Below are 178,678 nucleotides of genomic sequence, written 5' to 3' on the forward strand. Positions count from 1 at the left end.
CGACCTCATCGCCCAGCTTCGAAAAATCCGACGCCAGCACCGATGGCGCGATCAGGGTCTTCTTGCTCATGGCGCAAATTCTCCCGGCGTTCCTGTGCGCGTGGTCGCGCCTGTCAGGGCGATTGCCTAGAGCAATTCCAGGAAAAGTGCGAGCGCTTTTCCGTCCGGAATTGCGTGAAAACAAAGAGATAGGGCGTTCACCGTTTTCGTGAAACGGTGAAACGCCCTCGACCATGATCCGGCCAAAGGGGGGGCATGTTTTCGACGGGCGCACTGGCCCGCCTGCCGTAGAGCTTTCTTCGATGTGGAAGAGAAAACCCGCCGGATCGCTCCGGCGGGTCTCGATCTTCAGCCGCACGATTACGGCTTGAAGTTCTGGATGTTGGCGCCCGCCGGATCCTGCAGCATGCGGCGCGGCTGGCGCTGCGGCACCAGTTGCTGCAGCACATTCGGGTTGAGCAGGATGCCGGGGTTGATCTCGATGTCCGGCTGCCTGCGGATCGGGTAGCAATCCGGATACTGTCCGGCCGTTCCGGCCGGGCAGCGCCGCCGGGTGAAAACCGGCTGGCACTGTCCGTCGATGAACTCCGCACCCGGTGCGCATTCCACCGACGCCTTGCGGCAGGCGCCGTTGCGGATTTCGGTCCCGCGCGGGCAGACGCAGTCACCCCGCTTGTTGTGGACCTGGCCGCGGATGGCGCACTGCTCCTGGCTCGGCCTCGGTCGCTGGCAGGCCTTGCCCCGCACCACCAGGCCGTCCGGGCAGGCGCAGTTGCCGTTGGCGTCGCGCAGCTGGCCGCGGACCGGGCACTGCTTCGACACGATCGGCCGGCAGGCGCCGCCGCGCACCTCCATGCCACTCGGGCAGACGCAATCGCCGTCGGCGTTGCGGGACTGGCCGCGGATACGGCACTGGGCGGGCGGCTCCCTGTCAGGCACGCAAGCCTTGGCGGCACGGTCGAGATGCGTGCCTTTCGGGCAGAGGCAGCCGTCCGTCGTCAGCACTGCGCCACGGATCGTGCATTTCGGCGGGACGACCTGGCACACGCCGTTCACCAGCTCGCCGCGGCGGCAGACACAATTGCCGCTCTGGTCGCGGTACTGGCCGGGACGCAGCTTGCATTGCGGCTCCTGCGGCTCTTCGCCCCGCACGCATCTGCCGTTTTCCAGTTCCGTGCCGCGCGGGCAGACGCAGCGTCCGTCCTCGGTGCGGATCTGGCCCTGCAGCAGGACGCAACGCTGCGGCACAGGCAGCGGCAGAAGCTTGCCGCCGCCGGACGAGCATTGGCCGTCACGGAAGATGGTGCCTTCCGGACAGACACAACGGCCGGCCGAGTTCAGCACCATTCCATATAAGCACTGGTTCTTAACCTCTCGGCTGACGGTGAAAGGATGGCACGCATAGGCCTTGCCGCGATCGCCCTGCATGCCGCTCGGCGTGCGCGACAGCACGTCGCCGCCGCTTTGCACCGGCGTATTCGGCGAGAGCACGCCGACGCAATTCTGCCCGCTGACCGTGCCCTTGAGATCGGCAAGCCGCCTGTCGTCGGGAAGCGTCACGGTGACATGGTGCTTGCGGCTTTCGCCGGCGCCGAGCGCCAGGTTGGCGATGCAGGACGCCGGCAGCGTCGCCGGCTCCGGCGAGCAGCCGAAGGGCGGGTCGATCGCGGTGATCCGGACGCCTTCCAGCCTGCCGATGCCGTCGATGCCGATCGCATCGCCGATGCGAACCGGGCCGGAGAAGGGGGTAGGCCCATCGTTCGTGATGGTGATCTCGAACGAGCATGGTTCTCCCGGCCGGCATTCGGCATCGCCGGTCTTCTCGACGCGGATGATCGAGCCGCCGCCGCCCTTCGCGCAGGCCTGGCCGATCGGGTAGACAATGTCGTCACCCGGCGCCGGCCCGTAGGAGCCGCGCGCGCAATTCTCGAACGCGCCATTGCCGCTCACCGTCACGTCGAAGTGCCGGCTGGTTCCGGGCGTCATCGCGGCGCCGGGAATCTGGCACGACAGCGTGCTGGCAGGCACCGGTCCGCAAGCCCAGTCCGCACCGTCAGGAGTGACGCTCTGGATTTGCACAGGCGCTCCGCCCGACACCAGCGTGGCGGCATCGTTGACCCGCACCGGGCCGGTCGGGGCCGCGGTGCCGGCATTGGTGACGGTGATGCGGCAGGAAACCGCGGCACCGGCAAGCGAGCCATCGCAGGTCTTGGTGATGCGCAGGCCAGGCTGGCCGCCATTCGGGTGGCGGATGCGCTCGGTGGCGCAGGCCTTGTTGTTGGCAAGGTCGACCTCGCCGGCAATGCCCTTCACCTCGGCGCAGTTCTCCACCGTGTCCGGCCGGTAGTTCGTCGGCATCACCGCTCTGACGACGATCGGCGTCGAGGCGCCCGGAGGCAGCGAGATGCCGGCATTGTCGCAGCGGAACTGTCCGGGGCCGTTCGGTCCGCAGGCCCATGGCGGGCTCGGCCCGAAGGTCGACGAGGTGGGCGCGCCGCCGGGGTAGGTGTCGATCACCGTCAGCGCCCCGTTATAGGTGCCGGTGCCGTTGTTGATGATGTCGATCACGAAAGTGCAGGCGCCGTCCGGCGTGCAGACCGGGGTACGGGCGCGCTTCTTCAGGATCAGGTCGACCTTCTTCTCGACCGGCGGATTGCACTGCGGATCGCGATCGCCACGGCGGCAGATCGGGATCGAGGCGCAGCCGCGGTCGTTCTGCTGGCTGCCGAACAGCGGCTTGCCGCTGGCCTGGTAGTCATAGGCGGCGCAGTTGCGCAGCACGCCGCCTTGCCAGCCGCCCGCCGGCTTGAAGCCGAGCTTGAGGTTGACGGAGGCGCCGGCGTTGAGCGTAGTCGCCGGATAGGTGCAGGTCATCGGCGTCGTGCCGGGCGCGCAGACCCAGGGCGCGTTCGGCCCGGAGGTCAGCACTGAGCCTGCCGGCAGCGTCACCTCGTCGAGCACGATCTTGCCGTTATAGGGCGCGTCGCCGACATTGGTGACGGTGATGGTGAAGTCGCAGCCGCCGGCCATCGTGCAACGCGGCACGTCCGCATGTTTTTCGACCTTGAGGTCCGGCTCCTTGTCCTTGGGCGGGCATCTGAGGTCACGCGGGACGACGATGTCTATCACCTGCGTGCAGCAGAGCCCCCAGCCTTCCTTCGGCCCGGCATAGGTCTCGATGCCGGTGACGACGAGGTGGATGGTCTCGCCGGGCGAAGCGCCGATAATCTTCCAGTTCAGCACGCCGCCGCCGATCGGCACCTTCTGCATGTCGGGAACGATGCTGACGCCGGGCGCCGTCGTCGACACCTGCACCCGTTTGTCGCCCATCTCCGGGCCGACCGGCATATGATAGATGAAGGCGCCGCCGCCTGGCACGCAATCGACCGTGCCGCGCTCGACTTTGAAACATTCCTTGCCGGGAGGTGGCGGCGGCGGGTTGCACTTGATCAGGTCGATCTTGATCGAGGTCTTCACGCCGGTCAGGAAATCGCCGTCGTCGGGCTTGTCCGGATCCTGCGAGTGGATCGTTGTTGCCGAACCGCCCCTGAAGGCCACCTCGATCTCACCCTGGTTGTCGACCGTCGTCGGCACGGGAAAGGTCGCATGGTCTATCCTGGCGGTGATGCGGAAGGTGATGACGCGTTCGTTCGCAGCACCCGCGCCATCGAGGTTGGCAGCGCTGATGCGGAAGTTGGAAACGCTGGCCGTGTCGTTCGGGCTGTCCGACGTGCCGATTGAAGCAGCGGGCAGCGCTCCGCCGGAGGCGCTGGTGCCGTCGCCGGTGACATCGACGTTGACGACCTGCAGGCCGTGCGGCAGCTGGTCCTTGAAATCGAGCCTTGTCGCTTTGAGCAGGGCGGCCACGCTTGGCCGGTCGAAGTCCTGCGGGTCGCCATGGATGCCGAAGCTCAGGACGTACTCGACGGAATCGCAGCTTTTCTGCCCGCCTTTCTTGGTGAAGAAGGGCACGATCCGCGCGAGTTCCGCATTGATGCCGCGTGAGGCCGGATTGGCGGCCTGATTGGTCTTGGCCGGAGCCTGGTCTTGGGCAAACGCCGGCAGTGTCGGCATCATGGCGACCGCGATACCGGCCGCCATCAGCCAGCGCGCGCCGCGCCTGGCATATGACAGGGGTTTCATGATCGTCTCCATGACGGTTTTCGAACAGCTCGAGACGGAGCGGGAAAGGGCGAGATTTGTCATCTGTCCCTCCCTCAACGTTCGCAGCTGACGGCTGGCGTTCTGAGCGGCAGCGTCATCTTGCAGCAAGGATAGTAGCCACCCTTGTCCTGGTCGGACTTGCGGTAGAAGCAGAGCCCGACATTGACGGTGTCGCCAGGATCGTGGCCGGTGATGTCGACCGTGTAGGGCTTGCCCGGAACATGCGACATGAGGGTTGATACCCCGACGCCGGGCGTCCTGGACTGCGCCTTGATCGAATCGCCGCCAAAGCCGGCATGGTCATGGAGATAGAGTTCGGCCCGCAGACCGCGTGGCGTGCAGTAGTAATGCACGTCCTCGACATCCACGCAGGGCGGCAGGTTGCCGGGCGGCGGGAAGTCCGGCGGATAGAACGGAGGCAGGTAGCCGCCGCCGGGGATTTCCTCATAGTAGCCGGCGCGGCCCTCACAGGGGCGCCAGACCCTTACGTCGCCGACATGGCCCTGGACGTCCGGGTCTTCGAAATAGCCGTCGAAGTCGACGAACCATGAGCCGAAGGGCGGAACGTTCGCCGGCTTGACCAGCGCGCTGGGCGTCAGCTGGACGCCATGCGCGGCAAGCGGCCCGCCGGTGGCGAGGCGCTCGGCAAGTTCGGGATTGTCGCGCAACTTGTCGCCGGTGTTGACGACGGTGTCGGTGCAAACGGAAGTGTCGAGATTGCCGTCGGCGTCATAGCGATATTGCAGGTCGACGCCGCCGGCCGACTGGCGGTTGCCTTGCGGGAAGCCGACGGCATATTCCTGCGGCACCTCGACCCAGGCCGATTCCGTTGCCGGATCGTCCGGATCCTCGCGCCAGTAGCGTATCAGCTCGCCTTTGCCGGAATCGGCGAAGCGGCTGTAATCGTAGCGGTTCTCGACCGGGCCGCGCTGGGCGAGATACATGAAGCCCTTATTGTCGAAGGCGATGTCGGTGACGGCATAGTCCTGGTCCGCCTTGACCGTCAGTTCCCAGCGCGGACCGCCGGCAAAGCCTCCGTCGCTCGCGATGCCGACCGACCAGATTTCGGCCTTCTCGCCGACGGAATAGTAGAGCCGGCCGCCATGATAGGCGACGGCCCAGACCCGGCGCGCATCCTGCGTGTAGCCCCAGGTCTCGGGGTCCTCGCTATCGAAAGCGGCAGCCTGGATGTCCATCAGGGCGCCGTCGTCGGGGACAGGGGCGAGCCTATGCGCGGGGCGCCCGGCGACGCCATGGTCGAAGCTGTCGATCAGATTGCCCTCGATATCGATGCGGTGAATCAGCCCGGTATCGAGATCCGAAGCGAAGAACTGGCGATGGGTAGCATCGAAGGCGAGGTTGCCGATGCCGGGGCCGCTGTTGGTGTCGATGTCGGCGAATTTCGAGACCGCGCCGGTGACGCCGTCGATCTTCCAGATCGTGCCTGGACCGCCGCCATTCTCGGTGCCGAACTGGCCGTCCATGAAGGTGGCGCCCGCGGTGCCGCGGCGCTGCCGTTCCGGCCTGCCGTCATGGTCGGCGCCCGGCGTGACGATCTCGATGCCATGCAGCGAGGTCGCAGCCGCGTAGAGGTTAGGAACGCCTGAGGGCACGCCGTCGCGCACGCCATCGTCATAGGCGAGGCCGAACACCTCGCCGATCTGCCCGGCCGTCACCTCGAAGGGCGGCCGCGTGTTGACGAGTTGGCCGGAAGCGGGCCCGCCGAGATGCGAGACGTCGAAAATGCGCAAGGATGCGCGGGACGTATCGATGAAGGTCTCGTCGACCGGGTCGACGCCGGGGGGCAGACCCTGATCGAAATCGGGAATGGTGGTGCCCGGAAAGCCGGTGACCGCCATCGAACCGGGATAGATGATCTGGGTTTCCTGCGCCTTCGCCGCGCCGAGCCACAAGCCGGCGGACAGCGCCAAAGCCAGAATTCCGCCGCTTGTTGCGATTGCGCGGCGCAAACGGCGGCCACGGGAACGCAGGAACGAGCCGCGAACGCCAGACATTGAACTCCCCCCGAAGCCGCTGGAAGGAACGTCCGCCTCTACCGCGCCAACCAGGGCAAGGCGCGGCGTTGCGGCACGTTCTTCCCCGTTCGAATTGTCTGTTTTCCTCTTTGTGACGATACGCCGGCTGCTGGGCAGGGTCAACGGAATCAGCCGGAAGCCCAGCGCGTCGACCCCTTCCCGAAGGGGGTGATCGCGCTGGATTCCCGTTGTTCCCGGAGACCGCGAAGTCTCTGGGTTTCTGGTCATGGCGGCTTTCCTTTCCGGGCCGCGCCATTGCGGCGCCTGGCCGTCAGTCGCTGGCCGGCATGGAAAGGTTCATGGGAGGATAGCGGGGTGGAAAGTGTTTGCGGTCGCCAGGGGCGTTACCAGATCCAGTCGCCCCGGCCGAGCGCCGATACCGCCTCGACGATGCGGGTGAAGCTCGTCCGTGCCCGGCCGATCATGTGGCGGCCTCTGAGGTAGCCATGCACCAGGCCCGGCTCCTCGAACCAGGCGGCGCGCCCGCCGGCCGCGATGATGCGGTCGCGATAGGCTTCGCCGTCGGACGACAGCGGGTCGCACTCGGCGGTGATCAGCACCGTCGGCGGCAAATAGGCGAAATCGGCGTCGGCCAGCGGATAGAGCGTGATGTCGCCGGTCTGGTCGACGCCGGCGGTGCGGATATGCTTGTAGAAGTGGAGATCGCGCACGGTCAGCATCGGGGCCTCGGCATGGGTGACGTAGGAGCCGCGCGAATGGTCGCCGCCGAGCCCGGGATAGATCAGCATCTGGCCGGCCGGCTTCTTTTCATGGCCGCGCGTCGCATGCGCTACCGCCGCGCAGAGATTGCCGCCGGCGCTGTCGCCGCAAAGCACGACAGGGCAGTCATAGGTCTTGGCGGCCCATTCGAACGCGTCCATGGCGTCGTCGAAGGCGGCCGGATGCAGATGCTCCGGCACCAGCCGGTAGTCGACCGAGACCACCTCGTAACCGGTGCGGGCGCAAAGCTCGGCGCAGACATCGTCATGGCTCTCCAGCCCGCCCAGGATAAAGCCGCCGCCATGAAGGTAGAGCACCATCGCAGCGTCGTTCGGCTCCGCGTTGCGATAGATGCGGATCGGGATGCCGTCGGCGATGCCTGTCGTCAAGGCGGTCACGCCCTGCGGATAGCCGGCAAAGAACTCCCGGCACATCCGGTCATAGATCGCGCGCTGCTCTTCGATCGTGTAGTCGATCGTGTTCGGCGGATAGTAAGAGTTGGTCTTCTCGATGAAGGCCCAGGTTTCTGCGTCGATGAGGGTTTTGTAGTCGGTCATGGGTGCGGAACAGGTAGCCAAGGCCTCGCTCCGTCATTTCCGCAGAATCACTTGCCCTTCCAAACCGGCTCGCGCTTCTCCGCGAAAGCCCGGAACCCTTCCATATTGTCTTCCGACCCGTAGAGCTTATCGACCGTCGGCAGCTGCCGGCGCGTCACTTTGTTCATCGCGTCCTGGAAGGTCAGCGCCTCGGCCACCCGCGCCGTCTCCTTGATTGCGGCGAAGACCAGTGGTGGGCCGCTGGCGAGCAATCTTGCGATCTCCCAGACGCGCTCCTCGAGCTTGTCCTTGGGCAGCACCTCGTTGACCAGGCCCCAGCGATGCGCCTCGGCGACATCCATCCAGCGGCCGGTGAACAGAAGGTCCATGGCGATGTGATAGGGGATGCGCTTCGGCAGCTTGATGGTCGCAGCGTCGGCCAGCGTGCCGGCGCGGATCTCCGGCAGCGCGAAGGAGGAATGATCCGAGGCGTAGATGAGGTCGCAGGACAGCGCCAGCTCGAAGCCGCCGCCCACCGCCATGCCGTTGACGCAGGCGATCACCGGCTTGTTGAGGTCGCGCAGCTCCTGCAGTCCGGCAAAGCCGCCGACGCCGTAGTCGCCGTCGACCGCATCGCCGGCGGCGGCCGCCTTCAGGTCCCAGCCGGCGCTGAAGAACTTGTCGCCCGCCGTCTTGACGATGGCGACGCGCAGCTCCGGATCGTCGCGGAACGCCTTGAAGGTCTCGCCCATAAGCCGCGACGTCTTGAGGTCGATGGCGTTGGCCTTCGGCCGGTCGAGCGTGACCTCGAGGACAGCGCCTTCGCGGCGGGTGGTGATGATTTCAGCCATTCTTCTTCTCTCCAAGCACCAGCAGGGCGTCCGCGATCCAGGCGCCCTTGCCTTCGGCGCACACGATCAGCGGGTTGATGTCGAGTTCCTCGATCTCGCCCTCGTTCTTCTGCACGAAGTCGGCAATGCCGGCGATGGCGTCGATGGCGGCGTCGACGTCGGCCCGCGGCCGGCCGCGATAGCCTTCGAGGAGAGGATAGAGCTTCAATCCACGCAATGCCGCCTCGATGTCGTCGCGCGTCGCCGGCAGCATCAGGGTCACGCTGTCGCGCAACAGCTCGACCAGCACGCCGCCGGTGCCGAGCGTCATCACCACGCCGAACATCGGGTCGCGGGTGAAGCCGACGATCAGCTCGGCGACGCCGTCGCGCACCATGCGCTCGGCGTAGAGTCCCGTGCCGAGCGGCAAAAGGTCATGCGCGGCGGCGCTGACGGATTCGGCGTCCTTGAGGTTCAGCCTGACGGCGCCGACTTCCGATTTGTGCGTGACGCCGAGAGCCTTCAGAGCCACCGGGAAACCCAAGCTCATCGAGGAAATCACCGCCTCGACCGCATTGGAGGCGCGCTCGCCCTTCGGCACCGGCAGGCCGGCGTTGATCAGCCTTTCCTTGGCCTCGGCCTCGTCCGGCGTCACGCGTTTGGCTTCGGACGTGCCTGCCGCGGTGGTGTCGACCGGCTGCGCCTGCGGCTCATGCCAGGCCCAGCCGATGAAGGCGGCGGCCTGGGCGGCGTCCATGGCCTCCGAGATGCCGAACAGCGGCACCATGCCGCGCGCCATCAGCCCGGCGGTGTATTCCTCCGGCAAGTTTTCCGGCAGCGAGGAGACGATCGCGCCCTGCGCCTTGTTGGTTTTCAGCGCCGCCTCGAAGGCGCGCAGCGTCGCCCACCAGTCGACGTCGGAACAGCGGTCCGGGCGCGGGAAGTCGAGCACCAGCATGTTCAAGTCGAAGCCGCCCGACACCATGGCGGTGAAAGTGGCCGTCATCGCCGGCTCGTTGTTCCAGATGAAGGTGTGGTAATCGAGCGGATTGGCGACCGCGACCAGCGGTCCGAGCGTCGATTTGACATGCGCGCGGTGCTCGGCCGTCAGGGCCGGAAAATGCACCCAGCGCCCCTCGGCGCTGTCGGCCATCACGGAAGCCTCGCCGCCCGAGCAACTCATCGACGAGAGCCTGTAGCCGGGCAATGGTCCGGTGATGTGCAGCAGCTTCAGCGCCTCGATGAAGGCGGGAATGGAATCGACGCGCGCGATGCCGAGACGCTTCAGGAAGGCGCCGGAGGCGGCGTCGGAGCCGGCCAGCGAGGCGGTGTGCGACACCGTCGCCTGCCTTGCCTGCTCCGAGCGGCCGACCTTCATGGCGATGATCGGCTTCTTCAATTCGCGCGCTCGTGCCGCCAGCTTCTCGAAGCCGGCGACCGAGTCGAAGGCCTCGATATGCAGGCCAAGCGAGGTGACGCGCTCGTCCTCGATCAGGCCCAATGCCATTTCCGAAAGGCCGGTCTGCGCTTGGTTGCCGGCCGTCATCAGGAAGGCGATCGGCAGGCCGCGCTTCTGCATCGTCATGTTGATGGCGATGTTGGACGACTGGGTGATGATGGCGACGCCCTTGCCGCCCTCGGCGAGGCGGATGCCGCCATGCTGGTCGGGCCAAAGCAGCGCGCCGTCGGCATAGTTGATCAGGCCGTAGCAGTTCGGCCCGATGATCGGCATCTGGCCGGCGGCCGCGACGAGTTCGGCCTGCAGCCGCTCGCCGTCCTCGTCATAGGCTTCGGTCTCGAGGAAGCCGGCGGCGAAACAGACGGCGCCGCCGGCGCCGCGTTCGGCCAGCGCCTTGATCACCTCGATGGTGAGATGCCGGTTGACGCCGACGAATGCGGCGTCCGGCGCTCCGGGCAGGTCGGAGACGGAGCGGTAGGCCTTGCGGCCGGCGACCTCATCCTTGGTCGGATGCACCGGCCAAATGTCGCCGGCAAAGCCCATCTTGATCGACTGCGCCACGACGGCGGCGGCCTGCGCCCCGCCGAACACGGCGATCGATTTTGGGCGCAAGAGACGTTCGAGTTTATGCATGGCCATCTTTTCGTTTGAGCGCGATCTTGTCCAAGGCCGGATCCGAGCCTTGGCGCATCATGCTCTAAGCTCCGAACGGACGCAGCAGCGCCCGCGAAATAATATGTCGCTGAATCTCCGACGTGCCTTCCCAGATGCGCTCGACGCGGGCATCGCGCCAGATGCGCTCCAGCGGCAGGTCGTCCATAAGTCCCATGCCGCCATGGATCTGGATGGCCTCGTCTGCGACGAAGGCCAGCATTTCGGTGGCCTTCAGCTTGGCCATCGCCATGTCCTGATCGGTGACGGTGCCCTGATCGTACTTCCAGCCGGCTTCGAAGACCATCAGGTCCGCGGCCTTCAATTCCGTCGCCATGTCGGCGAGCTTGAACGAGACGCCCTGGAACTTGCCGATCTGCTGGCCGAACTGCTGGCGCTGCGCGGCATATTCGATGGCATGCGAGAGCGCGCGCTCGGCGCGACCGAGGCAGGTGGCGCCGACCTGCAGGCGCGTGGCGCCGAGCCATGAATTCGCGACGTCGAAGCCCTTGTGCACTTCGCCGAGCACCTGAGAGGCCGGCAGCCGGCAGTCGTCGAATTCGAGGATCGAATTGGTGTAGCCCCGGTGCGAGACATTGCGATAGCCGTCGCGCACCGTGAAGCCTTTGGTGCCCTTGTCGACGAAGAAGGCGGTGATCTTCTTGCGCTTGCCGCGCAAAGTCTCCTCCTCGCCCGAGGCCATGAAACAAATTGCGAAGTCGGCGATGTCGGCATGCGAGATAAAGTGCTTGGTGCCGTTGAGCACCCAGTCCGAGCCGTCCTGCACCGCGGTCGCCTTCATGCCGCGCAGGTCGGAGCCGGCGCCGGGCTCCGTCATCGCCAGGCAGTCCGACTTCTCGCCGCGGATGCAGGGAAAGAGGTATTTCTCGCGCTGCTCCGGCGTGCCGGCAAGCAGGATGTTGGACGGACGCGCCACGCAGGTCCAGTGCAGCGCGTAATTGGCGCGGCCAAGCTCCTTCTCGTAGAGCAGCCAGCTCACCGTGTCCAAGCCGGCGCCGCCGACATCGGCCGGCATGTTGGCGGCATAAAGCCCGGCCTCGATCGCCTTCGCCTTCAATTCGTCGATCAGTTCGCGGCGCAGCACGCCTGTGCGCTCCACCTCGCGCTCATGCGGATAGAGTTCGTTCTCGACGAAGGCGCGCGTCGTTTCGACGATGAGCTTCTGTTCTTCCGAAAGACCGAAATGCATCGCCTCAGCCCTTCTTCTTGCTCTTCTTCGCCTTGTCGGCCTTTGCCGGCTTCGCGGCTTTCTTCGCCGGTTTGGCCTTTGCGGGAGCCTTGATAGAGGTCTCCTTCGCCGCCAGCTTGGCGAGCTGCCTGGTATAGTCCTTATGCAGCGCGCCGGCACCCCAGCCCTTGCCCTTGTTCTGCTTCGACAGCGCTTCCATGATCGCGACGAGATTGTCGTCGCGGATCCTCTCCAGCTCGCGGATCGACAGACCATGCGCCTGCTCATCCGACTGCGTGGCGATCAGGTCGACCAGCTCGTCGTTGAACTCGGGCACGTCCATCAGCTTGGTCCACGGCCATTTCAGGCAAGGTCCGAACTGCGCCATGAAGTGGCGCATGCCGGCCTCGCCGCCGGCGACACGATAGACCTGGAACATGCCCATCTGCGCCCAGCGCAAGCCGAAGGAATAGCGCATGATGTCGTCGAGTTCCTCGACGGTGCAAATGCCGTCCTTGACCAGCCACAGCGCCTCGCGCCATGCGGCCTCGAGCAGGCGGTCGCCGACGAAGGCCTCGATCTCCTTGCGCACCACCACCGGCTTCATGCCGATCGAGGCGTAGAGCTCCTTGGCCACCTCGATCGCCTCGGGGAAGGTCTGCTCGCCACCGACGATCTCGACCAGCGGCAAGAGGTAGACGGGGTTAAACGGATGGCCGACGACCAGCCGCTCCGGATGCTTCTTCATCGCCACCTGCATGTCGGTCGGCTTGATGCCGGAGGTCGAGGAGCCGACAATGGCGTTGGCGGGCGCATGCTGGTCGATCTCGGCCAGCACCTTGTGCTTGAGGTCGAGCCGCTCCGGCACGCTTTCCTGGATGAAGTCGGCGTCGGCAACCGCCTCGGCGATGGTCTTGGCGAAGGTGAGCTTGCCTTCCTTGGGCAGGCCGCCGGGCAGCATCTGCTTGTAGGCGCGGCGCGCGCCCTTCATCACTTCGCCCACCTTGCGCGAGGCTTCCGGATCCGGATCGAAGATCGACACGTCGATGCCGTTCAGGAGCAGCCGCGCCACCCAGCCGGCGCCGATGACACCGCCGCCGATAGCGGCCGCCTTGTTGATGATGCTCATGCTTGTCAGGCTCCGGTTCTCGTCTTGGCTGTTTCGGGATCTGTGAGGGCCACGCGCTCGCCGGCGCGGATCACCGCCGGATCGTAGGCCTTTCGGGCGAAGACCTCGAGCACGAAGGGCCGGAAGAACTCGACCGGCAGCGTCTCGTAGTCGGGATCGAAGCTCGACTGGTCCCAGCGCTCGCAGAACTGGTCGCAGTCATCGAAATAGAGGTGGCCGGCGAAGCGGTCCCGGGCATGCCGGTTGCCGCCCAGGTGATGCGCGTAATAGAGGCGCTGGAAGTCGCCGTGCTTTTCCACCACCCAGGTGCATTGCTCGCGCACGAAGGGTTTCAGGATCGCAGCCGCATATTCGTCGTGGTTGTAGGGCGCGTAGATGTCGCCGATGTCGTGCAGCAGCGCGCAGACGATCCAGTCCGTATCGGCGCCGTCGCGCCAGGCGCGCGTCGCCGCCTGCAGCGAATGGCCGAGCCGGGTGATCTTGTAGCCCGACAGACCCTCATCGAGCTGCACGAGCGCGTCGAGCAGCCGGTCGCCGGTCTTGGCGGCGTAGTCGATCTCATGGGCGGTCAGGAATTCATAGTCTTCCTTGTCGCCGTCCTTCATCGCAGTGAACTTGACGGTATCAGCCATGGCCCGCGCCCGCCTTACGCCGCGGCCGCGATCGGCGCCCGCTTGGTCAGGTTGAGCTTCTTGCGCACTTCCTCGGGTCCAAGAACGCGCGCGCCGAGATTGGTGACGATGCTGGCCGCGCGCTCGACGAGCTGCGCATTGGTCGCCAGCACACCCTTGTCGAGCCACAGATTGTCTTCCAGGCCGACGCGGACATTGCCGCCGGCAAGCACGGCCGCCGCCGCATAGGCCATCTGGTTGCGGCCGATCGAGAAGGCCGACCAGTTCCAGGTCGAGGGCACGTTGTTGACCATCGCCATGAAGGTGTTGAGGTCGTCCGGCGCGCCCCATGGCACGCCCATGCAGAGCTGCACCAGCGCATCCGGGTCGAGCACCTTTTCCTCGACCAGTTGCTTGGCGAACCACAGATGTCCGGTATCGAAGGCCTCGATCTCGGGCTTCACGCCCAGCGCCGTCATCATGCCGCCCATGGCGCGCAGCATGCCCGGCGTGTTGGTCATGACATAGTCGGCCTCGGCGAAATTCATCGTGCCGCAATCCAGCGTGCAGATCTCCGGCAGGCACTGGCGCACATGCTCCATGCGGTTGGTGGCGCCTCCCATGTCGGTGCCCTTCTCGTTGAGCGGCAAAGGCGCTTCCGGCGAGCCGAACACCATGTCGCCACCCATGCCGGCGGTGAGGTTCAGCACCACGTCGACGTTCGCTTCGCGGATGCGCTCGGTCACCTCGCGGTAGAGATGCACGTCGCGCCTCGGCTTGCCGGTCTCGGGGTCGCGCACATGGCAATGGACGATCGCCGCACCCGCCTTGGCGGCGTCGATCGCCGAATCGGCGATCTGCTTGGGCGAGCGCGGCACATGCGGGCTGCGGTCCTGCGTGCCGCCAGAGCCGGTCACGGCACAGGTAATAAAGACCTCGCGGTTCATCGCAAGCGGCATCTTGATCCTCCCAGATTCGATCGGCCATGCATGCCACCCAGAAGCGGGAGCCGATAGCGGCACGGCATGCACGGCAATTCAGCAAGAATGCCCGACTTGCCGGAAACTGTTTTGCGTTTTACGAAGCTCTCATGATCAAAAGCGAAAAGCCGACCATCTTTCGGTCCGAGCGCGAAAGGCTCAAGGTTACGCTCCTCGTGTTCTCGGGGTCCTCGATCATGTGCGTGGCTTCGGCGGTCGACCCGCTGCGCGCAGCCAACCGCATCTCAGGCGAGACGCTGTTCGATTTCAAGCTGGTCTCGGTCACCGGCGAGGCGCCGGTGACGACATGCGGCCTCCCCGTGGCCGTCAGCGGCCGCTTCGACGCGGCCGAGGCCACCGACATGCTGGTCGTCGTCGCGGGCTTCGGCACGCAGAACTACGCCACCTCGGCATTGCTCGCGGGCCTGCGCAGGGCAGCGCGCGCTGCCCGCGCCTGTGGCGGCGTCGAGGCGGGCACCTGGCTGGTGGCGCGCGCCGGCCTGCTCGAGGGCCGCAGCGCCACCACGCATTGGGAAGACATGGAGGATTTCTCGACCGCATTCCCGGGCGTCGATGTGCGGCCGGACCGCTATGTCATCGACGGGCCGGTCTTCACCTCCGGCGGCGCCTCGCCGACCTTCGACCTGATGCTGCATCTCATCCGCACGAGACTCGGCATGGCCGCCGCGCTCGATGTGGCGAGCGTCTTCATCTACGATCAGGCGCGCGCCGCGACCGACGCGCAGCCGCTGGTCTCGCTTGGCCGGCTCGACGGCTATGATCCGCGGCTTGCCCAGGCGATCCGGCTGATGGAAGCGCATGTCGACCAGCCGCTCACCATCGGCGCCGTGGCAAAACGCGCCGGCGTCACGGCAAGAACGCTGGAAAGCATTTTTCGCAAATCGATCGGCGAGACGCCCGGCGCCTATTATCTGAGGCTGCGCCTCAGCGCCGCCCGGCGGCTCGTGGTCGATACGCGCATCGCCATGGCGGACATCGCCGGGCGTACGGGCTTTTCCTCCGCCGCGGCATTTTCCAGGGCGTTTTCAAAAGCTTTCGGCGAGGCGCCGGTCAGGCTGCGGCGCGGTTGAGAATCCAGTCTGTTGCGGCGGCGAGGTCATCGACCACTGCCGTCGGAGCCGGATCGTATCGCGTCTCGTCCTTGGGTCGGTACTTGCCGGTCCGTACGAGCAGCGCCGCGCCAAGACCGGCGCTGAGCGCGCCGGCGACATCGCTCTCCGCGTCGTCGCCGACCATGACCGCATCGGCCGCAGGGCAGTTCAAATCGGCGAGCGCCGAACGGAAGAAATCCGCCGACGGCTTGCCGAGCACGACAGGGCTTCGGCCACTGGCGAATTCGAGGGCCGCGACGAAGGCGCCGGCGTCGAGGCTGAGTTGGCCATCCGCATCCTTGAAGGTGCGGTTGTTGGCCAAAGCCACAAAATCGGCGCCGGTGGATAACGCGCGGAAAGCACGGTTGAGACTGGCGTAGCCGAACGCCTCGCCGGCATCGCCCACGACAACCGCCTTGCCGCTTCCTCCCTCCAGGCCCGAAAACTCTGCTTCGAGATCGGGATGGATGAGCAGATGCGGCTCGCGGCCATGCCTGCGCAACCATTCGATCGCAGCGCGCGCCGGCGTCAGCAATTCTTCATCCGCAACTTCGATGCCCATGGCGGCAAGTTGCGCGACGATCTTGCTGCGCGGCGAGCGTGTCGTGTTACTGACAAAGCGGAGCGGCAGGCCGGCCTTGCGCAAACGCCCGACCGCGGTCACGGCTCCTGCGATCGGGGTATCGCCATCATAGACGACACCCACAAGGTCAAGCAGCACCGCGCGTATCATCGGTGCAGGATGGAGAAGCCACCTCTTTTCGTCAAATCACGGGAATTGTCAGGCGGCGTCGCGGCCTTCGCCGACGATGCGCGTACGCATGCTCTTGGCCAGCGCCGTTTCCAACCGCGCGGCGACCGCGCGGTCCCATTCATTTGTCTTGCGACCGCCCTCTTTCGAATGGGGCAAGGCCATCAGCCGGTCGATGATCGATCCGGTTTCACCGGACGAAAGCAGGGCGTCGATCTCGCGTTCGTGCTGCATATCGGTTCGCCTCCTTCTTCTTCACCCGCCACAGGAGCCACGTTTATACGAGTTCCGTGACGGCTGTTTGAAGGCAAGAGCGGGGCGATTGAGGGGCGGCTCGGGGCAAAACCTTGTCGTGAAGTTCTGCCCCGCGCGAATGCTATACGCTCGGCATTCCGCCTGAGCGATCAGACGTAGCGGTTGACGATGTTCTCCAGCAGTTCCTGCCGGCCGGAGCGCGGCTGCGGCTCGATCTTCTCCTTCAAGACGCGCTCGGCGATCTCCTCCAGCGTGCGCTCGCCCGAAAGCATCGCCTTGCCTTCGGCGGTGTTCCAGCCGGCATAGCGCTCGGCGAGCGGGCCGGACAGCGCCTTGTCCTCGATCATCTTGGCCGCCGCCTTGAGGCCGCGTGCGCAGGCATCCATGCCGCCGATATGGCCGATCAGGAGGTCGTCCGGGTCGAGCGACTGGCGCCTGAGCTTGGCGTCGAAATTGGTGCCGCCGGTCTTGAAGCCGCCGCCTTGCAGCACCTGGTAATAGGCTAGCGCCATTTCCGGCACGTTGTTGGGGAACTGGTCGGTGTCCCAGCCCGACTGGTAGTCGTTGCGGTTCATGTCGATCGAACCGAAGATTCCGAGCGCATTCGCCAAAGCCAGCTCATGCTCGAAGGAATGGCCGGCCAGGATCGCGTGGCCCTGCTCGATGTTGAGCTTTACTTCCTTCTCCAGCCCGAAGCGCTTGAGGAAGCCGTAGACGGTCGCGACGTCATAGTCGTACTGGTGCTTTGTCGGCTCCTGCGGCTTCGGCTCGATCAGGATCGTGCCCGTGAAACCGATCTTGTGCTTGTAATCGACGACGAGGTTGAGGAAGCGGCCGGCCTGCTCCTGCTCGCGGGCAAGGTCGGTGTTGAGCAAGGTCTCATAGCCCTCGCGGCCGCCCCACAGCACATAGTTCTCGCCCTTGAGCTTCTTGGTAACGTCGATGCAGCTCTTCACCGTCGCCGCCGCATAGGCGAACACATCCGGATCGGGATTGGTGGCCGCGCCGGACATGAAGCGGCGATGCGAGAAGAGGTTCGCCGTGCCCCAGAGCAGCTTGACGCCGGTCTGTTTCATCTTGTCGGCGAAATAGTCGGTGATCTCGTCGAGGCGCGCGGCGCTCTCCGAAAAATCCCTGCCTTCCGGGCGCACGTCGGCGTCGTGGAAGCAGAAATAGGGCGCGCCGAGCAACGAGAACATTTCGAAGGCGACGTCGGCCTTGAGCTTGGCCAGTTCCATCGTGTCGACGCCGCCCGGCTTGGCAAACCAGGGCCGGTCGAAGGTCTGGCCACCGAACGGGTCGCCGCCCGGCCATGCAAAGGAATGCCAGTAGGCGACGGCGAAGCGCAGATGGTCTTCCAGCCGTTTGCCGGCCACCACCTCATCGGGGTTGTAGTAGCGGTAGGCCAGCGGATTGGTCGAATCCGGCCCTTCATATTTGATTGTCTTGATGTCGCCGAAAAATCCGCTGCTCATGGTTTCCTTCCTCTCCGAGATGGTTTCCCGATTACCTCAGGCGTAATTGGTTTCACTCTTTTGCCGGGCGAAAAGCATCATGTCGAAACGATCCAACGAAGGACCATGACAATGACCGACCTCAACACGATCGCCCGCAATTACATCGCCGCCTGGAACGAGATCGATGCGCAGCGCCGCAAGGCGCTGCTCGAAGCCGCCTTCACCAGGGATGTCAGCTATCGCGATCCGGTCATGCAGGGCGACGGCCATGACGGCATCGCCGCGCTGATAGACGGCGTCCAGCAGCGCTTCGCCGGCTTCCGCTTCTCGCTGAAGGGTGAGCCGGATGGTTTCGCCGACCGCATCCGCTTCTCGTGGAATCTTGGGCCGGAAGGCACGGAATCCGTCATCGAGGGCACCGACATCGGCGTCATCGAGAATGGGCGGCTGAAGAGTGTCACCGGGTTTTTGGACAAGGTGCCGGCGCAGTGATAACTGGGGAGGTGGGATGCGAGGCCCCCCTCTCTGGCCTGCCGGCCATCTCCCCCTCAGGGGGGGAGATTGGCAGCTTCGAGGCCTCGCCTCTCCTTGCAACGCCGGCGATTGGCGAAAGCCGGCGTAACAGTCAATCTCCCCCCTTGCGGGGGAGATGCCCGGCAGGGCAGAGATGGGGGCCTCGCGCATACTCACGCAGTTACCGCCCTTATCGCCGGGTAGAGCGCACGATACCTCTGATAGGCATCTGCATAATCCCCACCCAGCCCAGCATCCGGCTCGATCGTCGCATCCGTTGCCGGCGCGGTGCAGACGGCAAGCGGATCGGCGCCGGTCGCGGCAATCAACCCAAGCCGAGCTGCTCCAAACGCCGCGCCGAAATCGCCGTCGGCGGGAATATCGACCGGTACCTGCAGCGCGGTGGCGATCGCCTTCAGCCAGTAGCGCGAGCGCGAGCCGCCGCCGATCGCGGTCACCCGGCTCAGCGTCGTGCCGGCCGTCTTCAACGCTTCGAGGCTGTCGCGAAAGGCGAAAGCGACGCCCTCGAGCACGGCCTGCGTCAGCACGGCCCGGCTCGATTGATGCGCCAGCCCGGTAAAGGAGCCCCGAATGGCGGAATCATTGTGCGGCGTGCGCTCGCCCGAGAGATAGGGCAGGAAGGTAACGCCCGTCGGCGCCTTCAGCGTATCGCCGAGTTCGCCGGTCAGGTCGCCGGCACTCTTTGCCGTGATCTCCGACAGCCAGTTGAGCGAATCGGTGGCCGACAGGATCACGCCCATCTGGTGCCAGGTGTCGGGCAGCGCATGGCAGAACGTGTGCACTGCGCTTTCCGGATTGGGCAAATAGGAGGCGTTCGCCGCGAACAGCACGCCCGACGTGCCGAGCGACACGAAGGCGTGGCCGGCGCCGACCGTGCCCATGCCGCAGGCCGAGGCCGCATTGTCCCCGGCGCCGCCGGCAATTGGAATTCCCGCCGCGATACCCCATTTCGACGCGAGCTCGCCGCGCAAGGCGCCGGCCTTGGCAGTGCCTTCGACCAGCGAGGGCATGTGCCTTTCATCGAGCGATGTCGCCGCCAGCAATTCGGGCGCCCAGCGCCGCTTCCCGACATCCAGCCACGAGGTGCCGGCCGAATCCGACATCTCGGAAATATGCTCGCCGGTCAGCCAGAGCCGCAGGTAATCCTTTGGCAGCAGCACTTTCGCCACCTTGGCAAAAATTGCCGGCTCGTTGTTCTTTACCCAGGCAAGCTTCGGCGCGGTGAAGCCCGGGAAGACGATGTTGCCGGTGAGCCTGCGGAAGCGCGGATCGGCATCGAGCGCGGCCGCCTCGACATAGCTGCGCGTGTCGTTCCACAGGATGCACGGGCGCAGCACCTTGTCCGCGGCATCGAGCAAAGTGGCGCCATGCATCTGGCCGGAAAGGCCGATGCCCTTGACCGCGGTGAGCTCCTTCGGATGGGAAGCCTTGAGTTCGGCAATCGCCGTCTCGCAGGCCTCGATCCAATGCGCCGGATCCTGCTCCGACCAACCCGGATGCGGCCGCGAAACGTCGAGCGAGCCATGGCCGGAGCCGATGACTTTCTGACTGTCATCGATCAGCAGCGCCTTGACGCCCGAAGTGCCCAGGTCGAGGCCGAGATACATGATTTCCTCCCACTGCCGTTAATTTTTTCGGATCCCGAAAAAATCTGGCTTGGCCAGTTTTTAGGACAAGATCCGCTCCGGGTCAATTCTCTGACAAATCGGCCGCGCGACGCGAGAACAGCGCCGACAGCGGGCTGTCGGGCCGGGCGAGCCGCCGTTCGGCCGTCAGCGCCCGCGCGAGCGCCGCATCGCCGGCTCGCAACGCGGCCTCGATCAGCGTCAGGTCGATCACGTCGCGCTGCGCATGGCTGCCGCCGAAACGATGCGCGATCGAGCGGATCGGCCGGATCAGGCGCACGGCCTCGTCATATTTGCCTTCGCCGAAAGCCTTGATCGCAAGCGTCAGCGGATGGCCGACATCGCGCGTGAAGGCGGCGTTGTCATCCTCGCCGCGCATCGCCTCGCGTTGCGCTTCGAGCAGCGTCTTGGCCGGCGCCTCCAGGCCTGCGCCGACAAAGGCCATCATCGCATGCGCGTCGTTGAAGGCATAATTGCCGGCGGCGGCTTTTGGACTCCAGTTGGCGGCAAGCGCCGCCCAGCGGTCGCCGACATCGACGCCGCCCAGAGCGAGGCGCCACAGGATCGCCGAGGCATCGACCATATTGAGCGCCAATGTCGAGCGGTCGCCATAGATCGGCCCGTCATAGAGCTTGAGCACCTCGTCGGTTTCGCCGAGATCGTAATGGAACAGCGCCAGATGCCACCAATTGTGGATCTGGAGAAAACTCTCCTTGGTCCATGCATCTGGATTGGCGCGCATCCAGGCGATGCCGTCTCGTTGCCGGCTTTGCATTTCCATGACATGCGCGACCGCATGCTGCGCCCAGCCGTCGCGCGGCTCGATCTCCACAGCCTGCCGGCCGAAGCATTCGGCACGGCCATAATCGCCCATTTCCTCCAGCCCGAACGCCTGCATGCCTAGAATGGCGTGGTAGCCCGGCATGCCTTTCTGCCAGGCCGGCAGCGCCCGGCCGATGCGGTCGCGCAGCATGCGCGCATTGCCGGTGAAGAAATCGATCTGATGCCCGACCTGCAGCGCCAGCGCATCGCGCGGAGTGTCAATCGCGATATCCTCCAGGATGCGTGCGCTTTCATACCAGCGGCCATCGGCGAGATGCCCAAGCGCCGCGACATGCGCCCGTTCGCGCGTGGTGCCGGCGAGCGGCAGCGCCGCCATGTGGCATGATCGCGCGACAGCCATCGCGTCCCGCTCGGTGGCGAGGCCGAACAGATAGCCCTTGAAAACATGCGCCATGACGAAGGTCGGATCATCGGCGATGGCGCGGTCGATAGAACCGACCGGATCGCCGATGAAGCATTGCAATTCATGCACAGCGCGGGCGTAGGACGAAAACCCGGCTTCGGTCGCACCGGAATAGGTAAGACCGAATGCGTCCTTCATAGCTTCAGTTGGCCGACCGCATCGCCACCGTGGCGATGCCGGCGCCGACCAGCAGCGTGCCGCCGGTGCGGTTGAAGATGCGGATCGCCTTCGGGTTGCGCACGATCGCCCTGGCCCTGGACGCGACCAGCGCGTAGCCGAAGGCATTGGCGAAGGCCAAAGTCAGGAAGGTCGTCTCGAAGATCAGCATCTGCGTCCAGAAGTCGGCATGCCGGTCGAGGAATTGCGGCAGGAAGGCGACGAAGAAGGTGATGCTCTTCGGGTTCAGCGCCGTCACCAGCCAGGCATGCGCCATCATCCGTGCCGCCGAGACCGCGTCGGTGCGCGGTTCGGCCTTCAGCGCGCCGCCGGCGCGGAACAGTTTTATGCCGAGATAGATGAGATAGCCGGCGCCGATCACCTTGAGCATGGTGAACACCGTTGCTGAAGCCGCAAGCAGCGCGCCAATGCCGAGCATCGACAGCGTCATGGCGGTGAAGTCGCCCAGCGCCACGCCCACCGCCATCGGCAACGCGGTGCGCCAGCCTTGCCCAAGCGCATAGGAGACGACCAGGAGGATCGTCGGGCCAGGAATGATGAGAAGAATGGAAGAGGCGGCGGCGAAGGCAGCCCAGTTTTCGAAGGACATTTCCCTGCTCCTTGAGCGCAAAGAAAAGGATAAATCCTGGGGCCGGGGAGAATGTAAAGGGGCCGTTGGAAAAATCTTCAGCGCCGAGGCCGGCGGCTCATCTACCGCCATAACGATCCGTTAGGGTTAAGCCCGGCACGGGCTCTTTCACCCTTTTTCAACGATGAATGGCGAAAATGCCTGCGATCCGGCCGGACCCCCGCCGGCAGCGTAGGATTTGTGCATGCGCGAGTTGCCGCAACGTCTGACGCCGCCTTCCAACGGCGCCGCAATCGATATCGAAATTCAGCTTTCCCGTCGCGCCATGCTTTCCGGCGTGGGCGCCATGGCGCTGCTCGGCCTCGCCGGCTGCAGCACCACCGACACGCTCGACCTGCCGCAAATGCAGCTCGACAACACCGTCACCGGTTCCGTGCCTCCCATGCGTCCGGCGATCAGCGTCGACAAGAACATTACCGGCCCGGACGTCATGTATGCCTCGCTCACCGACGGCGGCTTCCAGGTGCCGGAGGTGCCGTGGCAGAAGGTCAAGCCGCAGTTCCGCCGCCAGATCGTCGTCGACAAGACCGGCGAGGCGCCCGGCACCATCGTCGTCCACTTGCAGGAGCGCATGCTCTATCTCGTCCAGCCGGGCGGCGACGCCATCCGCTACGGCGTCGGCATCGGCAAGGACGGCTTCCGCTGGTCGGGCCGCGCCAACATCCAGTACGGCCGCGAATGGCCGGTGTGGACGCCGCCGCCGGAAATGATCCAGCGCAAGCCCGAACTGGTGAAATGGCAAGGCGGCCAGCCCGGCGGGCTCACGAATCCGCTCGGGGCGCGGGCGCTCTATATCTACCAGAACGGCAAGGACACCGGCTACCGCATCCACGGCTCGCCCGAATGGTGGAGCATCGGGCAGGCAATGTCGTCGGGCTGCGTGCGTCTGATCAACCAGGACATCATCGACCTCTACAGCCGCGTTTCCAAGAAGAACCCGGTCGTCGTGGTCTGATCTTTCCAGGCGACCTGTCTGGCCGCCATTTCGAGATCCCGTTTCTTCCGTTGCGCGATGCCGCAAGACAGGCGAAGGTGCCGTGAAAACCTTCGCCTCGGGAGAGAAAACATGGCTGGAACCTTCGTCATCGCGCAGGGCGGCGGCCCGACCGCCGTCATCAACCAGACGGTCGTCGGCGCCACGCTGGAAATCCGCAAGCGTCATCCAGGCGCCAAGGTGTTGGGCTCGCTCCATGGCGTGCGCGGCATCCGCGACGGCAATTATGTCGATCTCTCCGCCATCCCCGAGGACAGGCTGCGGCTGATTGCCGGCACGCCGAGCGCCGCCCTCGGCTCGACCCGCGATAAGCCGGACGCTGCCTATTGCGAGGTCATCCTCAACGGCCTGAAAAAGGCCGGCGCCGACGCCTTCATCTATATTGGCGGCAACGACACGTCGGGCACGCAGCAGATCCTGACCGATGCCGCCGGCGGCTCGATCGCCTTCGTGCATGCGCCGAAGACCATCGACAACGACCTTGAGGAGAACGACCACACGCCGGGCTTCATCTCGGCGGCCGAATTCGTCGCCGGAGCCTTCCTCTCCGTCGACCTCGATTTCCGCGCGCTGCCCGGCATCTATGTCGGCATCGTCATGGGCCGGCACGCCGGCTTCCTTACCGCCGCCGCGGCCGCCTGGCAGCTCGATCCCGACAGCGGCCCGCATCTGATCTATGTGCCGGAGCGCGCGTTCTCGGCGAAGCGCTTCATCGATGAGGTGCGCGAAAAGCTGGACCGCCACAAGCGCTGCATCGTCGCCGTCTCTGAAGGCGTCAGCACCGCCGACGGCAAGGCTCTCGTCGAAAGCCTGGTGCCGCCGGACAAGCTCGAGCGCGACCAGCACGGCAATGTCAAATTGTCGGGCAGCGACCTGCCGGCGGCGCTCGAACGGGCCTTGGCCGAGGGCCTGCCCGGCAAGCGCGCGCGGGTCGACGCGCTGGGCTACATGCCGCGCGGTTACGTCGGCGCGATCAGCGCCGTGGATGCCAAGGAAGCCTTCGACGCCGGCGCTTTCGCGGTTGCTGTCGCAGGCGAAGGCGGCGGCTCGGTCGCGCTGCAATATGACGGGTCGAAGACGGTGTTGAAGAAGGTGCCGCTGAAGGCGGTGGCCGGCAAGACCCGCCACATGCCCGACGATTTCATGAAGCCGGACGCCAACCAGCTTTCGGAAGCCGGCATGGCCTACCTGAAGCGGCTGGTGCCGGAAAAATACAAGGTCGGGAAGCCGTTCATCTGATGGGCGGCGGCTCGATGCCCGAGCTTGAGGTTGGCGACTGGTTCGGCAAGGCGAAAGTCGATGCCGGCACGACGATGCTGACCGAGCCTTTCGTGCATGATTTCGTGCGCGCCAATATGTGGCATCTGAAGGGCCGCGAGGCGGATCTGCTGGTCGATACCGGCATGGGCATCCGTCCGCTGGCGCCTGAGATCGACACGCCGCCCGGCAAGCCGCTCATCGTCGTCGCCACGCACATCCATCTCGACCATGTCGGCTCGCTGCATGAATTCCCGCTGCGCCTAGGCCCGAAGATGAGCGCGCCGCGGTTCGACGCCATGGATGATGCCGTCACCTACGCTTACATGTTCCACAATCTCGACGGCGCCGTCTCGAAACTGCCGGCGCCGGACTGGAAGGCGGCCGATTACCGGATTCCCTCAGCACCGCTGACGCGTGCGCTCGACGAAGGCGACATCGTCGATCTCGGCGACCGCAAATTCCGTGTGCTGCATCTGCCTGGACACTCGCCGGATTCGATCGCGCTTTTCGACGAGGCCGATGGCCTCTTCCTCGCCGGCGATGCCATCTATGACGGCATGCTGATCGACGATCTGCCGGATTCGGACCGCACGGCCTATTGCCGCACCATGCGGCGCCTGCTCGACCTGCCGATCCGCATCGGCCATGGCGGCCATGGCCCGAGTTTTACCAGCCAGCGAATGCGTGAGATCGCCTCCGCTTATCTGCGTCGGAGAGAGCGGTTCGTAAGCGCTCTCTGAATTAAATCTTCGTAAGGTCATCCAAAGGCCCTGATTCAGGCCATTCCGCACCCTAAATCCTGATTGTCGATCCGGCCGGCTGCCATGCAAGGCGAGGCAGGCAATCCCGGTCGCCGACACGCCAACGGATGCGTGCTTCGAGACACATCCGGGGTGCCCGATCAACCTCTCGCCCGGACAGAAACGACCATGTCACCCATGAACATTCTTCGCAGACATCGCGTCGCGGCCCTGTTGGGCGCTGCGCTGATCATTTCTCCCGTTATTGGTTCCTTTGCCGAGAGCACGAACAACGCCGGATTGAGCAACGCCGTCGCCACCACGCAAACTCCCGCCGCCGGCGTTACCGCGCCTAACGGCTCCTTCGCTCCCATCGTTGCCACCACAAAGCCGGCAGTCGTAACAGTCACGACAATGATGAAGGGCCAGCCGGACGCCATGAGCGAGGGTTCGCCCTTCGACGGCAACTCGCCTTTCGACGACTATTTCCGGCAATTCTTCGGCGACCAGGGCATGCCGATGCCCAAGACGCCCCCTCAGCGGGCACCACGTAGCGAGGCGCTCGGCTCCGGCTTCATCGTCAGCGCGGATGGCACAATCGTAACCAACAACCATGTCATCGACGGCGCCAGCTCGATCAAGGTGACGCTCGACGACGGCACCGAGCTTCCGGCCAAGCTTGTCGGCCACGATGCGAAGCATGACCTGGCTGTGCTCAAGATCAAGGCAGACAAGCCGTTGCCGACCGTCAAGTGGGGCGATTCCAGCAAGCTGATGACCGGCGACCAGGTGCTGGCGATCGGCAACCCATTCGGCATCGGCACCACGGTCACCGCCGGCATTGTCTCGGCGCGCGGCCGCGATCTCCATAGCGGGCCGTTCGACGATTTCATTCAGATCGACGCGCCGATCAATCACGGCAATTCGGGCGGTCCGCTGGTCGACATCCATGGCAATGTGATTGGCATCAACACCGCCATCTACTCGCCCAATGGCGGCAGCGTCGGCGTCGGCTTCGCCATCCCGTCGGATCAGGCCCAGAAAGTCGTGGCCAAGCTGATGAAGGGCGGCGACATCGAATACGGCTATCTCGGTGTGCAGATCCAGCCGGTCACTCCGGATGTTGCCGGCGCCATCGGCCTCGACCATCCTGCCGGAGCCTTGGTTTCGTCGGTCACGCCGGGCTCGCCGGCGGCCAAGGCGGGCATTGAAGTCGGGGATGTGATCACCGGCTTTGGCGGCCAGGAGATCAAGGATCCGAAGGACCTGTCGCGCGCCGTCGCAGATGTCCCGCCCGGCAACAAGGAAACCGTCGACATCTGGCGTAAGGGCAAGGCGGTTCAGGTCTCCGCAGACGTCGGCCGCAACACCGACGAGGTGCAGACCGCCTCGAATGGCGAAGGCGGCAAGCCGTCAGCGGGCCAGGGCGTGCCGTCGCTCGGCCTCGGGCTGACCGATATCACTCCCGATATCCGGCAGGAGCTCAACCTTGCCGACAACCAGCACGGCGCCGTGATTGAGCGTGTCAATCCGGACAAGGCGGCTTCGGCGGCGGGCCTCCAGCCGGGAGACGTGATCATCGGCGTCGACCAGACGCCCGTAAAGAACGCCAGACAGGCGAACCAGGCGATCGCCGAGGCAGCCAAGTCGGGCAAGAAGTCGGTGCTGCTGCTTGTCGATCGCGGCGACCAGCAGATCTTCGTCGCAGTGCCTTTCGCGGCCGGCTGACGACGTCTTGGCGACCTGCCTGTTGCAAGGCGGGTCGCCAAGATTCTTGTTGCCCGTAGAGGTATATTCGAGAACACTCCCCGCATCCTTCCACCGGTGCAGGAGGCGTCTCGATGGTCACGCGCGGCTTTTTTTCCGGACGGCGTCCTCATTCCGACGCCGACGCGCGCATCCCGCCGGGCCAGTACCTGGAACAAGGTTTCCCGGTTCTCTCGGCCGGGCCGACGCCGCGCGTGCGCACCGAAAATTGGTCCTTCACCTTGAAGCAGGGGCCGCGACCGCTCAAGAAATGGAACTGGGCCGAGTTCAACGCCCTGCCGCAAAGCAAGATGACGCGCGACATCCATTGCGTGACGGCCTGGACCAAGTTCAACACGCCCTGGCAGGGCGTGATGATCGACGACATCCTCGCCGATGCCGGCATCGAGCCGCCGACGGCCTACACGCTGGCGCTGTCGTTTGACGGCTATTCCACCAATGTGCCGACCAAGGACCTCATCACCGGCAAGGCGATGGTGGCGCTGCTTTACGAAGGCAAGCCGATCACGCCTGATCATGGCGGGCCGGCCCGGCTTCTGGTGCCGCATCTCTATTTCTGGAAATCGGCCAAATGGGTGAACGGGCTGCAGTTCACCGAGCGCGACGAGCCGGGCTTCTGGGAGCTGCGCGGCTATCACATGTATGGCGACCCCTGGCGCGAGCAGCGCTATTCCAGTGACCCGTGAGGGGCGATTTGTGAGCAGCAATCGATGAGTGCCGAGCCGTCGCCGCAATCGCCCTGGCAGGCAGCCACGATCACCCGCATCGAAAAGCGCACGCCACGCGTCACCAGCTTCTGGTTCCAGCCGTCGCGGCCCTTCGCCCATCTGGCCGGACAGCATGTCGACGTCCGGCTGACGGCGCCGGACGGCTATCAGGCGCGCCGCTCCTATTCTATTGCCTCGGCGCCGGGTGCCGTCGTCGAGCTCGCGATCGAGCGGCTCGACGACGGCGAGGTCTCGCCCTTCTTCCACGATGTCGCTGCCGTCGGCGACGAGATCGAGCTGCGCGGACCGCTGGGGGGCCATTTCATCTGGGAGGAGAGCGACGGCGGGCCGATCCTTCTGGTAGGCGGCGGCTCGGGCGTCGTGCCGCTGATGGCGATGGTGCGCCATCGCACGCTGCGCAACAAAGCGGTGCCCGTTGCGCTGGTGTTCTCGGCCCGGGTTTGGGACGAGGTGATTTTCCGCGACGAGCTGATCGGCCTCGACGATCGTCGTGACGGGTTCGATCTGGTGCTGACGCTGACCCGCGAGCCGGCGAGGCGGCCGCCCGACTATTCCCGGCGCGTCGACGCCCGCATGATGGCGCAAGCCATCGAGCGCCTGCCGAAGGCACCGAGGCTCGCCTATGTCTGCGGCTCGAACGCCTTCGTCTCGGCCGCCGCTGATGCCCTGATTGGCGCCGGCGTTCCGGCGGGGATTATCCGCACCGAGCGCTATGGAGTTTGACAGAAGCCCGTTGAAATTCGACCGAAAGGTAATACCTTACTTACAATTGGTATTACTGAGGAGCGAAGATGGCCACCACCGTTACGTCAAAAGGACAGGTCACCATTCCAAAACCGGTCCGCGATCTGTTGGGGATCGTCCCGGGAAGCAGGGTCGATTTCCGGCGCGCCGCCGATGGGAGCGTAGTGCTTGCTCGTGTCGACAGAAAGCAAACGGCGAGCCGCTTCGCCAAGTTGCGCGGCCATGCCGGCGAGGGGCTTACGACCGACGCGATCATGGCGCTGACGCGTGGTGAAGCGTGACGCTCATCGACACCAACGTCCTGCTTGACCTTGTTACTGACGATCCAAACTGGGCAGATTGGTCGGTTGCTCAGCTTGAGGCGGCGAGCCTCAACGGACCATTGTTGATCAACGATGCGGTCTATGCCGAGCTCGCCGTACGCTATGCCCGCATCGAGGATCTTGACGCTTTTCTCGATGCGGCCGGTCTTGAAATGGCTCCCATGCCGAGGGCCGCTCTTTTCCTTGCCGGAAAGGTATTTACACAGTACCACCGGTCAGGAGGACAAAAGACTGGTGTTTTGCCGGACTTCTTCATTGGTGCGCACGCTGCGGTCGGCCATCTTCCACTTCTGACCCGCGATATCGGCCGATATCGAACCTATTTCCCCTCCCTGAAGCTGATTACCCCAGGCTCTTGAGCCGTCCCGGACTGTTGCGCTGATGTCAGCCGGTCGGAGAGAATTTCGCCGAAACGAGCTGGAAAGGCAGCGCGCCGTAGCTGGCGACGGCCTGCTCGCTGTCCCAGACGCGAAACTGGCGTGACGGCCGAGCCTCCAGCACCAGGGCCCGTCCCGCCCGCTCAAGCTTCACCTTGCCGCGAAAGCGCAGCATCCGCTCCCCGCCGGAGCGGCTGATCGACATCGAGCGCAGCCGGGCCACGTGCCGGTCGCCCGCATTGATCTCCATCTCGATGCGTCGCCTGACCGGCGGGACGACGATGCGCACGATAAGATCGAGCGTCATCTCGCTGGCTTCGCCCTGCGGTCCGTCCAGGGTTTGCGAGAGCACAAATGCGGCAGGCCCGCCTGTCGCCTTCGTCGTCACGGACTTGCCGCGCCACACGATGTCGGGCTCGGTCTGCTTCAGCCGGCCTTTCTTGCGCTGCAGGCGCAACTGCTTTGCAAATCCCCGCGACAGCCAGGTCAGCGCGCCGAAATCGGTGCGCGGCTTGGCCTGCAGAACCGACGACAACCGGGCCGCGCCGCGCCGGTCAGCCATGTCCACCACCTTGGCCAGCACGGCCTCCGGCACAGCGATGCCGATCTCCAGCGCAAGATAGGAAAGCGCCACCGCCGCGGCGACGGCGAGACTGCGCCTGGCGATGACATCGAGGAATATGGTCCAGTCGACAGTGCCGCCCTCGATGGCCACGGTGCAATCGACCAGCCAGTCGCTATGCGTATGTGCGTCGAGGCCGCCATGCGCGATGGCGAGCGCGATGCGGTCGGCTGCCGAGGGGACGACTACGCTGACATCGCTGAATTTGGCGGCAATCGCGCGGCGCCAGATGGCGAGGTCGTCCTCGGTGTTCTGCTGCGACCCGTCATAGGCAAGCTGATGCAGGTCGATGTCGCCGTAATTGCCCTTGAAGAAATTCATCGAGCGCAGCGATCCCAGCCGTGCGCGCAGATATTGCGGGGAAACACCGCTGGCGATCTGCCAGCCGCGGTCGCGCAGCACATCGAAGGCCGGCTGCATATCGCCCGGCCGCACCAGTATATCGATGTCATGCGCCACGCGCCCGCGCTGCGCGGCGGCATCGAGCGCGGTGCGGCTGGCGCCCTTGATCAACATCACCGTGCAGCCGGCATCGACCATCGCCTTCAGTGCGGGCTCGGCCTCGCGCATGGCCATGCGCGACTTCGTCCACAGCATCTTCTGCAGGCCGGCCAGGCGCGGATAAGCGGCGTTGCCGGCAAGCTTGCGTCCGAACCTGTCGGAAATCGCGGCAAGCAACCGGTGTTCCCGGAAGGAGACGTGGTCGATGTCGTTCTCGTTCAGCCAGCCGGCGGCGCAAAGGCGCGCCGCCTCTTCGTCGGGCAGAAGTGCTGCCTTGAGCAACTGGTCGAGCGAGCCGGTCGGCCAGGACCAGCCATAGTCTGGAAAACGCCTGCCGATGCGACGGATCTTCGTCATCAGCTGGAGCTGGCCTTGCTTTGCGCTCGTCGCAGCATGGCCAGGCGTGCCACTTCCAGGTAACCGCGGTCGCGTGCCGCGTCGCGCCCATAGGACAGGCTCCCCGGCCTGATGCGCCGCAGCGCCAGGACATCAGGCATCATGTCGAGGACAAAACCGCTTTCCCGCGCGCGGGCGATCCAGTCGATCATCTCGCCGCGGCCGCCCGGCGGATCGACCATCGGGCCGACGCTCTCCGCGGTCTCCCGGCGCATCAGCATCGTTGAGCGCGACCAGCCGGGCGTTGCGGTCGGGGCCATCGCGTCGGGCTCTCCGTCGCGGAAGGCGCGCATATGGGTGAAGACCCCGGATATGCCGGGAAGCCGTTCGAGATGGGCAAGCTGCGCCGCGATCTTTTCAGGCAGCCAAAGGTCGTCGGCATCGAGCGTGGCGACGAAGGGCGTCGACAGCGCGGCGATGCCGCGGGTGGTCGCGCTGCCGGGTCCGGCATTGTCCTGGCGCAAAAGCCTGAGCGGCAGGTCGATGCCGCCGATCGCGGCGGCGAGATCGTCGGTCGAGCCGTCGTCGACCACCACGACCAGTTCGGGCCGCAACGTCTGCGCCGCCACCGATCGCAGCGTCTCCGCGATCGTGGCGCTGGCGTTGTAGGCCGGAATGACGACGCCGTATGCGCTCATCACATGAACTGCCAGTCCGCGAGTTTCTTCAGTTCGAAGATGCCTTCGATCGGCTTGAGCGAAGGGTTGGCCCTGCGCCGCTTCATCGACTTGTAGATCGCGCGCATGAACTCGCGCGACTGGACATCTTGCTGCCTTGTCATGTTGCCGGCGTGCCGCCGATAATAAAGCGCCAGCGTGTCCGGAAGCGCGCATCGGGGGCCGAGCTCGAAGCTGCGCAGCAGGAAGTCCGTATCCTCGGCCTGAACGAAGTCCTCGTCGAAAGCGCCGATCCGGTCGAGCAGACGGCGCGAGAAGATCGCCGCCGAGAGATGGATGCCGCGAACCGTGATGCTGGTGCTGTCGCGGGTCGGCTCCAGCGTCTCGTCGTCGATCGTGTCGACCAGCATCATCCTGGAATAGGTGAGCTCGAGAGAAGGATCGCGCCTGAAAAGGTCCAGATCCGCCGCGAAGCGCCCGGCTGGCGAGATGTCGTCCGAATCGAGAAAGGACACCAGTTCCGTCTCCGGCTTGAGCCGGCTGAGCCCGCTGTTGCGCGCCCGGGTCACGCCCATGTTTTCCTGCCGAAACAGCCGGATGCAAGGCGCTTCGTCCATCATCGCGCGCACCGCTTGGGCCGAACCGTCGGTCGAGCCGTCGTCGATGACGATGATGTCGAGATCGGCGGCGTCGCGCTGCCTGATGAGCGAACGCAATGCCGCAACGACATAGCGCTCGCGGTTGTAAACAGGCATGATCACGCTCAACTTCACCGGGCGCTCCGGACAAGGAAATCCGCAATCGTAGCGGCGATTTCTCCTGGGCGTGACCCAAGTGAAATCCGGTAGCATGGCAGTAGCCGGGTCAGATCGCTGAAGAAGCGAAAACCGCTTTCGCGTTCGCCAGGCATCTGGGCGATGCCGGACGGCGCCAGCGCGATGATGGCATCCTTGCGCGAAATCGGTGCGATCGAACTTGTCTTTCCGCCGCTGACATGTGGCACCAGCAACGCGCAAATGTCCAGACTCTCACCTACTGGCCGGGGCGCGATCTCGTGAATGTGGAAGGCATGCTTGCCTTGCCAGTTGAGCGGGCGGCCGGTTCCCAGCCGCCTTTCCAGCCCGAGCCGGGCGAAACCCGGCGGATCCTGCTTCAGGATCGAAAACAGCGGTCGCGCCGTCACGCCGCCGGAAAGGTCGATCAGCACGTAATCGTCGCCGACGCTGTCCAGCCCGTTGAGCAGTCCTGCTACGACGGTTCCGGATTTTCCCGCACCCCCGGCGCCTGCCAGCAGCACGCCCCTGCCGTCGAGGCCCAGCGTGCCGGCATGGGCAAGGCGCATGCCGCGCGCGGCGTATTCCCAGTGCAGGAAGGCGCGCAGCGGCGACCCCTGCTCCCAAGGCGGAAACGCGTCGGGAGACCGCATCAACTGGACGCCGATCCGTCGGGCGGGATCGTAGACCTGCCAGAAATCCAGATCGTGGTAATGATGGCCGCGCAGCCCTGCCTCCGCAAGTTTCCGGGCAAAGCCGTGCTCGGTGAAATGCGCATCGCCCCAGCTTGCCGGTTCCGGCATGTCGCCGATGCCTGGATGGCCGATGAAGATACGGCATTGGCGGGAGTCCCGCGGATCGCCTTCGGCTTCGATGAAGGCCTGGCCAAGGGCATCAGCGAGCGCGCCGGGATCGAGATGCGCGATCAATTCCAGCCCCGGCAGGCGGATAGCACGCCGGACCGGAAACTGCCCGGCCGCGCCTTCGGCAGCGGCGATGAGAAAGCGGGCATAGTCCGGCAGGGTCTCGAGCGTCACATGTGGCATGGTCTGTTCCGGCCGCCCTGACCTTTCGCCGGTTCAGGAAACCTGCTTGACAGCCGGCCAGCCGAGCGGCTCCTCGACTTCGTGGATCGGGTCGACGATGATCAAGTCGGCAAGATCGTCATGGACGCTCACGGTGAGCGGTTCGCTCGCCGCCGCCAGCGCCGCCGGCAAATCGTCGGATGACGGTAGCGGCGTTGCGCTGGAAGGCGCCAGCAGCCCGAACTCGACCAGCTGCGTAATGAATGCCTCGATCGCGGCGGCGTCGATTCTGCCAGCGGCCGATCGGATCAGCGCTTCGGTGCCGACACCCGAGGACAGCGCCTGCCACACTTTGCTGCCGGAATCGGAGAAGCCGAAATATTTGCCGTTTGAGAGGTCGAGCACGACAGCTTCGCCGTCGAAAGATTCGAAAACGATGTCCCGGCTCGTGACGGCGTAGACGTCGGAAAGAGGCATGTCCTTGACCCCCACTCTACAATTCCGGCCGGCGGCTGCGCCGGTCGTAATCGTTGCCCTGACCCCAGGACAACGCCTGTAAACACTCGATCCTTGCTTGGCAAGGCAGGGCATAACGGCGCCATCTCGACCATTTGGCGTTCAATTCGCGGTTCGAGCCCCGATTTTTGGGCGCCGACAAGCAGGGCGACCGCGACCCTCCCGGCGCGAATACCCGCTGGCCTGCAGTCTGAACATGGTCATGGAGCGGGCCGAATCGGCCTGTGGAACCGGGGTATGATGGTTAATAGTATCGAAAAGTGACTATTAGGAGATTCTAAAATCGAACTGAACGGTTCGTTTCTGTTGACGGTGCGTGCAGGATGGTGTGAACGGTGGCGCTCCGATACATTTGGTGAGCCAACGGTAAAATCTGCATAAGTCATTGATTAAATGCGATAAAAATAAAGTCGTAGGCATGCTTATCAAAACTTCAAGATGCGCAATCATGGTCCAGACGGAAAAACTTCGTGATTGGAATCCCGCCCTCGGCTCACCCAAATCAGCGCTGTCCGGACGACGCGATTTCATTCCCAAGACACGCCGCTAGACGGACTGAATAAAGATACTGGAGTAGCAAAAATGAAAAAGATTGTTCTCACTGCCGCAGCCCTTCTGGCAATTTCTGGCAGCGCCTTTGCTGGTAGCGACCATTACAACCCGAATGAAGGCAATCAGGCGGCGGCCAAGGTCGACTCGTCCTACACGGCTGCGGTCCGCCAGTCTGCGCCGGCCACTCAGCAGCCTGCCACGACGGGCGCCGACCACAACCTTTTCGGCAACAACTAACGGTCGACTTGAACCGGCGGCGGGCTCGCCCGCCGCATCGGTCGGACCACAAGATTCAGGAGCACTGAAATGAAGAAGATCGTTCTTGCCACGGCCGCCCTGCTGGCCGTTTCCGGCGCTGCTTTTGCGGGCAGCGACAATTACAACAACAGTGGCGTCAACCAGCCGGCCCCGGCGGTCGATACCACCCCTACGTCGTCGATCGGCACTGACTCGCCTGTCTACAAGCTGCTGAACTCGTCGCGCGACGTGCAGAAGTCGGCGCCTCAGGGTGCCGACCGCGACCACTTCGGCAACCGTTGACAGCCGACTGTGATTTGAAAGAGAGAGGGGGGGGCCAGGCCCGCCGCTCTCTCTTTTTGCTGGGAACGCCAGCCTGCCGATAAAGCAATTCCAGGAAAAGTGTAAGCGGTTTTCCATCCGGAATTGCGTGAAAACAAAGAGATCGAGAGTTTCGCCGTTTCGGTGAAACGGTGAAACTCGCTAGCGTCAGGCAGCCTTTGCTTCCTCGCGATGCAGCGTGAAGGAATGGCCGTCGGCGTCAAAGATGTGCAGATCGCCGGCGCCTGCGTTGAGCCGCAGCGTCTCGCCGCGCTTGACGTCGACATTGCCCGGCAGCTTGGCAACCAGCGGCAGGTCGGCGCGGCCGATATCGATATAGACGAGCTGAACCTCGCCGAGCTGCTCGATATAGTCGACCTTGCCCTCGAACAGAAAGTCCGCGCCTGAGGCAATCGCGAGATCCTCCGGCCGCACGCCGAAGCTGACCGCCGCGCCATTGGCCGAGGCCGGCGTCGCGATCGGCACCGTCGCCTTGCGGCCGCCGACATGGCTGACCACGGTCGGATTGCCGGCCTTCTCGATCTTCGCAGGCAATATGTTCATGGCCGGTGAGCCGATGAACTGGGCGACGAACAGGTTGCCGGGCCGCTTGTAGAGTTCCATCGGCGTGCCGACCTGCTCGATAACGCCTTCCTTCAAGACCACGATGCGGTCCGCCAGCGTCATCGCCTCGACCTGGTCGTGCGTGACGTAGATCATGGTGGTGTTCGGCATCGATTCCTTGAGCTTGGCGATCTCGATGCGGGTGGCGACGCGCAGTGCTGCGTCGAGATTCGACAACGGCTCGTCGAACAGGAACACCTTCGGGTTTCGCACGATGGCGCGGCCGATGGCGACGCGCTGGCGCTGGCCGCCCGACATCGCCTTGGGCAGGCGGTCGAGATATTTGGTCAGTTGCAGGATCTCCGCCGCCTGGCGCACGCGCTTGTCGATCTCGGCCTTGCTTTCCTTGCCGATCTTCATCGAGAAGGCCATGTTGTCGTAAACCGTCATATGCGGATAGAGCGCATAGGACTGGAACACCATGGCGATGCCCCGCTTCGACGGCGGCACGTCGTTCACCACCTCGCCGTCGATCTTCAGCTCGCCCGACGTGATCTCCTCGAGGCCGGCGATCGACCTCAGCAAGGTCGACTTGCCGCAACCCGACGGCCCGACGAAGACGATGAACTCGCCTGATTTGATATCGAGGTCGATGCCGTGGAGAATGTTGAGGTTGCCGTATGATTTCTTCACCTGGTTGAGCGTGACATCGGCCATGTTTTTCTTCTCCCGTTGATCCCTGTTTTAGAAGTTCAGTCGATGCGTCCGAACCAGGCGCCGTAGCCGCCGAGGCGGACCGGCCCGCTGCCAGTCTGTCCCGAAAAGCCGTGCCCGGGCAAGGGTTGCAGCGCACCTTTGCCGAGATCGACCTCGGAGGGCTTGCTGCCGAGATTGAAGGCGCAGACGATCCGCTCATTGCCCTCGCGGCGCGTGAAGGCGACGGTGTCGCCATCGCTTTCGATAAAGTTGATGTCGCCCTTGGTCAGCGCCGGATGCTGGCGCCGGAAGGCTAGGAAGCGGCGGTAATGTTCGAGCAGCGAGCTTGCGTCGCCTTGCTGCGCGTTGACCGCCTGCGACAGGTGCTTGCCCGGCACCGGCAGCCACGGCTTGGCGGTCGAGAAACCGCCATTCTTGGCGGCCGCGTCCCAAACCATCGGCGTGCGGCAGCCGTCGCGACCCTTGAACTCCGGCCAGAACCGGATGCCGTAGGGATCCTGCAGGTCCTCGAACTTCAGCTCCGCCTCGCCAAGGCCGAGCTCTTCGCCTTGATAGATGCAGACCGAGCCGCGCAGCGACATCAAAAGCGCCGAGATCACCTTCAGATAGGCGGTCGGATCCGCCTCGTTGGCGGCCCAGCGCGAGGCGACCCGCATCACGTCATGGTTGGAGAAGGCCCAGCACGACCAGCCGTCGCTGGCGACCGTGCCGAAGGCCTCCAGCACCGCGCGCGCTTTCGCCGCGCTGATCTTCTCCGGCGCCAGGAAGTCGAAGGAATAGCACATATGCACGCGCTTGCCGTCGGCGGTGTAAGCGGCGACCACCTCCAGGCCGCGCTGGGAATCGCCCACCTCGCCGACGGCCGCCTGCGCCGGATATTCGTCGAGAAGCGCGCGGAAGCGCTCCAGGAAGCCGAGATTCTCCGGCCGGCTCTTGTCGTAGATATGGTCCTGATAATTGTAGGGATTGACCGCCGGCGCCGTCTGGTCGTTGCGCTGTTCCGGCGGCAGCGGCGGATTGTCCTCCAGCCCTTGGCTATGGAAGTAGAAATTGATCGTGTCGAGGCGGAAGCCGTCAACGCCGCGCTCCAGCCAGAAGCGGGTGATGTCGAGCAGCGCGTCCTGAACTTCTGCGTTGTGGAAGTTGAGGTCGGGCTGCTCGGCCAGGAAATTGTGCATGTAATACTGCTGGCGGCTGGTGTCCCACTGCCAGGCCGAGCCGCCGAAGATCGACAGCCAGTTGTTGGGCGGCGTGCCGTCGGGCTTTGCGTCCGCCCACACATACCAGTCGGCTTTCGGATTGTTGCGGCTGGAACGGCTTTCCTTGAACCAGGGGTGGATGTCGGCGGTGTGCGACAGCACCTCGTCGATCATCACCTTAAGCCCCAGCCGATGGGCTTCCGTCACCAGCGCGTCGAAATCGGCGAGCGTTCCGAACATCGGGTCGACGTCGCAATAGTCCGACACGTCGTAGCCGAAATCCTTCATCGGCGATTTGAAGAAGGGCGAGATCCAGATGGCATCGACGCCGAGCGAAGCGATATAGGGCAGGCGCTGAACAATGCCCTTCAGGTCGCCGATGCCGTCGCCGTTGGAGTCCTGATAGGAGCGCGGGTAAATTTGGTAGATCACCGCGCCCCGCCACCAGTCGCGGTCCACGGCCGGGTCTGGCTGCGACGTCGCCTTCAAAGCCGATTGCATGTCTTCAACCTCCTTTCACCGAGCCGGCAAGCAGCCCGCGGACGAAATAGCGCTGCAGCGAGAAGAACACGAACAGCGGCACGATGATGGTGATGAACGCCGATGTGGTCAGGATCTCCCACTTGCCGCCGCGCGAGCCGAGCAGCGCGTTGAGCTTGGCCGTCAGCACGATCTGATCGGGCGCCGTGCCGAGGAAAACCATCGCCACCAGCAGATCGTTCCATACCCACAGGAACTGGAAGATGGCGAAGGAGGCAAGCACCGGGAAGGACAGCGGTAGCACGATCTTGACGAAGATCTCGAAGTCGCTGGCGCCATCGATGCGTGCCGATTCCATGATCTCGCGCGGCAGGCCGGCGATATAGCTCCTCAGCAGGTAGATGGCGAAAGGCAGACCGAAGCCGGTATGTGCCAGCCATATGCCGAGATAGGTCTTGGACGGCACGCCGAAAAAGGCGCCGACCCCGTTGTAGAGCCTGAGCAGCGGGATCAGCGACATCTGCAGCGGAACCACCAGAAGGCCGATGATCACCGCGATCAGCAGCGGCCGTCCGGGAAAGCGCATCCAGGCCAGCGCGTAGGCTGCGAAGGCTGCGATCAGGATTGGGATGATCGTCGCCGGGATGGTCACCGTCAGCGAGTTCATGAACGAGCGGCCGATGCCTTCGGAAAACAGCACCGCATCGTAATTGTCCGTGGTGAATTTCGGCGGCGCCGAGGAAGCGAAATAGACGCGCTGGCCGCGGTCGCCCTCGAAGGCCTTCGGTGACGACAGCACGAAGCCGCCGTCGGCATTCATCTGCAGCGTGACGCCGTCATCGAGGTCGGCAACCGATCCCGCCTTGTACTGCGTCGGCGCGGAGGACTTGACGCCGAAGGCGCTGATCTCGCGCTTGGGGCCATCGCCGAAGATATTGCCCTCGATGACGTATTTGCCGTCCTTCTGGATTTGGGCCGACGCGCCCGGCAGCCGTCCCGCCTCGCTCTGGCTGGAGCTGGCGAAGGAGTTCCACCAGCCGGAGGCGACGATCTGGTCCTTGTCGCGCAGCGACGAGACGAGGATGCCGAGGGTAGGGATGGTCCAGATCGCCACGAAGACGAGCACGGCGATATGGACGCCGAAGCGGCCGACAAAGGACTTTCCGGTCTTGGTCGCCATCTCAGTGCCCTCCCGTCTCTTTGTTGGCCTGGCGGATGTTCCAGACCATGATCGGGATGACCGCGATCATGATGATGATGGCGATGGTGGCGCCGCGGCCGAAATCGCCGCCGCCGCGGAACATCCAGTCGAACATCAGATTGGCGAGCACCTGTGTATTCCACTGGCCGTTGGTCATGGTCAGCACGATGTCGAACACTTTCAGCACCAGGATGGTGATGGTGGTCCACACCACGGCGATCGTGCCCCAGATTTGCGGCACCATGATCTTCCAGAAGATCTGGAACGGGTTGGCGCCGTCGATCACGGCCGCTTCCAGCGTCTCTTCCGGAATGCCGCGCAGCGCCGACGACAGGATGACCATCGCAAAGCCGGTCTGGATCCAGATCAGGATGATCATCAGGAAGAAATTGTTCCAGAACGGCAGCGATATCCAAACCTGCGGCTGGCCGCCGAAATATTGGATGATCGCGTTGAGCAGGCCGATCTGCACCTGGCCCTCGCCACGGTACTCGTAGATGAATTTCCAGATCACGCTGGCGCCGACGAAGGAGATCGCCAGCGGCAGGAAGATCAGGCTCTTGGCGATGGTGCCCCACCAGATCTTGTCGGTGAGCACGGCGATGATCAGGCCGAGGAAGGTGCAGGCAGCCGGCACCACGGCCAGCCACAGGATGTTGTTGAAGATCGAATTGCGCAAATCATGATCGCTGACCGCCCATTCATAATTGGCGAGCCCGACGAAATTGGTGCCGCCGCGGTCGAAGAAGGAGAGCCACAGCGTCGCGATCACCGGGTAGATCAGGTAGATGGCTAGGATGATCATCGCCGGGCCGACGAACAGCCAGGGCCGCACCATTCCCTGCCGGCGCAAATTGTCGACGGCGGCGGTGCCCGAGACGCCGCGTGACGGGAAGACGAGATCGAGCAGTTTGTTGGCGCCCCAGAAATAGGCGACACAGCCGCCGACGCCGATGATGATGACGAATATGGCCGAGAAAATCTGAGCCGCCATGGGTCCCTCTCCCTGCGCATGACCGGCCGGCCGAGGCTGGCGATCGGATGCACCGACTTTCGGTTATTCGGAACAATCGAAACGCGAAGGCTTCCGGCGCGGACCGCCGGTCGGACCCGGGCCGTAGCCCGGGTCCAATAGGAGGATTAGGAAGATTTCAGGATGCTATTTGATGCCGTCCCAGCTTTTCTGGATGTCGGCGGCGACGTCCTGCGCGGACTTGCCGCCCACCAGGTCGACCATGCCGGTCCAGAACGAACCCGCGCCGATCTTGCCCGGCATCAGGTCGGATCCGTCGAACCGAACCGTCGTGGCGCCGACCAGGATTTCGCCCTGCTTCTTCAGCGCGTCGCTGCCATAGGCCTCCTTGTTGGCTGCCTTGAAGGGGGTGACGAAGCTCTTCTGCGCCATCCACAATTCATGCGCGAGCGGCATCTCGAGGAACTTGATGAACTCGCGCGAGGCCTTGGAATCCTTGGTGATCATCACCAGCGTTCCGGCCACTTCCAGCGGCGTGCCCAGTTCCGGCTTGGAGGCGTAAGGCGGGTAGGGGAAGAAGTCGGCGTCCTGGCCGAGCTTCACGTTTTCCGGGAAGAAGGACGGGATGAACGATGCCTGGTGGTGCATGTAGCACTTGGGCGGCACGGTGAAGAGGCCCTTCGGGCTGTCGCGGAAGTCGGTCGCCGCGACCGCCTTGGCGCCGCCGTCCACCATCTTGTCGTCGGTGGCGATCTTGCCGAAGATGTCGATGGCGTTGACCACGGCCGGATCGGTGAACGGGATCTCGTTCTTCACCCACTTGTCGTAGACTTCCGGCGGCTGCGTCCTCAGCATGATGTCCTCGACCCAGTCGGTCGCCGGCCAGCCGGTGGCGCCGCCCGAACCCAGCCCGATGCACCAGGGCTTGCCGCCGTCGGCGACGATCTTCTTCTCCAGATCGGCGAGTTCTTCCTGGGTCTTCGGCACTTTGTAGCCGGCCTCGTCGAAATTGTCGGGCGAGTACCAGACGAGCCCCTTCACGTCGATCTTGTAGGGAAAGGCATAGAAGCCCGATTTGCCGTCCTTGCCCGTATAGGTGCCGAGCTTGGCCCAGGAGTCGCCGGCGGCGTAGTTTTCCTTGATCCAGGCCGCGACGTCGTCGCCCAGCGGGGTCAGCACGCCCTTGGAAGCAAGATCTTGGATGAGGCCGGGCTGCGGCAGGACGGCGATGTTGGGCGGGCTGCCGGCCTGGGTGTCGATGACGATCTGCTGCTCATAATTCTCGGACGAGGAATATTTCACCTCAGCGCCGGTCGCTTCCTGGAAATAGTCGAGAACGGATCGGACAAGCGCCTCGTCCTCGCCGCGCCACGGCCCGAAGATCGTCAGCGTCTCGCCCTTGAGGTCGACCTTCTTGAGGTCGTCGTAATTGGCCCAATGAAATTTCGAATCCTCGCCCGGCTTGAACTTCAGTTCGGCTTGCGCCGGCAGGCTGAGGGTGAGTGCCGCGAATGCCGCACCCAAGAAAAGCATTTTCTTCATCGCAAGTCCTCCCAGTGATCACAAAAAGGACGAAACCTCCATTTCGTCCGCCGACGCCGCGGAACTGTGACTCAGCGAAAGGGCAACCGCAACCTTTCGAAGAGGCTTCCAAAGCGCTTTGGCTATTTTGATCTCGCCATTGAATCGCCTTGGAGTCAAGTGGGCGACGTCATTAATCGATTTAAATAGGAGAAGATTAAGCGAAAAAAGTGCAGCGCAGCATGCTTTTTTGGCGCTGCAGCAGCAATTTTGCTTCAAACGAAGCTGTCTGGCCTCTAAGGTCGTCCTGCTTGATGATCTCGCCAACAATCGTCAGGCCGATTCAAAATTGAAAGCGCTTTGAGGCTGGAGGGCCTCCGATGAACCTCAAGCAGCTGTCGCATATGCTGTCGCTCTCGCAGACCACGGTGAGCCGGGCGCTGAACGGCTACCCCGAGGTCAACGAGGAGACCCGGCGCCGGGTTATGGATGCCGCCAAGCGCCATGGCTACCGGCCCAACCCCAGCGCGCGCCGGCTCGCCACCGGCAAGTCGGGAATGATCGGCTATGTGCTGCCGACCGGTGCCGCCGTCGACATCGATCCGCACTTCGTCGAATTCCTCTCCGGCCTCGGCGACTATGCCCGTGCGCACGAGCTCGACCTTGTGCTTTCGCCCGCCGATGCCGACGACGAAGAGACGACCTACCGGCGCATCGTCGCCAACCGCCAGGTCGACGCCGTCTACCTGTCCTCGCCGCGGCCGGCCGACAAGCGGCTGGCGCTGGTCAACACGCTGGGCATCCCTTTCATCGTCCATGGCCGCAGCGAAGGCTTCGATTTCGACTATCCCTATCTCGACATCGACAATGAGGGCGCCTTCCACGAAGCGTCGAGACTGTTGATCCAGCTCGGCCACAAGCGCCTGGCGCTGATCAACGGCAACGAGCGCGAGACCTTCGCCATCCACCGCGAGCGCGGCATGCGCCGCGCGCTTGCCGCGAACGGGCTGGCGCTCGGCGAGCGCCACATCCGCTCGGTGGCGATGACCGAGGAAAACGGCTACCGCGCCGCCCGCCGCCTGTTCGAGGAGGCTGAGCCGCCGACGGCGATCGTCTGCTCCAGCCTCATCATGGCGCTGGGTGTGGTGCGCGCCGTGCGCGATCTCGGCCTCACCATTCCGGGCGACCTCTCGCTGATCGCCCATGACGACGTCTTCCCTTGGCTGCGGCCGGAGAATTTCCCGGTGCCGCTGTCGACGACACGCTCCTCGATCCGCCTCGCCGGCGCGCGTGTCGCCGAGCGGCTCGCGGCGCGGATATCGGGGTTGGAGGAGGGGGCTCGCGGTGAGGTCTGGCCAGTGGATCTGGTGGTGCGAGGGTCGGTGGCCGGAGCGCCGGTATAGGGGCTAATCCAACACCTTCGCCACCGCCTCATTCCGGGCAACTGCCGTGGGACAACGGTCAGCCTTCGGCTGCTCCTGATGCTGGACGGCGACAACCGGTAAGCCAGAACCGTCAACCAGTCCTTCCGGATGCGCCATTTGCCGACATTCCCATTCACCGAAGCGGATCCAGTCCAGTACCCCGGTCCTCCGCCGAAGGCTTCGGAGGTGGTGATCGTCGGTGGCGGGATCATCGGCGTAACGACGGCCCTCTTCCTTGCTTCCCGAAACATTCCGGTGACGCTGCTGGAAAAAGGCCGCGTTGCGGCCGAACAGTCCTCTCGCAATTGGGGGTGGATCAGAAAGCAGGGACGGGACGCGGATGAGCTGCCGATCGTCATCGAGGCCATTCGCCTATGGCGGCAACTGGCCGAGGAATGCGGCGAGGACATCGGGCTCAACCAGACAGGCGTGACCTACCTGGCGAACGCCGACAAGGATATGGCCAAGTTCGAAGAATTCATGAGGATCGCCGCGATCCATGAGCTTGACACACGCCTCCTGGGCGCCGACGAGACCGCAAAACTCATCACCGGCATGTCGCGCAGGTTCAAGGGCGCGATGACGACGCCCTCCGATATGCGCGCGGAACCTTGGTTGGCGGTGCCTGCGTTAGCCAGGCTTGCCGTGCGAAAAGGCGCCAGGATCGTGGAGAATTGCGCGGCGCGCACCCTCGAGATCGCAGCCGGCAGGATCAAGGGCGTTTGGACCGAGGCGGGATATATCGAGACCTCAACCGTGCTGGTCGCGGGCGGCGCCTGGTCGTCCCTGTTCCTGGCGAGACATGGCATAGCCATCCCCCAGCTCAGCGTCCGCGTTACCGCGGCCGCCACAGAACCCTTGCCTGAGGTCTATCGAGGCGCGGCCGCCGACGACCACATCGCTTTCAGGCGCAGGCAGGATGGCGGATATACGCTCGCTGCGGGCGGCAGCCACTTGCTTTATCTGGGGCCTGACGCATTCCGGCACTTCACCAAGTATATTCCCGCCCTCAGGGACAATCCGTTCGGCACGCGCTATTTCCCGTTCGCTCCGTCAGGCTACCCGGATGGCTGGTCGACGCCACGCGATTGGGCGCCGGATTCCTCAAGCCCTTTCGAAAGAATGCGCGTGCTCAACCCAACCCCTGAGCCGGCAAAGCTTCGCTCGATCGAGCGCAATTTCAAACAGCTTTTCCCCCGGTTCGAGACGGTTCGTCTGAAGGCCGGCTGGGGGGGCTTGATCGACGCCATGCCCGATGTCGTCCCCGTCGTAGATCGGGTCCAGGCGATTGGCGGTCTTTTCGTCGCGACGGGCATGAGCGGCCACGGATTCGGTATCGGACCTGGCATCGGCCGCGTCGTCTGCGACATGATCCAGGGAAATGAAACCGGCCACGACCTCAGCCGTTTTCGACTGTCGCGTTTCTATGATGGAAGTCCTGTCCGGCTAGGTCCGGCTCTTTAAATGGGGACCGGAAGTCCATTCTCAATCGCCACGCCATAGGCGATTGGTCGCTGACGGTCACTGCGATGACGCCCGATTGCGATGCGGGTGTTAGTTAAACCCTAAGTTCTTTTGAAGCGACCGGATCGACCTTCAGACGGACCAAATTCTCTGTCCAGCAGCCCCATAATGATGTCGTCCTGCCAAGCCCCGCTGACCAATGCGGCTTCGCGCTCACGTCCCTCCTCCACGAATCCGCATTTGCGGTAGCAGGCGATCGCGCGGGAGTTGCTCGATAATACACGCAGGAACACACGGTGCAGGCCAAGACCAAACGCATAACCGAGGACGAGCCTGATCGCTTCGGCGCCATATCCCTTGCCGAGATATGCTTGATCGTCGATGCCGATGGCCAAGGCCGCCCTCTTATCGTGCCAGTCTATGCTGTGAAGGCGCACATGACCGACAAAGCAACCTGCATCGATCACCCATGCATAGTCCTGTTGCTCGATGAAGCGAATGGCTGCTTCGGCATCGGCTCGGGTAAAGGTTGTGTTGGGGTCGAATATCCCACCGTAGGCTTCAACGATCTCGCGATGCCGACCGAGCGCTAGCCGCGCTTCCACATCTTCGGGAATTGGTCTGCGAAGGATGAGGCGAGCGCCCCGAAGTTCGGGAAGATCGGCATTCATCGGTAAGAACTAGGATGTTCGCGCCTATTTGTCGAATGACTGGGCCCTGTGAGGTCTGGAAGAGGGCGCGCGCGGCAAGGTCTGGCCAGTCGACCTGTGCGTGGGGACCGATGGCAGGGGCGCGCGCCGGTTTAGAGACGGAAACTCAATCGCCTTGAGCGACGACGTCAGCCGCTCTCCGTCTTCCACAGTGAACGGCAGCCCTGCGCCGCATTGTCGATCATGATTTTCGGCACGAACCGTCATTTCATGGCTTCCTGCTTGCAAGACCCTACCACATGGGTCCGTATTGGAAAAACTATAAAGCGAAACATACCCTTAGCAGTAACTTTGGTGTAGTAGTTGCTAATAGAATGTTTTTCTGCGAAATTAATAAAAAATAACGGATTGGCCTAAATAAAAGGTCGGGGGAGGGGCACGTTGCGATATCATCGACGCGTGGCTTTTGTTGTGGCTGTAACCTCTGCAGTCTCTGCGTGCGCGGTAAGACCGACCGTGCACGACATGACAAGGTATTACGCACCCGAGATCGTCAGAAAGGTTCGCTGCGAGGCCCTGCAGGGCATAGCGGACGTGTATGCCGGGTGGCTAATCTATAACGACGACGATCCGTATGGGCAGGATGTTGCCCGGAAGATTAGAGATCGAAAAATAAAGCTCTGGTCGATCGACTGGAAGAAGCTTATACCGGCCGATTACGCGTACGTCGAGTATTTCGACCCTACTGTCATCGCTTACGACTTCAATTTGGATATTACAGAAACAAATGACGCAAGCCTTGATTTGAATTTTTTGAATGCTATCACCAATGGGACGGTCTCAATACCCTTTAAGACCGGAATAAATCGATCTAGAAACGGAGTTCAGACTTTTACGCTAACGGATACGTTCCATTTCCTTCTCAACGATCTCGATCACGATTACTGTGATCCGAAATCAGGCGATGTTCGCCCAGGATTCTTTTCGACACAGCCAAATTTCGTATACCCGATCGTCGGAAAGATCGGAATCGCTGATATGGTGAGTGACTTTGTTTCGCTGAAACTCTTTGGTCATCTGGGAACAGATGACAAGCCGGCGATGGCTTACTCTCAGGAATTTACGACAAAGATCTACGGCGACGTGAATCCTAAGATTGAAATCGTCTCATCGGCCTCTTTCAAGGACGGTACACTCGGGCTCGCAAATTCAAGAGAAGATAAACACAAGGTCGTAATTGGATTTTCGGTAAAGGTGCCGCCGGAGTTCAAGTCCGAGGAAAAGAAGGTCGGGACATACGTGAGAATCGAAGGAGACGCAACTACGAGAAGGGCACTTGAAGAGGTCGACCGACTGATCCAGCGTACGGAAGGCAATGTGGTGACGCTTAAATAGGGAATAAGAAGGCCATGGCGCGCAAATTGAAGAGCCGCAATGAACAAGACCCGAGGGTAAAGTTGTTTCCGATACACAGAAAGTGGGTGGATATGAACGCTTTTACTTTTGCTAACCTTGTTCTTGAGAGTAAGGAGCGAGGACAGCTTGGAAGTCTCATGGAAATTCTGAAGCAAGATCATGTAACGCTCAAAGCTGAGACAGTGAACGAGTCAAAGCGGATCCTCCGCGATGCTGACGCCGACCTGAGCAGTCCGTTCGCGCGCGTATATCTTAGGCTTGATCCAAAGCGCTGTAAGAAGCGTCCCTATTCCCCACCGATTGGACGCGACCTCTCAAGTTCAGAAGCTGATGCTTTAGAGGAGTGATCCAGTCTGGTCGTTGGTTAGCGCAACCTTGCTGCGGCAAGCCTATGCAAGATGGACCGGCAACTGCCTGCCGGTCTCGGCCATCGACGACAAGTCGGTTGATTGAGTTTGACCCTAACGCAGGTTGCCCAAACTCACTCCTTCGCCGCGTCCGCCGCCTTGATGTCCAGCAACCCATAGCCGAAGTCATTGTCGCGCCCCTTGGGCCCGAGATCCTTGGCCGTCGCCGCCAGCGCCTTCTCGATGCCATCGGCAGAGCGATCGGGCGCAGCGTGGATCAGATTGGCGATGGCGCCGGATACGATCGCGGCGGCGAAGGAGGTGCCGGTCACCACGTCGGAGCCGTCGCCGCTCGGCGCCACCATCTCGACGCCCGGCGCCGAGATGAAGACATAGGCGCCGCGATTAGCCTGCGGCATCAGCCCGTCCTTGGCGTCGGTGGCGGTCACGGCGATCACGCCGTCGAAGGCCGCCGGATAGCCATAGGGCGCCTTCGGGCCGTTGTTGCCGGCGGCGGCCACCAGCACCATGCCCAGCCCCCGCGCATTCCGGCAGGCAGTGCCGAGCAGGTCGTTCTTCGGCCCGACGAAGCTCATATTGATGATGCGTACGTCCTGGCTAGCCGCCCAGTCGAGCGCCGACAGGATGACGTCCATGGTCGACTTGCCGCCTTCGAAGGCGCGCGCGTGATAGATCCTGGCGCCCGGCGCCATGCCTTCCAGCGGACCGACACCGGCAATCAGTCCGTCGACCGAGGTGCCGTGGTCGCGTTTCTCGATCGCCACATTGGGCATGGCATCGTATTGGCCGGCAATCACGCCGGCGAGCGCCGGGTTGCTGTCGTCAATGCCGGTGTCGATGACGGCGACCCGCACATTCTCGCCGCTCGCCGCCTTGGCATCGAGCGCGATGCGCTCGAAGGCATAGTTGACGATGCCCGCCGCCTGTTGCAGCGAATAGATATGGTTCGGCTCGCGCCGCTGCGTGCGCCCATCGGCTGCGAGCTGCGCCAGGACCACGCCGACGGGCCGCCCGTCGGTGATGCCGAAGCGCACCAGGGTCGCGCCGAGCAGCCGCGACTGGCGCTGCGAGCGCACCTGCAGGCCGAAGGAACTGGCGATCTGCTGTACGACCCCGGAGCCGCCGTCGACCGTCACCAGCACCTCGTCGGGCACGAACTCGCCGGCGATCGCCCGCGGCGGCTCCGCGAGGTTGAGGCCTTGCGGCACCGTGACCGGCCCGCTCGGCGTCGGAGCGGGTAGCCGCGTGTTGTTCGAACCGTTCGACGACGATGTTCCGTTGGACGGTGCCGGCGTTTGCGGGGCCGTGGGCGCCGGCGGGTTCGGGAACAGATCGACGATCAGCGCCGGCAGGAACACCGCGCCGCCCTTGGCTGCGTCCTTGCTCCTACCGCCATCTGCGCGGCCGCTGTCCTTGTTGCAGCCGCCACCGGCCGCCGTCGTGCGGTCCAGGCAATCGAGCTGTTTTTGCGTCAGGTTCGGATCGTTGGTCTGCGCGGAGGCAGGCGCGGCGACAAACGCCGCCGCCGCAAGGAGAGCCGCATGCAGAATGACCGCCTTAGCCGCCATCGGCCGGTTTCCTTCCCTGCACCACAGCCTCCGCGAAAGGCTGGGCGGCAATAAGACCGACGAGCTTGTCGTAATCGGCCGCCGTGCTGGCCGGGATCGTCAGGTGGAACACGCCGTCCGCGGTCGGGCCGCCGGCGATCTTCAACCCGTTCTGGCCGAGGAAGGCGGCGATATCGGCCATCTTCGCATCCGGCTTGAACTTGACCAGCGCGAAAGGCAGCTTCGCCAGATCGTCCTGGGCGCCGGCCACTTCGAAGTCGTTGCCCTTGCCGCCCGGCTGTTCGAAGGACTGCACGATGACCAGCGCAAGCAGCGCCGCGGCGGCCGCCCAGGCGACGCCGGCAGGCATTGCCGTCACCCTGCCGAAGACTCTTGCCAGCCAGGATTGGCCGGGCGTGCGCACCGGACCGGACTCGGCGTCCAGCGCCTTGGAGAAGCGGGAGAACGCGTCGGCGGGCGGCCGGATCGCCTCGTTGGCGGCTGCGGTGCCGGAGAACTCGGCCTCCGCTTCGCCAAGCGCATTCATCGCCGCCGGATCGGTGGCCAGCCACTCCTCGACGGCCTCCAGCTCGGCGCCTTCCAGCGAGCCGTTCAGGTAGAACGGCAGCAGCGTTTCCATCTCGTCCCGACGCGACATCTTTTCAGCGGCGCTCATGGCCAACCCCTGTCGTAACCGGCGGCCTTGAGGGCTTCGCCGAGTTTCTTGCGGGCGTAGAACATCCTGGTCTTGACGGTCGCGACCGGGATGTCGAGCACCTCGCCGATCTCGGTCACCGACTGGCCATGATAATAGGCAAGGTCGATCACCGTGCGGTGTTCTTCCGGCAGGGCATCGACGAAGCGCCGCAAGGCGGCGGCCTTGTCTTCCTTCATGGTCACGACTTCCGGCGTGTCGGCGCCGTCGGGAACCTGCGCCGCATCGTCGTCGTCGATCCAGTCTTCCTTCTTCTTGCGCAGCATGGATAGCGCCTTGAAGCGGGCGATGCCGAGCAGCCACGTGGAAACTTCAGAGCGGCCCTCGAAACTGGGCGCCTGTTTCCACAGCTCCAGAAAAACCTCATTCGTGATATCGTCGGCCATCATTTCCGATCCCGTCTGGCGCGCCACGAAGCGGTAGATCCGCGCGTGGTGACGCATGAACAGGAGCCGGACGGCGGCCCGGTCGCCCTTCGCGACCCGGTCCACAAGCGCGCGATCGGTTTCCGTCGCCGCATTCATGGCCGGTCGAGCCGCCTGGCTCCTCGAAGCTCTGTCGCTGATCGGTCCAAAAAGGTTCACCCTCCGCCAAGGATTTCTTGGAGGCTAACTGAAGAGCGGGGAGGTTGCCAGTAGGGACGCTTTTCCTTCTCCCCTTGTGGGAGAAGGTGTCGCCGAAGGCGACGGATGAGGGGTGCTCCAGGGAATGCCAACGTCTCACTGCGCTGGAACACCCCTCATCCGTCTCGGCGCTGCGCGCCGATCCACCTTCTCCCACATGGGGAGAAGGGAAAGGCCGCGCTTACCCCAAAAACGCCTTCGCCTTCATCGTCTCCGGTATCGTCACACCGAGCCGGCTCAGCACCGTCGGCGCAAGCTGCAGCTGGTCGAGCAGCGTGTCGGCCTCGGGCCCCTTCGCAGGTCCGAAATAATAGAGCGCGAAATCCTGCATCTCGTCATCATGGCCGCCATGGTGGCCGCGGCCCGTCTGGCCATGGTCGGCCGTCACGATCACTTCATAGCCGGCTGCGCGCCATTGCGGCAGGAAGGCGGCGAGCATTCCGTCCATCGCGTAGCAGGCATGGTCCATCTCGTGGCAGTCATGGCCGAAGCGGTGACCCATCGAGTCCAGCGTGCAGGTGTGGAGGATGCCGTAGTCGATGCGATGGCGTTTGGTCAGCATAGTCAGCGTCGCGAACAGGTCGACGTCGCTTGGCGTCATCTGATTCTTGAGATTGTAGCCGGTCATGGTGTGGAAGCGGCCATGCGTGATCGGCCCGCTTGGCTCGTCAAATTCCATGTCCTCAATAAGGTCGAACGGATACGAGCGGAAGAATTCCGACCAGTAGGAATGGGTCACCGCGCCCGTCCTGCCGCCGGCCTTGCTCACTTCCGAAAAAATGTCCGGCTGCGTGACGCGAAAGCGGTTCTCGTTGGAAAGAATGCCGTGCACCTGCGGCGTGATACCGGTGTGGATCGAGGCGTAACAGCAGGCGGAGGTCGACGGCAGCACCGAGCGCATCTTCCACACCTGCGCCTCGCCCGACTGCGCCCAGCCTTCGAGATTGCCCATCAGCCGGCGCCAGTTCCGGTAGGGCACGCCGTCGAGGATGATGAGCAGCAGTTTGGATTTGAGCGCCACGGCGGTTCCCATGCATCGAAAACAGCAGCGCCGCGTGTCGCGCGGACACGCGGCGCTGCTTTGGATAGCTTGATATCAGGCGTTCAGCCAGCACTCGTTGAGCGCATAGCCGTCCATCATCTCGCCATTCGGATTCTTCACCCAGCCGCCGACCTTCTTGGCATTGGCGGCGACGCTACTCCGTGCGGAAGCCGCTTAACAGTTGTGCGGGAATTGCGTCAGTTGCCGGCGCTTTCCATGCGCCGGCCCTTGATGGCCTTCTCCAGCCAGCCGATCTCCATTTCGGGAACGGAGGACAACAGAAGGTCGGTGTAGGCGTCGAAGGGCGGCGTCAGCACCTTGCTTTTAGATCCGTAGCGCACCACCTCGCCGCGGTACATCACAGCGATTGAATCGGCGATCGACTTAACCGTCGCCAGATCGTGGGTGATGAAAAGGTAGGCCACCTTCTCGATCTGCTGCAAGTTGAGTAGCAGCTTGAGGATGCCGTGGGCGACAAGCGGATCGAGCGCCGAGGTCACCTCGTCGCAGATGATCAGCTTCGGCTTGGCGGCGAGCGAGCGGGCGATGCAGACGCGCTGCTTCTGGCCGCCGGAAAGCTCGGCCGGATAGCGGTCGACGAAGCCCTTGCCCATCTCGATCTCGTCGAGCAGCTCGGCGACGCGCTTGTCGCGCTCGCGGCCCTTCATGCCGAAATAGAACTCCAGCGGCCGGCCGATGATGGTGCCTACCGTCTGGCGCGGATTCATCGCCACGTCGGCCATCTGGTAGATCATCTGCAGCTGGCGAAGGTCCTCCTTCGGCCGGTCGGCGAGCCTGTTGGCAAGCGTGCGGCCGTCGAAGACAACGCTACCTTTCTCGGGCGGCAAGAGACCGGTGATGGCGCGCGCCAGCGTCGATTTGCCGGAACCGCTCTCGCCGACCACGGCCAGCGTCTGGCCTGGAAAAATGTCGACCGAAACGTTCTTCAGCACCTTGACGTGGCCGCCGCCATAGGCGGCCGTCACGTTCTTCACCGATAGCATCGGCGTCGTGCCCGGCTGCTGTTCCTGGTGTTCGATCTGATGCACCGAGACCAGGGCGTTGGTGTATTCCTGGCGCGGCTCCTTGATGATCTGGTGGGTGCCGCCCCATTCGACCAGCCGGCCGTGACGCAGCACCATGATCTCGTCGGACACCTGTGCCACGACGGCTAGATCGTGGGTGATGTAAAGGGCCGCGACATGGGTGTCGCGGATGGCATCCTTGATCGCTGACAGCACGTCGATCTGCGTCGTCACGTCGAGGGCCGTCGTCGGCTCGTCGAAGACGATCAGGTCCGGCTCGGAGCACAGCGCCATCGCCGTCATCACGCGCTGCAGCTGGCCGCCCGATACCTGGTGCGGGAAGCGTTGGCCGATCGTTTCGGGATTGGGCAGGCTGAGCTTCCTGAACAGGGCGACGGCGCGTTTCTCGGCTTCGGCGCGGGTCGCGGTGCCGTGCAGGAGGGTAGCCTCCACCACCTGGTCCATCAGCCGGTGCGCCGGATTGAAGGCCGCCGCCGCCGACTGGGCGACATAACAGACTTCGCGGCCGCGCAGCTTGCGCAGGCCTTCCTTGCCGCCTTTCAGTATGTCGCGGCCGTTGAGGATGACCTCGCCGCCGGTGATGCGCACGCCGCCGCGGCCATAGCCCATCGACGACAGGCCGATGGTCGACTTGCCGGCGCCGGACTCGCCGATCAGCCCAAGCACCTTGCCCTTCTCCAGCGTCAGCGAAACGTCGTGGACAAGCGTGATGGTTCTCGGTGCTTCACCCGGCGGATAGACCGTCGCTTCAATGCGCAGGTTGCGGATGTCGAGGAGAGGACCGGACTTTGCTTTGCCGTCAACCATCAGCCGCGTCCTCCCTTCAGGCTTGTTGTCCGATTGAGCACCCAGTCGGCGACGAGATTGACCGAGATCGCAAGTGCCGCGATCGCCGCCGCCGGGATGAGCGCCGCCGGAATGCCGAACACGATGCCGTCCTTGTTCTCCTTCACCATGCCGCCCCAGTCGGCATCCGGCGGCTGCACGCCGAGGCCGAGGAAGGACAGCGTCGACAGGAACAGCACGGCATAGATGAAGCGCAGCCCGAGTTCCGAGACCAGCGGCGACAGCGCATTGGGAAGGATCTCCCGGAAGATGATCCAGCCGCTGCCTTCGCCGCGCAGCTTCGCTGCCTCGACATAGTCCATGACGTTGATGTCGACGGCGACCGCGCGCGACAATCGATAGACGCGGGTCGAATCTAGGATGCCCATGACCAGGATCAGCGTCACCAGGTTCGACGGCAGCACCGAAAGCACGACGAGGCCCATGATCAGCGTCGGGATCGACATGAGGAGGTCGACGAGCCGCGACAGGATCGTGTCGTACCAGCCGCCGAATACCGCCGCCGAAAAGCCGAGAATGGCGCCGAGCGAGAAGGACAGTGCCGTCGCCAGCACCGCGATGAACAGCGTGATGCGGGCGCCGTAGATCATGCGCGACAACAGATCGCGGCCGAGATTGTCGGTGCCCAGCCAGTGCGCGGCCGACATCGGCTCCCACACGTCGCCGATGATCTCGGCGTTGCCGTGCGGCGCGATCAAGGGCGCGAAGATTGCCGCCAGCACGAACAGCGCGGTCAGCACCAGGCCGGCCAGCGATGGCAGGGGGATGCGTCTGATATCGAGCATATCGGCCGCCCCCTACTTCGGATGCCTGAGTCGCGGATTGGCGACGATCGCCGCAATGTCTGCGATGATGTTGAGGGTGATATAGACGGCGGCGAAGATCAAGCCGACCGCCTGCACGACCGGCACGTCGCGCTTCGTGACGTGGTCGACCAGATATTGCCCCATGCCTGGATAGACAAAGATCACCTCGACCACGACGACGCCGACCACCAGATAGGCAAGGTTGAGCATGACGACGTTGATGATCGGCGCGATCGCGTTCGGGAAGGCATGCTTGCGTATAACGGCAGCGGCCGACAGCCCCTTGAGTTCCGCCGTCTCGACATAGGCCGACTGCATGACGTTGAGGATCGCCGCACGCGTCATGCGCATCATATGGGCGAGCACCACCAGAGTCAGCGCCGCCGCAGGCAGCGCGATAGCCTGCAGGCGCTCACCCAAAGACATTCCGTCATAGACGGTTGAGATGGCCGGGAACCACTGGTGCTGGACTGCGAAGTAGAAGACGAGCAGATACCCGATGAAGAACTCCGGGAAGGAGGTCGAGGCAAGCGCCACGCCGGAGATCAGCTTGTCGACCCAGCCATTGCGGTAGCGCACCGCGATCAACCCAAGCGTGATCGCCAGCGGGATAGCCACGATGGCCGCCCAGAAGGCCAGGAACAGCGTATTCCACAGCCGTTCCTTGATCGAAGTCGCGATGTCCTGGCCGCTCGACATGGCGGTGCCGAGATCGCCGGTCAGCACGCCGCCCAGCCAGTGGAAGTAACGGATATAGGCAGGCTGGTTGAGCCCGAGCTGCTCGCGCAGATTGGCCAGCGACTCCGGGGTCGCCGATTGTCCAAGGATGGCTTGCGCGACGTCGCCGGGCAGAATCTGCGTGCCGGCGAAGATCAGGACCGAAACGGCCAGCAGAAGGAGGATGCCCAGCGCAATGCGCTGGGCCACCAGTTTCACGATGGGTGAGGACATCTCCGCAAGGCCGTGCTCAGGCTTCGAGCCAGCACTTCGCCAGCGCGTAGCCGTTGCAAAGCTCCTGATGCGGATCCTCCACCCAGCCAGCCACCTTGGGGCCTGTTGCGTCGATGAACTGATTGAACATCGGCAGAATCAGGCCGCCTTCGTCGCGCACCATGACGGCCATGTCGTGGTAGATCGCCTTGCGCTTGGCCTCGTCGAGTTCGGCGCGCGCGGCCAGCACCATCTTGTCGAAGTCCGGGCGCTTGAAACGCGTGTCGTTCCAGTCGGCGGTCGACAGATAGGCGGTCGAGTACATCTGGTCCTGGGTCGAGCGACCGCCCCAATAGGAGGCGCAGAAGGGCTGCTTGTTCCAGACTTCGTTCCAATAGCCGTCGCCGGGCTCGCGCTTGAGCTCGATCTTGATGCCGGCCTTGGCGGCGCTCTGCTGGAAAAGCTGGGATGCATCGACAGCGCCCGGGAAGGCGACGTCCGAGGTCCTAAGCAGCACAGGGCCGTCATGGCCGGACTTCTTGTAGTGGAATTTGGCCTTGTCCGGATCGTACTTGCGCTGCTCGATCTCGGTGAATAGCGGGTAGGAGGCGTTAATCGGGAAATCGTTGCCGAGCGAGCCGTAGCCGCGCAGCACTTTTTTCAACATCTCCTCGCGGTCGATCGCCAGCTTCAACGCCATCCTGAGATCATTGTTGTCGAACGGCGCCGTGTTGCAATGCATGATGAACACGTAGTGGCCCGGACCGGAGTGGTTGCGGATGGTGACGCCAGGCACGCGCTTGATCAGATCGACGATCTTCGGCTCGACGCGGTTGATCATGTTGACCTGGCCGCCCTGCAGGGCCGCCGTGCGCGCTGTCGCATCGTTGATGACGATGATTTCGATCTGGTCGGCGTGGCCCATCTTGTCGCCCTGCCAGTAATTGGCGAAGCGTTCGCCGCCATGGCGCACGCCGGGCTCATTGACCTTGACCTTGTACGGACCGGCGCCGATGCCCGCATCGGCCTTGTCCTTGCCGCCGTTCGGCTGCACGATCAGGTGATAGTCGCTGAGGAGGTAGGGGAGGTCGGCGTTGGGCTCCTTCAGCGTCAGCACCACTTCCTTGCCGTTGACCTTGATGGTGTCGATGCCCTTCATGTAGCCCAGCGCGCCGGACTTGGACTTCTCGTCCGAATGACGCTCGAGCGTGGCCGCGACGTCTTCTGCGGTAACCGTCTTGCCGTTGTGGAATTCGATGCCGTCGCGGATTTTCAGCGTCCAGACCTTGGCGTCGTCCGAAGAGCCGATCTCCTCGGCGATGCGGTTCTCCAGCTTGCCGTCGGGCGAGAGCTCCACGATCAATTCGCCCCACATTTTGCCGAAGGCGAAGGGCACCTGGGTCATGAACAGGGCCGGATCGAGGCTGTTGGTGGATTCTCCGCCGACCAGGCCGGCCTTCAGCGTGCCGCCCTTGACCGGGCCGGCAGCGCGCACGGCGCTGGAGAGCAGCGAGTTGGCGAAGGTAGCGGTGACGCCGAGCGCCGCGGCGCGACCGAGAAAATCGCGACGGCTAAGTTTTCCGGCCGCGACTCGCCGGCTGAGATAGTCGAGTTCGTTGGACATTATGGTTCCTCACTCTGGGTATCCGACCTTATGGTCGTTTCTTGCTATTGGAGGAGATAATGACCGTAAGGGAAAGCGGCAGGCAAGACCGAATGCGACATACGGTGGCGTAAATCGCACGTCGCATTTGGACCAATCTTGTTCCGACTCAAACCCGCGAGCGGGGAATCGCCTGCTCGAAGTCGCGTTCGAAGATCAGCTTTTCGCCCTCATAGGCTTCGATTCTGGCGCTGACGATGAAGTTTGCGGCGTCCGATCGCATCTCGGCAAAAGTCTCGGTCCGCACCGACCATTCATTGCGCGACAAGGTCTGCGTCCAATGCGTGGCTCCGGTGGCCGACAGCGGGTCGTCGGGATGGATCGTCCATGTCTCGCGCACGATGCTGCCATTGGCCAGTCCGTGATCGAGGTCGCGCACCTCGCCGAAATCGTCGGTTATGGAGAGTGTGACCAGACCGGTCTTCTCGTCGCGGTCGACATGGCGTTCGGAACTCGCCGGCCGGATCGTCTCGGTCGCCCACGGCGTCGCGCCTTCCGGCTCAGGGAATGAAACCTCATCCCCTCTTGCCAGCGGACGCCGCGGCAGCTTCAGCGTCGCCGTCGAGAGATCAAGCCGTACGGGTTCCGGCGAGGGCCAGATCATCGGCCAATAGGCGGTCGAAACGGCGATGCGCAATTTGTGGCCGGCCGGCACACGATAGGCGCATTGGTCGAGCACGACGCGCGCCGAAACCGTCTGCCCGGGAACCAACGGTTCGGGGAATTCATGCGAGTTGCGGTGCGTGAGATTGAGCACGCCATAGGAGATCAGCTCCGAAGCGCCGTCCGGATGCACGTCGCAGAGCCGCACCGCGATGTTGGCGTGCGGCCGGTCGGAGGCAAGCTGGAGATCGAGCTCCGGCGCCCCGACTATGTCGATCGCCTCGCCGAGCTCGGGTTGATCGAAACAAACCGACAGCGCGTCGTCGAGGCGTTGGTCGCCCGGCAGTTCCGGCCCGAAGGTGAAGGGAAAATATTCGCCGCCGGCAAGTCCACAGGTCTGCGGCGACGCGACGATCGCGGGCTTGGCGCCGTCGGGGATGAGCTCGATCGTCTCAAGCTTGATGTTGGCCGACGGCCAGGTCTGCTCGGCCACCCAGCGGCCCGGCCGCTCGGGATGCCAGCGCGCCGGGCGCACGCTGTCCATCACATAGGCGCGGTAGGCCGGATCGGCCTCGACGCCGGTTTCAGCGCCCTTCAGCCAGCGGTCCCACCAGCGGAGCGCTTCCTGCAGGAAGCCGATCGCCGGCTTGGGCCCGGCGTAATGCGGATATTTGTGGATCCAGGGACCGACGATACCTTTGACCGGCGACTCGATGTTGGTGACGAGATTGGAGATCGTGTTGCGGTAGCCGTCATGCCAGCCACCGATCGACAGCACGGCCGCCTGAACAGCCGAAAAATCCTCGCAGATCGAGCCGCGTTTCCAATAGGCGTCGCGATGCTGGTGGCTGAGCCAGAGCGGCAGAAGGAAAGGCTGGTTTTCCAGCCGGCTAAGCCACAAATCCCGCCAGCGGTTGCCGCCGGCAATCGCCGGATCCGGAGGCCGCGACGAATAGGACAGCATCGTTGAGGCCCAGCCGAAATTTTCCAGGAGCAGGCAGCCGCCTTTGTAATGGATGTCGTCGGCATAGCGGTCGACCGTCGAGCACAGGCTGATCACCGCCTTCAGCGCCGGCGGCTGCTTCGCCGCCACCTGCAGGCAGTTGAAGCCGCCCCAGGAAATGCCCATCATGCCGACATTGCCGTTGCACCAGGGCTGCGCCGCCGCCCAGGCGATGACGTCGCAGGCATCCTGCAATTCCTGCTCGGAATATTCGTCGTCCATCAGCCCTTCGGAATCGCCATTGCCGCGCATGTCGACGCGGATCGAGGCGTAGCCGTGGCCGGCGAAATAGGGATGGGTCAGCTGATCGCGGAAGATGGTGCCGTCGCGCTTGCGGTAGGGCAGGTGCTCGAGGATCGCCGGCACCGGATTGGCGGCCGCGTCCTCCGGCATCCAGACGCGCGCCGACAGCCGGCAGCCATCCGGCATGACGATGCCCATATCGGGAAATTCGACGACTTTGCGGGAGAAATCGGTGACGGTTTTCATGGGGCGCATAACGCTACGCGGTGCGCCGACTTTCAATCGCCATTCGCGACTGGAGCATCAAAAAATGCGACCTGGGTCGTTAGCGCAATTCGTCGAGCAATTCGGGATGTTTCTCGAGCAGCGTCATCAACTGAATGGTCGGCCCACTCGGCTCGATGAGGCCTCTTTCATATTTGTCAAAAGCATTCTCTCCGACCTTGAACAGGGAACCCGCCTCGCGCTGCGACAGCTTTAGCTTTGCGCGCATGCGCCGGATAGTTTCTGGCGCCGGCACGCCGTCGATCTTTTCCTTGAGAATGCGCAGAGCGGCATCGACGGCAGCCATGTCGTCCCCGACATGCACGCTCTCGCCATCCGAAGCTGGATAATAGCCGGGCAGGTCGACCGTCATGCTCTCGCCCTTGTAGGTCACGGCGAATGGACGAACCCCGCGCGTCAGCGTCTCTCCCGTTTCCGGGGAGGTCATCGTTTCAAGCCTCTCTTTTCTTGCCATGGCTATTTCTCCTTGAATGCCACAACCGTGAATTCAGTCACGACATCCGCCTGAAATTTCACATAGAGGATCAGATCGCGCGCTGGGACATGGTAAACATCTTGCCAGACCCGATGATCCGCGAACGTCGTCATCGATTTTACGAACATCTTTGGTGTCATGGTGCCAATCACCTCGACGACACTCGTGCGATCGAAGCCGAGACCAATGGCATCGCGCAGCGCTGATATCGTGATCGCCAGCGTGTCGGCAGACCCAAACGTCGTCTTGATCGCACCAAGATCGTAAGTGGGCCTGCGTTTCTCCATAACCCAATATGCCACCATAAAGGTGGCAATTCAAGATCGGGAAAGCCGCGTCAGTTCAGCGGAATGTCGTTGTCGGCCTTGCTTGCCTGATAGGCCTCCGACAGCTCGTCATAGCGCGCCGAAATCCTGCCGATCCGAGCCTCCAGCCGCTTGCGCTCAGCGTCGGGCAAAGCCCTGACCAGCCTGCGTATGGAAAAACTCTTCCAATAGGCGTTCTCGGCGTTGTAGCCGCCGGGGTCAAGGGTGAAGACCTCCTTCAGAATCCTGAGATCATGCGGGATGGCAAAACTGTCGCGCGAATCCTCATGGCTGAAGAGATAGTAGAAATTGTCGAAACCGGTCCAGGTGATCGCCGACAGGCAGAGCGAGCAGGGCTCGTGCGTGGCGACGAACAGCGCATCGTTGGTGTCGACGCGCTCGGCCTTGGGCATCTCGTAGAAGCGCTTCAGGCAGTGCACCTCGCCATGCCAGAGCGGATTTTCCATCTCGTTGTTGGTCTCGGCCAGCACCAGCGAGCGGTTGTCTTTCCGCAGGATCGCGGCGCCGAACAGCTTGTTGCCATGGGCGACGCCTTGCGCCGTCTTCGGCACGATGTCGTGCTCGATCACATCGAGCAGGCGGTCGATCAGCGAAATGTCGGTCATGGGGATCGCGAGCTTTCAGGGAAGGTGGATCTCGTAAGGATGCGAGAAATGGAACTCTTCGAGATTGGGGCCGTCGCCGCCGCGGTCGACGATGAGGAAATCCTGTTCCTCGCCGATCGGCGTCAGCACGCCGTGCCAGAGGTTCCGGCGGTAGTTGATGCCTTGTCCGGGGCCGACGAGAAAGGCATGCGGCTCACCCGGGCCGTCTTCGGTGTCATGGCAGACGACCACCAGGAACGGCCGCGGCGACAGCGGGATGAAGGCCTGGCTGCCGAGCGGATGGCGCTCGACCATGGTGAGCTTCAGCGGCATCTCATAGGGCGTGCCGCGCACCATCGAGATCAGCACGCGCGCGTTCGGGCCTGCGGCTTCCGCGGTGGCGAGGTCGTGATAGCGCATCGCCTTGCCAGCATTGATCGGGTAGCGGTTATCGCCGCCCATGTCGATGACGTCGCCGAAGGGCGCGAAGGTCTCGCGGGTCAGCGGTCGGGCGACGATGCGGCTCACCGCGCCTTGCCCCCAAGATAGCCACCAAGCCTGGCGTGCCGGTTGACGTCCTTGTAGAGCAGGTAGCGGAAATTGCCGGGGCCGCCGGCATAGCAGGCCTGCGGACAGAAGGCGCGCAGCCACATGAAATCGCCCGCTTCGACCTCGACCCAGTCCTGGTTGAGGCGGTAGACCGCCTTGCCTTCCAGCACGTAGAGCCCGTGCTCCATGACGTGGGTTTCGGCGAAGGGGATGACCGCGCCCGGCTTCAGCGTCACGATGGTGACGTGCATGTCGTGGCGCATGTCGGCCGGGTCGACAAAGCGGGTCGTTGCCCAGCGCCCTTCCGTGCCCGGCATCGGGCTCGGCGCCACGTCCTGGTCGCTCGAGAAGAAGGCTTCCGGCGCGTCGAGGCCTTCGACCGCCTCATAGGCCTTGCGAATCCAGTGGAAGCGAACGGCGCTGCCGCTCTCGTTGCGCACCGTCCAGCCGCTCGACGGCGGCAGGAAGGCAAAGCCGCCGGAGGCAAGCACATGTTTCTTGCCGGCAAGCGAAACGGTGAGCTCGCCCTCGACGACGAACAGCACACCCTCGGCGCCGGCGTCGAGTTCGGGCCGGTCGCTGCCGCCGCCCGGCAGGACTTCGACGATATATTGCGAGAACGTCTCGGCGAAGCCCGAGAGCGGCCTTGCGATGATCCAGGCCCGCGTCTCGTCCCAGAACGGCAGTGGGCTGGTGACGATGTCCTGCATCACGCCCCTGGGGATGACCGCATAGGCCTCGGTGAAGACGGCGCGGCCGGTCAGAAGCTCGTTCTGGCCGGGATGGCCGCCATGCGGGGCGTAATAGGTTCGCTCGGCAGTCTTGATCATATCCATCGGTCCTGGCCCTCAGAGCAATTCCAGGAAAAGTATGAAGCGGTTAGGTCGGCGGCTTCGCCGTGGCCTTCCATACGGAATTGCGTGAAAAACAAACATTAGAGTGGGAGCATGTCTTTCAGGCGAAGCAGCGCGATGCGTTCGACCTGTTTGCAGGCGGTTTCGAGCTCGGTGCCGCGGCTGTTGCCGATCCGCGCCTCGAACTCCGCCAGGATTTCGTCCTTGGTCTTGCCCTTGACCGCGATGATGAAAGGGAAGCCGAAGGTGGTGACATAGGCGGCGTTGAGTTTCGAAAACAGCTCGCGCTCCTTGTCGGTCAACGCGTCCAGCCCGGCGGAGGCCTGTTCCTTGGCCGATTCCGGCGTCAGCCGCTTGGCCGCCGCCAGCTTGCCGGCGAGGTCCGGGTGAGCGTTGAGGACGGAAAGCCGTTCGGCTTCCGTTGCGGCGCGGAAGACGCGGCAGAGCGCATTGTGCAGGCCGCCCGCGCTGTCATGCGCGGGCCCGAGTTCCAGTTCGTAGGCGCGCTCGGCGATCCAGGGCGAATGCTCGAACAAGCCGCCGAAGGCATGCACGAATTCCTCGAACCCCATCCGCGACGGCCGCAGCGCCGGTGCCTCGTAGGGGTGCGTCTCGCGCCAGTGTTTGGCGATGTCGATGCGCCGTGTCAGCCACACCTTGTCATGCGATTTCACATAGTCGACAAAGCGCTTCAGCGCCGCGACCCGTCCGGGACGGCCGACCAGCCGGCAATGCAGGCCGATATTCATCATGCGCGGCCTGCCCGCCTTGCCCTCGGCATAGAGCGTATCGAAACTGTCCTTCAGATAGGCGAAGAACTGGTCGCCGGAGTTGAAGCCCTGCGGCGTCGCGAAGCGCATGTCGTTGGCGTCGAGCGTGTAGGGGATGATGAGCTGCGGCTTCTCCAGCCCGTCGCGGTCGAACCAGTAGGGCAGCTCGTCGTCATAAGTATCGGAGACGTAGTCGAAGCCGCCTTCCTCGGCGACGAGCCGTACCGTGTTGACCGAAGTGCGGCCGGTGTACCAGCCGGTCGGCCGCGCGCCGGTCACCTCGTAATGCAGCTTGATCGTCTCTTCGAGATCGCGCCGCTCATCCTCGGCCGAGTGGTCGCGGTAGTCGATCCATTTCAGCCCGTGCGAGGCGATTTCCCAGCCGGCCTCCTGCATCGCCGCGACCTGGTCGGGCGAGCGCGCCAGCGCCGTGGCGACGCCGTAGCAGGTCACCGGCACTTGCGCTTCGGTGAACAGCCGGTGGAGCCGCCAGAAGCCGGCCCGCGCGCCGTATTCATAGATCGATTCCATGTTCCAGTGGCGTTGGCCAACCCAGGGCGCCGCGCCGACGATCTCCGACAGGAAGGCTTCGGAAGCCTTGTCGCCATGCAGCACGCAGTTCTCGCCGCCCTCTTCATAGTTGACGACGAACTGCACCGCGACATGCGCGCCGCCGGGCCATTTCGGATTCGGCGGATTTGCCCCGTAACCGCGCATGTCCCGATCGTAACGCATTGCCGCTCCTGCCCGATGGTCGAGATGAAGATATCGAAAGGAGTGCGCATGCATTCCCCCGAAAATTTTTGAAAGTGCTTTTTGCCACGCTCCGCTCGACCGGGGCTTATGCATAGCCTTTAATTGGCGCACAATTGACCTGAAACTGAACCGGGATGGGAGGCGGCCAGTGGCAGAGACGTCGAAAGCCGATGGCGGGCGCCTGACGACCCATGTGCTCGACACCGCGGCCGGCAAGCCTGCAAAGGGCCTGTCGATAGGCCTTTTTCGCATCGAGGGCCAGGGCCGCACGCACCTCAAGACCGTCGCCACCAACGATGACGGGCGCTGCGACGCGCCGCTGCTTGCCGGCACCGATTTCCGCACCGGCGAATATGAGCTGGTCTTCGCCGCCGGCGACTATCTGCGCGGCCAGGGGATCGACCTGCCGCAACCTGCTTTCCTCGACATCGTGCCGATCCGCTTCGGCATGGCGGAAGCACGGCACTACCACGTCCCGCTCTTGATTTCGCCTTACGGCTACTCGACCTATCGGGGGAGCTGAGACATGGCTGAGACCCGCAACGAAATACGCTTCATCCTGAACGGCAGCGACGTGGCGCTGAAAGACGTCGCGCCCGATGCGACCTTGCTCGACTGGCTGCGGCTCAACCGCTCGCTGCGCGGCACCAAGGAAGGCTGCGCCGAGGGCGATTGCGGCGCCTGCACGGTGCTGGTCGGCAAGCTCTCCACCGAAGGTCTCGTCTATGAAAGCGTCAATGCCTGCATCCGCTTCGTGGGCTCGCTCGACGGCACCCATGTCGTCACCGTGGAGCATCTGCGCGGCGACGGTGAAAAACTGCATCCGGTGCAGCAGGCGATGGTCGATTTCCACGGCTCGCAATGCGGCTTCTGCACGCCGGGCTTCATTATGTCGCTCTACGGACTGTGGATGAAGACGCCCGACCCGTCCAACGCGGCGATCGAAAAGGCTCTGCAGGGCAATCTGTGCCGCTGCACCGGCTATGAGGCGATCATGCGCGCCGCGCACGCCATTTCGAGCTACGGCAGGGCGGCTAAGGATCCGCTGGCCGTGGAGCGCGACGACATCACCGCGCGGCTGAAGGCACTGCGCGATGGCGCCAGGGTCGAGATCGGGTCGGGCAAGGCGCGGCTGATCGTGCCGGCCAGCGTCGACGATTTCGCAGCCTTCCTCGAGAAGGAACCTGGCGCCACCATCGTCGCCGGCTCGACCGATGTCGGCCTGTGGGTCACCAAGCATATGCGCGACATCTCGCCGGCGATCTTCATCGGCGGCCTCGACGGCTTGCGTACGACCTCGGAAAAAGACGGCGTCATCACCATCAGCGCCGGCGTGACCTACACCGAAGCCTTCGAGACGCTGTCGAAGCGCATCCCGGCATTGGGTCCGCTCGTCGACCGCATCGGCGGCGAACAGGTGCGCAACATGGGCACCATCGGCGGCAACATCGCCAACGGCTCGCCGATCGGCGACTTGCCGCCGCCATTGATCGCGCTCGGCGCGCAGCTCACGCTCCGCCAGGGCGAGGCCCGCCGCACCATACCGCTCGAAACCTTCTTCATCGCCTATGGCAAGCAGGACCGTCAGCCTGGCGAATTCGTCGAATCCGTGCATGTGCCGGTGCCGGCAAAGGACACGAAGTTTGCCGTCTATAAGGTCACCAAGCGCCGCGACGAGGATATCACCGCGACGCTCGGGGCATTCTACCTGACCTTGGCCAAGGATGGCGCGGTAGCCGACATCCGCATCGCCTATGGCGGCATGGCGGCGACGCCGAAGCGCGCCGCGGCAGTCGAAAAGGCGCTTGTTGGCAAAACCTGGAGTGAAGCGACGGTGGAGGCCGCGATGGCCGAATACGCCAGCGACTTCACGCCGCTGACCGACATGCGCGCGACCGCCGAATACCGGGCGCTGGCGGCAAAGAACCTTCTGCTGCGCTTCTATATCGAGACGACCGGAACGAAAGCGCTGTTCCAGGTCTCGCGCAACGAGGCGGCCTGATGAACAAGCACGCCACCCCGAACCTCAAGGCGGAAAAAATCGTCGGCGGTGTCGCCACCGACCAGCGGCACGATTCCGCGCACAAGCATGTCAGCGGCGCGGCCGTCTATATAGACGACATGCCGGAGCCTGCCGGCACGCTGCATATCGGCCTCGGCCTCTCCAAGATCGCGCACGGCACGCTGAAAAGCGTCGACCTGTCGGCCGTGCGCTCAGCCCCGGGCGTCGTCGACGTGCTGACCCATGCCGACGTGCCCGGCGAGAACGATGTTTCGCCGAGCAACATGCATGACGATCCGGTGCTCGCCGAAGGCAAGGTTGAGTTTTACGGCCAGCCGATTTTCGCCGTGGTTGCCGAGACGCGTGAGGAAGCGCGCCGCGCGGCGCGTCTCGCAAAAATCGAGTATGACGAGCTTCCGGCCGTCATCGACATCTGGAACCTCGACCCGGTCAACGACAAGCAGGTCACCACGCCGCTGATCCTGAAGCGCGGCGATGCGGCCGCGGCGATCGCCGCCGCCCCGCGCCGCATCAAGAACCGCATGTGGCTCGGCGGCCAGGATCATTTCTATCTCGAAGGCCAGGTTTCTCTTGCGATCCCCGGCGAGGACGACGAGGTCGTCGTCTATTGCTCGACGCAGGGCCCGAGCGAGACGCAGCATCTGGTCGCCCATGCGCTCGGCGTGCCGAGCCATGCGGTGACAGTCGAAGTGCGCCGCATGGGCGGCGGCTTCGGCGGCAAGGAGACGCAGGCCAACCAGTGCGCGGCCATCGCGGCGATCGCCGCCAAGAAGCTGAAGCGCGCGGTGAAGATCCGGCTCGACCGCGACGAGGACATGACCGCCACCGGCAAGCGGCACGACTTCGCCATCGACTACGAGGTCGGCTTCGATGACGAGGGTAATATCCTGGGCGTCGATTTCACCTATGCGCTGCGCTGCGGGTTCTCCGCCGACCTCTCCGGTCCGGTCGGCGACCGCGCGCTGTTCCACTGCGACAACGCCTATTTCTATCCTGCGGTGCATGCGAAATCGGCGCCGCTCTACACCAACACCGTCTCCAACACCGCCTTCCGCGGCTTCGGCGGTCCACAAGGCATGGTCGGCGCGGAGCGCGTCATCGACGAGGTTGCCTTCGCCGTCGGCAAGGACTCGCTCGAGATCCGCAAGCTGAATTTCTACGATCCGATGGAGGCGATCGGCGAGCGCAGCGTCACGCCATACCATCAAAAGGTCGAGGACTGCATCATCCAGCGCATCGTGGCCGAGCTGGAGGCAAGCGCCAACTATGCGCGGCGACGCCGCGAGATCAGCGCCTTCAACAACAACAGCCGCTTCATCAAGCGCGGACTGGCGCTGACTCCGGTGAAGTTCGGCATCTCCTTCACCAAGACGGAGGCGAACCAGGCCGGCGCGCTGGTGCATGTCTATGCCGACGGCTCCGTCCATATGAACCATGGCGGCACCGAGATGGGCCAGGGCCTGCACCTCAAGGTGGCGCAGGTCGTGGCCGAGGAGTTCCAGATAGACCTCGACCGGGTCAAGATCACCGCCACCACCACCGCCAAGGTGCCGAACACCTCGCCGACGGCCGCATCGTCCGGCGCCGACCTCAACGGCATGGCGGCGCAGGACGCCGCTCGCCAGATCCGCAAGCGGCTGACCGATTTCGCCGCCGACAAGTATCAGGTGCCGCACGATCAGGTCGTGTTCCTGCCCAACCGGGTGCGCATCGGCAACCAGGAAGTGGCCTTCAACGATCTGGTCAAGCAGGCCTATATCAATCGCATCCAGCTCTCGGCCGCCGGTTTCTACAAGACGCCGAAGATCCATTGGGACCGCAGCAAGGGCCGCGGCCATGCCTTCTACTATTACGCCTATGGCGCGGCCTGCTCGGAGGTCTCGGTTGACACGCTGACCGGCGAATATGTCGTCGAGCGCACCGATATCCTGCACGACGCTGGCCGTTCGCTGAACCGGGCGATCGACCTCGGCCAGGTCGAGGGCGGCTTCATCCAGGGCATGGGCTGGCTGACGACGGAGGAGCTTTGGTGGGACGACAGCGGCCGGCTGCGCACGCATGCGCCGTCGACCTACAAGATCCCGCTCGCTTCCGACCGTCCGAAAATCTTCAACGTCAAGCTGACTGACTGGTCCTCGGCCTATGAGCCGACCATCCACCGCTCCAAGGCTGTAGGCGAGCCGCCGCTGCCGCACGGCATGTCGGTGCTGCATGCGCTGTCGGACGCCGTGGCGAGCGTTGCCGGTCACAAGATCTGTCCACGTCTCGATGCTCCGGCGACGCCGGAACGGGTGCTGATGGCGATCGAGAGGTTGAAACGGGAAGCCGCGAAGCCGGCTTAAAACGTGCAATTCGGGCCGAAAAACCCTATATTTCCCAAGTGGAAATGCAGACGATGAACTCGAAAGCGCAACAGCTGAAGGAATTCCTCGGCCGGGTCGGCCAAGGTGCGTTGGTTGAAGTGGCGGCGACGAAGGGTTCGACGCCGCGCGAAGCCGGTGCCTTCATGCTTGTCTCGGCATCGTCGATTTTCGGCACCATCGGCGGCGGTCAGCTCGAATATATGGCGATCGACAAGGCGCGGCAGGTATTGAATGCAGGGCAGCGGTCGCGATCTCCGGCCGGTGAAGCCCGTATCGAGGTCGATGAGATCTGCGCAACGCTGGACGTTCCGCTCGGGCCGGAAATCGGCCAATGCTGCGGCGGCCGCGTCGAGGTGTCGATCCGCCTCGTCGATGCTTCGCTGGAGCAGCAGCTGATCGCCAACGCTGAATCGGAAGAGGCGCGTCTGCCGCATGTCTATCTGTTCGGCGGCGGCCATGTCGGTCAGGCATTGGCAGCTTCGCTGGCGCTGCTGCCGATCCATGTCTTCGTCGTCGAGACCCGCGCCGAGGCGCTGGAAGGCATGCCGGAAACGGTGGAGACGCGGCTGACATCGTTGCCCGAAGCCGTGGTGCGCGAGGCGCCGGCGGGATCGGCCTTCGCTATCCTGACCCATGATCATGCGCTGGATTTCCTGATCGTCGCCGAGGCGCTGAAGCGCGACGACAGCGCCTATGTCGGCATGATCGGCTCGAAGACCAAAAAGGCAACCTTCAGGAACTGGTTCCTGAGATCCGCCGAGGGCAGCGAAGCACAGTTCGGCCGGCTCGTTTCGCCGATCGGCGGCAATGCGGTGAAGGACAAGCGCCCGCCGGTGATCGCAGCGCTCGCCGCCGCAGAGATCATGACGGCGCTGGTGTCGCACGCCGCGGAAGCGCCAAGCTCAGCCAGCGCCGACAAGGCGATGGCCGGCTGATTCAACCGGCCGCGCAAGGAAAGGCTGGCTATTCCTTTTCCTGCGTGTGCGCCTCGAGGAACCACAGCAATTTGTCGAGCGAGCGCGAATAGGCGGTGAAGATGTCCGCCGTATCGCGATCGCCGGCGTCGTCGGCCTCGTCGATTGCTTCGCGGGTCAGCTTGGCGGCCGTGGCATAGCGGTCGATCAACGCCGCCAGATGATCCTTGGTCTTGTGGATGTCGGTCGGATAGGATTTTAGCCTCGTCGCCTTCGACACTTCCTGCGAGGTGCCGTGCGCGGTGCCGCCGAGCTGCACGGCGCGCTCGGCGATAATGTCGACATGGCCGTCGATCTCCTCGCGGAATTTGTCCAGCATCTCGTGGATGGCGATAAATTGCGGGCCCTTGACGTTCCAATGCGCCTGTTTGGTGATCAGCGCCAGGTCGATGGCGTCGGCAAGCCTGGCGTTGAGCAGATCGATCGATTCCTTCTTGGCATCGGATTTGAGGTCGTTCTTGGTGACGATGGCGTCCATGGTCGGCTCCTGTCCCGCTGCGTCGCATGATGAAAGCTGAAGGCGGCCCGAGCGACCGCCAATCGTCAGAACGGCGATGACCAGAATTTCGTTCCGCGTTGGATCGAGGGGCGCCATCCCCGATTGCAGGTGTGACTGGCGCTCACCGCTGCTTGCTGCTTTCCTCATTTCCCAAAGTGGCGCGAAACGTGTTTGTTGCGCCTCACGGATACCGGGGTCAGGAACATGGACGTATTGAAGATCGCAGCCTTTTCGGACGGGAACACCGGCGGCAACCCCGCCGGAGTGATGATGGGCGGGGCCTTGCCGGATGCGGCCGACATGCAGTGCGTCGCGGCCGAAATCGGTTTTTCCGAAACTGCCTTCGCGGCGCCCGAGGGCGACGGCTGGCGCGTGCGCTATTTTTCGCCGGAGTCGGAAGTGCCGTTCTGCGGCCATGCCACGATCGCGCTCGGCGCGGCGCTGGTCAGGAAATTCGGCGACGGCATTTTCAGGCTGACCCTCAACCAGGCGGAGATCACCGTCGAAGGGTTTCGTGATGGCGCAAACTTCGCCGCCGCCTTGCAGTCCCCACCGACGCGCAGCAGGCCTGCGTCGGCCGAACTCGTCGAGGAGGCTCTCGCCTTGTTTGGCTATGAGCCGGGCGATCTCGATCCCGCCATTCCGCCGGCGCTCATCCATGGCGGCGCCGATCATCTCGTGCTGGCGCTGAAGTCGCGCCAGGCGTTGGCGGCCATGGCCTATGACTTGAAGCGAGGCCAGGCCTTCATGCGGCGGGAAGGCCTTGTCACCATCCTCCTCGCCTATGCCGAAACGCCGCGCCTCTTTCACACCCGCAATCCCTTCGCGTCCGGCGGCGTGTACGAGGATCCGGCGACGGGCGCCGCGACCGCTGCCTTTGCCGGCTACCTGCGCGATCTCGGCTGGCCGCATGGCGGCGCCATCGACATCGTCCAGGGCGAAGACATGGGCATGCGCTCGCGCCTTCATGCCGACATTCCGCCGGCGCCGGGCAGCTCGATCAGGGTGTCCGGAACGGCCAGGCTAATGGACTGATCCGAAGCAATTCCAGGAAAAATGCGCCGCGGCTAGGCCCGGCGCCTTTCGCCGTAGCCTTCCGTCTGGAATGGCGACGCCACCGGCCGTTACTTCCCGGCCAGAAGGTCCTTGATCAGCCGCTGGCAGCGCTCGGCCATGAAGTCGAGCAGCAGCCGCACCTTCGGATCCTGCAGCTTCTTGTGCGGATAGACGGCGGCGAACTGCACCGGCGTCGGCGGCGCCTGGGGCAGGATCACCTTCAGCCGCCGGTCGCGGATGAACGGCTCGACCTCGAAGCGCGGCTTGTTGATGATGCCGCGCCCCGATAGTGCCCAGCCGGTCAGAACATCGCCGTCGTCGGTGTCATAGGGACCGTGCACCTCGAATTTCTGCGGTCCGTTCGGCGTCTGCAGCGTCCAGACATATTCGCGCGCGCCGGCATAGCGCAGCATCAGGCAGTCGTGCTTTTTACCGATCAGCTCCTGCGCCTCGGTCGGCTCGCCGCGCGCTTCCAGGTATTTCGGCGCCGCCACCAGCACGCGCTCGCATTCCATGATGCCGCGCATCCTGAGGCTCGAATCCTCGATGATGCCGAGCCGGAAGGCGACATCGATGCCTTCCTTCATGATATCGACATTGTGGTCGGAGAGCCGAAGCCTCACCTCGATATCGGGATATTTGTCGTGGAAGTCCGGAATGCCTGACGCGATCAGCCTCCGGCCGAGGCCGAGCGGCGCCGTAACCCTGATGGTCCCGCGTGGCTGGCCGGAGAGCGCGGCGACCGCCGCCTCCGCCTCGGTGATCGCGTCCAGCACCTGCTTGGCGCCGGTGTAGAACACCGTGCCATGCTCGGTCGGCATCAACTGTCTTGTCGTACGGTTGAACAGCCGCACCCCAAGATGTTTCTCCAGTTCCTTGATGCGGTTGGAGGCGACCGCCGGCGAAATGCGCATGTCGCGCCCCGCCGCCGAAAGATTGCCGAGCTCGACGACACGAACGAAGACAGCGATGTTGTCGAGATAGGCCATGTGTGGCTCTCAAGCGGCTGCGCGAAGGTGTGTGGAGATTCAGCTGATGCCGGCCTGCAAACGCCGGGTTCCTACGCTTCCGGTGCTCACGTACTTCAACTACGCTCCGCTCCGGTTCTCGAAACCCGCCGTTTTCGGCTCGGCCTGACCTGAATCCTCACACACCTTAGGCAACCCTAGTATTTTCCATTTTTTTTTGAAAGTCATCGCGCACCTCGCCTCTTTTCGTTTGCGCGCCAGACCGTAAAGTCGCTCTCATCGGCAGGGACGAGTGCAATGATGGATTTCGCGATTTTCTGGGACTGGCTGAGCTTCGCGGTCCGCTGGCTGCACGTCATCACCGGCATCGCCTGGATCGGCTCGTCTTTCTATTTCGTCGCCCTCGACCTCGGCCTGCGCCAGCGGCCCGGCCTGCCCGCCGGAGCCTTCGGTGAGGAGTGGCAGGTGCATGGCGGCGGCTTCTACCACATCCAGAAATATTTGGTGGCGCCGGCCGAGATGCCGGAGCACCTCACCTGGTTCAAATGGGAATCCTACGCCACTTGGCTGTCGGGCTTCGCCATGCTCTGCGTGGTCTATTACGCCGGGGCCGATCTCTTCCTGATCGATCCCAACGTGCTCAACATCTCGGTGCCGGTCGGCATCCTCTTGTCGCTGGCCACCATCGGCGCCGGCTGGATTGTCTACGACCTGCTCTGCCGCTCGCCGCTCGGCAAAAGCGACACCGGGCTGATGCTGGTGCTCTATTGCGTGCTGGTGTTCATCGCCTGGGGGCTGACGCATCTTTTCACCGGCCGCGCCGCCTTCCTGCATCTTGGCGCCATCACCGCCACCATCATGTCGGCCAATGTCTTCATGGTCATCATCCCCAACCAGAAGATCGTCGTCGCCGACCTGATCGCCGGCCGCAAGCCGGACCCGAAATACGGCAAGATCGCCAAGCAGCGCTCGCTGCACAACAACTATCTGACTTTGCCGGTCCTGTTCCTGATGCTGTCGAACCACTACCCGCTGGCCTTCGGCACTGAGTTCAACTGGGTCATCGCTTCGCTGGTCTTCATCATCGGCGTTCTGATCCGGCACTATTTCAACACCGTGCATGCAAGGAAGGGCAACCCGACCTGGACCTGGCTGGGCGCCGCCGTGCTGTTCATGATCATCATCTGGCTGTCGACCGTGCCGAAGGTGCTGACCGGCGAGCCAAAGATCTCCGCCGCATCCGCCGCCGCGCAGGTCTACATCGCCTCGGCGCATTTCCCGGCCGTGCGCGACACCGTGCTTGGCCGCTGCTCGATGTGCCATACGAAGGAGCCGGTCTATGAAGGCATCTATCATGCGCCGAAGGGCGTGCTGCTCGACACTGATGAGCGCATCGCCGAGCATGCGCGCGAGATCTACATCCAGGCTGGCCGGGCGCATGCCATGCCGCCCGCCAACGTCACCCAGATCACCGACCAGGAAAGGGCCCTTCTGGTCGCCTGGTTCGAAGGCGCCGGAAAGTAAGCATGACAGCGAAAATTCTGCGCGGCCGCACGCTCTCCTTCCTGCGTTGGCCCGAAGCGATCGATGACCAGTCCGCCTGGCGCTACGAGGAAGATGGCGGGCTGCTGATCGAGAACGGCAGGATCGTCGCCGCCGGCTCCTATGCCGAGGTCGCGAAGAAGGCGGGCGCCGGCGTCGAGACGATCGACCATCGTCCGCATCTGATTCTGCCGGGTTTCCTCGACGCCCACGTTCATGTGCCGCAGATGCAGATCATCGCCTCCTACGGTGCCGAGCTGCTCGACTGGTTGAACAAATACACTTTTCCGGAAGAGGAGAAGTTCCAGAACGCGCAGCATGGCCGCCGCATCGCGCGGCTGTTCCTTGACGAGATGCTGCGCCACGGCACGACGACGGTCGCCGCCTATTGCTCCGTGCACAGATCGTCGGCGGAAGCCTTCTTTGCCGAGTCGCATGAGCGCAACATGCTCAACATCGCCGGCAAGGTGATGATGGACCGCAATGCGCCCGACGGCGTACTCGACACGCCGCAGACCGGCTATGACGATACGAAGGCCGTGATCGCCGAATGGCACGGCAAGGGCCGCCAGCTCTATGCAATCACGCCGCGCTTCGCCATCACGTCCTCGCCCGAGCAGATGGAAATGGCCGGCGTGCTCTGCCGTGAGCATCCCGATCTCCACATGCAGACGCACCTGTCGGAAAACCACGCCGAGATCGCCTTCACCCAGGAGCTCTACCCTTGGTCGCGCGACTATACCGACGTCTATGAACATTACGGCTTGCTCGGCAAAAAGAGCCTGTTCGGCCACTGCATCCATCTGTCGGAACGCGAGGCCGACGCGCTGTCGCAGTCGGGTTCGGTGGCGGTGTTTTGTCCGACCTCCAATCTCTTCCTCGGCTCCGGCCTGTTCGATTATCAGCGTTACCGCCGGCGCGAGAAGCCGCTCAGGATCGCCGCGGCCACGGATGTCGGCGGCGGCACCAACTATTCGATGCTGCGCACCATGGATGAAGGCTACAAGGTGATCGCGCTGAATGGCGAGAAGCTCAACCCGTTCCAGTCCTTCTGGCAGCTGACGCTCGGCAATGCCGAGGCGCTGTCCGTGGCCGACAAGGTCGGCACGCTGGACGAAGGCACCGATGCCGACATCGTCGTGCTCGATGCTCATGCCACGCCGGGCATGCGGCTCAGGATGGAGACTGTGGAGACGCTGGCGGAAGAGCTCTTCCTGCTGCAGACGCTGGGCGACGATCGTGCCGTGCGCGAGGTCTATGTGGCGGGGCGGCCGGCGAAGAGCGCGATTGTGGCGGGATAAGTCCCGACAATGGGGTAGATCTTCGAGTAGGGCAAGATGATGACTGCGCCTGGTTGCCAAGTGGTTCCCCCACTCCGTCGCCGCTTCGCGGCGCCACCTCTCCCCCCTCCGGAGGGAAAGGAAAGGGGCCAACTGGAAAGGCGCCAGCTTGAATCGCTTCGCGCCTTTCCTCTCCCCCGTCGATCGGGGGAGAGGTGTCGAGCGAAGCTCGACGGAGTGGGGGTCGACCCTGGCGCGCCCGCGACGAGTGCTTGACCAGACAGAGCTTGTCGTACAAACGACGGTGTCGATTTTCGGAGAAAGAGACATGGCCACCGCCGACGACATCGCTCTGATCAAGAAACAGGAAGCCACGCTGGTCTTCCCCGCCTTCGACGAGGCCGTCGCCTTCGAGATCGGCTCTGCCATCAGGGATCGGGCACTGAAGGAAGATCTTCCGATCATTGTCGACATCAGGACTTTCGACCGGCCGCTCTTCTATGCCGCCATGCCGGGTTCCAACGCCTCCAATCCCGATTGGGCGCGGCGCAAGATCAACGTCGTGAAGCGCTATCTCAGAAGCACCTATCGCCTGGTGCTTGAGCAGCAGCGCCCGGACCGCACTTTCAAGGTCGGGGAAGCGCTCGACATTGCCGATTATGTGCTCGCCGGCGGCGGCTTTCCGGTCACGGTGAAGGGCGCCGGGGTGATCGGCGTCATCGCCGTTTCGGGCCTGCCCGAGCGCGAGGACCACGGCGTCGTGGTCGACGCGCTGTGCGCCCATCTTGGCATCGATGCGAGCGGGCTTGCGCTGCGGCCGGAAGAAAAATGACCGACCCGAAAAGCTTCCTCACATCGATCTTCAACGCCGCCGTCGCCGCCGCCGACCCGGAAAAGACGATCCGGAATCATTTGCCGGCGAAGCCGAAGGGCCGCACCGTCGTCATTGGCGCGGGAAAAGGCTCGGCGCAGATGGCGGCGGCCTTCGAGAAGGTCTGGGATGGTCCCATCGATGGCCTAGTCGTCACCCGCTACGGTTATGGCGCCAGGTGCGAGCGCATCGAGATCATCGAAGCGGCGCACCCGGTGCCGGATGCCGCCGGTCTCGAGGCGTCGCGCCGGCTGCTGGAGAAAGTGCGTGGGCTGACTTCGGACGATCTGGTCGTGGCGCTGATTTCCGGCGGCGGCTCGGCCTTGCTGCCGTCGCCGGCTCCGGGGCTGACGCTTGCTGACGAGATCGCCGTCAACGAGGCGCTGCTTGCCTCCGGCGCGCCGATCGCGGCGATGAACACCATCCGCAAGCATGTCTCGACCATCAAGGGCGGACGCCTGGCCGCCGCTGCCCATCCTGCGAGGGTGGTGTCGCTGGTCGTTTCCGATATCCCGGGCGACAATCCGGCGCTGGTCGCATCGGGACCGACCGTTCCCGACACCGGCAGCCGCGCGGATGCGCTGGCCTCGATCGCCGCCTACGGCATGAAGCTGCCGGCCTCGGTCATGGCACATATCCAGTCTCCGGCCGCGGACGCGCCGCGCCCCGACGATCCACGCTTCGGCGGCAACGAAGTGCACCTGACCGCCTCGGCCGGCGTCTCTCTGGAAGCCGCTGCCGCCGAAGCGAAGCGGCAAGGCATCGAGGCTGTCATCCTTTCGGATGCCATCGAAGGCGAAGCGCGTGAGGTCGGTGGCGTGCACGCCGCGATCGCCCGCGAGGTGGCGACGCGCAATCGCCCGTTCGCAAAGCCGGTGCTGATCCTCTCCGGCGGCGAGACGACGGTGACATTGCGCGCCAAGGGCAAGGGCGGCCGCAATTCCGAATTCCTGCTCGCCTTGGCCATCGGCATCGACGGCGTGAATGGCATCGATGCCTTGGCTGCCGACACCGATGGCATCGACGGCTCGGAGAACAATGCCGGCGCCTTCGCCGACGGCTCGACCGTGGCGCGCATGCGCGCAACAGGCGTCGACGCCAAGGCGATGCTCGCTGGCAACAATGCCTGGACGGCCTTCAATGCGGTCGGAGATTTGTTCGTCCCGGGGCCGACCGGCACGAATGTGAATGATCTGAGGGCGATTCTGGTTAGGTAGCGCGATAAGCGCTGACGTCGTCATTCCAGGGCGAAGCAGGAGCGAAGCTCCGTCGCGAAGACCCTGGAATCCATTCCGTGACCTGAGCCGTAGGATGCAGCGCACCGTTGCGGCGCTCGTATGTCACGGAATGGATCCTCGGGTCTGCGCGCGTCGCTTCGCTCCTTGCTCCGCCCGTGGATGACGAAGCGACGTTTCGGCCAATCTCCTAAGTCGCAGGATACGTGCGTCTACGCGAGGTTTGTTCGGGCGCCTAAATTGATCACGCCCCCATCAGCCTCTTCACCTTCCGCATATCCTGCAAAAACCGGTCCCGCTCCGCCTCCTTGTCCTCATGATCGCGGATGCGCAGGATGAAGGAGGGGTGGATGGTCACAAACACGCGCAAGCCATCCTCGCGCTCGATCACATCGCCGCGCATCTTGGTGATCGGCACGGCCTTGCCGAGCAGCGACTGCGCCGCCGTCGCGCCGAGCGCCACCACGAGGTTCGGCTTGACGAGGTCGAGCTCCTTGTCCAGCCACCAGCGGCAGGCCTGGATTTCGCCGGCATTGGGCTTCGAATGGATGCGCCGCTTGCCGCGCGGCTCGAATTTGAAGTGTTTGACCGCATTGGTCACATAGACCTTGCGGCGATCGATTTCGGCGTCGTCCAGGATGCTGTCGAATATTCTGCCGGCCGGGCCGACAAATGGTTTGCCGGCCAGATCCTCCTGATCGCCTGGCTGTTCGCCGACGAAGACCACGTCCGCACTTTCCGGTCCTTCGCCGAACACGGTCTGCGTTGCGTCATGCCAAAGCGGGCAGCGGCGGCAGCCTTTCGCCTCTTCGCGCAACTCCGGAATATCGTCGGCTTCAGGCGCCACCACATCGGCCGGCTCGGGCGTCGGCCAATGCCTGGCCTTCACCTTGGCATGGCGCGGTACTGGGGTGGTTGGCATCCGGTCGATCATCTCTGACGCGGCTCTGTCTGCTCCTGCTGTCAAATCTGGAATGAGCGAGGCCACGGGAAGGTTCCGCCAATATTTTCTTCGGCATCTCCTGTCGTTGGCAAAACGTGATCGCCGCGCCTGTCGGGCCCTGTGCTCAAACCTCATGCAGGTAGAGATGATAGTCCAGCTCGCTGACGGTGCGTGCCACGCGCAGATATTCCGCCTGCTTGATCGCCACGAAGGTTCGGTGCAGGTCGGGGCCGAGCGCCGACTTCAGGAAATCGGAGCCTCTGGCCGCTTCGATTGCGGCGCGCCAGTCGGCGGGCATGCTCGATTTCTCCGTTGCCTGTTCATAGCCGTTCCCGGTCGTCTCGAGGCCAGGGTCCAGACCCTCGTCCAGGCCCTTGACGATGCCGGCCAGCACCGTTGCGGCGACAAGGTACGGATTCGCGTCGACGCCCGACGGCCGGTGCTCGATGCGGCGGTTCCTGGCGTCGCCCGCCGGCACGCGCAGCGCCACCGAGCGGTTGTTGACGCCCCAACTGGGCGCCACGGGGGCATAGGATTGCGAGACGAAGCGGCGCCATGAATTGGCGTGCGGCGCAAACACCAGCATGGATTCCGCCATGGTGTGGATGAGGCCGCCAAGCGCGTTGAGCAGGCTTAGCGACCATTTCTCGCCGGCTGCCTCGGTGAAGACGTTGCGGCCGCCATCGTCTTGCAGCGAGACATGGAAATGCATGCCCGATCCGGCATAGGCCTCGATGGGTTTGGCCATGAAGCAGGCGGTGACGCCGTGCCGCCGCGCCTGCGCCCGCACCAGCCGCTTCAGCATGACGAGATCATCGGCCGCCCTCATCACGTCCCTGCGGTAGTTGAGCGTCAGTTCGTACTGGCCCGGCGCGTATTCGGAAATCACCGTCTCGGCTGGAATGCCTTGCGCCCTCGCGGCTGCGTAGATGTCGGAAAACAGCGGCTCCATGCCATGCAGATGGTCGACCGAATAGACCTCGGTCTTGGCCGAGCGGCGGCCGTCGAGCACCGCGCGGGCAGGCTGAACCTTGCCATCCGCGTCGCGCTCATTGGACAGCAGGAAAAACTCAAGCTCGAAGGCGCCGGCCGGATGCAGGCCGCGTGCCGCCAGCAGTTCCACCTGCCTTGCCAGCACTAGCCGCGGGTCGGAGGTCATCGGCTGGCCGTCGAGATGGTGCATCGACATCAGCACCTGGCCGCGCGGCGGGTTGGTGCCGAAGAGCGGGACCAGCGTGCCGGGGATCGGCCATGCCCTGAGATCGCCGTCGCCGGTGTCCCACACCAGCCCGGTTTCATGCACATCCTCGCCGGTGATGTCGAGGCCGAGGATCGAGATCGGCAGATGCCGGCCGTTCTCGAAAATGCCCATCAGCTCGTGCCGGCGCACGATCTTGCCGCGGCCGATGCCGTTGGCGTCGGTGAGCACGATGTCGAACGCCTCGATCTCGGGATGCGCATCGAGAAACGCCTTCGCCTCGGCGGGAGCCGAGCCGGAAGGGGAGGTGGTAGCGGCGTTCAGATTGTCCATCGCCGCTTTTCTCACGCCGCAAGCTTGCCCGCAACCGCGGCGAAGGCGGCGATCAGTCGGCTCACTTGCGCCGAAGTCGTTGCCGGTGAGATCAGCATCATGTTGTGGAACGGCGCGATCAGCACGCCGCGATTGACCAGCGCGACATGGATGGCGGCTTCGAGTTCCGGCGCATGCGCCTTCTCGGCCTCGCCGCCGTTTTGCAGCGGTCCGGGCGCACAGATGAACTCGACGCGGGCGCCGACCCGCGCGACATGCCAGGGCAGCTTGCTTCGCTGAATGACGGCGGAGAGCCCCGCATCGAGGCGGCGCGCCAGCCGGTCCATATGGGCGTAGGCTGCCTCCGTCATCACCTCTTCCAGCGTGGCGCGCATCGCCGCGAATTGCAGCGGGTTCGCCGACAGCGTGGTGCCCATGCCGGAATAGCCGGGCTCCTTGGTCTGGTTGTAGGCGCCATAGCGCGAGGCGACCTCCTCGCTCATGCCCCAGATGCTCGCCGGCACGCCGCCGGCCACCGGCTTGCCGAGCACGAACAGGTCCGGCTCCAGCCCGTGCTTGCGCGTATAACCGCCCGGCCCCGTCGAAATCGTGTGCGTCTCGTCGATCAGCAGCAGTGTGCCGGCCGCGCGGGTCAGGCGCCGCAGCGCGTCGTGGAAACCGGGTTCCGGCAGCACCATGCAGGAATTGGTCAGCACCGGCTCAGTGATGACGCAGGCGACGTCGCGGTCGGCAAGTGCTGCTTCCAAGGCTGCAACATCGTTGAATTCGACAATCTTCGTGGCTCGCGTCAGGTCGCGGAACTCGCCGGCCAGCCCAGGCCGGTTGACCGGTTTGCCGTCGATCAGCCGCACCATCGTCTCGTCGACCGAGCCATGATAGCAGCCGTTGAAGACCAGGATCTTCTCGCGCCCGGTCACCGCGCGGGCGACGCGCAGCGCAAAGCGGTTGGCGTCGGTGGCGGTGGTGGCGATCTGCCAGTAGGGCAGGCCGAAGCGCTGCTGAAGCAGTGGGCCGATCGCCAGCGCATCCTCGCTTGGCAGCATATAAGTCAGACCCCGAGCGGCCTGCCGGCGGATCGCGCGGGCGACCGCCGGCGGCGAATGGCCGAGCATCGAGCCGGTATCGCCGAGGCAGAAATCGTCGAGCCTATTGCCGTCGATGTCAGTGATGGTAGCGCCCTTGGCGCCGTCGACCAGGATCGGGAACGGCGTCGGCCAGTCGCTCATCCAGTGCATCGGCACCCCGCCGAGGAAACCGGCAATGCCGTTGCCGAGCTTCGCCTCGGATTTCGGCCGCGCCTTGCGGAAGGCGGCCGCCTCCGTCTCGCGCAATTCGGCGATGCGGGCGACGTCGATGCCGCCGATGGAAGTCCGGTCGATTGAATGCATGAAGCCCCCCTCAGGCAGTAGGCAGTAGGCAGTAGCAGTAGGCGGTAGGTGCCGTCGTCCCTAAGCCCCACTGCCTATTCCCTACTGCCTACGCGGTGATATCGATCACGCCGCAGTCGCCGGTAGCACTTCCGAAGACGATGCGGCGTTCTTCCTTGTCCCACATCATCGACGTGATGGCGCCGGTGCCGGGCCGGCGCAGCAGCACTTCCTTGGCGTCGGCGAAGCGCGCCGCGATCACCATGCCGTCCCCATAGCCGATGGCCACGACATCCTGGCTCGGATGGCAAGCGACGCAGGTCACCATGGTATTGCCGCGCGTGCCGAGTTCCAGCGGCGCCTTGCCCATCGGCCCGTCTTTGCTGGCGAACGGCCACACGATCGCTGCCGGCGCGCCGGAGCTCGCCAGCCACTTGCCCTTCACGCTCCAGGACAGGCTCTTCACCTTGCCGGGATAGCCGCTCATGCGCATGTGCTTGCCGTCGGCAAGCTTCCAGCCATGCAGCGCGTTCTCCTGCATGGTGGTGACGAGGAAGGCGCCGTCCGGTGAAAAGGTGATGCCGGTATGGGCGCCTGCCCATTCGAGCTCCACCGGCTTGCCCTCGGCGGCCGGGAAATGCAGCGTCGCGCCGTTGTAGCGGGCGACGCCGAAACGCATGCCCTTGGGCGAGAAGGCCAGCCCCTCCACCGAACGCGGATGGGCAAATTCTTTGATCTTGCCGTCGGCGAAACGCACGAAGGCCGTCTTGCCCGAGGCATAGGCGATCGCGCCCTGCGGTCCGGCAGTGACGCTGGTGATCCACTTTTTGCCGGCGCTGGCCAGCTCGCTCACCTCGCCGCCGGCCTTCACGGCAAACACCTTGCCATCCTCGCCGCCGGTGATCAGCCGGTCGTTGGCCGCGTCATGGAAGGCGGCAAGCAGGCCGTCATTGGCCTGAACCGTCTTGTGCCCATTATCGAGCCGGTGGATCGCGCCGTCGGCGAGCGCGAAATGCGGCACGTCGTTCAAGAAGACGGCGGCAACGCAATGGCCTTCGAGATCAAGCGGGGCGACTGTGGGCATGCAAACGGTCCGTTCGAGATTAGCCAGCGCGGCTAGGTGCGGCCTTGCCTTCTCCCCTTGTGGGAGAAGGTGGATCGGCGCGCAGCGCCGAGACGGTTGAGGGGTGGGTGACGGAACGCCGTCATCGCCGAACTGGAGCACTCCTCATCCGACCTCACTTCGCGAGGCCACCTTCTCCCACAAGGGGAGAAGGAAGAACGGGCAGCGCTAGCGCTTGAAAGTCAGGAAATCAAGCTGCCTGGCAGGCCTCAAAACTCTTCCTGAGCCGCTCGGCGTCGAGATCGCGGCCGATGAAGACCAGCCGGCTTTCGTGTTTTTCGCCATCCTTCCAGGCGCGCTGGTGGTCGCCTTCGAGGATCATGTGCACGCCCTGCAGCACATAGCGGTCCTCGTCGCCCTTCAGCGCGATGATGCCCTTCAGCCGCAGGATGTTCGGTCCTTCCATCTGGGTCACCTTCTCGATCCAGGGAAAGAATTTCTTGGGATCCATCTCGCCGCCGCGCAGCGACACCGACTTCACCGTCACGTCATGGATGTCGGAAGCATGATCGTGATGGTGATGATCGTGACCGTTATGATCATGATCATGATGATGGTCATGGTCATGGTCATGGTCGTGCGCGTCGAGGAAATGCGGATCGTTCTCCAACGCCCGCGACAGGTCGAAGGCGCCGCGGTCGAGCACTTCGTCAAGCGCCACGCTGGAACGCTGGGTGCGATGGATTTTTGCCGCCGGGTTGATGGCGCGGATCGTCGCTTCGACCTTTTCGAGCTCGTCCGGCGTGACGAGGTCGGTCTTGTTCAGCACCACCACGTCGGCGAACGCGATCTGGTCCTCGGCTTCCTTGGAATCCTTCAGGCGCAGCGGCAGGTGCTTGGCGTCGACCAGCGCCACAACCGCGTCGAGCTTGGTCTTGGTGCGCACGTCGTCGTCCATGAAGAAGGTCTGCGCCACCGGCACCGGGTCGGCGAGGCCCGTGGTCTCGACGACGATGGCGTCGAAGCGGCCCGGGCGTTTCATCAGGCCTTCGACCACGCGGATCAGGTCGCCGCGCACCGTGCAGCAGACACAGCCATTGTTCATCTCGTAGATTTCCTCGTCGGATTCGACGATCAGGTCGTTGTCGATGCCGATCTCGCCGAACTCGTTGACGATGACGGCGTAACGCTTGCCGTGGCTCTCCGACAGGATGCGGTTGAGCAGCGTCGTCTTGCCCGCGCCGAGATAGCCGGTGAGAACGGTTACGGGGATTTGCGTCTGTGCGTCGCTCATGGGTTGCCTCGAAAATCCTGGATTGTCGGCCTGATATAGGATGGGTGTCGAGCTTTTGCACGCGCCAAACCGATGGGCCAGGCCGACCTCCAAGCGGAGCGGCGCCACGCACGGATCGGCGGCGGCCGAGGCAGGCCAGACGCAGGAGCCGCTCGGGCGCCCAAGCGCCTTCATCAGCGTCCGCTGTGAATCTCGCCGGTGCAAAAGTCGTTTGTCATCTAACTGAAATAAACATCTGGCATCACCTGCGCGGGCACCGCAATGCTTGCCGGCAAAGCGTTCCGCAAGCCGGACTCTTTAAATCGTCATTTGCCAGCCGTCGGACAGCCTCTATGCTTGTCCGCGCCGGTTCGGCCGAAGAGGGAACGACCATGGCCAAGGCGGACAAGACAGCGACAATGAGCCGGCTGCATTCGGCGGCAAGGCTGGCGCGTACAGCGCTCGCCGCGCGGCTTCTAGCGCACGGCTTCTATGCCGGCCAGGACCAGATCATGCTGGCGCTCGACCGCGAGGACGGCCAGACACCCGGCAACCTCGCCGGTCGGCTCGGCGTGCGCCCGCCGACCATCACCAAGACCATCAACCGGCTGCAGGCGCAGGGTTTCCTGGAAAAGCGCGCCTCCAACGCCGATGCCCGCCAGGCCCATATCTTCCTCACCGAGTCCGGCCGTGAAACCATCCGCGCCATCGAGAAGTCGGTCAAGAAGACCGAGAAACAGGCGCTGAGAGGCCTCGACAAGAAGGACCAGAAGGCGCTGTTCAAGCTGCTCGCCCGCATCGAGGCGAATCTATCGAACGAAGATCTGGTGCTGATCGACGACGACGCGGAGTTGGATGAAGCGTGACGCGTGAGCGTCATCGCTCACCGCGAGACGTTCGAAGCGCGATGCGCAGCATCGTCGCTCCACGCACCGGCTTAGCATTGCAAGCGCGACGCGTAAGCGTCGTCGCTTCACCCAAGTATCGGCGGCTTAGCGGAAAAGGCGACGATGCTGCGCATCGCGCCTGAGCGACGATGCTGCGCGTCGCGCTAACGCGTCGCGCTAACCAGCGTCGCCCAGCGACCCGGCGTCATGCCGAATGCCTTCTTGAAATGCCGGTTGAAATGGCTCTGGTCGCTGAAGCCGGCGCCGGCGGCGATCTCCGCGAGCGACTCGCCCTCGACGATCATGCGCCGCGCCTTTTGCAGCCGGCGCATCAGCAGGAAGCGGTGCGGGCTGGTCGAATAGGTGGCGCGAAAATGGCGCGACAGCGCGTAGCGGTCGAGGCCGGTGACGGCCTCCAGCTCATCGGAGCGCACCGGTCGCTCGGCATTCTCCTCGAGATAGTCGCGGGCAAGCGCGGCGGCGCGCCATGCGGTCTTGCCCGTTGACTTTGCCGGCTGCCCGGCATGGCGTTTGAGGTGTTGCGCCAGCTGCGCAACGAAATCTGCCACGAACAGGTCGCCGAGTGCCTCGTCCAGCGGTGCCAGCGCCGACAACAACGTGTCGCGCAAGCGAGGATCGTCGACCACGGCGTCGCGAACGAAAGGCAGCGGCTCGCCATCGAGGCAGTCGAGCAGCAGGGACGGCTCCAGATACAGGATCCTGTAGCGCAGGCCGTCTTCCGTGCCGGCGCCGCCATCGTGCAATTCGTCCGGATGCAGCACGATCGCCTGGCCGGGCAGGCTGTGTCGCAGCGCGCCGCGATAATGGAAGCGCTGCACGCCGTTCAGCGTCACGCCGATGGCATAGGTGTCGTGCCGGTGCAGCTCGAAGGCGTTGCCATGGAAGCGCGCCTCGATGCGTTCGAGACCCGAGCCGCCCGGAGCCGAAACGATGCGATCGCCGGCGGTCGCATCCGCGCACGAACGTTCAAGACCTTCCTTCGCCTCTTCGCTTAGAGCCTGCGCCATCGCCTGTCCCGCCCATCACGGAGTCTCAATCTTGGTGTTCGATACGAAAATTGCAATTGTTCTCAGAGAGGACCTGCCGGTATGGCAGAAGCTCAACGTCACTGCGTTCCTGACCAGCGGCATCGTTGCGCAGTTCCCCGAAATCATCGGCGAGGCTTACCGTGATCGTGCCGGCAACCTCTACAACCCGATGTCGATCCAGCCGGTCATTGTCTTGTCGGCCGATGCGGCGACGCTAGGTACGATTCACCGCCGGACATTGGAACGCGGCGTGACGACGTCCGCTTATGTCGAGGAGATGTTTTCGACCGGGCACGACGTCGCCAACCGCGCCGTCTTCGCCGAATTCGCCCCGGACGACGCCAAGGTCGTCGGGATCGCCATGCGCGGCGAGAAAAAGCTCGTCGACAAGATCACCAAGGGCGCCCGCATGCATGGCTGATTTATGCCATCTTGAACCGCCGAGATTGGCAGCAAACTCACCAACTTCGTCATCCACGGGCAGAGCGGGAGCGAAGCGGACGCGGAGACCCGAGGATCCATTCCGCGACCTTAGCCGGAGTGTGCAACGGGGCAGAATTCTGCGCCGCTGGCGGAGCGTCAATGTAACGGCATGGATCCTCGGGTCTGCGCGCGTCGCTTCGCTCCTTGCTTCGCCCGTGGATGACGACTGCGCGAACTGTTCAAGCCAATCGCCAACCGACAATGCGCTCTAAGCCTGTCCGAAGCTTGTTGGGCCAGTCGCTTTTGGCTTGCTGGCAAGGGCCGATTGCCTCAGAAGGGTACCGTCTATCTTCCTTCGGCCCGACCTTGAGCGCTCCCAGAAATAATGACGACAGCGCAACGCCGCCCGCGGCGATGCTTCTGATGCTGTGCGTCTATGTCTGCTTCACCTTTCTCGACACCTCCAGCAAATATCTGGTGCTGGCCGGCGTCTCGGCGCTGATCGTCGCGTGGGCCCGCTTCACCGTGCATGTCCTGCTGGTCGGCATCTTCCTGCGCGGCTGGCGCGAGCCGGTTCGCTTCCGCGCCAACAACCTGCCGGCGCACCTCTTGCGCGGCGTCCTTTTGTTCGGCTCGACCATGTTCAATATCCTGGCGCTGCGCACGCTGCAGTTGGCCGAGACAACGTCGATCTATTTCTTCGGCCCGATGGTCATCACCGCGCTTGCCGGCCCGCTGCTCGGCGAATGGGCCGGCTGGCGGCGCTGGCTGGCGATTCTCACCGGCTTTGTCGGCGTGCTCATCATCACCAGGCCTGGCGTCGGCGTGTTCGGCATCGGTCATCTTTTCGCGCTGGGCTCGATGCTGTCGAACAGTTTTTACGTGATCATGACGCGGCGCATGTCGTCGACGGAGACCTCGGAGAGCCTGATCCTCTTTTCGGCGCTGGCACCCGCCGTGCTGCTCCTGCCGCTGCTGCCTTTCTCGCTGTCATTGCCGCAGGATGGCTGGCACTGGGTCATCCTGTTGATGCTCGGCGTCTTCGGCGCCGGCGGCCACTATTTGCTGGTCCGGGCCTATCGTCTGGCGACCACGACCCAGCTCGCGCCCTATCCCTATTCGCAGATGGTGTGGATGATCATTTCCGGCTGGCTGATCTTCCACCAGTTCCCCGACCGCTGGACGCTGCTCGGCGCCGCCATCATCGTTGCCAGCGGGCTCTACATCATCCATCGCGAGCACCGGCTTCGCGTCCGCAACTCCGCCTCGCTCGACACCGAGGCCGAGGCGCTCGCGAAAAAACTTTGATTTGCGCCGAATCCGGTGGCATAAGGCCGTTTTAAAAAATTTAAAGACCCTGGGGAGCGAAGGGCACTGGCACAGAAGATCAAGCTTTCGACGATCGCGGATGCGCTCGGCGTGTCCACGGCAACGGTGTCGCTGGCGCTGCGCGACAGCCCGCTGGTCGCCGGCACGACGCGCGAGCGCATCAAGGAGCACGCCCGCGCCATCGGCTATATCTACAACCGTCGCGCCGCCTCGTTGCGCACCTCGCGCTCCGGCATCGTCGGCGTCGTCGTGCACGACATCATGAACCCGTTCTTCGCCGAGATACTGCGCTCGATCGAAAGCGAGCTCGACCGCAGCCGCCAGACCTTCATCCTGTCAAACCACTACGACCAGCTGGAAAAGCAGCGCACCTTCATCGACACGCTGCTGCAGCTGGGCGCCGACGGCGTCATCATGTCGCCGGCCATCGGCACGCCGGCCGAGGACATCATCATGGCCGAGGAAAACGGCCTGCCGGCAGTGCTGATCGCGCGCACCGTTGCCGGCGCCGATGTGCCGGTGTTCCGCGGCGACGATGCCTATGGCACCGCGCTTGCCACCAATCATCTGATCTCGCTCGGCCACAAGCGCATCGCCATGGTCGGCGGCACCGACCAGACCTCGACCGGCCGCGACCGCTACCAGGGCTATCTCAACGCGATGGAGGCGGCCGGCCTGGAGGTGAAGCCGTCCTGGCGCATTCCCGGGCCGCGCACCAAGCAGGCGGGTTTCGAGGCCTCGGGACAGTTTCTGGCGCTGAAGGACAGGCCCACCGCTGCCTGCTGCTGGAACGATCTGGTCGCGATCGGGTTGATGAACGGCATCGCGCGCGCCGGCCTCGTGCCGGGCGTCGATATCTCGGTCACCGGCTATGACGATCTCGAGGAGGCGGCAATCGCGACACCGGCCCTGACCACGGTCTGGAACGGCCAGCGCGAGGTCGGCCGCCGCGCCGCCAGCGCCCTGCTTGACAAATTGAACGGACAGGCAGTGCGGCCCTCGCAGGAGCTGATCAAGCCGGAACTGCATGTGCGGCAGTCGACCGGCAAGCCGGTGGAGCGTGCATGAAGGCCGAAGGAAAATTGCCGGTCGCCATCCTTGTGCCGGGCGATTTCAACGACCATGCCCTCGGCCGCATCGACGAGGCGTTCAAATGTGTGCGGATCGAACGCGCCGATCCGTCTTTGGTTACGGACGAGATCCGCGCCACGGTGCGCGGCATAGCCTCCTATGCAGGCATCGACGCGGCGATGATCGATGCGCTGCCCAATCTTGAGATCATCGCCAGTTTCGGCGTCGGCTATGATTCGGTCGACGCCAATCATGCGGCCAAGCGCGGCGTCATGGTCACCAACACGCCCGATGTCTTGACCGAGGAGGTCGCCGATACTGCCATCGGCCTTCTGATCAACACTGTGCGCGAGCTCTACGCCGCCGAGAAATGGCTGCGCGACGGCGACTGGGTGACCAAGGGCAATTATCGCCTGAGCCGGCTTACCTTGCGTGGCCGCCACGTCGGTATCTTCGGCATGGGCCGCATCGGCCGGGCCGTCGCCCGTCGCCTTGAAGCCTTCGGCCTGCCGATCGCCTATCACAACCGCCGCAAGGTCGAAGGCCTGGCTTACGAATATCATGCCACTTTGAAGGGGCTTGCCGAAGCCGTCGACACGCTGATCTGCATTGCCCCGGGCGGCGCCTCCACCGAGAACGCGGTCAGTGCCGAGGTGTTGTCGGCGCTGGGTTCGAACGGCGTCTTCGTCAATATCGGCCGCGGCTCGACGGTGGACGAGGCAGCCCTCGCGGCGGCCCTCGAAAGCGGCACCATCGCAGCCGTCGGGCTCGACGTCTTTGCCGACGAGCCGAACGTGCCGCAGGCCCTGCTCGATGCTCCCAACGCCTCGCTTCTGCCGCATATCGGCTCGGCGTCGGTCCACACCCGCCGCGCCATGGCCGATCTGTGCGTCGACAACCTCGTGTCGTGGTTTACCGACCGCCGGCCGCTGACGCCGGTGCCCGAGACGCTCAACGTCAAGGCGCGAGCCTGAGGCGTTTCACCGTTTCAGGGAAAACGGCGAATTCACGGAAACGGCGAACCGCGCCTGTCTCTTTGCTTTGGTGCAATTCCGGACGGAAAGCCAATTGCTCCAATCCGCACCCGTCGCCACGCCCACTTAACCCTTTGGAATCATTCTGCATACTTGGTTATGTGCGGAGAGGCGGGGTGAAGCTGTTCGTTGGCTTGGCAGCATCGGTAGCGTTGTTCGGGGGCGTTCAGTTCCTGCATGGCGGTAACGGCCAAAGCGAGGCCACCGAACTCATCCCGACAAACGCCTATCGGCTGACCGCCAATGGCGATGAAGCGGCCTGCGCCATCCACCGCGGCGCCGAAGTCTCGGAGGGCCTGTCGTTGCTTTCCGTCGCCCCGAACTGCCGCAAGCTGATGCCTGGCATCGAACACGCGAAATTCTGGCGCGAGCAGGCGGATGGTTCGGTCGCTTTCAGTGACGACGGGGTCGATCCGATCGTCACCTTCGGCGTTGCCGATGGCGACGGCTACGAATCCTACGCGCCGGCCGCGCCGCTTCTGGCGCTGAGCACGAGCGAATAGCCGCGGAACTGTCCAGGCTTACTCTGCCGCGGCGCGAGCCCCTGTTTTCGCGGCCGCATGCAGGCGCACCGCATCGCCGAAGGCCTTGAAGATCTTGGCGGAATTGCTGTCCGATTTCACCCAGTATTCGGGGTGCCATTGCACGCCGACTGCGAAGGCGCGGGCATCCTTGACGGAGACTGCTTCGATCGTGCCGTCGCTGGCCAAAGCCTCGACCTGGAGCCTGGAGCCCAGCAGGTCGATCGCCTGGCGATGCAGCGAATTCACCTTGATCTCGCCGGCGCCGAACACGCCGGCAAGGCAGCTTCCGGGCTTGATCGAGATCGTCTGGTGGATGCCGAAGCGCTCGTCCTGATTGTCGCTCACCGGCGCGCGGTGGTCGAGCGAGCCATCGCGCTCCTGGATTTCGGTGCCCAGCGTGCCGCCGAGCGCGACGTTCAGCTCCTGGATGCCGCGGCAGATGGCAAGCAACGGCACGCCGCGCTCGATCGCCTTGCGGATCAGCGGCAGCGTGGTTGCGTCGCGCGCCGGATCGTAGGGGCCGTTGGCCTCGCTGGGATCGCCGCCATAGAGCGAGGGATGCACGTTGGACTTTGAGCCCGTCACCATGACGCCGTCGACCGACGACAGCAGCTCGTCGAAATCGAGCCGGTCGCCGAAGGACGGCACCAGCAGCGGGAACACGCCGGCGCCGGCAACCGCCGCTTCCAGATACTGCTGGGGTGCCGCGTGCCAGGTGTAGTTGTCGAACTGGCGGACGTCGGACGAGACTGCGACGAGCGGTTGCTGCATTTTGGGTTTGGATTCCTTCGAGAGCTAAGGAGTTAATCTGCCTACAAAATAGGCGATCTGAAGGCAGTTTGCCATGGCAAGTTTCGCTGCCTTGCGTGGTCCAGCGGCAGGCTCGTTAGACTATAGTTGCACGCGGCGCCGGAATGGCTGCAACCCTCGCCCGCAACACTGGACTCGACTCTTTGCCTGTGTATGTTTCTTCCCCAACCGATCCGGGCACGAGGATGGCCTGACGTCGGTCAGCTGATCCGCAAGGGAGGAAACTTAATGGATCGTCGTTCTTTCATTCGCAAGGCCGGTGCGTCCGGCGTGGGCGCCGCGGCAGCCGCGGCGGCACTTGCCACGCCGGCCATTGCCCAGTCCAATCCCAAGGTGACCTGGCGGCTTGCATCGTCCTTCCCGAAATCGCTCGACACGATCTATGGCGGCGCCGAAGTCTTCTCAAAAATGCTGTCCGAGGCGACCGACGGCAATTTCCAGGTCCAGGTCTTCGCCTCCGGTGAGCTCGTGCCCGGCCTGCAGGCTGCGGACGCCACCACGGCCGGCACGGTCGAGGCCTGCCATACGGTCGCATACTATTACTGGGGCAAGGACCCGACCTGGGCGCTCGGTGCCGCAGTGCCCTTCTCGCTCAACGCGCGCGGTATGAATGCCTGGCACTATCATGGCGGCGGCATCGACCTGTTCAACGAGTTCCTCGCCACGCAAGGGCTGTTCGGCCTGCCGGGCGGCAATACCGGCGTTCAGATGGGCGGCTGGTTCCGCAAGCAGATCAACACGGTGGCCGATCTCTCGGGCCTCAAGATGCGCATCGGCGGCTTTGCCGGCAAAGTTGTGCAGAAGCTCGGCGTCGTGCCGCAGCAGATCGCCGGCGGCGACATCTATCCGGCGCTGGAGAAGGGCACCATCGACGCCGCCGAATGGGTCGGCCCCTATGACGACGAGAAGCTCGGCTTCTATAAGGTCGCGCCCTACTACTACTATCCAGGCTGGTGGGAAGGCGGCCCGACCGTGCATCTGATGTTCAACAAGGCCAAATACGAAGAGCTTTCGCCGGCCTACAAGTCGCTGGTGCATACCGCCGCGCAAGCGGCGGACGCCAACATGCTGCAGAAGTACGACTATCTCAATCCGGCGGCGGTGAAGCGGCTGGTGTCGAACGGTGCCAAGCTGGCGCCGTTCAGCCAAGAGATCATGGTCGCCTGCTTCGAGAAGGCCAACGAGGTCTACGCCGAGATGGAATCCAACAACGCGCCGTTCAAGAAGATCTGGGAATCGATCAAGGCCTTCCGCAAGGAGCACTATCTCTGGGCCCAGGTCGCCGAATACAATTACGACACCTTCATGATGGTGCAGCAGCGCAACGGGAAGCTGTAGGAAGATTAGCCCCTTCTCCCCGTCACTATACGGGGAGAAGGTCCCGGCAGGGGGATGAGGGGCAGCGCCAGCTTCGGCGATTGAAAAGCCTAGAGCCGTGATCTGGGTCTAACCCTTACCCATCCGACGTCGGCGCCGCCCCTCACCTGCCTGCCGGCATCCTCTCCCCGTACAGGGACGGGGAGAGGGGCGCCCTCATCGGCGGTTTCGCCAATCGCCAACGTTGCAAGACGGAAAACTGCGCCATCAGCCTTGGCCCGGCACCACCAGCACCTTGACCTCGCCCGGCGCCGGCGGATTGGCGATCACGTTCGGTACCTCTTCGAGGCTGACCTGCTTCGAGATCAGCCGGTCGATCTCGATCGCGCCGGAGGCAATCAGCTGCGCCGCCCTTCCATGCGTGAACGGGTTGAGGAAGGAGCCGAGCACCTTCAGTTCGCGAAACAAGAGATCGAACGGCTCGATTCCCACCTTCATGCCTTGCGGCACGACGCCGACGATCACCACCGTGCCGCCCGCCTTTGCCATGCGCATCGACTGCTCGACCGTGTCGCGGACGCCGGCGCATTCCAGCACCACGTCGACGCCGCCGGGCGCCAGGCCATTCGGCCCGACCACGGCCGCGATCGGGTCGCCGGCGCTTGGGTCAATCGTCGCGGTCGCGCCGAGTTCCTCGGCGAGCGCGCGACGCGAAGCCTGCCGGGTCGACAGAATGATGGTCGCCGCGCCCGCGAGCTTGGCCAACTGCACGACGAGCAGGCCGATGACGCCGCCGCCCAGCACCACGACCGATGCGCCCGGCCGGATCGCGGCCAGGTCGACGCCGTGCAGGCAGCAGGCGAGCGGCTCGCAGAAAGCGCCATGCGGCGGCTTGAGGTTTGCGGGCAGTCGGAAGGCTTGGCTTTGCGGCATCAGCACGTAATCGGCGAAGCCGCCGTCGCGGTGGATGCCGATGGCGCGCAGATTGCTGCAGAGATTGACGCGGCCGGCATGGCAATGGGCGCAGCGCCCGCAGGCAATGTTCGGATCGCCGGTGACGCGGTCGCCGACGGCAATGCCCGACACCGCCGCGCCGACCGCTTCGACGATGCCGGAGAACTCATGGCCGAGCGTCACCGGCGGCGTGCAGGGAAATTCGCCATGGAAGAGGTGGCGGTCGGTGCCGCAGACGCCGCAGGCCTCGATGCGCACCAGAACGTCCTCAGGCCCGGGAACGGGTTTTGCGACCTCGCGCAACCCGATCTTACCTACAGCTTCCAGCCGCACGGCTCTCATGGGTATCCTCAATTGAATTTGGGCGGCTGCGAGAGATCGGGCGCTGGCGCCGTCGGCTTGGCCGGCGCATCGCCGAAGCTCGGCGGCTGCGACAGATCGGGCGCCGGCGCCGCCGGCTTGGCCGGCGCATCGCCAAAGCTCGGCGGCTGCGACAGGTCGGGCGTGCCGGGTGCCGCCGGCGCGCCGCCATTGGATGGCGCAGCTCCATTGTTGTTCGCCGGGGGCGTGCCGAGCGGCGACAGCGAAGGCATGTCGGGCAGCCTGAGGTCGATGGTGCTGGGCTCCACCGCGGCGCCCTTGTAGCGCATGACCATCTGCGGGAAGGCGATGGTCAGCCCGATCATGATCACCTGGATCAGGACGAACGGCACGGCGCCCCAATAGATCTGCCCGGTGCTGATCGGCGCGATCTGCTTGCCGGTGATCCTGTCGAGGTAGGGCACGCGGGCCGCGACCGAGCGCAGGTAGAACAGCGCGAAGCCGAAAGGCGGGTGCATGAAGCTGGTCTGCATGTTGACGCCGAGCAGCACGCCGAACCAGATCAGGTCGATGCCGAGCTTGTCCGCCGCCGGCGCCAGCAGCGGCACGATGATGAAGGCGAGTTCGAAGAAATCGAGGAAGAAGGCAAGCACGAAGACCAGGATGTTGACGCCGATCAGGAAGCCGGTCTCGCCACCGGGCAGCGATATCAGCAGGTGCTCGACCCAGATATGGCCGTTGACGCCATAGAAGGTCAGCGAAAACACGCGCGCGCCGATCAGGATGAACAGCACGAAGGCGGAAAGCCGGGTCGTCGAGGCCAGCGCCTGGTTGATGACGTCCATCGTCAGGCGGCCCTTCATTGCCGCCATGATGAGCGCGCCGACGGCGCCCATGGCGCCGCCTTCCGTCGGCGTGGCGATGCCGAGGAAGATGGTGCCCAGAACCAGGAAGATCAGCGCCAACGGCGGGATCAGCACGATCACCACCTGCTGCGCCAGCTTCGACATCATGTTGATACGGAGCCGCTGATCGAGGATGGCGACGACATAAATGATGATGACGCCGACGGCGAAGCCGAGGATGTCGGCATTGTCGCCGTGGGTCGGCGCAAGATAGCGATAGGCCGCGTATGAAATCGCGCCCGTCACCACAACTGCCACCAGCAGAGATATCACACCGTGGCCGAGCGTACGCGCCTCGAGCGGCAGCGCCGGCATCGAGTTCGGCCGGACGATCGACATGATCAGGATGTAGAGCATGTAGATGCCGGTGAGCACGAGGCCGGGGATCAACGCCCCGGCATACATGTCGCCGACCGAGCGTCCCAGCTGGTCGGCCAGCACGATCAGCACCAGCGACGGCGGGATGATCTGCGCCAGCGTGCCGGAGGCGGCGATGACGCCCGAGGCCACGCGCCGGTCGTAGCCGTAGCGCAACATGATCGGCAGCGAGATCAGGCCCATGGCGATGACCGAAGCGGCCACCACGCCGGTCGTTGCGGCAAGCAGCGCACCGACGAAGATCACCGCATAGGCAAGCCCGCCGCGGATCGGCCCGAACAGCTGCCCGATCGTGTCGAGCAGATCCTCGGCCATGCCGGAGCGCTCCAGCACGATACCCATGAAGGTGAAGAACGGTATCGCCAAGAGCGTGTCGTTCGACATCACCCTGGTGCCGTAAAAATTGTCGGGAAGCGCATGCAGCAGCGGCCAGGCAAGGTTGATCGACCCGCCGGAATAGGGCGACAGCACGACACCGATGAAGAAGAACATCAGCCCGTTGGCGGCAAGCGAGAAGGCTACGGGGTAGCCGATCAACAGGAAGATGACCAGCGAGGCGAACATGATAGGCGCCATGTTCTGCGCGATGAATTCGATCACGAGCGCACCTCGCCCGCGTGCGCCTTGGCTTCCTCGGCCAGCGCCTTGGCCTCGAGCTCGGCCTGCTCATGGGCCGAGATGAAAGGAGTGGGATCGTCCATGTCACCACGCATGATGGCGATCTTCTTGATGATTTCGGAAATCCCTTGCAGCGCGAGCAGGAAGAAGCCGACCAGCAGGATGGCCTTGGCCGGCCACACGATCAGGCCGCCGGCATTGGTCGACATCTCGCCGCTGCGGAAGGAAAGCGACACATAAGGCACGAAATAGATCACCATCAGCACCACGAACGGCATCAGGAAAAACAGATGGCCGAAGAGGTCGATCCAGTGCTGCACACGGCGCGAGAACATGCCGTAGACGATGTCGATGCGGATATGGTCGTTCTGTTTCAGCGTGTAGGCGGCGGCCAGCATGAAGGCGGCCCCGAACAGGTACCACTGCAGCTCCAGCCAGGCGTTGGAGGAGATGTCGAACACCTTGCGGATGACGGCATTGCCAGCGCTCACCAGGATCGCGAGCAGGATCAGCCACGACACCCAGCGGCCGATGAACTCGTTGATGCGGTCGATCGTCCTGGATAGAGCGAGCAGCCCTGCCATGCATAGTCCTCCCTGGTACCGGCAGCGCGCCCGATTCCCCCTCCGGTGTCGCGCTGCTTGGCCCAACGATATGCAGTGCGTGGTCCGGCAGGTCAACATGACAAAGCGACGGCAAACAGATCGGCAAGCCGCTCAGAGGCGGAATGCCGCCGCATGACGCCACGTCATGCAACCAAAGTCTGGGAGCTCAGGCGATCTTGGCCTGGTCGCGCCCGGCGCCGATCAGCACCAGCATGGCGACGAGGAAGAGATAGATCCAGGCGTCGCGCCATTCGAGCGGGAAATAGCCGGCCCAGAGCGATTCCGCCATACCGAAGGCCGCGGCACCAAGCGCCGCCTTGAGCGGCGACAGATAACCGCCGACCGCCGTCACGAACAGGATCTTGAGGCCGTAGACCAGCCCGGTGCCGAAGGAGACATTGCCATAATAGAGACCGGCAAGCACGCCGGCCAGGGCGGCGCAAAAGCCGCTGAACAGCACGGCGCGGCGGAACACGGCGGTGACGTCGATGCCGCACATCGCCGCCGCTTTCGGGTCGTCGGAGACGGCGCGCCAGGCGCGGCCGAAATGCGAATGCGAGAACAGCCAGGCCGCCAGCGCCACCACCGCGATGATACAAGCGCAATCGAGCAACTGGATGACGGTGAGCGTCACCTTGAAGCCGTCACCCTGGGCAAAGATGACGGGGTTGGCGAGCATCGGCGGCAGCCATAGGTCATGCGTGTCGGCGGCGATGCGGCTCGCTTCCGACAGGAAGATGAGAATGCCGAGCGTCGTCACCACGATGGCGTTGGGCGAGCGGTCGGCGAGCCTCTCGAAAACGCTGCGCGACAGGACGTGGCTGATCAGCGCGGCATAAAGCACGGCGGCGGCGACGCCGAGCACTACCGCGGCGGCCAGCGTCAGCCACAGCGCCTGATAGCCGAAGGCGGCGGTCAGGATCATCGTCTGGCCGCAGAAGGCGAACAACGCGCCGTAAGCCAGGTTGGTGCGATGCAGGATGCCGTTGGTCAGCACATAGCCGAAGGCGAGCAGCGCATAGAGAGCGCCCGAATGCAGCCCGTTCAGCACCTGCTGGAAGAAATAGAGCATGCGATATCCTACAGGTCGTATGACGCGACCCCGCCGGACCGTTGCACTCGGAATCTAACTTGTCAAATGCGTTTTATCGGTTAGATTTCTATCATGACGGTTTCCTGGACCCCGCACCGCTTCACCGGCGGCATCCTTGCGCTCGACACGGCGAACACCGTCGTGCTGCGCAACGATCCGCAAAAGTCCTTTGACCGTTTTGACGATCCGGCCGAGATCGCCCGCTTCGCCGAGGCGGCGAGCGGCTTTCGCGCGGCCGAGCTCGGCGGCCGAAGGCTGCAGGCGCCGGAGCCGGGCGAGATAAAGCCAGCCGTCGTCTCGATTCGCGAAGCGACCGACCGCCTGTTTCGCCATGCCGTATCGAACGGCGCGATTGCGACCAGCCACTTGCCGGACTTCCTCACGGCCTGCGCCGGCGGGCTGTCCGGCAGCGCGACCGAGATCGGGGTGCCGGGCCAGCCTTTCGGCGATCCGCAAACGCCAATCGCCTTCGAGGCGGCTTTGGCCGTCTCGGCGCTGTCGCTTCTGCGCGACGAAACGGTGGCGAGGCTGAGGATCTGTCCCAATTGCAGCTGGCTGTTCGTCGACCGCAGCCGCAACGCCAGTCGCCTCTGGTGCGACATGGCGGTTTGCGGCAACCGCCAGAAGGCAAACCGCTATTACCGCCGCCGCACAGCGGCGAGGGAGGTCAGCAATGCTTAGGAAATTGTCGCGTTCGGCTCTGGTCGGCGTCGCCTTGATCGCTGCATTCGCGCTTGGCGCCTGCCGCGACACCGGCAAGGAGCAACTCTTCGCCATCTCCGGCAAGCTGTTCGAGTTCAATTACCGGCTGGCCATCGCCACCTATGTCATCACGCTGAAGCCGCTGCGGCCGATGGTCGACGGCCAGATCGCGGTGGTGAGCTTCCAGAACCCGGCCGGCGGTGATCCGCTCGTCGTCAACCAGAAGATCTGGCCGAAGCTGCCCCATATCACGCTCACCAGCCCGCCGCTCTCCTGCGTGGTCAAGGACAAGCCTTACAAAGTCTCGATCCGCATCCAGGATGCCAGCGGCACATTGCTGCAAAGCATCGACACCACCATGACCTCGTCGGAGGATCAGACGATGCTGCCGGACCGGCCGCTGGTGATCGGCCCGAATTACGAGCTCAACCCGGACCTTGCCGGCCATCCTGACGGCAGGCTGCCCGATGCGCAGAAGCCGGATTGCTCGAAAGCGACCTGAAACGCCCAGCGCTCACGAAATTTTTGTTCCTCGGGAAGCGGTTAGCGCGGTCTTGCATGCGCCGTCGGCCACTCGCCAGACCGTTTGTTGCGTGTTATTTGGCCTCTGCGATTTTGTTTGACCTCTCCGCCAAGGGAAGAAAGACTGCGGCGTCCCACTCCGACGTTGGCTGCCTGATTTGAGCCGCCTCCGCAGAGGAAATACCTGATGACGCTGCACGACGTCGCGCTCGACGACAAGTTCGACCTTGGCAAGGAGCGCGTCTTCCTGTCCGGCGCGCAGGCGGTCGTGCGCATGCTTCTGATGCAGCGCGAGCGCGACCGCCGCGCGGGCCTCAACACAGCGGGCTTCGTCTCCGGCTATCGCGGCTCGCCTTTGGGCGGCCTCGACATGCAGCTGTGGCGGGCCAAGAAGCAGCTTGCGGCTGCCGACATCGTCTTCCAGCCCGGCCTCAACGAGGAACTCGCCGCCACCGCCTGCTGGGGTTCTCAGCAGACCGAGTTGCTGGGCGAGGGCACGCATGACGGCGTCTTTTCCGTCTGGTACGGCAAGGGGCCGGGCGTCGACCGTTCCGGAGACGTCTTCCGCCACGCCAATCTTGCCGGCTCGTCCAAGCACGGCGGCGTGCTTGCCCTGATGGGCGACGACCACATGGCCGAATCCTCGACGAATGCGCATGCCACCGAATTCCTGTTCGTCGACACCATGGTGCCGATCCTCAACCCGGCAGGCGTCCAGGAGATCATCGACTACGGCCTCTACGGCTTTGCAATGTCGCGCTTCGCCGGCACCTGGGCGGCGATCAAATGCGTCAAGGACAACATCGAATCGACCGCCTCGGTCGACGCCTCGATCGAGCGTCTGGGCATCGTCATTCCCGAATTCGACATGCCGCCGGGCGGCCTCAACATCCGCCACGAGATCGACATGCTTGGCCAGGAAGAGCGGCTGCACGAGTACAAGCGCGCCGCCGCCTCCGCCTTCATCCAGGCCAATGGTCTCAACCGCATCGTCTATTCCGGCGGCCGCAATCCCAAGCTCGGCGTCATCACCATCGGCAAGAGCTATCTCGATGTCCGCCAGGCGCTGGAGGATATCGGCATCGACGAGGCGGCCGCCAACCGCATCGGCATCCGCCTGTTCAAGGTCGGCTGCCCGTGGCCGCTCGACTTCCAGCACATCGCCGAGTTCGCGCGCGGCCTCGACACCATCGTCGTTGTCGAGGAAAAGCGCTCTTTGATCGAGGTTCAGCTGCGCGAGAACCTCTACGGCACCGCCACGCAGCCGGTGATCGTCGGCAAGAAGGACGAGCGCGGCGACTGGCTGTTTCCGGCCAAGGGCGCGCTCGATCCGAACGAGATCGCCATCGCGCTCGGCGAACGGATTCTGCGCACCATCGGCCCGTCGGAAGAAATCGCCGCGCGGCTGGCGAAGCTGCGCCAGTTCCAGGCGATGCTCGCAGACACTGTCGATATCGGCTCGCGCACGCCTTTCTTCTGCTCCGGCTGCCCGCACAATTCCTCGACCAAAGTACCGGACGGCTCGATCGCCGCCGCCGGCATCGGCTGCCATTTCATGGCGCTGTGGATGGACAGGAATACGGTCGGCTTCACCGCCATGGGCGGCGAGGGCGCGCAATGGGTCGGACAGGCGCCGTTCTCGAAGCGCGACCACATCTTCCAGAATCTCGGCGACGGCACCTATAACCATTCCGGCGTGCTGGCGATCCGCTTCGCGCTGTCCTCCGGCGCCAACATCACCTACAAGATACTCTACAACGACGCCGTCGCCATGACCGGAGGCCAGCCGCATGAGGGCGGCCTGACCGTCGACATGATCGCCAGACAAGTGCGCGCCGAGGGCGTCGAGCGCATCGCCGTCGTCACCGACGAGCCCGACAAATATGCCGGCAAGGCCGATTTCCCGGCCGGCGTCAGCATCCATCACCGTGACGACCTCGATCTCGTCCAGCGCGAGTTGCGTGGGCTCAAAGGCGTTTCCATTCTCATCTACGACCAGACCTGCGCCGCCGAGAAACGCCGGCGCCGCAAGCGCGGCACCTTCCCCGATCCGGACAAGCGCGTCTTCATCAACGAACTGGTCTGCGAAGGCTGCGGCGATTGCGGCGTCCAGTCGAACTGCGTCTCGATCCAGCCGGTCGAGACCGAATTCGGCCGCAAACGCCGGATCGACCAGTCGAGCTGCAACAAGGACTTCTCCTGCCTCAACGGCTTCTGCCCGTCCTTCGTCACCGTGCATGGCGGCAAGATCAGGAAGGCAGAGGGCATTGCCGGCAAGGCCGATCCTCTCGACGGCGTGCCCGCGCCGGCTGAATTCCGCATGGGCACCCAGGGCTGGGCGGGGATCATCGACGGGGTCGGCGGCACCGGCGTTGTCACCGTCGGCGCGGTGCTCGGCATGGCCGCGCATCTTGAAGGGAAGGGCTGCGGCATGATCGACATGGCCGGCCTCGCCCAGAAGGGCGGCTCGGTCTTCACCCATGTCCGCATCGCCCCGACGCCCGAGGATATCCATGCCATCCGCGTTTCGGCCGGCAAGGCCGACCTTGTGCTCGGCTGCGATCTCGTCGTCTCCGGCGCCAAGAAGGTGCTGGGCGCGGTGCGCGAGGGCCACACGATCTTCCTCGCCAACACCGCCGAGATCATGCCCGGCGAATTCACCCGGTCCGCCGACTTCTCGCTGCCGGTCGAGCGGCTGAAGAAGGCGATCCGGGCGGCGGCCGGCGACGACAAGGCGCATTTCTTCGACGCCACCCGCACGGCGACGGCTTTGTTCGGCAACTCGCTGGGCGCCAACATGTTCATGCTCGGCTTCGCCTTCCAGCATGGCGGACTGCCGCTTTCCGCCGAAGCCGTTGAAAAGGCGATAGAATTGAACGGCGAGGCGGTGCCGATGAACATCGCGGCCTTCCGCTGGGGCCGCCGCGCCGCGCATCAGCCCGATTTCGTGCGCGGCCTGGTCAGCCAGACGGACAAGCCGGCTTCCCGACCGGCGGAGACGCTGGACGATGTCATCGCCCGCCGTGTCGCCTTCCTTACCGCCTATCAGAACGCAGCCTATGCCAGGCGTTACGCCGACCGCGTGGCGACGTTGCGCGCCGCCGAAGCCAAGGCCGTGCCCGGCTCGACCGCAGTGACCGAGGCCGTCGCCAGGAACCTCTTCAAGCTGATGTCGATCAAGGACGAGTATGAGGTGGCGCGGCTCTACACCGACGGCACTTTCGCCGCCGACCTCGCCAAGCAGTTCCAGAGCTACGACAAGCTCGAGTTCCATCTCGCGCCGCCGATCCTCGGGCGGCGCGGCAATGACGGCAAGCCCCGCAAATCGAGCTTCGGCCCGTGGATGATGAAGGGCTTTCGGCTGCTGGCGGCGATGAAGGGCCTGCGTGGAACCGCCTTCGACCTTTTCGGCTACACGGCCGAGCGGCGCATCGAGCGGCAGTCGCTGAGGGCATACGAAGCCGATCTCGAGCTGATCGCCGGCGCGCTGGCGCCGGGCAGGATGGAAGCGGCGACGGCCCTGGCCTCCGTGCCGGCGCTTATCCGCGGCTACGGCCATGTCCGGCAGGCCAGCGCCGACAAGGCGGCGGGCGAGCGCTCGCGTTTGATCGAGCGTTTGAAGCAAGCCCCCGCGGAGCCTTCGCTTCGGGCGGCGGAGTGATCGCGCCGGCGCGTTGACGCCGCGCCAAAATCCCGAATCCCTTATCCGTCCTGCTTATAGCAACCCTCTGCAACCGTCGCCGCGCGCCGTTCTAAGCCTTTCTTAAGGCGGGGTGTGGCATGACAAGGCGTAGTGTTGGGCCGAGTGTATGGGCAGAGCGAAGACCGAGAGCATCCCGGCGGACGTCTATATCCAGTTCGTGCGGGCATTGTTCGACAACGCCGGCATGGTGGCGATCGGCGGCGTATGCTACTGGATTGTCGGTTTCATGGTCTACCTGCGCACGCAGGATGTGCTTTATCTGGCTTTGGCTTTCGTTCTGCTATCGGCCAGCCTCTGGCGGTACTTCAGCATCCAAGGCTTCCATAGAGCGGGCGGCACCATAGCAAGTGTCGCAGAGGCAGAAGCGATAGAGCGCAACTACATTATCAAAGGCAGCGCGCAGGGCCTCGCATTGGGGTCATTCTGCTTCGTGTCGATCTACCTGCGTCCTGACCAGTTTGGTGAACTGGCGTCCGTGTCGTTGTCGTTGACGACCCTGGTAACGGTTGTCGGGCGAAGTTACGGGTCCATGCGCATGGTCCAGATTTTTTCCTTGACCCTCGTCGGGCCGGCGGCTCTTGCGCTCATCCTGCGTATGGATATGGCTTCTGTCGTCCTCGGCTTGATGATCATCCCGCTGACGTTCGTCACGATCAGCAGCGCTGACCATGTCCGCAACGTGCTCTTCTCCGCGGTCATCGGCCACAAGCAGGCGAGGAACCTGACGCGCCGGTTCGACCGCGCGCTCAACACCATGTCGCACGGCCTGGTCATGCTAGGCCCGGACGGGCGCGTCGCGGTGGCCAATGCCGAGGCTGCCCATCTGATGTCGCTGAAATCGTCCGAGGCGCTGCTCGGGCGCTCGATCCACAGCCTGCTGATGCGCGGCGTTGCCGGCGGCATGCTGGCGCCAAAGGACTGCCGCTACATCGAGGCGCAGCTGACGCGCGCCTTGCGCGAAGGCCGCGACCGCAAGGTGCTGGTTTCGCTTGCCAATGGCCAGCACTATGAATTTTCCGCGCGCGAAGGCAGCCAGGAATTGGGCGTCATCACCTTCGAGGACGTGACGGCCCGCGTCGAGGCGGAGGAAAAGATCCGCTTCATGGCGCGCTACGACAATTTGACGGGGCTGCCGAACCGCGCCTATTTCAACGAACTGGTCGGCGAAGCCATGGCGTCCGGCGACCGCGACCGGCTCTGCGGCCTCGCCGTGCTCGACCTCGACGATTTCAAGAGCGTCAACGACACACTCGGCCATCCGGTCGGCGATGGGCTGATCTATGCCTTGGCCGAGCGGCTGGCTGCGGTCGCTGGGCCAGGCATCAATGTCAGCCGTTTCGGCGGCGACGAGTTCATGGTCTTCTTCGACCGCATCGAGGACGAGAGCCATCTCAACGATTTGCTCGACGAGATCTTCGTCAACCTGCAGGGGGAGGTGGATGTCGCCGGTCACAGCCTACGCATCCAGGCCAGCGGCGGCGCCGTGTTGTCCAGGGTCGAAGACACCGATGTCGACGCCATGATCGTCAAGGCCGACCTTGCCCTCTACAAGGCCAAGGAGCTCGGCAAGAACAGCTGGCGGCTGTTCGAGGCATCAATGGATGCCGCGTTCCGCAATCGCCAGCTGATGAAGGCCGACCTGCGCAATGCCGTGCAGGCCAGGGAGTTGCGCGTCGTCTACCAGCCGATCGTGGCCACCAGCACCATGCGCATCGCCAGTTGCGAGGCGCTCTGCCGCTGGGACCATCCCGATCTCGGCCCGATCTCGCCCAGCGTCTTCATCCCGCTCGCCGAGGAGATGGGCATCATTGCCGACATCAGTACTTTCGTGTTGCAGGCGGCCTGCGCCGAATGCGCCAAATGGCCGACGCAGACCAGCGTATCGGTCAACCTTTCGGCCAAGGATTTCCGCAACCGCGACGTGGTGCAGAAGGTTCGTGACGCGCTGGCGGCGTCAGGCCTTGCGCCGCACAGGCTCGAAATCGAGGTCACCGAGACCGCCTTGCTCGACGACAAATCGCTGACGCGCGAGCTGATCGAAGAGATGAAGACGCTTGGCGTCCGCATTGCGCTCGACGATTTCGGCACCGGCTATTCCAGCCTCAGCTATTTGCACAAGCTGCCGCTCGACAAGATCAAGATCGATCGCTCCTTCCTGATCGATTTGAACCAGAACCGGCAGTCGCTCGATCTTCTGAAGGGCATCGTCGGCCTGTCCCGGACGCTGGGTCTTTCTGTCACCATCGAAGGGGTCGAAACGTTCGAGCAGCTGAAGACGCTGGTCCATCTGGTCAAGCCGGACTTCGTGCAGGGCTTCCTCTTCGGCGCCGCGCTCAGCGCGTCGGGCATCGAGACGATGTCGAGTGTCACGTGGCCGTTTGCAGCGGATCTGTATATCGCCGGCAAACGGACAGCCAGCTGAACGCTATTGCGTTCAAAAAACAGATCGAATGTTCACCCAATGAAAGGATGACAGCTCGGGCGCTGTCTAAATCCGCCACGTCCTGGTGCGCGCAGCACCTGATTTCAGAATCACCGCGGTGATCGCCGCCAGTTCGGATCAGACAACCCGGCTGCACGATCCTGCATTTTTCACATGAGATCGCCGAACGATTCACGGCCGTTAAGGTTAACAACCGGTAAACCAGCGATATCGAATTTTCAGCTTGTGTCTCATTTCAACTCGAATAGCTTATTTATAAGCGGAATTCGAGGACAGACTATGGTTGTTGCTAGAAAGAGCGCGTCGGTCGACGCCAGCGCTAGAATCGACTCGGCGCTCAACCGATCCATGATGCAACTGCTGGATCATGTCGAATATCGTCTCATCACCGGGGGTGAAGATCAGGAGGCGATATACCGGCTCCGCTACAATTCCTATCGGCGCTCAGGTATGTGTGGTCCGATCGCGAGCGGTATGTTCGAGGATCGCTGGGATAATCTGCCCAACGCCTACCGGTTCGGTGTCTATTGCTATGGCCAATTGGTCAGCACACTGCGTTTCCATTATATTACCAGCGAGTGCCCGTTCTCGCCCTCCGTCGATGCCTATCCGGAAATATTGAGGGAGCGGCTTGCGCGCGGAGAAACCTTCATCGATGGAACCCGGTTCGCAGCCGATCCTGCCAGCGCACCGTCGCCCGGAGTGATACCTTTCCTGACACTCAGGATTGCCATGGTCGCCTCCTGTTATTTTGGCCAGGACTCGGTGCTGACGCCGGTCAAGATGGAGCATTCCGCTTTTTACGTTCGTTACTTTCAGGCCGTGCAGAGGACAGAGGCTAAAGTATTTCCGGGCGTTCTTCCCCCGCTCGCACTGTTCGAAATCCCGGCCGGCGAAAACATGCGCCTGACGCTCAAACGATTGCCGTTCTTCAGATCGACGCCGATGGAGCAGCGGATGATGTTCGGCAATCCGGCCATCAACCGGCTGACGCCCCTCACCATTCTGCCGACGGCGAAATACTACCGCGCCGCTGCCTGAAGACAGGCCATGAACCTTTCGCCGGCGGCGGCGTTGTCAGAGCAATTCCAGGAAAAGTGTGAGCGGTTTTCCGTCCGGAATTGCGTCGATACAAGCTCCGCAGCCCGGTCTGCCCAGGCGATCGCGCCTGTCATAAGAAAGGATCCCGCATGACCATCCACTCGCTCGCGCTGACGCCGCTGATCTCGCTGATCGCCGGCGTGCTGATCCTTGTGATGCCTCGGCTCCTCAATTACATCGTCGCGCTTTACCTGATCGTTGTCGGCCTGCTCGGCCTTTTCCCTCATCTCGCCGGCTGAAATCCCGCGCCGGCCGCGTCGACATCGCGCAGCATTCGATTTCAACTTTCGTTTGAGGCTGTTGTCGCGGACTGTGCGGCAATAGCGCCATTGCTCTTGGTTCGGCTTTTCGCTATGTGCCTCGAAGGCATTTTCGAAGGGGTACTTCCATGGCTGATCACACGCCGACCGGTCCTGTCGAGCTGGGCGCGCAGATGGACTATGCCGAGCACGACCGTACCTACAAAGGCTTCCTCGGTCTTGCCAAATACGGCTCGCTGTTCTGTGCCGCCGTCCTTATTGCAATGGCCTTCGGTTTCTTCGTCGGCGGCTTCTTCTCGGCGACCATCCTGTTCATCCTGATCATGGCCGTCGGCACTCTCATTCTGCGGTAGACTTCCCAAGCCCATTGCCCTCGACGTCGCCGGACGTCCGGCCGACGCCTTGCGCAGTCAAGGTTCCAGCCGAAAGGATCATCCGGTGGGACAAACAGTATTCATCCCTCGCGAGATTGACCCGAACGAGCCGCGCGTCGCGGCCTCGCCGGAGACGGTCAAGCGCCTTGCGGGTCTCGGCTTCGACGTGATCGTCGAGAAGGACGCCGGCCTCGGCTCACGCATTCCCGACCAGGATTTCACTGCTGCCGGCGGCGCGATCGGAACGGCGGCCGACGCCAAAAAGGCCGATGTGGTGCTGAAAGTGCGCCGGCCGACGGATGGCGAGCTCAAGGGCTACAAGCCGGGCGCCGCCGTCATCGCCATCATGGATCCTTACGGCAACGATGCCGCTGTCGCCGCGATGGCCAAGGCCGGCATCACCGCCTTTTCGATGGAATTCATGCCGCGCATCACCCGCGCCCAGTCGATGGATGTGCTTTCCTCGCAGGCCAACCTCGCCGGCTACCAGGCAGTGATCGACGCGGCCGCCGAATATGACCGCGCGCTGCCGATGATGATGACGGCGGCAGGCACAGTGCCGGCGGCGAAAGCTTTCGTCATGGGCGTCGGCGTCGCCGGCCTGCAGGCCATCGCCACCGCGCGGCGGCTGGGCGCCATCGTCACCGCTACAGACGTGCGTCCGGCGGTGAAGGAGCAGGTGCAATCGCTCGGCGCCAAATTCCTGGCGGTCGAGGACGAGGAGTTCAAGGCGGCCGAGACGGCCGGCGGCTACGCCAAGGAAATGTCGAAGGAATACCAGGCCAAGCAGGCGGCGCTGACTGCCGAGCACATCGCCAAGCAGGACATCGTCATCACCACCGCGCTGATCCCTGGCCGTCCGGCGCCGAAGCTCATCTCGGCTGCCATGGTCGCCTCGATGAAGCCGGGCTCGGTGATCGTCGACTTGGCGGTGGAGCGCGGCGGCAATGTCGAGGGCGCCGTGCCCGGCAAGGTCGTGACGACGGAAAACGGCGTCAAGATCGTCGGCCATCTCAACGTGCCCGGTCGTGTTGCTGCTTCCGCCTCGCTGCTCTACGCCAAGAACCTCTACGCCTTCCTCGAGACGATGGTCGACAAGACCGCGAAGACGCTCGCCATCAAGCGCGACGACGAGTTGGTCAAGGCCACCATGCTGACTGACGCTGGCCAAGTCGTGCACCCGAATTTCGCCAAGGCGGCGCAAGAGCCGCGCGTCGAACCGGCCGCCGTTCCTGCCAAGACCATGGTCGCCGACGCCTCCAATCCTGCTCCGAAGAAGACAGCGGCAAGGAATCCTGCCGCTGCCAAGTCGCCCTCGTCTAAGTCGAAAGGGACCGCGTGATGGAACAGCTGCAGAAAGCCCTCGACCAGCTCGATCAGGCGACCGCCGCCGTCCGTCTTGCGGTGCAGGATCTCGCCAACGCGCCCGCCGGCGAGGCTGCCGGCAACGCCGCGCATGCGCTTTCGGGCGGCGCCATCGATCCCTTCGTCTTCCGTTTCGCCATCTTCGTGCTGGCGATCTTCGTCGGCTATTATGTCGTATGGTCGGTGACGCCGGCGCTGCACACGCCGCTGATGGCCGTCACCAATGCCATCTCCTCGGTCATCGTCGTCGGCGCGCTGCTCGCCGTCGGCATCGCCGCTTCCGGCCTGGCCGCGGGCTTCGGCTTCGTCGCGCTGGTGCTGGTCTCGGTCAACATCTTCGGCGGCTTCCTCGTCACCCAGCGCATGCTCGCCATGTACAAGAAGAAGGAAAAGTGACGTGAACGCCAACTTCGCTTCCTTCCTCTATCTTGTCTCCGGCATCCTGTTCATCCTGGCGCTGCGCGGCCTGTCGCACCCGACCACCAGCCGCCAGGGCAATCTTTACGGCATGATCGGCATGGGCATCGCCATCGCCACAACGCTGGCGCTGGCGCTGCCTTCGGCCGGCCGCTTCGGCCTGATCGTGCTCGGTCTCGCGATCGGCGGCGGCATCGGCGCGGTCACCGCGCGCCGCATCGCCATGACCTCGATGCCGCAGCTGGTCGCCGCCTTCCACAGCCTCGTCGGCTTCGCCGCCGTGATGGTGGCGGCCGCCGCCATCTACGCGCCGGAAAGTTTCGGCATCGGCACGGCGGGCGACATCCACGCCCAGGCGCTGGTCGAAATGAGCCTGGGCGTCGCCATCGGCGCCATCACCTTCACCGGCTCGGTCATCGCCTTCCTGAAGCTCGACGGACGCATGTCCGGCAAGCCGATCATGATCGGCGGCCGCCACCTCATCAACATCGCGCTCGGTATCGCGCTGGTGGTGCTGATCGTGCTGCTCGTGACCACCGAGTCCAAGCTCGTCTTCTGGCTGATCGTCGCCGCCTCGCTGGTGCTCGGCGTGCTCTTGATCATCCCGATCGGCGGCGCCGATATGCCGGTCGTGGTGTCGATGCTGAACTCCTATTCCGGCTGGGCGGCGGCGGCTCTCGGCTTCACCCTCGGCAACCTGGCGCTGATCATCACCGGCGCGCTGGTCGGCTCGTCGGGCGCGATCCTGTCCTACATCATGTGCAAGGGCATGAACCGGAGCTTCATCTCGGTCATCCTCGGCGGCTTTGGCGGCGAGACCGCTGCCGTGGCCAGCGACGGCATCGAGCGCACCGTCAAGCAGGGCTCGGCCGACGACGCGGCCTATCTGATGATGAACGCGCAGAAGGTCATCATCGTGCCGGGCTACGGCATGGCGGTCGCCCAGGCGCAGCACGCGTTGCGCGAGATGGCCGACAAGCTCAAGGCCAATGGCGTCGAGGTCAAATACGCCATCCACCCCGTCGCCGGCCGCATGCCCGGCCACATGAACGTGCTCCTGGCCGAGGCCAACGTGCCTTATGACGAAGTGTTCGAGCTCGAGGACATCAACTCCGAATTCGCGCAGGCCGACGTCGCCTATGTCATCGGCGCCAACGACGTCACCAATCCGTCCGCGCGCGACGACAAGTCCTCGCCCATCTACGGCATGCCGATCCTCGACGTCGACAAGGCCCGCACCTGCCTGTTCGTCAAGCGCTCGCTCGGCTCCGGCTATGCCGGCATCGACAACACGCTGTTCTACAAGGACGGCACCATGATGCTCTTGGGCGACGCCAAGAAGATGACCGAGGAAATCGTCAAGGCGTTTGATCACTGATCCAGCCGCAGTTCCTGCAATAAGAAAGCCCGCTCGATGCGGGCTTTTTTATTGCAGCAACTGTCGGCTAGGGCGTTTCGCCGTTTCACGGAAACGGCGAAACGCCCTATCTCTTTGATTTAAAGCAATTCCGGACGGAAAACCGCTCACACTTTTCCTGGAATTGCTCTAGGTCGCGCTCAAATATCCAGATTGGCCACCGACAGCGCATTGTCCTGGATGAACTCGCGGCGTGGTTCCACCTCGTCGCCCATCAGCCGCGAGAACAGCGAGTCGGCGTCGGTCGCGTCGTTGACCTTGACCTGCAGCAGCGAGCGAACATTCGGGTCCAGCGTGGTTTCCCAAAGCTGCTCGGCATTCATCTCACCGAGGCCCTTATAGCGCTGCATGGTGAGGCCCTTGCGGCCTGAAGCGAACACTGCGTTGAGCAGCGCCAGCGGCCCCGAGAGGAGTTCCGAGGTCTCTTTCCGACGCAAGGCAGGCTGCTCGCCATAGACTTCCGCCAGGCGCGCTGCGTAGCGGTCGAGCTGGCGCGCATCGGCCGAATTGATCAACCCGGCGTCGAGCTGGACCACATCCTTCACGCCGCGCACGGTGCGCTCGAACACATAACCGCCCGAACCGTCATTGGAGGTCGACAGCCTGCCGGTCCAGCCGCGCTCGGTCTCCTCGGCGATCATGTCGAGCCGCTTCGCGACGCGCTCGGCCATGGTGTTGGCGCGGCCGAGATCGGCAAGCACGTCGGGATTGAGCGCGCCGGCGATCGCCGCCTGCTCGACGACGCTGCGGTTATAGCGTGTGTGCAGCCCGTTGATCAGCTGGCGCACCGAAAGCGCATCGTCGACCGAGGCGCGCAGGTCCTGTCCTGTCCGTACCTCGCCGGAGGCCAGCACCAGCGAGGCCTCATCCAGTCCGGACCCGATCAGATATTCCTCATAGGCGCTTTCGTCCTTGAGATATTGCGAGCTCTTGCCCCGCGTCACTTTGTAGAGCGGCGGCTGGGCGATGTAGAGATGGCCGCGCTCGATCAGCTCCGGCATCTGCCGGAAGAAGAAGGTGAGCAACAGCGTGCGGATGTGGGCGCCGTCGACGTCGGCGTCCGTCATCAGGATGATCTTGTGGTAGCGCAGCTTGTCGGCGTTGAACTCGTCCTTGCCGATCGAGGTGCCGAGCGCAGTGATCAGCGTGCCGATCATGTCGGAAGAGAGCATGCGGTCGAAGCGCGCCCGTTCGACATTGAGGATCTTGCCGCGCAGCGGCAGGATCGCCTGGTTCTGGCGCGAGCGCCCGCCCTTGGCCGAGCCGCCGGCCGAGTCACCCTCGACGATGAAGATTTCCGACTTCGCCGGATCGCGCTCCTGGCAGTCGGCGAGCTTGCCGGGCAGCGAGGTGACGCCGAGCGAGCTCTTGCGGGTGATGTCGCGCGCCTTGCGCGCGGCCTCGCGCGCGGCCGCCGCCTGGATCACCTTCTCGACCACCACCTTGCCTTCGCTCGGATGCTCTTCCAGCCAGGTGCCCAGCGCCTCGTTGACCAGGCTTTCCACCACCGGGCGGACCTCGGACGAAACCAGCTTGTCCTTGGTCTGCGAGGAGAATTTCGGGTCCGGCACCTTGACCGATAGAACGGCGGTCAGGCCTTCGCGGCAGTCGTCGCCGGTCAGCGAGACCTTTTCCTTCTTGGTCTGGCCGGACGATTCGCCATAGCCGGTGATCTGCCTGGTCAGCGCCGCGCGGAAGCCCGCCAAATGCGTGCCGCCGTCGCGCTGCGGGATGTTGTTGGTGAAAGCCAGCACGTTCTCGTGGTAGCTGTCGTTCCACCACATCGCGACTTCCACGGTGATGCCGTCGCGCTCGGCGCGGATGGCGATCGGCGTTTCGATCAGCGGCTTCTTCACCCGGTCGAGATATTTGACGAACTCTTCCAGGCCGCCGTCGTAATGCAGCTCGTGGCGCACCAAGTCGGCATGACGCGCGTCGGTCAGCACGATGCGCACGCCGGAATTGAGGAAGGCGAGCTCGCGCAGCCGGTGCTCCAGCGTGCCATAGTCGAATTCGACCATGGTGAAGGTCTCGGCCGACGGGAAGAAGGTGATCTCGCTGCCGCTGCGGCCCTCATAGGTGCCGGGCTGTTTGTTCTGCTCATATGTGCCCGTCACCTTCAACGGCGCGTCGGCATTGCCATGCGTGAAGCTCATCTCGAAGATTTCGCCGTTGCGGCGGATCTTGAGCTTGAGCCATGCGGAAAGCGCGTTGACCACCGAGACGCCGACGCCGTGCAGACCGCCGGAAACCTTGTAGGAGTTCTGGTCGAATTTGCCGCCGGCATGCAGCTGCGTCATGATCACTTCGGCCGCCGAAACACCCTCGCTGGAGTGGATATCGGTCGGAATGCCGCGGCCATTGTCGATCACGGTGACGGAACCGTCGGGGTTGAGCGTCACCGAGACGAGGTCGGCGTGGCCCGCCAGCGCCTCGTCGATGGCGTTGTCCACCACCTCATAGACCATGTGATGCAGGCCCGAGCCGTCATCGGTGTCACCGATATACATGCCCGGACGCTTGCGCACGGCATCCAACCCCTTCAAAACCTTGATGGAATCGGCGCCGTACTCGGCTTCCACGCCAATGGCGCTTTCGGTCTGGTCGCTCATGAATACCTGTCTGATTGATGTCGATGGTCCGGCACGGGAAAGTCACCCCGAATCGCGCCGTTTTGATGTCCTAGATATAGGCGCAAACGGCTGGTTTTCCAAGGTTTGCGGCCATTTTGCCGGCTTGGCGAGAAGCCTTTCATTCACCCCGAGCCGACGGACCGGCAAGCCGGCTGACGCGAGCCGTATTTGGTGACGATCGCGGACCTGCTCGGCCAGATGGACGCCCGCTTCGTCGGACACTACATTCGGCTGTCAGCGGAGCATGCTTCATGGACACCAAGCCCGCCCCTTTCGTGCCCCCGGCGCCGACGCCGCGCACAACGCCGCCTTCGACGCTGGAGATGATGCGCATCGTCTACCGCAATCCGCTCGAGCTGTGGGGCGAGCATACCTATAACGAGCCCTGGATCTCGGTGACCGGCATCGGCGGCCCTCTGGTCATCGCCAACGATCCCGGCCTCATCCGCCATGTGCTGATCGATAACGCCAAGAATTACAAGATGGCGACTGTGCGCCAGCTGATCCTGCGCCCGATCCTGCGCGACGGGCTGCTGACCGCCGAAGGCGAGGTGTGGAGGCGCTCGCGCAAGGCGATGGCGCCGGTGTTCACACCGCGCCACATCTTCGGCTTCGCCGGGCCGATGCTGAAGCGCACGCTGGATTTCGTCACCCGCTACGAGGCCGGCGGCATGACCGATGTCGCGCATGACATGACGATGCTCACCTACGACATCCTCGCCGAAACGCTGTTTTCCGGCGAGATCGCCGGCCAGCCCGGCAGCTTCGCCAAGGAGATCGACCGCCTGTTCGAGACCATGGGCCGTGTCGACCCGCTTGACCTTCTGCGCGCGCCGGAATGGCTGCCGCGGCTAACCCGCATCCGCGGCCGCAAGACGATGGCCTATTTCCGCAACATCGTCGCCGACACGGTGAGACTACGCGAGGAGCGGATGAAGCGCGATCCCGACGGCGTGCCGCAGGATTTTCTCACGCTTCTGCTGCGCGCCGAGGGACCGGACGGGCTGACCCGCGCCGAAGTCGAGGACAACATCATCACCTTCATCGGCGCCGGCCATGAGACGACCGCGCGGGCGCTGGGCTGGACGATCTATTGCCTCGCCGGGGCGCCCTGGGAACGCGACAAGATCGAGCAGGAGATCGACGCCGTGCTGGCGCGCGAACCCGATCCGACCAAGTGGCTGGATGCCATGCCGCTCACCCGCGCCGCTTTCGAGGAGGCGCTCAGGCTCTATCCGCCTGCGCCCTCGATCAACCGCGAGCCGATCGAACCGGAGACCTGGAACGGCTTATACATTCCGAAATACGCCGCCGTGCTGGTGATGCCCTGGGTGGTGCATCGCCACCGCAAGCTCTGGGACAGGCCGAACGCCTTCCTGCCGGAGCGTTTCCATCCCGAAAACCGCGACAGGATCGACCGCTTCCAGTACCTGCCCTTCGGCGCCGGGCCGCGCGTCTGCATCGGTGCAAGCTTCGCCATGCAGGAAGCGATCATCGCTCTGGCGATCCTGTTGTCGCGCTTCCGCTTCGACGCGACATCGCAGACCCGACCTTGGCCGGTGCAGAAACTCACCACGCAGCCGCAGGGCGGCCTGCCGATGCAGGTCTCCCGCCGGGCTTGAAGCGGCTGGTTACCGATCGGCGATCGGCCGGCGCTGCTGGAACTGGCCGGCGGCGCGGAAGCGCCAGAGATAGCTGGGCAGGATGGTGGCGATCGCCTGCGGCTGGATGCCCAGCCCGGCAAGCGTCCTGGCGGCCTTGGCGGCTTCGTCCGAGACGACATTGTCCTCACGCAACTGCAGCACCTGGTCCTTGGTCAGGAGCGGATTGGGCAGCAGCTGGAGGATCGACGCCTGGATGTTCGCCACCCACCACGGCACCGGCACCAGGAGGCGCCTGCGGTCGATCACGGCAAGCATTTCCTCCATGCATTCCTTGAAGGTCAGCACCTGCGGGCCGCCGAGTTCATAAATCTGGCCGCCCTTGACATTGCCGTCGACCGAGCGCGCGATCGCTTCGGCGACATCGCCGACATAGACCGGCTGCAGCTTGTTCTGCCCGCCGCCGATCAGCGGCAGGACGGGCGACAGGCGCGCCATGCCGGCGAAGCGGTTGAAGAAGCGGTCCTCCGGTCCGAAATTGATCGACGGGCGGAATATGACGGCATCCTGAATCGTCTCGAACACTGCCCTTTCGCCCAGCGCCTTGGTGCGGGCGTAGTTGGACGGCGAATTGAGATCGGCGCCGAGTGCCGAGATCTGGGTGAGGCCGGCGCCGACCGAGCGTGCGGCCTCGGCGACGGCGCGCGCGCCGAACTCGTGCACGGCGCCAAATTTCTGGCGGCCGGTCTCATGCAGGATGGCGACCAGGTTGACGACATGGTCGGCGCCTTGCACGGCGCGGTCGACCGACCAGCGCACGCGCACATTGGCCTGCACGGGCTGAATCTGGCCGACATTGCCGAGCGGCTGCACATGGCCGGCAAGGTCGGGCCGCCGGCAGGCGACCCGGATGCGGTAGCCGCGCTTGGCCAGCGCTCGCACGACGTGGCGACCGACGAAGCCCGAGCCGCCGAAGACGACGACGAGCTTGGGGGTCTGCAGGATTTCGGTCATGACTGGCTCCGCGCAAATGCTTGGCTGAAGCCGTTTCTTAATCCGTTTCTCGCCAAAGGCAAAGAGCGACCGGAAGTCGCCGTCGGCTTGTTTTTGAACTTGGCCGGAATGCCTGCCCCGCCGCATTTGGGAGAACAGAAAACCCCGCCGAAGCCGGGTTTTCCGGGCAGTGTCCACACCGAAGCAGAGTCCAACGAGACGGCCTGACCTGAGACGGCATCAAGGTGGCGTGAAGCAAGCACGCCCGCCCCGCCTTGAACGCCCGGCGTGGCGCCGCCAGCCGCGAGCCGGACGAAGCCAATCGGGCGGCTCGCGACGTGGGGTGCCGGACATGGGTCGTGCAGCGTCTAAAAAGGTTCAATCGCGGAGGGAAAAATCAGGCCGAATAACGCTCGGCGAATTCCGAAATGCGCTGCACCACTGCCCTGGACGTGGTGATGCCGCGCGCCTTTGCCTTCTCGGCGGCGTCAGCGCGCGAGCGGCCGGGGATATGCACGCCATAGCGCCGCCGCAACCGCTCGAGCTGGTCCTTCATGCGCCGCTCGAAATTCGGGTCGAGCAGCTTTGGCTCGATGGCCAGAACGAAAAGGCCGGTGCCGGGGCTCTCCGCCCCATCGGTGAACCAGGGCGCGTCGAGCGACCAGTTGGCGCCGGAAATGCCCGCGGCCAGCACCTCGACCATTAAAGCGATGTTGGCGCCGCGCTGGCCGCCAAAGGCAAGCATGGCGCCCTTCATCGCCGCCGCCGGATCGGTGGTCGGGTTGCCGCTGGCATCCAGCGCCCAGCCTTCGGGGATCTTCTTGCCCTCCTCCGCCGCCTTGCGGATGTTGACGAAGGCGGTCGCGCTCGACGACTGGTCGATGACCAGCGGCGGCCCGTCGGCGGCGGGCGACGCAAAGGACATCGGATTGGTGCAATAGACCGGCTTGACTGAGCCCGAGCCGGCAAGCACCGCCGGCCCGTTGGTGGCAGCGAAGGACACCAGCCCCTGTTCGGCCAGCCGCCCAGTGAAATAGCCGAGCGCGCCGCATGTATAGGCGTTCTTCTGCGAGAAGATCGAGACCCCGAACAGTTTTGCCGCCTTGACCAGGTCGTCGATTGTGCGGTCGAAGCCGATATGGGCAAGTCCGCCGCGCGCATCCGAAAGATAGACGGCGAGCGCCGGCCGCGTGATCGCCGGATCGGCGTTGCCGTCGATGCGGCCGGCTTCGAGCGCTTCCAGATAGTCGATGAAATGCGACAGCCCCACCGTCGACAGGCCTTCGGCCTCCGCGGCGATGATCGAGGCTGTCAGCGACCGCGCCGCCTCCTCATTGGCGCCGGCGCCAAGCGCCGCCATCCGGCATAGGCCTGTTGCCTGGGCGAGGGTGAGTTGCATCAGTGTTGCCCTGCAGCGAGTAGCGAATAGGGAATAGCGAGTAGGGGGAAATAAAGAAACTACTCGCTATTCGCTACTCTCTATTCGCTATCCGATCTTGACCGGAATCCGTGCCTCGATCCGGCTGAAGACGAAGACCAGGATACCGGTGATCGTCATATAGATCAGCGCCAGCAGCAGCAAAGGCTCGTAGGTCAGATACGTGTCCTGGCGCACCTTGGAGGAGACGGCGAAGATGTCGATGACGCTGATCGTCGCCACCAGCGGGGTCGATTTCAACTGCAGCACGGTCTCGCCGGTCAGCGTCGGCAGCGCACGGTAGAAGGCCTGCGGCAGCCAGATGCGCCGGAAGATTTTCCAGCGGCTCATGCCGAACGCGCGGGCGGCCTCCAACTGTCCGCGCGGCACGCCGGCGAATGCGCCGCGCATCACTTCACCCTCGTAGCCGGCGAAGGAGAAGGTCAGCGCCACCACGCCATACGGCCAGGCCTGCCTGAGATACGGCCAAAGCCACGATTCGCGGATCCATGGATATTGCGGAAAGATCGAGCCGAGGCCGTAATAGAGCAGCCAGAGCTGCAGGAGCAGCGGCGTTCCCCGGATGATCGTGCAGAAGACCTTCGCCGGTGCCGAGAACCAGATCGGTCCGCCTGCCTGGGCGAGCCCGAGCGGCACGGCCAGCGCAAAGCCCAGCGCGCAGGTGACGGCGAGGATCCAAAGCGTCCGCCAGATGCCTATCAGGCCCATTTCCCAATATTGCGGCAGCCAGTCCCAGCGCATGAAGACGGCGGCGCACAGAACCAGCGCCAGCCCGATCAGGATCAGCACGATGCGGTGCGGCTTGAGCCAGATCGAGGCGCGCGCCGCCATGTGGATCGCGGAGGCTTCGGCGGACATCAGCGCGCCTCCCTGACGGAGGGCATGCCGCGCCGCGACCAGGCCTCGACGCGGCCGATGATCAGGTTGGAGAACAGCGAGAGCGCGAGATAGAGCGCGCCGGCCGCAAGGTAGAAAAGAAGGTAGGCCTTGGTCACGCCGGCCGCCTGGCGCGTCGCCAGCGTCAGTTCGAAGAAGCCGACGACGGCAAGCAGCGCGGTGTCCTTGGTGGCGATGAGCCACAGATTCGCCAGGCCGGGGATGGCGAAGGGCAGCATGGCCGGCACAGTGATGCGTCGCAGCATCAGGCCCGGCGACATGCCGTAGGCTCGGGCGGCCTCGATCTGGCCTTGCGGGATGGCGAGGATGGCGCCGCGGATGACTTCGGTCGAATAGGCGCCCTGGACGAAACCCAGCACGAAAATGCCGGCCGCGAGCCCGCTGATGTCGACACGGCTGTAGCCGATCGCCGTCAGCACTTGGTTGATGAGGTCGGTGCCGGCGTAATAGAGCAGCAGGATCAGCACCAGTTCCGGCACGGCGCGCACGACCGTCGTGTAGACCGCGAGCAGATCGCGCGTCACCGGGCCGCCATAGAGCTTGCCGAACGCGCCGGCGGTGCCGATCATGAGGCCGAGGCAGGTCGCGCCTATGGCGATCTCGATCGAATGCAGCAGGCCGACCAGCAGCGTGCCGCCCCAGCCGGGCGCCACGGGCGACAGGAGTTCGATGATGCCGGCCGCGGAGGCCGGAAGAAAGGCGTCGATCAGCTTCGTCCCCGGATTGCTGGCGAGCCGCCGATGGTCAGGTCAGCGGCGGGCACGCGTGGCAAGATCGGGCATGGCGCGGACGCCATGCCCTCACTCATTTCGAGAGGGCTCAGTTCGACTGCGTGGCGCCGCCATAGATGTCGAAGTCGAAATATTTCTTCGAGATCTCGTCGTACTTGCCGTTGGCGCGGATCGCCTTGATGCCGGCGTTGAACTTTTCCTTGAGCGCGGTGTCTTCCTTGCGGATACCGGCGCCGACACCCGGGCCAAGCACTTCGTCGTCGGGCGCCACCATGCCCTTCAGGTCGCAGCAGGCCTTGCCCTGGTCCGACTTCAGGAATTCGCCGAGCGCGATCGAGTCGGCCTGCACCGCGTCGATGCGGCCAGCGGCCAGATCCTGGTTGGCTTCATCCTGGGTCTGGTATTCCTTGATTTCCTGCGCGCCGGTGAAATGCTTCTTCGCGTACACGGCATGCACGGTCGAGACCTGGACGCCGATCACCTTGCCCTTGAGATCGTCCGGCGTGGCGCCGAACTTCTGGTCCTTCGGCCCGATGATCGCGGTCGGGGTGTTGTAGTACTTGTCCGAGAAGTCGATCGTCTTCTTGCGCTCGTCGGTGATCGACATGGAAGAGACGATGGCGTCGATCTTCTTGGTCGTCAGCGCCGGGATGATGCCGTCCCAGGCCACCGGCGTGATCACGCAGTCAAGTTTCTCCTCGGCGCAGACGGCGTCGACGAAGTCGATCTCCCAGCCCACCCATTTGCCGCTGGCGTCGGGCGAGGTGAAGGGCGGGTAGGGTTCGGCGGCGACGCCGATCTTGACCTGCTCGGCCTTGGCCACTCCGCCCATCGCCGCGACGCCGAGAAGCAGCGCGGCGGCAAATGTCTTGAGAACAGTCTTCATGTCAGGACTCCCAGTTTGTTGTTGTTCCCGGTTTTTCGCTCCGCTTGATGCCGGCACCTAGCCGACATTGCGGAGGAATTGCTTGAGCCTTTCGGATTTGGGCGCGCCGAACAGCTGTTCCGGCGGACCTTCTTCCTCGACCAGCCCGTTGTAGAGATAGACGACATGCGTCGCGACCTCGCGGGCGAACTTCATTTCATGCGTCACCAGCACCATGGTGCGCCCCTCGCGCGCCAAGTCGCCGATGACTTTCAGCACTTCGCCGACCAGCTCGGGATCGAGCGCGGAAGTCGGTTCGTCGAACAGCATGACGCGCGGATTGATCGCCAGCGCGCGGGCGATCGCGGCCCGCTGCTGCTGGCCGCCGGACAGGAAAGCCGGATAGACGTCGCGCTTTTCCGCCAGCCCGACGCGGGCGAGCAGCTTCTCGGCCTGGGCGATCGCTTCGCCGCGCTTGACGCCAAGCACATGCACCGGAACTTCGATGACATTCTCAATCAGCGTCATGTGGCTCCACAGGTTGAAATTCTGGAAAACCATGCCGAGCCTCGAGCGAATGCGCTCGATCTGCCTGCGGTCGGCCGGAACGGTGTGTCCGTGGCTGTCGGCCTTGAGCTTGATCTCCTCGCCATTGACCCGGATGATGCCGCTTGTGGGGTTCTCCAGGCAGTTGATGCAGCGTAAGAGCGTCGACTTGCCGGAACCGGAGCCGCCGATGATGGCGACCACCTCGCCGTCGCGCGCCGACAGCGAAACTCCCTTCAGCACGTGCAGCTGGCCGAACTTCTTGTGCAGGTTTTCGACATGGATGGCTTCGGCGGCGCCGTTCTGCGCCTCACCGGATTGGACCGTGGCAGCTGCTGCAGCGCTCACCGGGTGACCTCTATCTGGCCGACTGCAGGTCGTCGAACGTCTATCCGGCTAATCAACATACGCTGCACTGACCCGCTCCAGGCTTCAGCATGGACCCGACAGCGCGAGCCCGTCAATCCCGCTCATTACGGCACTTGCGGCCTTGTTGCGCAAGTGTATAAATAGCCTTTCATGAAATTTTCACGATTTTTTTCATCTTAAAAGGGCATCGATGAGCGCTTTCGGGTCACAGTCCATGGCGGCGCCGCTGCGGCGCGTGCTGATGCGGTCGGCGGCCAACGCCATGCGCGACGCCGACAGGGCGGCCTGGCACTATGGCCCGGGATTCAACCCGGCGAAAGCAGCCGTGCAGCATGCGGCCCTTGCCGACATGGTGGCGGCTTCCGGCGCCGAGATCGAATGGATCGAGGACACGGCCGACGGCCTTTCGGATTCGGTGTTCACGCATGACCCGTCGCTGATGACCGACCGCGGCGCGCTGATCCTGTCCATGGGCAAGCCACTGCGCGCCCGGGAGCCCTCGCTGCATGAGGAAACCTATAAGAGACTGGGCATTCCGGTCCTCGGTCGTGTCGAGGCGCCTGGTCAGGTCGAAGGCGGCGACTGCGTATGGGTGGATGCCCGCACGCTGGCGATCGGGCGCGGTGTGCGCTCGAACCAGGAAGGTATCCAGCAGGTTTCCAACCTGCTGACGCCGCTGGGCATTTCCGTCTACGGCTTCGATTTGCCGCTTTGGCAAGGCGAAGAGGCGTGCCTGCATCTGATGTCGGTGATCAGCCCGCTGGCCGACGACCTGGCCCTGGTCTATTCGCCGCTTCTGCCGGCCGCGTTCTATCAGATGCTGAAGGCGCGCGGCATCCGGCTGGTCGAAGGCGACGCCGAAGAGTTCGCCGCTTCCAACGGCCTCAGCCTGAACGTGCTGCCGACCAGCCCGCAGAAGGTCATCGCCGTTGCTGGTTTTCCCAAGACCAAGGCCGCGATGGAAGCCGCCGGCTGCACGGTCGAGACATTCGAGGCGGATGCGCTCTGCATCGCCTGTGAAGGCGGGCCGACATGCCTGACGCGGCCGATCCTGCGCCAATGAATGCGCGCCGCAAGTTCCGCCGCGAGGGCGAGGAGCGGCGGCGGCAGGATCTGATCGATGCGACGCTGGACAGCGTGGCGGAATATGGCCTTCAGGGTGCCACCTTGCGCACCATCGCCTTGCGCGCCGGCGTCACCGCCGGGCTGATCCGGCACTATTTCCCCGGCAAGGAAGAATTGCTGCAGGAAGCCTATGCGGCGCTGGTCGGCCGCATGACCGAGCAGGCGAAGGCGGCATTGGTCATGGAAGACGCCTCGCCTCGCCAACGCCTCGCGGCCTTCGTCACCGCCAACCTCAACGCGCCGATCGTCGACCGGCGGGTGTTTTCGCTCTGGGCAACCTTCCTTGGCCGCGCCAATGCGGATCCGGCGCTCGCCCGTGCCCATCGCGAAGGCTATCTCGGCTTTCGCGACGAGGTGGAAGCGGTCGTTGCCGAGGTGCTCGCCGCCGAGCGGCGCAAGCCGGACGCAGGCGAGCTGCGTCGCCATGCCATCGCGATCAACGCGCTCATCGACGGGCTCTGGATCGAAGGCTGCCTGGCAGCAGAGATGTTCTCGCCTGGCGAATTGGCGGCGATTGGCGTCAAAGCCATAGAGGCCGAGCTCGGCTTGGCGCCGGAAAAGGGAGGAAACCAATGACCACCATCGGCGAAGCGCTGATCAAATTGCTCGAGGCGCATGGCGTCGACACCGTCTTCGGCATTCCGGGCGTGCATACGGTCGAGCTCTATCGCGGCCTGGCGGGCTCGAAGATCCGCCATGTCACGCCGCGCCACGAGCAGGGCGCCGGCTTCATGGCCGACGGTTATGCGCGCGCCGGCGGCCGTCCTGGCGTCGCCTTCGTCATCACCGGGCCGGGCCTCACCAACACCATCACCGCCATGGGACAGGCGCGCGCCGATTCGGTGCCGATGCTGGTCATCTCGGGCGTCAACGCCACCGATACGCTTGGCAAGGGGCTGGGCTTCCTGCATGAGCTGCCCGACCAGCGCGGCATGATGGAGAAGGTGGCGCTGTTTTCCGAGCGCATCACCGAGGCCGGGCAGTTGCCTGGCGCGCTCGCCCGCGCCTTCGCCGTTTTCTCCTCCTCACGCCCGGGGCCGGTCCATATCGAGATCCCCACCGACGTCATGGTCAAGCCCGCCGATGGTGTTGCGGCCGTCCTTAGCAATGCCGCGCCGCCCGCTCCGGAGTTGGCGGCGATCGCCGAGGCGGCACGGCTTTGCAGGGCCGCACGCCGTCCGCTGATCCTTTCAGGCGGCGGCGCCAAGAAGGCCGATGCGGCGCTGCGGCGTCTGGCCGAGACGCTCGGCGCCCCCGTGGTCGAGACCGCCAATGCGCGTGGCCTGCTGCATGGCCATCCGCTGTGCGTGCCGGCGAGCCCCAGCCTCAAGGCCGTGCGTGCGTTGATGGCGGACGCCGATCTGGTGATTGCCGCCGGCACCGAATTCGGCCCGACCGATTATGACGGCTATAGCGACGGCGGCTTCGTGCTGCCGCCGAGCCTGATCCGCATTGATATCGGCGCCGACCAGATTGCGCGCCGGCCGGTGACGGTTGGCATCCACGCGGATTGCGCGGAAGCGATCGAGGCGCTGCTTGCAGCGATCGGATCTGGCCATGCCGCGGCAAGCGATGGCGAGGCTCGTGCGGCCGCCGCGCGCGAGGCTGCTCGGGCCGAGCTGAAGCCCGAATATCTGGCGCAGGTGCGCGCCGTGGAGGCAATCCGCGACGCGCTGCCGGGCGCCATCATCGTCGGCGACTCGACCCAGCCGATTTATGCCGCCAACCTCTATTACGACCACGACCGTCCCGGCGGCTGGTTCAACGCCGCGACCGGCTTCGGCGCGTTGGGCTACGGTCCGCCGGCGGCGATCGGCGCAGCACTTGCGGTGCCGGAGGCGCCGGTGGTGTGCCTCACCGGCGATGGCGGCTTCCAGTTCACCTTGCCGGAGATCGGCGCCGCGCTCGACGCCGAAGCGCCGGTAATCTTCGTCGTCTGGAACAATCGCGGCTATCGCGAGATCGAAACCTCGATGCTCGATGTCGGCGTCGAGCCGGTCGGCGTGTCGCCGGCACCGCCCGATTTCTGCAAGCTCGCCGAGGCCTATGGCATCGAGGCCGAGCGGCTGGCCGGGGCCGGCGGCCTTGCCTTGGCGCTGAAGCGCGCGCGGGCGGCCGGCAAGCCGCGCGTCATCGAAATCACCGTCGACTGAAAGATCGGTGCATCTGCCGGTTGACCCCTTTCGGCGCCGGCAAATCGATGCCGCCCGCCAAGGTTCGACGCATGCAAAGACGCTGCGCCAGCCATGTCGATATTTCAATTGAGTGACAGCGCGAAAGGCGCGACGTTCGAGCCTGGGGCGGCATAACCCAAGATATAATCATAAAAAAATGACAGGAGCGGTCTAGGTATGACGGAAACGCTGAATGGCAGGCATGTCGTGGTGACGGGCGGCACTGGGGCGCTCGGCGGCGCGGTTGTCGGCAGACTGCTGGAGCAAGGCGCGATCTGCCACGTGCCAAATGCCCACGCGGCGGCCCCGCCGCATTTTCCTTACGCAGCCCATGCCAGCGTGCATCTGGCGCATAATGTCGACCTGTCGGATTCGGCCAAGGTCGAGGCCTTCTACCATCAGGTTCCCGAGCTCTGGGCCTCGATCCACCTTGCCGGCGGCTTTACCATGGCGCCGGTCGAAAAGATCGAGTCGGCCTCCTTCGCCGAGATGATGGACACCAACGCCCGCACGGCTTTCCTGTGCAGCCGCGCCGCGGTGCGCTCGATGCTGGAGTCCAATACGGCCGGCCGCATCGTCAACGTCACGGCGCGCGCCGGACTCGATCCGAGGCGCGGCTCCGGCATGGTTGCCTATGCCGCAAGCAAGGCGGCGGTCGCGGCGATGACGGTGGCCATGGCCGAGGAGTTGAAGGGCAAGGGCATCCTCGTCAACGCCGTGGCGCCCTCGACGCTCGACACGCCCGCCAACCGCGCCGACATGCCCGATGCCGATTTCGCCAAATGGGTCAGCCTGGAGGCCGCGGCGGAAGCGATCGCCTACCTCGCCTCGCCCGCCAACCTGGCGATGAGCGGCACGCTTGTTCCGCTTTATGGACGCGCCTGACCCCACAGAAATCCAGACAATAGAAAAACCCCGCCGGATCGCTCCGGCGGGGTTTTTGCTGTTCGCCAAAGGGCTTACGCAGCTCCGACGGAAAGCCGCAAACGGCTTTCCCGGAAGGCTTTAGTTGCCCTGCTTCTTCAGCGCGGCGCCCAGAATGTCGCCCAGCGAAGCGCCGGAGTCGGTCGAGCCGTACTGAGCGACCGCTTCCTTCTCCTCGGCGATTTCCAGCGCCTTAATCGAGACCTGCAGCTTGCGGGTCTTCTTGTCGAAGGCGATGACGCGGGCATCGACCTTCTGGCCGACGGTGAAGCGCTCGGGCCGCTGCTCGTCGCGGTCGCGCGAAAGGTCCGAACGCTTGATGAAGGTCTCGATGCCGCTGTCGACCAGCCGCACGTCCAGGCCGCCATCCTTCACCCCGATGACCTCGCAGGTGACGACAGCGTTCTTGCGCAGCTCGCCGCTGCTGGCCGCTTCGCCGACAGTGTCGCGGGCCAGCTGCTTGATACCGAGCGAGATGCGCTCCTTCTCGATGTCAACGTCGAGCACCTGCGCCTTGACCATGTCGCCGCGATTGTACTCTTCGATGACCTGCTCGCCCGGACGGGTCCAGTCGAGGTCGGAGAGATGCACCATGCCGTCCACGTCGCCTTCCAGGCCGATGAACAGGCCGAACTCGGTCTTGTTCTTGACCTCGCCCTCGACCTGGCTGCCGACCGGATGGCTCGAGGCGAAAGCCTGCCACGGGTTTTCCAGCGTCTGCTTGAGGCCGAGCGAGATGCGGCGCTTGGCCGGATCGACCTCGAGCACCACCACGTCGACTTCCTGCGTCGTCGACAGGATCTTGCCGGGATGCACGTTCTTCTTCGTCCACGACATTTCCGAAACGTGGATGAGGCCCTCGATGCCCGGTTCCAGCTCGACGAACGCGCCGTAGTCGGTGATGTTGGTGACGGTGCCCTTGATCTTCTTGCCGATCGGGAACTTGGTGCCGATGTCCGACCACGGATCCGACTCGAGCTGCTTCATGCCGAGCGAGATGCGGTGGGTTTCCTGGTTGATGCGGATGATCTGCACCTTGACCGTCTGGCCGATGTTGAGGATCTCGGTCGGATGGTTGACGCGGCGCCAGGCCATGTCGGTGACATGCAGCAGGCCGTCGATGCCGCCGAGGTCGACGAACGCACCGTAGTCGGTGATGTTCTTGACCACGCCTTCGACCACCTGGCCTTCCTCGAGGTTCTGCACGATTTCCGAACGCTGTTCGGCGCGGCTCTCTTCGAGCACGGTGCGGCGCGACACCACTATGTTGCCGCGGCGGCGATCCATCTTGAGGATCTCGAAGGGCTGCGGGTTGTGCATCAGCGGGGTGACATCGCGGATCGGGCGGATATCGACCTGGCTGCGCGGCAGGAACGCCACGGCGCCGTCGAGGTCGACGGTGAAGCCGCCCTTGACCTGGTTGAAGATGACGCCTTCGACGCGCTCACCCTTGGTGAACTTCTCTTCGAGACGCACCCAGCTCTCCTCGCGGCGAGCCTTCTCGCGCGACAGCATGGCTTCGCCAAGCGCGTTTTCGATGCGCTCGACATAGACCTCGACGGTGTCGCCGACCTTGAGGGAGGATTCCTTGCCCTTGGCGCCGAATTCCTTCAGCGGCACGCGGCCTTCGACCTTGAGGCCGACATCGATGATGGCCATGTCCTTTTCGATCGCGGTGATCGTGCCCCGGACAACCTGGCCCTCGCCGGAATGGCCGGCGGTGAATGATTCTTCGAGCATGCTCGCGAAATCGTCGCGAGACGGATTAGCTACTGACATTGTTTCTCCTGGAATACCCCGGTCTTCAAGCGGGGCGGGCGCCGTGGGTTAGCGTTGCGTGAGCCTGCCGGCGTTCCGGGCTGAAAGCCCTTGGCCGCTGTTCAGGCGGCAAGTCCGGCGCATGAAGAATGCTGGCAGGCTGGTTCGTGCCCGATATGGGTATTTTCGCCGCCAACGGCAATCGAAAAACCTGATCAGGCCTTGTTTCTCTTGGCAAGGACATCGTCAACGATCGCCATCGCCGCCAGAAACGCGGCTTCTATAGCCATTTCGCTGGTATCAAGCAAGTGCGCGTCTGCCGCCGGTTTCAGCGGCGAGTCGGCGCGGCCCATGTCGCGCTCGTCGCGGCGCTCGATATCGGCAAGGATGGTGGCGAAATCGGCGCTGCCGCCCATGCTCTCGATCTCGGCCAGCCGACGCCTGGCGCGCACTTCGGCGCTTGCCGTGACATAGAGCTTGATGTCGGCATCGGGGCACACCACCGTGCCGATGTCGCGGCCGTCGAGCACAGCACCCGGCGGCGCCTTGGCGAAGGCCCGCTGCTTCTCCACCAGGATACGCCGCACGGTCGGAATGACCGCGACCTTGGAGGCCGCCTCGCCTACCGCATGCGCGGCCAGAACGGTGCGATCGAGATTGGAGAGGTCGACCTGACGAGCAGCGGTTTCCGCCGCCGAGACATTGTCGAGCGGCAGGCCGAGTTCGAGCAGCTTGTGGGCCACCGCGCGATAGGTGAGGCCGGTATCGAGCAGGTTCAGCCGGTAATGGTCGGAAAGCCGGCGGGCCAGCGTGCCTTTGCCCGCGCCTGCAGGGCCGTCGATGGCGATGGTGAAGGGGGTGCTCATGGATGGAGCGTCGCGGTTGGAGGGGGCGACAAATACAATAACCGCCGCGATCCTTCGCGCCCCCCTCTGTCCTGCCGGACATCTCCCCCACTTGTGGCAGCTTCGGCGCTCCGCTCGATCTTTAAACGCTGGTGATTGGCGAAAGCCGACGCGACAGCTGATCTCCCCCCTTGAGGGGGAGATGTCCGGCAGGACAGAGGGGGGCGCTGTCCCGCCAGCGTCTCAGTTCGGCTCCAGTCCATCGCCCTCACCCAATCTCCGCGCCCAGCCCCTTCATCAGTCCCATGAATTCCGGAAAGCTCGTCACGATCATGTTGGCGTCGTCGATCGTCACCGGCTTCTCGGTGGCCAGGCCCATGACGAGGAAGCTCATGGCGATGCGGTGGTCGAGATGCGTCTTCACCGCCGTATCGGGGCCGTTCGGATGAGCGCCGAGTCCCTTGCCGCCCGGTCTGCCGCGCACGGCGAGCGAGGCTTCGCCCTCTGTGCAGTCGACACCGTTGAGCTCCAGGCCTCTAGCCACCGCCGCCAGACGGTCGGATTCCTTGACCCGAAGTTCCTCCAGCCCCTGCATCAGCGTCTCGCCCTCGGCGAAGCTCGCGGCGACGGCCAGCACCGGATACTCGTCGATCATCGAGGGCGCGCGCTCGGGCGGCACCACCACGCCTTTCAGCTCCGAGGAGCGCACGCGCAGGTCCGCCACGTCCTCGCCGCCGGCATTGCGCGGATTGAGGATGTCGATCCGGCCGCCCATTTCCTGCAAGGTCAACAGCAACCCGGTGCGGGTCGGGTTCATCAGCACGTTCTCGATGACGATGTCCGAACCCGGCACGACCAGCGCCGCGACCAGTGGGAAGCCGGCAGAGGAGGGGTCGCCTGGCACGGCGATCGTCTGTCCGGTGAGCTTGCCCTGGCCTTCGATAAAGATGTGGCGCACGCCGCGCTCATCCGTCTCGACGCTCAGGTTGGCGCCGAAACCCTTCAGCATCTTTTCGGTATGGTCGCGCGTCATCACGGGTTCGATCACCGTGGTGATGCCGGGAGTGTTCAAGCCGGCAAGCAGCACCGCCGACTTCACCTGGGCGGATGCCATCGGTACGCGATAGGTGATGGGTGCTGCATGCTTCGGGCCGCGCAGCGTGATCGGCATGCGGTCGCCGGGAGCGGCCTTCAGCACCTGCACGCCCATCTGGCGCAGCGGGTCGAGCACGCGGCCCATCGGCCGGCCCGAAAGCGAGGCGTCCCCGATGAAGGTCGTCTCCATGTCATAGGTGCCGACGAGCCCCATGGTGAGGCGCGAGCCGGTGCCGGCATTGCCGAAGTCGAGCGGGCCTTCAGGCTGCAGCAACGCGCCGTTGCCGATGCCGCGGATGACCCATTCGCCGCCGTTCTTTTCGATATGCGCGCCCATCGCCTTCATGGCGGCGCCCGTGCGCATCACGTCCTCGCCTTCGAGCAGGCCGGTGATGCGGGTTTCGCCGGAGGCAAGGCCGCCGAACATGAACGAGCGGTGTGAGATCGACTTGTCGCCCGGCACGCGCGCGGTGCCGGCAAGGGCAGGGGATTTGCGGGCCGTGGCCGGCTTAGCGGCGGCGGAGTGAGACATCCTTGTCTTCCAAATGAAATGCCGGCTGACCGGCTCGGTTCGTCATGCTGCGGCGGTCTCGTATCACGGTGCGTTGCAATGGTCATCCCCTTGTGCGAGGCCTTCGAACACGAGCATTTTACAATGCCGGCTTTTGGCTTTGACAGCGCTCAAAACTGCCGTTATGGGGACCACTCTTTTATTGACGAGGCCTGCTGTGGCAAAAGCTGAACTTGGCACCAAGCGTGTCGACCCCGAAACGGGTCGGAAATTCTACGATCTCAACAAAGACCCGATCGTCTCGCCCTATACCGGCAAGAGCTATCCACGCTCCTATTTCGAGGAAGGCAAGATTTCCGCCCTCGAGGAAGATGAGGAAGTCGCCGAGAAGGAAGTGGATGCCGAGGAAGAGGAAGGCGCCGAAGTCGTCTCGCTCGAGGAGGCCGATGACGAGGTGAAGGGCGGCGGCGACGACCTTCCAGATCTTGGCGACGATGAAGAGGATGTCGATCTCGGCGACGACGAAGACGACACCTTCCTTGCCGACGAAGAGGAAGAGGACGATGACGTCGCCGATATGATCGGCGTCGGCGACGACGATGACGAAGTCTGAGTTCGTTTGCCGGCCATTTTGGCCTGTGACGAAAAAGCGGCTTTTCAAGGCTTGATCTTGACCGAAGGCGGCGCTAGAAGCCGCCAGCACTAAACGACGGCGCGGTTCCCAATCGCGCCGGATCTCTTCGCCGGAAACGGCGCCGGCCGACTGCCGGGAGTGGGGCCATAGCTCAGTTGGGAGAGCGCTTGAATGGCATTCAAGAGGTCGTCGGTTCGATTCCGATTGGCTCCACCAAACAGTCCTTCCTGAACTGCTGCACGAACGGGCAACCGCTCGACCTGAAATTGCTCTAACCGTGCTGGGCGCGGGTTCTGGCTGCTTTTCGCGCTGCCGCCGATCGTCCGGCGGCGCCTTTGGTCTCAGCGGCTTTCCTTGCCGCCGCCGACCGCTCTTCGGCCGTGCGGCCGGATGCGGCGCTCTTGGCCTGCTTCGACAGAGCCTTGTGGGAGGCGGTGCCCTTCGGCTCGCCCTCAAGCACCTTCGATACCGCCTTCGAGACCTTCGGCTGGCGCTTTGGCTTCCGTTCGCCCTGGCCTGCCTCGTAAGCATATTTGGCGCTCTTGCGTGTGGTCTCCTTCACATCTCCTTTTTTGGGGGGCGGCAGGTCGACGCCCGCGCGGCGCGCCTCCGAAAGGCCGATGGCGATCGCCTGTTTGGTGGAGCGGGCGCCGTGCTTGCCTTTGCGGACCTTGTCGATTTCCGCGTGAACGAATTCACCGGCCTGCGTGCTAGCCGACTTGCCTTCGCGCTTGTCCTCGCGCGCCTTTTCGATGGTTTTCTTGTCCGGCATTGTCTTTCTCCTCGTTCGAACGGGGGCATGATCGAATGCCGACAGGATGCGTCGGATCGCGCATCAGCGGCTTTCATATGTGCCGACGAGGTCGGCAGTGGCGATCATATGCGGCTCCGCCTGGGCCAGAAGATTCGCGATTTCCGGTTCTCCGCCGGGTTCCAGCGCCTCAACGTCGAGTGCTGAAAGGCCGAAGTGATAATGGTGAACGCCGTGCCCTTTTGGCGGCTGGGGACCGTCATAATAGGTATTGCCGAAGTCGTTCACGGCTTGGTGGAAAGTTTCCGGTCCGGCGGTGCCTTCCGGCAAGCGGTCTCGCCCGGCGGCAATGTCGTAGACAGCCCAATGGCGAAACATGCCGCGCGGCGCATCGGGATCCTCGACGACGAGCAGGAAGCTTTTGGTCCCGGCCGGTGCGTTCTTCCACCGCAGGGGAGGCGACAAATTGCCTCCGTTGCGGACATACGGCTCGGGAATGGTATGGCCGTTTTCAAAGGCTGGACTCTCAAGCGTGAAAGCCATGGCTGGACCTCCGTGTACCTATCGCGTTCTTCTCGAAGAATTCACGAACGATCTTTGCTCGGATCGGCGGAGCGCGCTCGCTACTGGTTTCTTTTGGAACGCGGGGCATTGGCGGGAGTTCCGGCGTCATGCCCGCGACGGAGCGTCGATGGATGCCAGCAAGTCGAGATGTCGGGAAGCTGCTCCAACGGAAGCGAACGCAGCTCGTATCCCGGCGAAACAAGCGCCGGAGGAAATCCCTATGCCGGTGGCCGCAACTAGGCTAAGGGCTTCCTGTCAGAGGGATGCTTATGAGAATTCCGGCTTTGGGTGGAAATCCGGCGCAGGGACGTGTTCGATCCGGGCTGCTAGCGCGACAAAACAATCTCTTGTCGATGCTTTGCATTGCGGTCGCGCTTGCTGCTTGTCAATCGACCCCGGACACACAGCCTGTTGCTGACCCGCAACCCGCTCCGGCCGCCGCTCCCGCTCCGGCCTCACCGAATTCGGCGGTGCTGGATGAGGCGGTCGCGATCGTTCCACCCGGCAAGGGCGTTCCCGCCAGATACGCCGCATTCTCCGGCATATGGGCGGGGCAGCTCAACGGCATGTATGACGGCAAGCTGGCGATCCTGACCGTGTCTTCAGGCGGGCAGGTGACGGCCAGCTACGCATGGGGCGATCTGGCCGACAACAAGCCGGGCGTCGCCGACGGCTCCGGCAGGATTTCCGGCAGCACGTTGAAGCTCGGGCGCCTGCCGAACGGCGCCGACATTACCGCCACGATGCCGTCGCCGGGAACGCTCAACGTCACCTACGCGCTTGCCGGCCAGACCTATACCGGCTCGTTCGCGCGGATCGGCCAGTGAGCAAAGTCAGTCGCTAAGAACTCCACTCGCTAAGATCAGGATTGAAGCCGGTCCTCGATGATCCGCACGCACATCGGCGTTCCGACCTCGTCGGTCTCGGCAAGCTTCTGCGCGGCGAGCGTCGCCTCGTCGAAGGCGTAGACGCCGCGCCCTGGAAGTAGGCGCCTCGCGATTGAGGCTGCCAACAAAGGGAAGACAGGCGCTTTGCATCGATCTTCCCTGGCGTCGCCGGCGGCTCCTCCGCTGGTGCCGCCTTGCGAAAATTTCGCCGATCGTCGCTTGCAAGGCAATCCCATATGTGAAAATATTATTCACAAAAGAAAACTGTAGGAGGAAAGCGACCATGCATCTCGCCATCCGGTATCGCGCCCGGAACCGCTTTGCAGGCCGCTCCGGAAGCTCCCGGAGAGGATCATGAGCGCATTCTCGCCGACCGTCGGTGTCGCCTCGACGCATCCCGCCGACATGCCTGAGGCGCATGCCGAAATCCCTGTCTGGAATTCGGAAAACTGGTTCTACGAGGACTGGCAGGTCGGCCACCAAATCCGCTCGCTTCGCCGCACCATCGCCGAGGGCGAAAGCCATATGTTCAACGCGTTGGTGCTGGACATCCATCCTTATGTGCAGGACCAGATGTTCGCCGAGAAGCAAGGTATCTTCGGCAAGCGGCTGGTGGCGGGCGCCTTCGTCTTTTCGGCCGGGCTCGGCCTGGTCGCCACCAACTGCATCAACGCCTTTTCCTATGGCTACGACAGACTGCGCTTCATCAAGCCGGTCTTCATCGGCGACACCATCTACTCGATCCGCACCAACCTCGACAAAAAGCCGCGCTACCGGGATATGGGCCTGATCCGCGCCAGCTATGAAGTCTTCAAGGGTGAAGGAGAGCTGGTGCTCTACTGCGAGCATCTGCAGACGGTGAAATACAAGAACCCGGCCGATTTTGTCGGCAAGACCGAGAAGTGAATCGTGGCCGCTGACAAAGAACTTCCGCTGACCGGGCTCGTCGTCATCGACATGAGCCAGTTCCTGTCGGGACCCTACTGTTCGCTGCGCCTGCTCGACCTCGGCGCGCGCGTCATCAAGATCGAGCGGCCCGATGGCGGCGACCTGTCGCGCCGGCTCTATCTCAGCGACACCGAGATCGGCGGCGATTCCACCATTTTCCACGCCATCAACCGCGGCAAGGAAAGCCTTGCCATCGATTTGAAGAACGAAGCCGACCTCGCCGCGCTGCGCGGTGTGATCGCCAAGGCCGACGTGCTTATCCAGAACTTCCGGCCGGGCGTCATCGAGCGGCTCGGCCTCGACTATGAGCGTGTCAGCACGATCAATCCCCGGCTCGTCTATGCCTCGATCAGCGGTTATGGCGAGGAAGGGCCATGGGTGAAGCGCCCTGGGCAGGATCTGCTCGCGCAGGCTCGTTCCGGCGTGATGTGGCTGAACGGCGACGAGGAGCAGGGACCGGTGCCGTTCGGCCTGGCGATCGCCGACATGCTGGCGGGCGCCGCCTGCGCCCAAGGCATCCTGGCCAAGCTGGTGCGACGCGGCATCACGGGCGAGGGCGGCCTTGTCGAAACCAGCCTGCTCGAGGCGCTGGTCGATTTCCAGTTCGAGGTGCTGACCACGCATCTCAACGACGGCCGCCGCCTGCCGAAGCGGTCGTCCTTCCGCAGCGCCCATGCCTATCTCTCGGCGCCTTACGGCGTCTATCTGGCCAAGGACGGCTACCTGGCGATTGCCATGACGCCGATCCCGAAGATAGCCGACCTGCTCGAACTGCCCGAGCTCGACCCTTTCCGCGACAAGCCCGCGACCTGGTTCACCGCCCGCGACGAGATCAAGGCGATCATCGCCAGGCGCATCGCCGAGAAGACCATCGACGAGTGGCTTGCCATTCTCGAGCCCGCCGACGTCTGGTGCGCCAAGGTGCTGACGTGGCCGGAGCTGATGCGAAGCGAGGGCTTCAAGACGCTCGACATGCTGCAGACCGTGACACGCGAGGACGACGTCTCGATCCTCACCACGCGTTCGCCGCTGCGCGTCGACGGCGCGCGCGCCAAGGTGGATCGGGCCGCCCCTCGGATCGGCGAGCACAGCGAGAAAATCCGCGCGGAGTTCGGCCTGTGATCCGGTTGAAAGGCATGACCTGGAGCCATCCGCGCGGCTATGACCCGATGGTGGCGTGCTCGGCGCTGTGGAAGGAAAAGGCCGGCGTCTCGATCGAATGGGAAAAGCGCTCGCTGCAGGATTTCGAATCCTTCCCGGTGGAAGAGCTCGCCCGCGCCTATGATTTGATCGTCATCGACCACCCGCATGTCGGCCAGATCACCGCCGAGAAATGCCTGGCGCCGCTCGATGTGCCCGGACGCGAGGCGGAACGCATGGCGCTGGCTGCGGCAAGCGTCGGCCAATCCTATCCGAGCTATAGCTGGCAGGGCCGGCAATGGGCTTTCCCGATCGACGCCGCGACCCAGGTGCAGGCCTGGCGGCCCGATCTGATCGAAGCCGCGCCGGCGATCTGGACCGAGGTGCTGGCGCTTGCCGGGCAGGGCCGCGTGCTCCTGCCGCTTCGGCCGCCGCATTCGCTGATGTGCTTCTACACTTTGACTGCTGACCTCGGCCGGCCATGCATAGTCGACGGTTCGGCCGACCTTGTCGATGGCGAGACTGGCGAAACCGCCTTCGAGATGCTGCGTGAGATCGCAGCACTTGTCGATCCCGCATGCCCGACGCTGGATCCGATCGCCGTCTTCGAGAAAATGGTAGAGCCCGGCTCGCGCATCGCCTGCGCGCCGCTGATCTATGGCTATGTTTCCTATGCAGTGGCGGGTTTCCGCCCGCACCGCCTCGCCTTCGCCGACATGCCGGTCGCCAGCGGCAACGGCCCGGTCGGCTCGGCGCTTGGCGGCACCGGCATTGCCGTCTCCGCCTTTTCCGCCCAGCGCCAGGCGGCAATCGACTTCGCCTACTGGATCGCCAGCGGCGACGTGCAGCGCGGCCCTTATGCCGCCGCTGGCGGCCAGCCCGGCCACGCCGCAGCCTGGGAAGATGATGCCGTCAACGCCCCGACCGGCGACTTCTATCGCGCTACGCGGGCGACACTCGAGGGCGCCTGGGTCCGCCCGCGCCATGACGGCTACATGGCCTTCCAGCAGCTGGCTTCGGACCGCATCAATGAAGGCCTTGCCGGCCGGCAGGACGCCCGCTGCGTCGTCGCCGATATCAACCGCCTGTTCCGGGAGAGTTTCGCGCCGGCCGCCGCCGGCTAGATGTGCCGATCGCCGCCGCGACGCTCGGCGAGCTTGACGTCTATATCCGCCACAGCCGGCGTGCATTGCCCGAGAGCAGGCGGGTCCGCTCTGAATCGCTTGCACCGGCCAGCAGCGCATGCGTGGCGGCGATCCAGGTCGTCAGCCCGCCGCCCAGCGTGCAGACCGGCCAGTCGCTGCCCCAGATCATCCGGTCCCAGCCGAAGCACCGGATCGTGTGCTCGACATAGGGCCGGAGCGTCTCGACCGTCCACGTCGCCGGATCGGCATAGGCAACGACGCCGGAAATCTTGCCGACGACGTTGGGCCGCTTGGCAATTGCTTCCATATGCTCTCGCCACGGATGCTCGGCATTGCCCTTGATGTCGGGCACGCCGCAATGGTCAAGAACGAACTGGACGTCGGGCGCGAGGTCGGCAAGCGCCATTGCCTTTGGGATCTGATGCGGCAGCACCACAAGATCGAACGTCAGGCCGGTGCCGGCCAGCCGCTTGATGTTCTGGCGAAACAGCGCGCCTTCGGAAAGATCGTCGGGAACGACATGCAGCACGCGGCGGAAACCCTTGACGAACGGCTCGGCCTTGACCGTTTCCAGATAAGCCTCGAAACCGGCCTCCTCGGGCCGGCAGGAGGCGATCGCTCCGCGAAGCAGGCTGCCCGCCTGGCCGGCGATCGCCTTGACATGCGCCGTCTCGGCGGCGATGTCGGCGGGGTCGACGTCGACCTCCATGTGCAACACGGCTTCAATGCCTGAGCGCCGCGCATCGGCGGCATATTCGGCATAGGAGAAATCGCGGTTCAGCGCCGGCACACCGGCAAGCCATGGATAGCGAAGCGCGCCCTGGTCGATGAGGTGCAGATGTGTGTCGATGATCATGGCGGCGTATCCTCCGGGCTTCCGACACTATCTCGCCGAAAAATCTATTATTCAAATAAGAAATTACGACGATTGTGGCACATCCGACCCGGCGAGCTGCGAGAGCCTTGCCGCTGCATCCTGCAGATGCCGGATCGTCAGGGTGATGTCCGGCGCCGTGGGCGCGTTGACCAAGGTGATGTAGGGAATGGTCAGCGCCGCGATGGCTCTGCCGTCCGGCCCCAGCACTGGCGTCGAAAGATTGTAGACGCCGGCGGTCTGCAGCGACGCCATCATCTCGTAACCGCGGTCGCGCACCTGGTCGAGGCGAGCGAAGAATTCCGGCGTCAGGTTGAGATGCTCGGTGCTTTGAAGATGCTCGGCGATCATCATCTTGCGCTCTTCGGGCGAGCGGAAGGCAAGCAGCACATGGCCGGAGCCGGTGTCGAACAGGCTGATATGCGAGCCGACGCGGATCGAGATGCCCCAATAGCGCGGCGCTTCCTGCTGCGCAATGACCACGGCGGCGCCCCGGTCGAACACCACCAGCTGGTTGGCCTGCGATGAGGTTTCGGCCAGCTCCCGCATGATCGGCGTCGCATAGGACACCAGCCGGCGAACCGGTGCGTGCAATTGCGCGAGGCCGAAGAGCTTGAGCGTCAGCGAGTAACGGTCGCCGTCGATCTTGGTGACATAGCCGCGCCGCACCAGGCGGTCGAGCATGCGATAGAACTCATTCGGGCTGCGGTCGAGCCGCTTTGCGATCTCCGCCTGCGTCAGCCCTCCGTCCACGCTGGACAACAACTCGAGAATATCCAGCCCCTTGTCCAGCGCCGGCGCGCGGTAGCGGTCCCCGTCTTCTTCCTCTGCCACCCGTCCCTCCAGTGAATTTCGATCTGCATATATGCATGAACTTCATTCCACTGGAAGCACATTCGGCTTGACCCGGGAATGAAAATGATATTTGCATATGAATGAAGCTCAAGCGATCGGTCGGGCACTCGGCAGGCCGTCGCTACGAGCCCATGGGAGGAGAACATGACGAGACTGGTTCTAGGCATTTCCGCCGGCCTGGCTGGCCTGCTGCTGAGCGGCACTGCGTTTTCGGCCGATCTGCCCGGCAAATTTCCGGGCGTGACGATCGACGTGAAGCTGATCGGCGGTCAGCAATATGAAAAGCTCTATGAGCGCATCCCCGAATGGGAGAAGGCGACCGGCGCCAAGGTCAACATCCTGACCAAGAAGAACGGCTTCGACATCGACAAGGAGCTGAAGTCCGACATCGCCTCGGGCAGCACCAACTGGTGCGTCGGCTGGAACCATTCGTCCTTCGCGCCGCAATATACCGGCCTTTACACCGACCTCAGCAAGCTCTTGCCGAAGGAAGAGATCGACGCTTTCGTGCCGTCGACAATCAAGGCCGCGACCATCGACGGCAAGCTCGAGATGCTGCCGCGCGCGCAGTTCGATGTCTCGGCGCTCTATTACCAGAAGAGCCTCTACGACAACGCTGACAACAAGGCCAAGTTCAAGGCCAAATACGGCTATGACCTTGCGCCACCCGACACCTGGAAGGAAGTGACCGACCAGGCCGAGTTCTTCGCCAACCCGCCCAATTTCTACGGCACCCAGTTCGCCGGCAAGGAAGAGGCGATCAACGGCCGTTTCTACGAGATGGTGGTCGCCGAGGGCGGCGAATATCTCGACAAGGACGGCAAGCCCGTCTTCAACTCCGAGGCGGGCATCCGAGCGCTGGACTGGTTCGTCAACCTCTACAAGGTCAAGGCCGTGCCGGCCGGCACCACGAACTATCTTTGGGACGATCTCGGCCAGGGCTTCGCCTCGGGCACCGTGGCGATCAACCTCGACTGGCCGGGCTGGGCCGGCTTCTTCAACGACCCGAAGTCCTCGAAGGTCGCCGGCAATGTCGGCGTGAAGGTCGCGCCCAAGGGGTCTTCCGGCAAGCGCACCGGCTGGTCGGGTTTCCATGGCTTCTCAGTGACCGAGAACTGCCCGAACAAGGAAGCCGCGGCTTCGCTGGTGTGGTGGCTGACCAATGAGGACAGCCAAAAGCTGGAAGCCGCCGCCGGCCCGCTGCCGACCCGCACCGCGGTTTGGGACTGGGACCTGAAGCAGGCTGAGAACGATCCGTACAAGAAGGAGGTCCTCGCCGCCTTCCAGGAGGAAGCCAAGCACGCCTTCGCCGTGCCGCAGACGCCTGAGTGGATCGAGATCTCCAACGCCGTCTACCCCGAGCTGCAGGCGGCGATCCTTGGCGACAAGACGTCCAAGCAGGCCCTGGACGAGGCGGCCGCCAAGGCGACGCAGATCCTTCAGGACGCCGGTAAGCTCTAGGCTTCGCGCTCGCAAATCGCCTCCCCGGCAAACCGGGGAGGCCGCAGCTTTGGCGGCTGCTCAATCTCACCCCAGGCTTCGGCCGGGGCTGGCTCAGTCGTTTCTTTCACAGGGTCCCGATGAAGGGCTTCAAGCCATCCGCGCCGTTCCTGCTGCTGCTCCCGGCCATCATCGTGCTGGCGGCAGTGGTGGTGCTGCCGTTGATCCTGTCGCTCTATTCCAGCTTCACGCCATTCCGCCTGACGCGGCCCGAGACCTTCTTCGTCTTCGTCGGATTCAGGAACTATCTGTCGATCCTGTCCAATGCGGATTTCTGGTGGGCCTTCGGCCGCACCGTCCTGCTGCTCACCATCGCGCTGAACCTCGAAATGCTGCTTGGCCTCGGCCTGGCCATGCTGGTCGAGAAAGCGACGCGCGGCCAGCGCATACTGCGCACGCTGATGATGTTCCCGATGATGTTCTCGCCGATCCTCGTCGGCTTCCAGTTCAAATTCATGTTCAACGACAATATCGGCCTGGTGAACAACGCGCTGCAGTCGCTGAGCATCACTGAGGACGCCATCCCGTGGCTGATCGAAGGCCATCTCGCCTTCATCGCCATCTCGATCGCCGAGATCTGGTCGTCGACCTCGATCTTCGCCATCCTGATCCTGGCTGGCCTGCTCGCCATGCCCAAGGAGCCGATCGAGGCGGCCCGCGTCGATGGCTGCACACCCTGGCAGACTTTCCGCTATGTCACCTGGCCCTTCGTCATGCCCTTCGCCTACATCGCCATGACGATCCGCTCGCTCGATGTCGCGCGCGCCTATGACATCGTCAAGATCATGACCGATGGCGGCCCGGCCGGCCGCACCGAGCTGTTGTGGACGCTGGTCGGGCGCACGGCCTACAGCGATGCCCGCATGGGCCTCGCCAATGCCATGGCCTATTTCTCGATTCTGCTGTCGATCGCCTTCACCGTTTATTTCTACAACAAGCTCGCCGCTGCGCGCGCGCAGATCGGCGCTGAGTGGTGAGAATGGACGAGAACGCCTCCGCCCGCCTCACGCGCCGCGCGCTGACTATCGCGCACCGCGTCGGCCTATTCCTTGCCATGCTGGTGATCTGCCTGCCGGGCATCTGGATCGTGCTGTCGTCGCTGAGGCCCACGGTCGAGATCATGGCCAAGCCGCCGGTCTGGATTCCGCAGCAGCTGTCCGTCGACGCTTATGTCGCCATGTTCAGCGGCATCGGCAAAGGCGGCATCCCGGTGCTCGACTATTTCCGCAATTCGCTGATCATCTCGGTCACCTCGACGGCGATCGCGGTGGCCATCGGCATGGCCGGCGGCTACGCCTTCGCGCGCTACCGCTTCCGCGGCAAGTCGGGCATGTTCCTCGGCCTGATGCTGACGCGCACCGTGCCCGGCATCGCGCTCTCGCTGCCCTTGTTCTTCCTCTATGTGCGGCTGGGCATCATCGACACCCATATCGGCATGATCCTGGCTTATGTCGCGCTCAACGTGCCGTTCACCATCTGGCTGATCGACGGCTTCTTCCGCCAGGTGCCGAAGGACCTTGCCGAAGCAGCCCAGATCGACGGCTGCACGCGCTGGCAGGCGTTCTGGCAGGTCGAATTTCCGCTGGCGCGTCCGGGCATCGCCTCGGCCGCCATCTTCGCCTTCCTCACCTGCTGGAACGAGTTCGCTTTGGCCTCGCAGCTCACTCGTTCCGTCAATTCCAAGACGCTGCCGGTCGGGCTGCTCGACTATACGGCCGAGTTCACCATCGACTGGCGCGGCATGTGCGCGCTGGCCGTGGTAATGATCATCCCGGCGCTGGCCCTCACCTATATCGTCCAGAAACACCTCGTCGGTGGCCTGACCTCCGGCGCGGTGAAAGGTTGATTTCCATGGCAACGGTTTCGCTGAAACAGCTCACCAAGCGCTACGGCAACATGGAGATCGTCCACGGCATCGATCTCGAGATCGCAGACCGCGAATTCATCGCGCTGGTTGGCCCGTCCGGCTGCGGCAAATCGACGACCTTGCGCATGATCGCCGGCCTCGAGGATATCACCGGCGGCAACATCGATATCGGCGGCCGCACGGTCAACGACCTGCCGCCGCGCTCGCGCAACATCTCCATGGTATTCCAGTCCTACGCGCTCTACCCGCATATGACGGTGCGCGAGAATCTCGGCTTCTCGCTCAAGATCGCGGGGGCGGCCAAGGATGACATGGACCGGCGCGTCGCCGAAGCCTCCGCCATCCTCGGCCTCGACGAACTGCTTGAGCGCCGCCCCTCGCAGCTCTCCGGCGGCCAGCGCCAGCGCGTCGCCATGGGCCGCGCCATCGTGCGCGATCCCGATGTCTTCCTGTTCGACGAGCCGCTCTCCAACCTTGACGCCAAGCTGCGCACGCAGATGCGCACCGAGATCAAGAAGCTGCACGCCAAGGTCAAGTCGACGGTCATCTACGTCACCCACGACCAGGTCGAGGCGATGACGCTGGCCGACCGCATCGTCATCATGCGCTCGGGCCATATCGAGCAGGTCGGCACACCGGACGAGGTGTTCAGCCGGCCCGCGACCCGCTTCGTCGCCGGCTTCATCGGCTCGCCGCCGATGAACCTGCACCAGGCGACGGTGAGCAACGGGCGACTGATGTTCAGCGGCGGCGACAGCCTGCCGCTGCCCGGCCAGTTCAAGTCGAAGACGGCTGCCGGCGACAAGGTCGTGTTCGGCATCCGTCCCGACGATTTCTATCCGACCGGCCACGGCTTGAGCTCAGGCGGCGAAGCGGAAGTCCATCGTATCGAGCTGCCGGTCAGCATCACCGAGCCGCTCGGCAACGAAACGCTGGTCTTCGCCGAGTTCAACGGCACCGACTGGGTCTCGCGCATGCTCAATCCGAAGCCGCTGAAAGCAGGTGACAGGATCGGCATGAGCTTCGACCTGAGCCGCGCGCATCTGTTCTCCGCCGAAACCGGCAAGTCGCTGAGGAGCTGACATGGCGAAAATCGAGAAGATCGAGCTGCGCATGGTCGACCTCGTGCCGAAGGTGAAGCGCACCGACGCCATCCAGAGCTTCGTCAGCCAGGAGACGCCGATCGTCACCATCACCGATTCCGACGGCGCATCGGGCACCGGCTACAGCTATACGATCGGCACCGGCGGCTCGTCGGTGATGCGGCTTCTGGCCGACCATCTTGCGCCGCGCCTGATCGGCCGCGACGCCGACCGGATCGAGGCGATCTGGCACGATCTCGAATTCGCCACCCACGCCACCACCATCGGCGCCATCACGGCGATCGCGCTCGCCGCCATCGACATCGCCTTATGGGACCTGCGGGCGAGAAAACAGAACCTGCCGCTCTGGAAGCTCGCCGGAGGCGCCAAGGACCGCTGCCCGCTCTACACCACGGAGGGCGGCTGGCTGCATATCGAGACGCAGGCACTGGTCGACGATGCGCTGGAAGCGAAGGCCAAGGGCTTTGCCGGCTCCAAGGTGAAGATAGGCAAGCCGCACGGTTCTGAGGACGTCGCGCGGCTGTCGGCGGTGCGCAAGGCGGTCGGCGACGGCTACGAGATCATGACCGACTGCAATCAGGGCTTTTCCGTCGACGAGGCGATCCGCCGCGCCGAGCGGTTGCGCGATCTCGATCTCGCCTGGATCGAGGAGCCGCTGCCGGCAGACGACATCGACGGCCATGTGCGGCTATCGAACTCGACCGCGACGCCGGTCGCGGTCGGCGAGTCGCTCTATTCGACAAGGCATTTTCGCGAATACATGCAGAAGGCTGCATGCAACATCGTCCAGGTCGATGCCGGTCGCATCGGCGGCATCACCCCTTGGCTGAAAGTCGCCCACGCCGCGGAAGCCTTCGACATGCCGGTCTGTCCGCATTTCCTGATGGAATTGCATGTCAGTCTGGCCTGCGCCATCCAGAACGGCAAATATGTTGAATATATTCCGCAGCTCGACGAGTTGACGGGCGCCAAGATGCGCATCGAGAATGGCCATGCGCTGGCGCCCAGTGAGCCCGGCATCGGCATCGACTGGGACTGGGACGCCGTGAAGGCAAAGAGCATGGCCGAGTTCACCACGGCGATCGCGAAATAGGGAGACGGATATGCAGCGGATGGGAATGGTGCTGGGCCTGAAGCCCGAAAAGGTCGAGGAATATGTCCGCCTTCACGCTGCCGTCTGGCCGGACGTTCTCGCCATGATCTCGGCCTGCAACATCAGGAACTATTCGATCTACCTGAAGCGGCCGGAGAACCTGCTTTTCTCCTATTTCGAATATCACGGCACCGACTACGCCGCCGACATGGCCAAGATGGCCGCCGACCCGAAGACGCAGGAATGGTGGTCCGTTTGCATGCCGTGCCAGGAGCCGTTGGAGACGCGAAAGGAAGGCGAGTGGTGGGCCTCGATGGACGAGGTCTTCCATCATGACTGATGCCTTCGATCCGGCATCGCTGGCGCAGTCCTGGCCGAAGCCTTTAAAACCGCGCTCGATCGTGACGTTCGGCGCCGGCTCGATCGTCGGCGACGCGCATTTTCCCGCCTATCGTAAGGCCGGCTTCCCGATTTCCGGCCTCTACGATCCGGATCAGGCCAAGGCGCAAAAACTGGCCGAGACATGGGGCGTGACGGCGTTCCGTTCGGTCGAGGAAGCGGCTGTGGTAAAGGACGCGATCTTCGATCTCGCCACGCCGCCGGGCCGCCATGCCGAGGTGCTGAAGGCCCTGCCGGATGGCGCTGTGGCGCTGATCCAGAAGCCGATGGGCAACTATCTCGGCGAGGCCACCGAGATCCTCGAAATCTGCCGCGCCAAGCAGCTCAAGGCGGCGGTCAATTTCCAGCTCCGCTTCGCGCCGATGATGCTGGCGCTGAAGGACGCCATTGCCAAGGGATGGCTGGGCGAGGTGGTAGATTTCGACGCGCTTCTGGCGCTCGACACGCCTTGGCAGCTCTGGGAGTTCCTGCTCAAGGCGCCGCGCGTCGAGATCGCCATGCATTCGATCCACTATCTCGACCTGATCCGCCAGCTTCTCGGCAATCCTTTGGGCGTGCATGCCAAGACGCTTGGCCATCCCAATCACAAGGTCGCGCAGACGCGCACCAGCGCCATCCTCGACTACGGCGATACGGTGCGCTGCGCGCTCTCGATCAACCACGACCACAAATTCGGGCGCCGCCATCAGGCTTGCGAGTTCCGCATCTGCGGCACCGAGGGCGCAGCCTATGTCAAGCTCGGCCTCAACCTCGACTATCCGCGCGGCGAGCCGGACATTCTGGAAATCTATCCGAAAGGCGGGTCGGAGTGGGTCACCGTGCCGCTCGCCGGCGAATGGTTCCCCGATGCCTTTGTCGGCCGCATGGCCAATGTTCAGCGCTTCGCATCCGGCGAAGACGCGGAGCTGGTCAGCTCCGTCGAGGACGCCTGGCACACAATGGCGCTGGTCGAGGCCGCCTATAAATCGAGTGCCGCGCCGGCGACGCCGCTGGCCGCAAAGCCGTAAGGCCGAACATGGAACAGACCACCTATTTCGAGGACTACGAGATCGGCTCGTCGCGCCTCACCAGCGGCCGCACCATCACCGAGACGGACTTCGTCGTCCATGCCGGCCACACCGGCGATTTCTTCCCGCATCACATGGATTCCGAGTTCATGAAGACGACACCTTTCGGCCAGCGCATCGCACATGGCACGCTGGTCTTCTCGGTCGGTGTCGGGCTGACGGCGAGCGTCGTCAATCCCGTCGCCTTCTCCTACGGCTACGACCGCCTGCGCTTCATCAAGCCGGTCTTCATCGGCGACACGATCCGCACGCGCACCACCATCGCCGCCAAGGAAGACGACCCGAAACGGCCAAACGCGGGACGCGTCGTTGAACGCGTTGAGGTTTTGAACCAGCGCGACGAGGTCGTGCTGGCGGCGGATCACATCTACATCGTCGAGCGACGGCCCGGCTGAAAGACGGAGACAAAGAACATGGCGGATATCACTGGCAAGGTCGTGGTCGTCACGGCCGCCGCGCAGGGCATAGGACGGGCAAGCGCGCTGGCTTTCGCCAAAGCCGGCGCGATCGTCCACGCCACCGACATCAACGAGGCGGCCCTGGCCGAGCTTGGCAAGACGCCTGGCATCACGACGCGAAAACTCGACGTGCTGAACGACGAGGCGGTGAAGGCCGCCTTCGCCGAGATCGGCCAAGTCGACGTGCTGTTCAACTGCGCCGGCTTCGTCCATGCCGGCTCGATCCTGGAGATGAAGGACGAGGATCTCGACTTTGCCTTCAATCTTAATGTGCGCGCCATGATCCGGACCATCCGCGCCGTGCTGCCCGGCATGCTGGAGCGCGGCGATGGCTCGATCATCAACATGGCGTCGGTGGCGGGCGCCCCGAAGGGCGTGCCGAACCGCTTCGCCTACGGCGTGACCAAGGCAGCCGTGATCGGCCTGACCAAGTCGATCGCCGCCGATTATGTCGCCAAGGGCATTCGCTGCAACGCCGTCTGCCCGGGCACCGTCGAGAGCCCCTCGCTCCAGGGCCGCATGCAGGCGCAGGGCGACTATGAGGCCGCGCGCGCCGCCTTCATCGCTCGCCAGCCGATGGGCAGGATCGGCACGCCGGAGGAGATCGCCGACCTTGCCGTCTATTTGGCCGGCGCCACCTACACGACAGGACAGGCCTACAACATCGACGGCGGCTGGTCGATCTGAGGCCGTTTCGGCCGCCAGTTGAGTTGTGAGGCAAGCCAGTTACGAGGCAGCAATGACCAAAATCACAGACCTCAGAACCTTCGACCTGCGCTTCCCGACATCGCAAAGCCTCGACGGCTCGGACGCGATGAATCCGGACCCGGATTACTCGGCTGCCTATGTCATCCTCGACACCGATGTCCCGTCGCTGAAAGGCCATGGCCTCACCTTCACCATCGGCCGTGGCAACGAGATCTGCTGCGCGGCGATCGAAGCGCTGCGCCACCTCGTCGTCGGCTTGGATCTGGACTGGGTGAAGCAGGATCCCGGCCGCTTCTGGCATCACGTGACCGGCGACAGCCAGCTGCGTTGGATCGGCCCGGACAAGGGCGCCATGCATCTTGCGGTTGGCGCGGTGGTCAATGCTGTCTGGGATCTCTGGGCCAAGGAAGCCGGAAAGCCGGTCTGGCGGCTGGTCGCAGAGATGAGCCCGGAAGAGATCGTGCGCATCGTCGATTTCCGCTACCTCACCGACGCCATCACGCCCGCCGAGGCGCTGGCGATCCTGAAGAAGGCCGAGACGGGCAAGGCCGAGCGCATCGCCACGCTCGAGCGCGAAGGCTATGCCTGCTACACCACCTCTGCCGGCTGGCTCGGCTATCCTGACGAGAAGCTCAGGCGCCTTTGCCAGGAGGCGGTCGACGATGGCTTCAACCACATCAAACTCAAGGTCGGCCGCGACCGCGCCGACGACATCCGCCGTCTCAGGATCGCCCGCGAGGTCATCGGCCCGGACCGTTATTTGATGATCGACGCCAACCAGGTCTGGGAGGTCGACCAGGCGATCGACTGGCTCAAGGACCTCGCCTTCGCGAAACCCTTCTTCATCGAGGAGCCGACCAGCCCGGACGACATCGCCGGCCACGCCAAGATCCGCAAGGCTGTCGCGCCGATCAAGGTCGCGACCGGCGAGATGTGCCAGAACCGCATCATGTTCAAGCAGTTCATCGCCGGCGGCGCGATCGACGTCGTGCAGATCGATTCCTGCCGCATGGGCGGGCTGAACGAGGTTCTGGCGGTGCTTCTGATCGCCGCCAAATACCGCCTGCCGGTCTGGCCGCATGCCGGCGGCGTCGGTCTATGCGAATATGTCCAGCATCTGTCGATGATCGACTATATCGCGGTGTCGGGCAGCAAGGACGGACGGGTGATCGAATATGTCGATCACCTGCATGAACATTTCATCGAACCCTGCGTGATCCGCGATGCCGCCTATATGCCGCCCCGTGCGCCCGGCTTCTCGATCGAGATGAAGGCACAGTCAATCGAGGACTACCTGCATCGGCCCTGAAAGGTGACGCTGCAAACTGTTACTACGCCCGCGCGACTGGACCGCTGCGAATCGGCTATGCCTGCCGAATGCAGGAGACTTCCCTCTACGAGCCGGTGAAGCGGTTCCTCGAGAGCCTGGATTTCGCCGTCAAGGGCGAGATCGGCGGCTGCGACGTGGTCGGCGTGCGTGCCGGCGAGCCGCCGGTTGTCGTCATCTGCGAGTTGAAGCTGCAGTTCAACCTCGAGCTCGTCCTGCAAGCCGTCGACCGCGCGGCGGCCTGCGACGAGGTGTGGCTTGCCTCCTATATGTCGGCGCGCGGCAAGGGCCGCGAGCATGACCGCCGCTTCCGCGCGCTCTGCCGCCGCCTCGGCTTCGGCCTGCTAGGCGTCGGCAAGAAGGGCGAGGTGGAGCTGCTGCTCAGTCCGGCCGCCTTGCCGCCGCGCCGGGATCCCAGGCGGCGCTCACGCCTAGTCGAGGAGCATCACCGCCGCAAGGGCGATCCGTCCATCGGCGGCAGCACGCGCAAGAAGCCGATCATGACCGCCTACCGGCAGGAAGCGCTGGCCTGCGCCGCCGCCCTGGCCGACGGTCCGAAACGGCCGCGCGATCTCAAAACCCTCTCGCCGCGCGCCGCCAGCATCCTTCTGCACAATTACTATGGCTGGTTCGCCAGGGCCGAGCGCGGTGTCTACGCGCTGACCGAAGCCGGCCTTGCGGCGATCCAACCTATGTCGGTGACGTTGTAAGAACGATTTGCCGATTCGGCGCTACGAACCGGAAAATCCGCGCCGTTCGGCCAAGCCTCGTTTCGACTGTTGACACGTCCCGCCGCCTGTGCAGAAATTGGTTGGACCATTGAACCACTTTAGGCTCAGCCGGCGTGACCGATTTCCTGCCCCCCATCCAGACCACGGCGCGCGACGACGCGGTGCTGAAGGCCTTGGCGGGGTTCGTGCGGCAGGAGGCTCTGGGTCCCGGCGAGAAGCTGCCGACGGAGCGCATCCTGGCCGAACGCCTCAAGGTCAGCCGCAACACGGTTCGCGAGGCCCTGACCCGCTGGGAGGGTCTCGGCCTCGTCGAGCGGCGGCAGGGCTCGGGCACTTATCTCAAGGCCGCCGTCTCCCCTGATATGCTGCACATGCCGCTGACGTTGTCCGGCGGCAATGATTTTGCCGGCCTGATGCGCACGCTGGAGATCCGCCGGGCCCTTGAGGCCGAGGCGGCGGCCCTTTGCGCCATCCGCGGCGGCAAGGCCGAGATCGCCGAGATCGAGCGCAAGCTCGACATCATGGAAGATGCCTTCCGCACCCGCGCAGGCATGTCCTCGGAGGAAGACTGGGAGTTCCACCAGGCGGTCTACCGCGCCTCCGGCAATCCGCTGTTCGAGCAGATCATCAGCGCCATGCATGAGCTCTTCCACCGTTTCTGGGAGCATCCACTCGGCGTGCGTGACTTCGGCCATGCCAGCTTTCCCTACCACCGCACCATCTTCGACCGCATCGCCGCGCATGATCCGGAAGGCGCCCGCGCCGAGGCGCTGAAGCTCATCGCCACCGTTGAGGACGATCTGAAGCGCGGTGCCGCCAACCTCAAGCTTTCGGACCGCAGATGAACGAGCAGCCCAACACCTTCGACCCGGCCCCGCTGGCCGGCGACTATCTCGGCGAGGCGGCGACCTTGCTGGCGCATGACGATCCGTTTCCAGGCGGCGCCGTGGTGCCGCCGATCTACCAGACCTCGCTTTTCACCTTCGCCAATTACGCCGACATGGCCGACACCTTTGCCGGCAGAAGGAAGCAGCCGATCTATTCCCGCGGCGATAACCCGACGGTGATGGAGTTCGAGGCGCGTGTCGCCGCCTTGGAAGGCGCTGAGGCCGCGCGCGGTTTCTCGAGCGGCATGGCGGCGATCAGTGCCACCGTGCTCGCCTTTGTCGGCGCCGGCGAGCGCATGGTTGCCGTGCGCAACTGCTATGGCGATGCCTACCGCCTGTTCGAGCGGTTGTTTCCCCGCCTTCACATCAAGGTCGACTATGTCGACGGCTCAGACCCGGATGCGGTCGCCGCCGCGCTTCCCGGCGCCAAGCTGCTCTACCTCGAAAGCCCGACCTCGATGATGTTCGAGCTGCAGGACGTGGCGCATCTGACCCGGCTGGCGAAGGAGCAGGGTATCGTCACCACCATCGACAATTCCTGGGCGACCCCCGTCTTCCAGAAGCCGATTTCGCATGGAGTCGACCTGGTGCTGCATTCGGCATCGAAATATCTGAGCGGCCACAGCGACACCGTCGCCGGTGTGGTGGCCGGCTCGGCCGCCCACATCAAGCACATCAACGAGCAGACCTATTCGCAGCTCGGCGGCAAGCTGTCGCCCTTCGAAGGCTGGCTGTTGCTGCGCGGCCTGCGCACGCTGCCGCTGCGCCTGCCGCACCACATGAAGAGCGGGCTCATCATTGCCGAGCGGCTGAAAGCGCATGGCAAGGTCGAGCGGGTCAACCACCCCGCTTATTCCAACCACCCCGGCAAGAAGACTTTAGCCGGCTATGCCGGGCTGTTCTCCTTCGAGGTCACCGAGGATGTCGACATCCCGGCCTTCGTCGACGCCCTGAAATATTTCCGCATCGGCGTCAGCTGGGGCGGCCATGAAAGCCTGGTCGTGCCGGCCAAGGCCTCGCTCGAGCAGACGCCGGGCATCAATTCGATGGCGCGCTTCGGCGTCAGCCCTCGAACCATCCGCTTCAACGTCGGATTGGAAAATGTCGAGGACCTCTGGGCCGACATCGCCCAGGCCTTCGACAGAGCAAAAAAATAACGGATCAAAATGGGAGTCCCGAAGATGAAAAAACTAAGCTTCATGTTTGCCGCCGTGGCCGGCCTGGCGATTTCCGCCAGCGGCGCGCTGGCCGATACCACCATCAAGCTGGTCGAGGTCATCACCAGCCCGCCGCGCACCGAATTCCTGAAGAAGCAGATTGCCGAATTCGAGACGGCGAACCCGGGCATCAAGGTGGAGGTGGTCTCGCTGCCCTGGGGCCAGGCCTTCGAGAAGTTCCTCACCATGGTGCAGGCCGGCGACACGCCCGATGTGGTCGAAATGCCCGAGCGCTGGATGGGCCTCTATGCCAACAACGGGCAGCTTGAGGATCTCGGCCCTTACATGGCCAAGTGGCCCGACGCCAAGACGCTTGGCGACCGCGCCAAGCAGTTCGGCTCGACCGTCAACAACACGCAGTTCATGATACCCTATGGCTATTATGTGAACGCGCTGTTCTGGAACAAGAAGCTGTTCAAGGAAGCCGGTCTCGACCGTCCGCCGGAAAACCTCGACGAGTTCGTCTCCTTCTCCAAGAAGATCTCCGCCATCCCCGGCAAATACGGCTACTGCTTGCGCGGCGGCCCGGGCGCTTTCAACGGCATGCACATGTTCATGAACATCGCCGACGGCAAGGGCGGCTATTTCACCGACGATGGCGTCTCGACCATCAATGACGAAGGCTCGGTCAAGGGCCTGCAGATGCTGGCCGACATGTACAAGAACGGCCTGGCGCCGAAAGATTCCGTGAGCTGGGGCTTCAACGAGACGGTGACCGGCTTCTATTCCGGCACCTGCGCCATGCTCAACCAGGATCCGGACGCGCTGCTCGGCATCGCCGACAAGATGAGCGCCGACGACTTCGCGGTGGCGCCGTTGCCCGTGGGCCCGAGCGGCAAATCCTACCCGACGCTCGGCTATGCCGGCTGGGCGATGTTCGCCAATTCCCAGCACAAGGACGAGGCCTGGAAGCTGATGGCGACGCTTCTGTCGCCCAAGGACAATCTGGAATGGGCCAAGGAAGTCGGCGTCGTGCCGATCCACAATGGCGCCGACCAGGATGCGCATTTCAAGACCGAGCAGTTCAAGGGCTGGTTCACCGAGCTCAGCGACAGCTCCAAATACGAAATGGTGACGCCGCCGACGCATCTGGAGAACCTCGGCAACTTTGTCGACCAGGTGGCGATAAAGAATTTTCAGGAAGTGCTGCTCGGCCAGAAGCCGGCCAAGGACGTGGCCGACGAATGGGCCAAGTTCCTGACCAAGGAACAGCAGGACTGGATGGCGAAAAACAAGAAGTAAGCTTCTTTCCTTCTCCCCGTTTACGGGGAGAAGGTGTCACGAAGTGACGGATGAGGGCGGCGCCACACCTTCATAAGTTCGCGCTGCCCCTCATCTGCCTGCCGGCATCTTCTCCCGTTGAACGGGGAGAAGGACGCTGTCGCCGTCCCCGGCACCCACTCACCACCGTAGAGCCAAAACGTATGACCTACGCCGTCTCCGAAATCCGATCCGCCGCCCGGCCGCGAAAGCAACGGCTGAGCAAGGCCGCGATCGAGCCGTGGCTCTATCTATCGCCTGCGATCGTCCTGCTGGTCCTGGTGCTACTGGTGCCGCTGATCATCGGCATCAGCTATTCCTTCCGCAAATTCTCGGCCTTCAAATCGCAATATGTCGGTCTCGCTCAGTATCAGGCGATGCTCTCCGACCAGGTGCTCGGCCAGGCGCTGATCAACACGCTGTGGTGGACGGTCGCCAGCCTGTTCTTCCAGTTCTTCCTTGGCCTGGGTCTCGCGCTGCTGCTCGACAAGCCCTTCTACGGCCGCAAGGTCGTCCAGGCGGTGGTATTCCTGCCCTGGGCGGTGCCGTCCTTTCTCTCAGGCCTCACCTGGGCCTGGCTGTTCAACCCGATCATCGGGCCGCTGCCGCATTGGCTCTTCGCGCTTGGCCTGAAGGCGGAGCCGACCAACGTGTTGTCCGATCCCGCCACCGCCATGTGGGGGCCGATCGTCGCCAACATCTGGTTCGGCATCCCGTTTTTCGCCATCACGCTGCTGGCGGCGCTGAAGTCGATCCCGTCCGAGTTGCATGAAGCGGCGGCCATCGACGGCGCTTCGCCCTGGCAGCGCTTCACCAAGGTGACGCTGCCCTTCCTGGCGCCGACCATCGTCATCACCGTCATGCTGCGCACCATCTGGATCGCCACCTTCGCCGACCTGATCTTCGTCATGACCGAGGGCGGGCCGGCCGGCTCGACCAGCACGGTGCCGGTCTACATCTATGTCAGCGCCTTCAAGTCGCTGGACAAAGGCTACGCTTCGGCGGTTGCGGTGCTGCTTCTGGTGCTGCTGATCGCCTACGCCATCGGCCTGATCGCCATCCGCCGCACCCTGGTGAGGCACGTCTGATGATCGCCGGTCGCTCCACCTCCTCGCGCATTTTCGGCGGCATCGGTCTCTACGGCGCTATCGCGGCCTACGTGATCTTCGCGCTGTTTCCGATCTTCTGGACGCTGAAGATCTCGGTGACGCCCGAACGCCTGCTCTATTCCGAAGGCATCACCTTCTGGCCGTCGCAGACGACTTTTCAGAACTTCGCTACCGTGCTCGAGGCCTCCGACTTTCCGCGCTATTTCCTCAACAGCGTCATCGTCTCGGTGTCGACGGCCGCCTTTGTCACCGTCATCGCCACGCTTGCCGGCTATGCCATGTCGCGCTTCACTTTCCGCGGCAAGGCGACTTTGGCGATCCTGTTGCTGCTCACCCAGACCTTCCCGCTGGTCATGGTCATTCCGCCGATCTACCGCATCATGGGCGATCTCGGCCTCACCAACAGCCTGATCGGCCTGATCATCATCTACACCGCCTTCAACACCGCCTTCGCAACCTTCCTGATGCAGTCCTTCTTCGACGGCATCCCGAAAGACCTGGAGGAAGCGGCGATGATTGACGGCTGCACCCGCGCGCAGGCGATGCGCCGGGTGATCGTGCCGCTGACCTTGCCCGGCATGGGCGCGACGCTGGGCTTCGTCTTCACCGCCGCCTGGAGCGAGTTGCTGTTCGCGCTGATGCTGATCTCCGGCGACGAGCAGAAGACCTTTGCCGTCGGCCTGCTCACCTTCATCGGCAAGTTCGCCGTCGACTGGGGGCAGATGATGGCGGCCTCCATCCTGGCGCTGATCCCGGTCTGCGTCTTCTTCGCTTTCCTGCAACGCTATCTCGTCACCGGCCTCACCGCCGGCGCGGTCAAAGGATAAAAGATGGCTTCCGTCACGCTGCAAAACGTCGAGAAGGATTACGGCGCGCTGCGCATCCTGCACGGCGTCGATCTCGAGATCGCCGATGGCGAGTTCGTCGTGCTGGTCGGCCCGTCCGGCTGCGGCAAGTCCACGCTGCTGCGCATGATCGCCGGCCTGGAGGAAGTTACCGGCGGCGAGATCCATATCGGCGAGCGGCTGGTCAACGATGTCGCGCCGAAGGACCGGGACATCGCCATGGTGTTCCAGTCCTATGCGCTCTACCCGCACATGGATGTCTCCTCCAACATGGGCTTCAGCCTGCTTTTGAAGAAGGCCGAGAAGACGACGATCGACGGCAGGGTAGGTGCTGCCGCCAAGCGGCTCGGCCTCGACGCCTATCTCGGCCGACTGCCGCGCCAGCTTTCCGGCGGCCAGCGCCAGCGCGTCGCGATGGGCCGCGCCATCGTGCGCGACCCCAAGGTGTTCCTGTTCGACGAGCCGCTCTCCAACCTCGACGCCAAATTGCGCGTCCATATGCGCGCCGAGATCAAGGCGCTGCATCAGCAGCTCAAGACCACTTCGGTCTATGTCACCCACGACCAGGTCGAGGCGATGACCATGGCCGACCGCATCGTCGTCATGCATGACGGCTATGTGCAGCAGGTCGGCCGCCCGCTGGAGCTTTACGACCGTCCGGTCAACACCTTCGTGGCCGGCTTCATCGGCTCGCCGGGCATGAACTTCCTGCCGGCTAAGGTCGCCAAGGGCGGCAAGGCGGATGCCGTGCTCGCCGATGGCCAGAAGCTGCGGCTGCCGGATGGCCTGCCGCTCAGCGACGGCGATGACCTCACCATCGGACTGCGGCCGGAACACATCAAGCTCGTGGACGACGGCGCGCTGAAGGCCGAGGTCGAGGTGGTCGAGCCGCTCGGCCTGTCGACGCAGTTCTATGTCAGGCTGGCCAACCAGCAGGTCTGCGTCTTCGTCATGGGCCGCAGCGACGTGAGGCCGGGCGATACGATCCGCCTCGGCGCCGATCCGGCTGCGCTGCATCTGTTTGATCCGAAGAGCGGAAACCGGATTGGATAGGTCCGCGGATCAGCGCCAGCGGAAAGCGCCCAGAGTGTAGTCAGGCCACGCGCCAAGGTCTGCGAACAGCCCCGTCAGGTCGCTCCTGTCGGCCAATATTCCCGTCATCACCAGCGCGGTCGACACGCCGGCCGCGTTGCCGCCGGCTATATCGTGCTCGACACTGTCACCGACACAGATCACATCGCTGAGTGCCGGATGTCCCGCAAGCGCCAGCGCAGCTTCGTAGATCGCCGGATAGGGCTTGCCGATACGGGTGACGCTGCCGCCGAGCTGTTCGTAAAGATCGGCGATCTCGCCGGCGCCGAAGCGCGGTCCGCCCGCGGTCAGCATGATCCGATCGGGATTGGTGCAGAAGCACGGCACCTTCCGCGCCGCCGCCGGGCCGAGAGGTCTTCGGTAGTGGTCGAGGTCGTAGCGGTCGCCTTCACTGGCCGCGATCAGCACCAGATCGGCGTCATCGCCGCGCTCGGTCAGAACGAGTGGCAGGCCCTCGATCGCCGAACGGTCCTCGTCGCGGCTGATCAGCAGGCATCTCGTGCCAGCCCGCAGCGCGCCCGAGTCCGCCATGTTTCGGAAGATGCGCCAAGCCACCTCGCCGGATGAGACGAAATGATCCCAGCTTCCCGCTTCGAAACCAAGCTTCAGCAGCCGCCCTTCGTTTGGCTCCGCCCGCTTGCCGGAATTCGAGATCAGCACCACGGTCTTGCCGGCGCGCTTCAGCGCCGACAGGGCTTCGACCGCGCCGGGATAAGCCTGTTGTCCGCCATGCAGCACGCCGAACTGGTCGAGCAGGAACACTTCGTAGCGTTCGGCGAGCGCTGCGATCCCGTCGAGATGCACGGCGTGCTTCGCGCTCACAGCAGCAGCCCCGCCTCCTTTGCGCCCATCAGCGCCAGCCGCGCCGTGCCAGCCGCAGCCTCATCGGAGAGCGCCGGCAGAAAATCGACGCCGAGCTTGCGCCGTCGGATCGCGGTCCAGGCGGCATTGGCGGCGCCGCCGCCGACGCTTCGAACCGAGGTGAGCTTCGGCGCGCCGAGTTCGGCGAGTCTCTGGTAGCCGAGCGCCTCGATGGCCGCGATGCCTTCCAGCATCGCCTTGAGATAGTCGGCGTCCGATTCCGGTCGGGGCAGCAGGCGCGGCTGGAGCGTTGGATCGGTGACCGGAAAACGTTCGCCGGCCGAACCGAGCGGATAATAGTCGAGGCCGGTCTCCGTCGCGGGATCAATTGCGGCGCTGAGTTCGACGATGCGCGCGAGCGAAAAATGCTGGGCGAGCACCTTGCCGCCGGTGTTCGACGCGCCGCCCGCGAGCCAGGCATCGCCGAGCCGGTGGCTGTATATGCCGTAGCGCGGCGCCGAGATCGGCCGGTCGGACAGGATCTTGATGGTCAGCGACGATCCGAGAGCGGTGACACCGTCGCCCGCGGCCGCCGCGCCCGTCGCCAAGAAAGAGGCGCAGCCGTCCGTGGTGCCGGCGACCACCGCGACATCGCGCGGCAACCCGAACAGGTCGGCGGCGGCGGCCGTAAGCCTGCCGGTCACGCTACCCGGCCTGACAACGGTGGGCAGAAGCTCCACGCGCATGCCGGTCGCCGCGATCCATTCCGGCCAGCGGCGCGCCTCGGCATCGTAGCCGGTCTTCAGGCTGTTGTTCTCGTCGCTGATGTCGAAGCGGGCCGAGAATTGCCCGGCAATCCAGTCGGCCTGGTGCAGCACGGCGTGGATGCCAGGCAGGCGCTGGAACCAGAGCGCCTTGGCGAGACCGGAGGTCGCCCCATGCGCAGCACTTGCCTCCGGCGCCGTGCCGGCGATCACGGCGAGGATGGCCGCATCCGGAACCTTGTCGTTGTACATCAGCGGCTCGGCCAGCGGCCGTCCGGCGTCGTCGGTCGGCAGCACGGTTCCCGACGTACCGTCCACGGCGATCGCGCGCACAGCCATGCGATCGATGCGCGAAAAAAGCTCGTGCAGTGTCGCTTCGACGGCGGCCCACCAAACGGCCGGATCGCGGCCGTTCGCGCCGAAGCGCTCGAGCGGCACGGCGGCGCTCGCGGCGGTGGAGAAGTCCGGACGCATCGCGACGGCGCGCGCTCCGGAGGTGCCGATGTCGATGCCTAATGCAAGAGGCGCCATTCGCCTAACCCGCCGCGTTGAGTCTCTGGCGATACTGCTCGGCATCCCAGTTGACCAGCTCGTCATTTTCGGCGGCGGTGAGATAATTCAATCGCGCCGTGGTGTCGATCCGCGCGGTCACGTCGGCGAGGCAGCGCTGCATAGCGTCCGCGCCGGAGCTGGCGTCGCCGCGCATCAGCACGCCGGCGCCTGGAAAGAGGACCGCGACGGGGTTCGTGCCCAGCCGCGCGACGACGTCGGCGACCTTCTCGCCAGGCCTTGCCACCACGGAGCCCCGGCCAAGGAAGATGACGTGGTCAGGGTAGAGGCTGCCGGCTTCGGCGATGCGGCGGCTGTCCGCATCGAGCGCCACCGCATGCGCCTCGATATCCGCCGGCAATCGGTAACCGCTGCCGTCGGCAAGTGCCGCCAGCGCCGCTATATCCGGGATCGGTGTCTGCCGCGCCGGGCGGGCCAAAAGCGATCTCACCCGGTGCAGCAGACGCTCCGCCTCGGCCACGGTCTCCGCTGCGACGACCAGTCCGTGATTGCCGAGGATCAGCACGTCGACCCCCTGCCCGAGACGCTCGGCAATGCCCTGGGCAAGCGGCAGGCCCGGCCGGCGATAGGGGACATAAGCCCACGCGATGCCCTGGAGACGCCGCCCGGCCTCGATCTCGCAATCGGCCTGAACGGCGAGTGAAATTGTCTCGACGCAGTGGACATGCAGCACCACTCGCTGCGGCATCAGCGCGTGTACGATGGTCTCGATCGAAGGGCGCAAGCCGCGCGGATTGAGGGCATCGATGGCAAAGGCCTGCGGCTTGTCGGCGCTCGGATCACGCCGTTCGAGGGCCTCGACGAGCGGACCCATCGCGACCGGTACCATGATGTCGTCCGTCAGCGCGTCCCTCAACCAGGTGCCGGAGGCCTTGATCCACAGCGTGTCCCCTGCCTTCAGCGATGTGTTGCCGCCGGCTGCCTGTGTCAGGTGCGGATCGTCGCCGATGGCTGCCGAAAGTGTCCGCAAGGCGGCCAGCTCCTGCGCATCAACTGTGGTCGCCATGGCGATCTTCCTCCAACGGCTCGGTCGGTCTCGCACGATCTCCCATTACAGGAGAATGATTGGTGCTGATATCGCAGATGCGAGCGATCTACGTCAACAGTGATCTACTATCGTCAAAACGGGCTTGCAATCCGACTGACGTTGAGTAAGTTACATCAATTGTCATGCAAAAGGGCATTGTCGGGAGGGAAGAGTTGAGCGACTCGGGCCGCCAGCGTCAGATCGTCGAGCTATTGCGGGACCGGCCGTTCGCTTCGGTGCGTGAACTGCAGGAGCGGCTTGGCGTGTCGGCGGCGACGGTCAGGCGCGACATCGACAAGATCGACGAGGCCGGCGAAGCCAGGAAGGTCTATGGCGGCATCTCGGCGCTCGACGGCGCCTCGCATGCCGGCATCGCCTATGCGAGGCCCTATGACGAGAACCGTGACCTGGCGGTCGATGCCAAACGGCAAATCGCCGCTGTAGCCGCCACCATGGTGCGCGACGGCGATGCGGTCATCGTCCATGGCGGCTCGACCTGCTTCCATCTCGGCGTCAAGCTTGCCGACCGCAACATTCGCCTCTTCACCAATTCCATGCCGCTCGCCGCCTATCTCAGCGACCATGGCCATTGCAGCCTGACCATCGCCGGCGGCGATCTGCACCGCGAGCCCGGCATCATCCATTCGCTCACCCAGGCCGCGCCGTTTTATGCCTCGAAGTTCTTTCTCGGCGCGCAGGGCCTCGGCCATGAGGGCGTGCTGGAATCGCATCCGCTGCTGGTGCGCTCGATCATCGATCTCAGCCTTTGCGCCGACCAGATCGTGGTGCTGGCGGACAGCCGGAAGCTGTCGATCCACGCCCGCAATGTCGCGCTGCCGCTGTCGCGCATCGGCACGTTGGTGACCGATGACGGCCTGTCCGGCGCCGATGCGCGGATGCTGGAAGATGCCGGTGTCACCGTGCGTATCGCCTCGCCTTCGGGAGCCGTCCAGTGAAGGTGGCGGTGCTCGATTTCGGCAAGACCAATTCGAAGCTGTTCGTCTTCGACCAGGGCGGGCGCATCCTCGACGAACGGCGCACGAAACCCGACTGGATACGCAAAAGCGGGCTCAGCGTGCTTGACGAAAAGGCGCTGCATGACTGGGCGCTGGACGCCGTCAACGAGGCCGCGGATGCCCACGGCGTCGAAAGTCTGATGGTGTCGGGCCACGGCTGCACCTTCGCGCTGGTCGACGATACGGCGCTGACGCATCCGATCCTCGACTATGAGCAAGAGCCGCCCGCCGAGATCGCCGCGCGGATCGATCGGCGCATTCCCGATTTCGCCGAGACCTTCTCGCCGCGCCTGCCGCTCGGCTTCAACTATGGCCGCCACATGCTGTGGCTGAAGGAAGTGGAGCCCGGCGCGTTCTCGGCGGCGAAGGCGCTTCTCGGCTATCCGCAATATTGGAGCTGGCGCTTCGGCGGCCACGCCGTTTCGGAAGTCTCCTATCTCGGCTGCCACTCGCATCTGTGGGCACCGAGCAAGCGTGACTTCTCCTCGCTGGTCGATGCCGAGGGCTGGCGCGGCCGCATGCCCGCCTTCGCGCACGCCGGCGCCGTGACCGGCGAGCGGCGCTTTGGCCGGGCGGGCAGACCGGTCGCCATTCACAACGGCGTCCATGACAGCAATGCCGCGCTCCATGCGTATCGCCGGCAGGACCTCGGGCCGCTCACCGTGGTGTCGACGGGCACCTGGGTGATCGTTCTCAACCCTGACTGTCCGTTCGAGGCGCTCGACCGCGAGCGCGACATGCTGGCCAATGTCGATGTCGATGGCGGCCCGGTGCCTACGATCCGCTTCATGGGCGGGCGCGAATTCGCCGTGATCAGCGGCAACTGGCAAGGCGCGATCGCCCCGGCCGGCATACAGCGGGCGATCGACGCCGGCACGATGGCCGTGCCGAGCTTTGCCCCGGGCGGACCGCTGCCGGGCCGGACGGGCGAGATCCTCGGGCCCGTTTCCGGTGCGGGGGAGCGCGCCGCCGTGGCGCTGCTTTATGTGGCTCTGATGATCGATCTCTCGCTCGACCTGATCCGTTCGGCAGGCACCGTCATCGTCGATGGCGGACTGAATGCGGATGGGATGCTTGCCGGCCTCCTGGCGGCGCTGCGGCCCGGCCAATCCTTCCTGCAGGGGGCCACGCTGGAAGGCAGCGCCACGGGCGCCGCGGCTCTCGCCTTCGAGAGCATCGGCCGCGAATTCGCCGCCGATAGGCCGGAGCCGGTACGCGCCGCGGACTTCAAAGGCCTGGATCGCTACCGCGACGACTGGCGCGGCCTTATTGCCGGACGCCACATCGCCGGCGCGGCGGCAGGAGGTGCGCAATGAGCGCCGCCGCTCACGTCGAGGCGTCGCAAAGGCCGGTGCTGGAGATGCGCCACATCTCCAAGACCTTCGGTCCCGTCCGGGCCCTGCACGACGTATCGCTCACCGTCAATGCCGGCGAACTGCATGCGCTGATGGGCGAGAACGGCGCCGGCAAGTCGACACTGATGAAGGTGCTGTCCGGCGCCTATCGGCCGGATGCCGGCGGCGAGATCCTGATCGACGGTGCGCCGGTCGCCAGCGGCGATCCGATCAAGGCTCGCGCCCAGGGCATCGCGGTCATCTACCAGGAGCTGTCGCTGGCGCCGAACCTGACTGTGGCGCAGAACATCTTCCTCGGCAACGAGCCGCGTAGGTTCGGCATCGTCGACCGGGACCAGTGCAACCGTCGCGCCAAGGAAATCATCGAGCGGCTCGGCGTCTCCTTTTCGGCGCGCGCCTTGGTCTCCAGCCTGTCGCTGGGCGAGCGCCAGCTGGTCGAGATCGCCCGCGCGCTGTCGACCAGCGCCCGCATCATCGTCATGGACGAGCCGACCACCTCGCTGACCTCGCGCGAGACCGACCGGCTGTTCGAGGTGATCGGGGCGCTGAAGGCGCAAGGCATTGCCATCATCTACATCAGCCACCGCATGGAGGAGGTCTACCAGCTCGCCGACCGCGTCAGCGTGCTGCGCGACAGCGGCTATGTCGGCACGCTGGAACGCGCCGATCTCAATGCATCGCGCCTGGTCTCGATGATGGTCGGCCGCGATCTCTCGGCCTTCTACAAGAAGGATCACCGGCCGCCGGACAGCCAGCGCCCGGTTGCGCTGTCGGTGCGCGGCATGTCGGATGGCGGATTGCTGAAGGACTGCTCGTTCGATCTTTACCACGGGGAGGTGCTGGCGTTGGCGGGGCTGGTTGGTTCCGGCCGCACCGAACTCGCGAGGCTGATCTTCGGGGCCGACCGCCGCAGCGCGGGCGAGCTGGAGCTCGACGGCAAGCCGATTGCCATCGCTTCGCCACGCGAGGCGCTGGAGGCCGGCATTGCTTACCTCACCGAGGACCGCAAGGAGCTCGGGCTGTTTCTCGACATGTCGATCGCCGACAACATCAATATGGGTGTGCTTGCGAAAGACGCGCGCGCCGGCGGTTTTCGTGATTTCACCGCCGCCGAGCAGCGTGCCGCCAAGGCCATCGCCGATCTCTCGATCCGCACGCGCTCGGCGCAGGCCAATGCCGGCTCGCTGTCGGGCGGCAACCAGCAGAAGGTGCTGCTTGCCCGCCTGCTCGAGACCGAGCCCAGGGTCGTCATCCTCGACGAGCCGACGCGCGGCGTCGACGTCGGCGCCAAGTCGGAGATCTACCGGTTGATCGACAGCCTTGCCGGCAGGGGCATCGCCATTCTGATGATCTCCAGCGAACTGCCCGAAGTGATCGGGGTGGCCGACCGCGTGCTCGTGATGCGCGACGGCGCCATCGCCGGCGAGGTGACGGCGTCGGAGGGCAGGCCGCTGCGTCAGGAAGAAATCATGGAACTCGCGACGGGGGCGGCCAAGGAAGGACCGACAAGATGACCGACAGCTCAACAGTGGCGAAAGCGGCGGATCAGGCAGCGGTCAGGAGCCGACGGCTGCGGACGGCCTTCGCCGCGCTCGGCATGCTGCCGGTTCTGGTGCTGCTTGCTGTCGGCTTCCAGTTCATCAACCCGCGCTTCCTTACCGGCACCAACCTGCTCATCGTCAGCCAGCAGTCGTCGATCAATATCGTGCTGGCCGCGGGCATGACCTTCGTCATCCTCACCGGCGGCATCGACCTATCCGTCGGCTCGATCCTCGCGGCCTCGGCGATGGTCGCTGTGCTGGTGTCGCTGGTGCCGGACTGGGGCATGCTCGGCATTCCGGCCGCCATTTTGCTCGGCCTCGGCTTCGGCGTCATCAACGGGCTGCTTGTCGCCTACATCAAGCTGCCGCCCTTCATTGTCACGCTGGGCTCGCTGACCGCCGTGCGCGGCGTCGCCCGCCTGCTCGGCGAGGATACGACAGTCTTCAATTCCGACCTGCCTTTCGACTTCATCGGCAATGGCTCACTGTTCGGCATTCCCTGGCTTGTCATCATCGCGCTGACCGTGGTGGTGCTGTCCTGGCTGGTGCTCAAGCGCACCGTGCTCGGCACCTGGATCTATGCCGTGGGCGGCAATGCCGAGGCGGCGCGCCTCACCGGCATCAAGGTGCCGCTGGTGCTGCTCTTCGTCTATGGCGTGTCGGGCCTGCTCGCGGGCCTCGGCGGCGTCATGTCGGCGGCGAGACTCTACGCCGCCAATGGCCTGCAGCTAGGCCAGTCCTACGAGCTCGATGCCATCGCCGCCGTCATTCTCGGCGGCACCAGCTTCGTCGGCGGCGTCGGCTCGATTTGGGGCACGCTGATCGGCGGGCTGATCATCGCCGTGCTCTCCAACGGGCTCATTTTGGCCGGTGTCTCGGACATCTGGCAGTACATCATCAAGGGATTGGTCATCATCGTGGCGGTCGCCCTCGACCGTTACCGGCTGCAGGCCGGAGCAAGAACGTGATTGACCTCGGTCGCCGGCCTAGACGGGCCGGATTGTGTGTAACGCACCGTGAGAGGCGCGGGGCAATCGGAGGAAGCAAGTAAATGAAGACCATCGCCAAACTGCTCTGCGGCGCAGCCCTCGCGGCCCTCGCCATCGCGCCGGCATCGGCCAAAGACCTCAACAAGGTCGGCATCTCGGTCGGCCTGCTCGGCAACCCGTTCTTCGTCGCCACCATCAAGGGCATCGAGGACGCGGCCAAGAAGATCAATCCGAAGGTCGAGGTGACGTCGGTGTCGGCCGACTACGACCTCAACAAGCAGGTCTCGCAGATCGATTCCTTCATCGCCGCCGGCGTCGATGTCATCATGCTCAATGCCGTCGATGCCAAGGCGATCGCGCCCGCGGTCAAGAAGGCGCAGGCGGCTGGCATCGTCGTCGCTGCCTTCGACGTCTCGGCGCCGGGCGCCGACGTCACCGTGATGACCAACAACGTCAAGGCCGGAGAGGAGGCCTGCCAGTATCTGGTCGATCACACCGGCGGCAAAGGCAACTACGTCATCCTCAACGGCCCGGCCTCGTCGTCGATCCTGGAGCGCGTCAAGGGCTGCAAGAACGTTCTTTCGCAGCACTCCGACATCAAAATCCTGTCCGACGACCAGAACGCCGAGGGATCGCGCGACGGCGGCCTGAAAGTGTTCCAGTCGCTGCTCACCCGCTTCGACAAGATCGACGCGGTGTTCGCCATCAACGATCCTACGGCGATCGGCGCGCAGCTCGCCGCCAAGCAGCTCAATCGCTCGGAATTCATCATCACCGCGGTCGACGGCGCCCCGGACATTGAGAAGGAGTTCGCGTCCGGCACCTCGCTGATCAAGGCCTCGGCCTCGCAGGATCCCTATGTCATGGCCGGCCAGTCGCTGACGATGGCGGCAGATGTGCTTGCCGGCAAGAAGCCGGCCGAGCCGACCGTGCTGCTCGATCCGAAGCTGATTACCGCCGAGAACCTGAAGGACTACAAGGGCTGGACGGCGGCCCGCTAAAAAGCCTGCTCCCAAGGCTGGCGCGGCCGGATCGGTCCGGCCGCGCCTCATTCATCGGACGGAGACGATCATGTCGCGCATTGGTATCCATTCTTTCGTCTGGTCTGCGAGTTCGGCGCAGGCGGATCTCGAACGCACGCTGGCCAACACGAAGGAAGCCGGCTTCGACCTGATCGAATTCTCCTATCTCGATCCGGCGGATGTCGATATCGGCAGGCTGGCCAAAAGCATCACCGATCTCGGCCTGGGCGTAGCGATCAGCATTGGCCTGCCTGCCGACGGCGACATCTCCAGCCCAGACAAGGCGGTCGCCGCGCGCGGCGTCGAGATCCTGAACCGCACCGTCGCCCTCACGCGCGATCTCGGCGGCCAAAAGGTCGGCGGCATCCTCTCGGCAAGCCACGGCCTGCAAACCGAACCGCCGACGCGCGATCAGTGGAACCGCAGCGCCGCTACACTTGCCGGGGTTGCGGAAACGGCCAAGGCCGCCGGCGTGACGCTCAATCTCGAAATCGTCAACCGCTTCGAAAGCAACCTGCTCAACACCGCCGCGCAAGGACTAGCTTTCATCGAAGACACCGGCTCCGACAACATCTTCCTGCACCTCGACACCTTCCACATGAACATCGAGGAGGCCGATGTCGGCCTGGCCATCCGCCATGCCGCGAGGAAGATCGGTTATGTCCATATCGGCGAGAGCCATCGCGGCTTTCTGGGCACCGGCAGCATCGATTTCTCGGCGATCTTCGACGCGCTGGCGGCGATCGGCTACAGCGACGATCTCAGCTTCGAATCCTTCTCGTCCGAGATCGTCGACGAGAATCTGTCGCGGAAGACGGCGATCTGGCGCAATCTGTGGACCGACAATATGGAGCTTGCTCGTCATGCGCGCCGCTTCATCGCGGTCGGCCTGGAGACGGCCCGGCGCAAGGCCGATCTCGTCTCGGCTTCGCAAAGGCCCTGACGTCTTCGAGAATGTCGAGCAGTGAATTGCGGCTTTCGAGGGCCATGCTCTGCTAGACTCCTGTTGATTCGTCTCGACAGGAAAAGGCATGAGCAAGGCCCTCGGCACATTCGCACTGGTCACGGTTTTGAGCGCTTTGCTGATGGCGCTGTCATTGGCCGTGGCGAGGCACGGCTATCCCTATGGCGCGTTCGGCGTGAAGCGTCTCGACGGCATCGCCGACGCCGGCTCATTCCTGGCGATCGCCGCCGTCTATTTCTTCGCCGCCATGCTGATGATGATCCTGCCCATCCGCGCCGCCGGCGTCGTGCTGACCCATGCGGCCGATGCGATCTTCTGGGCGACGATCGTATTGTTCGCGATCATCGTCGGCTCGCTGATCGCCAGATGGGCCTTCGGCCAGCACGAGGTGCTCTGGGCGCTTTTCAACTGGCGTTTCCTGTTCGTGGCAGTGATCGTTGCGGCGCATCTCACCATGAACGAGCTTCGCCGCAACATCCTGCTCAGAAGCCTGTTCTTCGTCGCCTTCGGCGCGGTCACGCTCGCCTGTCTGTTCTGGTCGTTCTCGACCTGACGCGGCAAGGCCCTAGGTTTGTCGCAGAAGGCCGGTAGACCTGCCACGGGACAATCATTATATCATTTGTCCGACAATTGACCGGCCGACGGACTGCCACTACCCCAGCTTCAAGGAACAAGACAATGACCGTGCTGCGTAAGAACCTGATCGACGGCGAGTGGCTTGGCGAGGCCGGCTCACGCAACATCAACCCGTCGAACACCAACGACGTCGTCGGCGAATATGCTTCGGCCGGGCCTGAGCAAACCAAGCAGGCTATCGCCGCCGCCAAGGCGGCCTTCCCCGCCTGGTCGCGCTCCGGGCCTCTTGCCCGCCATGCCGTGCTGAAGAAAACCTCCGACGAGATCATGGCACGCAAGGACGAGATCGGCCGGTCGCTCGCGCGCGAGGAAGGCAAGACGCTGGCAGAGGGCGTCGGCGAGACGATCCGCGCCGCGCAGATATTCGACTTCTTCGCCGGTGAGACGCTGCGTCTGTCGGGCGAGATGGTGCCGAGCGTTCGGCCTGGCGTCGGCGTCGAGATGACGCGCGAAGGCGTCGGCGTCGTCGGCATCATCACGCCGTGGAATTTCCCCATCGCCATCCCCGCCTGGAAGATCGCGCCGGCGCTGGCCTACGGCAACACGATCGTCTTCAAGCCGGCCGAGCTGGTTCCTGAAAGCGCCTGGACCATCGTCGATATCCTGCACCGCGCCGGCCTGCCCAAGGGCGTGCTCAACCTCGTCATGGGCAAGGGATCGGTGGTCGGCCAGGCGATGCTCGACAATCCCGATGTCAACGCCATCTCCTTCACAGGCTCGGTCGGGACCGGCAAGCGCGTCGCCGCGGCAAGTGTGGAGCACATGCGCAAATTCCAGCTCGAAATGGGCGGCAAGAATCCGCTCGTCGTGCTCGACGACGCCGATCTCGCGGTGGCCGTCGACTGCGCGGTCAACGGCGCTTATTTCTCGACCGGACAGCGCTGCACGGCGTCCTCGCGCCTGATCGTCACCGACGGCATCCACGACCGTTTTGTCGACGCGATCAAGGAGCGGCTGGACAAGCTCGTCATCGGCGATGCGCTCGATGCCAAGACCCAGATCGGTCCTGTCGTCGACCAGAACCAGCTCAAGCAGGACGAGGATTACATCGCCATCGGCCGCCAGGAAGGCGCCGAGCTCGCCTTCGGCGGTGACCGGCTTGAGCGCGGCGCGCCTGGCTTTTATCTGCAGCCTGCGCTGTTTGTCGGCTCGACCAACGCGATGCGCATCTCGCGCGAGGAGATTTTCGGCCCCGTCGCCAATGTCATCCGCGTCAAGGACTATGACGAAGCGCTGGCTGTCGCCAACGACACGCCGTTCGGCCTCACCTCCGGCATCTGCACCACCAGCCTGAAGCACGCGACGCATTTCAAGCGCAATTCCGAGGCCGGCATGGTGATGGTCAACCTGCCGACGGCCGGCGTCGATTTCCACGTGCCGTTCGGCGGCCGCAAGGGCTCGAGCTACGGCCCGCGCGAACAAGGCCGTTACGCGATGGAGTTCTACACCACGGTGAAGACCGCCTATACATTCGCCGGCTAGAGCAGTTCCAGGAAAAGTGTTGGCGGTTTTCCGTCCGGAATTGCGCAAAAACAAGGAGATAGGGCGTTTCGCCGTTTCCATGAAACGGTGAAACGCACTAGTCCAATCCGGGAGCAGATCGATGAGCGTGGCCGACATGACATGGCTCAACCCGCCACCGCAGCACACGGTCGGCGACGGCACGCTCACCGTCCGAACAGGCAAGGACACCGACTTCTGGCGCGAGACCTTCTACGGCTTCTGGCGTGACAACGGCCATTTCCTCTACCGTTCCGTCGAGGGTGATTTCAGCGCCGAAGTCACCGTCAAGGGTGACTACAAGGTGCTCTACGATCAGGCGGGGCTGATGCTGCGCCTGAGCGAAACGCACTGGATCAAGGCCGGCATCGAATACACCGACGGGCTGGCATACTTCTCCGTCGTCGTCACCAACGACACCTCCGACTGGTCGCTGGTCGCCATCGCCGCCGGCAAGGACGGCGTCAGGATCCGCCTGACCCGCCACGCCGAGGCGATCCGCATCCAGTATCTGGACGCCTCGGACGGCCACTGGAAACCGGTGCGCCTGGCCTATTTCCCGATCTCGAAAACGGTCGATGTCGGCATGATGTGCTGCTCGCCGCAGCGCGAAGGCTTTGAGGCGACCTTCTCCGGCTTCACGATCGGGCCGGCGATTGCAAGGGACCTGCATGGGTGAGTGCGGAACCGCGTGGTTCTTTCGCGATTGCCGCGATAAGGGTAAGACGGCGCCTTGCCAGAGCGGAAGGGCCCGATGTCGTTTGATACTCCGCTGATCCTGTTCTGGACGCGCTGCTTCAACAAACCGACCGACATTGCGGCCATGCCGCAATGTCCAGTGCCCCTCGAATGGTTGGCGCGGCAGGCCGATGTAACATAGGCGTTTACCACGGCACGTGCAGGATTTCGGGCTTGGGCAAGCCGCTCGGGCGGATCCCAAGATCGTTGGCGAGCACGCCAAAAGCCCCTCAGGTCGGCGCCGGCATGCGGCCGATGGCCGGCCTCTCGTCCTCGGCGGCAACGGCCATCTGGCGGCGCCGGAAAGCCGGCAATGGGTTCAGCTTGAACAGGCCGTAATAGACGATGAAGGACGCCATGAAATAGGGGCCGAGCATCTCGACCTCGAAGAAGGAGCGGATCAGCATCAGCCCGGTCGCGCCGGCAAGCACCACCGAATCGGCACTCCACCCGCCGAACACCACCTTCGATACATGGCCGTAGAAGGCGCGCAGGATGACCAGCGCCAGCAAGGTGACGCCGATGAAGCCGATTTCGACCAGCGTCTCGACATAGGTGTTGTGGAAGTGGAAGCCGGAACGCGTCGAGATATAGAATTCCGCCCACAGCCGCTCCGGATCGGCAAAACCCTGCACCCAATAGGCGGCATAGCCATAGCCGAGCAGCGGACGCTGCTGCGCTGCTTTCCAGCCCTGTTCCCACAGATAGGTGCGGCCGGTGAGCGTCGAATCCTTGCCGAAGATGCCGAGCACGACATCCAGCAGCCCGAGGTTGAGCGCTGCCACCACGCCCGTCACCAGCGCCCCGGCGCCGACGACGAACAGCACCCGGCGATAGCGTCGCGACAGCACCTTGGTCATGGTGAGCAGCATCACGATGCCGATCACCGCCGGCAGCGAGGCCACCGACGTCGCCGAATGGGCGATTGCCAGCATATAGACCGACAAAAGCATGATCGGCGCGGTCCAGACGAAGCCCAGCCAGTTGCGCCGGTAGAAGACAAGGAACGCCAGGCAGAAAAAGATGCCGAGCGAAGAGAAGAAGCCGACCTGGTTCTTGGAACCGAAGGCGCCGACGAAATTGACCGTGCCGTCGATCGTGTCGAGCGCGTAACCACCGACTCCGAGTGAATAGAGCAGCACGAAGAAGATGCCGATCAGCGAGCCGACCACCAGCGTGCGCACGCTGATGGTGCGCGCCGCGACATAGGCGCAGACGATGTGCGAGGAATATTGCACCGCCGCGCGCGCGCTGATGCCCGCCGCCTGCGACCAGAACACCGAGAGGCAGACATAGGCCGCAAGCAGAATGGGTAGCCAGGCGCTGGAGAGTTTCCAGGTGAAGCGCCGGTAGTCGACGAACAGCAGCGGCAGCCAGACGGCGTAATAGGCGAGGATCAGGATCTGGCCGAAATTGGGCGAGTAGGCGAAGGCGAGCGTGGAAACCGCGACGGCGAAAATGCCGTAGGTCTCGTTGCGATCGGGATCGATCAGGATGGATTTCGGAATCTTCATACCGGCCTTTTTGTCCCGCGCTAAGCCACGGCCCGGGCGCGCTGCATCTGCCGCTGCAGGAAGCGCCGCACCGGCTCATCATAGACGCGCGTGGCGATGTCGGCGATGACGACAACCATCGCCGCCATCACGATGCCGAACAAGGGATGATGCGCGAACGGATCGATCGAGAAGGCCTTGCCGGCCCCGGCGATGATCATCAGCATCGGCGTGTGGATGATGTAGATCGGGTAGGAAATCCGCCCGAGCCAGCCATAGACGCCTGACAGTCGCGGCGCGGGCGGCGCCACCGCGCCGGTCATCACCATGATCGGGAAGACGATGACGATTGCCGCGAGGTCGTAGGCAATGCGCGCGCCGGCGGCAGCCGGGGCGATGGCGAAGACGGCAAGCGTGAGCAGGATCGCGCCCTCGACCCAGAAGCCGCGCCGCAGGAAGCCGAAGCTGCCCTGCCAGCGCGCCATTGATCGGCAAAGCAGCACGCCCAGGAAGAACGAGAAGGTTACGCGCGGCAGCCCGCTGACTATGGTCTTGCCGGTCATGCCGAAATCGAGCGTGCCGGCGAAAACCGAGGCGACGATGAGCAGCACAAGGCTGGCGCCGACGATCCCCGTCAGCACCCGTCGCGACAAGAGCACGAAGACAGCGACATAGGCGATGTTGACGATGAGCTCGAAGAACAGCGACCACGATGCCGGGTTGAGAGGAAAGATCGTATGATAGGCGTCGCTGGTCAGCGGGATGAACAGCATGCCGGTTGTCAGCTGCATGCCGATCTCGGACAGCGGCATGTATTCCGCCGGTATCAGTTTGTTCTTGACCAGCAAATAGAAGAAGCCGAGCAGCGTGCCGGCTAGATAGAGCGGATAGAGCCGGATCAGGCGGATGGCCACGAAAGTGCCGAAGCCCATGCCGGTTTCGATCTTGCGGTCATAGGCATGCGCGATGACGAAGCCGCTGAGCAGGAAGAACAGATCGACCGCGAGATAGCTCGACGGCAGCACCTTGCCGTCGGCGAGGAATGGCGAGAAATGGTAGAGCATGACGCTGATCGCCGCCACGCCGCGGATGGCGTCGAGGTTCAGATACACGTGACGCTGGGCTGCGGGCTGCATGTTATGCCTTCAAGCGGTCCAAACAGATCGCTCGCCCGCGCTGCGCGCGAACGAGCCTGGCTTGTCCCTCCCGCCTCCGTTCCCGGTTCGCTTCGGACAAACCCGGGCCGGCGGCGTTATTGGCTGGCCGTCGGCGCCAGCTTCACCTTGATCACGTCGCCCGGCAGGATAGGCGTGTCTTCCTTGGCTTCGACCTCGCTGGTCTTGCCGTCGACGACGCGCACCAGCGAATAGAGCAGGGCTGGCTCTTCATTGCCGGTGTAGGCGGCAGCCGTTGCCGGATCCGATGCCTGTGCGATTAGGCCCTTCTGCATGCCGACCCTCAAGGCCGCCTCATTAAGGTTCGCTTCCGTTTGCTGCCGATCGGCGGTGAGGCTCGAACTCAGTGTGTTGCGGGCATCGATAGCGTCCTGCTCCGCCTTGCTGATCGACTGCTTGGCGGTGAGGATCGCCGTCTCATAATCCAGGATCTTGCCCTGCAGGTCGGTGACCGACTGCTGCGAGGAAAGCAGGCGCGCATTGGCGACCAGGCCCTTCTGCGCCAGCGGACCGATGCTGTCGGCCTGCTTGGAGGCCAGGTCGACCTGCTTCTGCTGGTTGGCGATCTTCTTCTGCAGCGATTCGATTTCCGACTGCAGAACACCCTTCAGGTCGTCGAGTGCGTCGAGCTTCAGCTTCAGCGATTTCTGGTCGGAGACCAGGATCGCCGTTTCGTCGGCGACGATGGTCGGCAATCTCGGATCGCCTTGAATTTCCTGAGGCACCTCGAAAGTCGTCTTCCCGGCGAGGTCGGCGTCGATGCGGGCTCGCTTGACCATCAGCCGCAAGCGCTGGTCGTCATAGATCTCATAGCTGCCCTTGGCGGTAATCAGATCCTTTTCGAGCTGCGGACCATAGTCGGCATTGCGCCGGATACCGCCGGCAATGCTGATTGCCTTTAGCACGGTCAGATCGGGCACGAAGGGAAACTGCCCGGGGTTCTGGACTTCGCCTGAAATGTAGAACGGCCGGAACTGCGCCATCTCGACCGAGGCTTCCGGCTTGTCGGGCAGCGCCAGCTTTCGTTGCAGGGCGAGCCCGATCGCTGAAGCGATCTCGGCCGTCGTCTTGCCGGCGGCCTGCATGTCGCCGACGAACGGCACCGAGAGCATCCCGCCCGGGCCGACCGAATACTCGCCATTGAGGGCCGACCAATCGCGGAACGTGCCGTCGACGGTCTGCCATTCGGCGACCCGGATGTTGAGCTTATCCAGCGGTCCAAGCCGATAGTCGCTGGCGGCAGCGACCTGCGGCATGACCAGCAACGCAGCAAGCAAGACGCCGCCGAAGCGGGCTGTGGTCCTGGATATGAGACTGCATGCGAAGGGCAGTCCGAAGAGGTCTTTTGTCAAATACGTTTTCCGATTCGCTTTGGCCCCATCCGCCCGATGAGATCACTGCCGGATGCCTACCCCGAATCTGGCGGAGCAGGCCCGTCGGTCAATAGCTGCCGCGTGACATCCACACGGCAGGAACGGTCTTGAAGATGATGCGAATATCCCCGGACAACGACCAGTTCTCGACATAATGGCGATCGAAGGCGACGCGCGTGTCGTAGGATACGTCGTTGCGGCCGCTCACCTGCCACAGACCGGTGAGACCAGGGCGCGACTTCAGGTAATAGACCGCCGCGCTGCCGTAGATTTCCAATTCGTCGCGCACGACCGGACGCGGGCCGACAAGACTCATGTCGCCCTGCAGGATGTTGAGGATCTGCGGCAGTTCATCGAGGCTGAGCTTGCGAAGCACCTGGCCGACGCGGGTGACGCGCGGATCGTTCTTCAGCTTGCGCGTCGCGATCCATTCGGCGTTGGCTTCCGGATTGGCCGCCAGATACGCAGCGAGCACGCGCTCGCCATCCGGCACCATGGTGCGGAATTTGAGGCAGGAGAAAATCCTGCCGCCGCGGCCGATACGCTTGTGGCCATAGAAGATCGGACCATTATCCGAAAGCTTGACCAGCAGCGCGACCATCAGGAAGAGCGGGCTCAGCAGGATCAGCCCAGCCAGGGAACCAACGACATCGAAACTGCGTTTGAGCAGGCCGCCGATGGGGGGTGGAAAATCAACGCCGGCCTGCGCAAAACTCGCATTTGCCGACTTGGCGACGTCCCTCATGCAGAAGCTCCATACGTTGAACGGATGGTTTACGGCAAGATACCAAAAAAATGCTGCAGCGCAACACACAATTTCCCATCGCGTTGAAATGTTCACGTCATGAATTGACTAAATAATAAACCTGCCTTGCCCAAATTTTCACCTTTGTGGCGCGTTTATGACAAGGTGAGAGAAAACCAGGAAAATGTAGTCCGCTTTTCGGGCCATTTTTGGACAGTGCATTCTTTGCTGCAGAAGAAACGCGGTTGCATGCCGCTGGAAGCACTCGCAATGGTAAGTTATTCACATAAAATACTAATCAAAGTCATGAGTTTGACTGAAGCGGCAGACGTCTCATTGAATAGCTCTCGGAGCCAGAGTGTGCGGCGCAGCATGGCAGAGTCGATCTCATAAAATCGTTGGAAACCATACCTGCACGGCCTTGCTCCCGCAGGCCGGCCTTAATAGAGTCGCAAATTGTTCCTGTCATAGTCTGTATGGGTAAGGAAGGTCGGAAGCAACCGGCCGGATTGGGCAGCCAGAAAGAGCTCTTGGCGCAACGGGGAGTTACACGGGTGGGTAAGTCGCAGCTTCTGCATGCTCGTCTCGGTTGAGAGGGCGGCGGTCATGTCTTTGCCGAAATTCATCGTCGGTATGATCTTCGCGCTCGCGATCGTCATCGGCTGGTCCTATTTCGATGGCGCGTCGGCGGGAACCATCCTGCTTCGCACCATCGTCTGCGCCGCCATTATCCAGGCTGGCTATTTCCTTCTGGTCTTTGCCATGATCGGGGGAGCCACGCCGACATCGGCCGACAAGACCCGCGAGGCGGACCGCGGCCCGATCCTGAGCAAGGTCGCCGAAGGCGAAAAGCTAAGCGCCAGACGTAGCCTCCACTGAACGTTCGACCGGCGCGGAGGTCAGCCCGGCCGCGATCGGTGGCGCGCTTTCGCGCTCCGCCTGCTCGCCGGACAGCATCCTTGCAAGCCGGCTGCCGGCTTTCGCCCTCAACCGCCGATATTGTCCGACCTCGACGATGCGTCCGTTCTCGATGGCCACGACCCAGTCGGCGAAGGCGATCATCGACGGCCGGTGCGCGATGGTCAAAATCGTCATCCGGCCGCGCAGCGCCTCGATTGATTGGGCGATCAGCGACTGATTCTGCCAGTCGAGCGCGCTTGTCGCCTCGTCGAGGATGAGCAGCGAGGGTTTGCGCAGCAGCGCCCGCGCCAATGCGATGCGCTGCCGCTCTCCGCCGGAAAGGCGGACGCCGCGGTCGCCCACCACCGTATCGAGCCGCGAGTCCAGCCGCTCCACGAAATCGGCCGCATGGGCGTTACGCAGGGCCGCCCACAATTCTTCGTCGCTGGCCTCAGGCGCCGCAAGGCGCAGATTGGCGGCGATCGTGTCGTGCAGCAGGAACACATCCTGCGGCACATAGGCGACCTGATCGCGCCAGGCCCTGCGATTCTGCGCCGCAATCTCGACGCCATCGGCCAGAATACGTCCCTGGGTGGGTTCAAGCAGCCCAAGCAGCATGTCGGCGATCGTGCTCTTGCCGGAACCCGAAGGGCCGATCAGCGCCGTCACCTTGCCGGCCGGCAGGCCGAAGGTGATGTCGCTGACCACCGGTTTGCCGTCGCCCTCGCCATAGGCGAACGCCACATCGCGGATGTTGAGGCCGATCTCAAGCGACAGTTTTGCGCCTTGTTCGGTCACGTTCTCTTCCGGCTCGCGCTCGGCATCGAAGCGAGCCTGGAGGCTCTGCATCGAAGCATAGGCCGGCAGGTTGATCAGCACCTGTTGGGTCTGAAGCTGCATGTCCATGAAGCGCGGCGCGACCCGCATGAAGACCAGGAGCAGCACGACGATCTCGGCCAGCGACAGGTGGAAGCGAACCAGCGCGATATAGATGAAGAGGCTCAGCCCGATCACGCTCGTAACCTGGAACAGAGCGGTGCCGAGCGAGCTGTTGCGGACGAAGGCGATGTTGTCGGCCTTCATCCTGTCCAGCGTCGCGCCGAGCTCGGCAAAATAGCTTGCCTCGACGTTCAGGCTCTTGGCGACCTTGATGCCGCCGAGGAACTCGGAGACCGTGCGGTATTGGTCCTGGCGATTGCCGGTCAGCGTGCGGCCATAGGCGCTGGCGCGCGCCCGGAACGGCTGCAGCGCAACCAGCAGCACCAGACCGACAAGGATGGCGAAGCACGTCATCACCGGCGAGATGAACAGCGAGACAATGAGATAGCCGGCCAGGAGCAGTGTGGCTTGGGTCAGCATCAGCAGCGAGAAGGCCGCAACCTGCACCCGGTCGACGTCGCCGTTCAGCGCATGGTCCAGATCGGAGCTGCGGATGCGGGTGAAAACGCCCCAGCGCGCCTTGCCGATGCTCTCGAACAGGTTCATGCGCGCGCGGTTGACGAAGTCATAGAGCAACCGCGCCATGTAGACCGACTTGAAGCGATTGAACATCGCTTGCAGCGCCACCAGTGCGACGAGCAGTGAGAGCACGCTCGCGAGCGACAGCGTTCCGCCGGGCACCAGCCGATGCAAGGCCTCCGGCACCCGCACCGCATAGTCCTGGTCGGGCTTGCCGATGAGGCGCAGCAGCGGAACGAGCAGCAGTATCGAAATGCCTTCGGTGAGGCTCCCCAGGATCAGGAAGGCAAGCGCCGTCGCCGTGCGCCGTCCGCCGACATGCGCCACCATGGCGCCGAAACCGGCGACATCGCGCAGAAGCGACAGGCGAAACTTCGAGGACCAGCCCATACTCTGGCTCACCTTGTTCCCGACGCCAGATCGGTTTCGATCGCGGCGACCGCTTCATCGAGCCTGGCGAGCCCGGCCGGCACTTCGAGGCGGTTGACGCCGATCAGCCCGGCGATCTCAGCGCATTGACTGAGATGCGTGACGGCGAGATCGCCGGTCAACGCCTGCCGGCCGAAGCGCGTGATGTACGAGAATTTAATGATCGCCGGCAGCGCGGCGACATCGGCAAGCTGCGAGATCGCCGCGCGTTCGCCGCGCTCGAGCACATAGATGCGCCATACCGGCACCGCCTCGGCGGCAAATCCGTCATGCAGCCGATGCTGCGCCTTGTCGATTTGCGGATGCACCTGCGGGCGCACTTCCGCCTGCTCGAGGTGAATGGCGCCGGCCGCATCCGCGGCCAGCTTGAGCTGCGGAAATCCGGGCAGGATCATCGGTCGTCCAGGGTCGGACAAATCCAGCGCGACGACGTCGTCGGTGAGCAGCCGATGGCCGGCGCGGATCATCGCGCCCGCCGTCGTCGACTTGCCGGCGCCCTTGTCGCCCATGAAGATCACGCTCTTGCCGCCGACGGCAATGGCGCTGGCATGCAGGACAAGCAGCCCGCGCCGATGCAGGGCAAGAGCCATGACCGGCCCGAGCAGCGGAAAGGCAAGCAGCGGGTCGTCGATCCCCGGCGCCGGATCGACATCGATCCGCCTGCCGTCGCTGATCATGAAGGTGCCGACCGCCTGCCAGGAAAGATATTGGCGGGTCGCCTCGAACCGAAAGCCCGTGGCGCCATGCGATGCGCCGTCGGGAAAGTCGATCGGCCCGACCGCGATCTCCAGGTCCGGCGTCGCCGGCGCCGTCGGCGTCAGTTCCGGCAAGGCCACGTCCGAGCTGACGATCAGCCCGTAGGCCTTGTAGAAATGGCGGACACGTCCGCCCGGCGCCATTGTCCCGGTGGCGGGCCCCGGCCGCGCAAGGGAGGCGATCGGAAGATTCATGCGGGGCTTCCTTGGACTTGCCGCAGCCACAGCGATAGCGAAACCGAACGCCAGACATGCTGGACGTCGGGCAGCCTTGCCTGCTCGGGCTGGCTGAGCAGGCGCTCATAGACGGCGTTCACTTCAGGCAGATTGACATAGGGCGCGATCCGCTCGCCGTCCGCTATCAGCAGCCTGTCCAGAAGCTCGCGGTGGTTGCCGAGCATGCCCTTGACCAGGTTGGCGGTGAAATCGATCTTGTCGCGCCGCCATTGCACGGCCGGCGGCAGAATGCCTTGCATGGCCCGGCGCAGCACGTGGCGGCCAAACCCGTCCCTGAGCTTTTCCTCCCCGGGCAGCGCCAGGCAGAACTCGACGAGCGGCTTGTCCCAGAACGGATAGCGGGGCTCGACGCCGGAATTGGCGGCGGCCTTGTCGAGCACTTCGAAAGCGTGCGGCACCAGCCCGGTGGACAGCAGCCAGCGATGCGTCAGCGCTTCGCTGGCGCTCACGGCGGCGGGCATGTAGCCGCTGCGATGAAAGCGCTCGGCAAGATTTGTGCGCCTGGCAAGGTCCGGATTGACCAGGCCCGCCCAGGCGCGCGGCGCCGATGCCGGCCTCTGCCGCACCTTGCCGACAAGGCGTCTGGCCATCGATCTCATCCGGGCGATCCGCCAAGCGGGTCCATAAATGGTCAGGAACTTGAAATAGAGGGAGAACATGCCCTCGCCATAGGTGTTGGCGGCGCTGTGCAATTCGCGCCACAGCTCGAGCCAACGGCCGGCATTGGCGAGTTCGTGAAGGTGCCCATGGCCCTGCGAGACGACCTCGTCGCCGCCATGCCCGTCGAGAAGCACCTTGACGCCCTTTGCGCCCGCGGTGCGGTAAAGATCGCGGGTCAATGACAGACCGGGCGCCAGGAACGTGCCTTCCTGCTCCTCCAGGATACGCTCGAACTCGACGAAGGGCGCGTAATTGCTCACCGCAATCAGCGTGGCGTCGAGCGGATTGCGGTCGAGCACCGCATCGATGAAAGGCTTCTCGTCCATCGACGAGCCTCTGTCGAACACCAGCGAGAAGGTCTTGAGCGTCGGGTTGCGCCTCGCCGCCGCGCGAAGACTGGCGACACAAGCGATCGAGGAGGAATCGAGCCCGCCGCTCAGCATCGCGCCGACGGCCGGCGTGCCGCGCATGCGGTTCTCCACCGATTGCGCGAAGAGATGCCGGAATTCCTCAGCCGCGTCCGGGCGTGGCGGCCTCTGCGACGGCTCGATCTGCCAGTAGCGCTGCAGCACCACCCGGCGGTCGGTGACGGTCATGCTGTGCCGCGCCGGCAGGCGGAAGACTTCGGCGTAGAGCGTGGCCTGCGGATCGTCCGTCAAGCCGGCGAGGAAGCCGGAAATCTGGTGCTCGCTGAGCCGCCTGCCGACATCGTCCAGCGCCAGGATCGGCCCGATCTCCGAGGCGAACGCGAAGCGCCTGCCGGTCGAATGATAGTAGAAAGGTTTGACGCCGAAATGGTCGCGCGCGCAAAACAGCGCCCGGCGCTCGCCATCCCATATGGCGAAGGCGAAATCGCCCTGCAGATAGGTCGGGCAGGCCTCGCCCCATTTAAGGTAGGCGCGCATGATGAGCACCGCGTCGGCGACCGACCGGTCCCGCATGCCGAGCCGCGCCAGAAGCTCGTCGCGATTGTCCAGCCGGCAGTCGGCGGTGATGGCGAGCTTGCCGCCGGCCATCGTCAGCGGGCCGGGGCCCTCCTCGCCGGTCGTGTCGAGCCAGGCATGGCCGAGCGCGACGCTGCCGTCCGCCCACCATGAGCGGCCGTCGGGGGCGCGGTGGCGCATGCGCGAAAGCATCTCTTGGATATCGCCGGCCGCGGCGGGCCGGCCGTTATCGCTGAGCACGATTCCAGCGACGCCGCTCATCGCTCACGACCCATGGTCGACCAGATGGGCAAATCCTTTGATCGAGCCGCCAAGCACGATGTGGTTGCCGCTCATCAACCAGGCATGCGCCTTGAGCTCGCTGCCGGTCCCTCGTTCGATGCCGATGCTGATTTTCGATGCGGTGCCCTGGCGGGCGAGCAGATATTGTCCGGCCAGCGCTTGGGTCAGGCAGCTGGCGCCCGGCACGAGCCGCGCCGCGGCGGCGACGCCCCATGCAACACGCCGCAGGTCGGCCACGCTGGCGTCGCGTCTGGCGTGCAGTCCCGTCACCAGGCTACGGACACGGTTATAGGAGGACAGCGTTAGCGCGAGCCGCACAACGCTCACCACCATCAGGCAGCGCGCCAGAAACAGCATTTCCCGGGCGCTCAGCGAGCGGAGCCTAGACCAGTTCCTCATTGTGGAGCCTCGCAAGCCCTGCTTCGCTCAGCCCCTTGAGCAAGCCCTCGACATCGGCCCTGCAGCGTTCGGCATCGACATTGTAGCGCGCAAGCACGGCGCTGCGGATATCGAGCATCGATCGCGGCTCCTGGATCTGCTCCCAGATGAAGGCGCCGACGCCGTTCAGGCTGTAATAGACATTGGATTTGAGGTGGAGTAGCGCCAGTCCGGCGCCGAATTCACAAGCCACCGCCTCGTTCGTCGCGACGACGCGGTCATGGTCCGAAGGGTTCCAGTGCATCCTAAAACCTCGTTGCTGGCCCGTCGCGCCCTTTGGCTTCCACCGGGATCGGTTGCCTGCGATCCTCGGCAGGAATCCGGGGGACAACGCCCCCCGGCTCACCTGTTGGAGAGCATCCGGAGCCCCAACTCAGACACCCGGACACCTGTGTGAGTTTTAAGAGAAAGTCAGCTCGCCGACCGGCGTGTGCGCGGGAAAGCTCGCGTCGAGCGCCGTCGTGCCTGCACCGCCCTGCGTGATGGTTTCGATCGAACCGTGAACCGTCAGGCTGGGGGTTTCATACTCATGCTTTTCAACATTCTGTTCCATTGTACTCTCCAATTAAGGACTGGAAGCGGCTGCAGAATGCCGCCAACATATCGCTATGCTGCAGCGCAATTGCTGCATGGCAACATCCATGAGTCAAGCTTGATTTACCAAGCATTAATCAATTCTTGGTTGCGCTCGCATCCGTTGTTAATCAAAGCCTAGGCAGCGTCATCCTAAACCTCACCCATCCAGGAATTCAACCTTAGGTCCGTGCCGTTTAGATAAACGGTTGATTTATCTGCGATAATTTTTCAGGCGAAAAAGACATCTCGCAATTGCGAAGAATTTGTCACAAAAAATCGTCATTTTCCGGCCAGCCGGGACGCCCCCGGAATTGTCTTCAAAAGTGATTGAACGTGAAGTGATTTTAAACGCTGGGGTTGCGGTCAGGAGGCGGCCTCAGCCGCTTTTGGCGTGAGCGCGTCAATTTTTCCGATGCTTTTCTTCGCAGTTGCAGTATAACCGCTTTGGGCGGCATTTTGCGGAGAACGACATCGGGCATGGCGGTGCAGGATGGCTCCTATGAAAGGCTGCGCGCCGCCGGCTGCGCCGATGAAGTCGCTTATGTGCAGGCCTGCCTGAGGCTGTTTTTCGCGCCACGAGCCAACATCACGGATGGCCGGGTCGATGTGCCCGCGCCGACGGTGTCGGCCACCCCGATCCCGGCGGCCTCAATTTCGGCAACCAACGTCGCCGACATCGCCAGGCTGAACAAGGTCGCCGTCTTCCTGCTCAAGGCGCTCGCGCGGGCGCCCGCGAATACCGCGCCTGCGGAGTTGCCTGGTTGGCTCGACAGCTACCGCCGGCGAACCATGTCGATGAATGTCGCCTGCATTGGCGATTCGATGGCCATCGCTCGTGTGCTGCGCGACAGGCAGGTCGATTTCGTCTTCCTCAAGGGGCCGCTCCAGCAGCATCTGCTTTATGGCGACCACTTCATGAAGCCATCCGGCGACGTCGACATACTGGTTTCGCCGACCGGTTTCGCCAAGGCCCGTGATGCATTGCGCACGATGGGCTACGAGGTTGCCGGCAAGTCGCGCTCGGTCTGGTGGGTGCGCTTCCTCGGTGAGCAGCATATGGTGCGCGAAGACGGCGCGAGGGCCTCGACAGTTGACCTCCACCACCGGCTGCAGCAGCCGGGTTCGCCCAGCCCGCGCGACACCGACGGCTTCCTGCGCCGCAAGCGCGAAGTCGAGTTGGCCGGCGCCGCCATGCCGATCATCTCGGCCGCCGACACCTTGCTTTTGTCCTCGATCAGCGTCGCCAAGGCCTTTTTCAACCGCGAGCCCTGCGCCGGCTATGTCTGCGACGTCAGGGCCAGCGTCAGCCGCCTGAGCGAAGCCGAGCAGCGGAGGGTGCTCGACCACGCCGCCGAACAGGGCCTGGCGGATACGCTGCTCTTGGGATTGCGCGCCGCCGACGTGCTGCTCGGCGGCGACGGCACGCTGCTTTCGGATCGCGCCACCCGCATGCTGGCCCGCATCGACAACGCCGATCTCTTCCACATGGTCATGGCGCCGTGGCTCGCGTCCCTGCGCTGGCCGCAGCGCCGCCATGTGCTGTGGGAACTCTGCGGCCGCGAGCCGGTCCGCTACCTGGCTGAGGCCGGCTGGGCGGCTTCAGCCGATCTCAGCCGGCGCATCTTCGAGCGCCCGGCCACGGCCGGGCCGGCGCGGAGCGAAATGATCAGAATCGTGGGCGGGGCGGCCAATCATGCAAGCGAAAGGTGAGCCCATGCCCGTGACGACGCCCATAACGACCTCGGGGGTCTGCGTCATCATCGCCGCGCGCAATGCGGCGCGCACCATTCCCGGCGCCATCGCTTCGGCGCTGCGCGAGGCCGAAGTCGCCGAAGTCATCGTGGTCGACGACGCCTCCACCGATGACACCCAGGATGTGGCTTTGGCCGCCGACGATGGCAGCGGCCGGCTTGCCGTCATCCGTTTCGACGTCAACCGCGGTCCTTCCGCCGCGCGCAACGCCGCCATCCAGGCCTCCAAATCGCCCTTCATCAGCATTCTCGACGCCGACGATTTCTTCCTCGAAGGCCGCTTCCGCCGGCTTTTCGCCAGCACCGACTGGGATTTCGCCGCCGACAACATCATGCTGATCCGCGACGATGCCGCGACCGACCTCGCCAAGGTCGCCGCCCCGCCTTTCGCGGCCGAGCCGGAATTTCTCGATTTCGAGCGCTTCATCGACGGCAACATCTCGCGCCGCCGTGTGCGGCGCGGCGAGCTCGGTTTCCTCAAGCCGGTGATCAGCCGGGCTTTCCTCAAGCGGCATGGGTTGAGCTACGACGAGAACCTCAGGCTTGGCGAGGACTACGAACTCTACGCGCGCGCTGTCGCTTACGGGGCTCGGTTCAAGATCATCAAATCCTGCGGCTATGGCGCGATCGTGCGCGCCGATTCGCTGAGCGGCCGCCACAGGACGCAGGATTTGAAGCGCCTTGCCGATGCCGATCTGGCGCTGCTCCAGATAGACAGCCTTCCGGAGCGCTCGAAGGCCGCGTTGCGGCGCCATGAGCGCCATGTCCGCGACAAATACCGGCTGCGCAACTTCCTTGATGTGAAGGCCGAGCGTGGGCTGGCATCGGCCGTGGCCTACGCTTTCGCAAGCCAATCGAATCTGATCCCGATCGTGCGCGGCGTCGCCACCGACAAGCTCGACGCGCTGTTCCGCCGCACCGGGATTGTTGCGCGGCAGCAAATGCCGCCGACGCGCTACCTGATGGCGGCAACCAGCGCCGCAAGCGGGTGATCGCGCATTGTCCCGGAAGCCGCCGTCCCTCAAAAAATCGCATTCCGGAAACTATGATGTTGCCTAGTCGCTGCTGGAATGGCAGTCTATGTTGCAATGCAGCAATTTCGAAAGGCCAATAGGATGGCTTCGATTTTTAGCTTCAGATCCCGGGATCCGGCTCGCGACCGGCAGACCGATCTCCAGCGTTTCGACCGGCTGGCGAAGCTGTTCGACCAGATCGCGGCCGAGATCGAGGCGGAGAAAATCGGACTGGAGAATCGTTATAAGTCGACGGCTGCCAACGCCGCCTTTCTGGTCGAGGCGATGGAGAATGGTTCGGCGTCGGCCAGCAAGGGATCGGATGTCGCCGCGATGACCAAGTCGATCCTGAACTGCGAGCGGCGCATTGCGGAGCTTGTTCGCCAGAAAGGCCTGGTGAAGGAACTGCGTCATTCGCTCGACGCGATCGTCGAGGATGGTGCCGACCGGTCTGCTGCGCAGGCGACGGCAAGAGGCTGACGGCGCGTCAGGCGTCGTCATCGGTACGAGACGTTACAGGACATTAGAGGAGTTCACAGGGCGGAAGATCGGAAGCGGCTCGCTCATGCGAACCGAGGATGACTTTGGGTTGGGCGGACAACACAAGGTGAGTTTGTTATGAACGCAAATCCGGACAACACCTCCACCGAGGCGGCTTGCGAGGTATCGCAGGCGCCAGGGAGCGGATTAACCAGCCTGAGGCTTGGCGTGGTCGGCGCCCTGTTTGCGGTCGCTGCGGCCCTTGCGGCGAGCCCGCATCCCGCGCATGCGCAAGCGGCGCAGGAAGAGCTGCAAAGCGCGCCGTCCTTTGTCGACAATTTCTCGAATTTCAACCAGTCCCGCTGGTTCGTCTCGGACGGCTGGACCAATGGCGCCCATCAGAACTGCACGTGGTCGAAGGATCTCGTGCGGCTTTCCGACGGCGTGCTTTCGCTGGGCTTCGAAAAGCGCAAGCTGAAGGACCGCGAGTTCGCCTGCGCCGAGATCCAGACCAAGCAGCGCTACGGCTACGGCGTCTATGAGGCACGGATGAAGACCGGCACCGGCTCCGGCCTCAACGCCGCCTTCTTCTCCTATATCGGCCCGCAGGACAAACAGCCTTGGGACGAGATCGACTTCGAGGTCCTCACCAAGGATCCGTCCAAGGTGCAGGTCAACAGCTATATCCAGGGCAAGCCGAAGAACGGCAAGCTTGTCAACGTCGAAGGCGGCGCCGACAAGGGCTTCAACGATTATGGCTTCGTCTGGGAGAAGGACCGGCTGCGCTGGTACGTCAACGGCAAGCTCGTCCATGAGGTGACCAACCCCGACGAGTTGCCGAAGCATTCGCAGAAAATCTTCTTCAGCCTCTGGGGCAGCGACAAGCTGACCAACTGGATGGGCGCTTTTGTCGATCCCGGCAGCAAGGTGACCATGGAGGTCAAGCGCGTCGCTTTCACCGCTTTGGGCCAGCCATGCCAATTCCCGGAATCGCTGGCATGCAGCATAAGCAATTCCAACTAGGCGTGATCCCCAAAGTGGAACCGATTTTGGGATAGGATCATGCCGAACCAACTGGGCCGTTTGGCCTGGGGGACATCTGAACCGGCCGGACCGCTTTTGCGGCCCGGCCTTTGACAGGAATAGAACCAAATGAATTTGACGGTGTTTGGGATTGGCTATGTCGGTCTCGTCCAGGCCGCTGTGCTGGCCGAGGTCGGCCATGAGGTGGTGTGCGTCGATAT

At 64.1% G+C, this 178,678-nt stretch carries 168 protein-coding genes and 1 tRNA gene (1 of these 169 cut by a window edge); 86 read left to right on the forward strand and 83 right to left on the reverse strand.

Annotated elements, in window-relative coordinates; genetic code table 11:
* The 10 genes from rpe to LB525_RS15700 form a co-directional block, all read right to left on the reverse strand.
* Positions 1–70, reverse strand: the beginning of a protein-coding gene (rpe, locus tag LB525_RS15655) for a ribulose-phosphate 3-epimerase (RefSeq protein ID WP_224545280.1). It extends 608 nt beyond the left edge of the window; 70 of the gene's 678 nt are visible here — the first part of the coding sequence; it begins with the start codon at positions 68–70; its stop codon lies beyond the left edge, outside the window.
* Positions 71–360: 290 nt separating this feature from the next.
* Positions 361–4,206 (reverse strand): DUF11 domain-containing protein, encoded by a 3,846-nt coding sequence (locus LB525_RS15660; protein ID WP_224545281.1) that lies wholly within the window; start codon positions 4,204–4,206, stop codon positions 361–363.
* A gap of 11 nt (positions 4,207–4,217) precedes the next feature.
* Positions 4,218–6,179, reverse strand: coding sequence for a hypothetical protein (locus LB525_RS15665; RefSeq protein WP_224545282.1), 1,962 nt, complete (start codon positions 6,177–6,179; stop codon positions 4,218–4,220).
* Between the two features lie 365 nt (positions 6,180–6,544).
* Complete coding sequence (locus tag LB525_RS15670) at positions 6,545–7,477, reverse strand: alpha/beta hydrolase (protein ID WP_224545400.1); 933 nt, start codon at positions 7,475–7,477, stop codon at positions 6,545–6,547.
* A 47-nt stretch (positions 7,478–7,524) separates the two neighbouring features.
* Positions 7,525–8,307, reverse strand: a complete 783-nt coding sequence (locus tag LB525_RS15675; RefSeq protein ID WP_224545283.1) for a carnitinyl-CoA dehydratase — start codon at positions 8,305–8,307, stop codon at positions 7,525–7,527.
* The gene (locus LB525_RS15680; protein WP_224545284.1) at positions 8,300–10,378 is read right to left on the reverse strand and encodes an acetate--CoA ligase family protein; all 2,079 of its coding nucleotides are present in this window, start codon (positions 10,376–10,378) and stop codon (positions 8,300–8,302) included. The genes LB525_RS15675 and LB525_RS15680 overlap by 8 nt, the downstream gene beginning before the upstream one ends.
* Positions 10,379–10,442: 64 nt before the next feature.
* Entirely contained in the window at positions 10,443–11,606 is a 1,164-nt protein-coding gene (locus tag LB525_RS15685) for an acyl-CoA dehydrogenase family protein (protein ID WP_224545285.1), read from the reverse strand.
* Between the two features lie 4 nt (positions 11,607–11,610).
* Positions 11,611–12,714, reverse strand: a complete 1,104-nt coding sequence (locus tag LB525_RS15690) for a carnitine 3-dehydrogenase (RefSeq protein WP_224545286.1) — start codon at positions 12,712–12,714, stop codon at positions 11,611–11,613.
* A gap of 5 nt (positions 12,715–12,719) precedes the next feature.
* Entirely contained in the window at positions 12,720–13,346 is a 627-nt protein-coding gene (locus tag LB525_RS15695) for an HD domain-containing protein (protein ID WP_224545287.1), read from the reverse strand.
* A gap of 14 nt (positions 13,347–13,360) precedes the next feature.
* A complete protein-coding gene (locus LB525_RS15700; protein ID WP_140831948.1) occupies positions 13,361–14,284 on the reverse strand; it encodes a 3-keto-5-aminohexanoate cleavage protein in 924 nt (307 codons plus the stop codon).
* Between the two features lie 131 nt (positions 14,285–14,415).
* On the opposite strand from LB525_RS15700, the gene LB525_RS15705 reads away from it, so the two are divergent.
* Positions 14,416–15,396: a GlxA family transcriptional regulator gene (locus tag LB525_RS15705; protein ID WP_224545288.1), complete on the forward strand. Its 981-nt coding sequence runs from the start codon at positions 14,416–14,418 to the stop codon at positions 15,394–15,396.
* On the opposite strand, the gene LB525_RS15710 is transcribed toward LB525_RS15705, so the two are convergent.
* From LB525_RS15710 to xylA, 3 genes are all read right to left on the reverse strand, one after another.
* Positions 15,377–16,138 carry a TIGR01458 family HAD-type hydrolase gene (locus tag LB525_RS15710; RefSeq protein ID WP_318012405.1) on the reverse strand — a complete coding sequence of 254 codons (762 nt, stop codon included), beginning with the start codon at positions 16,136–16,138 and terminating at the stop codon, positions 15,377–15,379. The genes LB525_RS15705 and LB525_RS15710 overlap by 20 nt on opposite strands.
* A 60-nt stretch (positions 16,139–16,198) precedes the next feature.
* Positions 16,199–16,402: a hypothetical protein gene (locus LB525_RS15715; protein ID WP_224531740.1), complete on the reverse strand. Its 204-nt coding sequence runs from the start codon at positions 16,400–16,402 to the stop codon at positions 16,199–16,201.
* A gap of 170 nt (positions 16,403–16,572) precedes the next feature.
* Positions 16,573–17,898: a xylose isomerase gene (gene xylA, locus LB525_RS15720; protein ID WP_224545290.1), complete on the reverse strand. Its 1,326-nt coding sequence runs from the start codon at positions 17,896–17,898 to the stop codon at positions 16,573–16,575.
* Positions 17,899–18,009: 111 nt separating this feature from the next.
* On the opposite strand from xylA, the gene LB525_RS15725 reads away from it, so the two are divergent.
* Entirely contained in the window at positions 18,010–18,372 is a 363-nt protein-coding gene (locus LB525_RS15725) for a nuclear transport factor 2 family protein (RefSeq protein WP_224545291.1), read from the forward strand.
* 194 nt (positions 18,373–18,566) lie between these two features.
* On the opposite strand, the gene xylB is transcribed toward LB525_RS15725, so the two are convergent.
* The 3 genes from xylB to LB525_RS15740 all read right to left on the reverse strand — a co-directional run bounded on the left by xylB (position 18,567) and on the right by LB525_RS15740 (position 22,051).
* Positions 18,567–20,021, reverse strand: coding sequence for a xylulokinase (xylB, locus tag LB525_RS15730; protein ID WP_224545292.1), 1,455 nt, complete (start codon positions 20,019–20,021; stop codon positions 18,567–18,569).
* An 82-nt stretch (positions 20,022–20,103) separates the two neighbouring features.
* Positions 20,104–21,423, reverse strand: coding sequence for a tetratricopeptide repeat protein (locus tag LB525_RS15735; protein ID WP_224545293.1), 1,320 nt, complete (start codon positions 21,421–21,423; stop codon positions 20,104–20,106).
* A 4-nt stretch (positions 21,424–21,427) separates the two neighbouring features.
* The gene (locus LB525_RS15740; RefSeq protein WP_140844649.1) at positions 21,428–22,051 is read right to left on the reverse strand and encodes a LysE family translocator; all 624 of its coding nucleotides are present in this window, start codon (positions 22,049–22,051) and stop codon (positions 21,428–21,430) included.
* Positions 22,052–22,355: 304 nt separating this feature from the next.
* Here LB525_RS15740 and LB525_RS15745 point away from each other — a divergent pair, with 304 nt between their 5' ends.
* From LB525_RS15745 to LB525_RS15780, 8 genes are all read left to right on the forward strand, one after another.
* Positions 22,356–23,045 carry a L,D-transpeptidase gene (locus LB525_RS15745; RefSeq protein WP_224545401.1) on the forward strand — a complete coding sequence of 230 codons (690 nt, stop codon included), beginning with the start codon at positions 22,356–22,358 and terminating at the stop codon, positions 23,043–23,045.
* Positions 23,046–23,156: 111 nt separating this feature from the next.
* The gene (locus LB525_RS15750) at positions 23,157–24,323 is read left to right on the forward strand and encodes a diphosphate--fructose-6-phosphate 1-phosphotransferase (protein ID WP_224545294.1); all 1,167 of its coding nucleotides are present in this window, start codon (positions 23,157–23,159) and stop codon (positions 24,321–24,323) included.
* Between the two features lie 14 nt (positions 24,324–24,337).
* Positions 24,338–25,084: an MBL fold metallo-hydrolase gene (locus LB525_RS15755; protein ID WP_224545295.1), complete on the forward strand. Its 747-nt coding sequence runs from the start codon at positions 24,338–24,340 to the stop codon at positions 25,082–25,084.
* Between the two features lie 189 nt (positions 25,085–25,273).
* Positions 25,274–26,812, forward strand: a complete 1,539-nt coding sequence (locus LB525_RS15760) for a DegQ family serine endoprotease (RefSeq protein ID WP_224531745.1) — start codon at positions 25,274–25,276, stop codon at positions 26,810–26,812.
* 113 nt (positions 26,813–26,925) lie between these two features.
* The gene (locus LB525_RS15765; protein WP_224545296.1) at positions 26,926–27,537 is read left to right on the forward strand and encodes a molybdopterin-dependent oxidoreductase; all 612 of its coding nucleotides are present in this window, start codon (positions 26,926–26,928) and stop codon (positions 27,535–27,537) included.
* Between the two features lie 24 nt (positions 27,538–27,561).
* Positions 27,562–28,302 (forward strand): ferredoxin reductase, encoded by a 741-nt coding sequence (locus LB525_RS15770; protein ID WP_224545297.1) that lies wholly within the window; start codon positions 27,562–27,564, stop codon positions 28,300–28,302.
* Between the two features lie 68 nt (positions 28,303–28,370).
* A complete protein-coding gene (locus tag LB525_RS15775) occupies positions 28,371–28,604 on the forward strand; it encodes an AbrB/MazE/SpoVT family DNA-binding domain-containing protein (protein WP_095768178.1) in 234 nt (77 codons plus the stop codon).
* Complete coding sequence (locus LB525_RS15780; protein WP_224545298.1) at positions 28,601–29,005, forward strand: type II toxin-antitoxin system VapC family toxin; 405 nt, start codon at positions 28,601–28,603, stop codon at positions 29,003–29,005. The genes LB525_RS15775 and LB525_RS15780 overlap by 4 nt, the downstream gene beginning before the upstream one ends.
* A 25-nt stretch (positions 29,006–29,030) precedes the next feature.
* Here the strand turns inward: LB525_RS15780 and LB525_RS15785 are convergent, their stop codons facing one another.
* From LB525_RS15785 to LB525_RS15805, 5 genes are read right to left on the reverse strand one after another with little or no spacing between them, the layout of a single operon-like run.
* Complete coding sequence (locus tag LB525_RS15785) at positions 29,031–30,503, reverse strand: nucleotidyltransferase family protein (RefSeq protein ID WP_224545299.1); 1,473 nt, start codon at positions 30,501–30,503, stop codon at positions 29,031–29,033.
* Positions 30,503–31,180 carry a glycosyltransferase family 2 protein gene (locus LB525_RS15790; protein WP_140628591.1) on the reverse strand — a complete coding sequence of 226 codons (678 nt, stop codon included), beginning with the start codon at positions 31,178–31,180 and terminating at the stop codon, positions 30,503–30,505. Before LB525_RS15790 ends, LB525_RS15785 begins: the two co-directional genes overlap by 1 nt.
* Positions 31,180–31,932: a glycosyltransferase family 2 protein gene (locus LB525_RS15795; RefSeq protein WP_224545300.1), complete on the reverse strand. Its 753-nt coding sequence runs from the start codon at positions 31,930–31,932 to the stop codon at positions 31,180–31,182. Before LB525_RS15795 ends, LB525_RS15790 begins: the two co-directional genes overlap by 1 nt.
* A complete protein-coding gene (locus tag LB525_RS15800) occupies positions 31,929–32,978 on the reverse strand; it encodes a serine kinase (RefSeq protein WP_224545301.1) in 1,050 nt (349 codons plus the stop codon). Before LB525_RS15800 ends, LB525_RS15795 begins: the two co-directional genes overlap by 4 nt.
* Positions 32,979–33,011: 33 nt before the next feature.
* Positions 33,012–33,434 carry a PqqD family protein gene (locus tag LB525_RS15805; protein ID WP_224545302.1) on the reverse strand — a complete coding sequence of 141 codons (423 nt, stop codon included), beginning with the start codon at positions 33,432–33,434 and terminating at the stop codon, positions 33,012–33,014.
* 621 nt (positions 33,435–34,055) lie between these two features.
* Here LB525_RS15805 and LB525_RS15810 point away from each other — a divergent pair.
* Positions 34,056–34,262 carry a DUF680 domain-containing protein gene (locus tag LB525_RS15810; protein WP_224545303.1) on the forward strand — a complete coding sequence of 69 codons (207 nt, stop codon included), beginning with the start codon at positions 34,056–34,058 and terminating at the stop codon, positions 34,260–34,262.
* 69 nt (positions 34,263–34,331) lie between these two features.
* Complete coding sequence (locus tag LB525_RS15815; protein WP_095768186.1) at positions 34,332–34,565, forward strand: DUF680 domain-containing protein; 234 nt, start codon at positions 34,332–34,334, stop codon at positions 34,563–34,565.
* A 186-nt stretch (positions 34,566–34,751) separates the two neighbouring features.
* On the opposite strand, the gene LB525_RS15820 is transcribed toward LB525_RS15815, so the two are convergent.
* From LB525_RS15820 to LB525_RS15840, 5 genes are all read right to left on the reverse strand, one after another.
* The gene (locus tag LB525_RS15820) at positions 34,752–35,864 is read right to left on the reverse strand and encodes an ABC transporter ATP-binding protein (protein ID WP_224531767.1); all 1,113 of its coding nucleotides are present in this window, start codon (positions 35,862–35,864) and stop codon (positions 34,752–34,754) included.
* Between the two features lie 35 nt (positions 35,865–35,899).
* Positions 35,900–37,564, reverse strand: a complete 1,665-nt coding sequence (locus LB525_RS15825; RefSeq protein WP_224545304.1) for an alpha-glucosidase — start codon at positions 37,562–37,564, stop codon at positions 35,900–35,902.
* Between the two features lie 4 nt (positions 37,565–37,568).
* Complete coding sequence (locus tag LB525_RS15830) at positions 37,569–38,723, reverse strand: carbohydrate ABC transporter permease (RefSeq protein WP_224545305.1); 1,155 nt, start codon at positions 38,721–38,723, stop codon at positions 37,569–37,571.
* Position 38,724: 1 nt separating this feature from the next.
* The gene (locus LB525_RS15835; RefSeq protein ID WP_095768190.1) at positions 38,725–39,738 is read right to left on the reverse strand and encodes a carbohydrate ABC transporter permease; all 1,014 of its coding nucleotides are present in this window, start codon (positions 39,736–39,738) and stop codon (positions 38,725–38,727) included.
* 165 nt (positions 39,739–39,903) lie between these two features.
* The gene (locus LB525_RS15840) at positions 39,904–41,259 is read right to left on the reverse strand and encodes an ABC transporter substrate-binding protein (protein ID WP_224545306.1); all 1,356 of its coding nucleotides are present in this window, start codon (positions 41,257–41,259) and stop codon (positions 39,904–39,906) included.
* Positions 41,260–41,377: 118 nt separating this feature from the next.
* Between LB525_RS15840 and LB525_RS15845 the strand changes: the two genes are divergently transcribed.
* From LB525_RS15845 to LB525_RS15855, 3 genes are all read left to right on the forward strand, one after another.
* On the forward strand, positions 41,378–41,602 hold the full coding sequence (locus LB525_RS15845; protein WP_224545307.1) for a hypothetical protein: 225 nt from the start codon (positions 41,378–41,380) through the stop codon (positions 41,600–41,602).
* Between the two features lie 16 nt (positions 41,603–41,618).
* Complete coding sequence (locus LB525_RS15850) at positions 41,619–42,641, forward strand: substrate-binding domain-containing protein (protein ID WP_224545308.1); 1,023 nt, start codon at positions 41,619–41,621, stop codon at positions 42,639–42,641.
* 138 nt (positions 42,642–42,779) lie between these two features.
* The gene (locus LB525_RS15855) at positions 42,780–44,126 is read left to right on the forward strand and encodes an NAD(P)/FAD-dependent oxidoreductase (RefSeq protein WP_224545309.1); all 1,347 of its coding nucleotides are present in this window, start codon (positions 42,780–42,782) and stop codon (positions 44,124–44,126) included.
* 101 nt (positions 44,127–44,227) lie between these two features.
* On the opposite strand, the gene LB525_RS15860 is transcribed toward LB525_RS15855, so the two are convergent.
* Positions 44,228–44,797 carry a GNAT family N-acetyltransferase gene (locus LB525_RS15860; RefSeq protein ID WP_224545310.1) on the reverse strand — a complete coding sequence of 190 codons (570 nt, stop codon included), beginning with the start codon at positions 44,795–44,797 and terminating at the stop codon, positions 44,228–44,230.
* A gap of 504 nt (positions 44,798–45,301) precedes the next feature.
* On the opposite strand from LB525_RS15860, the gene LB525_RS15865 reads away from it, so the two are divergent.
* The gene (locus tag LB525_RS15865; RefSeq protein ID WP_224545311.1) at positions 45,302–46,171 is read left to right on the forward strand and encodes a hypothetical protein; all 870 of its coding nucleotides are present in this window, start codon (positions 45,302–45,304) and stop codon (positions 46,169–46,171) included.
* 14 nt (positions 46,172–46,185) lie between these two features.
* On the forward strand, positions 46,186–46,539 hold the full coding sequence (locus tag LB525_RS15870) for a hypothetical protein (RefSeq protein WP_224545312.1): 354 nt from the start codon (positions 46,186–46,188) through the stop codon (positions 46,537–46,539).
* Positions 46,540–46,673: 134 nt separating this feature from the next.
* On the opposite strand, the gene LB525_RS15875 is transcribed toward LB525_RS15870, so the two are convergent.
* The 15 genes from LB525_RS15875 to puuE all read right to left on the reverse strand — a co-directional run bounded on the left by LB525_RS15875 (position 46,674) and on the right by puuE (position 62,205).
* On the reverse strand, positions 46,674–48,128 hold the full coding sequence (locus LB525_RS15875) for a S8 family serine peptidase (protein WP_224545313.1): 1,455 nt from the start codon (positions 48,126–48,128) through the stop codon (positions 46,674–46,676).
* Entirely contained in the window at positions 48,118–48,783 is a 666-nt protein-coding gene (locus LB525_RS15880) for an anti-sigma factor (RefSeq protein ID WP_224545314.1), read from the reverse strand. The genes LB525_RS15875 and LB525_RS15880 overlap by 11 nt, the downstream gene beginning before the upstream one ends.
* Complete coding sequence (locus LB525_RS15885; RefSeq protein WP_095770209.1) at positions 48,780–49,346, reverse strand: sigma-70 family RNA polymerase sigma factor; 567 nt, start codon at positions 49,344–49,346, stop codon at positions 48,780–48,782. Before LB525_RS15885 ends, LB525_RS15880 begins: the two co-directional genes overlap by 4 nt.
* Positions 49,347–49,626: 280 nt before the next feature.
* Complete coding sequence (locus LB525_RS15890; protein WP_224545315.1) at positions 49,627–50,466, reverse strand: alkaline phosphatase family protein; 840 nt, start codon at positions 50,464–50,466, stop codon at positions 49,627–49,629.
* Between the two features lie 218 nt (positions 50,467–50,684).
* On the reverse strand, positions 50,685–52,340 hold the full coding sequence (locus LB525_RS15895) for an ABC transporter ATP-binding protein (RefSeq protein WP_224532593.1): 1,656 nt from the start codon (positions 52,338–52,340) through the stop codon (positions 50,685–50,687).
* A complete protein-coding gene (locus LB525_RS15900; protein ID WP_095769416.1) occupies positions 52,340–53,164 on the reverse strand; it encodes an ABC transporter permease in 825 nt (274 codons plus the stop codon). The genes LB525_RS15895 and LB525_RS15900 overlap by 1 nt, the downstream gene beginning before the upstream one ends.
* Before the next feature lie 12 nt (positions 53,165–53,176).
* The gene (locus LB525_RS15905) at positions 53,177–54,136 is read right to left on the reverse strand and encodes an ABC transporter permease (RefSeq protein ID WP_224532595.1); all 960 of its coding nucleotides are present in this window, start codon (positions 54,134–54,136) and stop codon (positions 53,177–53,179) included.
* A gap of 16 nt (positions 54,137–54,152) precedes the next feature.
* Positions 54,153–55,739 (reverse strand): ABC transporter substrate-binding protein, encoded by a 1,587-nt coding sequence (locus LB525_RS15910; RefSeq protein ID WP_095769414.1) that lies wholly within the window; start codon positions 55,737–55,739, stop codon positions 54,153–54,155.
* Between the two features lie 148 nt (positions 55,740–55,887).
* Positions 55,888–57,873 (reverse strand): CocE/NonD family hydrolase, encoded by a 1,986-nt coding sequence (locus tag LB525_RS15915; RefSeq protein WP_224545316.1) that lies wholly within the window; start codon positions 57,871–57,873, stop codon positions 55,888–55,890.
* A 79-nt stretch (positions 57,874–57,952) separates the two neighbouring features.
* Entirely contained in the window at positions 57,953–58,366 is a 414-nt protein-coding gene (locus LB525_RS15920; RefSeq protein WP_224545317.1) for a type II toxin-antitoxin system MqsA family antitoxin, read from the reverse strand.
* Between the two features lie 2 nt (positions 58,367–58,368).
* Positions 58,369–58,674: a type II toxin-antitoxin system MqsR family toxin gene (locus tag LB525_RS15925; RefSeq protein WP_095769411.1), complete on the reverse strand. Its 306-nt coding sequence runs from the start codon at positions 58,672–58,674 to the stop codon at positions 58,369–58,371.
* A 50-nt stretch (positions 58,675–58,724) separates the two neighbouring features.
* Complete coding sequence (locus LB525_RS15930; RefSeq protein ID WP_224545318.1) at positions 58,725–59,318, reverse strand: nucleoside deaminase; 594 nt, start codon at positions 59,316–59,318, stop codon at positions 58,725–58,727.
* A 15-nt stretch (positions 59,319–59,333) separates the two neighbouring features.
* The gene (locus LB525_RS15935; RefSeq protein ID WP_224545319.1) at positions 59,334–59,825 is read right to left on the reverse strand and encodes an ureidoglycolate lyase; all 492 of its coding nucleotides are present in this window, start codon (positions 59,823–59,825) and stop codon (positions 59,334–59,336) included.
* Positions 59,822–60,682 carry a bifunctional allantoicase/(S)-ureidoglycine aminohydrolase gene (locus LB525_RS15940; RefSeq protein ID WP_224545320.1) on the reverse strand — a complete coding sequence of 287 codons (861 nt, stop codon included), beginning with the start codon at positions 60,680–60,682 and terminating at the stop codon, positions 59,822–59,824. The genes LB525_RS15935 and LB525_RS15940 overlap by 4 nt, the downstream gene beginning before the upstream one ends.
* Before the next feature lie 98 nt (positions 60,683–60,780).
* Positions 60,781–62,205 carry an allantoinase PuuE gene (puuE, locus tag LB525_RS15945; RefSeq protein WP_224545321.1) on the reverse strand — a complete coding sequence of 475 codons (1,425 nt, stop codon included), beginning with the start codon at positions 62,203–62,205 and terminating at the stop codon, positions 60,781–60,783.
* A gap of 169 nt (positions 62,206–62,374) precedes the next feature.
* Here puuE and uraH point away from each other — a divergent pair, with 169 nt between their 5' ends.
* Genes uraH through xdhC form a run of 4 tightly spaced genes read left to right on the forward strand, consistent with a single transcriptional unit; the run spans position 62,375 to position 67,547 of the window.
* Positions 62,375–62,749 carry a hydroxyisourate hydrolase gene (gene uraH / locus LB525_RS15950; RefSeq protein WP_224545322.1) on the forward strand — a complete coding sequence of 125 codons (375 nt, stop codon included), beginning with the start codon at positions 62,375–62,377 and terminating at the stop codon, positions 62,747–62,749.
* 3 nt (positions 62,750–62,752) lie between these two features.
* A complete protein-coding gene (gene xdhA / locus LB525_RS15955) occupies positions 62,753–64,228 on the forward strand; it encodes a xanthine dehydrogenase small subunit (RefSeq protein ID WP_224545323.1) in 1,476 nt (491 codons plus the stop codon).
* Positions 64,228–66,591, forward strand: coding sequence for a xanthine dehydrogenase molybdopterin binding subunit (xdhB, locus tag LB525_RS15960; protein ID WP_224545324.1), 2,364 nt, complete (start codon positions 64,228–64,230; stop codon positions 66,589–66,591). Before xdhA ends, xdhB begins: the two co-directional genes overlap by 1 nt.
* Positions 66,592–66,644: 53 nt before the next feature.
* Positions 66,645–67,547, forward strand: coding sequence for a xanthine dehydrogenase accessory protein XdhC (xdhC, locus tag LB525_RS15965; protein ID WP_224545325.1), 903 nt, complete (start codon positions 66,645–66,647; stop codon positions 67,545–67,547).
* A 28-nt stretch (positions 67,548–67,575) separates the two neighbouring features.
* On the opposite strand, the gene dps is transcribed toward xdhC, so the two are convergent.
* Positions 67,576–68,064, reverse strand: coding sequence for a DNA starvation/stationary phase protection protein Dps (dps, locus tag LB525_RS15970; RefSeq protein ID WP_224545326.1), 489 nt, complete (start codon positions 68,062–68,064; stop codon positions 67,576–67,578).
* 225 nt (positions 68,065–68,289) lie between these two features.
* Here dps and LB525_RS15975 point away from each other — a divergent pair, with 225 nt between their 5' ends.
* Complete coding sequence (locus LB525_RS15975; protein ID WP_224545327.1) at positions 68,290–69,120, forward strand: PhzF family phenazine biosynthesis protein; 831 nt, start codon at positions 68,290–68,292, stop codon at positions 69,118–69,120.
* Between the two features lie 89 nt (positions 69,121–69,209).
* On the opposite strand, the gene LB525_RS15980 is transcribed toward LB525_RS15975, so the two are convergent.
* On the reverse strand, positions 69,210–70,130 hold the full coding sequence (locus LB525_RS15980; RefSeq protein WP_140844725.1) for a LysR family transcriptional regulator: 921 nt from the start codon (positions 70,128–70,130) through the stop codon (positions 69,210–69,212).
* A gap of 276 nt (positions 70,131–70,406) precedes the next feature.
* On the opposite strand from LB525_RS15980, the gene LB525_RS15985 reads away from it, so the two are divergent.
* The 4 genes from LB525_RS15985 to LB525_RS16000 all read left to right on the forward strand — a co-directional run bounded on the left by LB525_RS15985 (position 70,407) and on the right by LB525_RS16000 (position 75,019).
* Entirely contained in the window at positions 70,407–71,633 is a 1,227-nt protein-coding gene (locus tag LB525_RS15985; RefSeq protein WP_224545328.1) for a urate hydroxylase PuuD, read from the forward strand.
* A gap of 2 nt (positions 71,634–71,635) precedes the next feature.
* Positions 71,636–72,952, forward strand: a complete 1,317-nt coding sequence (gene guaD, locus LB525_RS15990; RefSeq protein ID WP_224545329.1) for a guanine deaminase — start codon at positions 71,636–71,638, stop codon at positions 72,950–72,952.
* A gap of 307 nt (positions 72,953–73,259) precedes the next feature.
* Positions 73,260–73,763 (forward strand): heme-degrading domain-containing protein, encoded by a 504-nt coding sequence (locus LB525_RS15995; RefSeq protein ID WP_224545330.1) that lies wholly within the window; start codon positions 73,260–73,262, stop codon positions 73,761–73,763.
* Complete coding sequence (locus tag LB525_RS16000; RefSeq protein WP_224545331.1) at positions 73,760–75,019, forward strand: glycerate kinase; 1,260 nt, start codon at positions 73,760–73,762, stop codon at positions 75,017–75,019. The genes LB525_RS15995 and LB525_RS16000 overlap by 4 nt, the downstream gene beginning before the upstream one ends.
* Positions 75,020–75,281: 262 nt before the next feature.
* On the opposite strand, the gene LB525_RS16005 is transcribed toward LB525_RS16000, so the two are convergent.
* The 5 genes from LB525_RS16005 to LB525_RS16025 form a co-directional block, all read right to left on the reverse strand.
* Positions 75,282–76,115 carry a UdgX family uracil-DNA binding protein gene (locus tag LB525_RS16005; protein WP_224545332.1) on the reverse strand — a complete coding sequence of 278 codons (834 nt, stop codon included), beginning with the start codon at positions 76,113–76,115 and terminating at the stop codon, positions 75,282–75,284.
* The gene (locus LB525_RS16010) at positions 76,105–77,511 is read right to left on the reverse strand and encodes a glutamine synthetase family protein (RefSeq protein ID WP_224545333.1); all 1,407 of its coding nucleotides are present in this window, start codon (positions 77,509–77,511) and stop codon (positions 76,105–76,107) included. The genes LB525_RS16005 and LB525_RS16010 overlap by 11 nt, the downstream gene beginning before the upstream one ends.
* Before the next feature lie 11 nt (positions 77,512–77,522).
* Positions 77,523–78,899, reverse strand: a complete 1,377-nt coding sequence (locus LB525_RS16015) for an aspartate aminotransferase family protein (protein ID WP_224545334.1) — start codon at positions 78,897–78,899, stop codon at positions 77,523–77,525.
* Between the two features lie 88 nt (positions 78,900–78,987).
* Positions 78,988–79,962, reverse strand: a complete 975-nt coding sequence (locus LB525_RS16020; protein ID WP_224545335.1) for a WD40 repeat domain-containing protein — start codon at positions 79,960–79,962, stop codon at positions 78,988–78,990.
* A 229-nt stretch (positions 79,963–80,191) separates the two neighbouring features.
* On the reverse strand, positions 80,192–81,235 hold the full coding sequence (locus tag LB525_RS16025) for a CobW family GTP-binding protein (protein ID WP_224545336.1): 1,044 nt from the start codon (positions 81,233–81,235) through the stop codon (positions 80,192–80,194).
* A gap of 371 nt (positions 81,236–81,606) precedes the next feature.
* Here LB525_RS16025 and LB525_RS16030 point away from each other — a divergent pair, with 371 nt between their 5' ends.
* Entirely contained in the window at positions 81,607–82,080 is a 474-nt protein-coding gene (locus tag LB525_RS16030; RefSeq protein ID WP_027169177.1) for a MarR family winged helix-turn-helix transcriptional regulator, read from the forward strand.
* A gap of 185 nt (positions 82,081–82,265) precedes the next feature.
* Here LB525_RS16030 and LB525_RS16035 read toward each other — a convergent pair whose 3' ends face one another.
* Positions 82,266–83,129 (reverse strand): AraC family transcriptional regulator, encoded by an 864-nt coding sequence (locus tag LB525_RS16035; protein ID WP_224545337.1) that lies wholly within the window; start codon positions 83,127–83,129, stop codon positions 82,266–82,268.
* 34 nt (positions 83,130–83,163) lie between these two features.
* Between LB525_RS16035 and LB525_RS16040 the strand changes: the two genes are divergently transcribed.
* The 5 genes from LB525_RS16040 (at position 83,164) to LB525_RS16060 (ending at position 87,510) form a co-directional block, all read left to right on the forward strand.
* Positions 83,164–83,571 carry a DUF2000 family protein gene (locus LB525_RS16040; RefSeq protein WP_224545338.1) on the forward strand — a complete coding sequence of 136 codons (408 nt, stop codon included), beginning with the start codon at positions 83,164–83,166 and terminating at the stop codon, positions 83,569–83,571.
* Between the two features lie 425 nt (positions 83,572–83,996).
* Positions 83,997–84,881 (forward strand): DMT family transporter, encoded by an 885-nt coding sequence (locus tag LB525_RS16045; protein ID WP_176477149.1) that lies wholly within the window; start codon positions 83,997–83,999, stop codon positions 84,879–84,881.
* Positions 84,882–84,947: 66 nt separating this feature from the next.
* Positions 84,948–85,970, forward strand: a complete 1,023-nt coding sequence (locus tag LB525_RS16050) for a LacI family DNA-binding transcriptional regulator (protein WP_095769389.1) — start codon at positions 84,948–84,950, stop codon at positions 85,968–85,970.
* Positions 85,967–86,947 carry a 2-hydroxyacid dehydrogenase gene (locus LB525_RS16055; protein WP_224545339.1) on the forward strand — a complete coding sequence of 327 codons (981 nt, stop codon included), beginning with the start codon at positions 85,967–85,969 and terminating at the stop codon, positions 86,945–86,947. The genes LB525_RS16050 and LB525_RS16055 overlap by 4 nt, the downstream gene beginning before the upstream one ends.
* 176 nt (positions 86,948–87,123) lie before the next feature.
* Positions 87,124–87,510, forward strand: coding sequence for a hypothetical protein (locus tag LB525_RS16060; protein WP_224545340.1), 387 nt, complete (start codon positions 87,124–87,126; stop codon positions 87,508–87,510).
* Positions 87,511–87,528: 18 nt separating this feature from the next.
* On the opposite strand, the gene LB525_RS16065 is transcribed toward LB525_RS16060, so the two are convergent.
* Positions 87,529–88,302 (reverse strand): gamma-glutamyl-gamma-aminobutyrate hydrolase family protein, encoded by a 774-nt coding sequence (locus tag LB525_RS16065; protein ID WP_095769386.1) that lies wholly within the window; start codon positions 88,300–88,302, stop codon positions 87,529–87,531.
* Between the two features lie 267 nt (positions 88,303–88,569).
* On the opposite strand from LB525_RS16065, the gene LB525_RS16070 reads away from it, so the two are divergent.
* Positions 88,570–89,679, forward strand: a complete 1,110-nt coding sequence (locus LB525_RS16070; protein WP_224545341.1) for a TRAP transporter substrate-binding protein — start codon at positions 88,570–88,572, stop codon at positions 89,677–89,679.
* Between the two features lie 246 nt (positions 89,680–89,925).
* Here LB525_RS16070 and LB525_RS16075 read toward each other — a convergent pair whose 3' ends face one another.
* The 4 genes from LB525_RS16075 to LB525_RS16090 form a co-directional block, all read right to left on the reverse strand.
* Positions 89,926–90,954 carry a zinc-dependent alcohol dehydrogenase family protein gene (locus LB525_RS16075; RefSeq protein WP_224545342.1) on the reverse strand — a complete coding sequence of 343 codons (1,029 nt, stop codon included), beginning with the start codon at positions 90,952–90,954 and terminating at the stop codon, positions 89,926–89,928.
* An 8-nt stretch (positions 90,955–90,962) separates the two neighbouring features.
* A complete protein-coding gene (locus tag LB525_RS16080; RefSeq protein WP_224545343.1) occupies positions 90,963–92,816 on the reverse strand; it encodes a TRAP transporter large permease subunit in 1,854 nt (617 codons plus the stop codon).
* The gene (locus LB525_RS16085; protein WP_224545344.1) at positions 92,813–93,418 is read right to left on the reverse strand and encodes a TRAP transporter small permease subunit; all 606 of its coding nucleotides are present in this window, start codon (positions 93,416–93,418) and stop codon (positions 92,813–92,815) included. The genes LB525_RS16080 and LB525_RS16085 overlap by 4 nt, the downstream gene beginning before the upstream one ends.
* Before the next feature lie 187 nt (positions 93,419–93,605).
* Complete coding sequence (locus LB525_RS16090; protein ID WP_224531558.1) at positions 93,606–94,511, reverse strand: branched-chain amino acid ABC transporter permease; 906 nt, start codon at positions 94,509–94,511, stop codon at positions 93,606–93,608.
* A 93-nt stretch (positions 94,512–94,604) separates the two neighbouring features.
* On the opposite strand from LB525_RS16090, the gene LB525_RS16095 reads away from it, so the two are divergent.
* From LB525_RS16095 to LB525_RS16140, 10 genes are all read left to right on the forward strand, one after another.
* Positions 94,605–95,213, forward strand: a complete 609-nt coding sequence (locus tag LB525_RS16095; RefSeq protein WP_095769381.1) for a CGNR zinc finger domain-containing protein — start codon at positions 94,605–94,607, stop codon at positions 95,211–95,213.
* Positions 95,206–95,736, forward strand: coding sequence for a hypothetical protein (locus LB525_RS16100; protein WP_224531556.1), 531 nt, complete (start codon positions 95,206–95,208; stop codon positions 95,734–95,736). The genes LB525_RS16095 and LB525_RS16100 overlap by 8 nt, the downstream gene beginning before the upstream one ends.
* A gap of 207 nt (positions 95,737–95,943) precedes the next feature.
* Entirely contained in the window at positions 95,944–99,417 is a 3,474-nt protein-coding gene (locus tag LB525_RS16105) for an indolepyruvate ferredoxin oxidoreductase family protein (protein ID WP_224545345.1), read from the forward strand.
* A 148-nt stretch (positions 99,418–99,565) separates the two neighbouring features.
* On the forward strand, positions 99,566–101,881 hold the full coding sequence (locus LB525_RS16110) for a putative bifunctional diguanylate cyclase/phosphodiesterase (protein WP_224545346.1): 2,316 nt from the start codon (positions 99,566–99,568) through the stop codon (positions 101,879–101,881).
* A gap of 369 nt (positions 101,882–102,250) precedes the next feature.
* A complete protein-coding gene (locus tag LB525_RS16115) occupies positions 102,251–102,943 on the forward strand; it encodes an N-acyl amino acid synthase FeeM domain-containing protein (protein ID WP_224545347.1) in 693 nt (230 codons plus the stop codon).
* A 149-nt stretch (positions 102,944–103,092) separates the two neighbouring features.
* Positions 103,093–103,242 (forward strand): DUF3096 domain-containing protein, encoded by a 150-nt coding sequence (locus LB525_RS16120; RefSeq protein ID WP_023729728.1) that lies wholly within the window; start codon positions 103,093–103,095, stop codon positions 103,240–103,242.
* Positions 103,243–103,391: 149 nt separating this feature from the next.
* A complete protein-coding gene (locus LB525_RS16125; RefSeq protein WP_095769375.1) occupies positions 103,392–103,616 on the forward strand; it encodes an aa3-type cytochrome c oxidase subunit IV in 225 nt (74 codons plus the stop codon).
* An 85-nt stretch (positions 103,617–103,701) separates the two neighbouring features.
* Positions 103,702–104,979 carry a Re/Si-specific NAD(P)(+) transhydrogenase subunit alpha gene (locus tag LB525_RS16130; protein ID WP_224545348.1) on the forward strand — a complete coding sequence of 426 codons (1,278 nt, stop codon included), beginning with the start codon at positions 103,702–103,704 and terminating at the stop codon, positions 104,977–104,979.
* Positions 104,979–105,398, forward strand: a complete 420-nt coding sequence (locus LB525_RS16135) for an NAD(P) transhydrogenase subunit alpha (protein ID WP_140545871.1) — start codon at positions 104,979–104,981, stop codon at positions 105,396–105,398. The genes LB525_RS16130 and LB525_RS16135 overlap by 1 nt, the downstream gene beginning before the upstream one ends.
* A gap of 1 nt (position 105,399) precedes the next feature.
* The gene (locus LB525_RS16140) at positions 105,400–106,797 is read left to right on the forward strand and encodes an NAD(P)(+) transhydrogenase (Re/Si-specific) subunit beta (RefSeq protein ID WP_224545349.1); all 1,398 of its coding nucleotides are present in this window, start codon (positions 105,400–105,402) and stop codon (positions 106,795–106,797) included.
* A gap of 179 nt (positions 106,798–106,976) precedes the next feature.
* On the opposite strand, the gene gyrB is transcribed toward LB525_RS16140, so the two are convergent.
* The gene (gyrB, locus tag LB525_RS16145; protein WP_140844803.1) at positions 106,977–109,448 is read right to left on the reverse strand and encodes a DNA topoisomerase (ATP-hydrolyzing) subunit B; all 2,472 of its coding nucleotides are present in this window, start codon (positions 109,446–109,448) and stop codon (positions 106,977–106,979) included.
* A gap of 272 nt (positions 109,449–109,720) precedes the next feature.
* On the opposite strand from gyrB, the gene LB525_RS16150 reads away from it, so the two are divergent.
* Positions 109,721–111,091 carry a cytochrome P450 gene (locus LB525_RS16150; protein WP_224545350.1) on the forward strand — a complete coding sequence of 457 codons (1,371 nt, stop codon included), beginning with the start codon at positions 109,721–109,723 and terminating at the stop codon, positions 111,089–111,091.
* 9 nt (positions 111,092–111,100) lie between these two features.
* Here the strand turns inward: LB525_RS16150 and LB525_RS16155 are convergent, their stop codons facing one another.
* The 6 genes from LB525_RS16155 to LB525_RS16180 all read right to left on the reverse strand — a co-directional run bounded on the left by LB525_RS16155 (position 111,101) and on the right by LB525_RS16180 (position 116,888).
* Positions 111,101–112,084 carry a complex I NDUFA9 subunit family protein gene (locus LB525_RS16155; RefSeq protein ID WP_095769369.1) on the reverse strand — a complete coding sequence of 328 codons (984 nt, stop codon included), beginning with the start codon at positions 112,082–112,084 and terminating at the stop codon, positions 111,101–111,103.
* A gap of 376 nt (positions 112,085–112,460) precedes the next feature.
* Positions 112,461–113,462 (reverse strand): Ldh family oxidoreductase, encoded by a 1,002-nt coding sequence (locus LB525_RS16160; RefSeq protein WP_224545351.1) that lies wholly within the window; start codon positions 113,460–113,462, stop codon positions 112,461–112,463.
* Positions 113,463–113,549: 87 nt separating this feature from the next.
* Positions 113,550–114,359 (reverse strand): ABC transporter permease, encoded by an 810-nt coding sequence (locus LB525_RS16165; protein ID WP_224531536.1) that lies wholly within the window; start codon positions 114,357–114,359, stop codon positions 113,550–113,552.
* Complete coding sequence (locus LB525_RS16170) at positions 114,359–115,072, reverse strand: ABC transporter permease (RefSeq protein ID WP_411971031.1); 714 nt, start codon at positions 115,070–115,072, stop codon at positions 114,359–114,361. The genes LB525_RS16165 and LB525_RS16170 overlap by 1 nt, the downstream gene beginning before the upstream one ends.
* Positions 115,073–115,217: 145 nt before the next feature.
* Positions 115,218–116,015 carry a transporter substrate-binding domain-containing protein gene (locus tag LB525_RS16175; RefSeq protein ID WP_140546720.1) on the reverse strand — a complete coding sequence of 266 codons (798 nt, stop codon included), beginning with the start codon at positions 116,013–116,015 and terminating at the stop codon, positions 115,218–115,220.
* A 57-nt stretch (positions 116,016–116,072) separates the two neighbouring features.
* A complete protein-coding gene (locus LB525_RS16180; protein WP_318012406.1) occupies positions 116,073–116,888 on the reverse strand; it encodes an ABC transporter ATP-binding protein in 816 nt (271 codons plus the stop codon).
* A gap of 211 nt (positions 116,889–117,099) precedes the next feature.
* On the opposite strand from LB525_RS16180, the gene LB525_RS16185 reads away from it, so the two are divergent.
* The 4 genes from LB525_RS16185 (at position 117,100) to LB525_RS16200 (ending at position 121,093) form a co-directional block, all read left to right on the forward strand.
* Positions 117,100–117,972, forward strand: a complete 873-nt coding sequence (locus LB525_RS16185; protein ID WP_224545352.1) for a dimethylarginine dimethylaminohydrolase family protein — start codon at positions 117,100–117,102, stop codon at positions 117,970–117,972.
* Positions 117,942–118,610 carry a TetR family transcriptional regulator C-terminal domain-containing protein gene (locus LB525_RS16190; protein WP_224545353.1) on the forward strand — a complete coding sequence of 223 codons (669 nt, stop codon included), beginning with the start codon at positions 117,942–117,944 and terminating at the stop codon, positions 118,608–118,610. Before LB525_RS16185 ends, LB525_RS16190 begins: the two co-directional genes overlap by 31 nt.
* Positions 118,607–120,187: a 5-guanidino-2-oxopentanoate decarboxylase gene (locus tag LB525_RS16195; RefSeq protein ID WP_224545354.1), complete on the forward strand. Its 1,581-nt coding sequence runs from the start codon at positions 118,607–118,609 to the stop codon at positions 120,185–120,187. Before LB525_RS16190 ends, LB525_RS16195 begins: the two co-directional genes overlap by 4 nt.
* Positions 120,188–120,385: 198 nt before the next feature.
* Positions 120,386–121,093, forward strand: a complete 708-nt coding sequence (locus LB525_RS16200) for an SDR family NAD(P)-dependent oxidoreductase (RefSeq protein WP_224531510.1) — start codon at positions 120,386–120,388, stop codon at positions 121,091–121,093.
* A gap of 120 nt (positions 121,094–121,213) precedes the next feature.
* On the opposite strand, the gene rpsA is transcribed toward LB525_RS16200, so the two are convergent.
* From rpsA to aroA, 3 genes are all read right to left on the reverse strand, one after another.
* Complete coding sequence (rpsA, locus tag LB525_RS16205) at positions 121,214–122,911, reverse strand: 30S ribosomal protein S1 (protein ID WP_095769359.1); 1,698 nt, start codon at positions 122,909–122,911, stop codon at positions 121,214–121,216.
* A gap of 194 nt (positions 122,912–123,105) precedes the next feature.
* Entirely contained in the window at positions 123,106–123,756 is a 651-nt protein-coding gene (gene cmk / locus LB525_RS16210; RefSeq protein WP_224545355.1) for a (d)CMP kinase, read from the reverse strand.
* A gap of 247 nt (positions 123,757–124,003) precedes the next feature.
* Positions 124,004–125,362 carry a 3-phosphoshikimate 1-carboxyvinyltransferase gene (aroA, locus tag LB525_RS16215; protein ID WP_224545356.1) on the reverse strand — a complete coding sequence of 453 codons (1,359 nt, stop codon included), beginning with the start codon at positions 125,360–125,362 and terminating at the stop codon, positions 124,004–124,006.
* 196 nt (positions 125,363–125,558) lie between these two features.
* Here aroA and LB525_RS16220 point away from each other — a divergent pair, with 196 nt between their 5' ends.
* Together LB525_RS16220 and LB525_RS16225 are read left to right on the forward strand one after the other, a co-directional pair.
* Positions 125,559–125,954, forward strand: a complete 396-nt coding sequence (locus tag LB525_RS16220; protein ID WP_224545357.1) for a TIGR02300 family protein — start codon at positions 125,559–125,561, stop codon at positions 125,952–125,954.
* 161 nt (positions 125,955–126,115) lie between these two features.
* Positions 126,116–126,191 (forward strand) — tRNA-Ala (locus tag LB525_RS16225).
* 55 nt (positions 126,192–126,246) lie between these two features.
* Here the strand turns inward: LB525_RS16225 and LB525_RS16230 are convergent.
* Both LB525_RS16230 and LB525_RS16235 read right to left on the reverse strand, forming a co-directional pair.
* Positions 126,247–126,747 (reverse strand): DUF6496 domain-containing protein, encoded by a 501-nt coding sequence (locus LB525_RS16230; protein ID WP_224545358.1) that lies wholly within the window; start codon positions 126,745–126,747, stop codon positions 126,247–126,249.
* Positions 126,748–126,810: 63 nt separating this feature from the next.
* Positions 126,811–127,269: a YbhB/YbcL family Raf kinase inhibitor-like protein gene (locus LB525_RS16235; protein ID WP_224545359.1), complete on the reverse strand. Its 459-nt coding sequence runs from the start codon at positions 127,267–127,269 to the stop codon at positions 126,811–126,813.
* 491 nt (positions 127,270–127,760) lie between these two features.
* Here LB525_RS16235 and LB525_RS16240 point away from each other — a divergent pair, with 491 nt between their 5' ends.
* Complete coding sequence (locus LB525_RS16240; protein ID WP_224545360.1) at positions 127,761–128,117, forward strand: hypothetical protein; 357 nt, start codon at positions 127,761–127,763, stop codon at positions 128,115–128,117.
* Between the two features lie 35 nt (positions 128,118–128,152).
* Here LB525_RS16240 and LB525_RS16245 read toward each other — a convergent pair whose 3' ends face one another.
* Entirely contained in the window at positions 128,153–128,302 is a 150-nt protein-coding gene (locus LB525_RS16245; RefSeq protein WP_224545361.1) for a hypothetical protein, read from the reverse strand.
* Positions 128,303–128,531: 229 nt separating this feature from the next.
* Between LB525_RS16245 and LB525_RS16250 the strand changes: the two genes are divergently transcribed.
* Genes LB525_RS16250 through LB525_RS16260 form a run of 3 tightly spaced genes read left to right on the forward strand, consistent with a single transcriptional unit; the run spans position 128,532 to position 131,389 of the window.
* Entirely contained in the window at positions 128,532–129,083 is a 552-nt protein-coding gene (locus LB525_RS16250) for a MaoC family dehydratase (RefSeq protein WP_224545362.1), read from the forward strand.
* A gap of 3 nt (positions 129,084–129,086) precedes the next feature.
* Entirely contained in the window at positions 129,087–130,247 is a 1,161-nt protein-coding gene (locus tag LB525_RS16255) for a CaiB/BaiF CoA transferase family protein (protein WP_224545363.1), read from the forward strand.
* Between the two features lie 14 nt (positions 130,248–130,261).
* A complete protein-coding gene (locus tag LB525_RS16260; protein ID WP_224545403.1) occupies positions 130,262–131,389 on the forward strand; it encodes an extracellular solute-binding protein in 1,128 nt (375 codons plus the stop codon).
* A 40-nt stretch (positions 131,390–131,429) separates the two neighbouring features.
* On the opposite strand, the gene LB525_RS16265 is transcribed toward LB525_RS16260, so the two are convergent.
* Together LB525_RS16265 and LB525_RS16270 are read right to left on the reverse strand one after the other, a co-directional pair.
* Complete coding sequence (locus LB525_RS16265; RefSeq protein ID WP_224545364.1) at positions 131,430–132,266, reverse strand: amidohydrolase family protein; 837 nt, start codon at positions 132,264–132,266, stop codon at positions 131,430–131,432.
* A gap of 63 nt (positions 132,267–132,329) precedes the next feature.
* Positions 132,330–133,118 (reverse strand): IclR family transcriptional regulator, encoded by a 789-nt coding sequence (locus LB525_RS16270; protein WP_095769349.1) that lies wholly within the window; start codon positions 133,116–133,118, stop codon positions 132,330–132,332.
* 165 nt (positions 133,119–133,283) lie between these two features.
* On the opposite strand from LB525_RS16270, the gene LB525_RS16275 reads away from it, so the two are divergent.
* From LB525_RS16275 to LB525_RS16355, 17 genes are all read left to right on the forward strand, one after another.
* Positions 133,284–134,600 carry an ABC transporter substrate-binding protein gene (locus tag LB525_RS16275; protein ID WP_224545365.1) on the forward strand — a complete coding sequence of 439 codons (1,317 nt, stop codon included), beginning with the start codon at positions 133,284–133,286 and terminating at the stop codon, positions 134,598–134,600.
* 119 nt (positions 134,601–134,719) lie between these two features.
* Positions 134,720–135,616, forward strand: coding sequence for a carbohydrate ABC transporter permease (locus tag LB525_RS16280; protein ID WP_224545366.1), 897 nt, complete (start codon positions 134,720–134,722; stop codon positions 135,614–135,616).
* Between the two features lie 2 nt (positions 135,617–135,618).
* The gene (locus LB525_RS16285) at positions 135,619–136,485 is read left to right on the forward strand and encodes a carbohydrate ABC transporter permease (RefSeq protein ID WP_224545367.1); all 867 of its coding nucleotides are present in this window, start codon (positions 135,619–135,621) and stop codon (positions 136,483–136,485) included.
* A gap of 5 nt (positions 136,486–136,490) precedes the next feature.
* On the forward strand, positions 136,491–137,588 hold the full coding sequence (locus LB525_RS16290; RefSeq protein ID WP_224545368.1) for an ABC transporter ATP-binding protein: 1,098 nt from the start codon (positions 136,491–136,493) through the stop codon (positions 137,586–137,588).
* Position 137,589: 1 nt separating this feature from the next.
* Positions 137,590–138,702, forward strand: coding sequence for a mandelate racemase/muconate lactonizing enzyme family protein (locus LB525_RS16295; RefSeq protein ID WP_224545369.1), 1,113 nt, complete (start codon positions 137,590–137,592; stop codon positions 138,700–138,702).
* A gap of 10 nt (positions 138,703–138,712) precedes the next feature.
* Positions 138,713–139,042 carry an L-rhamnose mutarotase gene (locus LB525_RS16300; protein WP_224545370.1) on the forward strand — a complete coding sequence of 110 codons (330 nt, stop codon included), beginning with the start codon at positions 138,713–138,715 and terminating at the stop codon, positions 139,040–139,042.
* Complete coding sequence (locus tag LB525_RS16305) at positions 139,035–140,108, forward strand: Gfo/Idh/MocA family protein (RefSeq protein ID WP_224545371.1); 1,074 nt, start codon at positions 139,035–139,037, stop codon at positions 140,106–140,108. The genes LB525_RS16300 and LB525_RS16305 overlap by 8 nt, the downstream gene beginning before the upstream one ends.
* A gap of 8 nt (positions 140,109–140,116) precedes the next feature.
* The gene (locus LB525_RS16310; protein WP_224545372.1) at positions 140,117–140,563 is read left to right on the forward strand and encodes a MaoC/PaaZ C-terminal domain-containing protein; all 447 of its coding nucleotides are present in this window, start codon (positions 140,117–140,119) and stop codon (positions 140,561–140,563) included.
* An 18-nt stretch (positions 140,564–140,581) separates the two neighbouring features.
* Positions 140,582–141,313, forward strand: a complete 732-nt coding sequence (locus LB525_RS16315; RefSeq protein WP_224545373.1) for an SDR family oxidoreductase — start codon at positions 140,582–140,584, stop codon at positions 141,311–141,313.
* Positions 141,314–141,365: 52 nt separating this feature from the next.
* Entirely contained in the window at positions 141,366–142,643 is a 1,278-nt protein-coding gene (locus LB525_RS16320; protein ID WP_224545374.1) for an L-fuconate dehydratase, read from the forward strand.
* Between the two features lie 68 nt (positions 142,644–142,711).
* Positions 142,712–143,371: a DUF2161 domain-containing phosphodiesterase gene (locus LB525_RS16325; RefSeq protein WP_224545375.1), complete on the forward strand. Its 660-nt coding sequence runs from the start codon at positions 142,712–142,714 to the stop codon at positions 143,369–143,371.
* Positions 143,372–143,505: 134 nt separating this feature from the next.
* Positions 143,506–144,237 (forward strand): FadR/GntR family transcriptional regulator, encoded by a 732-nt coding sequence (locus LB525_RS16330; RefSeq protein WP_224545376.1) that lies wholly within the window; start codon positions 143,506–143,508, stop codon positions 144,235–144,237.
* On the forward strand, positions 144,234–145,436 hold the full coding sequence (locus LB525_RS16335; RefSeq protein WP_224545377.1) for a PLP-dependent transferase: 1,203 nt from the start codon (positions 144,234–144,236) through the stop codon (positions 145,434–145,436). The genes LB525_RS16330 and LB525_RS16335 overlap by 4 nt, the downstream gene beginning before the upstream one ends.
* Positions 145,437–145,460: 24 nt before the next feature.
* Entirely contained in the window at positions 145,461–146,738 is a 1,278-nt protein-coding gene (locus tag LB525_RS16340; RefSeq protein ID WP_224545378.1) for an ABC transporter substrate-binding protein, read from the forward strand.
* Positions 146,739–146,920: 182 nt separating this feature from the next.
* Positions 146,921–147,844, forward strand: a complete 924-nt coding sequence (locus LB525_RS16345) for a carbohydrate ABC transporter permease (protein ID WP_224531429.1) — start codon at positions 146,921–146,923, stop codon at positions 147,842–147,844.
* Positions 147,844–148,692, forward strand: coding sequence for a carbohydrate ABC transporter permease (locus tag LB525_RS16350; protein WP_224545379.1), 849 nt, complete (start codon positions 147,844–147,846; stop codon positions 148,690–148,692). The genes LB525_RS16345 and LB525_RS16350 overlap by 1 nt, the downstream gene beginning before the upstream one ends.
* 3 nt (positions 148,693–148,695) lie before the next feature.
* The gene (locus tag LB525_RS16355) at positions 148,696–149,763 is read left to right on the forward strand and encodes an ABC transporter ATP-binding protein (RefSeq protein WP_224545380.1); all 1,068 of its coding nucleotides are present in this window, start codon (positions 148,696–148,698) and stop codon (positions 149,761–149,763) included.
* A 9-nt stretch (positions 149,764–149,772) separates the two neighbouring features.
* On the opposite strand, the gene LB525_RS16360 is transcribed toward LB525_RS16355, so the two are convergent.
* Genes LB525_RS16360 through LB525_RS16370 form a run of 3 tightly spaced genes read right to left on the reverse strand, consistent with a single transcriptional unit; the run spans position 149,773 to position 152,943 of the window.
* Complete coding sequence (locus LB525_RS16360) at positions 149,773–150,624, reverse strand: TIGR01459 family HAD-type hydrolase (protein WP_224545381.1); 852 nt, start codon at positions 150,622–150,624, stop codon at positions 149,773–149,775.
* A complete protein-coding gene (locus LB525_RS16365) occupies positions 150,621–151,898 on the reverse strand; it encodes an FGGY-family carbohydrate kinase (RefSeq protein ID WP_224545382.1) in 1,278 nt (425 codons plus the stop codon). The genes LB525_RS16360 and LB525_RS16365 overlap by 4 nt, the downstream gene beginning before the upstream one ends.
* Before the next feature lie 4 nt (positions 151,899–151,902).
* On the reverse strand, positions 151,903–152,943 hold the full coding sequence (locus tag LB525_RS16370) for a class II aldolase/adducin family protein (RefSeq protein ID WP_224545383.1): 1,041 nt from the start codon (positions 152,941–152,943) through the stop codon (positions 151,903–151,905).
* A 194-nt stretch (positions 152,944–153,137) separates the two neighbouring features.
* Between LB525_RS16370 and LB525_RS16375 the strand changes: the two genes are divergently transcribed.
* The 9 genes from LB525_RS16375 (at position 153,138) to LB525_RS16415 (ending at position 162,666) form a co-directional block, all read left to right on the forward strand.
* Positions 153,138–153,920: a DeoR/GlpR family DNA-binding transcription regulator gene (locus tag LB525_RS16375; protein WP_224545384.1), complete on the forward strand. Its 783-nt coding sequence runs from the start codon at positions 153,138–153,140 to the stop codon at positions 153,918–153,920.
* Positions 153,917–155,296 (forward strand): FGGY-family carbohydrate kinase, encoded by a 1,380-nt coding sequence (locus tag LB525_RS16380; RefSeq protein WP_224545385.1) that lies wholly within the window; start codon positions 153,917–153,919, stop codon positions 155,294–155,296. The genes LB525_RS16375 and LB525_RS16380 overlap by 4 nt, the downstream gene beginning before the upstream one ends.
* On the forward strand, positions 155,293–156,849 hold the full coding sequence (locus LB525_RS16385) for a sugar ABC transporter ATP-binding protein (protein WP_224545386.1): 1,557 nt from the start codon (positions 155,293–155,295) through the stop codon (positions 156,847–156,849). Before LB525_RS16380 ends, LB525_RS16385 begins: the two co-directional genes overlap by 4 nt.
* Positions 156,846–157,844 carry an ABC transporter permease subunit gene (locus tag LB525_RS16390; protein WP_140845601.1) on the forward strand — a complete coding sequence of 333 codons (999 nt, stop codon included), beginning with the start codon at positions 156,846–156,848 and terminating at the stop codon, positions 157,842–157,844. Before LB525_RS16385 ends, LB525_RS16390 begins: the two co-directional genes overlap by 4 nt.
* An 83-nt stretch (positions 157,845–157,927) precedes the next feature.
* Entirely contained in the window at positions 157,928–158,866 is a 939-nt protein-coding gene (locus LB525_RS16395; protein ID WP_224545387.1) for an ABC transporter substrate-binding protein, read from the forward strand.
* 70 nt (positions 158,867–158,936) lie between these two features.
* On the forward strand, positions 158,937–159,830 hold the full coding sequence (locus tag LB525_RS16400) for a sugar phosphate isomerase/epimerase family protein (RefSeq protein ID WP_224545388.1): 894 nt from the start codon (positions 158,937–158,939) through the stop codon (positions 159,828–159,830).
* Positions 159,831–159,918: 88 nt separating this feature from the next.
* A complete protein-coding gene (locus tag LB525_RS16405; protein WP_224531408.1) occupies positions 159,919–160,404 on the forward strand; it encodes a hypothetical protein in 486 nt (161 codons plus the stop codon).
* Positions 160,405–160,529: 125 nt separating this feature from the next.
* Positions 160,530–161,969, forward strand: a complete 1,440-nt coding sequence (locus LB525_RS16410) for an aldehyde dehydrogenase family protein (protein ID WP_224545389.1) — start codon at positions 160,530–160,532, stop codon at positions 161,967–161,969.
* Positions 161,970–162,090: 121 nt separating this feature from the next.
* Positions 162,091–162,666: a DUF1349 domain-containing protein gene (locus tag LB525_RS16415; protein WP_224545390.1), complete on the forward strand. Its 576-nt coding sequence runs from the start codon at positions 162,091–162,093 to the stop codon at positions 162,664–162,666.
* Between the two features lie 289 nt (positions 162,667–162,955).
* Here LB525_RS16415 and LB525_RS16420 read toward each other — a convergent pair whose 3' ends face one another.
* The 4 genes from LB525_RS16420 to LB525_RS16435 all read right to left on the reverse strand — a co-directional run bounded on the left by LB525_RS16420 (position 162,956) and on the right by LB525_RS16435 (position 167,511).
* Positions 162,956–164,239 (reverse strand): O-antigen ligase family protein, encoded by a 1,284-nt coding sequence (locus LB525_RS16420; protein ID WP_224545391.1) that lies wholly within the window; start codon positions 164,237–164,239, stop codon positions 162,956–162,958.
* Between the two features lie 20 nt (positions 164,240–164,259).
* Positions 164,260–165,354, reverse strand: coding sequence for an acyltransferase family protein (locus LB525_RS16425; protein ID WP_224545392.1), 1,095 nt, complete (start codon positions 165,352–165,354; stop codon positions 164,260–164,262).
* Between the two features lie 116 nt (positions 165,355–165,470).
* Positions 165,471–166,649 (reverse strand): polysaccharide biosynthesis/export family protein, encoded by a 1,179-nt coding sequence (locus LB525_RS16430; protein ID WP_095769320.1) that lies wholly within the window; start codon positions 166,647–166,649, stop codon positions 165,471–165,473.
* 184 nt (positions 166,650–166,833) lie between these two features.
* Positions 166,834–167,511 (reverse strand): sugar transferase, encoded by a 678-nt coding sequence (locus LB525_RS16435; protein WP_140544958.1) that lies wholly within the window; start codon positions 167,509–167,511, stop codon positions 166,834–166,836.
* 606 nt (positions 167,512–168,117) lie between these two features.
* Here LB525_RS16435 and LB525_RS16440 point away from each other — a divergent pair.
* Positions 168,118–168,390 (forward strand): exopolysaccharide production repressor exox, encoded by a 273-nt coding sequence (locus tag LB525_RS16440; RefSeq protein WP_224545393.1) that lies wholly within the window; start codon positions 168,118–168,120, stop codon positions 168,388–168,390.
* Here the strand turns inward: LB525_RS16440 and LB525_RS16445 are convergent.
* The 6 genes from LB525_RS16445 to LB525_RS16470 all read right to left on the reverse strand — a co-directional run bounded on the left by LB525_RS16445 (position 168,364) and on the right by LB525_RS16470 (position 174,167).
* Positions 168,364–170,259, reverse strand: a complete 1,896-nt coding sequence (locus LB525_RS16445) for an ABC transporter ATP-binding protein (protein WP_224545404.1) — start codon at positions 170,257–170,259, stop codon at positions 168,364–168,366. The two genes, LB525_RS16440 and LB525_RS16445, sit on opposite strands and share 27 nt — an antisense overlap.
* 8 nt (positions 170,260–170,267) lie before the next feature.
* Positions 170,268–171,248 (reverse strand): serine kinase, encoded by a 981-nt coding sequence (locus tag LB525_RS16450; RefSeq protein ID WP_318012407.1) that lies wholly within the window; start codon positions 171,246–171,248, stop codon positions 170,268–170,270.
* Entirely contained in the window at positions 171,245–173,155 is a 1,911-nt protein-coding gene (locus LB525_RS16455; RefSeq protein WP_224545394.1) for a lasso peptide isopeptide bond-forming cyclase, read from the reverse strand. Before LB525_RS16455 ends, LB525_RS16450 begins: the two co-directional genes overlap by 4 nt.
* Before the next feature lie 3 nt (positions 173,156–173,158).
* Positions 173,159–173,575 carry a lasso peptide biosynthesis B2 protein gene (locus tag LB525_RS16460; RefSeq protein ID WP_224545395.1) on the reverse strand — a complete coding sequence of 139 codons (417 nt, stop codon included), beginning with the start codon at positions 173,573–173,575 and terminating at the stop codon, positions 173,159–173,161.
* Positions 173,559–173,858 carry a PqqD family protein gene (locus LB525_RS16465; protein WP_095769315.1) on the reverse strand — a complete coding sequence of 100 codons (300 nt, stop codon included), beginning with the start codon at positions 173,856–173,858 and terminating at the stop codon, positions 173,559–173,561. The genes LB525_RS16460 and LB525_RS16465 overlap by 17 nt, the downstream gene beginning before the upstream one ends.
* A 156-nt stretch (positions 173,859–174,014) precedes the next feature.
* Positions 174,015–174,167 (reverse strand): lasso RiPP family leader peptide-containing protein, encoded by a 153-nt coding sequence (locus LB525_RS16470; protein WP_095769314.1) that lies wholly within the window; start codon positions 174,165–174,167, stop codon positions 174,015–174,017.
* A gap of 500 nt (positions 174,168–174,667) precedes the next feature.
* On the opposite strand from LB525_RS16470, the gene LB525_RS16475 reads away from it, so the two are divergent.
* The 5 genes from LB525_RS16475 to LB525_RS16495 form a co-directional block, all read left to right on the forward strand.
* Entirely contained in the window at positions 174,668–175,900 is a 1,233-nt protein-coding gene (locus LB525_RS16475; RefSeq protein WP_224545396.1) for a nucleotidyltransferase family protein, read from the forward strand.
* A gap of 22 nt (positions 175,901–175,922) precedes the next feature.
* Entirely contained in the window at positions 175,923–176,933 is a 1,011-nt protein-coding gene (locus tag LB525_RS16480) for a glycosyltransferase family 2 protein (protein WP_224545406.1), read from the forward strand.
* Positions 176,934–177,056: 123 nt separating this feature from the next.
* The gene (locus LB525_RS16485; protein ID WP_224545397.1) at positions 177,057–177,434 is read left to right on the forward strand and encodes a hypothetical protein; all 378 of its coding nucleotides are present in this window, start codon (positions 177,057–177,059) and stop codon (positions 177,432–177,434) included.
* 138 nt (positions 177,435–177,572) lie between these two features.
* A complete protein-coding gene (locus LB525_RS16490) occupies positions 177,573–178,457 on the forward strand; it encodes a glycoside hydrolase family 16 protein (RefSeq protein WP_224545398.1) in 885 nt (294 codons plus the stop codon).
* Positions 178,458–178,586: 129 nt separating this feature from the next.
* A partial coding sequence (locus LB525_RS16495) for a hypothetical protein (protein ID WP_224545407.1) occupies positions 178,587–178,678 on the forward strand: 92 nt, incomplete at its 3' end.

It is taken from the genome of Mesorhizobium sp. CA16 (assembly GCF_020165175.1).
Lineage (GTDB): Bacteria > Pseudomonadota > Alphaproteobacteria > Rhizobiales > Rhizobiaceae > Mesorhizobium.

Bases quoted from the DNA above. Each gene is read 5' to 3' on its own strand.
- LB525_RS15660 (WP_224545281.1), bottom strand. From the start codon at position 4,206: ATGACAAATCTCGCCCTTTCCCGCTCCGTCTCGAGCTGTTCGAAAACC.
- LB525_RS15665 (WP_224545282.1), bottom strand. From the start codon at position 6,179: ATGTCTGGCGTTCGCGGCTCGTTCCTGCGTTCCCGTGGCCGCCGTTTG.
- LB525_RS15670 (WP_224545400.1), bottom strand. From the start codon at position 7,477: ATGACCGACTACAAAACCCTCATCGACGCAGAAACCTGGGCCTTCATC.
- LB525_RS15675 (WP_224545283.1), bottom strand. From the start codon at position 8,307: ATGGCTGAAATCATCACCACCCGCCGCGAAGGCGCTGTCCTCGAGGTC.
- LB525_RS15680 (WP_224545284.1), bottom strand. From the start codon at position 10,378: ATGCATAAACTCGAACGTCTCTTGCGCCCAAAATCGATCGCCGTGTTC.
- LB525_RS15685 (WP_224545285.1), bottom strand. From the start codon at position 11,606: ATGCATTTCGGTCTTTCGGAAGAACAGAAGCTCATCGTCGAAACGACG.
- LB525_RS15690 (WP_224545286.1), bottom strand. From the start codon at position 12,714: ATGAGCATCATCAACAAGGCGGCCGCTATCGGCGGCGGTGTCATCGGC.
- LB525_RS15695 (WP_224545287.1), bottom strand. From the start codon at position 13,346: ATGGCTGATACCGTCAAGTTCACTGCGATGAAGGACGGCGACAAGGAA.
- LB525_RS15700 (WP_140831948.1), bottom strand. From the start codon at position 14,284: ATGCCGCTTGCGATGAACCGCGAGGTCTTTATTACCTGTGCCGTGACC.
- LB525_RS15705 (WP_224545288.1), top strand. From the start codon at position 14,416: ATGATCAAAAGCGAAAAGCCGACCATCTTTCGGTCCGAGCGCGAAAGG.
- LB525_RS15715 (WP_224531740.1), bottom strand. From the start codon at position 16,402: ATGCAGCACGAACGCGAGATCGACGCCCTGCTTTCGTCCGGTGAAACC.
- xylA (WP_224545290.1), bottom strand. From the start codon at position 17,898: ATGAGCAGCGGATTTTTCGGCGACATCAAGACAATCAAATATGAAGGG.
- LB525_RS15725 (WP_224545291.1), top strand. From the start codon at position 18,010: ATGACCGACCTCAACACGATCGCCCGCAATTACATCGCCGCCTGGAAC.
- xylB (WP_224545292.1), bottom strand. From the start codon at position 20,021: ATGTATCTCGGCCTCGACCTGGGCACTTCGGGCGTCAAGGCGCTGCTG.
- LB525_RS15735 (WP_224545293.1), bottom strand. From the start codon at position 21,423: ATGAAGGACGCATTCGGTCTTACCTATTCCGGTGCGACCGAAGCCGGG.
- LB525_RS15740 (WP_140844649.1), bottom strand. From the start codon at position 22,051: ATGTCCTTCGAAAACTGGGCTGCCTTCGCCGCCGCCTCTTCCATTCTT.
- LB525_RS15745 (WP_224545401.1), top strand. From the start codon at position 22,356: ATGCTTTCCGGCGTGGGCGCCATGGCGCTGCTCGGCCTCGCCGGCTGC.
- LB525_RS15750 (WP_224545294.1), top strand. From the start codon at position 23,157: ATGGCTGGAACCTTCGTCATCGCGCAGGGCGGCGGCCCGACCGCCGTC.
- LB525_RS15755 (WP_224545295.1), top strand. From the start codon at position 24,338: ATGCCCGAGCTTGAGGTTGGCGACTGGTTCGGCAAGGCGAAAGTCGAT.
- LB525_RS15760 (WP_224531745.1), top strand. From the start codon at position 25,274: ATGTCACCCATGAACATTCTTCGCAGACATCGCGTCGCGGCCCTGTTG.
- LB525_RS15765 (WP_224545296.1), top strand. From the start codon at position 26,926: ATGGTCACGCGCGGCTTTTTTTCCGGACGGCGTCCTCATTCCGACGCC.
- LB525_RS15770 (WP_224545297.1), top strand. From the start codon at position 27,562: ATGAGTGCCGAGCCGTCGCCGCAATCGCCCTGGCAGGCAGCCACGATC.
- LB525_RS15775 (WP_095768178.1), top strand. From the start codon at position 28,371: ATGGCCACCACCGTTACGTCAAAAGGACAGGTCACCATTCCAAAACCG.
- LB525_RS15785 (WP_224545299.1), bottom strand. From the start codon at position 30,503: ATGACGAAGATCCGTCGCATCGGCAGGCGTTTTCCAGACTATGGCTGG.
- LB525_RS15790 (WP_140628591.1), bottom strand. From the start codon at position 31,180: ATGAGCGCATACGGCGTCGTCATTCCGGCCTACAACGCCAGCGCCACG.
- LB525_RS15800 (WP_224545301.1), bottom strand. From the start codon at position 32,978: ATGCCACATGTGACGCTCGAGACCCTGCCGGACTATGCCCGCTTTCTC.
- LB525_RS15805 (WP_224545302.1), bottom strand. From the start codon at position 33,434: ATGCCTCTTTCCGACGTCTACGCCGTCACGAGCCGGGACATCGTTTTC.
- LB525_RS15810 (WP_224545303.1), top strand. From the start codon at position 34,056: ATGAAAAAGATTGTTCTCACTGCCGCAGCCCTTCTGGCAATTTCTGGC.
- LB525_RS15815 (WP_095768186.1), top strand. From the start codon at position 34,332: ATGAAGAAGATCGTTCTTGCCACGGCCGCCCTGCTGGCCGTTTCCGGC.
- LB525_RS15820 (WP_224531767.1), bottom strand. From the start codon at position 35,864: ATGGCCGATGTCACGCTCAACCAGGTGAAGAAATCATACGGCAACCTC.
- LB525_RS15825 (WP_224545304.1), bottom strand. From the start codon at position 37,564: ATGCAATCGGCTTTGAAGGCGACGTCGCAGCCAGACCCGGCCGTGGAC.
- LB525_RS15830 (WP_224545305.1), bottom strand. From the start codon at position 38,723: ATGGCGACCAAGACCGGAAAGTCCTTTGTCGGCCGCTTCGGCGTCCAT.
- LB525_RS15835 (WP_095768190.1), bottom strand. From the start codon at position 39,738: ATGGCGGCTCAGATTTTCTCGGCCATATTCGTCATCATCATCGGCGTC.
- LB525_RS15840 (WP_224545306.1), bottom strand. From the start codon at position 41,259: ATGAAGAAAATGCTTTTCTTGGGTGCGGCATTCGCGGCACTCACCCTC.
- LB525_RS15850 (WP_224545308.1), top strand. From the start codon at position 41,619: ATGAACCTCAAGCAGCTGTCGCATATGCTGTCGCTCTCGCAGACCACG.
- LB525_RS15860 (WP_224545310.1), bottom strand. From the start codon at position 44,797: ATGAATGCCGATCTTCCCGAACTTCGGGGCGCTCGCCTCATCCTTCGC.
- LB525_RS15865 (WP_224545311.1), top strand. From the start codon at position 45,302: ATGACAAGGTATTACGCACCCGAGATCGTCAGAAAGGTTCGCTGCGAG.
- LB525_RS15870 (WP_224545312.1), top strand. From the start codon at position 46,186: ATGGCGCGCAAATTGAAGAGCCGCAATGAACAAGACCCGAGGGTAAAG.
- LB525_RS15875 (WP_224545313.1), bottom strand. From the start codon at position 48,128: ATGGCGGCTAAGGCGGTCATTCTGCATGCGGCTCTCCTTGCGGCGGCG.
- LB525_RS15880 (WP_224545314.1), bottom strand. From the start codon at position 48,783: ATGAGCGCCGCTGAAAAGATGTCGCGTCGGGACGAGATGGAAACGCTG.
- LB525_RS15885 (WP_095770209.1), bottom strand. From the start codon at position 49,346: ATGAATGCGGCGACGGAAACCGATCGCGCGCTTGTGGACCGGGTCGCG.
- LB525_RS15895 (WP_224532593.1), bottom strand. From the start codon at position 52,340: ATGGTTGACGGCAAAGCAAAGTCCGGTCCTCTCCTCGACATCCGCAAC.
- LB525_RS15900 (WP_095769416.1), bottom strand. From the start codon at position 53,164: ATGCTCGATATCAGACGCATCCCCCTGCCATCGCTGGCCGGCCTGGTG.
- LB525_RS15905 (WP_224532595.1), bottom strand. From the start codon at position 54,136: ATGTCCTCACCCATCGTGAAACTGGTGGCCCAGCGCATTGCGCTGGGC.
- LB525_RS15910 (WP_095769414.1), bottom strand. From the start codon at position 55,739: ATGTCCAACGAACTCGACTATCTCAGCCGGCGAGTCGCGGCCGGAAAA.
- LB525_RS15915 (WP_224545316.1), bottom strand. From the start codon at position 57,873: ATGAAAACCGTCACCGATTTCTCCCGCAAAGTCGTCGAATTTCCCGAT.
- LB525_RS15920 (WP_224545317.1), bottom strand. From the start codon at position 58,366: ATGGCAAGAAAAGAGAGGCTTGAAACGATGACCTCCCCGGAAACGGGA.
- LB525_RS15925 (WP_095769411.1), bottom strand. From the start codon at position 58,674: ATGGAGAAACGCAGGCCCACTTACGATCTTGGTGCGATCAAGACGACG.
- LB525_RS15930 (WP_224545318.1), bottom strand. From the start codon at position 59,318: ATGACCGACATTTCGCTGATCGACCGCCTGCTCGATGTGATCGAGCAC.
- LB525_RS15940 (WP_224545320.1), bottom strand. From the start codon at position 60,682: ATGGATATGATCAAGACTGCCGAGCGAACCTATTACGCCCCGCATGGC.
- puuE (WP_224545321.1), bottom strand. From the start codon at position 62,205: ATGCGTTACGATCGGGACATGCGCGGTTACGGGGCAAATCCGCCGAAT.
- xdhA (WP_224545323.1), top strand. From the start codon at position 62,753: ATGGCTGAGACCCGCAACGAAATACGCTTCATCCTGAACGGCAGCGAC.
- xdhB (WP_224545324.1), top strand. From the start codon at position 64,228: ATGAACAAGCACGCCACCCCGAACCTCAAGGCGGAAAAAATCGTCGGC.
- xdhC (WP_224545325.1), top strand. From the start codon at position 66,645: ATGAACTCGAAAGCGCAACAGCTGAAGGAATTCCTCGGCCGGGTCGGC.
- dps (WP_224545326.1), bottom strand. From the start codon at position 68,064: ATGGACGCCATCGTCACCAAGAACGACCTCAAATCCGATGCCAAGAAG.
- LB525_RS15975 (WP_224545327.1), top strand. From the start codon at position 68,290: ATGGACGTATTGAAGATCGCAGCCTTTTCGGACGGGAACACCGGCGGC.
- LB525_RS15980 (WP_140844725.1), bottom strand. From the start codon at position 70,130: ATGGCCTATCTCGACAACATCGCTGTCTTCGTTCGTGTCGTCGAGCTC.
- LB525_RS15985 (WP_224545328.1), top strand. From the start codon at position 70,407: ATGATGGATTTCGCGATTTTCTGGGACTGGCTGAGCTTCGCGGTCCGC.
- guaD (WP_224545329.1), top strand. From the start codon at position 71,636: ATGACAGCGAAAATTCTGCGCGGCCGCACGCTCTCCTTCCTGCGTTGG.
- LB525_RS15995 (WP_224545330.1), top strand. From the start codon at position 73,260: ATGGCCACCGCCGACGACATCGCTCTGATCAAGAAACAGGAAGCCACG.
- LB525_RS16000 (WP_224545331.1), top strand. From the start codon at position 73,760: ATGACCGACCCGAAAAGCTTCCTCACATCGATCTTCAACGCCGCCGTC.
- LB525_RS16005 (WP_224545332.1), bottom strand. From the start codon at position 76,115: ATGAGGTTTGAGCACAGGGCCCGACAGGCGCGGCGATCACGTTTTGCC.
- LB525_RS16010 (WP_224545333.1), bottom strand. From the start codon at position 77,511: ATGGACAATCTGAACGCCGCTACCACCTCCCCTTCCGGCTCGGCTCCC.
- LB525_RS16015 (WP_224545334.1), bottom strand. From the start codon at position 78,899: ATGCATTCAATCGACCGGACTTCCATCGGCGGCATCGACGTCGCCCGC.
- LB525_RS16020 (WP_224545335.1), bottom strand. From the start codon at position 79,962: ATGCCCACAGTCGCCCCGCTTGATCTCGAAGGCCATTGCGTTGCCGCC.
- LB525_RS16025 (WP_224545336.1), bottom strand. From the start codon at position 81,235: ATGAGCGACGCACAGACGCAAATCCCCGTAACCGTTCTCACCGGCTAT.
- LB525_RS16030 (WP_027169177.1), top strand. From the start codon at position 81,607: ATGGCCAAGGCGGACAAGACAGCGACAATGAGCCGGCTGCATTCGGCG.
- LB525_RS16035 (WP_224545337.1), bottom strand. From the start codon at position 83,129: ATGGCGCAGGCTCTAAGCGAAGAGGCGAAGGAAGGTCTTGAACGTTCG.
- LB525_RS16045 (WP_176477149.1), top strand. From the start codon at position 83,997: ATGCTGTGCGTCTATGTCTGCTTCACCTTTCTCGACACCTCCAGCAAA.
- LB525_RS16055 (WP_224545339.1), top strand. From the start codon at position 85,967: ATGAAGGCCGAAGGAAAATTGCCGGTCGCCATCCTTGTGCCGGGCGAT.
- LB525_RS16065 (WP_095769386.1), bottom strand. From the start codon at position 88,302: ATGCAGCAACCGCTCGTCGCAGTCTCGTCCGACGTCCGCCAGTTCGAC.
- LB525_RS16070 (WP_224545341.1), top strand. From the start codon at position 88,570: ATGGATCGTCGTTCTTTCATTCGCAAGGCCGGTGCGTCCGGCGTGGGC.
- LB525_RS16075 (WP_224545342.1), bottom strand. From the start codon at position 90,954: ATGAGAGCCGTGCGGCTGGAAGCTGTAGGTAAGATCGGGTTGCGCGAG.
- LB525_RS16085 (WP_224545344.1), bottom strand. From the start codon at position 93,418: ATGGCAGGGCTGCTCGCTCTATCCAGGACGATCGACCGCATCAACGAG.
- LB525_RS16090 (WP_224531558.1), bottom strand. From the start codon at position 94,511: ATGCTCTATTTCTTCCAGCAGGTGCTGAACGGGCTGCATTCGGGCGCT.
- LB525_RS16095 (WP_095769381.1), top strand. From the start codon at position 94,605: ATGACGGTTTCCTGGACCCCGCACCGCTTCACCGGCGGCATCCTTGCG.
- LB525_RS16100 (WP_224531556.1), top strand. From the start codon at position 95,206: ATGCTTAGGAAATTGTCGCGTTCGGCTCTGGTCGGCGTCGCCTTGATC.
- LB525_RS16105 (WP_224545345.1), top strand. From the start codon at position 95,944: ATGACGCTGCACGACGTCGCGCTCGACGACAAGTTCGACCTTGGCAAG.
- LB525_RS16110 (WP_224545346.1), top strand. From the start codon at position 99,566: ATGGGCAGAGCGAAGACCGAGAGCATCCCGGCGGACGTCTATATCCAG.
- LB525_RS16115 (WP_224545347.1), top strand. From the start codon at position 102,251: ATGATGCAACTGCTGGATCATGTCGAATATCGTCTCATCACCGGGGGT.
- LB525_RS16120 (WP_023729728.1), top strand. From the start codon at position 103,093: ATGACCATCCACTCGCTCGCGCTGACGCCGCTGATCTCGCTGATCGCC.
- LB525_RS16125 (WP_095769375.1), top strand. From the start codon at position 103,392: ATGGCTGATCACACGCCGACCGGTCCTGTCGAGCTGGGCGCGCAGATG.
- LB525_RS16135 (WP_140545871.1), top strand. From the start codon at position 104,979: ATGGAACAGCTGCAGAAAGCCCTCGACCAGCTCGATCAGGCGACCGCC.
- gyrB (WP_140844803.1), bottom strand. From the start codon at position 109,448: ATGAGCGACCAGACCGAAAGCGCCATTGGCGTGGAAGCCGAGTACGGC.
- LB525_RS16150 (WP_224545350.1), top strand. From the start codon at position 109,721: ATGGACACCAAGCCCGCCCCTTTCGTGCCCCCGGCGCCGACGCCGCGC.
- LB525_RS16155 (WP_095769369.1), bottom strand. From the start codon at position 112,084: ATGACCGAAATCCTGCAGACCCCCAAGCTCGTCGTCGTCTTCGGCGGC.
- LB525_RS16160 (WP_224545351.1), bottom strand. From the start codon at position 113,462: ATGCAACTCACCCTCGCCCAGGCAACAGGCCTATGCCGGATGGCGGCG.
- LB525_RS16165 (WP_224531536.1), bottom strand. From the start codon at position 114,359: ATGTCCGCCGAAGCCTCCGCGATCCACATGGCGGCGCGCGCCTCGATC.
- LB525_RS16175 (WP_140546720.1), bottom strand. From the start codon at position 116,015: ATGAAGACTGTTCTCAAGACATTTGCCGCCGCGCTGCTTCTCGGCGTC.
- LB525_RS16185 (WP_224545352.1), top strand. From the start codon at position 117,100: ATGAGCGCTTTCGGGTCACAGTCCATGGCGGCGCCGCTGCGGCGCGTG.
- LB525_RS16190 (WP_224545353.1), top strand. From the start codon at position 117,942: ATGCCTGACGCGGCCGATCCTGCGCCAATGAATGCGCGCCGCAAGTTC.
- LB525_RS16195 (WP_224545354.1), top strand. From the start codon at position 118,607: ATGACCACCATCGGCGAAGCGCTGATCAAATTGCTCGAGGCGCATGGC.
- LB525_RS16200 (WP_224531510.1), top strand. From the start codon at position 120,386: ATGACGGAAACGCTGAATGGCAGGCATGTCGTGGTGACGGGCGGCACT.
- rpsA (WP_095769359.1), bottom strand. From the start codon at position 122,911: ATGTCAGTAGCTAATCCGTCTCGCGACGATTTCGCGAGCATGCTCGAA.
- cmk (WP_224545355.1), bottom strand. From the start codon at position 123,756: ATGAGCACCCCCTTCACCATCGCCATCGACGGCCCTGCAGGCGCGGGC.
- aroA (WP_224545356.1), bottom strand. From the start codon at position 125,362: ATGTCTCACTCCGCCGCCGCTAAGCCGGCCACGGCCCGCAAATCCCCT.
- LB525_RS16230 (WP_224545358.1), bottom strand. From the start codon at position 126,747: ATGCCGGACAAGAAAACCATCGAAAAGGCGCGCGAGGACAAGCGCGAA.
- LB525_RS16235 (WP_224545359.1), bottom strand. From the start codon at position 127,269: ATGGCTTTCACGCTTGAGAGTCCAGCCTTTGAAAACGGCCATACCATT.
- LB525_RS16250 (WP_224545362.1), top strand. From the start codon at position 128,532: ATGAGCGCATTCTCGCCGACCGTCGGTGTCGCCTCGACGCATCCCGCC.
- LB525_RS16260 (WP_224545403.1), top strand. From the start codon at position 130,262: ATGACCTGGAGCCATCCGCGCGGCTATGACCCGATGGTGGCGTGCTCG.
- LB525_RS16265 (WP_224545364.1), bottom strand. From the start codon at position 132,266: ATGATCATCGACACACATCTGCACCTCATCGACCAGGGCGCGCTTCGC.
- LB525_RS16275 (WP_224545365.1), top strand. From the start codon at position 133,284: ATGACGAGACTGGTTCTAGGCATTTCCGCCGGCCTGGCTGGCCTGCTG.
- LB525_RS16280 (WP_224545366.1), top strand. From the start codon at position 134,720: ATGAAGGGCTTCAAGCCATCCGCGCCGTTCCTGCTGCTGCTCCCGGCC.
- LB525_RS16285 (WP_224545367.1), top strand. From the start codon at position 135,619: ATGGACGAGAACGCCTCCGCCCGCCTCACGCGCCGCGCGCTGACTATC.
- LB525_RS16290 (WP_224545368.1), top strand. From the start codon at position 136,491: ATGGCAACGGTTTCGCTGAAACAGCTCACCAAGCGCTACGGCAACATG.
- LB525_RS16295 (WP_224545369.1), top strand. From the start codon at position 137,590: ATGGCGAAAATCGAGAAGATCGAGCTGCGCATGGTCGACCTCGTGCCG.
- LB525_RS16300 (WP_224545370.1), top strand. From the start codon at position 138,713: ATGCAGCGGATGGGAATGGTGCTGGGCCTGAAGCCCGAAAAGGTCGAG.
- LB525_RS16305 (WP_224545371.1), top strand. From the start codon at position 139,035: ATGACTGATGCCTTCGATCCGGCATCGCTGGCGCAGTCCTGGCCGAAG.
- LB525_RS16310 (WP_224545372.1), top strand. From the start codon at position 140,117: ATGGAACAGACCACCTATTTCGAGGACTACGAGATCGGCTCGTCGCGC.
- LB525_RS16315 (WP_224545373.1), top strand. From the start codon at position 140,582: ATGGCGGATATCACTGGCAAGGTCGTGGTCGTCACGGCCGCCGCGCAG.
- LB525_RS16320 (WP_224545374.1), top strand. From the start codon at position 141,366: ATGACCAAAATCACAGACCTCAGAACCTTCGACCTGCGCTTCCCGACA.
- LB525_RS16325 (WP_224545375.1), top strand. From the start codon at position 142,712: ATGCAGGAGACTTCCCTCTACGAGCCGGTGAAGCGGTTCCTCGAGAGC.
- LB525_RS16335 (WP_224545377.1), top strand. From the start codon at position 144,234: ATGAACGAGCAGCCCAACACCTTCGACCCGGCCCCGCTGGCCGGCGAC.
- LB525_RS16340 (WP_224545378.1), top strand. From the start codon at position 145,461: ATGAAAAAACTAAGCTTCATGTTTGCCGCCGTGGCCGGCCTGGCGATT.
- LB525_RS16345 (WP_224531429.1), top strand. From the start codon at position 146,921: ATGACCTACGCCGTCTCCGAAATCCGATCCGCCGCCCGGCCGCGAAAG.
- LB525_RS16350 (WP_224545379.1), top strand. From the start codon at position 147,844: ATGATCGCCGGTCGCTCCACCTCCTCGCGCATTTTCGGCGGCATCGGT.
- LB525_RS16355 (WP_224545380.1), top strand. From the start codon at position 148,696: ATGGCTTCCGTCACGCTGCAAAACGTCGAGAAGGATTACGGCGCGCTG.
- LB525_RS16365 (WP_224545382.1), bottom strand. From the start codon at position 151,898: ATGGCGCCTCTTGCATTAGGCATCGACATCGGCACCTCCGGAGCGCGC.
- LB525_RS16370 (WP_224545383.1), bottom strand. From the start codon at position 152,943: ATGGCGACCACAGTTGATGCGCAGGAGCTGGCCGCCTTGCGGACACTT.
- LB525_RS16385 (WP_224545386.1), top strand. From the start codon at position 155,293: ATGAGCGCCGCCGCTCACGTCGAGGCGTCGCAAAGGCCGGTGCTGGAG.
- LB525_RS16390 (WP_140845601.1), top strand. From the start codon at position 156,846: ATGACCGACAGCTCAACAGTGGCGAAAGCGGCGGATCAGGCAGCGGTC.
- LB525_RS16395 (WP_224545387.1), top strand. From the start codon at position 157,928: ATGAAGACCATCGCCAAACTGCTCTGCGGCGCAGCCCTCGCGGCCCTC.
- LB525_RS16400 (WP_224545388.1), top strand. From the start codon at position 158,937: ATGTCGCGCATTGGTATCCATTCTTTCGTCTGGTCTGCGAGTTCGGCG.
- LB525_RS16405 (WP_224531408.1), top strand. From the start codon at position 159,919: ATGAGCAAGGCCCTCGGCACATTCGCACTGGTCACGGTTTTGAGCGCT.
- LB525_RS16410 (WP_224545389.1), top strand. From the start codon at position 160,530: ATGACCGTGCTGCGTAAGAACCTGATCGACGGCGAGTGGCTTGGCGAG.
- LB525_RS16415 (WP_224545390.1), top strand. From the start codon at position 162,091: ATGAGCGTGGCCGACATGACATGGCTCAACCCGCCACCGCAGCACACG.
- LB525_RS16420 (WP_224545391.1), bottom strand. From the start codon at position 164,239: ATGAAGATTCCGAAATCCATCCTGATCGATCCCGATCGCAACGAGACC.
- LB525_RS16425 (WP_224545392.1), bottom strand. From the start codon at position 165,354: ATGCAGCCCGCAGCCCAGCGTCACGTGTATCTGAACCTCGACGCCATC.
- LB525_RS16430 (WP_095769320.1), bottom strand. From the start codon at position 166,649: ATGCCGCAGGTCGCTGCCGCCAGCGACTATCGGCTTGGACCGCTGGAT.
- LB525_RS16435 (WP_140544958.1), bottom strand. From the start codon at position 167,511: ATGAGGGACGTCGCCAAGTCGGCAAATGCGAGTTTTGCGCAGGCCGGC.
- LB525_RS16440 (WP_224545393.1), top strand. From the start codon at position 168,118: ATGTCTTTGCCGAAATTCATCGTCGGTATGATCTTCGCGCTCGCGATC.
- LB525_RS16445 (WP_224545404.1), bottom strand. From the start codon at position 170,259: ATGGGCTGGTCCTCGAAGTTTCGCCTGTCGCTTCTGCGCGATGTCGCC.
- LB525_RS16450 (WP_318012407.1), bottom strand. From the start codon at position 171,248: ATGAATCTTCCGATCGCCTCCCTTGCGCGGCCGGGGCCCGCCACCGGG.
- LB525_RS16455 (WP_224545394.1), bottom strand. From the start codon at position 173,155: ATGAGCGGCGTCGCTGGAATCGTGCTCAGCGATAACGGCCGGCCCGCC.
- LB525_RS16460 (WP_224545395.1), bottom strand. From the start codon at position 173,575: ATGAGGAACTGGTCTAGGCTCCGCTCGCTGAGCGCCCGGGAAATGCTG.
- LB525_RS16465 (WP_095769315.1), bottom strand. From the start codon at position 173,858: ATGCACTGGAACCCTTCGGACCATGACCGCGTCGTCGCGACGAACGAG.
- LB525_RS16470 (WP_095769314.1), bottom strand. From the start codon at position 174,167: ATGGAACAGAATGTTGAAAAGCATGAGTATGAAACCCCCAGCCTGACG.
- LB525_RS16475 (WP_224545396.1), top strand. From the start codon at position 174,668: ATGGCGGTGCAGGATGGCTCCTATGAAAGGCTGCGCGCCGCCGGCTGC.
- LB525_RS16485 (WP_224545397.1), top strand. From the start codon at position 177,057: ATGGCTTCGATTTTTAGCTTCAGATCCCGGGATCCGGCTCGCGACCGG.
- LB525_RS16490 (WP_224545398.1), top strand. From the start codon at position 177,573: ATGAACGCAAATCCGGACAACACCTCCACCGAGGCGGCTTGCGAGGTA.